Below are 226,797 nucleotides of genomic sequence, written 5' to 3'. Positions count from 1 at the left end.
GTGCCCGCCCTGCGCTCCTGCCCCTCCCCCGCCGCCGGGGACCCCGGGGATTCCGGCGAATCCCGGGATTCCGGCGAATCCCGGGACTCCGGGGACTCACGCGCGGATCGCCGCCAGGGCACCGCCGCACCCGCCGAGTCCGCGCGCCCGGTGGCGAGGAACACCGAGAAACCGAAGCAGCGCCCGGAGACCACGCCGTCGCCCAGCGGCGCGGCGGCCGCCGGGCCCGCGTCCCGCACCCCACCGAACGCCACCCCCCTGATTGCCGGGATATTCCTCGCGGTGGTGGCCGGCGGTGGCATCGTGGGCTGGATCGCGACGGGCCGGGCCGCCCGCCGCCGTGAGGAGTCGAAATGACCACCAAGCAGGACCTCGCAGAGGACGCCCGCACCGATGAGGCCCCCTCTGAGGAATCCCCTGAGGCCCCTTCTCCTGAGGCCCTTTCTCCTGAGGACACGACGGTGGCCGCCGCCGCCCCGAAGGGCGGCGGGCGTGTCACGCGGGCCCGGCTGCTGGGGACGCTGGCGGCGATGCTGGTGGCCGCGCTCGCCGCCACGGCCGTGCTGCAGTGGATCTCCGCCTCCCAGGCCGAGGCCGCGCGGACCAGGCTCGAGTCCGAGCGCGCGCTTCGGCTGGAGGTGTCGGGGGCGGCCGGCGCGTTCAGCAAGGCCCTGCTCAGCTACGACTACCAGAACCTCCAGAGCACCCGCTCCACGCTCGCCGCCCAGGCCACGGGCGACTTCCTGGCCACCTACGACGCGGCTTTCGGCGGGGCGATGGCGCAGGTCATCGTCAAGCTCAAGGCCACCTCGCAGGCCACGGTCCGCGAGGTCTACCTGTCCGACGTCGACGAGGCCACCGCTCACGCGATCGTCGTGGTCGACCAGCAGGTGAACACCTCCGAGGCGATCCGCTCCGTCAAGGACTCGCACCTTAAGATCAGCCTTGTGAAGGAGAAGGGGAGCTGGAAGATCCATGACGTGACCGTTCTCGGCGCGGCCTCGGAGGACCAGTACAACCTCACCGGCGACAAGAAGAAGGACTGACCATCGGTTCCTTAGCGATGGGTGGCCGCCCCGACGAGGTGCGTGCCCCAGAGGACTGGCTCACCGAGGTGGAGACCGAGCGGGCCGGGCGGTTCAGGTTCGAGGCGGATCGAGCCTGTTTCGTGGCCGCCCACCTGCTCGTACGGCTCTGCGCCGCCGCCGTGCTCGACGTCAGGCCGCAGGAGCTGACCCTGCGGCAGCACTGCGACCTGCACGGACCCGGGCACGGCAGGCCGTACATCGAGGAGGCGCCCGAGCTGGGCGTCAGCTTCAGCCACACGCGCGGCTACGTGTGCGCGGCGGCCGGGCCCGGCAAGGTCGGCGTGGACGCCGAGCACGTGCCGCCGGGGCCGCTGGACCCGCTGCTCGCGGACCGGGTGCTCACCCCGCGCGAGCGCGCGATGGTCACCGGAAACGACGAGCTGATCCGGCACTGGACGCGCAAGGAGGCGCTGATCAAGCGCGGCGAGCTGACGCTCGACAAGCTCCGCGCGGGCGGCGACGACCTCGGCGACCGTCACCTGCTCGAATGGAGCGTCGGGCCCGACATCAGGGTAGCCGTCGTCACGGACGCCCCCGTCAGGCGGGTGCCCATCCCCCACGAATAAACTGGCACGCATGTTCTACCGGAAGTCACTGGAGGAGCGGATCGCCGACCGCATGGCCCAGCGGCGGCCGCTCGAAGAGGGCAAGACGTTCGAGCATGGGCCGGCCAAGTTCGTGTTCATCTCCTTCATCGTCATCGTCGTGCTGATGCACGTGATCGGCGTCGCCATCGCCATGCACTACTTCAGCTGACCCGCCCCCACCCCTCTGTCAGCGGCGGCAGGTCGGGGTGGGGTCCAGGAAGACCAGGCTGATCCCGGAGAAGCGCTCGCGCAGCCGCTTGTCCACCTCGTCGCAGGCGATCTCCACGCCCGCCGCGCTCGCCACGTCCACAAAGTCGATCTTGGCGGCCGGCGCGGCGGGGAAGTAGTCCCGCAACGCCGATCGCAGCCGCAGCATGTGACGGGTCCGTTCCCAGGCTCACGCCACCCAGGGCGGGCACGACATCCCATCAGTGATCAAGACCCCCGACCACCGGTGAGGGCACGGTCTGTCCCCAGGGCTCGAAGATCGGTCCAGCGTCCGGAAGTGCTCGCTCACCAGCGGCCACCAGGCACCGAGTCTGCCCGATCAGCGGACCCGGTAGTTCCCGTTGGCGTCCGGCGGGCCAAGCACCCCAGACGACCTGCCCAGCGGGACGTACAGGGCTTGTACGCGATCCTCACCACCGGAACCGCACCTCACAGCGCGTGTCCTGAATCACGCGGTACCACCCGAGGGGCCGATGGAAGCCCGCGGAAATCGAGCAGAAAGCCGGCGTGTGGATCATCTTTAGCAGCCGTTACTAGGAGGATCCACCGACATGCCCGCTCCGAAACACACCCAGACCGCATTGGCACCCGACGGCCGCCGGGTGACACTCTCCTGCCGCAGCGAGAACGTCCAGGGCGACTGGCAGTGGCAGATGCGGCTCACCAGCAAGACCATCGCCGTCGGCCTGGGGGTGGCCGGGCCCGGCTATGCCGACGGCGCGATGACGGCATTGAAGATGGCCGTCAAGCAGCAGATCGTCTACCGGGCCCAGCCCTTGCTCGTCATGCTCGACGCCACCGAGGAGAGCTGGATGGCGGCGTGGAAGGGCCCGTACCACACGCTGCACCTGGGCGGGGCCGCGCCGTCCCCCGACCTGGGCGTCATCACCGGCCTGCTGGACCAGCTGTCCATCACCGACACCCCGGACGGCTTGGTCGTCACTCCGCAGCCGGGCAGCGACATCGTCATGTGGGGCATGTACGGCATGAAGTACACCCACGCCGGCAAGATCTCCTTCTACCCCCTGGAAGACGCCCAGGGCCTCCTCCCCGAGGGCGAGGAGGGCTTGGCGGTCGATCACGGCCGGGTCTGGGCCAAGACCATGGAGGTCGACGGCCAGGAGCGAGGACGCAAGTACCTGCACGCCGGCGGCAACTCCGTCGCACTGGTCAACGACAGCCTCGGCCGGCTCCCCTGGGTCACCAAGGCGGATCAGGAGGAGCTGCTCCAGTCGCTCGAGATCAGGTGGGGCCGTTGACCGCGATCCTGTCCGCCGGGCTCGTGCTGGCGTGGGTCGCGATCGGGCTGCTCGCCTTCGGTTACGCCGGCCTGCTCGGCAAGCTGCGGGAGATGCAGGAGCAGCGCAGGCCCGGCCCGAGCCAGGTCAACCCGGAGCTGGCAGCCCGCGACCAGGGTCACCGGACCCTGGTGCTGGCGCTGTCGTCCACGTGTTCCACCTGCGACCTGGCCTTCGCGGAGTGGCCCGCGCTGGCGGCCCGGCTCGACGCCGCCGGCCACCGCACGCTGATCGCCAGCATGGACGACTCGCCCAAATGGGCGGAGCGCGGCGCCGCCAACGTGATCCTCGCCGGGGAGCTGTCCTCGCCGTTCCTCATCGTCTACCAGCCGGCGTTGCTCGTCTTCGACGACAGAGGCGCGCTGCTGTCCGCCGACCCGATCGGCTCCGCAGAGGGGCTGCACGCGTCGTGCGAGCCGTTCCTGGAGCCGGCGACCTCCGCCATCTGATGAAAGTGAAGCCAGCATGAGCATGCTCGACCAGATTCCCGTCATTTCCGACGCCCCCCGAGCCGGCCGCGACATGCCGCGGCCCGCCGCCGCCTCCGGACAGGCGGCCGCGCTTCCCCTGTCCGCGCCGGGCCGGCGCACCTTCCTCCGTACGGCGATCATCGGCGGCACCGCGCTGGCGATGACCTCGCTGGGGTGGATCGCCGACCGCATGCCCGCCTTCGCCGTCAGCAGGACGACCCGGCACGCCTCGCACTGCATGGGCGTGAGCGTGTCCGGCGACACCCCGTGCTGGGGGCGTACGTCGATCTCGTCGACCCACTGCGCGAGCGACCACTACCACCGCACGGACACCGGCGGCTCCGGCAGCTCCTTCTGGTACGACTACAACTGGGTCGCCGCCTGTGGCGGCGCCGCAGGCTGGTACTGGTCGAGCAGCGCCGGCAAGTGGAACTGCTGGGACGGCGAGTACGACCAGTGGGTGTCCGGCTCCAGCGCGAGCGGCTACACCACGATCTGCAAGTACAAGTACGCCTGAGTCACCCCTCGACGACGCCTCCCGGCGGAAGCGGCAGGACGTAGCTCGCCCCGTCCGCCATGGAGACCCTGATCTCGATCTCCCACGGCCGTGCCGTGCGCGTCTTGCTGATCCCCGAGGCGCGCACGGTCGTGCTCTGCCCTTCCGCGGTGGTCACGGTCGCGGTCCGGCCGGGGGCGATCGAGACGATCACGAAGGTCCGGCCCTGCGTCATGCGTACGGCCGCGAACCCCAGCCCCGACGGGCGGGTCCTCTCGCACACCTCGTCGCCCTGCACGCAGCCGAAATCGTAGGACAGGTAGTCGCTGACCCGCCGGAACGGCGTGCCATCCGTGCCCGCCCACAGCTCGGCCGCCTTTCCTCCCTTCGTGCGTTCCTCCTCCTTGGCCTGCCTGGCCAGGACGACCAGGGTCTCCGGACCCGCTTGGCCGTACACCAGGACGTCGGACGGGCCGAGCGGGCGGCCCAGTTGGCCGCCGAGGCGGCTCAGCGGGTCCGCCGGGGGCCGCGCCGAGACGGAGACCGAGGTGGTGGCCGAGGGGGGCGCGGTCACCGGGACGAGGACGAGGGAGACGGCCAGGGCGGCGCCGCCCGTGGCGACCGCCAGTCCGGCCACCGCCACCCGGGAACGCCGGCGCCTGGCGCGGGCGCCCATGATGACCTTTCCGCTGATCCCCGCGGGGAGCACAGTGTCCTCGGTCGCCCTGTCCAGCATTTCCCGCAGGTCCGTCTCACGCATCGGCGACTCCCATCGACGTCTTCAGATCGGCCCGCAGCCTCTGCAGTCCGCGTGATGCCTGGCTCTTCACCGAGCCCACCGAGCCGCCGAGGTGCGCGGCCGTCTCACTTTCCGTGTAACCCAGCCAGAACCGCAGGACGATCACCGCCCGCATGCGCGGGGGCAACCGACGCAGGGCCGCAAGCACCATCTCCCGGTCGTCGGACCTGCCGAACTCGTCGGCCCCCGCCCGTGCCTCCAGGTCGTCGGGCGAGCGGCGTCTGACCCAGGGCGAGCGCCACCAGCTCGTCGCCCGGTTCAGCATCGTGCGCCGCACGTACGCCTCCGGTTCCTGATCGCGCAGCCGGGACCAGCGCAGCCACACCTTCTCCAGGCCGTCCTGAAGCAGATCCTCGGCGCCGTCGCGGTCGCCGCACACGAGCACGGCGAACTTGAGCAGGCGTGGCCCGCTCGCCGCCACGAACGTCCTGAACTCGTCTTCCGAACCAGCCGGGGGACTCTCCACGTACACATAACGCCATAGCCCACACCAAGGTTGAACGTCCAACACAAGAAGTGACTGAAGGAAAGGAAGAGGAAAGAGGCCGGAAAGCGAGGCACGTGATGATGATCCGCATGACGTTCACATCGGGGGTCCGGCACGACTGGCGCAGTTCGCCCGTGGCGGTCGGCCTGGCGTTGGCCCTGGCGGCCATGGCCGCGAGCGTGCTCGCCCACCTTCTTCTGACGGGACCCATGGTCGCGCTCGTCGCGATCGGCGCGGCCGGCGTGGTCGCCGGGTACTCGACGTCGGGCTCGGTTTGAAGCCACAACTCAGCAGGTTTGCTGACCTCGTCGGTCTGGCGGGGAACGAAGAACGTCGTCTACTTCAACCGCGGGCTGCTTCTCGGCGGCACCGCGACGGGTCTGCTCCTGCTGCTCCCGGCGGCGGTGACGCATACGGCGATTCCCGGCTCCTGGGCGGTGCCGCTGATGCTCGGGCTCGTCGTGCTCGCGCTCGGCTGCGACGTGAAGCTGCTGCCCTTCCGGTTGCCGCAGAACGCCAGGCAGGTGCCCAGTAGCATCGTCGCTCGGTCGGACGGGAGCGGGGCGCTGCAGTTCGGGTTCGAGATGGGGACGGGTCTGCGCACGTTCATGCCGACCCATCTGCCGTATGTGCTGGTGAGCCTGGTCCTGCTGGGCGCTCCTTGGTGGACGGCGCCGATCGCGGGCTTCTGCTTCGGAGCGGGCCGTGCGATCATGGTCCTGTCTGCCGTCCGGCTTGGTAACGCGGCCGACTGGGATCGTCATTTCGCGGCTCGTAAGAAGGTCATACTCGCCGGGTGCTGGCTCAGCATGGCCTGCGCGCTCGCCGTCATCGTCATCTCGGGAATGTCATAGAAAGTGGATGCGGATGACCGTGGGTTCCATCGGCGTACTGGGTAGTGTGGGGCTGTTATCCCCCGAAGGACTCGTCAGCCCCCGGCCTCCGGTCGTCAGGGCGCTCCTGGGAGCGCTGGCCGCGCACGCCCCGGAGCCCGTACCGCCGGCCCGTCTCATGAACACGATCTGGGAGCAGGATCTGCCCGCCAACCCGAAGGGCACCCTGCACCTCACGGTCCACCGGCTGCGCCGGTGGCTGGAGGAGCAGGCGGGCGGCTCCATCGTCCTCGTCACGGGCTCGGGCGGCTATCGGCTGGACATGTACGAGGGCACCACGGATCTGGCCGAGTTCCGCGCGCTGACGGCGGCCTCGGACGACGACGAGGGGACTCTGCACCGGGCGCTCGCGCTCTGGCGGGGACGCCCGTTCGCGAACGTCCCCGAGGACCGGGTCGACACCGAGCTGGTCGAGACGTTGCTGGCCGAGCGCCAGGCGGTGGTGCGCAGGTACGCGAAGTCCGCGATGGAGGGCGGCCGGCTGGAGGCGGCCGAGTCGTTGCTCCGGGCGGCATGCAAGGCCGACCCGATGGACGAGGAGGCCCATGCGCTGCTGATCGAGGCCCTGTCCGGCATGGGGCAGATGGCCTCGGCCCTGTCCGTCTACGATCACATCAGGCGGCGGCTCTCCGCCGAACTGGGCATAAGCCCAGGCAGCCGGCTCAAGCTGGCCCATCAGCGGGTGCTGAAAGGCCCGGTCATCACGTCCGGGTCCAAAGACGGCCCCGATCCGATCTGCCTGACCGGGCGCAGGCAGGCCCTGGAGTCGCTGTCCGACGACCTCTGCCGCAGCCGCATCGTCACGCTGACCGGCCCGCCGGGGGCCGGCAAGTCCGCGCTCGCCCTGGCGGCCGCGAACATGGCCGCCGTCCGGCTGGAGTGCGCCGTCACCGTCGTCGACCTGGAAACCCAGGGCCTCAGCGGTTTGGGAGCGCTCCCGACGGGGCGTGGCCCGCACATCCTCGTCCTCGACGGGTACGGCGGGCAGGTCGTGGACGTGAAGGCGGCGATCCACGCCCTTGTCGGCTCCTCCCCCGACCTCGTCGTGCTCGGCACCGGCTCCCGCGTGCTCGGCATGCCGGGAGAGGTCACCCAGACGCTGGGTCCGCTGGGACCTGCGGACGCCGCGGACCTGCTCATCAGCCGCGCCACCGCGTTCCTGCCCAGCGCGTTCCACGCCCCGGAGAACCGCCATTGGGTCGATCCCCTTCTCGACCAGGCAGGCGGCCTGCCCAGCGCCATCGAGATCGCGGCCTCGTTGCTCAGGACGCTGACCCCCGACCATCTGGCCGGAGTCCTGGCCAGGGACGCCCGCATGCTGCTCGACGGCAGGGACGCCGCTGGGACCACCCTCTCCCAGCGGATCCTGCACGCGCATCGTGCTCTCGAAGAGCGGGAAGCGCTGTTGCTGACCCGCCTGGTGGGGCTGCCGGGAGAGTTCAGCCTGGCCGACGCCGAAACCTCCTGCGCATGCGCGATTCTGACCGAGAGCCAGGTGGTCCGCGGGCTCATCGGGCTCGTCGATCAGTCCTTCGTGCAGCCCGTCGACCACTCGTACGGCCGTCGTTACCGGATTCTCGAACCGATCCGCTGTTTCGTGGCGGACCTTTCCGAATACGCGGGCGAGCGAGACAGCGCGCAACCTTCTCTCGAAAGCGATGCATCCCTTCATCCTTCGTACGCGGGTGCGCGCCCGCGGTCGTGTGCCTGACCAGCTCGCCGCCCCCGGGCCGGAGCCCTTCCGCGGCCGGTGCGCTGACGCGTGCCGCGCCGGCCGAGGTTGCGATCATCCCTCGTGAGAACCCGCTTCCCCCGGCCCGCGCGGTGCCGTGGGCCGGGCGGGGTGGACTGTCGGCAGGCCGGCCTCCACCCATGCGTCGAACCCTCCGATGACGTCGGTCGCGTTGTACAACCCGAGCTCCCGCAGCGTCGCCGCGGCCAGCGAGGACGAGTACCCCTCGGCGCAGATCACGATCCACTGGATGTCGTGGGAGCCGGCCTCGGGAATGCGGGACTCGCACGTGGGGTCGAGCCGCCACTCCAGGTGGTTGCGTTCGATGACGACGGCTCCGGGGATCTCCCCCGCGGCCCGGCGCTGAGACTCGGGCCGGGTGTCGGCGATCTTCGCTCCGCGGCCCACGGCGGCCCACGCCTCGGCGGGCCGCAGGCGCTGGAGCCCTGCGCGAGCCTGTGCCAGCAGCCGGTCGACGTCATTCCCGCGAGCGGCATACTCGCAGGTCGTTGTCGACGCGCTGGGTGATTCCACGGGCATCGAGACACTCCAGGAGAGGTAGGGCGACGCGGCGGCTGGTGGCCAGGGCGACCCGCGCATCGCCGGCGGTGAAGGGTGAGGGAAGTCCCGCGAGCGTGTCCGCGGCCCTGTCCAGCGCGTCGGGCAGGAGCACGACGTTCTTTCCGATCGACGTCACCGCGCCCGAACGAAGCGCGGCCGCCAGCGCCTTGCCCGTGAGGCCGAGTTCGTCCAGGCGCTCGGCGGTGGGGGCGTTGAAGGGGTGCGCGGCGAGGTCGGCGGCCAGCTCCGCGACCGCCTTGGCGATCGCGGGAGGCAGCGACCTGACGGCGGGAAGGATCCGCCCGCCCTCGACCACCAGCGGCGGTGCCACGAGTGCCTCGGCGAGTCGCCGATCGGGCAGCCTGAGCAGCTGGGCCGCAGCGTCCACGGTGATCCCCGGATCGAGCGCGGGCCGTCGCGCGACGTGCTCGGCGAGACGACCTGTCAGCGACGACCAGTACCCTGGGTCGGCGTACCAGTCGCCGGCCACGGGCGACCCGCTGGGCGGGCATCCCATCGCCGTGAGCTCCCTTCCCGTCAGCAGGCCATGCCAGCGCAGCATGTCCGCGGAGTCGGGCAGGCCCACTTCGTCGAGCTCGGCCGCCCTGGCGGCCGCGGCGCCCCGGCGCCGCAGTGCGGCGGGACGGATGTCCAGCACGCGGAGTCCGGCGACGATCTCCCGCCTGCCGGGGTCGCGGAGCAGGCCCCGGTCTCCCGTCCTGAGCGGCAGGGAACGGCTGAGGGTGAGCCTGGCGGTGTCAGCGCCCAGGAAGCGGAGCCTGACGGGAACGGCGGCCGATCCGAGGTGGAGAACCGCCTCCGCCCGATGGTTCATACCGGAATTCAGTCGTACGTCGATGACCTGGGTGGGCATCCAGGCCTCCGGTGTCACCAGGGCCATGCCGCGGAACAGGTCGTCACGGTCGATGCCCCGGAGGTTGACGGCGACGCGGGCGGTCGCGGAGACCCGCTCCGCCGTCTCACCCAGTGTCTGGAGTCCGCGGATCCTGACCCGATGCCCGCCCGTGTCCAGCTCGTCGCCGACGCGGAGCGTCCCCCTGGTCAGCGTTCCGGTGACGACGGTCCCGGCCCCTGTGACGGTGAACACCCGGTCGATCCACAACCGGACGGCATCCTCCGTGTCCGGCTCGGGAAGCGCGGCGGCCAGCCGGGCCAGGGCGGCGTCCAGCTCGTGGAGCCCCTGCCGGGTCCGCCCGCTCACGACGACGCTGTCGATCCCCGCCAGACCGGTCTTCTTGAGGTGACCGTGAACCTGCCTCAGGGCAGGCTCCGGATCCGCGAGGTCGGCCCGGGTGATGACGGCGAGGCCGTGCCGTACGCCCAGAGCCTCGAGTGCGGCCAGGTGCTCGGCCGACTGGGCCTGCCAGCCTTCGTCGGCCGCCACGACGAACATCACCGCCGGGCACGGCCCCACTCCGGCCAGCATGTTGGTGACGAACCGCTCGTGCCCGGGGACATCGACGAACGCGATCCGCTCACCCGATCGCAGTATGGTCCAGGCGAACCCGAGGTCGATGGTCATGCCGCGGCGGCGTTCCTCGGCCCAGCGGTCGGGCTCCATCCCGGTCAGCGCCCGGACCAGCGTCGACTTGCCGTGGTCCACGTGCCCGGCCGTCGCGATCACTTGCACGCGTGCTCCACCGCGGCGGCGATGACCTCGTCCTGACCGGGCTCCACCGCACGCAGGTCGAGCACCAGCCGCCCGCCCGTGATCCGGCCGATCACGGGAGGATCGTAGGAGCGCAGTCGTACGGCCAGATTCTCGTCCACGGCGATTCCCGCGCTGGGCAGCTCCACTCCCGGTGCGCCTCCGCCGCCGACCCTGGCAACGGTCGGCACCGCCTCCGCGCAGCCGCCGAGCCGTCGCGCGAGGCGTTCGGCGCGTTCCCTGAGCTCGGCGGCGCTCGCGTGCAGCGACCGGTGCACCGGCGGTCGCGGGCCGCGCAGGGTCGCTTCGAGCGCGGCCAGGGTGAGCTTGTCCACCCGCAGCGCGCGGGCGAGGGGATGGCGGCGCAGCCGTTCCACGAGGTCTTCGTCGCCGAGCAGGAGGCCCGCCTGCGGGCCGCCGAGGAGTTTGTCGCCGCTGGCGGTGACCAGGGCCGCTCCCTGGAGCAGTGCAGTGGCCGCGTCCGGTTCGCCGGGCAGCAGTGGTTCCGGGCGCAGCAGTCCTGAGCCGATGTCGGCCACCACGGGCGGCCCGATCGTGGCGAGCTCCTCGATGGGGACCTCGGAAGTGAATCCCTCGATCCGGTAGTTGGACGGGTGCACCTTGAGGATGAAGCCGGTGTCCGGGCCACAGGCGTTCTGATAGTCACGCAGGGCGGTCCGGTTGGTGGTGCCGACCTCGCGGAGCCGGCAGCCGGCGGACTCCAGCAGCTCGGGCAGGCGGAATCCGTCGCCGATCTCCACCAGCTCGCCGCGGCTGATGACTATCTCCCTGCCCGGCGCGAGCACCGCGGCTGCGAGCACGAGTGCGGCCGCGTTGTTGTTGACCACGTGCACGGCCCGCGCCTCGGGGACCGCCTGTGCCAGCGCGGCGAGAGCCGTACGGCCACGGCGGGCGCGCTGCCCGCCGGCGAGGTCGAACTCGACGTCGGTGTAGCCGGCGGCCTCGGTGACGGCCGCGACGGCGGCGGGCGAGAGCGGAGCCCGGCCCAGGTTGGTGTGCACGAGCACACCGGTGGCGTTGACGACGCGCTTGAGGCCGCCGGCGGTCGCCGGCAGCAGGGCGAGCGCGGCGTCCACAGCGTCATCGGGGCGGGCCAAGCCCTGGCGGACCCGTTGCTGGGCGTTCGCCACCGCCGCCTTGACGAGGCTGCGGCCGAGCGTCTCCTGCGCGGCGGCCAACCGAGGTTCTGCCAGCATGACATCGGTCCGCGGCACAGAACTGCGTCGATCCACTCGCGACCATCCCGGGTTTCGCTGATCAGCGGAGGCGGACGGGAATCGAACCCGCCGCGCCGAGATGCTCGGCGCCACTGGTTTTGAAGACCAGGAGGGCCACCAGACTCCTAAACGCCTCCGAAGTGGATCATAGACCCATGAACAACATCAGGCTTACGCAATACGGCAACGGAGGCGGCTGCAGCTGCAAGATCCCTCCGGGCGAGCTGGAGGATCTGGTCGCCGGACTCACGCCGACCTCCTCTCCGCCGGCAGGCCGGTTACTGCTGGGCATCGACCAGGCGGATGACGCCGCGGTGCTCCAGGTGGAAGACGACACCCGGGCCATTGTCGCGACGACGGACTTCTTCACCCCTGTCGTCGACGATCCGTACGACTTCGGCAGGATCGCGGCCACCAACGCGCTCTCCGATGTCTACGCCGTCGGCGGCGAGCCCGTCATCGCCCTGAACCTGCTCGGCTGGCCCCGCGGCGTCTTGCCCCTCGAACTCGCTCGCGAGGTGCTGCGCGGCGGATCGGCGATGGCACAGGCAGCGGGCTGCCATCTTGCGGGGGGCCACAGCATCGACGACCCGCACCCCAAGTACGGGCTGGCCGTCACCGGCCTCGCCGACCCGGGCCGCCTGCTGCGCGTGGACGCCGGCAAGCCCGGCATCCCACTCACCCTCACCAAACCTCTCGGTATCGGGGTGCTCAACACGCGGCACAAGGCAACCGGGGAGGTCTTCCCGGAGGCGGTCGCCGCGATGACGACGCTCAACCGCGACGCCTCCCGGCTGGCGCTGGCCGCGGGGGTTGAATGCGCCACCGACGTCACCGGTTTCGGCCTTCTCGGCCATCTCTACAAGCTGGCCAGGGCGAGCGGCATCTCCGCCGTCGTCGACAGCGCCGCCGTGCCTTACCTGGACGGAGCCCGAGAGGCCATCCGTGACGGATACATCAGCGGCGGATCTCGCCGGAACCTCGACTGGATCGCCTCCCACTGCGACTTCGGCGACCTGCCGGAGGACGAGCGACTGCTCCTCGCCGACGCACAAACCTCGGGCGGACTCCTCATCGCGGGCGAAATCACAGGTTTTCCGGTGATAGGCGAACTCGTCCCTCGCGGCGAACACCTGCTGATCGTGAAATAAACCCGAGCCCCGATACCGCGCGAAGAAAAGGACCTGCAGCGAGGGTGTCCAAGACCTGTTCGTGCCGACAGAGACGAACACCCTCGCGACAGTGGTGGTCGGCCGGATCGGCGGATTCGAATTAAGGTCGGCCGCATGTCGCGACCGGGACCAGGCGGCGGCCGAGCGGATCGCCGCCCGCGGCCTGCTCGCCACGCGCCACGCCCGCCCGAAATGCCGGAACCCCTCAGGCAAGCACAGAGAATTGAAGCGCTCCCCACGGATGAATCCGGGGGATTCCAGCCGTCCCGACCGTGCGGCTACGCGCATGGTCGCGACGCTGTTGCTTGGCGATTCACCTTCCGGCCCCGCTCGCGCGGGTTTCCACGCCCCAACCCGCGATCCCGTTCTGGGTGACGCGGGCTCCGCCCTCCCGGCGGTGAGTAGATCATGCCGTGGCCTCCCTCGCGAGCTTGGTTATCACTCACGTGTTCGACCGCGACCCACCATACCCGCGCGTGGTGCACTGCCGCAGCCTGTTCCCGTCAATGCACGCTCGCGCCCTGGCGGGCACTCCCGCGCCGGGCTCACCCCCATAGCTGAAGCCAGGGTCCGCGCCCGGCATCCTCGATCGCAGACGCTCTCCCCTGAATCCTCGTGCGATAGATTAGAGATCATGAGCGCGCCTCGCTGGCTTTCACCCGCCGAACAGCGTGCCTGGCGCACGCATCTGGCGCTGCACAAGCTTCTCATGCACCGGCTCGACCGTGAGTTGCAGGAGTATCAGCTCTCGTTGAACGACTACGAGATCCTGGTCAACCTCTCGGAGAGCGAGGGGCGGCGCATGCGGATGAGCGACCTGGCCGACGCGACGATCCAGTCGCGCAGCCGGCTGTCGCACCAGATCTCCCGCATGGAGGCCAAGGGCCTGGTGACCAGGGAGGACTGCCGCGACGACCGGCGGGGCACGTTCGCGGTGCTGACCGACGAGGGCTGGGAGACGATCCAGCGGGTGGCGCCGCACCACGTGGCGAGCGTGCGCGAGCACTTCGTCGACCGGCTCACCGACGACCAGCTCGAAGCGATCGAGGCGGCCTTCGCGCCGATCGTCGAGCGCCTCAAGAAACTGCGCTGAAGAAACCGCGCTGAGGACGGCGGGCTGAGGACGGCGGGCTGAGGACGGCGGGCTGAGGACGGCGGGCTGAGGACGGCGGGCTGACACCCAACCGATATCCGCGACGCCTCACGGCGTTCCCAGGCGATCGATACGATCCGCACATGCTCAGAAAGCTTCTGATCGTCGCCGTTATCGCGCTGGTGTCGGCGTGCTCCTCGGGCGGCGGCAACGAGCTGCCTGCCGGTCCCGACCTGATGAAGAAGGCCGCCGAGGCCATGAAGGGCGTCAAGTCGGCCGGCTTCTCGATCACGACGGAGGGCAAGACCAATGTGCCGGTCAAGAAGGCGGACGGCAGGCTCACGGCCGCCGGTGACGCCGACGGCACGATCACGATCGACCTCATGGGCCTGCAGGAGATCAGCTTCGCCGTGGTCGGGGACACCGTCCACTTCAAGGGGCCCACGGGCGGCTTCCAGAAGATGACGCGCCAGCAGCTCGCGCAGTTCTACGACCCCTCGGTGATCCTCAATCCCACCAAGGGCATCGCGCAGCTGCTCGCCTCGGCCACCGATCCCAAGGTGGAGGCGCTGGAGGGCGACGTCTACCGGGTGACCACCACGTTCCCCGGGCAGGTTCTCGTCCAGATCATCCCCGGTCTTTCGCAGGGCGTGAACGGCAAGGTCTGGATCGACAAGGCCACCGGCCGCCTGACCAAGGCCAGCCTGCCGGTGCAGGACGGCACGGTGACGGTGTCGTTCAGCGACTACGACGCGCCGGTCACGATCACGCCGCCCGCCGCCGGATGAGAGCCGCCCGCCGGGTCGTCCTCGGCACCGGGGGCGCGGTGGTGCTGCTGGCCGCGCTCGACGCGTACGTGGTGGTCACGGTCCTCATCGACATCGCCGAGGACGTGAACATCCCGCTGAACCACCTGGAGCGGGCCACGCCGATCGTGACGGGGTTCCTGCTCGGGTACGTCGCCGCGATGCCGCTGCTCGGCCAGCTCTCCGACCGTTACGGGCGGCGCCCGCTGATCCATGCCTGCCTGGCGGCGTTCGCGCTCGGCTCGGTGCTGACGGCTCTGGCCGCCGGCGAGGTGATGGTGGTGGCGGGGCGCACCGTGCAGGGGGTGGCCGGCGGGGCGCTGCTGCCGATCACGATGGCGCTCATCGGCGACCTGTGGGACGAGCGCGAACGGCCGGTGGCGCTGGGGGCCGTGGGGGCGGCGCAGGAGCTCGGGAGCGCCCTCGGGCCCCTGTACGGCGGGGTGCTGGCGCTGATCCCGAGCACCGTGGTGGCGGGGGTGGAGCTGGGCGGCTGGCACGCCATCTTCTGGATCAACGTCCCGCTCGCCGCCCTGGCCGCCGTCGCGGTCCACTTCACGGTCCCCTCCGGTACGACCACCCGTACGAGCCCGGCGGTGAACCCGGCGGACCGCGCCACGCCCACCCCCGAGGCCGCCCTCCCCCCGGCGACCACATCCGAGGCCGCTCTCCTCCCAGCGGCCGCATCCGAGGTCACCCAGCCCTCGGCGGCCACTCCCGGCACAGCACTCCCCTCGGCGAGCGCTTCCAGCACGGCACCTCCCACTGCTGGGGCCCCTGACACCGCATCCCCCATGTCGTCCACCAGCGACGTGGCGAGGGACGCCGCAGACGAGGCGGCCACCGGTGCGGACTCGGTGGAGGGCGTCGGCGGGCGGCGGCGCGTGGACGTCGTCGGCGGCGCGCTGCTGGCACTGGGGCTCGCGCTGCTGGTCGTGGGCCTGTACAACCCCGATCCGGCCACCACCGTGCTCCCCCCGTGGGGCTTGCCCGTGATCGCCGCCGGAGCGCTGGTGGCCGGGATCTTCGTGTGGTGGGAGATCCGCTCCCCCGTACGCCTCCTCGACCTCTCCGCCACCCGCAAGGGCCCCCTGCTCGCCACCCTGGCCGTGAGCTTCCTGGCCGGGGCGGCGCTCCTGGTGACCATGGTGTTCGTCCAGTTCACCGCCCAGACCCTGCTCGGCGAGGACGCGCTGGGAGCGTCGCTGGTCCTCGCCAGGTTCCTGGCCGCGCTCACCGTCGGCGCCCTGCTGGGCGGCCTTCTGGCCCGCTGGCTGGGTGACGGCGTCGTCGCGGTGGCGGGCATGGTGCTGGCGGCGGCCGGCTACTGGCTGATGAGCCGGTGGCCCCTCGAACTCGAGAGCGCCGGGCTCGTCGTCGACGTCGACCTGGTGGTCGCCGGTCTGGGGCTGGGCCTGGTCATCGCCCCGGTCTCGTCGGCGGTGCTGCGCGTGACCTCGGCGGCCCAGCACGGCGTGGCGTCGGCGGCGGTCGTGGTGGCCAGGATGATGGGCATGCTGATCGGCATCGCGGCGGTGTCGGCGTGGGGCTTCTACCGGTTCCAGTCGCTGACCGCCCACCTGGACACGCCGCTGCCGTTCGGCGTGGACGCGGTGACGTACCAGCGGCAACTGGCCGAGTACACCGCGAAGGTGCAGACGGCGCTGCACACGGAGTACACGGAGATGTTCCTGGTCACGGCGTTCATCTGCCTGCTGGGCGCGGCCGTCGCGCTGCTGATGCCCCGCGCCCGGCGGGGCGGGCCCGCCACGCCCGCCTGAGAGCGGACGCGGCGGGCCGTGCCCGGTGGTTACGGGGACAGGCGGTGCAGGTCGCGGGGGAAGGCGGTGGTCTGGCGGATGTTGGCGGCCCCCGTCAGCCGCGCCGTCCACCGTTCCAGCCCCAGCGCGAACCCGCCGTGCGGCGGCATCCCGTGCCGGAACGCCTGCAGGTACCCCTCGTACGCCTCCGGGCCCTCACCCCGGGCGGCCAGCGCGGCCACGTAGTCCGGGTACCGGTGCAGCCGCTGACCGCCCGTGACCAGCTCCAACCCCCTGAACAGCAGGTCGAACCCGTTGGAGTGGCCGGGCCGGGCGGGGTCCGGGTGGGTGTAGAAGGGCCGCTTGGACATCGGGTATCCGGTGACGAACAGGAACTCCGACCCGTGCTCCCGCGCCGCCCACTCGCACAGCCACCGCTCCTGCGCGGGCGACAGGTCCGGCTCCGCCGAGCCGGTCAGCTCCTGCGCCTCGGCGAAATGAACGGCCGGGATCTCGGCGGGCACCTCGGGCAGGACCGCGCCCGCGCGTTCGACGGCGGAGGGGGCGCGGCGCCGTACGGACTCCAGCATGCCCGCCACCACCTCCCGCAGCACCGCCATCACGTCCCGGTGGTCCCGGACGAAGCCCAGTTCGGCGTCGAGGCTGGTGTACTGGGCCAGATGGCGTACGGTGTCGTGCGGCTCGGCGCGGAAGACCGGACCGACCTCGTAGACCCGCTCGAACACCCCGACCATCGCCTGCTTGTAGAACTGCGGCGACTGGGCCAGGTAGGCGGGCCGGCCGAAGTAGTCGATGCCGAAGACGTTCGCGCCCGACTCGGTGGCCGAGGCGACGATCTTCGGGGTGTGGATCTCGGTGAACCCGAGCCCGTCGAGCGTCTCGCGAAACCCCGCCACGCTCGCGGCCGAGATCTCCAGCGGCGCGCTGAGCAGCGGATGCCGCAGCGCGACCGGCGCGTGGTCGAGGATCGTCGGCAGCCCGGCCGACACCACCGGCCGGTACAGGTCGAACGGCGGCGCCGCGCACGGCTCCGTCAGCACCTCGATCTCCGGCTCGACCAGCTCGACGCCTCCCGGCGCCTGCGAGCTGGCCGTCACGGTGCCGGTGACCTCGACGACGCTCTCCTCCCCGGGCAGGTCGCTCGCGGCCACCACCTGGGCAAGGCCGGTACGGTCCCTGACGACGAGGAAGGACACGGATTTCAGCTGCCGGCGGCGATGGACCCAGCCGGCGATCGTCACTCGTTGGCCGGCGTGCTCAGCGAGCTCCGCCGACATGACACGAGAGATCATTACAGCTCCTCATGAGGAATTGCATGACCCCTTGGGAGTGCGGGGGAGAAGGGAACTCCCGGTGCCACCGCACTTTCGCCGCCTCAGCGAAGGCGGCCTCGACGACCCGATGACGGGGGTCAGACCGGCGGGGCATTTCCTCCCCGCACTCGGGAGTGTCTTCACCAGCGGAGCACGGGACCGCCTTCGCAGCTACCGGCGGCTCTCTGGACCCCTGCGGACCTCTGGCTACTCGTCTCCGTCGACGCGTTGCCGTAGATCTTACGGCAGATCTCACGACTGGGCCCGGGCAACGGCAAGGCTGTTCCCCGGGCGCCGCGCACGCTACTTGTCCTTCTTGCCGCGCTTCTCGCGGATCTTCATCGTGACCTCGATCGGCGAGCCGGCGAACCCGAACTCCTCCCGGATGCGCCGCTCGATGAAGCGCCGGTAGGTGTCCTCCAGCCATCCCGACGTGAACAGCACGAACTTCGGCGGCTCGATGGAGGCCTGGGTGGCGAAGAGGATCTTGGGCTGCTTCCCGCCCCGCACCGGCGGCGGCGTCTGCTGCACCAGCTCCGTCAGGAACGCGTTGAGCCGGGCGGTGGGCACCCGGGTGGACCAGGAGTCGAGCGCCTTCTCCAGGGCGGGCACCAGCCGGTCGATGTGCCGGCCCGTCAGGGCGGAGATGTTGACCCGCAGCGCCCACGGGGTGCGCACGAGCTGCCGGTCGATCTCTTTCTCCAGGTAGTAGCGGCGGTCCTCGTCGACCAGGTCCCACTTGTTGAAGGCCACCACCATGGCCCGGCCCGACTCGATGACCAGGCCGATGATGCGCAGGTCCTGCTCGGTGAGGACCTCGCTGGCGTCGATGAGCACGACGGCCACCTCGGTGCGCTCCAGCGCGGCACGGGTGCGCATGGCCGCGTAGAAGTCGGCCCCCTGCAGCTCCCGGTCGCGCCGCCGGATGCCGGCCGTGTCGACGAACCGCCAGGTGCGCCCGCCCAGCTCGATCAGCTCGTCGACCGGGTCGCGGGTGGTGCCGGCCATGGGGTCGACCAGCACCCGCTCCTCGCCGGCGAGCTTGTTGAGCAGCGAGGACTTGCCGACGTTGGGCTTGCCCAGCAGGGCGACGCGGGCCGGGCCGCGCTCGGCCTCGAACTTGACGGCGGGCGTCTCGGGCAGCGCGTCGAGCATCACGTCGAGCAGGTCGCCGCTGGAGCGCCCGTGCAGGGCCGAGACAGGGTACGGCTCGCCGAGGCCGAGCGACCACAGCGCGGCGGCCTCCAGCTCAAGTTGCTGGTTGTCGACCTTGTTGGCGGCCAGGATGACCGGTTTGCCGGACTGTCGCAGCACCGAGCCCACGATCTCGTCGGCGTCGGTCGCGCCCACGGTGGCGTCGACGACGAACACGATCACGTCGGCCAGCTCGACGGCGACCTGGGCCTGCTCGGCGATGCGCAGGTTCATCCCGGTGGCGTCGGGGTCCCAGCCGCCGGTGTCGACCACCGTGAAACGGCGGCCACGCCAGTTGGCGTCGTACGTGACCCGGTCGCGCGTGACGCCCGGCACGTCTTCCACGACCGCCTCGCGGCGGCCGATGATGCGGTTGACCAGCGTGGACTTGCCGACATTAGGCCGCCCCACGATGGCGACGACCGGCAGCGGCGCAGTGTCGCCGTGCTCGGTGATCTCAAGGTCGTCGAGGTCAGCCTCGACCCAATCCCCCGTTGGCACGAAATTTCATCCTTTGTGAGTACCGCACCCTCAGGTGCGCTCGCGTACATGGTCGCGGCCGCTTCGGAACTCGTTGGCTCCGCTCTCTCCTTCCGAGCTCCTCCGCTCAGCGACCAGTCCCAACACCTCACCGATGACCTCTTCCAAGGTCAGCGGCGTGGTGTCGAGCTCGACGGCGCCATCCGCCATCGAGAGTGGGTCCGTCTTACGTGTCGAGTCCAGGGTGTCACGCCTGGCCATGGCCTCCTGCTGCGCCTCCACCGTCGAGCCCGCCACCTCGGCGTTGCGCCGCCGGGCGCGGGCCTCCGGGCTGGCCGTCAGGTAGACCTTGACGGCCGCTTCCGGCCAGACGACCGTGCCGATGTCGCGGCCCTCGACCACGATGTCACCGGCGCCGATCAGCTCCCGCTGGAGCTCGACCAGGCGCGCCCGGACCTCGGGGACGGCGGCCACGACGGAGACGGCGCCGGTGACCTCGGTCTCCCTGATCGGCTCCCCCACGTCGACGCCGTCGACGTGGATGGTGGGACCGTCGGGGTCGGTGCCGGACTCGATGCGCGGCTCGGCGCAGCGGGCCGCCATCGCGGCGGGGTCGGCCAGGTCGACGGCCTGAGCGAGCATCCACCAGGTCATCGCCCGGTACATCGCCCCGGTGTCGAGGTAACGCAGGCCCAGCGCGCGGGCGACCCCGCGCGACACGCTCGACTTACCCGACCCCGAAGGGCCGTCCATGGCGACGACCAGACCGGCCACGGCCTCTCCCTCTGCACGAGCTGCTCAAGTATCCCAACCCGAAGAGGCTACCGTGTCCGGCTCAGTCGGCGATCCAGCTCCCGTGGAAGCCGAGCGGGACGCGGGCGGGCAGATGGACGGTGGCGACCGGCTCGCCGGTGAAGTCCTGCGCGGACAGGATCACCAGGTCGGCCGCTCCCCTGGCCTCGTTGTTGACGAAGGCGAGCACGTAGCCGTCGTCCTCGGCCTCGCCGGAGGCGACGAACACCGGCTCGCCGACGTAGGCGCCCCGCCCGAACCGCCGCCACTCCTGCGTCCCCCGCACCAGGTCGTGCTTGATGAGCGTGTTGTCGAACGCCTGGTCGGGCAGGTCCTCCAGCTCGCTGTCGGGCGCGTACAGCACGTCGTGCAGGTCGCGGGCGGCCGAGGTGTAGCCGTAGCGGTACGGCCGGCCGGTGCGGCGCTCGTCCATGCGCGGGAACTCCTGCGGCCGGTCGTCCAGCCGGCTCTGCCGGACCTTGCCGGAGACGAGGTCGATCGTCCACCGGTCGAGCGTCGGCAGGCCGCCCAGGTCGAGCCGGGCGTCCACGAACCGCTTCGGGTAGCGGACCACGTCCACGACCACCTCGTCGCCGTCGTCGTAGGCGTTGAGCGTGTGGAACACCCAGCACGGGTCCACCTCCACCCACCGCACGTCGCCGCTCTCGCGCGACATGAGCCCGATCCGGGCGCCGTGGGCGTCGTTCCACGCGTACGGCAGTTGGACGCCCTTCTCCGCGTGGGCCATGCTGAACGTGACCGGCAGGTCGTAGATCACCACGTACCGCTCGGTGAGCGCGAAGTCGTGCAGCATCGGGGCGTCGGCGATCGGGATGTCCCTGATCCCCGTCACCGCGCCCTCGGGGTTGATCACGATGTGCTGGTGGTGGTCCCAGCCGAAGAAGTAGGCCAGCGCGTGCAGCTCGCCGCTGGCCGGGTCGAGGTGGGTGTGCGCGGCGAACCCGCCGGGCAGGCCGCCGCCGAAGTCGCACGCGCCGACGGTGTCGAGCTCGTAGCTCAGCTCGTACGGCAGCGCCCCCGCCTCGACGGTCGCGAACGTGCGCCCGGCCAGCCCGATGACGTGCGTGTTGGCGGCGAAGTCCATGCCCCCGTGCACGGGGCCTGGCCTGGCCGGCTCGCCGAGCCGTTCGGCGACGCGGGCGCTGCGTACCCAGCGGTTGCGGTACCACTCGGCGCGGCCGTCGCGCAGCCGCACGCCGTGGACCATGCCCTCGCCGAGGAACAGGTGGCCGGCCGAGGGGTCGTCGAGGCTGAGCGGGTTGGGGCCGTTGCGCAGGTAGCGGCCGTTCAGCTCGGCCGGGACGCGACCGGTGACCTCCAGGTCGAAGGCGGTGATCTCATCGGCCACTGGCGCGAACCCGCCGGTGAAGGGCGTCATGTCAGGTTCCTCTCCTCGTGGGTCAGGAATGGCGTGAGGACCGAGTCGCAGAGCAGCCGGTAGCGCTGCGCCGCCTCGTCCGGGTCGAAATAGCCCGAAATTTCCAGACTTACGGCGCCGTGCATGGCCATCCACAGCACATCGGCGATCTCCCGGGCCGCGCCCCCGCGCAGCGCCCCTGCCTCCAGGCACTTCTCCACGCCCCGCAGCAGCAGGTCGAACGTCCGCCTGGCGGCCAGCACCGACTCCTGGTCCGGCTTGAACCCCGGCATCGCCCCCTGGAACATGACCCGGTAGTAGTCGGGCTCGGCCAGCGCGTAGGCGCGGTAGGCCGCCAGCCCCGCGCGCAGCGCGGCCAGGGGGTCCGCCGGGCCCGTGACCTCCAGCAGCCACCGCTCGAACCGCGCGAACCCCTCCAGCCACAACGCCCGGCTGAGCCCGTCCTTGCCGCCGAACAGCGTGTAGATCACCTTGGTCGAGCAGCCGACCTCGCCGGAGATCCGCCGCACGGTCAGCGCCGCCGGCCCTTCGGCGACGAGCAGGTGCGTGGCGACGTCGAGGATCGCGGCCCGGACGACGCTCTGCCCCTCCTGCTGGGCCTGCTGGTACGCAGTAGTCACGGTAACGCCGTTTTCTATGGGTAACACTGTTACCGCCCTTCCTACCCCGTTCCGGGGAGCGCGTCAACCGGAGGAGTAAGTGAGCGCGGCACGGTAAGTGGCCCCCTGTGAACGATCCGCGCGTCACCGTGGTGGTGGCCGGCCGGAACAGGCCGCGGGCGCTGGCCCGTACGCTCCCCCTCCACCCGCGCCCGGTGATCCTCGTCGACAGCGGCCCGGCCGACGTGACGGCGGGGTTCGTGCGGCGTCATTTCCCGGACGTTCGCCTGGTGGAGACGGGCAAGGATCCGGGAGCGCCGGCCCGCGACATCGGCGTCCGCCTGGCCGTGACCCCCTACGTGGCCTTCGCCGACGACGACTCCTGGTGGGCGCCGGGGGCGCTGGAGCGGGCCGCGGACGTGCTGGACGCGTATCCGCGGCTGGCCGTCCTGGCGGCGCGCGTGCTGGTGGGGCCGGAGGAGCGGCTGGACGCGGTGTCGGAGCGGATGCGCGCCTCACCGCTCGGCGTGGAGCCGGACCTGCCGGGGCCGAGCGTGCTGGGCTTCCTGGCGCTGGGGGCGGTGGTGCACAAGGAGGCGTTCCTGGAGGCGGGCGGGTTCGACGGGGTGCTCCTGTCCTCCGGCGAGGAGGAGCGGCTGGCCGTGGACCTGGCCGCGAAGGGGTGGGGCCTGGCGTACGTGGACGACGTCGTGGCCCACCGCCACCCGCCTCCGCCGGGGGGCGCGCGCGGCAGGAAGGTGCTGGCCACCCGTGACGCGGTGCTGACCGCGGTGCTGCGCCGCCCGTGGCGGGTGGTGGCGCGCAGGTCGCTCGACGCGCTCCTGGCCGGCCCTGCGGGCTGGGAGGGGCTGCGTACGGCCGTGCCGAGCCTGCCCCGGGCACTGGCCGAGCGACGGGAGCTGCCGGCGGCGGTCGAACGGGCGCGGCGGCGGCTGGAGAGATGACCGGATGTTACATGCCGTGACTGACGGGAAGCAGAGGGTCATGACAACGATACCAAACCCGATCGACCTGCTCAAGAACCTGAGCGACGTCGAGTTTCCGGCCAATAAGCAAGATCTGCTCAGGGCTGCCCGCCAGCACAAGGCGAGCAAGGACATCATCAAGGCCCTGGAGACCCTGCCCGACCACGACATCTTCGACGATCCGAGTGACGTGACCGACGCGCTCTCGACCATGCGCTGATCGCGGGAAGTGCGGCGGGCGGGGCCCGAAGGCCCCGCCCGCCGTGCTGTTCACCCGAGCCCCGCGCTCAGCGCGAACACCCACACGGGCACCAGCCCTCGCTTCAGCAGCCTGAAGGTGGGTATCGGGCTGCCGCTCACCGTCTCCTTGTAAGCGATCGCCGCCCGGCCCTTCAGGTACCACCGGCGCGGGCTGTCGTCCGGCCGGGTGAACTGGATGACCGCGTCCTCGCGCCCCAAGGAGATGGGCTGATGCACGTACCCGAACCGGAACGCCTTCGGGGTCCTGCCGCGCAGGGTGGCGGCGAGCGAGTCGGCCGCGTGCAGGCCGGTGGGGATGCCGCCCTGGCAGGTGCCGTGCAACACGCCGAACCGCTGGCTGACCGCGGCGGCGTCGCCGACGGCGTACACGTCGGGGTGGGACACCGAGCGCAGCGCGGAGTCCACCACGATGCGGCCGCGGGCGTCGACGGTCAGCCCGGACTCGGCGGCCGCCGGCAGACCCCTGGTGCCGGTGGTCCAGAGCGTCGCGTCGGAGTGGACGAGCTCGCCCCCGGCCAGTTCGACGGCGTCCGGGAGGACTTTGGTGATGTCCGCGCCGGTCCGCACCTCGACGCCCAGCCGTTCCAGCGCGGCGTCCAGGTGGGCGCGCGCCCGCTCGCCCATCATGGAGCCGGGCCGCCCCCTGGTCAGCAGGACCACGCGCAGGTGAGGGTGCGCCTCGGCGATCTCCGTGGCCGACTCGACGCCGGTCAGCCCGCCACCGGCCACGACCACCGAGCCCGAGGTGAGGGCGGCGAGGCGTTCTGAGAGCCGTACGGTGCCGGTGTAGTCGTCGTAGACGAAGGCGTGGTCGGCGACGCCGGGCACCGAGGCGTCGGTGACGGTGCCGAGCGCGTAGACCAGCTTGTCGTAGCCGAGCACGCGCCCGTCCTCCAGGCGCGCCTCCCGGCGCTCGACGTCCAGCCCGGCCACGCGGCCCTGGACGAACTCGATGCCGGTGCCCGCGACCACGTCCTCCAGCGGGAAGTCGGCCAGCCGTTCCCCGGCCGCCGTCTGGTGCAGCCTGAGCCGCTCGGTGAACCTCGGCGAGGCGTTCACCAGCCGCACCCGGCCGCCCGCGCGGCGGGTCCTGACGGCGGTCCTGATGGCCGCGGCGACTCCGGTGTAGCCGGCTCCGAGTACCAGGATGTCGGTCATTGTCCTTACCTCCTCGATTCGACCTGAAGACGGATCGAGGAGGCTCGGACGTGACATCGGGCTATCCGGCGGCCGGCACGGCGGGCTTGGCGTCGGTCCAGCCGACCTTGTACGTCTCGACCCCGCTCTTGCCGGCCAGCTGCTTGCCGCCGTCCTGGAGGTCCACGTAGTGGGCCAGCAGCGTCATCGTCCGGGTGTCCACGATGAACTGCTCCTTGAGCACCGTGTTCTTCTGCTCCAGGGCCGGCAGGGCGACCTTCTGACCGGACCGGTTCAGGGGGTCCTTCGCCCTGCCGAGGTCACTGACGCCCTTGGTGGTCTTCAGCGCCTGGTACGCGGCTGACCTGACCTTGAACGGCACCGGGTTCTCGTACAGCAACCGGGTCAGGTACTCGCCCACGTACCGGTCCAGGTTGACCAGCCAGTCCTCCTTCTTGGCCCTCGGGTCGGTGGTCCTGGCCTCCTCCGCGGCCTCGTCGATCCAGGCGCGCACCTCCGCGACGACGTGCGCCCTGAGGGCCTCCGGCTCGGCGGGCAGTGCCTGGAGCTGGGCGTACGTCACCCACTTCTCCCCCATCCGGAATTTCCCGTCGGGGTGCCCCTTCACCGGGCCCACGCGTCCCTTGCCGGGTTCGGTGGACAGCGAGATCTTCATGCCTTCCGTCCGGTACGTCCACGACGTCGGCGACCCGTCCGCCCGCCAGGCCGCCTCGTCCTTCGCGGTCTTGGGCCGGGCCCCCAGCTCGCGGTAGGCGGACCACGCCTTGCCCCCGGGCGTGAGCCAGTCGACGCCGACCGACCGTACGGTCAGCGTGTATCCGCTGCCCACGGGGCGCGGGTGGTCCGCGGTCCGCACCACCTCGACCCGCCAGTAGGCGCCCTCGGCGGGGGCCGCCTGCGCGGGCACGGCGACGATGCCGGCGGTGATGAGGAAGGCCGCTGCGGCTACGGGGTATCTCACTTGGTTCCCTCCAACGGGTTGTCGTTCGTCCAACGGCTGTCCTGGACCGCGGTGTACTCCAGGAGCAGTCCGTCCTTCACCGACCGGGTCTCGATGGACAGCGGCATCCCGCTGTCCGGGTCGATCACCAGCCGGGTGCGGGTCTCCCCCGCGTACGGGGTCGTGGGGTATTCGGCGGACCGGTATTCGACCGCTTGCCCCGGGCGGCCCAGCGCGTCGGTCACCGCGCCGGCGGCGCTCACCCCGGGCAGCGAGGCCAGCAGCCGGTAGGCGGCGGCCCTGGTCCGGCTGGTCACCGGCGCGAAGAAGAGCAGGCGGGCGGTGTTGTCGACGGTCGCCTGGTCGTCGGCGGCGCCGAGGAGCGCGCGCAGTCCCTCGGGGGTGTCGGGCACCTCGTTCATCTTGGTGAGCGGCTTGCCCGCGAGCACGATGCGGAAGTCCCAGTCCTCGGTGGAGAAGGTCTCCGGCTTGCCCGGCGCCGCCCGTACGATGCCGCTCGGCGCGTCCTCGGTGGGCAAGCCGGGAGCCTTCTTCCCGTAGGTCCACGTCTCCGGCGCCCCGGCGGCACGCCAGGCCGCCTCGTCCTCGGGGGTGGCCGGTCCGGCGCCCAGGTAGGTCCTGCGGGACCAGGTGAGGCCCTCCGGGTCCGCGGGGATCCAGGTCTCCTCCGACTCCCTCTGGCGCAGCACGTAGCGTTGGCCGGGCTCGCGGAACTCCCTGCCGTGGACCAGTGTGCTGCCCCACCAGGCGCCGGTGTCCGGCACGGAGGCCACCGAGGCCGCGGCGGCCAGCAGGAACCGTTTGCCGTCGGGCGCGGTGAGCACGCCGTGCCCCGCCGGCGGCGTGGTGGGGCCAGTGGTGGGCACGGCGGTGGGGAGGAGCAGGACCGCTGCCGCCGCGGCGCCCGCGAGCCCCAGCCCCAGCCCGGTCCACCTGGCGCTCCTGCGGCCCTTCCGCACCCGCTCCTGGGTGATCGCGGCGGCCAGCCGCTCGCGCCCGGCCTGTTCCACGCCGGACGTCAGCGGCGGTGCCGGCAGCAGCTCCCGCACTGCCCGGTAGTCATCCATCGGTGCCTCCGTTCAAGGGATTGACGCTGCCCAGGGCGGCACGAAGCTTCCTGCGCACGCGGGACAGGCGGGATCCGACGGTGCCGTACGGGATGTCGAGGGCCTGGGCCACCTCTTCATGGCTCAGCTCGCCCAGCGCGCTCAGGAGCAGCACATCCCTGTCGCCGTCGGACAGGGCACGCAGCTCCGTCGCGAGCCGCCCCTGTGCGCTCACGGCGTCCACGCGGGTCACCACGCGCTCCTCGTGGCCGTCCTCCGGGGCGCGGTGCACGCCGGCGCTGCGTTGCAGCGCGGCCAGCCGCCGGGTCTCGGTACGGCGATGCAGGGCGATCAGGTTGGTGGCGAACCCGTACAGCCAGGGGCGGACCTCGCCGCGCCGGGAATCGAACGTCTCGCGCTTCCTGAAGGCCGCGAGGAACACCTCGGCGGTCAGGTCGTCGGCGGCCTGCCGGTCCAGGCGCCTGCCGAGGTACGCGTGGATCTCCGCCACGTATCGGTCGTAGATCTCACCGAACCGCTCGGGTTCTCGACACGACAGCTCCACCAGAGCCGCGTCGTTCAGCGCCTGCGCCGGGACCGATGGCCCGGCGCGAGCCGTCATGTTGGCAGTCACACCCTTTACTCAACCGATAGGGCGTTCTGCTTTCACGCCCGCGTCGCGCCGGGGGCTCTCAAGATCTCAGGGAACTTTCCAGCCGCGCTCGCGCAGGGCGTCGGCGAGCGCGGAGGCGGCGTCGGGCTGGACGGACAGCTCGGCGATGCCCAGGGGCAGCCCGGGCGCGTGCTCCAGGCGCACGTCCTCGACGTTGACCCCGACCTCGTCGCACACCTGGAAGAGGCGGGCGAGCTGGCCGGGACGGTCGCCGATGACGACCTGGACGACGGCGTAGGAGGAGGCCGGGCCGCCGTGCTTGCCGGGGATGCGGTCGTGGCCGACGACGCCGCGCTTGAGCAGCTGGGTGATCTCGTAGGTGGCGGTGCCGTCGCCCTCGGCCAGGGCGCGCAGGGCGCTGGCGGCCTCGGCCAGGTCGGTGGCGACGGCTTCGAGCACCTCGGCGACCGGGGAGGCGTTGCCGGACAGGATGCCGAGCCACAGGCTCGGGTCGCTGCCCGCGATCCTGGTGACGTCGCGTACGCCCTGACCGGCCAGGCCGAGCGCGACGTCGGTGGCGTCGGCCAGGCGGGCCGCCACGGCGGAGGCGGCGACGTGGGGGGCGTGGGAGACGACGGCGACCGCGCGGTCGTGCTCGGTCGCGCTCACCTCGACCGCGTTGGCCCCGCACAGCTCGATCATCCGCAGCACGGTCGCCTTCGCCTCGGGATCGGCCTGCTCGGTGGGGCACAGCGCCCACGGCCGGCCCAGGAACAGGTCGGCCCTGGCCGCCCCCGGTCCGGACTTCTCGCGGCCCGCGAGGGGGTGGGAGGCGACGTACGAGGTCAGGTCGCAGCCGAGCTGCGTGGCCCGGTGCAGCGGCTCGGCCTTCACGCTGGCGACGTCGGTGTAGAACCGGGCGGCGTTGATCCGCTGCAGCTCCAGCAGCTCGGTCGCCACGTGGGCCGGGGGGACGGCGATGATCGCCAGGTCCACCACGCCGGTGGGCCGCTCGTCCGGCTGCCAGTCTTCGCCCGCGCCCAGCTCCCGGGCCAGCCGTACGGCGGCCTGGTCGCGGTCGGCGAGCAGCACGCGTACGCCGCGCTTGCGCAGCGCCAGGGCCGCCGAAGTGCCGATGAGGCCGGTGCCGACGACGAGCGCGGTACGAAGTTCCATCTCGATGTCCTGATTTATCGGGCGATTGTGGTCGTGAGTATGCCCTGGCGTACTCGCCTGGCGTTACTGGGCGATATCCTGCCGCAACTTCACCGCGCCACGCAGGTAGACATGCTGGATCGCGGACCGCGGGCGGTCGAGGTCGACGTGGGCCATGAGGCGTACCACGCGGGGCAGCGCGCCCGGCACGTCGATCTCGGTGCAGCAGATCAGCGGCACCTCGTGGAAGCCCAGCTTCCGCGCCGCGAGCGCCGGGAACTCGGCCGTCAGGTCGGGCGTGGCCGTGAACAGCACGCTGATCACGTCGTCCGTGGTCAGCTCGTTACGCTCCATGATCGCGGTGACCAGCTCGGTCGTGCCTGCGATGATCGAGTCGCGGTCGTTGGCTTCCACCTGGATCGCCCCGCGGATCGCCCGCACCATGTGGTCAGTCCCCTTCCATAGCGGGAGAGCCCGTGCGGAGGTTCGCACGGGCTCCTGCGTCCGGCCAGATTACAGCTTCACGGCCGCGTACAACTCACCGACCTCTTTCAAGCTCAGCGCCCTAACCGTCCCAGGTTTGGTACGGCCCAGCTTCACCGGGCCGAACTCGATCCTGGCCAGGTCGATCACGCGGTGGCCCGCCTCTTCCAGCATGCGCCTGACGACGTGCTTGCGGCCCTCGTGCAGAACGATCTCGACCAGCGCCTGCTGACCGTGCTCGTGCACGATGGCGAAGCTGTCGGCCTTGACGATGCCGTCCTCCAGCTCGATGCCCTGCTTGAGCCTGCGGCCCAGGTCGCGCGGGATCGGGCCCGGCACCTTGGCCCAGTACTTCTTCTGCACGCCGTAGCTGGGGTGCGTCAGCCGGTTGGCCAGCTCGCCGTCGTTGGTGAGCAGCAGCAGGCCCTCGGTCTCGGTGTCGAGCCTGCCCACGTGGAACAGCCGCGGAGCGAGCTCCTCCACGTAGTCGGCCAGGCACGGGCGGCCCTGCGGGTCGCTCATGGTGGAGACGACGCCGATGGGCTTGTTCAGGGCGTAGTAGACGAGGTCGGGGGCGGTGGGGACGCGCTTGCCGTCCACGTGGATGACCTGCGTCGCCGGGTCCACCTTGGCCCCGAACCGCCGCACGACCTGGCCGTTCACGGTGACCCTGCCGTCGCCGATCATCTCCTCGCAGGCCCGGCGGCTGGCCACGCCCGCCTGGGCGAGCACCTTCTGCAGCCGCACCCCGTTGGGGACCTCGGTGGTGTCGCGCTCGTCGGTGTAGTCGTCGGCGTAGAAGTCGCGGTCGCGGAGGGGCTGGCGAGCGGCCTTCACGCGGTCACGCTGGGGGCTGCCGATCGTCTGCACGTCGTCGCGGCGGGGCGCGCGAGGGGCGCGGGTGGCACGGTCGGCACGGTCGGCGGTGCGGGCGTCACCGTCGCGCTTGCCGAACCGGGCCCGCGAAGAGACCGGCGCGGCCCCTTCCCTACGCCCGCTCCGGTCAGCCCGGAACCCGCCACCACGCTCGTCGCGCCGCCCGGCGCCGAACCCGCCACGCTCGTCACGGGCACCGTAGCCACCACGGTCCTCACGGGCACCGTAGCCGCCGCGCTCGTCTCGCCGCCCGGCACCGGCGCCACCACGCTCGTCACGCCGCCCGGCACCGGCACCACCACGCTCGTCGCGAGCACCGTAGCCACCACGCTCGTCGCGAGCACCGAAGCCACCACGCCCATCGCGGGCACCATAGCCACCGCGCCCGTCGCGGGCGCCGAAGCCGCCACGCTGGTCGTCGCGGCGCTCGGGACGGTATCCGCCCCTGTCGCCGCGGGGCCGCTCCTGGCGCTCGCCGCGCTCATCACGCCGCCCGGCCGGGTAGCCGCCGCGCTCATCACGTCGTCCGAAGCCGGCGCCACCGCGCTCATCACGCCGCCCGGGGCCGTAGCCGCCGCGCTCGTCCCGTCGGTCAGTTGCGCCGTAGCCACCGCGGCCCTCACGGGCACCGTGGCCGCCGCGCTCGTCTCGCCGCCCGGCACCGGCGCCACCGCGCTCGTCGCGAGCACCGTAAGCGCCACGCCCGTCGCGGGCACCGTAGCCGCCACGCTGGTCGTCGCGGCGCTCGGGACGGTATCCGCCCCTGTCGCCGCGGGGCCGCTCCTGGCGCTCGCCGCGCCCGTCGCGGTCTTCGTCACGGCTCCTGCGCTCGTCACCGAAGCGGCTGCCGCCGCGGTCGTCGCGCGCCGGGCGCTCCTCGCGCTCGCCACCGGAGTATCGCTGCTCGCGGCCGCCGGACCCGTACCGGGCGCGCGAGCCGCTCCGGTCGGCGCGGAGGGAGTCACCGGACCCGCCGCGGCTGTCATTCGAACGGAACCCGTCCCTGGAACGGGACCCTGAACCGGAGTCGGAGCGGAAGGCGGGACGTCCCGCTCGGCCCTGACCCGAGCCGCCGGTACGTCCACGACCGCGTCCATCACCGGACGGGGTGCTACGCCTGTTGATCACTTTGTTGTCTCCTCGAGGTTTTCCACGTCGTCGGGGAGGAGGGGCGCGAGCTCGGGGAGCTCGCTGAGGTCCCGCAGTCCCAGACGTTCAAGGAAGTATGAGCTTGTCCGGTAGAGCACTGCCTGGCTCTCCGGGTCGGTGCCGGCCTCTTCGACCAGCCCTCTCGCGACGAGCGTCCTCATGACGCCGTCGCTGTTGACGCCGCGTACTGCGGCGACGCGGGCCCGGCTCACCGGTTGCCGGTAAGCCACGACCGCAAGTGTCTCCAGCGCGGCCTGGGTCAGCCGCGTCTGCTGGCCGTCGCGTACGAACCGCTCGACCAGGGGTGCGCAGTCGGCACGCGTGTAAAAACGCCAGCCGCCCGCGACATCTCTCAAGTCAAAACCTCGGCCGGCAGCGGTATATTCCGCCGCCAGGCCCCGCAGCGCGGCGGCCACCTCGTGGGTGGGCCGCTCCAGCACCTGGGCCAGGGTGACCTCGGCCACGGGCTCATCGACGACGAGCAGAATGGCCTCCAGCGCCGCCGCCAACGTCGGCCCGGTCCCAGCCCGCTCCTGCCCCTCCCCCGCGTCTCCGGACCCCTCCTCCAGGTCCTCCTCGCCCAGTGCCGCACCGGCCTCCGCAACGTCCGCCTCTTCGGCCGCACCAGTCGCGCTGAGCTCCACCGCGCCGCCACTCGCCGACTCGGCGCCCGGGAGGCGCGTGTCCGGGGTGGTGGCCGAAGCGTCCGGTGCCGCTGGGGTGTCGGGTGGTGCCTCCTGCGAAAGCGGCCCGTCGGCCGACCGCGCCTCATCCACCGACTGCGCCTCATCCGCCGACCGCGTCCCGGCCTCCGACGGTTCGTCGTCCGAGGGCGTGGGCTCGGTCTCGGTGTCCTCCACAGGTGGGGCCGGGGGTTGGGCGAGGGAGCCGGGGAGGGTCATCCAGGAGGGGAGCGGGGGCTCGGAGTCCGGGGATCGGCGAGGGGTGGGCAGTGGGTTGTCAGTCATTGCGTGGTTTCTCCGCGGATTCCTCGTAATCGTCCCCCACCGCGACGTCCCCGTCGTCAGCGCCCGTCCAGGTTACGTGCAAGTCCCCCAGCGCTTCGACCTGTTCGAAGGTGACCGCCGACTCCCGGAAGAGCTCCAGCACCGCCAGGAAGCGGGCGATGACCTCGAAAGTGCCCGAGCAGTCGGCCACCAGCGCGCGGAAGGTGGCGCGCCGCAGCCGGCGCAGGTGCATGACCAGGATGGCCGCCTGCTCCTTGACGCTCGCCAGGGGCTGGTAGATGTGCCCGACGCTGACGGTGGGGGGCAGCTTGGGGGTGAAGGCCTTGGCGGCGATCTTGGCGAGCTGCTCGGGCCCGATGCCCAGGATGAGCTCGGGCAGCAGGTTGGCGAACTGCGGCTCCAGCGGCACCGTACGGGGAAAGCGCAGCGCCTCCTCCGCCATCCGCCCCGAGAAGAGCTTCGCCACCTCCTTGTACGCCTTGTACTGCAGCAACCGCGCGAACAGCAGGTCCCTGGCCTCCAGCAGCGCCAGGTCCTCCTCGTCCTCCACCTCGCCCGAGGGCAGCAGCCGGGCCGCCTTCAGGTCGAGCAGGGTCGCCGCGACCAGCAGGAAGTGGCTGGTCTGGTCGAGGTCCCACTCGGGCCCCCGGGAGCGGATGTACGCGATGAACTCGTCGGTGACCTTGGAGAGCGAGACCTCGGTGATGTCCAGCTTGTGTTTGGCGATGAGCCCGAGCAGCAGATCGAAGGGCCCCTCGAAGACATCCAGGTGGACCTGGAACCCTTGAGGCTGCTCGGAGTCGGTCACCTGGCCATTGTGGCAGGCGCCGACCAGCGCGAGAGCACCTCGCGGGCCAGCTCACGGTAAGCGTTCGCACCGAGCGAGGACGGGTCGAAGGTGGTGATGGGCTCACCGGCGACCGTCGCGTCGGGGAAGCGGACCGTACGGTTGATCACCGTGTGGAACACCTTGTCGCCGAACGCCTCCACCACGCGGGCCAGCACCTCACGGCCGTGCAGCGTACGGGCGTCGTACATGGTGGCCAGCAGGCCCTCGATCTCGAGGTCCTCGTTGAGCCGCTCCTGGACCTTGGAGATCGTGTCCATGAGCAGCGCCACGCCGCGCAGCGCGAAGAACTCGCACTCCAGCGGCACCATGACGCCGTGGGCGCAGGTCAGGGCGTTGATCGTGAGCAGGCCCAGCGACGGCTGGCAGTCGATGAGGCACACGTCGTAGTGCGGCAGCAGCGGCTTGATCACCCGGCCGAGCACATGCTCGCGGGCGACCTCGGAGACGAGCTGCACTTCGGCGGCCGACAGGTCGATGTTGCTGGGCAGCAGGTCGAGGCCCTCGACGCCGGTCTCCAGGAGCACGTCCTCGGCGGTGATGCCGCGCTCCATGAGCAGGTTGTAGACGGTCAGGTCGAGCTGGAGCGGGTTGATGCCCAGGCCGACGGAGAGCGCGCCCTGCGGGTCGAAGTCGACCAGCAGCACCTTGAGCCCGTATTCGACGAGGGCGGCCCCCAGGTTGATGGTGGTCGTCGTCTTGCCGACGCCGCCCTTCTGGTTGACCATCGCGACCACGCGCGCCGGGCCGTGCACCGCGGGCGGCACCGGCTCGGGGAACACCGGTCTGGGCCGCTGCGTGGGCCCGAGATTGACGCCGTTGGGAGGCGCGTTGGTCTTCGTGTCGCCCCAGGGGTTGTCGGGGGTCCCCGGGGTCGAACCCTTGGTCGTCACAGTCACCAGCTCGAACCTCCCTGACGATCCCGAACCGGACCGTCCGGACGGACACTATGGGCTCGCCACTTTAGGCGGCAAGGCGGCACGCCGAGGGCTGCCGCACGTCGCAAAAGACTATAGATCACTGCCGGGCACGCGGATGCGCGGCGGCATAGACCTCGCGAAGCTTGTCGACCGTCACCAGTGTGTAGACCTGGGTGGTCGTCACGGAGGCGTGGCCGAGCAGCTCCTGGACCACCCTAACGTCAGCGCCACCGTCTATCAGATGGGTTGCGAAGGAATGGCGAAGAACGTGGGGACTTATCCCGACCAGCCCGGCGCGTTCGGCGGCGGCCTGGAGCACTTCCCACGCTCCCTGCCTGGTCAGACGGCCTCCCCTGGCGTTCAGGAAGACGCCCGGGGTGCCGCGCCCGTGGGCGAGCAGGCCGGGTCGGGCCCGGATGAGGTAGGCGTCGAGCGCGGAGCGGGCGTAGCGGCCCAGGGGCACGACGCGGGTGCGGCCGCCCTTGCCGCGCAGGCGTACCTGGTCGTCCTCCAGGTCGTCCACGGCCAGCCCGACGGCCTCGGAGATGCGGGCGCCGGTGCCGTACAGGACCTCGAGCAGGGCCCTGTTGCGCAGGGTCAGGGGCGCGCCGTCGGGGCCGGAGGCGGCGATGAGCCGCTCGACCTCGTCCACGGCGATGGCCTTGGGGAGCCTGCGGAGCTGGCGCGGCGGGCGTACCTCGTGGGCGGGGTCGTGGGCCGTGACGCCTTCGCGCAGAGCGAAACGGTGCAGCCCGCGCACGGCGGAGACGGCGCGGGCGGCCGAGCTGGCGACGAGCGCGGGATGCTCGCCGTCGCCCTCGCGCAACGCGGCGAGGAAGGCCAGCACGTCGGCCTCCCCCACCTCGTCGAGCCCCAGCCGGCCGCGCGCCTGCAGATGGTCGACGTATCGCCGCAGGTCACGACGGTAGGACGCGAGCGTGTTGGCAGCCAGGCCCCGCTCCACCGCCAGATGGGCGAGGTAGCTGGAGAGCACCGCCTCCACGAAAAGGTCCTTCCGTCACGCCTCAGGGGCGTCGGCGGGGCGCAACAGGGCGAACCCCTCAACCGAAGCCGCGTACGCGGCGAGGATACCGGCCACGGCCGGGGAATTGTGGATCATTCCCATGAGCGCGTTCTCGACCGCGTCGGGCAGGGGCACCCACTCGACCGGCATGTCGATCTCCTCGTGCCGGTGGACGAAGTCGGTCTCGATCTTGGTCAGGTCGCGGGCGAGGAACACCCGGATCCGCTCGTCGGTCATGCCCGGCGAGGAGCGCAGGTCGACGAGGGTGTGCCAGGTGTCGGCCCGGTAGCCGGCCTCCTCGGCGAGCTCCCTGGCCGCGCCCGCGACGAGCGATTCGCCTTCGACGTCGCGGATCCCGGCGGGCAGCTCCCACATCAGCATGCGCGTGGGGTGGCGGTACTGCCTGATCATCAGGACCCGCTCCTGGTCGTCGAGCGCGAGCACGGCGACCGCGCCCGGATGCACGATGTAGTCGCGCTCGGCGACCTCGTCGCGCGGCATCTTCACGGTGTCGGTGACCATCGTGACGATGTGGCCGCGGAAGCGTTCCTTGGAATCGACGACGTCCCACGTCTCGGGCGTGTCCATGATCATGGTCGCACTCGCTTCCGGGCCTCGCCGCTCACGCGGGCCGCCGCGGCTCCGGTGGTCCTCACTGGCTCACCTTGGTGGCGACCCGGGCGTCGGCGTACTGCAGGGCGGCGCCGATGAGGCCCTTGAACATGGGGTTGGCCCGCGTGGGGCGCGAGCGGAACTCGGGGTGCGCCTGCGTGCCGATGAAGAACGGGTGGACGTCGGCGGGCAGCTCGGTGTACTCGACCAGCCGGCCGTCGGGCGACAGGCCGGAGAAGACCAGGCCGACCTTCTCCAGCTGCTCGCGGTAGGCGTTGTTGACCTCGTAGCGGTGGCGGTGGCGCTCGTCGGCCTTGGCCTTGCCGCTGTAGAGCTGCCTGGCCAGGGTGCCCTCGCCGAGCTTGGCGGTGTAGCTGCCGAGCCGCATGGTGCCGCCCATGTCACGCTCGCCGGCGACGACGTCCTCCTGGTCGGCCATGGTGGAGATGACCGGGTGCTTGGTGTCGGGGTCGAACTCGGCGGAGTTGGCGTCCTCGATGCCGGCCATGTTGCGGGCGGCCTCGATGACCATGCCCTGCATGCCCAGGCAGATGCCGAGCAGCGGGACCTTGCCCTCGCGGGCGTGGCGGATCGCGCCGATCTTGCCCTCGATGCCGCGCACGCCGAACCCGCCGGGGATCAGCACGCCGTCGACGCCGTCGAGCTCGCGCTCGGCGCCCTCGGGGGTCTCGCAGTCGTCGCTCTTGACCCACCGGATGTTGATGCGGGCGTCGTTGGCGAACCCGCCGGCCCGCAGCGCCTCGGTGACCGACAGGTACGCGTCCGGCAGGTCGATGTACTTGCCGACCAGGGCGATCGTGACCTCCTTGGCCGGGCGGTGCACCCGGCGCAGGAGCTCCTCCCACTCCTTCCAGTCGACGTCGCGGAAGGGCAGGCCGAGCCGGCGCACCACGTACGCGTCGAGCCCCTCGGAGTGGAGCACCTTGGGGATGTCGTAGATCGAGGCCGCGTCCACGGCGGAGACGACGGCGTCCTCGTCCACGTCGCACATCAGGCTGATCTTGCGCTTGATCGCCGTCTGCACGGGCCGGTCGGATCTCAGCACGATCGCGTCCGGCTGGATGCCGATACTGCGCAGCGCCGCCACGCTGTGCTGGGTCGGCTTGGTCTTGAGCTCGCCCGAGGGACCGATGTACGGCAGCAGCGACACGTGCAGGAAGAACACGTTGTCGCGCCCGACCTCGTGCCTGATCTGGCGCACGGCCTCCAGGAACGGCAGCGACTCGATGTCGCCGACCGTGCCCCCCACCTCGGTGATGACCACGTCCACCTCAGGACCGGCCATGCCCCTGATCCGGTCCTTGATCTCGTTCGTGATGTGCGGGATGACCTGGACGGTGTCGCCCAGGTATTCGCCCCGCCGCTCCTTGGCGATGACGTTGGAGTAGACCTGGCCGGTCGTCACGTTGGCCGAGCCGTGCAGGTCGGTGTCGAGGAACCGCTCGTAGTGGCCGACGTCGAGGTCGGTCTCGGCGCCGTCGTCGGTGACGAACACCTCGCCGTGCTGGAACGGGTTCATGGTGCCGGGGTCGACGTTGAGGTAAGGGTCGAGCTTCTGCATGGTGACCCTGAGACCGCGCGCCTTGAGCAGGCGACCGAGGCTGGATGCCGTGAGCCCCTTGCCGAGACTGGAGGCGACACCGCCGGTGACGAACAGATGCTTGGTTTGCGATGCGCTGCGCAAAGGGGCTCCCGTGGCTCGAGGTGTGGTCGAAGTGTCCACGGGCTCTCAGGATATCAAACAACGCCCCCGACATGCCCGAACGGCTTGACCTAGCGGTAACTTTGGTCCCTATGTCATTGGTACGGCGGGCGGTAGGCGCGCTGATTCACCGTGCCTACGCGGCGATCCGCCGCGCCGGCGCGATCACTCCGGCCGCTCCGTCCGGCTATCGTTTCCGCCGGATCGGCGACGGGGTCAGCATCGCATTCCCCCCGGGCGCGATCTTCGGCGAGGGGTGGATCGAGATCGGCGACCACACGCTGATCGGCGAGCGCGTGTCCCTGTCCTGCGGCATGGGCCCGGGGCTGGACCTCGGGCCGGATCCCATCCTGCGCATCGGCGGCAGCTGCTCGATCGGCCGCGGCTCGCACATCGTGGCCCACCAGTCGATCGAGATCGGCGACCACGTCTTCACCGGCCCGTACGTGTACATCACCGACCAGAATCACGTCTACGACGACCCCGAGGTGCCGATCGGCCGGCAGTGGCCGCGTAACAGCCCGGTATCGATCGGCTCCGGCTCGTGGATCGGGGCCGGCGCGATCATCCTCCCGGGCACGAGGCTGGGCCGCCAGTGCGTGGTGGCGGGCGGGGCGGTGGTCCGCGGCGAGTTCCCCGACCACAGCGTGGTCGCCGGCGTCCCGGCCAGGCTCGTCCGCGGTTACACGCCCGAACTCGGCTGGCACAACCCCGCCCTTCCCCGCCCCCTGGACCACCGCACGGCCTCCTGACGCGCCCCGGCCAGGGGGATGGACCGAACAAGCTTCTGCCGGTTAGCGTCAGACCATGCGGACCCCCATCTGTGAGCGCCTGGGCATCGAGTTCCCGTTGTTCGCCTTCAGCCACTGCCGCGACGTCGTGGCCGCCGTCACGAACGCGGGCGGCTTCGGGGTCCTGGGCGCGATCGCGTACTCGCCCGAGCAGCTCGACACCGAGCTGACCTGGATCGACGGGCAGGTGGGCGGCCGGCCGTACGGGGTGGACGTGCTCGTGCCCGGCAAGGTCGACGCCTCCGCGCTCGACCGGCAGGCGCACCTCATGGACTTCGTCCCCGACCGGCACCGCGACTTCGTCACCCACCTGCTGTCCAAGTACGGCGTGAGCGCCCCCGTGCAGCCGCTGACGGCGGCGGCGGACGAGTTCGGCAGGCGGGTGACGGCGACCGGGGCGACGGGGCTGATCGACGTGGCGCTCAAGCACCCGATCGGGCTGATCGCCAGCGCCCTGGGGCCGCCTCCGCCCGAGATGGTCGCCCGGGCCAGGGAGGCGGGGGTGCCGGTGGCCGCGCTGGTCGGCACGGTCGAGCACGCCCGCAGGCAGGTGGCGGCGGGCGCGGACCTCATCGTGGCGCAGGGCACCGAGGCGGGCGGGCACACCGGCGAGATCTCCACGATGGTGCTGGTGCCGCAGGTCGTGGACGCGGTCGCCCCGGTCCCCGTGCTGGCGGCGGGCGGGATCGCGTCGGGGCGGCAGATGGCGGCGGCCATGGCGCTCGGGGCGGAGGGCGTCTGGTGCGGCTCGGTCTGGCTGACCACGGAGGAGGCCGAGACGTCGCCCGCGGTCAAGCGCAAGTTCCTGGCCGCCTCGTCGCTGGACACGGTCAGGTCCAGGTCCCGTACGGGCAAGCCGGCCCGCCAGCTCAAGTCGGCCTGGACGGAGGAGTGGGACTCCGGCCAGGAAAGCCCCGGGCCGCTCGGGATGCCGCTGCAGCTGCTGGTGGCCGAGGGCGCGATGGCCCGCATCGGGGCGGCGGCGGAGAAGGGCGAGCCGGGGGCGGTGGAGCTGGTCAACTACTTCGTCGGGCAGGTCGTGGGCCAGCTCGACCAGGTGAGACCGGCCCGCGAGGTGGTCTACGACATGATCAGCGAGTTCGGGGAGGCGGTGGAGCGGCTGGGGCGCCTGTCCGACCCCGACTAGCCGCGTAGACGTACAGGTACGGGTGCCGCGGCCGGACCTCGCCGTCCGCCATGGCCCTGGCCAGCGCGAGCGCCCCGTCGGCCGAGGTCCCCAGGGGCGGCGCGAAGCGGGCTTCCGGCAGCAGGGCGCGTACGGCGCCCTGGAACGGCTCCATCAGCAGGTCCGCGGCGTCGAAGAGGCGGCCGCCCCAGGAGAAGACCGGGTCGAGCCCCGCCGCGGCGGCGACGGCGGTCTGGCCGAGCTGCCGCCCGGCCTCGGTCCAGATCCCGCGGGCGACCGGGTCTCCGGCGCGGGCCGCAGCGGCCACGGACGGCGCGAACGACGCCAGGTGGTGCGCCGGCGAGCCCGACTCGTAGACGAGCGCCACCAGGTCCAGGGGGTGGCCGAAGCGGGCCGTCAGGTGTTCGAGCAGGGCGGGCGAGCCGCCGGCCCGGCCGTCGTGGGCGCGCAGGGCGGCCTGGAGGCCCTGCGTGCCGATCCAGGCGCCGCCGCCGTGGTCGCCGAGCAGGTGGCCCCATCCGTCGGACTGGTTCCAGACGCGGTCGAGGTCGGTGCCGAGCGTGATGACGCCGGTCCCGGCGGCGACCACCACTCCGGGCCGGAATCCGAGCGCGCCGACGTGCGTGGTCACCATGTCCCCCGCGACCGCCAGCGTCTGGAGCCCGAACCGCTCCCCCAACGCCCGCCACAGCGCCTCCGGCTCCCTGACCAGCCCCGGCAGCCCGGTCACGCCGACGGCCATCCCGTCCAGCCGATCGGGGACGCGCGCCGCGTTCCCGATGACCGTCACGATCCGGGTGGCGAGCCGGTCGAGGTCCACCCGCCCCTCGGCGCGGGGCACGGGTGCCGAGTCCTCGCCGCGCGTGATCTCCCCTCCGCTCTCGATCCGTATCCTGATGCCTCCGCCGCCGACGTCCACGCCCGCGAAGCCGCTCATCCGGCGTGCCCGCCCAGCGCGGCGACGGCCGCGCGGACACCCGGATGCGCGGCGAGCGCGTCCCGCGCCTGACCGGGTGTGCAGCCCGTGAGCAGCCGTACGAGCGCCTCCGGGATCCGCCCGTCCGCCTGCGCCAGCGCGGTGCCGCAGGCCGCGGCCTCCTCCCCGGTCGCCTCCATGAGCAGGTTCACTGCCCGCTGCTCCAGCTTGGCGTTGGTGGCGACCAGCCCGACCATGAGGTTGGAGTACGTACGCCCCGCCTTGATCATGAGCGCCGTCGAGAACGCGTTCAGCAGCACCTTGGTCGCTGTGCCCGCCTTGAGCCGGGTGGAGCCGGTCAGCGCCTCGGGCCCGGTGTCCGCGACGACGAGAATCTCGGCCAGGTCACGCAGCGGCGCGGACGGGTTGCAGGTGATCAGCACGGTGAGCGCGCCCGCCGCCCCGGCCGCGCGCAGCGCCCCGGCCACGTACGGGGTGGACCCTGATGCCGTGATGCCGACCGCCACGTCGCGCTCGTCGAGGGCCCGCGCGTCGGCGGCTCCGAGCTCCTCGGCGTCCTCCTGGTCGATGGACGAGTCCGTGAGCGCGGCGGCCCCGCCCGCGAAGTGCGCGGTGAAGAGGCCGCCCGCCACCCCGAACGTCGGCGTGATCTCGGTGGCGTCCAGCACCGCCAGCCGCCCCGACGCTCCGGCGCCGAAGTAGTGCACGCCTCCCCCTCGGGGCAGCCGGAGGTGCGCCTCGTCCACCGCGCGGGCGAGCGGACCGGCCGCGGCGCGGGCGGCCTCGACCGCCCCGGCGTCCTCGTCCAGCAGGAGCCGCAGGACGTCTCCCGACTCCAGCGTGTCGATGTCGGCGGTGCGCGGGTTGCGGCTTTCGGTCGGTGGTGCCACCTGGGGCATCGTTCTCCTCATCGATCGTCCCGTTCGAAGGCGCCCGCGTAGGCGCCGAACAGCCGGCGTGACTCCGTGGCGAGGTCGCCCCGGTCCCGCGCCGCCGGCTCCGGGCCTTCCCGCAGGAAGAGCTCGGCGCGTTCGCGGAGCCGTTCCCGCAGCTCCGCTTCGGAGTCGCCCGGCGCGACGAGCGCGCGGTCGAGCCCGCCCGCCCACAGCGCCCAGCGATCTCGGTAGTAGCCGCCGACGAGCCCGCTCCAGTGCCGGCCGGCGTAGTCGTCGAGCAGCGGGCTGTCCGAGGTGCCCCACACCGTGATGATGCGGCGGGCGTTGTCCCGCAGGACCGCGCGGTCGTCCGGGCCGCCGGCCCACGACAGGGCCTTGGCCTCCCAGTGCTGGAAGGTGTACTCGGGGCGGCAGGCCAGCATCCGGTCGAGGTCCTCGAAGACCCGGAGGAAGCGGTCGACCCGCGCCGGGCTGCCCGCCGAGTCCAGGACGTCGAGGCAGAGGCGGTCGGCGACCCTGGCCATGTACGCGATGCCGGTCTCCACGAGGTCGTGCCCGAGCGGTCCCGCGGCCAGGCCGGGGTCGCGCTCGGCCACCTCGATCATCCGCTCCCAGGCCGAGGCGAGGACTTCCGGCCGGTACCACAGGACACCGGAGACGGCGGCGCGGAGCTCGGCCGGGCCGCGCTCGTACGAGGGCGCCGCGGTGATGACGCCTTCGAACGCCTGGGGGAGGATCGGCAGGCCCCGGGTGTCGTAGACGGTGTCGAGGAGCCCGCGCCAGGCCGCCCGCAGCTCGGCCGTCCACCGGCCCCCGGCGCCGTAGCGCCTGGTCACGAAAGCGTCGAGCCAGGCGTCGAGGTCGGGGACCGCGTTCCAGATCTGGTCGGCGACGAGCTCGAAGAAGACCGGGTTGTTGCGGGTGGCCTCCATGGACAGGCCGAGGCCGGCGGGCGGGCTCGGCGCCGCCAGGGCCGCGTCGATCCCGGCAGGCACTCCGCGCAGGTCGGCGCCCGGATCGGTGCGTCCGCCGAAGTTCAGCAGCGCGCACCAGAGCCACGGCTTTCCGGAGAACTCCTGGAAGCGGCCCCACAGCGGGTCGTGCTCCGCCCACAGGTCCGCGACGAGCATCCGGCCGTCCGGGATCGCGTCGAGGAAGGCGTTGACGCGGTCCTCGGTCCAGAAGTCCCGCTGGTAGGAGAACGGCCAGGCCTGCATGAGCCAGACCGCGTCGGGGTCGGCGGCCTGGAGGCCGGCCAGCGTCGCCGCCGCCACGGCCCCGGGGAAGGCCGGGTCGGCGTCGATGGGGATCATCTCGATGAACGGGTCGGCGGCGTACAGGTGATCGGTGCCGAAGAGCTTGATCTGCGCACGGGCGATCTCGGCGCCGATCCGCTCGTACAGCGGGTCGGCCGGGTCGAGGACCCAGGTCTCGAACCCCTGCCAGAGGCGGCGGCCGGCCCGCGCCGTCGACGCGAGCTCGGGCGGGACGTGTCCCGTGAAGGCCGGGAGCACGGGCGTCATGCCGAAGGCGCGCTCGCGGTCGAGGATGCGCGCGCCGAGCTCGCGATGGCTCGTGATCCAGGACGAGGAGAGCGGGCCGGCGAAGTTGTCCAGGCAGCCCATGAACTGGAACGGCAGATAGCCCGGTCCGCCCAGGAAGCTCCGTATCTGCCGGTCGTCGAGACCGAGCAGGGAGTAGGCGGCGTGCAGCGCGGCCTCGTGACCGGTGACGGCCAGCGGCATGGTGATGCCGTGCAGGGCCATCCAGTCGATCTCGCGTTCCCAGTCGGCCCAGTCCCAGTAGGGCATCGTGTAGCTGAAGGTGCAGAAGTTGAAGTAGTAGCCCTCCCGGACCCGTGCCGCGCCCTGTCGAGGAGGGGCGTCGGGCAGGGACGTCAGCCCCAGGGGGAGCACCGTGTCCCAGCCCACGGACGTGCCGCAGCGTTCCCGGAGATAGTGATGGAGCGCGACCGAGGCGCTCACCCCGTCCGTCGCGGCGATGGCGAGCACGCCGCCCGCCGCCTCGTAGGCGTACTCGCGCCCGTCGCCGTCGCGGCCGGCGAACCGTACCGACTCCGCCACGGGACCCAGCACGCGGCGGGCCAGGCCGCGGACAGTGTCCGCCCAGGGCGGGCCCTCACCGGAGAACACTGCAGCTCACACCCCTCGACTAATTAGTTCCGTACGGTCCATAATTAATATGCTAGCGTACCGGCAACCGATCGCAGGGAGAGAGCATGGAGCAGGTCGTCGCCGCCGGAACACAGTTCATGCGCGAGGTCAACGCCGCCGCCGTCCTCCGGAAGCTGCGGGCCGAGACCAGCATGAGCGTGTCCGCGCTGGCAAAGGCCGTGGGGCTCTCCCGCCAGGCGGTCACCCGCTCGCTCAACGCGCTGGTCGCCGAAGGGCTCGTCGAGTTCGGTCCTCTTGATCGCGACTCGACCCGGGCGGGGCGGCCGGCGCAGCTCGTACGATTCCGGGCGGAGGCCGGCCACGTGCTGGGCCTGTCGATCAGCCCGCAGGACGTGCGCGTGGCGCTGGCGGACCTGGCCGGCACCGTCACGGCCTCCGGCGCGGAGCAGATCGGCGCCGGTTCCGGCGGTGACCAGGTGGTGGAGACGCTCCTGTCCACGGTGGAGCGGGCGCTGCACGCGACGGGCCTGACGACCGGCGACCTCTGGTTCGCCTCGGTGGGCACCCCCGGCATCGTCGACCCGGCGGCCGGGGTCATCAAGCTCATCCCGAGCATGCCCGGCCTGGCCGGCGACCTCCTCGTGCGCCGGCTGACGGAGGCGCTCGGCTGCCCCGTCTACCTGGACAACGACGTCAAGCTGGCCACTCAGGGCGAGCGGTGGCGGGACGCGGAGCGGCGCGAGGACTCGCTGGTGATGATCCACTGGGGCGAGCGGGTCGGCGCCGGCATCGTGCTGAACGGCGAGCTCTACCGCGGCGCCTCCAATGACGCCGGCGACGTCGGCTTCCTCGACCTGTTCACCGACGGCCCCTCGACGCCCCGCCATCCGCGGGGCCTGGGCCCGTTCGAGGACCGGGTCGGCGGCGCGGAGATCGTCCGCCAGGCCGCACGCGCCGCCGACGGCGCGTTCCTGGCCCGGATCGAGGCGGCGGGAGAGCACGCGCTCGAGGCCGTGCTGGACGCCTTCGTCGAGGGCGAGCCGGCGGCGCTGGAGGCGATCGACGTGGCGGCCCGCCGCTTCGCCAAGGGGATCACCGTGATCCGGGCGATCCTCAACCCGCGGCTCGTCGTCATCGGCGGGCCCCTGGCCAGATGCGGCGAGCCGCTGCTCGCGGCGCTGCGGCGGCATCTTTCCGGCGAGCCGTTGGACCAGCCGGCACTGGAGGTCTCGACGCTCCAGGAGGACGCCGTCGTCCACGGGGCGCTGCTCCACTCGCTGGACGAGATCGAACGGACCGGATTCGGCCTGGTGAGACCAGCCTCCGCCTGATGAGAACCGGTCGCCATGAGGGCCGTTGAAGACACGACGCCACCCACCCGATTGAGGAGAAAGGTCACACGCATGACGAGACCAGCCCGGCGTGCGGCGGTCGCGGCGCTCAGCGTCACGACGGCGTTCACGCTGACGGCCTGCGCGGGCGCCGGCAGCTCGGGGGGAAGTACGGCGACCAAGGTCACCGCATCGACCACCATCGCGAACGACCCGGTGACGCTGACCCTGGCCTACACCAACGACCCTCCCACCAAGGCGCTCATCGACGGCTTCACCAAGAAGCACCCCAACGTCACCGTCAAGCCCCAGATGACGCCGTTCAACGACTACATCAAGTCCATCAAACTGGCGATGTCGTCCGACTCGGCGCCGGACATCGCCCAGTACAACCCGGGCGCGATGAACTCCCTGGTCCCGGCCGGTCTCATCCTCGACCTGAGCCCGTGGTCCAAGGCGTACGGCTGGACCACCAAGTTCCCGCCGGCCAGCCTCGAGGTCCTCAGCTCCGACAAGTCGGCCAAGCAGTTCGGGACCGGCAGCCTGTACGCCGTGCCCGGCGGGCTCTCGGTGCTCGGCGTCTTCTACAACAAGAAGATCGTGAAAGAGGCGCCCAAGACGCTGACCGACTTCGAGGCCGCGATGCAGAAGGCCAAGGACGCCGGCCAGACCCCGCTGAGCAACGGCGCGCTCCAGGTCGGCGGGTTCCACCTGTGGAACGCGCTGCTCAACGTGACCGGCGACGTCAACGACTACCGGTCGTGGGTGTACGGCAAACCGGGCGCGACGATCGAGAACCCGGCCGCGTCGAAGGCCACTCAGACGCTGGCCGACTGGGCGAAGAAGGGATACATCTCCGCCGGGGCGAGCGCCACGGCCGACGCCGACGCGCTGGCGAGCTTCGCCAAGGGCGACAGCGCGTTCCTGATCACCGGCAACTGGGCGGCCTCCACCCTGGAGACCGAGATGAAGGACGACGTGGGCTTCTTCCTCATGCCCACGCCGTCGGGCGAGCCCGCGAAGGTCGCCTCGGGCGCCAGTGTCGCGTACGCCATCTCGTCGAAGTCGAAGAACCCGAACGTCGCCGCGGCCTTCCTCGACTACCTCGGCTCACCGGAGGCGGCGAAGGTCGAGTTCGACGGCGGGTTCATGCCGGTCGACACCAAGGCCGAGCTGGGCGCCACGGGGCTGCGCGGCGACATCGCGGGCGTCTTCGCGCCGGTGGCGCAGGGCAACGGGATCGTCCCGTTCCCCGACTTCGCCTCCCCCGGCATGATCGACAAGCTGACTCCCGGCATCCAGGGCCTGATCAACAGCAAGATGACCCCCGACGCCTTCCTGAAGTCCCTGCAGGAGTCGTGGGACGCCCATCATGGCTCGTGAGCTGAGCCCGGCCGCCGTCTCCCCGCCGCGGGCCGCTCCGGTCCGCGGCGGGGGGCGGGTGGCCGCCGGGGACGCCCGCCCTCCACGCCCGCGGGGGCGACGGGCGCGCGGCTGGCTGTACGTGCTGCCCGCGCTCGCGGTGTACCTGGGCTTCGCCATCTGGCCGGCCCTGAACACGCTCCGCCTGTCGCTCCTGACCTGGGACGGCATCCTGCCGCCGACCTGGGCCGGCTTCTCCAACTACATCAAGATTTTTCGTGATTCAGCGCTGTACGAGGCCATCCCGCACAGCCTCGCGCTGATCGTCTTCTTCTCGGTCGTCCCCATCGGTGTCGGGCTGCTCATGACGGCGCTCCTGATGGGCAAGGTGCGCCGGGGCATGACCTTCTTCCGGATCATCTTCTTCCTCCCCCAGGTGCTGCCGCTCGTCGCCGTCGGCATCACCTGGCGCTGGCTCTACGGCGAGTCCGGCGTGGTCAACCAGTTCCTCGATCTGGTGGGGCTGGGGTCGATCACCCGCGCCTGGCTGGGCGACTACGACCTGGCGCTGATCGCGCTCGGCCTCATCGGTACATGGGTGATGAGCGGGTTGTGCATGATGCTCTTCCTGGCCGGCGCGCAGAAGATCGACCCGTCCCTGTACGAGGCGGCCAGGCTCGACGGCGCGGGGGCGCTCCGGCAGTTCCGGCACGTCACCGTGCCCGGGGTGCGCAGGGAGATCACGGTCGCCGGCGTCATCACCACGATCGCCGCGCTGGCCAGCTTCGACCTCGTCTTCGTCACCACGAACGGCGGCCCGGCGGGGCAGACCAACGTGCCCGGCCTGCTCGTCTACCGGCTGGCCTTCAACGAGGGCGACATCGGCGGCGCCAGCGCGCTCGCGGTCGTGCTGACCGTGATCGTGGTCGCCGTCGTCAGCGCCGTCCGATACTTCACCAGGGATGATCAGAGTTGAGAACGCTCGGCGGTGTCAGTGTCCGGTACGGAGTGCTCGTCCTGCTGGCGGTGATGGTGCTGGTGCCCTTCGCCGGCATCGTCCTCGCCGCCCTGCACCCCTCGGGCGCGCAGCTCGACGGGCTGAGCATCCCGGACAGGTGGTCGTGGGAGACCTTCGCGCTCGCCTGGGAGCGGGGCAACTTCACCAACCTCATGCGTTCGAGCGTGTTGATCGCGGTCTTCGTGGTGCCGCTCGCGGTGGCGATGGCCACGCTCGCCGGGTACGGGCTGGCGATCCTCAAGGTGTGGGGGCACCGGACGTTGTCGTTCGGGTTCGTGATGGGGCTCACGCTGCCGATCGAGGTCATCGTGGTGGCGCTCTACTTCAACCTGCGCGAGGTCGGCCTCACCAACTCCTACGTCGGCGTCATCCTGGCCGAGGCGGCGCTGTTCATGCCGTTCGGGGTGTACTGGATGCAGACGCACTTCTCGAACGTGCCGGAGGAGCTCGTCGAGGCGGCACGCATCGACGGCGCCCGCGATCTCGTGGTGCTGGCGCGGGTGCTGCTGCCCATCTCGTGGCCCGCGGTCACCACGCTGTCCGTTCTCTACTTCATGTGGTCGTGGAACCAGTTCATGCTGGTGCTGGTCATGATGCAGGACCCGGACCGGCGCACCGCGCCGAGCGGGCTGGGGCTCTTCGTCGGCCAGTTCACGACGGACATCCCCTTGCTGGCGGCGGCCTGCTTGATCGTCATCGCCCCGATCGTCGTGGTGTACCTCGTCTTCCAGCGCAGCTTCGTGAACGGCATCACCCAGGGCGCCATCAAGGGCTGACCCGCCCTCGGCCGCCCCCAGAGGACCCCGGCCACGGTCGCCGGGGTGGTCTCGCGCAAGCGGCGCGTATTTGGCATTCACGCCGAAACCCATGTCAAGATGCGCGTGTGGTCGGGACACCGCCGGAGCTGGAGCGTGGCACGGGAGTCCCCGCGCACGTGCAGATCGAGCGGTGGCTGCTCGAGTCGATCTCCAGCGGCGAGATGGAGCCGGGCGACCGGCTGCCCGGCGAGCGGGAGCTGGCCGGGCGCCTGGGCGTGAGCAGGATGACCCTCAGGCAGGCGCTGGCCACGCTGGAGCGCGACGGCGTGCTGATCAGGGTGCCCGGCAGGTCGGGCGGCGCGTTCGTGGCCGAGCCGCGCATCGAGTGCGACCTGACCGGACTGGCCGGGTTCACCGAGCAGATGCGGCGGGCCCACCTGCGGGCCGAGGCCCGGATCCTGACGGCGGCGACCGTGCCCGCGCCCCGGGCGGCGGCCGCGGCGCTGCGGGTGGCGGAGGGCTCGCCGGTGCACGAGGTGGCCAGGGTCCGCTCGGCCGGGCTCTCGCCGGTGGCGCTGGAGCGCTCCTGGTTCCCGCCCCTGCCCGGCTTCCTCGACCAGGATCTCACCGGCTCCCTCTACACCCTGCTGGCCGCCCGCTACGACCTGGAGCCGCGCACGGCGGTCGAGCACCTCGCCCCGGTGATCGCCCGCCCGGCGGAGGCCGCCGAGCTGGGCATCGCCTCCGGCGCGCCGCTCATGCTCATCGAGCGCACCGCCTGCGCGGGCGACGGCGTGCCGGTGGAGTTCGCCCGGGACCTGTTCCGCCCCGACCGGGTCCGGATCTCGGTACGCAGCGGCGTCACGGAACCGGTCACGGAATCAAGGGGCTCTTGACCACGACGCCCGGCACCCAGGCGCCCTCGACCTCGATCTCGACCTGGGCGCCCGGTCCGACCGGCAGGTAGGCGTAGGCGATCGACTCCTTGGCGGTGTAGCCGTACCCGCCGGAGGTGACCCGGGCCACGACCTGCCCGTCCAGCCGTACGGGCTCGTTGCCGAGCGCGACGGCCCTCGGGTCGCGCAGCGTCACGCACCGCAGCCGCCGCTCGGGCGCCGGGTCCAGGGCGTCCTTGCCGAGGAAGTCCTTGTCGGTCTTGACGCAGAACGCCAGCCCCGCCTCGTACGGCGTCGTCTCGGGCCCGATGTCGGCGCCCCACACCCGGTAGCCCTTCTCCAGGCGCAGGCTGTCGATGGCCCGGTAGCCGCCGGCCACCAGCCCGTACGGCTCCCCCGCCCGCCACAGCTCCTGCCACAGCCCCAGCCCGTACTCGGTGGAGCAGTACAGCTCCCAGCCCGCCTCCCCCACGAACGTGACCCGCAGCGCCAGCACCGGCACGTCCCCCACGGTGATCTCCCGCGAGGACATGAACGGGAAGTCCATCGGGTCCGGCGTGAGCCCGGCGATGACCTCAGGGGCGCGCGGGCCCCACAGGGCGAAGCACGCGTACTGGCCGGTCACGTCGGCGATCCTGGCCGTCGCGCCGGTGCGCGCGGCCTGCTTGCGCAGCCAGCCCAGGTCATGGGAGCCGAACGCGGTGCCGGTGACGATCAGGAACTCCTGCTCGCCCCGCCTGGTGACGGTGAAGTCGCACTCGATGCCGCCGCGCCGGTTGAGCGCCTGGGTGTAGGTGACGGCGCCGACCTCGCGGGCGACCCGGTTGTCGCACACCCATTCCAGCAGGTCCGCCGCGTCCGGGCCGGAGACCTCGATCTTCGCGAACGAGCTCTCGTCGAACAGGCCCGCCGTGGTGCGCGTGGCCCGGTGCTCGACGCCGATCGCGGGCGACCAGAGCCGCCCGGCCCACCCGTCGGGGCGCTCCCCTTCCCCGGTCTCGTTCGAGGCGTAGTAGTTGACCCGCTCCCAGCCGGACTTCTCGCCGAAGGCGGCGCCGTGGGCCGCGTGCCAGCCGTACGCGGGCGAGAGCCGCAGGGGCCGCCCAGCCGAGCGCTCGTGGCCGGGGTAGCGGATGTCGTAGTAGGTCTCGTAGTTCTCGACGGCGCGCTTGATCGTGTACGACGGCGAGCGGTACTGGCGGCCGAAGCGGCGGATGTCCATGTGCCAGAGGTCCATGCCGGGCTCGCCCTCGACGATCCACTCGGCCATCACCTTGCCGATGCCGCCCGCGCCCGCGATGCCGTGCGCGCAGAACCCGGCCGCCACGAAGAACCCGCCGACCTCCGTCTCCCCCAGGCAGAACTCGTTGTCGGGGGTGAACGCCTCGGGGCCGTTGATCAGCTTGCGAATGCCGACGTCGGCCATCGCGGGCACACGAATCCGGGAATTATCCGAAATTTCCTCAAATCTCGGCCAATCTTCGGAAAGGAGGCGGCCGTTGAAGTCCGGGGGGACGGCGTCGAAGGAGTTCGGGCCGGCCGTCCAGGGCGCGCAGGTGCGCTCGTACCCGCCCATGACCAGCCCCTGCACCTCCTGCCGGTAGTAGACGAGCAGGTCGGGGTCGCGCAGCGTGGGCAGCCCCGTGTGGTCGTGGCAGGCCTCGGTCACCACGTACTGGTGCGACATGGGCACGATCGGGATCCGCGCCCCGGCCATGCGGCCGATCTCGGCCGCGAACATGCCGCCGCAGTTGACCACGATCTCGCAGTCGATGTCCCCCTGGTCGGTGCGCACGCCGGTGACGCGGCCGTTCGCCGTGTTGACACCGAGCACCCTGGTGTGGGTACGGATCACCGCCCCGCCCTCGCGGGCCCGCCGGGCCAGGGCGTAGCAGAGCTGCGAGGGGTCGATCTGCCCGTCCGTGGGCAGGTACGCGGCGCCCACGACGCCCTCGGGATCCATGAGGGGGAACAGCTCGACGGCCTCGGCCACCGAGATCTCCTCCAGCGGCAGCCCGAACGTCCGCGCCCAGCCGATCTGCCGGCGGATCTCCGCCATGCGCTCGGGCGTGGAGGCCAGCTTGATGCCGCCGCATTCCGTCCACCCGGCGTCGAGGGTGCGGTAGAGCTCGACGGAGTACTGGTTCATGCGGGTCAGGGTGGGATCGGCGCGGAGCTGGCCGACCAGGCCCGCCGAGTGGAAGGTGGAGCCGCTGGTGAGCTCGTCCCGCTCCAGCAGGACGACGTCGCGTTCGCCGAGTTGGGTGAGGTGGTAGGCGACGGACGCGCCGCCCACCCCGCCACCGATGATCACGATGCGGGCCGAGTCGCTCATGCTGGCGAGGCTAACCTTCGAACCCGTAAAAGGTCTAGACCGTTTAGCGCCGCCCGGCCTAGCATCGAGCATGGCCGTGCCCGAGGTGCTCGATCGCATCCCTCTGCTGTCCGGCGTGTCGCGTTCCGTGGAGGAGTTGCCCGGTGGGCTGACGAACCACAACTACAAGGTCACCACCCCGGGCGGGGCGTACGTGGTGCGCGTGTGGGCCAGCGACAGCTCGCTGCTGGGGATCGACAGGGACGCCGAGCACGCGTGCACGCTGGCCGCCGCCGCGGCCGGGGTGGGGGCGCCGGTGCACGCGTACCTGCCCGAGCTGGGGGTGCTGGTGGTGGGCTTCCTGCCGGGGCGGACGTTCACCGAGGCCGACCTCCGCGACCCGGCGAACCTGCCCCGGCTGGCGCAGGCGTGCCGCCGCCTGCACGCGGGGCCGCGGTTCGTACGGGACTTCGACATGTTCGAGGTTCAGCGGCACTACCTGGGGATCGTGCGGGAGCGGGGTTACCGGCTGCCCGCGGACTACCTCGATTTCATGCCCGCCGTCGACAACATCCGGAAATGTCTGGAAATAAGGGCAGAAGGCACCGTTCCTTGTAACAACGACCTTCTGCCGGGCAACATCCTCGACGACGGGCAGCGCCTCTGGCTGATCGACTACGAGTACGCCGGCAACAACGACCCCTGCTTCGAGCTCGGCAACATCTGGAGCGAGTCCGACCTGCCGCTCGGCCACCTGGACGAGCTCGTCACCGCGTACTACGGCCGCCGCCTCCGCCACAAGATCGCCCGCGCCCGCCTGCTCGGCCTCATGTCCAAGTACGGCTGGACGCTCTGGGCCTCCATCCAGGACGGCGCGAACGAGAGCATCGACTTCGACTTCTGGTCGTGGGGCATGGAGAAGTACGAGCGGGCGGTGGCAGAGTTCACCGGATCCGGCCTCGCGTACCTCATGGACGAGGCGGCGCGGGCAGACTAGAGGCATGCTTGCCGCACTGACCGGCCTCGGCCTGTCCACGGCCGCCGGGCTGAACGCCTACATCCCGCTCCTGGTCGTGGGCGTCCTGGCCAACTTCACGGACGCCGTGAAGCTCCCCGACGGCTACTCCTGGCTGTCCAACTGGGGCGTGCTCGCGGTGATCGCCGTCCTGCTGGTGGCTGAGTTCGTCCTGGACAAGGTGCCCGCCGTGGACAGCGTCAACGACGCCATCCAGACCGTGGTGCGCCCGGCGTCGGGCGGCGTGGTCTTCTCGGCCACGCAGGCGGCCTCCGAGCTGGACCACTCCACCTGGATGACCGAGCACCCGTGGGCCGGCTGGCTGCTGGGCATCGTGATGGCGCTGGCCGTGCACGCGGTCAAGGCCACCGCCCGGCCGGTGATCAACGCCGGGACGGCGGGCGTGGGCGCCCCGGTGGTGAGCACGGCGGAGGACGCGGGCTCGCTCGGCATGAGCCTGGTCGCCGTCTTCGCCCCCGTGCTGGTGATCGTCGCGCTGCTGGCGATGGCCGTGCTGGCGTGGTGGCTGATCAGGCGGGTACGCCGCATGCGCGCCCGCAGAAGGGCGGCACGCGGCCAGCCCTGACCCGGGATCGCTCCTGGACCTGACCCGGGATCACTCCTGGGCCCGCAGCCACTCCTCCACCAGGTCCACGAACTCGGCGGGGCGCTCCTCGTGCAGCCGGTGGCCGGCGCCCTCCCAGCACACGACCCTGGACGCGGGGTCCTTGAGCAGGCCCGACTCCCAGCTCGCCCGTTCCGGATCCGCCCAGATCGACAGCACCGGGCAGCGCCGGCGGGCCAGGTAGTCGTCGCTGGCCGGGCGCACCCCGATCGCGTCCGGGGCCGTGAACATGGCCTCGAACGCCTGGACCAGCACGTGCGGCGGCATGCCGTACAGCCTGCGCTTGTGCCAGCGCCTGATGACGGGCGGCGTGCCGGCGTTCGTGCACCACTCGTCGATCTTCTCGGCGGCGGCGTGCGGGTGCTCGCCGCGCAGGCCCGCGATCATCTTGGGGAAGCGCCTGGCGAGCCGGTCGGTCATGCCGTAGCCGGGGTCGACGGCGACGAGCCCGCGTACCAGCTCGGGGTGCTCGACGGCGAGGATGGAGACCACCTGGCCGCCCATCGAGTGCCCGACGGCGACCACGCGCGGGATGCCCCGGCTTTCGAGCAGGACACGCAGGTCGTCGGCCATCTCGCGCGGCGTGTTGCCGCTCTCGGGGACGGACGAGTAGCCGTGGCCGCGCAGGTCCACGGCGATCACCCGGTGGGTGGCCGCCAGCGCGTCGATGTGCCAGGACCACTGGTGGGAGTCGGTGCCCCACCCGTGGACGAGCAGCAGCGGCGGCCCATCCCCGTCCTCCGTGTAGAAGAGCCTGATATTTCCGCCCACATCCGCGTACGGCATCTACCGACCGCCACCTTCCAACCGGGCCAGCAGCGCGCCCTCACCGGCCGTCCACCCGCCGTCCACGGCCAGCTCCGCGCCCGTCACGTACGAGGCCGCGTCGGACAGCAGGAACGCGATGGCCTCCGCCACCTCCTCCGGCTCGCCCCAGCGCCCGGCGGCGGCCAGCGCGAAGGTCCCCTCCCCGGACACGGCCCCGAGCGGCTGCGTCATCGGGGTGACGATCATTCCCGGATGTACGGAGTTGACCCGGATGCGGTCCTTGCCGAACTCCAACGCGGCGATCTTGGTCAGCCCGCGCACGCCCCACTTGGACGCCCCGTAACCGCCCGTGCCGGGGAGGGCGGTGAGGCCCGCGACGGAGGACAGGTTCACGATGGCGCCGCCGCCGGACTCGCGCATGGCCTTGACCACCGATTTGAGGCCCAGGAAGACGCCGGTCAGGTTGACCTGGAGCACGCGCTCGAAGGCTTCAAGCGACTGCTGCTCGATGGGCTCGGCAAGGGCGATGCCCGCGTTGTTCACCAGCCCGTCGAGCCTGCCGCACGCCTCCAGGGTGCCGGCGACCACTTCGGCCCACTGGTCCTGACTTGTCACATCGTGGGGGATGAATCGGACACCCAGCTCCTTGGCGGTGGCCGTACCCTCCTCCACCAGCACATCGGTGATCACGACCCGGGCCCCGGCCGCCACGCAGCGCCGCGCGGTGGCCGCACCCATCCCGCGAGCGCCGCCGGTGATGATCACAACCTTGCCGTCGAGCACGTCGTCCCGCCCCCTTCCCGCCGCTCTCCGAGAACTGAAGCACAGCCCCACGCCTCCGATCAAGTGCTTGCTTGGTGCCTCTGCCGCGCCGATGCCGCCCCGGGCGACTATCCTTCAATTCATCAACACCTACGGGAGGTGGCGGAGATCGGCGAGCTGCTTGTCGTCCTACTGGTGATCCTGGCTTTCTTCCTGCTGCTGGGCGGTGTGGGCGTCTTCCTGCTGGTCAAGCTGGGCAAGAGGGCTGCGGTCAAGGCCAAGCAGGCCACGACCCGCATCACCACCCACGTCAACGCCATGGGCACAGGCGACGCCGCCGAGGTCGAGCGCCTCCGGCTCGACCTGCGCCGCGAGGTGTCCCTCACCCGCCAGGCCATCGGCCAGGCCCAGCAGCAAGGCTGGGGCCTCGGCGACCTCCCCCGGCTCATGGCCGACCTCTCGGCACAGGCGGACGTCCACGACGGCCAGCTCGGCATGTACGCCCAGCAGCGCCGCGTGTCCCCGTACGTCGACCACGCCACCCTCGACCGGCTCAGGGAGCACCAGGCCAAGCTGACGGCGATGTGCGCCCGCATCCGCGCCGACCTCCTGGGCGACCAGGTGCAGCACACCGCCACAGGCATCGCCGACCTCGGCTCCCGCACCGACCTCGAGATCGAGGCCCGCCGCCGCGCCCCCGACCCGCTGGACGAGATCGACGAGCTCTATCGGCGCTCGATGCAGGAGCGCAAAGACCTCCCTTGACGACTACTCAACGTGGCAGAATAAGCGCGCCGCGTGAAGAGCCGAGGAGGCAGACTGATGACTATGACCCTTCCTGAGTGGTTCTATCCCGGCCCTGCTGGCGGCTGGACCGCCGACATGCTCGATCACCTTCCCCCCGGCGCGCCCCGACACGTCGAACTGATCGATGGGTCACTCATCATGATGTCGCCGCAGACTGGCTTCCACATGCTCACGCTCCGGCTGTTCGAGGGATCGCTTCATCCGCCGCAGGAACTCATAGTCGTGCGCGAAATGACGGTGACGCTCGGACTTCGCCAGCGGCCAGAGCCGGATATCCTCCTGGTCAACCGGTCAGCTTTCAGCACGAAAGGCACTTCGTTCAAGCCGGAAGACGTCCACCTGGTCGTCGAAGTGGTCTCGGACGAATCCAGGGACAGGGATCGAACCACCAAGCCGATCAAATACTCGAATGCGGGCATCAAGTTCTTCTGGCGAGTAGAGCAGGAAGATGGGTTGCCCGTCGTTTACACCTTCGAGCTTGAGCCGACGGTCAAGGCCTATGTCCCCACCGGCATTCACCGCAAGCGACTCCAGACCCACATCGGATTCGACGTCGACATCGATCTCGATCTGAAATGGCCGCCACCGGTTTAGCGGTCGGTCCACTCGCGATAGATGAACGCGGTGAGCTCCGCCTCCGTGGCCCCGCGGTTGGCCAGAGCCTTGGTGGCCTGGGCCTGGGCTCCGGTGGGCAGCCGGCCCTCCAGGAGGATGGGCAGCGACAACCGCCGCAGCAGCACCTCGGACTCCGAGATCCCGGACGGCCGGCGCGTGACGGCCACATTAACCCGCAGCGCGTGCTCGTTGCCGGGCGGGACGGCGGGGCGGTCGATCTCGATGGCGGAATAGCGGAACCCGTTGGCCAGGTCACAGGCGGCGCATCCGGCCGGCCCCCTGCTGAGCCGATCGCCGCATTCAGGACAGGTCAGGCGATCGTATGCGGCGTCCACCACGCGCCACGGGTGCTTGTCGAGCTCGTCGATGATCATCTTGGCGATGAGGCGCTCGTCGGTCGGCCCGGTGGTGCCGAACTCCCGTTCCAGGAACGCGCGCCAGCCCTCCTCGACGATCTCGTCGACCAGCCCGGCGCACCGGAGACACCCTGGGGCTCCGGCGGGCTCCCAGTGGTCGCAGTCCGGGCAGCGTCGCATGCCCGCACCGTACAGGCCGGGCCGGACCCGCCGCACCGCGTTTTGCGGCAGCCCGAGGCAGGGCGGAACTCCCCACCGAGGCGGGACGAAGTGGGGCGGGGCGGAGGTGTGGGTGCCGGGGGTGGTGGCAGGGGCGTGGTTAATCGGTTGCGAGGGCTGGGTGTGGCCCGGCATACTCGGCCGAGTTGATCGCTTGGCAGCGGCTTGACGATGATCGCCGCGCCATGTCGCGGAGGGAGGGTGAGACCGTGATGACGACTGTTCGCGTGCCGTTTTCCGCGTCCTCAGACCTTCCCACCGTGCGTTCGCTGACCTGATCGACGAGCCGGTGGGCCTCACACCTGGAGCAATCCCACCGTGCCCAAGCACTCGCAGCACCGCACCCGCGGCAAGAACGCCCTCGACGCCGACGACCTCGAATGGCTGGAGAGCACTCCCGAGACCGACGACGGACCGCCCGAGGGTGACCGCTGGTCCACCTGGGACCAGAGCACTCCCACGGAGAAGGGGCCCAAGCCGTACCCCGGCTGGCTCGTCACCGAGCTGGCCGCCGTCGACACCGAGCACGGCGTGCTCAAGACCGGCAAGGAAGCCGACGTCCACCTGATCTCCCGGGGTGTGCCCGGCACGGACCGGGTCTGCCTCCTGGCCGCCAAGCGCTACCGCTCCTCCGATCATCGGCTGTTCCACCGCGACTCCGGCTACCTGGAGGGCCGCAGGACCCGCGAGACCCGCATGAACCGCGCCATGGCCAACCGCACCGCGTTCGGCAAGCAGGTGATCGCCGCCCAGTGGGCGATCGCCGAGTTCGGGGCGTTGTGCCGGCTGTGGGAGCTCGGGGTTCCCGTGCCGTACCCGGTGCAGATCGTGGGGACGGAGATCCTGCAGGAGTTCATCGGGACGCGGGACGGGTACGCGGCACCGCGGCTGGCGCAGGTGTCCGACGGCCTGGACGGGCTGTGGGAGCAGTTGGTGGCGGCCATGGTCACGCTGGCCAGGGAAGGGCTGGCCCATGGTGACCTGTCGCCGTACAACCTGCTGGTCCGTGACGGCAGGTTGGTGATCATCGACCTGCCGCAGATCGTGGACGTGATCGCCCACCCGACCGGCCCCTCGTTCCTGGACCGGGACGCCCACAACGTGGCCACCTGGTTCGCCGCCAAGGGCGTCCCCGCCGCCGACCCGGACTCCCTCGCCGCCCTCCTCCGCAGGGAGGCCGGCCTGTCCCCGTGATCCGCTCTCCCCCACGGCTCTACCCTGGATGGGGCCGCGGTCCCTGGGCGTGGGGGTAAGGGCGACTGCGCCCGCGCGCCTCACTCCACCGAATGGATGGCGCCGTGGGACGGCCGCCTGCCCCCACGGACGCGGGGCCACGGTCCCTCGGGGGCGGTATGCGGACGGCTGGGCTGGAGAGCCACGGTCCCCTGGGGGCGGTATGCGGACGGCTGCGCCGGAGAGCCACGCCCCACCGCACGGATCGCATACGCGGGACGGCCGGATGGCGCGGGGGCGCGGTCCTTTGGGGGCTGGGTGGAGGCGGCGATGTCCGGGATGCGACGCTATGTGCGGAGGAGTCGTGGCTCTGCGCGAAGGGGACGGGGCTACGGCGCCGCGCGGAGGAGGCCTGGCCGCGGCGCTACGCGAAGGGGACGGGGCTGTGGCGCTTCACGGTCCGAAGCGCCGGGGGGCAGCCGGTCGTTTGTGCAGGTCGTAGGTATATTGGCCCCGGACATACGAGGAGGCCCGTCATGCACGATGCCGTTGTCCACTCCAGCGGTGCTCGCATCCGTTGGGTGGAGCTGCCGGGCGGTGAGCCGGTGCGGGTCTACGTTCACGGTCTCGGCGCCACCTCCGCCCCCTACTACGCCGAGGTCGCCGCCCACCCCCTCCTGCCGAGGCACCGTTCCCTCCTGATCGACCTGCTCGGGTTCGGGATCAGCGACCGGCCCCGCGACTTCGCCTACACCCTTGAGAGCCACGCCGACACCCTGGCCGACGCGCTGCGTAAAGCAGGGGTGGCCGGGGCGTCGATGATCGCCCACAGTATGGGCGGCGCGGTGGCGGTCGTGCTGGCCTCGCGCCATCCCGAGCTGATCGCCAGCCTGGTCCTCGTGGACGCCAACCTCGACTCCCATCCGCCGGTTCCCGTGCCGCCGGGCGGCAGCGGGATCGCGAGCTACACGGAGGAGGCGTTCGTGTCGCACGGGTGGAAGGAGGTGCGCGAGCGCGTGGGGCCGCACTGGTGGTCCACCATGCGGCTGGCGGACCCGCGCGGGCTCCACCGCACGGCCGTCAGCCTGGCCTCAGGCACCACGCCCACCATGCGCGAACTCCTGCGGGACCTCTCGATCCCCCGCGTCTTCCTGCATCCGGAGAGCGGCCCGCCCGAGGACGTCGGCGGCCTGCGCGCGAGCGGGGTCCAGGTGGTCGGCATCCCCGAGTCGGGGCACAACATCATGCTCGACAACCCCGAGGCGTTCGCCCGCGCCCTGGTGGACTTCCTCGGCTGAGCCCCGGCGACCGGCGGGCCGAAGGCGCCCGGGGCCGCGCGCCCCGTCCGCGCGAGGTCACACGTCCGGCGGCGCGCCTCCCTCCCCGGAGGAGGGAGGCGGCTCACCTCGTCACTTGACGCCGGCCTCGCGCATGTCGCGCAGCTCGCGCTTGAGCTCCTTGATCTCGTCGCGCAGCCGCGCCGCCACCTCGAACTGCAGGTCGGCGGCCGCCTGGTGCATCTGCTCGGTCAGCGACTCGATCAGGGACTCCATCTGCGCCCGCGGCATCTCGCCGGCGATGGCCTTGGCGTGCTGGCCGGCCTGCTTGGCACCGAAGCCCGGCACCGGGGCCTTGCCGCGCGACTGCTGGCGGCCGCCGCCGAGGAGGCGGTCGGTGTCGGCGTCCTCGCGCTGCAGGGAGTCGAGGATGTCGGCGATCTTCTTGCGCAGCGGCTGCGGGTCGATGCCGTTGGCCTCGTTGAAGGCGATCTGCTTGGCCCGGCGCCGGTTGGTCTCGTCGATCGCCCGCTCCATGGACGGCGTGATCTTGTCCGCGTACATGTGGACCTGGCCGGACACGTTACGGGCGGCGCGGCCGATGGTCTGGATCAGCGACGTCTCGGAGCGCAGGAAGCCCTCCTTGTCGGCGTCGAGGATGGCCACCAGCGACACCTCGGGCAGGTCGAGGCCCTCGCGCAGCAGGTTGATGCCGACGAGCACGTCGAACTCGCCCGTGCGCAGCTCCCGCAGCAGCTCGATGCGGCGCAGCGTGTCGACCTCGCTGTGGAGGTAGCGGACCCGGATGCCGAGCTCCAGGAGGTAGTCGGTCAGGTCTTCGGCCATCTTCTTCGTCAGCGTGGTGACCAGCACGCGCTCGTCGCGCTCGGCCCGCTGGCGGATCTCGTGGACCAGGTCGTCGATCTGCCCCTTGGTCGGCTTGACCACGATCTCGGGGTCGACCAGGCCGGTCGGGCGGATGACCTGCTCGACGACGTCACCCTTGACCCGCCCCAGCTCGTACGGCCCGGGCGTGGCCGAGAGGTAGACCGTCTGGCCGATGCGCTCCAGGAACTCCTCCCACTTCAGCGGCCGGTTGTCGAGCGCCGACGGCAGCCGGAAGCCGTGATCGACCAGCGTGCGCTTGCGGGAGGCGTCGCCTTCGTACATGGCGCCGATCTGCGGCACGGTCTGGTGGGACTCGTCGAGGACCAGGATGAAGTCCTCGGGGAAGTAGTCGATCAGCGTGTTGGGCGCGCTGCCGGCCTCGCGCCCGTCCATGTGGCGCGAGTAGTTTTCGATGCCGGAGCAGGTGCCGATCTGCCGCATCATCTCGATGTCGTACGTCGTGCGCATCCGCAGCCGCTGCGCCTCCAGCAGCTTGCCCTGGCGCTCCAGCTCCGCCAGCCGGTCGGCCAGCTCCGCCTCGATGCCCGTCACGGCGGCGGCCATGCGCTGCTCGCCGGCGACGTAGTGGGAGGCGGGGAAGATGTAGAGCTCCTCGTCCTCCGTGATGACCTCGCCGGTCAGCGGGTGCATGGTCGAGAGCTTCTCGATCTCGTCGCCGAACATCTCGATGCGCACGGCCAGCTCTTCGTACTTCGGGATGATCTCGATCGTGTCGCCCCGGACCCGGAACGTGCCCCGGGTGAAGGCCAGGTCGTTACGCGTGTACTGCATGTCGACCAGGCGGCGCAGGAGCTGGTCGCGGTCGACGTCCATGCCGACGCGCAGCCTGGTCATGCGGTCGACGTATTCCTGCGGCGTGCCCAGGCCGTAGATGCACGACACGGAGGCGACCACGATGGTGTCGCGGCGGGTGAGCAGCGAGTTGGTCGCCGAGTGGCGCAGCCGCTCGACCTCGTCGTTGATCGAGGAGTCCTTCTCGATGTACGTGTCGCTCTGCGGGACGTACGCCTCAGGCTGGTAATAATCGTAATAAGAAACGAAATATTCGACGGCGTTGTTGGGCAGCATCTCCCGCAGCTCGTTGGCGAACTGCGCGGCGAGGGTCTTGTTGGGCTGCATGACCAGCGCGGGCCGCTGCAGCCGCTCGATCATCCAGGCGATGGTGGCGGTCTTGCCGGTGCCGGTGGCACCCAGCAGCACGCTGTCCTTCTCCCCGGCCCTGACGCGGCGCTCCAGCTCGGCGATGGCCGTGGGCTGGTCGCCCGAGGGAGTCATCTCGGTGACGACCTCGAACGGCGCCACCTTCCGCTGCAAATCTGTGACCGGTCGCATGTTGCCACTGTAGGCGTCCCGACCGACAGAAAGGGTCGCGCCCCTCTGACCTCCGCCGCCGCCGGGGTCCCCGCGCCCCGGCGGCGCACAGGTCAGAACCAGCCGCGCTGGCGGGCCATCTGCTCCAGGCCGCGCTGCAGCGCCCCGTCCGCGGAGTGCGGCGGGTCGTCGTAACGCACGGTGAAGCGGTTGTACGAGTCGTGGCTGGAGGTCAGGAAGCCCCCCCGCTTGTCGGCCTCCAGGATGACGTCCATCTGCCGGGGCCCGGCGATGAACGTCAGTTCGAGCTCGTTGAAGTGGCGCCGCCACTGCCCGCCCGCGTAGTACTCGATCTCCTGGAAGAAGGGCATCGTCGAGCCGTACAGCGTGCCGCGCTCCAGGTCGGCCTTCTTGAACTGGAAGCCCAGCCGGTCGAGCGCCGCGATGACGTGGTCCTGCGCCGGCAGCGGGCTCACGTACAGCGGGTCGAGGTCGCCCTTGTCGAGTGCGCTCGCCAGGGCCAGCTCCGTCTGGACGCCCAGCTTCATGCCGTGCAGCGGGTGCCCGGCGATGGCGCTGATCGGCGTCTCCCAGGGGATCTGGATCTCGAAGGGCTGCTGGTGCTGCGCGCCCGCGGCGAGCTGGAACGTCCCGGCGACCTGCTGGCGCAGGAAGCTGTAGGTCGTCTTGTACTCGTTGTCGCCCGACTCGACCTCGACCACCGCGGTCAGGTCGATGTGGATGCCCTCGACCTTGTAGTCGGAGCTGCCGCCACGGAAGTGGACGACGCCGCGCAGGGCCTCGCCGGGGCGCACGCCCGTGTTGGTCAGCACCGTGTCTACCTCGACGCCCGCGCCGAACGCGGCCATCAGTTTGCGGAACACCATGGGGTTCTCTCCTAAGCGGAAGGTGAGTGGCCGTTCACTTGAGCGGTACCCGTACCCGAGATGCGGGGGAGCAACTGGGCAAGGAGGAGGGTGGAGAGCGCGGAGTCCGACTGGCCCTGCTGGGTGCGTACGACCAGCGGCTGGGGTGCGTTCTCCGCGAGTTTGGCGCCCACGTCGAGGCGCCTGCGGGCCAGCTCGTACTGCAGCACGGCCCGGTTGTCCCGGTATGACTCGGCCAGCCGGCGCAGCGCCTTGGCCTCGTTCTCGGCGGCGGTCAGCTCGGCCCGGCCGCGCGCCTCGATCTCCCATGTCACGCGCTGCGCCTCGGTCTCCTGCTCCTCCAGCATGCGCGCCACGTCCTTGCGCGCCTTGTTGTGGGCGGCCTTGACCTCGACGACGCGGGCGTCACGGGTCTTCTTGGAGCGCTCGATCTCCATCAGCAGGGTGTCGATGCGGCGCTTGCGGGTCAGCTCCCACTCGCGCTCGTAGGCCGAGAGCTCCTTGGCCACCTTCTCGCGGGTGGCCAGGTGCTGCTGGTACTGGTCGGGCAGCTGGACGTCGGGGATGTTGGCGCCCGTGATGCGCACGCCGTACCGGCCGAGCTGGCGGGTGAGCGCGTCCTGCATGTCGCCGACGTCGGAGCCGCGCAGGTCGTAGGCGCGCTCGGTGTTGACCCGGCGGCTGCGCTGCCTGATCGCGTCCTGCACCGCGCTGGAGAGCACCAGGTCGAAGTTTCCGGCGCCGATCGTGCGGACGAACGCGACGGGGTCCACGATGCGGAACTTGAGGAAGAACTCGATCGACTTCAGCGGCACGTTCTCGGCCGTGGGGCAGGCCACGATCGGCGCCGAGTACGGGATCTCCGTGGAGGTGTCGACGACCGCGTCCACCCGGTCCCACGGCAGCCACAGGTAGTGGCGGCCCGGCGGGAGGGTGCCGGTGATGGCGCCCCAGCGGCTGCGTACGCCGGTGGTGCCCTCCTCGATCTCGATGATCGCCTTGCGCCACATCGTGACCATCGCCACGAACAGGAAGAACAGCGCCAGCAGCGCGGCGATCACGGTGAGGTCGGTCAGCACCGCCATCCCGGCGAAGTACAGCCCGAGGAACACCAGCGCCATCCACGCGAAGCCGCGCCGGTCCTTGGGGATCACGACGGGGACGAGCTGGCCCTGCTCGCCGCCGCGCAGGAGCTGACGGATGTCGCCCCAGGAGGCCAGCGACTCCTTGATCTTCGAGAATTCGCGTGTCATCGGTCGCTCACCAGCTCCTCATTCGCTCCGCGGAGTCCCACCTGCGTCGGGCCTCCACTCCGCTCACTGCGTCGGGTTCGTTCCGCCATCTCAGATCTCCCCCTTGCCGGGCAGCAGGCGTTCGACGGTTCGCGCCAGGTCCGCGTCGGACTCCGGCGCCGCCTGGGGCTCGGTCACGTCGGCGGTGGCCTTCTTGAGCAGGGCGGCGATCTCGGCCTCGCGGCTCTGCACGCGCGCGCCGATCTCGTCGAGCCTGGAGCGGATGGCGGCCATGTCCTCGGCGGAGAACAGCGCCGCGTCCTTGCCGCCCACCAACTGCTGGGCCAGGGCCAGGAAGTCGATGTCGGTCTGCTCGCCCACCTGCACGACCTGCGGCAGCCTGGTGGCGACGGACTCCAGCTTGTTCAGCAGGTCCTGCTGGAAGCGGTAGTCGAGGATCTCGGGCGCCTCCGCGGCCGACAGCGCCCTGATGTCCAGCGCCTGCGCCTCCAGGAGCGCGGAGTTGGCGTTGGCCGTGGACTCGGCCTCGACCAGGCGCTGCCTGGCCTGCGCGGTGGCCTGGTGGCTGGCGCGTTCGAGGGCGGTGTCCATGCGGGCCTGGTAGCCGGCGATCTCCGCCTGGATGGCGCTCAGCGTCTCCTGCAGCCCGGCCAACTCCTTGACCAGGTCGCCCTCGTTCTGCTCCTTGCGCAGCTGCAGCTCGTACTCGTAGGTGTAGGCCTCCTTGGCGACCCGGACCATCTCGGGGGCGGCCAGGTCCATCCGGTATTCCTGGCTGGACGGCTCGGCGTGCGTGATGTTCACGTCGGTGAGCCGTACGGCGGGCAGGAACTGCTGGTTGAGGCTCTCCAGCATGCCCAGCGTGCTCTCGCCGACCAGGTCGTAGATCTCCTCGGCCCGCTGGGCGTAGATGAGGGAGCGGGTGACCTCGCTGATGGCGTTCTGGAGCTTGGACTGGAAGCCGCTGACCGAGCCGAGCACGAAGATGAACTCCGCCGGGTTCTCGATCCTGAACTGCAGGAACAGGTCCACGCTGGCCTTGACGCCCTGCTGTGTCGGCGCCTCGCTGATCGGCGCGTTGAACGGGTACTCGCGGGTGGTGTTGACGATGTAGCTGACCCGCTTCCACGGGTTGAACAGCGTCACCCGGCCCGGGTCCGCGATGTGCACCAGCTTGCCGAACTGGGTGATCAGCGCCTTGCAGCCCTCGGGCACCATCACCACGCTGCGCCGCCACCACAGGAACGCGGCCGCCAGGACCAGCACCACCCAGTAGTGCGGGCCGAAGAACAGATCGGTGTTGGGGATGACGTTGCCGAGCGCGCCGATCAGGCCGAGCACCACCAGGATGCCCAGCGGCACGATCACCTTCGCCGTGCTGCCCTTGGGGATCACCACCGGCGAGATGACGTGCATCCCGTTCTCGGTGAAGCTGCGGTTGACGATCTCGCCGGCCTCGTTGAGCGATGCCGACCTGGCCTCGATGGCCGTGCCGACCGACGCCCCGCCGTCGCGGGCCGCGGCGAAGTCGTGGGGGTTCAGCGCGAAGCCGCGCGCCTGGCCCGCGAACTGCCCTGCCTGGTCGACGACCTGGCCCATGGCCTGCCCCATCGCCTGCCGCATGTCACCCCCTTGGGCGACTGCTTGGGCTATGCCCTGACCTGCCTGGATCAGTGCCTCTCTGGGTCGTGACATGGAACCTTCCTTTTCCGCTACAGGCGAATCCGACCGTATCGGGTGCGACTTACTGTTCGCTTGCAATGCATGTCATATGTCTATTACGTACCGTAGTAGAAGTGCTATCCATGTAGTAGACCTACTATCTGGAGAATTGATGGACGCGGCAAGAGAGCCCGCAGGCGGTCTCGACCTGGGCCGGACCGCCGCCGCCATCGAGGTCGACGGCCTGCGCATGGCGTACGGGCCCAAGGAGGCTCGATGAGCGAGACCGTCCACAACCGCATCGCGCTGCTGCGCGCCGAGCGGAACGTGACCCGCAGGCAGCTTTCCGACGCCCTGGGGGTCCACTACCAGACCGTCGGCTACCTGGAACGGGGGGAATACAGCCCGAGCCTCTTCCTGGCGCTGCGGATCGCCGAATACTTCGAGGTGCCGGTGGAGGTGGTCTTCTCGACCAGCCCGTTCCCGCGGATCGGCGAGCGGTCCGCCTGACGGCCGGGGCCCGCGGTCAGGCGGTGGCCACGGCCAGGAGGTGACCGCTGACCCCCAGGAGCGAGGGCTCCGACTCCAGTCTGCGAGCGGCGTCGGAAAGGGCGCGGACGCGGTCGGCTCGTTCGGGCAGGTGGTAGAGCGGGCCGAGCAGCAGCGCCGCGTCGGCCCGGCCGGAGGGGACGGGCAGGTCGCGGGCGTCGCCCAGGCGGGCGCTCACCCCGGGCAGCGCGGACGCCTCCCGCACGTGCAGCGGCACCGGGTCGATCAGCTCGACCTCGTGACCGTCGGCGGCCAGCCATTCGGCGTGCGCGCCGGTGGCCCCGCCCACGTCGAGCACCCGCGCGGGCGCCGGCGGCAGGACGCGGCGCAGCACGTCGCGCGTGCGCCAGTACTCCAGGCGGTTGCGCCCCTGCCGCAGCCTGGTCCGCTCGCCGCCCTGCTCGTAGTAGCCGAGCACCTCGGGATCCATGATCATGCGAGCCGATGCTACCGATGACTTCCGTGCGGGTTCGAGGCAATAGAGTCCCTAGCTTTGCGTTACTGGTGGTCGCTTGGCGCGGTCGTTACCATGACCTCGGGGACTGAATGATCGTCGAACGGCGGGGCGAGCGATGACACGGTTCGTGGCGGCGGTGAAGCGGGTCGCCCCATGGGCGGCGCAGAACGCCGACGGCGCCATCGCGCTGGTGCTCGCGATCGTGATCGGCATCGTCGGCGTCATGCCCAACGAGATCGTCCCCGACGAGGTGCAGTCCCAGCTGGTCAACGCCGCGACCCTGGTCGTCATGGCGCTGGTGGCCACCGCGCTGCTGCGCGACCGCGCGCGCCAGGCCCCGGTCGAGGAGACGATCACCTCGGGCGCGCTGGCCGAGCTGCCCGCGCGGCTGGCGCGACTGCAGGAGATCGAGTCGCTGGTCGGCAGCACCCGCAAGGCCCTCGACGCGCTCCAGCTCGTACGCGTGCTCGGCAGCAAGCAGGAGATCGCCCAGTCCCACGCCGAGGCGCGCAAGGACACCCACCGGTGGAGCTTCAAGGGCGGCACCGGCACCTACCTGCGCGCGGTCACCCTGCCCGAGTGCGTCGCGGCGGCCCGCAGGGACAAGCGCCACCTCACGGTCAGGGTCGAGGTGATCGACCCGGCCGACCTGGAGGTGTGCGAGACGTACGCCCACTACCGCCGCTCGCTGTCGGACGCCCCCGACGGCACCGGCGAGACGTGGACGACCGACCGGGCCAGGAAGGAGTCGTACGCGACGATCCTGGCCGCCTTCTGGCACCGTCAGCGCTACGGGCTGCTCGACATCGCGGTGGGCCTGTCCTCGACGATGACCACGTTCCGCTGGGACGTGTCGGCCAGCCGCCTGATCATGACGGTCGAGGACCCCAACAAGGCGATGACCGCGCTGGCCGGCACGTTCTTCTACGAGAACTGCGACACTGAGCTGCGGCTCAGCTTCGAGCAGGCGCGGCGGGTGCCGCTGGAGATGTACAAGAAGGTGCCGCTGAGCGACGAGCCCACCATCGAGGAGGTTCAGGAGCTGTTCGAGCGCGTCGGGATCCCCCTGCCCAAGTCGTACAACGGGCGTGACGTCGTCGACGTCGCCCGCAAGGCGTTGCGGGCGATGGACCCCTACGGGGAGCCGCATCATCGAGATGGTGCGTGATGAGCCATAACGGCGTCCACCAGCGGCTGCTCGGGGGCGAGGCCAGGTCGTGGGCGCTGGAGACGCTCTCGTCCGGCGGCCTGACCGCCGTGCGCCACCCGCTCGGGTTCGTGTGCCTGCCGCTGGAGCGCGACGGCGGCGAAGGGGTATGCGTCCACCTGTGGACCGACACGTTCGCGCACGCCGAGAGCACCACCTCGCAGATCCACTGCCACAGCTGGGACCTGGTGAGCCACGTCCTGTACGGCCAGGTGCGCAACGTGCACGCGGTGGTCACCGACGCCGGCCCGGACGCCACGCACCGGGTCTTCGAGGTGGTCAGCGGGGCCGACGGCGACCGCATCTCGCCCACCGGGCGCACCGTGCGGCACGCGACGGGCCTGGTGGAGGTGTTCGGCCCCGGCGACACCTACACGCTGGCCGCCGACCGCTTCCACAGCAGCGTCGTGCCGGAGGGCGGCGAGGCGGCCACGATCGCGCTGGGGCGGGGCCGGCCCGGCAGCCGCGACCTGTCGCTCGGCCCGCTGGGCGGCGGGCCGCACCACGTGGCCAGGCAGCCGCTGGACGCCCGCGAGACCGAGCAGGCCGTCCGTCTGATCACCGCTCACCTGACCTGAGAGGCACCCGATGGACCTGGATCATGCCCGCACGGTCGCCGTCGAAGCCGCCGAGGCCGCGGGAGCGCTGCTCCAGGAGGGCATGCGCGGGGCGGTCGACGTCCGGGCCAAGGGCGACGCGGGCGACGTGGTGACCGACCTCGACCTGGCCTCGGAGAAGCTGCTGCTGGAGCGCATCCTGACGGCGTACCCGTCGCACACGGTGATCGCCGAGGAGTCGGGGCTGGTGGGGGCCGCGGGCGGCGAGTGGACGTGGCTGGTCGACCCGCTCGACGGCACCAACAACGTGGCGATCGGCCTGCCCGCCTACGTGGTGGGCGTGGCGCTGTGCCGGGGCGGGCGTCCCGTGCTGGGCGTGGTGCACGACCCCGTCTCCGCCCGGACGTGGTCGGCCGTCCGCGGGCGGGGCGCGCTGTCCGCCGCGGCGGGGTCGTCCTCGGCGGTACGCCTGGCGCCCCCGTACGCGCCGGCCCCGCACGGGCCGCTGCTGGCCTGGACCCAGGGCTACGGCGTGACCAGGGACGACGCGACCATGCGGGCGCTGCGGTCGGCGCTGGAGCTCAACGCGCGACGGGTGCTGCAGCTGTGGGCGCCGCTGCTGTCGTGGGCGATGCTGGCGCGCGGCGACATCGACGGCATCGTGGGCTACCGGGCCGAGGCGGTGGACCTGCCCGCGGGCGCGCTGCTCGCCAGGGAGGCCGGCATCGAGATCAGGGCGCTGGACGGCGGCCCGTTCGAGGAGTGCATCGACGGCACCGCCGACGACCGCAGCTTCGTCGCCGCGCATCCCCGTGCCGTCCCCGGGCTCCTGTCCGTCCTCGGGCTCGAATGAGGAAAAGTCCGCAGAACATGTGTGTCCTTCGTCGATGAGTTCCGCTCCGGTTCGAGGTCTATTAGGAGAGAACGGCACAAGGGAGAGGGGCTCGACATGATGACCACGACCGAGCTGGCGCAGGTGCTCTTCACGACCGCTCTGCAGCCGTCCGACCGGCTGTCGGCGTTGCAGATCCGCGAGGCCGTGGACGAGCGGCTGTGCCGGTGCGGCGGCGACCCGGCCGGGTGCGCGGCGTACGTGGCGCAGGAGGCCGGCGACCACCCCGAGACGTACGTCGTGCGGATGCGCTGGGCGCTGGACGCGGTCGCCGGCGCCTACGCGCTGGCCGCCGCCTGATCAGCCGAACCGGACTCAGCCGAACCGGACCAGGGCCCACACGGTGGCGAGCAGCCCGACCACGGCCAGGCCCGTGCCGGTGAGCAGGAAGCGGCGCATCGGCACCTTGACCTCGTGGCGGCGGCACGACTCGAACCACAGCAGCGTGGCCAGCGACGCCCACGGCGTGATGACCGGGCCCACGTTGGTGCCGGCCAACAGGGCCAGCAGCTGGTTCTGGTCGGTGGCCGGGATGACGATCTCGACCGCCTTGTAGGCGGGCAGGTTGTTGATGGCGTTGGACAGCCCGGCCCCGACGGCGGCCGTGCGGTAGGGGTCGCCCTCCGTGCCGACCATCCACGTCATCAGGTCGGACAGGCCGTGCCTGCTGAGCGTGGGCACCACCAGGAACAGCCCCGTCACGAAGATCACGAGCTGCCACGGGACGAGGCTCCAGGTCAGGCGCTCGCGGGCGCGCACCAGGAAGGCCGCCACGACGATCGCGGCCGCCGCCGTGGCGGCGATGGCGACGTGCGCCTTGAGCAGCAGCATCGCGATGAACAGCAGGCAGCCCGCCGACGCGGCGCCGAACAGCACGCGGTCGGCCACCGGCTCCAGCACCGGCGGGGTGTAGCGCAGGTCGCGCCGCTCGCCGCGGCGCCAGTAGAACACCCACAGGAACGCCATCGTCACCGCGATCGAGGCGAGCTGCGGGGCCCACATGCGCGCGGCGAACTCCTGGGCGTCCAGGCCGATCTTCTCCATGCCCAGGAGGTTGGTCAGGTTGGAGACGGGCAGCAGCAGGCTCGCGGTGTTGGCCAGCCAGATCGTGGTCATGGCCAAGGGGAGGGCGGCGATGCGGGCCTTGGGGGCGAGGGCGAGCATGACGGGGGTGAGCAGGACCGCCGTCGTGTCCAGATTCAGAAATATCGTGATAAAAGACGCGAAGGCTGTGCAGAGGAAGAAGAGGGCGGCGTAGTTGCCGCGTCCGAGCACCGCCATCCTCGCCGCGATCGCGTCGAAGACCTGGGCCTCTTTGGTGAGCTCGGCCAGCACGATGATCGCGACCAGGAAGATCAGCAGCGGCCAGATCTCATCCAGGCTGGCGAACGCTTCCTCCCACGGCAGCAGCCCGGTCGGCACGAAGACGACGCCGAGAATGAGCAGCCCGATCCTGATCAGGTCGAGCACCCCAAAACGCCGCCACACCCGTAGATGATCGCACACTGCTCATGGCCTCACTCCGTGAGGCGGGCAGAAACCCGCCGTCCCGCGGGGGATACTGGCCTCATGGCGCGTGACGGCAGGCCGACCGAGATCTTCGTCAGCTACTCCCCGGCCGACACGGCGTGGGCCACCTGGATAGCGTGGGAGCTTGAGGCAGCGGGCTACAAGACCATGATCCAGGCCTGGGACTTCGTGCCGGGCACCAACTTCATCGACTTCATGGACCGCGGGGTCAGCGAGGCGCAGCTGGTCGTGGCCGTGCTCTCGCGCCACTATCTGAGCTCCCGCTACGGCCGGATGGAGTGGCAGGCCGCGCTGCGGGCCGACCCCGACAACCCCTCCAACAAGCTCGTCACGATCCGGCTGGAGGACGTCCGGCTCGAAGGTCTGCTGTCCACGATCACCTGGGTCGACCTGCTCGGCGTCACCGACCCCGGGCAGGCCAGGGCGCTGCTGCTGGGCAGGGTGCGGGAGGCGGTGGCCGGCCGGGCCAAGCCGGAGTCGGCGCCCGCGTTCCCCGACGGCTCCGGCGTGCCGGCGCCCGTCCCGACGCTCCCGCCGCCGGGCGAGCGGGCCAGGGCGCGGCGCACGCCGGTGTCGGCGCCGAAGTTCCCCCCGGCGGTGAGCGCCGACCGGGGGCGCGGGTCGATCAGCGTGCTGCACATCGGCGGCCCCAGGTTCGGCCGGGCGCTGCCCGACCCTGGCGAGCCGTTCACGCCCGAGGACATGCAGGCGCGCATCTGGGCGGACCTGACCGCCATGTACGACCGGGGCATGCCGCGTCCCGACCTCATGCTGGTCACCGGCGACCTGACCGAGTCGGGCAGCCTGGGGCAGTTCGGGCAGGCGACACGGTTCGTGACCGACCTGCGGCTCCTGATCGGGCTGGAGCCGCACCGGCTGGTGCTGCTGCCGGGGCCGCGCGACGTGACCAAGGCCGCCGCCAGCGCGTACTTCATGACCTGCGAGGCCGACGACGTGAGCCCGCAGCCGCCCTACTGGCCCAAGTGGCGGCACTTCGCCGGGCTGTTCGGCGAGGTGTACCAGGGGCTGGACGACCGGGTGTTCGACGGCGGGCAGCCGTGGACGCTGTTCGAGGTGCCCGATCTGAAGGTGGTCGTGGCGGGGCTCAACTCGACGATGGCCATGAGCCACCTCGAACGCGACGCCTACGCGCAGCTCGGGGAGGCGCAGGCGGCCTGGTTCGCCGAGCGGCTGCGGCCGTACGAGGAGGGCGCGTGGCTGCGGCTGGGCGCGATCGGGCATCCGCCGGGCGAGCTGCGCGACGCGCCCGCGTTCGAGCGGCTGCTGGCCCACCGGCTCAACCTGCTCTTCCACGGCGGGTCCGCCCACCGGGCCGAGGGCGTGATCGCCGCGCCGCGCTCCGGGCGGCACCAGGTGGTCGAGATCACCCCTGACGGCCTGCGGACCTGGCTCCCCGACGCGGGCGAGCCCGAGCCGGTCGCGTACCGGTGGAAGGCCGTGCGGGCCACGTTCACCGGCGAGAGCCCTGCCTCCGAGCCGCCCGCGCCCAAGCCGGACGAGCGCGCGCCGAGCCCGGTCGAGCTGCTGCTCGACCGGATCGCCGAGGTCTGCGAGGCCAGGCACGAACGGGCCAGGATCCGCCGCTTCGACGCGCACCTCGTGGTCACCCACCCGGAGGACGGCTTCGTCCGCCAGACGATGATCGGCGCGCACGTGGGCGAGCTGACCGAGAGCGCCGCCGACGGCTTCGTCCGCCAGGCGCACGCCACCGGCCTGGCCGCCGAGCTGGTCTACCAGGGCCCGCCCGCCGCCCGCGCGGTCCGCGACGACCTGATGCGCAAGGGGGTGCGGCTGCGCACCTTCACCGAGTTCCAGGGGCTGCTCGACCTGACCGGCTACGTCGCCGAGCAGACGGCCAGGGTCACGGCCGACCGCCGCTACCCGCCCGACCTGTACGTGCCGCAGCGCTACCGCGAGCTCGACCGCCCGGGCGGCCAGGTCAAGCACGGCCTGACCGACGAGCTGATGCGGCTGCTGGCCACCGACCACGGCAGGTTCCTGCTGCTGCTCGGCGACTTCGGCCACGGCAAGACGTTCGCGCTGCGGGAGCTGGCCCGGCGCATCCCGGCCGAGCTGCCGCACCTGACGCCGATCCTGATCGAGCTGCGCGCCCTGGACAAGGCGCACTCCGTGGACGCGCTGGTGGCCGCCCACCTGGCCGGGCACGGCGAGGAGTTCATCGACCTCAAGGCGTTCCGCTACCTGCTCAGGCAGGGGCGCATCGTGCTGCTGTTCGACGGGTTCGACGAGCTGGTGACCCGGCTGACGTTCGACCGGGCGGCCGATCACCTGGCCACGCTGCTGGCGGCGGCCGAGGACAAAGCCAAGATCGTGGTCGCCAGCCGCACCCAGCACTTCAAGTCGCACAGCCAGGTGCTGACCTCGCTCGGCGAGATGGTGGGCGTGCTGCCGCAGCGGCGGTTGCTCACCGTCGAGGACTTCACGCACGACCAGATCCGCTCCTATCTGGCCAACCGGTTCGTCGACGGCGACGAGGCCGGCGCGCGCATGTCGCTGATGGGCGAGATCAAGGACCTGCTGGCGCTGGCCCAGAACCCGCGCATGCTGAGCTTCATCGCCGACCTCGACGCCGACCGGCTGCGTACGGTCGTCGGCGCCCGCCACACGATCAGCCCCGCGCTGCTGTACGAGGAGATCCTCAGCTCCTGGCTGGTCTTCGAGGAGCGGCGGGCCAGGGTCCCCGGCTCGGCCGCGGCGCTGACCGTCGACGAGCTGTGGCAGGCGGTGACGGCGCTGGCGATGCGGCTGTGGGACAGCGGCGAGTCGCTGCTGGGCGTGGACGAGCTGACCGAGATCGGCGAGACGCTGACGGATCTGTCCGACGGGCAGCTGTCGGCGGCGCACGCGGCGTACCGGATGGGCTCGGGCAGCCTGCTGGTGCGGACCGAGGACGGGATGTTCGGGTTCATCCACGCGTCCGTGATGGAGTGGCTGATCGCCCGCCACATCGCCCTCGACAACCTCGCGCTGCTGTCCAGCAGGCCGCTGTCGGCGCTGACCATGGAGTTCCTGTGCGACCTGGCCGACGTCCGGGCGCTGCGCGCGTGGGCGGCCGACCCGCCGGGCGACGACGTGTCCAGGGCGAACGCGGTCAAGATCTCGGCCAGGCTGCGCACCCCCGCGCGGGCCGACCTGCGCGGCGCGAACCTGAAGGGCGAGGACCTGTCCGCCAGGGACCTGAGCGAGGTCGACCTCACCGGCGCCGACCTGTCCGAGGCCACCCTGGCGGGCACGAACCTGGCCAGGGCCACCCTGCGCGAGGCCAGCCTGGCCGGGGCGCGGCTGGACGGCGCGGCGCTGACCGGGGCCGACCTGACCGGCGCCGACCTGTCGGGGGCGCGGCTGGCCCAGGTGGACCTGAGCGACGCGGCCGTCGAGGGCGCCCGCTGGCACCGGGCCTCGCTCATCAACGTGACCGGCACGCTGCCCCACCTGCACGGCGCGGCGGTGGCGCCGGGCCAGCCGGTGGAGGTGGAGTTCGCGCCGGCCGGCATCGGCGTCCCGTACGGCTACCACTTCCAGACCAGCCGCCTGCCCGAGCCCATCGCCTACAGCCCCGACGGCTCCACGATCGCGATCGGCAACGAGGACGGCGGCGTGCTGCTCTGCGTCGGCGGCGCGCCCGTGCGCACGCTGCAGGGGCACCGGGGCCGCGTCTACGCGGTCACCTTCGCCCACTCCCGCGACCTGCTGGCCACGGGCGCGAGCGACGGAGCCGTCCTGTTGTGGGACTCCCTCACCGGCGAGCGCCTGCACGCGCTCAAGGGCCACGCCGACGGCGTCTGGCCGGTGCGCCTCAGCCCGGCCGGCGACCTGGTGGCGGCCGGGGGCGGCGACGGCGTCGTACGCGTTTGGGAGACGGCCACCGGGCGGCTCGCGCACGCGCTCGAAGGGCACCAGGCGCCGATCTACACGGCGTCGTTCGGCCACTCGATGCTGGTGACGGGCGACGCGGCCGGCGTCGTACGCGTCTGGGACCTGGCCACCGGGCAGGTGAGGCAGACACTCGACGGCCACCGCGGCAGCGTCTACCGCGCCGTGCACAGCCCGGACCGCCGTCTGCTGGCCACCGGCGACGAGGCGGGCACCGTCAGGCTGTGGGACACCGCCACGTGGACGCCGCTGCACGTGCTGAGCGGGCACGCGGGCAGCGTCTACTGCGTGACGTTCTCACCGGACGGCTCGCTGCTGGCCACCGGCGACACGGCGGGCGCCGTACGCCTGTGGGAGGCGTCCGGAGAGTCCCGGGGCGTGCACACCACGCACGCGGCGGCCGTCTACCAGGTGACCTTCAGCCCCGACGGGCAGGTGCTGGCCAGCGGCGACTCCGGCGGCGTGGTCCGGCTCCAGCAGGTCGGCGGCGGTCAGCGGGTCGAACTGACGGGCCACCGCAGCTCGGTCTGGCCGTTCGCGTTCCGCCCCGACGGCCGGCAGATCGCCACCAGCAGCAACGACGGCACCGCGCGCCTGTGGGACCCGGGCTCGGGCAAGTGCCAGCGGGTGCTGCGCGGCCACGGGCGGCGCATCTCGTCCGTCCGGTTCAGCGCCGACGGCTCGATGCTGGCGACCAGCGGCAACGACGGCGTCGTACGCGTGTGGGAGCCGCGCACGGGGCGGCGGCTGCGGGAGTTCACCGGCATGGCCGACCGGCTCATCTCGGCCCTGTTCTCCCCCGCCGGGCCCTCGCTGGCTACTTCCAGCAACGACGGCGGCGTGCACTTCTGGAACGCCGTCACCGGCGACTACGAGCGCGAGCTGAGCGCCGAGACCGACCACGTCTGGGCCGAGGCGTTCAGCCCCGACGGCCAACTGCTGGCCACGGCCAACGACGACGACAGCGTCAAGATCTGGTACCGCCCGACCGGGCGGCTGGCGGGCAACCTGGCCGACCACCGCGGGCGGGTGCGCTCGATCGCGTTCAGCCCCGACGGCGAGTACGTGGCCACGGGCTGCGACGACCGGCTCGTGCGCCTGTGGCACGTGGCCTCCGGCGGCCGGGTGGCCACGCTCAAGGGCCACTCCGACCGGGTCTACTCGGTGGCCTTCTCCCCCGACGGCCGCCACCTGGCCAGCGCGGGCAACGACGGGCGGGCCATGGTGTGGGAGCTGCGCACGGGGCAGCCGTGGCAGCCGCGGCTGGTGCACGAGCTCTGGCACGAGGGGCGGCTGTGGAGCCTGGCGTTCGACGCCACGGGCGAGCGGCTGGCCACGGGCGGCGACGACCTGGTGGTGCGGGTCTGGGACACCGCGACCGGACAGCCGCGGCACACGCTGGCCGGACACACCCGCCGGGTGTGGTCGGTGGCCTTCAGCCCGGCCTCCGACCTGCTGGCCAGCGCGGGCGACGACGGCGTGGTGATCCTCTGGGAGGGCGGCGAACGGCGGGCGACCCTGCTCGGGCTGGCCGAGGGGTGGGCGGCACTGGCGCCTGACGGCCGGTACAAGATCCATGGCGAGCCGGGCGGGCAGTTCTGGCATGTGGTCGGGATGTCCCGGTTCGAGCTGGGCGAGCTCGACCGCTACCTGCCGGGCGTGCGGCAGGTGCCGCTCGACGCGCCCTTCTGAGCCGGGCCGAGGCCGGCCCGGCCCGGCTCGGGCCCGCTGAGCCCGCCTGAAGGCAGGCCGACCCCGCTCAGCCCGGCTGGGGCCCGTTCAGCCGCGGCCGGCGCGTCTCGTGAGCTCCGCCCAGACCTCGTCGACCCGGGCGTCCAGCTCGGCCAGCGAGCCCTCGTTCGGGATCACGATGTCGGCCACGGCCAGCCGGTCCTCGCGGCTCGCCTGGGCGGCGATGCGGGCCTTGGCGTCGGCCTCCGGCATGCCCCGGTGCTCGGCCAGGCGCCGGATGCGGGTCTCGTCGGCCGCGTCGACGACGATGACCACGTCGTACATGGGGGCCAGGTGGTTCTCCGCCAGCAGCGGCACGTCGTAGACGGTGATCGCGTCATCGGCCGACCGGCTCTGCAGCTCCGCCACCCGCTCCCCCACCAGCGGATGCACGATCGCGTTGAGCGCGGCGAGCCGCTCGGGGTCGGCGAAGACGATGGAGCCGAGCTTCTCCCTGTCCAGCGAACCGTCGGGTCGGAGCACCCCCGCCCCGAACGCGGCGACCACCCTGGCCAGCCCGGGTGTGCCGGGCTCCACCACCTCGCGGGCGATCCTGTCGGCGTCGATCACGACGGCGCCCCTGGCCGCGAGCCGTTTCGACACCTCGCTCTTGCCCGATCCGATACCGCCCGTGAGCCCAGTCTTCAACACGGGAAGAAGCCTACGGGGTCATCATCGAAAGCATGACGACCACGATCGTACGGGCCGCGCACGAGCAGGCCGCGGCCGTCGGGGACGACTGGGTGGGGCCGCAGCACGTCGTGCTCGCCCTGCTGGCCGGCGAGTCCCTGGCCGCTCGGGTGCTGACCGAGGCGGGCCTGGACCACGAGCGGGCGCTCGGCTGCCTGCCGCACCACGCCAGGCCCGCGCACGGGACGGGCGGGTTCGCCAACCCCGCCTTCTACAAGCTGTACGGCATCGCGACCGGCCTGGCGCTGGCCGCGGGCGACCGGCACGCCGAGCCTGAGCACTGGCTCATGGCCCTGGCCTACGACGTCGAGGAGGACCGGGGGCCGACGCCGCTGCACCTGTTCGGGGTGGACCCGGCGGCGGTGGTCGGGGCGCTGCGCGCGCACGGGGTCCGCACGCCGCCGCTCGGCCCGCCCGTGCACGTGCCGTGGCGGGGCCGCCACCAGGTCATCGTGCCCGTCTCCGCCCTCCAGGGCGTGCTCGACCGGCTCGATGCCGAGCACCCGGCGGGCTCGGAGTGGCGCTGGGAGTGGAACTGGGTGGACGACGACCTGGGCCGCGCCGTGATCACGGCTGAGGAAGGGATCGATCTGGCCGCATACGCAGGTGGATCAGCGTCAGGTGATCGTCCATCCGCTCCCGGCCCGTCTCCCGGTAGCCCAGACGGCGGTAAAGCTTGAGGTTCGCCTCTGACAGGTGGCCCGTGAACAGGTCGAACGCCTCCGCTTCCGGCACCGCCTTGTGCAGGGCCGTCAGCAGCGCCGTGCCGATGCCCTGGCCCTGGCGGTCGGGCGCCACGACCAGCCGGCCGACCAGGCAGGTCGTGCCGGACACCTGCCCGCGCACCGCCCCGATCACGCGGCCGGCGTCGAGCGCCTTGAGCACGACGGCGCCCTCGATGACCTTGCGGACCTGCTCCAGCGACTCGACGAGCGGCGGGATGTACGGGTCGCCGTACATCTGGGCCTCGCTCACGTAGGCCGCCCGCTGCACGGTGAGGATCTCGCCCGCGTCCGGCGCGGTCGCCCGTTCGATCAGCACGCGCAGCACCCTACCGCTCAACCCTCACGAATACATGCCCGCCGTGAGCGCGCCGGGGCATTCGGCGCCTTCCTCCGGAAGCGCCCCGTTGACGAGGTAGTCGTGCACGCTCGTGCGCAGGCAGGTCGCGCGGAGCCGGCTGATCCCCTGCAGCAGGTACGCGTCGCGCCCGTCGCCGTGCGACAGCACGACCGCCCCGGGGACGGGGCCCGCGGGCCGCGCTTCGGCGTCCAGCCGTCCGACGCCGACCAGGACCGTCGGGTCGTGGCGCGGTTCGGGCACGTGCGGGGGCCAGCTCGGGGCGCCCCGGCGCGGCATGCCCAGGCATCGCGCGACCTCGCGGCGGCCGCTCAGCCATCCCACGCGTGGCGCCACCTCGCGCAGGTGCGTCTCCATCGTGCGCAAGCGCCGGTGGCCCGGCACCTCCGGCAGGAAGTCGTGGCACAGCAGGGACCCCGACGCGGTCGCCGGCGGGGCCTGGGCGGTCACGGCCGCCAGCGCGGCCAGCCTGCTCGCGTCGCCCTGCCTGGCCTCGGACATGGCCCGGGCCAGCTCCGGCCAGTGCCGCGGCGCCAGCCCGGCGGCGACGGCCGCGGCCAGGCGCCTGGCGTTCACCGAGCGGCCGGGGCCCGCGTGCAGGGGCGTGCGGCGGGTCAGGGCGTCGTAGACCTCCACGGCGTCGTCGTCGAGCGGGCAGCCCAGGTGCCCGCGGCACCAGTCGCGGAAGGCGGACAGCCGCCGCTCGGCCGCCCGCGCCAGGGCGGTCAGCCGCTCGGCCAGGTCGGGCTCGGTGTGGTCGGGCCCGCCTTCGAGGTACATCCGCCCGACCCGGTGCGGGAACAGCTCCGTGTACGCCTGCCCGTACACGGCCCCGTAGGAGGAGCCGAAGTACCGCAGCCGGGGCTCCCCCAGCTCGGCGCGCAGGGCGTCGAGGTCGTGGGCGACCTGCCAGGACGTGAGCCCGTCGTAGGCGGCCCCGGCGGCGGCGCGGCAGCTTTTGTCGTAGGCGGCGTTGTCGCGGGCGTAGGCGCGCCATCCGGCCCGTCCCGGGGCCAGGACGAGGCGCAGCGGGTCGGGCTGGGCCACCGCGCACCGGACGGCGGCCCCGCGCGGCTCGATCAGCACCACGTCGAACCACCTGGTCAGCTCGCTCACGCTCTCCGGCCGGGCGCGCACGCCCTGGACGGTGGAGGCCGCGCCGGTGTTCACCACCAGGGAGCCGCGGCTGCGCCGCGGGTCCTGCGCGGGCATCCTGGCCAGGTCGATCTCGGTACGGGCGCCGTGCGGCCTGGCCCAGTCGACGGGCACGGACAGCTTGGCGCACTGCAGCCCGTCGCCGCAGTCCTGCCACTGGGGAACGGCCGCGCCCTTCACCGCCGGGGAAGCGGTGGCCGCGGCCGCCAGCGCGGCCGCGGCAAGGATGATCACCCGCTGAACCATGCCCACTGCGTCGCCCCTGAGAATCGGTCGTAGGTGTCAACAGCGCAGGTCAGTCTGACAGCGCCGGTTCCCGGGGGCGGCGGGCTCGCCTGGGCCGAAGGTAAAATCTGCGGCCCGCTCAGCGGATCATCCGGAAAAAGGCGCGTATGCCCGCCACCAGCGAGTCGGGCACCGCCATCGCGACCATGTGGCTGGGGCTTTGGGCGTCGCCCCAGTACACGATGTCGTTGTCCCGCTCGGCGATCCGCCGCAGCAGCGCGGGCCCGCCGTGCGTCACGCCCGTCGGCACGGCGCTCTGGTTGATCGGCAGCCCGGCGGCGCCCTCGTAGTACGTCCACGACGACGACCCGCCGGTGTCGGTCAGCCAGTAAAGGGCCGCGTTCGTGAGCACCAGGTCCCGGTCGATCGGCTCGGCGCCCGAACCCCACCCGTCGAACTCCTTGAACCGCTCCACCAGGTACGCGAGCTGCGCCACCGGCGAGTCCGCGAACCCGTGCGCGAGCGTCTGCGGCCTGGCGGCCAGGTAGGGCCCGTACCCGCTGCCTCCGCTCATCCACGAGGTCAGCTCCTCCAGCTCGGCCGTCTCCTTCTCGCCGAGCCCTTCGAGCTGCGCGGGGTCCCCCGTGGGGATGCCCAGCCCGGCCGTGATGAGCGAGCCCACGACGTGCTCGCCGTCCAGCGCGGCCAGCTGCGGCGTGACCAGCGCCCCGGCGTCGTTGCCGTGCGCGCCGTAGCGCTCGTATCCGAGCCTGCGCATGAGCTCGGCCCACGTACGGGCCACCCGCTCGATGCTCCAGGGCCGTTCGTCGGCCGGTTCGGGGAAGGGCGAGAAGGCGAAGCCGGGCAGGGAGGGCGCGACGACGTGGAAGGCGATGTCGGGGTCGAGCCCGTGCGCCCGCGGGTCGGTGAGCGGGCCGATGACGTCGATGAACTCGGCGACGGAGCTCGGCCAGCTGTGCGTGATGACCAGCGGCAGCGCTCGGGGCTCGGGCGAGCGCACGTGCAGGAAGTGGATGGCCTGCCCGTCGATGTCGGTGGTGAACTGCGGGAACGCGTTCAGCCTGGCCTCCTGCGCCCGCCAGTCGAACCCGTCGGCCCAGTACTCGGCCAGCTCCTTCAGGTACGCGACGGGCACGCCCCTGTTCCACCCGCCGGGCAGCCGGCGCGCCCACCTCGTACGCCTCAGCCGCGCCCGCAGGTCGTCGAGGTCTTCCTGGGGGATGTCGATGCGGAATGCCGTGATCTCTTCCATGGAGAAGAACCGTAGAAGCCAATGCGGCAAGGTTCCTTCCGCATTGTCATCGGCCTTCAGAAAGCACCGGTCTTCACCACCCGGCCCCAGGAAGGCGGAAGGCCCCGCACCACGTCGGGTGCGGGGCCTTCCGGAAAGGCACTCAGCCAGATCAGAGCCGGATGATCAGCTCTGGCCGCCGGCGAGCTTCTCGCGCAGAGCCGCGAGAGCCTCGTCCGAGGCCAGCGCGCCGCTGGCCGGGGCCGAGGAGGAGGAGCCGCCGGCCGGAGCCTGCGTCTCGCCGCTGTAGGACGAGGGAGCGGCCTCGCCGGCCTCCGCCTCGGCCTTGCGGGCCTCCTCGATCTGCTTCCTGTGAGCCTCGAAACGCGTCTGGGCCTCGGCGTACTGCCGCTCCCACTCCTCGCGCTGCTTGTCGAAGCCCTCGAGCCACTCCCCGGTCTCCGGGTCGAAGCCCTCGGGGTAGATGTAGTTGCCCTGGTCGTCGTAGGTGGCCGCCATGCCGTACAGGGTCGGGTCGAACTCGACCTCGGCCCCGACGCCCTCGTTGGCCTGCTTCAGCGAGAGGCTGATGCGACGACGGTCGAGGTCGATGTCGATGATCTTGACAAAGATCTCGTCGCCGACCTGGACGACCTGCTCCGGGATCTCCACGTGGCGCTCGGCCAGCTCGGAGATGTGGACCAGGCCCTCGATGCCCTCCTCGACCCGGACGAACGCGCCGAACGGCACCAGCTTGGTGACGCGGCCCGGCACGACCTGGCCGATCTGGTGGGTGCGGGCGAACTGCTGCCACGGGTCTTCCTGGGTCGCCTTGAGCGACAGGGAGACGCGCTCGCGCTCCATGTCGACGTCGAGGACCTCGACCGTGACCTCCTGGCCGACCTCGACAACCTCGGAGGGGTGGTCGATGTGCTTCCAGGACAGCTCGGACACGTGGACCAGACCGTCGACCCCACCGAGGTCGACGAAGGCGCCGAAGTTGACGATCGAGGAGACGACGCCCTTGCGGACCTGGCCCTTCTGGAGGGTGTTGAGGAAGGTCTGGCGAACCTCCGACTGCGTCTGCTCGAGCCAGGCGCGGCGCGACAGGACCACGTTGTTGCGGTTCTTGTCGAGCTCAATGATCTTGGCCTCGAGCTCGCGGCCGACGTACGGCTGCAGGTCGCGGACGCGGCGCATCTCCACCAAGGACGCCGGCAGGAAGCCGCGCAGGCCGATGTCGAGGATGAGACCACCCTTGACGACCTCGATGACGGTGCCGGTGACGATACCGTCCTCGTCCTTGATCTTCTCGATCGTGCCCCAGGCGCGCTCGTACTGGGCGCGCTTCTTGGACAGGATCAGCCGGCCCTCTTTGTCCTCCTTCTGGAGGACCAGGGCTTCGACGTGCTCTCCCACTTCCACGACGTCAGCAGGGTCGACATCGTGCTTGATGGAAAGCTCGCGCGAGGGGATGACACCCTCGGTCTTGTAGCCGATATCGAGAAGAACCTCGTCTCGATCGACCTTGACGACGGTGCCCTCGACGATGTCGCCGTCGTTGAAGTACTTGATGGTCTCGTCGATCGCCGCGAGGAAGGCTTCCTCGGACCCGATGTCGTTGACCGCTACCTGCGGGGTGCTCGAGGTGGCCTCAGTGCTGGACGTCATGTGTGGAATTGCTCCGAACGCGGACAGGATGTCGATGTGGCGGATGCGCGGCAGGCCCTCTTCCGCATCAAGCCGAGGAATTACGACATCGACGTGACCGAGCGCGAGCCCGCTCCGTCTGAGGCGCGCGCGAGCCCACAGCGCAGCGATCAGCATATGAGACCATCGCCACGGGGTCAATCCGGGGAGCAATCAATACGCGATGACCTGCAGTCCTCGCTTGGCGACGATTTTACCGCGCCGTTTCTCCGGTATGGAGATCCGGGTTGGGTCGCCGTCGGAGACATAGCGCTCGCCAGGGTGCTTGTTCAGCCATTCCAGCCAGTACTGCGAGCACCACTTGCGGCACTCGCCCTTCTTACCGTTGCTCTGGATGCGCTGGATGGCCCCCCGGTCGAATTTTTTCGCGTAGGGCGAAAGTGAGGGCTCCGCACCCGCGAGGAAGACGCCCGCGAAATCGTACTTGCTGCCGTCCCAGGATCCGGTGCGGGCGAGCTTCTTCGGCCGGGGCATCGACCCGTAGGGCAGGGCCATGGTCCGCGACTGCGGCACGCCGAGCTTCTTGAGCAGGCGTTCGATCCGGACGATCTGCTCGCGGACCTTCTTTTTACGCAGCACGCGCAGGTTGGGGTGGTTCCAGGTGTGGTTGGCCACCTCGTACCCGTGGTCGACCAGCCACTTGACGGCGCTCTCCTGGGCCTGCCGGTCGGTCAGCCCGAACGGCTCCCGGTTGATCCAGAAGGTGGCGACCGGCCGGAACGAGGGGTATTTCCTGGCCACCTCCTGGATGACGGCCACGGCCGTGCCGCTCTTGGGGTTGCCGTTCCCGTCGAGCGCGAAGTGGCTCGGGTGGCCGTCGTCGAACGTCAGCACGACCGGGAACTTCCCCGCCGGCACCTTGATGTCGCCGGTGGCGAAGTCTCTGGCGGTGATCGGCACGTAGCCCTGCTTGGCCAGCTTCTCCAGCTCTTTCCTGAGCTGGCCGGGCGTCCGGTCGATCGAGGCGAGCCGCTTGGCGAGGATCCGGTGGTACATCAGGACCGGCACCAGCCCGGCCTCGTTGGCGTGCACCTGGCGGGCGAAGTCGGGGGTGGCCACGACCCCGGGCGGTTCGCCCACCGGGGCCAGGCTCGGCGGTGCGACGCTGCCCTGGACCTTGGCCACGTCCTTCGGCTTGGCGTGGGGGCGCTGCTCGGAGGGTAAGAGGCTCAGGCCGATGACGGCCACCGTTACCACCACGACGTTGGCGATGCCGATGATCCGCGTGAGGGACGCTGGATACCGCACAGAACTCCTGGCCGCCTAGTGAAATTTAGTCCAGGTTAGTCGAAAGAAATGATCAGTCAGTGGCCCGCGTCCTCCCACGTGCGCCCGACGCCGACGGAGACCTCCAGCGGGACGCGCAGGTGGTAGGCGGCGTTCATCTGGTCGCGCACGAGCTGCGTGAGCCGCTCCAGCTCCCCTGGCGCGACCTCGAACACCAGCTCGTCGTGGACCTGCAGCAGCATCCTGGAGGCCAGCTTCTCCTCGCGGATGGCCTGGTGGACGTTGAGCATGGCGACCTTGATGATGTCGGCGGCCGAGCCCTGGATGGGGGCGTTGAGCGCCATCCGCTCGGCCATCTCGCGGCGCTGGCGGTTGTCGCTGGTGAGGTCGGGCAGGTAGCGGCGACGGCCCATGATCGTCTCGGTGTAGCCGTCGGTGCGCGCCTGCTGGACGATGGCCTGCAGGAAGTCGCGCACGCCGCCGAACTCGGTGAAGTATTCCTCCTTCAGCGCCCGCGCCTCCGACACCGCGATGTTGAGCTGGCCGGACAGCCCGAAGTCGGACAGGCCGTAGGCCAGGCCGTAGTTCATGGCCTTGATGCGGGCCCGCAGCTCGCCGTCGATCTGCTCGGGCGGCAGGTTGAACACGCGGGCGGCGGTGGCCTGGTGGAAGTCGTGGCCCGACTCGAAGGCCGCGATCAGCGACTCGTCGCCCGACAGATGGGCCATGATGCGCAGCTCGATCTGGCTGTAGTCGGCCGTCAGCAGCGTCTCGTAGCCCTCGCCGACCACGAAGCCCTGCCGGATGCGGCGGCCCTCGGCGGTGCGGATCGGGATGTTCTGCAGGTTGGGCTTCTCGGAGGACAGGCGGCCGGTGGCGGCGATGATCTGGTTGAACGTGGTGTGGATGCGCCTGTCGTCGGAGATCTCCTTGATCAGGCCCTCGACGGTGGTGCGCAGCTTCTGCTGGTCGCGGTGGCGCAGCATGATCGTCGGCAGCTCGTGCTCGGTCTGCGTGGCCAGCCAGGCGAGCTGGTCGGCGTCGGTGCTGTAGCCGGTCTTGATCTTCTTCGTCTTGGGGAGGTTGAGCCGGACGAAGAGGATCTCCTGCAGCTGCTTGGGCGAGCCCAGGTTGAACTGCTCGCCTACCGACCGGTGGGCCTCCTCCACGGCGTGCTTGACGGCCGCGCCGAACTCGGCCTCCAGGCCCGCGAAGTATTCGCCGTCGACGGCGATGCCCGCCCGCTCCAGCTCGGCCAGCACGCTCAGCAGGGGCAGCTCGACGTCGGCCAGGAGCTGGGTGCCGCCGCGCCCGGCCAGGAAGGTCTCCAGGGAGTCGGCCAGCTCGCGCACGGCGTGGGCGCGCAGCGCGAGGTCCTTGGCAGGGGCGTCCTCGTCGTCGCCGAACAGCGCGGCCTGCCCGTTGGACTCCTCCTCGGCCCGCAGGTCGCGGTGGAGGTAGCGCCTGGCGAGGTCTTCGAGCGCGAACGTGCGCTGCCCCGGCATCGCCAGGTAGGCCGCCAGCGCGGTGTCACAGCTCAGGCCGCGCAGCTCCATGCCCTGCGCCCAGAGCGCCAGGATGGGCCCCTTGGCGTCGTGGACGGCCTTGGGCCTGCTCTCGTCACCCAGCCAGGCCCGCAGCGCCGCCTCGTCGGCCTCGGTGAGCTTGACGGGGTCGATGTGGGCGGCGGTGCCGTCGGGCGAGGCGACGGCGATGGCGTCGATGCGCCCGGTGCCGCTGCCGTAGGCGCCCTTGAAGGCCAGCCCGGCCCGGCCCGCGGGCATCGCCGACAGCCAGCCGGCCACCCGGTCGGGGCCGAGCAGCACGGTCTCGACCTCGAAGCCCTGCTCGGGCTCCTGCTCGCCGGAGCCGAGCACCTTGAAGACGCGCTCGCGCAGCTCGCCGCGGATCTGCAGGGAGTCGAACAGCTTGTTGATCTCCTCGCGGTCCCACGCGCCCTGCGTGAGGTCGCCGAGGTCGACCTCCAGCGGCACGTCGCGCAGCAGCTCGGTCAGGCGCCGGTTCATCAGCACCTGGGCGACGTGCTCGCGCAGCTTGTCGCCGACCTTGCCCTTGACCTCGTCGACCCGGTCGACCAGCGCGGTCAGCGAGCCGAACTCGCGCACCCACTTGGCGGCGGTCTTCTCCCCCACGCTCGGGATGCTCAGGAGGTTGTCGCTGGGGTCGCCGCGCAGGGCGGCGAAGTCGGGGTACTGCTCCGGGGTCAGGCCGTATTTCTCGACGACGGCCTCGGGGGTGAACCTCGTCATGTCGCTGATGCCGCGCCGGGTCATCAGGACGGTGACGTGCTCGTCGACCAGCTGCAGCGCGTCGCGGTCGCCGGTGACGATCAGCACGTCCATGCCCTCGCCGGCCGCCCGGGTGGCGAGCGTGGCGATCAGGTCGTCGGCCTCGAAGCCCGCCTTGGACAGGTGCGGGACGCGCAGGATGTCGAGCAGCTCGAAGATGAGCTGCATCTGGCCGCGGAAGTCCTCCGGCGTCTCGCTCCGGTTGGCCTTGTACTCGGAGTACGCCTCGTGGCGGAAGGTCGGCTCCGACCTGTCGAAGGCCACCGCCACGTGCGTCGGCTGCTCGTCGCGCAGGACGTTGGTCAGCATCGAGGTGAACCCGTAGACCGCCTCGGTGTGCTGACCATCGGTGGTCATCAGGTTGGCGTCTTTGAGCGCGTAGAAAGCGCGATAAGCCAGGGAATGCCCGTCAAGCAGCAACAGGCGCGGGCGGCTGGGGGTCACTTCACTCTTCGGCACACACGCAGCCTAGTCTGCGTCTGCGACAGAAAACCTGAGCTCGGAAGAGTGGAGACGTCCCTTTGACGCAGACCAACCCCATGGACTTCTCGGTGTACGGCGCCGTGCACGAGGGCACGCTGGCCGACCGCATGGGCATCGAGTTCCTCGAGGCCGGACCCGAGCGGGTCGTGGGCCGGATGCCGGTCGAGGGCAACACCCAGCCCTACGGCCTGCTGCACGGCGGGGCCTCCGCGGTGCTGGCCGAGACGCTGGGCTCGGTGGCGGCCGCCATCCACGCGGGCCCCGAGCGCATCGCCGTGGGCATCGAGATCAACGCCACCCATCACCGCTCGGCGTCCGCCGGGCACGTCACGGGTGTGGCGACCAGGTTGCACGGCGGCCGGACGTTGGCGACGTACAGCATCGAAATCACTGACGAGCAGGGAAAACTCGTCTGTACCTCACGTCTCACGTGCATGCTGCGCGACAGGTGAAACTCCTGTCCCTTTGCGCGCCGCACCCGTAGGTGGATACGGTGGTCCGAACGCGAGCCCGCGGGGAGGCTTAGTAGAAAACGTGTGCGGCCGGGGAAGCCCTACACGGCCCCAAACGCCGACCTCGCGGGCTCGTCCAGGATTTACGGCGATCGTTATGCGTTCGTACGCAAAGCCGCCAGGCGTCTACCCCGATTTAGCCCCTGACCTGGCTTGTTGATTCCTCACATCAGTGACACACACATGTCACTAATTGGTGACGAACGATACTGAACCGGGCGTCACCAGAATAAGCTCCCGCCACAGCATCCCAGTTGTGCCTGCGATGCGCGCGTGTCGAGATGGAGGGGCACAACCCCGCCTTGACCTACTTGAGGGAGCACCATTGCGCAGAGCCGTGATCGCGTTCACGGCCTTCCTGGGTGGACTCGTCTTCCTGCTGGCCGGCCCCGCTCACGCGGGGCCCGCCGATTGCCAGGGACTGAGGGGAACACTCAAACTCCAAGGCCAGCCAGTGAACGGCGCCAAAGTCGCCGTGACCACCGAGAGCGGACAACCCGTCAAGGAGGTCACGAGCAACGCACAAGGCACTTGGGACGTTCAGGTCGACAAACCCGGTAAGTACAAGGTCACCCTGGATGTCAGCAGCCTTCCGCAGAATGCGGAGGTGCGTGGCGGCAGCAACGTCCGCACACCGACCGTCTATGAGGGCAACTGCTCGACGGTCCTGTTCGCCCTTCAGGCCAAGGGCGCCCCGGGGCAACAGCAGCAGGAGGAGGGCGGCGGCGAGAGCTCGTTCTGGACGACGGCCGCGCAGCTGACCTTCGAGGGCCTGAACCTCGGTCTGATCATCGCCCTGGCCGCGCTCGGTCTGTCGCTCATCTACGGCACGACCGGCCTGACCAACTTCGCCCACGGCGAGCTGGTCACGCTCGGCGCGATCCTCGCCTACGCGTTCAACGTGGGCTTCGGGCTGCATCTGATCCCCGCCGCCATCATCGCCGTCGCGGTCGGCGGCATCCTCGGTTACCTGCAGGACCGGCTGTTCTGGGGCCAGCTGCGCAAGCGCGGCACCGGCACCATCGCCATGATGATCATCTCGATCGGCGTGGCGCTCTTCCTGCGGTACGTCTTCCTGATCTTCTTCGGCGGACAGAACGAGGCCTTCGCCCAATACACCGCCCAGCCCGGCATCCAGGTCGGCCCCATCACGGCCGCACCCAAGAACTTCATCGCCATGGGCATCGAGCTCGCGGTCCTGATCATCGTCGGCCTGGCCCTGATGCGCACCCGCACCGGCAAGGCGGCCCGCGCCGTGGCCGACAACCCCGCGCTCGCGGCCTCGTCCGGCATCAACGTCGACCAGGTCATCCGGATCATCTGGACCACGGGCGGCGCCATCGCCGCGCTGGCGGGCATCATGCTCGGCCTGTCGCAGAGCCTGAAATACACCATGGGCCAGGACATCCTGCTGCTCATCTTCGCCGGCGTGACGCTCGGCGGGCTCGGCACCGCGTTCGGCGCGCTGGTCGGCTCGCTGGTGGTGGGCCTGTTCATCCAGGTCTCCACGCTCTGGGTGCCGCCGGAGCTCAAGAGCCTCGGCGCGCTGGGCGTACTCATCATCGTGCTCCTCGTCCGGCCTCAGGGCATCCTGGGCCGCCGCGAGCGGATCGGCTGACGGGGGAGGATCAGAATGGACTGGATCACGATCATCAGCACCACTCTCAAGTCGGCCATCGGCGTCGACACGGTGCTGTACGCCCTCGCGGCCATCGGTATCAACATCCACTTCGGCTACACCGGCCTGCTCAACTTCGGCCAGGCCGCGTTCATGGGCGTGGCCGGCTACGGCCTGGCGGTCACGGTCACGGTCATGGGCCTGCCGTTCTGGATCGGCATCGTCGTCGGCCTGCTGGCCGCCGTGGTGCTGGCGATCCTCATGGGCATCCCGACGCTGCAGCTGCGCGCCGACTACCTGGCCATCGTCACCATCGCGGCGGCCGAGATCATCAGGCTCGTCTTCCGCTCGGTGGCGTTCAAGGACGTCTTCGGCGGCTCCGACGGCCAGCGCGGCTTCTCCGACGGTTTCTACGCGCTCAACCCCTTCCCCGAAGGCGAATACGGCTTCAACCTCGGCCCGGTGCCGCTCTTCTTCAACAACCGGGTGCTGTGGGTGCTGGTCGTCGGCTGGGTGCTGATCGCCATCTGCTGCGCCATCGTCTACCTGCTCATGAAGAGCCCGTGGGGCCGCGTGCTCAAGGCCATCCGCGAGGACGAGGACGCCGTGCGCAGCCTGGGCAAGAGCGTCTTCTCGTACAAGATGCAGTCGCTCATCCTGGGCGGCGTCATCGGCTCGCTCGGCGGCTTCATCTACGGCCTGGCCTTCGCCTCCGTGCAGCCGGACGTCTTCGGCACCGAGACGACCTTCTACATCTACACCATGGTCATCCTCGGCGGCGCGGCCCGCGTGCTCGGCCCGGTCGTCGGCTCGATGATCTTCTGGGTGCTGCTGGTCTTCATCTACGGTGTGCTCACCGAGGCGGTCGGCGCCGGGTACATCACGTTCATGGACACCAACCAGGTGGGCGCGTTCCGCTACATCATCGTGGGTCTTGGCCTCATCCTGTTGCTCGTCTTCCGGCCACAGGGCGTCTTCGGTGACAAGAGGGAGATAGCAATCGATGCACGCTGAAACCCCCACCCAATCCGGCACCACCGAGCGCAAGTCGGCCGCCCTGGCGGCGTTCAAGGACCTGGCGCGCGACCCCGGCGTGCCCAAGCCCGACCCCATCCTCGTGGTGGACAACGTGGTGCGCCGCTTCGGCGGCCTGACCGCGGTCGAGGTGAACCACGTCGAGATCCAGCGCGGCTCCATCACCGCGCTGATCGGCCCCAACGGCGCCGGCAAGACCACCTTCTTCAACCAGCTCACCGGGTTCGACACGGCCGACTCCGGCTCGTGGACGTTCAACGGACGGGCGATGAACGGGGTGCCCGCCCACAAGGTGGCCCGCTCCGGCATGGTGCGCACGTTCCAGCTCACCAAGGCCCTGTCGCGGCTGACGGTGATGGAGAACATGCGCCTGGGCGCCCAGCGGCAGAAGGGCGAGAGCTTCTTCCGCGCGCTCGTGCCGAGCCTGTGGCGCGGCCAGGAGGACGAGATCACGGTCCGGGCCGAGGAGTTGCTGGAGCGGTTCAAGCTCGCCGCCAAGCGCGACGACTTCGCCGGGTCGCTGTCGGGCGGCCAGCGCAAGCTGCTGGAGATGGCCCGCGCGCTCATGGTCCAGCCCGAGCTGGTCATGCTCGACGAGCCCATGGCCGGGGTCAACCCGGCGCTGACGCAGTCGCTGCTCGGCCACGTCAAGGACCTGCGCGAGCAGGGCATGACGGTGCTGTTCGTCGAGCACGACATGGACATGGTCCGCGACATCAGCGACTGGGTGATCGTCATGGCGCAGGGCGCGGTCATCGCCGAGGGACCGCCCTCGACGATCATGTCCGACGAGCGCGTGATCGACGCCTACCTGGGCGCGCACCACGACGCGCCGCTGTCGGAGACCGAGCTGGAGGCCCAGCTCCAGGAGGCCGAGGCGGCGCTGGAGGCCGAGATCGAAGAGGAGACGCAGAAGTGACCGTCCCTGAGCCGGCACAGTCGAAGGCGGCCGTCACCGACCGCAGCGACCACCTGCAGGGCGCCGAGGACGCCGTGCTGCGGTGCGACGAGCTGATCGCCGGCTACCTGCCAGGCGTCAACATCCTCAACGGCTCCGACCTCTACGTCAAAGAGGGCGAGCTGATCGGCATCATCGGCCCCAACGGCGCCGGTAAGTCGACGCTGCTCAAGGCCATGTTCGGGCTGGTCAACATCCGCAGCGGCACCGTGCTGCTCAAGGGTGAGGACATCACGAACATGAAGGCGCACTCGCTGGTCGCCCGCGGCGTCGGCTACGTGCCGCAGACCAACAACGTCTTCCCCAGCCTCACCATCGAGGAGAACCTCGAGATGGGCGCCTTCCAGGTGCCGGGGAAGTTCAAGGAGCGCTTCGAGTTCGTGGCCGAGCTGTTCCCCGCGCTCAAGGAGCGGCGCAAGCAGCGCGCCGGCTCCCTGTCCGGCGGTGAGCGGCAGATGGTCGCGATGGCCAGGGCGCTCATGACCGAGCCGTCCGTGCTCCTGCTCGACGAGCCGTCGGCGGGTCTGTCGCCCAAGCTGCAGGACCTGGTGTTCATCCAGGCCCAGCAGATCAACAAGGCGGGCGTGACGGTGATCATGGTGGAGCAGAACGCGCGCCGCTGCCTGCAGATCTGCCACCGCGGCTACGTCCTCGACCAGGGCCGCAACGCCTACACCGGCACCGGGCGGCAGCTCGCCAACGACCCCAAGGTCATCGAGCTGTATCTCGGCACGCTGGCCAAGGCGTAGGACGATCGAGAACGGCGAAGGGGCTCCCATGGGCCCCTTCGCCGTTCTTTAATGTGCGTTGTGAAACGTTTAGCGACAGTCGCGCTCGTGCTTCCCGTCCTACTCGTCGGCTGCCAGGGCAACGCCTCGTCCGCGTCGAAATACAGCACCGGCGGCGATGCCACCGACAGCCCGTGCGCCCGCGTGGTCTCGGCCATCGGGTACGCCAACCTCATGCTGCGACCGAAGGGTCAGGAGGACCGGCAATACTTCGAGGACGCCGTGATCGGCCGCCTGGCGGAGCTGCGCGGGATCACGCTGGAGTTCGGCGACCGGCTGCCCGACTCCCTGAAGGGCGCCGTACAGACGATCGAGACCACCACCGCCGGGCTCGCCAAGAACGACGTGCCCCGCGCCCGGCAGGTGGCGCTGCTCAAGCAGTACCGCGTGGCCGCCGACCAGATCGTGGCCGGCTGCAAGTAGGCCGACTGCAAGTAGGAACGACGAGAAGGGCCCGGCCGTGACGGCCGGGCCCTTCCGTGTGAGGCGGCGGTACTAGCCGGCGATGTTGCCGGTGCGGTACTCGAGCGCCTTGGTGGCGTACTTGTTGTTGGCGCCGTACTGGTAGATGCCGATGGTGGCGACGGCCGGGTCACCGGCCTCGTTGAACTCGACCGGGCCGCTGACGCCCTCGTAGTCGATGTCCTTGCCGGCCTTCAGCAGGTCCACGCACTCCTTGAAGCTCTTGCACTTCTCGCCGCCCTTGCTCACCTCGGCGAGCTTGGCCGCGATGTCCGTGCCGGCGTCGCTCTTGGCGGCCTCGGCGGCCAGCGCGATCAGGTTGGCGGCGTCGTAGGACTCGGGGGCGTAGCTGAAGTCCTCGAGCTTGGGGTTGATCGCCAGGAGCTTCTTCTCGAACTCCTCCGGAGCCGCGGCGCCCGGAATCGTGCCCTTGACGCCGTCGAGCGTGCCCTTGGGCATCTTCACGTAGTTCGTGTTGGACGTGTTGCCGTCCACCATGTACCACTTGTGCTTGTCGGCGGGCAGGCCCTGCTTGACCAGCTCGGCCACGACCTTCGCGGTCTCCTCGAACCCGATCAGCACGATGCCCTTGGGGTTCTTGGCCTTGAGCTTGGCCACGTCGGCGGAGAAGTCGGCCGCCTTCGGGTCGTAGTCGACCCGCTCGACGACCTCGGCGCCGCCGTCGGTGACGGTCTTCTGCACCTGGTCGGCCAGGCCCGTGCCGTAGGAGTCCTGCATGGCCAGGATGCCGACCGTGTCGTTCCCGTCGGCCACCACGAGGTCACCCAGCACGCGCCCCTGCAGCTTGTCGGGCGGCGAGGTACGGAAGTACAGGCCCTTGTCGTTGATCGTGGTGAACTTGTCGGAGGTGTTGGCCGGCGAGAACTGCACCACGCCCGCACCGGTGATCTTGTCGATCACCGACTCCGACACCGACGACGACGCGGCGCCGATGATGGCGTCGGCCTTCTGGGCCAGCAGCTTGTCCACCGACTGCGAGGCGATGTTGGTGGTGGTGTCACCCGAGTCGGTGTCGTACTTGGTGATCGGCTTGCCGAGCACGCCACCGGCCTCGTTGATCTCCTTGACGGCGGCGTCGACTCCCGCGATCTCGGGCGGGCCGAGGAAGGCCAGCGAACCGGTCTGGGGCAGCAGGGTGCCGATGGTGAGAGTGCCATCGCCCTTCGCCGCGGCGGGCGCCGACGACGATGGCGCGGCAGACTCTGAGGTCTGCGTGGCGGTGTTGCCGCCGCCACCGCCGCAGGCTGTCAGGGCGAGGCTGGTGGCAGCCACGACAGCCAGCGCCCGCCCCACGGGAGCAATGCGGATCATGAAGTGTCTCCTTCATTTCCAGGCCGGGATCGGTCAGCACCGCCGAGCGTTCCCGAACGAATGCAGGAAACGTACAAAACTGCAGCGTGCTCCAACTAGATGCACCGGGGAACTGTCGGCACTTGGATGCGGAGTCGTAATCAGTCCTCAACTTACGGGACCTGGGCAAGCACGCTTAATCTGCATCGAGTGAAGCGTTTTACGGTCTCCCTCGCGACGACGCTCCTCCTCACCGGTTGCGGCACCTCCGAGCCGCCTTCCCGGCCAACCGCGACGCCGCCTGGGGGCGTATCCGTGTCACTGGCCCAATGGCGTTCGGACGAGCCCGTGCACGCGCTGGAAGTGGCCGTCCGCAATACCGCCGACACTCCGGTCTATTTCGCCGATGTCCAGCTTGTCACGCCTTCATTCAAAACCCTGCCGGCGCAAAGGACCGACGCCACCATCAAGAAGACCGAACGGACGGACCTGCGCATCACGTACGGACCCGCCAACTGCCTGCCCCAGGGGCTGCCCGAGGTCCAGCCGGCCACGGTCGTGGCGCACGTCAGCACCGGCTCCGAGCAGCCGCGGAAGGTGGTCTTCACCGTCCCCCACCCCGACCCGCTGCTGGCCAGGCTGCTGCGCGACGAGTGCTCCGAGTTCCTGATCAAGGAGGCGGCCGACATCCGGTTCGGCCCGGAGTGGAAGGACGTGGACAAGGCCATGCGGGGCACCCTGGTGATCACCCGGCGCGGGAGCGGCTCCGTCACCCTGAACGACATGGGCGGGACCACCCACTTCATCGTCACGCCCGAGCACCGGCCCCTGGGGGTGCTGGCCGCCGGGCAGCAGCGGCTGGAGGTGCCGATCGCGCTCACCCCCGGCCGCTGCGACCCCCACGCGTTCGCCGAGGCCAAGAAGGCCTTCCTGTTCCCCGTCCGGGCCGGCATCGACGGAGGTCAGGAACGCGTGGTCATCGTGGTGCCGCCCAAGCCGCTGCAGGACCGCCTCATCCCGTGGGCGATGAAGACGTGCGGACTGGGCTGAGGCTCAGCCCTCGATCTTGCCGGTGCGGTACTCCAGCGCCTTGCCGGGGTACTTGTTGTCGTCGCCGTACTGGTAGACGCCGATCGTGGCCACCGCCGGGTCACCGGCGTCGTTGAACTCGACCGGGCCGCTGAGACCGTCGTAGTCGATGTCCTTGCCGGCCTTCAGCAGGTCCACGCACTCCTTGAAGCTCTTGCACTTCTCGCCGCCCTTGCTCACCTCGGGCAGCTTGGCGGCGATGGACGCGCCGGAGTCGTCCTTGGCCGCCTCGGCGGCCAGCGCGATCAGGTTCGCCGCGTCGTACGACTCGGCCGAGTACGTGAAGTCGGTCAGCTTGGGGTCGAGCTCCTGGAGCTTCTTCCTGAACTCCTCGGGCGCCTCGGCACCCGGTATGGTGCCCTTGACGCCCTTGAGGGTGCCCTTGGGCATCTTCAGGTAGTTGGTGTTCGACATGTTGCCGTCCACCATGTACCACTTGTGCTTGTCCGCCGTCAGGCCCTGCTTGACCAGTTCGGCCACGACCTTGGCGCCCTCCTCGAACCCGATCAGCACGATCGCCTTCGGGTTCTTCGCCTTGATCTTGGCCACGTCGGCGGAGAAGTCGGCCGCCTTCGGGTCGTAGTCGACCCGCTCCACCACGCCGGCGCCGGCCTCCTCGGCCGTCTTGGTGATCTGGTCGGCCAGGCCGGAGCCGTAGGAGTCCTGCATGGCCAGGATGCCGATGGAGTCGTTGCCGTCGGCGGCGATCAGGTCGCCGAGCACCCGGCCCTGCAGCTTGTCCGGCGGCGCCGTACGGAAGTACAGGCCCTTGTCGTTGATCGTGGTGAACTTGTCGGAGGTGTTGGCCGGCGAGAACTGCACCACGCCCGCACCCGTCACCTTGTCGATGATCGACTCCGACACCGACGACGACGCGGCGCCGATGATGGCATCGGCCTTCTGCGCCAGCAGCTTGTCCACCGACTGCGAGGCGATGTTCGTGCTGGTGTCACCCGAGTCCGTGTGGACCTTGGTGATCGGCTTGCCGAGCACGCCACCGGCCTCGTTGATCTCCTTGACGGCCTGGTCGACGCCGGCGAACTCGGGCGGGCCGAGGAAGGCGAGCGAGCCCGTCTGCGGCAGCACCGTGCCGAGGGTCAACGTGCCGTCGCCCTTCGCCGCGGGAGCCGAAGAGGCCGCCGCGGACGGGGCCGCCGACTCCGACTGCTTCGCGGCCGTGTCGCCACCGCCGCCGCCACACGCCGTCAGAGCCAGGCTCGCCGCGGCCGCCACGGCCAGGACGCGCCCCGTTGGAGCAATGCGGATCATAAAAGAGACTCCCCCTATCTCAACGAAGGAACGATCACCTTCGCTGGGTTTTCCGAGCTCAGCATGCCTGTTCGAACAGGTGATGGGGAGTTCTTACGCGGCTTTTATGCGGATTCGTAATCTCTCGAACACTCATAGTAATGAGATGTTTCGCGTGCGTTACGGTCCTCTCGGAATACGAGACCACCCCGATCCGGAAATTTCCGGATCGGGGTGGTAGTGGGCGATCGTCAGCCGGCGATGTTCCCCTGCCGATATTCGAGCGCCTTCGCCGCGTCGAACGTGTTGGCCGCGCCGTACTGGTAGACCCCGATCGTGGCCACCGCCGGGTCGCCCACCTCGTTGAAGTCGACCGGCCCGCTGACACCCTCGTAGTCGATGTCCTTACCGGCCTTGACCAGGTCCACGCACTCCTTGAAGCCCGTGCACTTCTCCCCCGACTTGCTCACGTCCACCAGACGCGCCGCGACAGCCGCCCCCGAGTCGTCCTTGGCCACCTCGGCCGCCAGCGCGATCAGCGTCACCGCGTCGTACGACTCGGCCGCGTACGTGAACTCGGTCAGCTTCGGATTGACCGTCAGCAGCTTCTTCTGGAACGCCTCAGGAGCCGCCGCGCCGGGGATCGTGCCCTTCACACCCTTCAGCGTGCCCTTGGGCATCCTCAGGAAGTTGGTGTTCGACATGTTGCCGTCCACCATGTACCACTTGTGCTTGTCCGCCGTCAGACCCTGCTTGACCAGCTCCGCCACGACCTTCGCCGTCTCCTCGAACCCGATCAGCACGATCGCCTTCGGGCTCTTCGCCTTGATCTTGGCCACGTCGGCGGAGAAGTCGGCCGCCTTCGGGTCGTAGTCGACCCGCTCCACGACCTCGCCGCCCGCCGCCTGCGCGGTCTCGGCCACCTGGTCGGCCAGGCCGGAGCCGTACGAGTCCTGCATGGCCAGGATGCCGATCGTGTCGCTCCCGTCGGACACCACGAGATCGCCCAGCACCCGGCCCTGCAGCTTGTCCGGCGGCGCCGTACGGAAGTACAGGCCCCCGTCGTTGATCGTGGTGAACTTGTCCGAGGTGTTCGCCGGCGAGAACTGCACGACCCCGGCCCTGGTGACCTTGTCGAGGATCGACTCCGACACCGACGACGACGCGGCGCCGACGATCGCGTCCACCTTCTGCGCCAGCAGCTTGTCCGCCGACTGCGAGGCGATGTTCGTGGTGGTGTCGCCCGAGTCCGTGTCGTGCTTGACGACCGGCTTGCCCAGCACCCCGCCCGCCTCGTTCACCTCCTTGAGCGCCAGGTCCACACCCGTGAACATGGGCGGGCCCAGATACGCGAGCGACCCCGTCTGCGGCAGCACCGTGCCGATCGTCAGCGTGCCGTCCCCCTTCTTCGCGGCCCCGGCCTCACCTGAGGAGGCCGGCGCCGAGGACGACCCGGCGGGGGCGGCGGTCGTGCCTGCGCCCGAACACGCCGCCAGCACCAGACACGCCGCGGTGCCCGCCGCGGCGACGGCGACCGGCAAGCGGGCGGCGGCGAGCACCGATACGCGGACCGCTGTGACAGCGAGCACCGGTAGGCGGGCGGCGGCGGGCGCCGGTACGCGGACCGCTGTGGCGGCGAGCGGCGCGCGGGAAATACGGATCATCGAAAGTGTCTCCGTTCGAGATGAGCGGACCTTCCGTCCGCCCATCAGTTACGCGCCGGGACACCTCCCACGAACAGCACCCGAAGCCGGTTGGATGCCCACTCGTGACCACACCACAACCCACCGGCCCAAAAGACTTGATATAGGCCCTAATCAGCTCCGCTCGGCCGCATCCTCTATAACGATCTGAGCAACCTCACGCATGCTCAACCGCCGATCCATCGACGCCTTCTGGATCCACCGGAACGCCTGCGGCTCACTCCAGCCGTGCTGCGTCATCAGCAGCCCCTTGGCCCGCTCGACCAACTTCCTGGTCTCCAGCCGCTCCGACAGGCTCGACACCTCGGCCGCCAGCGCCACCATCTCCTCGTGCCGGCTGACCGCCATCTCGATCGCCGGCACCAGATCCGCCTTCGTGAACGGCTTGACCAGATAGGCCATCGCCCCCGCGTCCCTGGCCCGCTCGACCAGGTCACGCTGGGAGAACGCGGTCAGGATCAGGCACGGGGCGATCCGCTCGGCCACGATCCGCTCGGCCGCCGAGATCCCGTCGAGCACGGGCATCTTCACGTCCAGGATCACGAGGTCGGGCCTCAGCTCGGCGGCCAGCTGGATCGCCTGCTCACCATCCCCGGCCTCGCCCACGACGACGTAGCCGTCCTCCTGGAGCATCTCCTTGAGGTCGAGGCGGATCAGGGCCTCGTCTTCCGCGATCACTACTCGCCGCTGCGTACTCACGAGCAGAAGAGTACCGATGTCCGGTACATTAGAGCCACGTTGGCGGCCAGCAGGCGATCTTGCTCGGCGCTAGGATGCACGGCAAATCCGGAAATGCCCCGGTATTCCAACGGCAGAGAAGATGGCCTCAAAATCCATTCAGTGTGGGTTCGAATCCCACCCGGGGCACTGACCGACCGCCCGGTTCTTTGAACCGGGCGGTTTTGTCGTACCTGGATGCAACACTCTCCGCATGTACGATCTCGCCGTCCGTGACGAAGCGCTCCGTATGCTCGAATCAGGGCTCAGCATTGGCGAGGCGAGCCGCCAGACCGGTGTCAGTCGGACCACCATCAGCCGGTGGCGCAATCGGCCGACCCACGATTCCCCCATGACCGGCACGTGCCCTCGCTGCGCGTCGCAGCCCTATCCTCCCTCTCCCGCAGGCAGTTACGCCTACCTGCTGGGCCTCTATCTCGGCGACGGCTGCATCTGCTGGGTCGGCGACCGGGACAAGCACGTCTGGGCCTTGCGAATCATGTGCGCGGACAGCTGGCCCGGCCTCATCCAGGAATGCGTCGAAGCGCTCCGTGCCATCCGGCCGACCAACAGGGTCCGCGTGGTCCAGAGACAAGGATGCAGCGATGTCAATTCCTACTCCAAGCATTGGCCACACCTGTTTCCGCAGCACGGCCCCGGCAAGAAGCATGACCGCGCAATCGTGCTCGAACCATGGCAGCGGGAAGTCGTCTCGACACTTCCCGGGCGGTTCGTCAGGGGCCTCATGCATTCCGACGGCTACCGCGGTATGAACCGTGTACGCCGAGTCCTCCCAGCCGGCGTTCGGTGGTACGAATACCCTCGCTATCTCTTCAAGAACGAGTCTCCCGACATACTCGCCCTCTGCGGCGAAGCGCTCGATCTGCTCGGGGTGGCCTGGCGGTACAACAAGCGCAACGAGCTCTCGGTCGCCCGGCGGGAGGCCGTGGAGCTGCTGGATCTCCATGTGGGCCCGAAATACTGACCGGTCACCAGGGCACGGTGCCGGCGTCGTCGTAGAAGCCGCCGGTCGGCCCGTCCGGGCCGAGAGTGGCCATGATGACGGCGGTGGTGCCGGAGTCGGTGCGGGATCATCTGCGGCGGGATCTGGTGTGCGTGCCGGTGCTCGACGGAGCGCCGACGACGGTGGTGCCGACCTGGCCGGAGGGGGTTCGGTCGCGGGCGCCGGCGGCGTTCGTGCACACGGCGACGACGGTCGCGGCCCGGAACCTCGCCGCCACAGATGGGGATCACCTGGGCAAAACCGTGATCGAAGAGCTTTCGGGAACGCTCCCATCGGGAATATCGGTCTCAAGATCGATGAAGACGGGGGTGGGGCGGTATGCCGTTGAGCGTGGCGGCGAGGGAGGCGTTCCTGGCGGAGCCGCACATCGCGAGCCTGGCGGTGGAGACGGGTGACGGGCGCGCGCCACTGATCGTGCCCGTCTGGTACGACTACGTCCCCGGCGGCGAGGTCCGCTTCCTGACGGACGGCGGCTCGCGCAAGGCGCGGCTGATCGCGAAGGCGGCCAGGTTCTCGATGCTGGTGCAGCGGGCCAGCCCGACCTACCGGTACGTGTCCGTCGAAGGACCCGTCGTGCACTCCGGGCCCACGACGCTGGAGGACCTGACGCGCATCTCCTCCCGCTATCTGCCGCCCGACGCGGTGGAGGGATACGTGCAGGGCTCGGACCTGCATGTGCTCATGACGTTCCGGATGCGCCCCGAGCACTGGCTCTCCGCCGACCTGGGCGCTCTCGGCTGACCCGGAAACGGTATTTTTGGCCCGTGACTGCTATCGATCCCACCTCGACCGGCGCTTTCGGCGTCGGCCTCGCGACCATCGCCGCCGACGGCACCGTACTCGACACCTGGTTCCCCGCCCCCGAGTTGGGCGACGCGCCCGCGACGGGCACCGAGCGGCTCTCCGCCGACGAGGCCGGTGAACTGGCCCAGCTGGCGGGTCCCGACGCGGCGCGGGGTGTGGAGGTGGTGGCGGTGCGCACCGGCATCGCCAAGCTCTCCGAGGCGCCCGTGGACGCCCACGACGTCTACCTGCGGCTGCACCTGCTGTCCGCGCGCCTGGTCAGGCCGCACGGCGTGAACCTGGACGGCGTCTTCGGCCTGCTCGCCAACGTCGTGTGGACCAATTTCGGCCCCTGCCCGGTGTCGGACTTCGAGCGCACGCGCCTGCGGCTGCGGGCGAGGGGCGCGGTGACGGTGTACGGGGTGGACAAGTTCCCGCGGATGGTGGACTACGTGCTGCCTTCCGGCGTACGGGTCGCCGACGCGGACCGGGTGCGCCTGGGCGCCCATCTGGCGAGCGGCACCACGGTCATGCACGAGGGCTTCGTGAACTTCAACGCCGGCACGCTGGGCGCCTCGATGGTCGAGGGCCGCATCTCGGCCGGCGTGGTCGTCGGCGACGGCTCGGACGTGGGCGGCGGCGCCTCGATCATGGGGACGCTGTCGGGTGGTGGCAAGCAGGTGATCTCGGTCGGCGAGCGCTGCCTGCTGGGCGCCAACGCGGGCATCGGCATCTCGCTGGGGGACGACTGCGTGGTGGAGGCCGGGCTGTACGTGACGGCGGGCACGAAGGTCGCGCTCCCGGACGGGACGGTGGTGAAGGCGGCCGAGCTTTCCGGTTCGAACGGGATCCTGCTGCGCCGCAACTCCCGGTCGGGCGCGGTGGAGGCGGTGCCGCGCACGGGCGGCGGCATCGAACTGAACGCCGCCCTGCACGCCAACTGACACCCTGACGACACGGGCGGGAGGTCCGGCACCTCCCGCCCACCTACGCGCCCCGGCTATGGCCTTCGGCGCGCCGGTCAAGCGGAAACCACCGTGGCGGCCCACGGCGCGCCGTTGCGGGGGCGCGCCGGTGAGGCGGGTGAGCGTCTGCCTGGAGGGCCCTCAGCCACGGTCGGCGGGTGGCGCCCACCGTGCGCAGCCGTAAAAGCTCCTCAGAGCCTTCAGTGCGCGTGGGAGACGGCCGAACCCACGGTGTGGACGCGCAGGGCGTTGGTGGAGCCCGGGGTGCCGGGAGGCGACCCGGCCACGATGACCACCTTGTCGCCCTTCTCCAGCCGCCCGGACGACAGCAGCGACGCCTCCACCTGCCGCACCATGTCGTCGGTGTGGTGCACGAACGGCACGTGGAACGTCTCCACCCCCCACGTCACCGACAGCTGCCCCCGCACGTGCGGCGACGAGGTGAAGGCCAGCAGCGGGATCGGCGAGCGGTAGCGGGCCAGGCGGCGCGCCGTCTCCCCCGACATCGTGAACGCCACCAGCGCCTTGGCCCCCACGATGGCCCCCACCTCGGCCGCGGCGCGCGCGATGGCGCCGCCGGTGGTCTCCGGCATGCGCTCCAGCGAGTGCGTGGCGTGCAGGGAGGTCTCCTCGGCGGCGCAGGCGATGCGGTCCATCGTGGAGACGGACTCGATCGGGTAGTTGCCGACCGACGTCTCGCCCGACAGCATGACCGCGTCGGCGCCGTCCATGACCGCGTAGGCCACGTCGGAGGCCTCGGCGCGGGTGGGGCGCGGGGCGTTCATCATGGAGTCGAGCATCTGGGTGGCGACGATGACCGGGTGGGCCTTCTCGCGGCACAGCTCGATGATGCGCCGCTGCACGATCGGCACCTGCTCCAGCGGCAGCTCGACGCCCAGGTCTCCGCGGGCGACCATGATGCCGTCGAAGGCGTCGACGATCTCGGGGAGGCGGTCGACGGCCTGCGGCTTCTCGATCTTGGCGATCAGCGGCAGGCGGACGGCCTCCTGCTCCATGATGTTGCGCACCACGTCGGCGTCGGAGGGGCGGCGGACGAAGGACAGGGCGATCATGTCGAAGCCGGTGCGCAGCGCCCAGCGCAGGTCGGCCTCGTCCTTGTCGGTCAGCGCCGGGGCGCTGACGTTGACGCCGGGCAGGTTGAGGCCCTTGTTGTCGGAGATCATGCCGCCGATGACGACGCGGGTGGTGATGCGCTCGCCGTCGACGCGGGTGGCCTCGAGCACGAGGCGGCCGTCGTCGACGAGGATCGTGTCACCGGGGCGGACGTCGTTGGGCAGCCCCTTGTAGGTGGTGGAGACCTGCTCGCGGTCTCCCGGGACGTCTTCGGTGGTGATGGTGAAGACGTCGCCGAAGCCCAGCCTGACGGGGCCCTCCTCGAACGTGCCGACGCGGATCTTGGGGCCCTGCAGGTCGGCGAGCAGGCCTACACCGCGGCCGAGGTCGGCCGCCACCTCCCTGACCCGGTCGTAAACCTCTCTGTGCATGTCATGATTGCCATGGCTGAGGTTGAACCGTGCCACGTCCATGCCTGCGGCGATCAGCTCGCGGAGGCGTTCTTTGGAGGATGTGGCGGGGCCTAGGGTGCAGACGATTTTCGCGCGACGAGTCACGAGTCCTACCTTAATTGGTACAGACCACTTGGCAGTCACTGACGACGGAGAACGTAGCCCACGTAAGAGAACAGAACGAGAACGGCGACCCCCAGACGTGCCAAGTTCGTGTACTCCTCCGGGTAGATCACGCCCTCGATGTAGTGGTCGATGAATCCGCCGGCGGGCAGCCCCGCCAGCCCAGCGCTCCGGCGTCCCCAGTCCTCGACCACGGTCAGCGGGCACTCGACGCCGGTCACGATGGAGAACAGCCCCCAGGCGACCACGGCGAGGTGCGCCCAGATCGTGCGCCGCCATCGCCAGGCGAGGAATCCGCCCACGGCCATGTAGGCGAGGAACGCGAAGTGCGTCACCATCGCGAGGTCCGCGATGATGCGGTACATCATGGTTCGACAGTAGCCGCTTTCCAGGCGTCCACGACACCGTGCCCGAAGAAGCCGTTGTCGGCCTGGTCTCCCTCGCAGAGCTGCGTCATGTCCTGGCCGTACGCCTTGTACACGTACTGGCGGGGCGTGGGGCACGCCTTGGGCGTGGCGGTCTTGTAGAGCAGGTCCTCGACGGTGGCGGGAGCCAGTTCGAGGCCGGCCTTGCCGGGTTTGCCGAAGCGGCTGATGAGGATGGCGGCGACTCCCGTGGCGTGCGGGGCGGCCATGGAGGTGCCGTCGAGGTACTGGTAGTACGCGCAGGTGCCGCGCGCGCAGTCCTTGACGACGTCCGCGCCCTTGGGTTCGCCCTTGGCGTCGATCCGCCCGGCGGCCCGCAGCACCTGCTCGGGCGCGGCGCCCAGGATCGACCGGGTGGCCTTGGCGCCGTTGCCGTCCAGCGCGTCGCCGCCGGGCGCGGACACGTCGGCCTGCTCGACGCCGTAGTCGCTGTAGATCGCCTTGCGGCCGGAGGGGCCGAGCCCGGCGACGGAGATGACGCCGTTGGACTCGGCGGGAACGTTGAGGCAGGAGTTGTCGACCTGGCGCGTCTTCTTCTCGCCCACCGGGTAACCGGGGCTCTCCTTGTCGATCTTGGGGTGGCCGAGGTCGGTGGAGCCGTTGCCGAGGGCGGAGACGAGCGTGACGCCGCGCTGGCGGGCGTAGTCGAGCGCCCGCTGCATGCCGGTGATGATGGCCGCCTGTTCGAGCTGTTCCTTCCTGGAGTCGGCCTTGTTGGCCGTGCAGTTGAACAACCAGGGGTCGACGTAGTAGCTCATGTTGACGACGTCCACGCCGATGTCGCCGGCGTAGGTGAGCGCGTCGAGGCTGGGCTTGAGGAAGAAGAACCCGGAGTCCTGGCCGGCCCTGATGTTCACGATCTGCACGCCGGGGGCGACGCCGGCGATGCCGATGCCGTTGATCGGGGCGGCGATCGTGCTGGCCACGTGGGTGCCGTGGCCATCGTCGTCCTCGTCCACGGGGTCCTTGCAGCTGCTGACCTCGCAGGGTCCGTCGAGCGTCTCGCCGGTCTCGTCCTTGGGCTTGTCGGTGACGAAGTTGCGGCTGAGCTCGCGGTTGAAGTTGGGGGCGATGTCGGGGTGCTTGCCGTCCACGCCGGTGTCGATGACGCCGACCAGCACCTGCCTGCTGCCGGGGACCTTGGCGTTGGCGCGGTCGGCGCCGATCATCCGCATGTCCCACTGGCGGCCGGCGAGCGGCTCGCCCGAGCCGCTGCTGGTGAAGGATCTCGCGTCGGGGAAGGTCCCCGCGCGGGCCTTGGCCCCTCCGGTACGGCGGGTGGCGGGGGCGGCGCGGCCGAGTTCGGCGAAGCCGATGCTCCGGTCCGGGGACACCCCGACGATGGACCCGTCGGCGCCCGCTTTCTCCGCGAACGTGGCGCCGCCGCCTGTGGTGGTGAGGTAGCCGAGCTTGGCGTCGTTCGCGAGCGTGGTGCCGCCGGCGCGTTCGACGGCCTGCTGTGCCCGGCTTTGCCCGCCTTCGGTGTAGAAGACGAGGTATTCGGGGCCCTCGCGGGTGGCGGAGCGGGTGCCGGTATCGGTGCCGGCAGGGGGGCCGGTAGGGGTGCCGGTATGGGTGGCGGTCTCCGGTGTGCCGACCGAGCAGGCGCCGATCGCGACCACGACGGCCAGCGCCGTCAAACCAGAGGCGACTCGCCGCATTCTTCCCCCATCCACCGAGTGCCGCAGATTCTGCATCTTCCCGACACTTATCAGGTGATGCAACTTAGTGGTGAAATTTCGCCCCATAAGTAGCGAAGCGGGCTCAGGCCCGTGCGCCGGGGTCGCCGCGTCCCCGTGACCATGAACCACTTGAACCGGCCGTACCGGTGCATGGGCTGCCCCGTCAGCGTCGGCGAGACCATCCCGATCACCATCGGGAGCAGCAGCGGCCCCGAGTCCGCCACGCTCGCCCCGGTGGCCGGTCGCAGGAGGCGCCCGCCGTACGGGGCGGGCGCCTCCGGAGCGGTCAGCGGGCGAGGTCGAGCTTGACGCCGCCCAGCATGACCTGGCGCGGCATCGGACGTGCCAGGAACTCGTGCGGGAACCCCAGGTCCACCCGGCTCGCCTCCGCCAGCGCGGCCAGCTGGCCCTCGCTGAAGCGCACGTCCAGGGCCCCGAGGTTGTCCTCCAGCTGCGCCAGTGTGCGTGCCCCCACGATGGGCGCCGTGACGCCGGGGTTGAGCGTCGTCCAGGCCAGCGCGACCTGCGAGGGCGTGACCCCGAGCTCGCCGGCGACCCGCTTGGCCACGTCGGCGATGTCCAGGGCGCGCTCGGTCAGCGACCCGTTGGCCGCCGCGACGTTCTTGCGCGTCCCGCTCGGATCGGCGGAGACCTCCTGGGCGAGGTCCTCCCGGCTGTACTTGCCGGTCAGCACCCCACTGGCCAGGGGCGACCACGGGATGACCCCCAGCCCCATCTCGCGCGCCATCGGGATGAGGTCGCGCTCGACGGTCCGCTCGACCAGGCTGTACTCGATCTGCAGGGCGATCAGCGGTGCCCATCCGCGCAGGTCGGCGATGGCCTGCATGCGCGAGACCTGCCAGGCGGGCGCGTCGGAGATGCCCACGTAGAGCACCTTGCCCGCCCTGACCAGGTCGTCCATGGCCCGCAGGATCTCCTCCACCGGGGTGGTGAAGTCCCAGGCGTGCAGGTAGAGCAGGTCGATGAAGTCGGTGTTCAACCGGCGCAGGCTCGCCTCGACCGACTGCACCATGCTCTTGCGGTGGTTGCCGCCGGAGTTCGGGTCGCCGGGGCGCCTGGCCATGGTGTACTTCGTGGCCAGCACCAGCTCCTCGCGCCGCCCCGCCGCGAACTCGCCGACCAGCGACTCCGCGGTGCCCTCCGTGTACTGGCTGGCGGTGTCGATGAAGTTGCCGCCCCGGTCCACGTACGTGTCGAAGATCCGCCGTGACTCGTCCTTGTCCGAGCCCCAGCCCCAATCCGTGCCGAACGTCATGGTCCCCAGCGCGAGCGGCGAGACGCGCAGTCCCGAGCGGCCGAGCAGGCGGTAGGTGTCAAGAGTCGTCATGCCGTCCAGGCTGCTCCGGCCGGGGATCAGGGGGAAGGGAAGGCTCTTCCTGGGACCGGTCTTCCTAGGCAGGCGGGTCGTAGGATCGAAGGGATGAACACCGTTGAGCAGACCCGCGAGCTCGCCGCCTTCCTGCGCACGCGCCGCGAGCGTCTGGATCCGGGCGACGTCGCCCTGCCCGCCCGTCGCTCCCACCGGCGCACGCCGGGCCTGCGCAGGGAGGAGGTCGCCGAGCTCGCGGGCGTCAGCGTCGACTACGTGATCCGCCTGGAGCAGGGCCGCGGACTGCGGCCCTCGGCCGAGGTGCTGGAGGCGCTGGCCGCCGCGCTGCGGCTCAGCGAGGACGAGCGGGCCTACCTGTTCGAGCTGGCCCGCCAGCGTCCCAACCGGCAGGCGCCCGCGGCGGAGGAGGCGGGCCCGCTCGCGCGGCTCGTGCTCGACCTGTCGCCGCTGCCCGCGATGCTGCTCAACCACCGCTTCGACATCCTCGCGTGGAACCCGGAGATGGCCGGGCTGATGCTGGACTTCGGCACGCTGCCGCCGGAGCACCGCAACAGCCTGTGGCTGTGCATGCTCCACCCGGGCCTGCGCGACTTCTACCGCGACAGGGAGCGCACGCTGCGCGAGGGCATCGCCGACCTGCGGGCCTCGTGGGCGGCCCATCCCGACGACAAGGCGCTGACCGAGCTGGTCGACGAGCTCACCTCCGGCAGCGAGGAGGTCGCCCGCCTGTGGGCGCTGCGCGACGTACGCGTGAACGGCCGGGGCCGCAAGCGGCTCCGGCACGCCGTCAAAGGCCCGCTGACCGTCGACTACGAGGTGCTGGCCCCGATCCAGGCCCCCGGCCAGCGGCTGGTCATCTACCGCGCCGCCGACGCCGACTCGCAGCACGTCCTCGACGACATCGCCCGCGAATGCGCGTGAAAAAGCCGGGACCGCGCTGAGCGGTCCCGGCCTTTCACATCATCCGCAAGGTCACACCAGCGGCCGCGCGGTCGGCAGGATCGGGTACGGCAGCGCCGTGTCCCCGGTCAGATACCGGTCCACGCCCGAGGCGGCGGCCCGCCCCTCGGCGATGGCCCACACGATGAGCGACTGCCCGCGGCCCATGTCACCGGCCACGAAGACGCCGTCCACCTTGGACATGTACGTCTTGTCACGCGAGACGTTGCCGCGCGCGTCGTAGAAGCCGTCACCGGCGACCTCGGCCAGGTCCTGAAGGAGCGAGCCCTTCTCCGGGCCGACGAAGCCCATGGACAGCGTCACCAGCTCGGCCGGGATCTCCCGCTCGGTGCCCGGGATCGGCTTGAACCCGGCCTGCGGCCCCTCGACCTCGACCAGCCGCAGCGCCCGCACGTTGCCGTCGGCGTCGCCGACGAACTCGGTGGTGGAGACCGCGTAGACCCGCGCTCCCCCGCCGTCGGCCAGCTCCTCGTGGGCGCTCTCCATCTTGAACAGGATCGGGAAGGTCGGCCACGGCTGGCTGCCGGGCCTGTTCGCCGGCGGCTGGGGCATGATCTCGAGCTGGGTGACGGACTCGGCGCCCTGCCGGATCGCCGTGCCGATGCAGTCGGCGCCGGTGTCGCCGCCGCCGATCACCACGACGTGCTTGCCCTCGGCCGAGACGGGCGGCTTGTCGTAGTCGCCCTCCTGGACCTTGTTGGACAGCGGCAGGTACTCCATCGCCTGGTAGACGCCCTTGAGCTCGCGCCCGGTCACCGGCAGGTCGCGCCACTGGGTGGCGCCACCCGACAGCACCACGGCGTCGAACTGCTCGCGCAGCTCGGCGGCGGTGATGTCGACGCCGACGTTCACGCCGGTGCGGAACTCGGTGCCCTCGGCCCGCATCTGCTCCAGGCGGCGCTCGATGTGCCGCTTCTCCATCTTGAACTCGGGGATGCCGTACCGCAGCAGGCCGCCGATCCGGTCGGCCCGCTCGAACACGACCACGTCATGCCCGGCCCTGGTGAGCTGCTGCGCGGCGGCCAGGCCCGCCGGGCCCGAGCCGACGACCGCGACCCTCTTGCCGGTCTTGACGGCCGGGGGCTGCGGGGTCACCCAGCCCTCGGCGAACGCCCGGTCGATGACCTCGACCTCGACCCGCTTGATCGCCACGGGGTCGGAGTTGATGCCGAGCACGCACGCCGCCTCGCACGGGGCCGGGCAGAGCCGGCCCGTGAACTCGGGGAAGTTGTTCGTGGCGTGCAGCCGCTCGATCGCCTCGCGCCAGTCGGTGCGGTAGACGAGGTCGTTCCACTCGGGGATGAGGTTCCCGAGCGGGCAGCCGTTGTGGCAGAACGGGATGCCGCAGTCCATGCAGCGGGCCGCCTGCTTGGTCAGCTTCTCCTGCGAGAAGTCCTGGTAGACCTCGCGCCAGTCGCTGATGCGGACGTCCACGGGGCGGCGCGCCGGCAGCTCCCGGTCGTGCGTGAGAAAACCCTTGGGGTCAGCCATTCGGTTACGCCTCCCTTAACCCTGCACCGCGGCGGACATGACCGCCTCGTCGATGTCCCTGCCTTCGATGCGGGCGGCCTCGGCGGCGGCCAGCACCCGCTTGTAGTCGGTCGGCATGATCTTGCCGAACCGGCCCAGCGCCGCGTCCCAGTCGGCCAGCAGCTCCTTGGCGACCGGCGAGCCGGTCTCCGCGAAGTGCTTCTCGACGATCTCCTTGAGGAACTCGCCGTCCTCCTCGGTGAGCGTCTCGACGGCGACCATCTCGCGGTTGACCCGCTCGGACCTGAGGTCGAGCAGGTACGCGATGCCGCCCGACATGCCGGCCGCGAAGTTGCGCCCGGTCGGGCCGAGAACGACGGCCCGGCCGCCGGTCATGTACTCGCAGCCGTGGTCGCCCACGCCCTCGACGACCGCCGTGGCGCCGGAGTTGCGCACGCAGAACCGCTCGCCCACGACGCCGCGGACGAACACCTCGCCGGACGTGGCACCGTACAGGGCGACGTTGCCGGCGATGATGTGGCCGTCGAGCGGGGCCTCCTCGTGCGGCCGGACGGTGATCCGCCCGCCGGACAGGCCCTTGCCGAGGTAGTCGTTGGCGTCGCCGGTCAGCCGCAGCGTGACCCCGCGCGGCAGGAACGCGCCGAACGAGTTGCCCGCCGACCCGGTGAACGAGATGTCGATCGTGTTGTCGGGCAGGCCCTGGCCGCCGTACCGCTTGGTCACCTGGTAGCCGAGCATGGTGCCGACCGTGCGGTTGACGTTGCGGATGGGCAGCTCCAGCGTGACCGGGGTGCCCTCGTTGAGCGCGCCCTCGGCGAGCTGGATCAGCGTGTTGTCCAGCGCGTGCTGCAGCCCGTGGTCCTGCTCGATGACGCGGCGCAGCGCCGTGCCGGCGGGCAGTTCGGGCTTGTGCAGGATCGGCGCGAGGTCGAGGCCGCTGGCCTTCCAGTGGTCCTCGGCCGCCGACATGTCGAGCAGCTCGACGTGCCCGATCGCCTCGTCGAGCGAGCGGAAGCCCAGCTCGGCCAGGTATTCGCGGATCTCCTCGGCGATGAACTCGAAGAAGTTGACCACGAACTCGGGCTTGCCGCTGAAGCGCTTGCGCAGCTCCGGGTTCTGCGTGGCGACGCCCACGGGGCAGGTGTCGAGGTGGCAGACCCGCATCATGACGCAGCCGCTGACGACGAGGGGCGCGGTGGCGAAGCCGTACTCCTCGGCGCCGAGCAGCGCGGCGATGACGACGTCGCGGCCGGTCTTGAGCTGCCCGTCGACCTGGACGACGATGCGGTCGCGCAGGCCGTTCAGCAGGAGCGTCTGCTGGGTCTCGGCCAGGCCGAGCTCCCACGGGGCGCCCGCGTGCTTGAGGCTCGTCAGAGGGGACGCGCCGGTGCCGCCGTCGTGGCCGGAGATGAGCACCACGTCGGCGTGCGCCTTCGACACGCCCGCGGCGACCGTGCCGACGCCGACCTCGGCGACCAGCTTCACGTGGACCCTGGCCTCCGGGTTGGAGTTCTTCAGGTCGTGGATGAGCTGGGCCAGGTCCTCGATCGAGTAGATGTCGTGGTGCGGCGGCGGCGAGATGAGGCCGACGCCCGGCGTGGAGTGCCTGGTCTTGGCGATCCACGGGTAGACCTTGTGGCCGGGCAGCTGGCCGCCCTCACCGGGCTTGGCGCCCTGGGCCATCTTGATCTGCAGGTCGGCCGCGTTCACCAGGTATTCGCTGGTGACGCCGAACCGGCCGCTGGCGACCTGCTTGATGGCGCTGCGGCGGGCGGCGTCGTAGAGCCGCTCGGGGTCCTCGCCGCCCTCGCCGGTGTTGGACTTGCCGCCGAGCCGGTTCATCGCGATGGCGAGCGTCTCGTGCGCCTCCATGGAGATGGAGCCGTACGACATCGCGCCCGTCGAGAACCGCTTGACGATCTCCGAGGCCGGCTCGACCTCCTCGATCGGGATCGGCTCGCCCTTGCGCAGCTTGAACAGGCCACGCAGGGTCATCAGCCGCTCCGCCTGGGAGTCCACGAGGTTCGTGTACTCCTTGAAGATCTCGTAGCGGCGGGTCCTGGTGGCGTGCTGCAGCTTGAAGACGGTCTCGGGGTTGAACAGGTGCGGCTCGCCCTCGCGCCGCCACTGGTACTCGCCGCCGACCTGGAGCCGGCGGTGGGCGTTCTCCGCGCGCGGGTAGGCGTGGCGGTGACGCTGCTCGACCTCCTTGGCCAGCACGTCGAACCCGACCCCGCCCAGGCGGGAGGTGGTGCCGGCGAAGCAGGAGTCGATGACCTCCTGGCTCAGGCCGAGCGCCTCGAAGATCTGCGCGCCGGTGTAGGAGGCCACCGTGGACACGCCCATCTTGGACATGACCTTGATGACACCCTTGCCGTACGCCTTGATCAGGTTGCGCACGGCCTTGCGCTTGTCCATCTGGAGCGCGCCGGTGTCGACCAGGTCCTCGATGGTCTCGATCGCGAGGTACGGGTTGATCGCGCCGGCGCCGTACCCGATGAGCAGCGCCATGTGGTGGCACTCGCGGGCCTCGGCGGTCTCGACCACGAGACCGATCTTGGTGCGGGTCTTCTCCTGGATCAGGTGGTGGTGCACCGCGCCGGTCAGCAGCAGCGCCGGGATCGGCGCCAGCGTCTCCGACGAGCCGCGGTCGGACAGCACGATGATCCGCGCGCCGCCCGCGATCGCCCGGGACGCCTCGGCCCTGATCTCCTCCAGGCGGCTCAGCAGCGCCTCGCCGCCGCCGGCGACCTCGTACAGGCCGCTGATGACGTACGGGTGGAAGCCGGGCAGGTCGTGCTCGTCGTTGATGTGGATGATCTTGGCGAGCTCGTCGTTGTCGATCACCGGGTACGGCAGCACGAGCTGGCGGCACGACGACGGACCCGGGTTGAGCAGGTTGCCCTCGGGACCGATGGTGCTGGCCAGCGAGGTGACCAGCTCTTCACGGATGGCGTCCAGCGGCGGGTTCGTGACCTGCGCGAACAGCTGCGTGAAGTAGTCGAACAGGAGCCGCGGCTTCTCGCTCAGCACGGCCACGGGCGTGTCGGTGCCCATGGAGCCGATCGGCTCCTGGCCGGCCCTGGCCATCGGCGACAGGATGATGCGCAGCTCTTCCTCGGTGTAGCCGAAGGTCTGCTGCCGCTTGACGAGCGCCTCGTGCGTGGGGATCTCCCGCTGCCGCGCGGGCAGCTCCTCGAAGCGGACGAGCCCCGCGTGCAGCCACTCCTCGTACGGCAGCTCGGCGGCCAGCTCGGCCTTGATCTCGTCGTCCTCGATGATCTTGCCGCGGGCGGTGTCGATGAGGAACATCCGGCCCGGCTGGAGGCGGCCCTTCCTGACCACGTCCTCGGGCTTGAAGTCCAGCACGCCGGCCTCGGAGGCCAGCACGACCAGGCCGTCGGCGGTCACCCAGAAGCGGCCGGGGCGCAGGCCGTTGCGGTCGAGCACGGCGCCGGCCAGGGTGCCGTCGGTGAACGTGATCGACGCGGGGCCGTCCCAGGCCTCCATCATCGAGGAGTGGAACTCGTAGAAGGCCCGGCGCGCGGGGTCCATCTCGGTGTGGTTCTCCCACGCCTCCGGGATCATCATCAGGACGGCGTGGGGCAGGCTCCGGCCGCCGATGTGCAGCAGTTCGAGGGCCTCGTCGAAGCTGGCGGTGTCGCTGCCATCCGGGTCACAGATGGGGAAAAGTCGTGAAATATCGCCCGGGATGTGGGCGGACTCCAGCATCGCCTCGCGGGCCCGCATCCAGTTGCGGTTGCCCTTGACCGTGTTGATCTCGCCGTTGTGGGCGATGTAACGGTACGGGTGGGCGAGCGGCCAGCTCGGGAACGTGTTGGTGGAGAAGCGCGAGTGCACCAGCGCGATCGCCGTCTCGTAACGCTCGTCGCTCAGGTCGGGGAAGAACGGCTCGACCTGGTCGGGCGTGAGCATGCCCTTGTAGACGATCGTCCTGGCGGACAGCGAGGGGAAGTACACGTCCGCCTCGTGCTCGGCCCTCTTGCGCAGGCAGAACGCCAGCCGGTCGAGCTCCAGCCCCTCCCTGCCCTCGGGGTCGGTCACGAACAGCTGGGCGAAGTGCGGCATGACGGCCCTGGCGCTCGGCCCGGGCAGCTCGCGGTCGACCGGCACGTCGCGCCAGCCGAGCACGGTGAGGCCCTCCTCGGCCGCGATCTCCTCGATCAGGCCGGTGGCGATGCCCCTGGCCTGCTCGTCGAACGGCAGGAAGGCGATGCCGGTCGCGTACGCGCCGGCAGAGGGAAGCGCGAACGGCACGCTCGCGCGGTAGAACCCATCGGGGATCTGCGTCAGGATCCCGGCTCCGTCGCCGGTGTCCGGCTCGCTACCCTTGGCCCCCCGATGATCAAGATTGCACAGAGCCGTCAGCGCCTTGACCACGATCCCGTGCCCCCGGCGCCCGGCGACGTCGGCAACCATGGCGACACCGCAGGCGTCATGCTCGTTGGCGGGGTGGTACAGGCCCTGGGGCTCGGGGAACCCGAGGTGGGCAGCAGGCATTGAATCCCTCCCGTCGTCATCGTCTGTCTCAAACTGCTCTACAGGCGGGGACGACGTTGGCCCTGCTGCATATCGTGGGTAGAGGTTACCGCACGCTGCCGGAATGGTGCCCGCCACGTCCGCATTGCGAACATTGGGCCTCATCCCAACATCCGAACTCCCTATCCCAAACCCCGGACCAGGGCTCCAAAATTCCCGCTCCAGACGTGCGATTTACGGCACGACGAGCGACTCCACCCCTCACCGCCCCGTACCCCTCCACCACCCCTGTCCAAGCGCCGAAACCCACCACCCACCGCCGCTCCCGCCCCACTGGCATCTCTGGATACCAATCGCCGCATCCACCCCATTTTCCGGCCGCTACCCCCCACCTAGCGGGCGGCTGATCGGCCACCACCACCTCACCCGCACCTTCTTGACCCGCCCATCACGCCACCCCGGCCATCGCCCCTCCCTGCCTCCGCTGTGTCCCACACACTGTCACCGGCGACTCCTTTCGCCTCTCTCTCCCGCACCACATGGAATTCGTCCACCTCAGCGGCCGGCCCCGCCACGCATCCGTCACTTCGTCCACCACATCACCCCCGCGCACAACCCCGCCCTTCTCCCATGGCAACACCCCCGACAGCCCTCCCCGCAGGCCCATGCCTGGCCAAAGCGCGGGACTCCGGATGCTCGATAGGGTGACCCTCATGGACCGTGACGGGGTGGAGCGGCTGCTCAGCGAGGCCGGGGCGGACAGCAGGCGGCTGCGGCACGCCCTGACCCTCCTGTGCGACGGCCAGTGGTGGACGCTGGCCGATCTGGTCAGAGAGACCGCCACCTCAAGGCGCACGATCGAGACCCTGCTCCGCGAGCTCCTCCTGGAGCGGGACGGCGAGACCTTCCGCGTCCCGCTGATCCACACCCCCGACTACCAGGACCTCTTCGCGCTGGCCCCGCCGCCGGAGGATCCGGTGGCCCACCTGGTCCCCCACTACGCCCCGGAGCTCGCCCGTCTCAAGGATCTCGTGGCCCGGGCACCGCGTGCCCGCCACGTGCTCGACCACGTCTCGGCCACCCCCGAGACGGTCCTGAGGAGGGCGCTGCTGCTGGGCGCCCGCTTCTGGCTCCCCGGCACGCGCCTGCTGTGCGTGGGCGACCACGACCTGACCTCGCTGGCGGTCAAGCTGGTCCATCCGGAGACCGACGTCACGGTGGTCGACATCGACGAGCGCATCCTGGCGTACATCGACGCCCAGCGCCTGGGCGTGCGCACCCGCTGGGCCGACCTGCGCCTCGGCCTGCCCGCCTCCGCCCGGGACCACGACCTCGCGCTCACCGACCCGCCGTACACGCCGGAGGGCACGGGCCTGTTCGTGGCGCGCGCCGCCGAGGGCCTGACGGACAACGGCCGCATCCTGCTCGCGTACGGCGCCAGCGAACGCACCCCGATGCTGGCCTTCAAGGTCCAGCAGGCCCTGACGGACCTCAACCTCGCCTACGAGGCCATCTATCCCGACTTCAACCGATATTTCGGCGCAGAGGCCATCGGCTCGGCCGCCGACCTGTACATCCTGCGCCCCACCACCAAGACGCGCCCGGCCGTGACGTCCCGCCTGAGCCGCCAGACCACCGCCATCTACACCCAGGGCCCACAATCGGTCGAAAGCGCCCAAAACGCCCTCTCAGCTCCGCAGGAGGCCATCCGGGGCTTCGGCCCCGACCTGCTGGTGGGCGAGTGGCCCAAGGACCTCACCGAGCCCCGGGTACGCCTCTCGACCTGGCTCTCCAAGCCGTACGCCGCCACCCTCGACCGCGTGGCCGTGGTCCTGCCCCCGGGCCTGGAGGCCGCCCTCCCGCGCGTCCTCCTGGCGACCCGCGCCGCCCACGTACGCGTCGTGTGCCCCGACCTCCCGCCCCTGCCCGACGTGCTGTCCACGCTCTACAAGCTGAGCGCCGACGGCGACGTCCTGGACGCCGTACGCCTGCCACAGCCGGACGGCGAGGCGGCCTCGGTGCTGCGCCGGATCCTGGACAACGGGCACGCCAAACTGGCCAACACGTGGCGCGAGGCCCTCATCGCGGTGGCCCGCGCCCAAGGCTCGACCCTGACCAAGAACGAGGCCCGCACCCTCATCGCCGAAGCCGCCCCATGGTCGGAGGGCCTGACCCCGCTGGAGGCCCCACTCCACCACCTGTCCGCCCTCCCCGAAGCAGTCACCACAACCATCTCCGCCCTGACCACGACCACCTGACCCCACAACGCCCCCACCGGGGACAGACGAGCCCACTCACGAGCAGGGGCAACCGCAGACGCGCCCAGCCACAGGCGGTCAAGGGCGGTCTCGCAGTCCACCGCAGGCTCAAGGCGCGCTCGAGGACCATCGCACACGCAGACACCCACAGCCGACCCCGCACAAGAACACGGGCAATCGCGACCGAGCCCACGCAGGAAACAGGCATTCGCGACCGAGCCCGCTCAGGGACGCAGGTAGCCAAGGCACGGGCGGGGGGCGCAGGCCGCCGAGGGAGTGGGCGGTCGAGGGCCGGAAAGGGCCGGGGTCAGGTGGCGGCGACGATGCGGCCCTGGACGACGCGCCCCAAACCGTCGAGCGCCACAAGGGCAGTGACAAGGTCCTGGGCAGGCGCCGTCCCTCCGGCCCAGCTCACCGTCACGTAGTGCCCCATCGCCCGCGCCTGGGCCCTGCTGCCGGCGGGCTCGAACGCGATGTCCTGCCGTACGAACCCGTCCTTGCCCAGCGCCGACACCAGCGCATCAGCCGCCCGCCCGTCACTCATGTTGAAGATGACGAACTGACCCGCCACCGCACTCCCCTTGTACGTCGCCTGGAGCGCCTGCGTGCAACCCGTGGCCGAGACCCCCGAGAGGACCTCCTCACAGTCGCTGAACTGCCGCGTGGCGTCCAGGCGCATGGCACCCAGGGTCTGGGTGGCAGGGGTGAAGACCTCGTTCAGGGTGAGGGGCGCGGCGTCATTCTGGCGGGTGTCGATGGCGGTGTAGAAGGCGGAGGTGGGCTCAGCATGGAAATTGGCAGGTCTGGGATCCTCACGCCGCAACCACAGCCACCCGGCCACCGCGACAACGGCCACGACGGCGACCACAACGGGAATGACAACACGACGCGACATCAGCAGGCCGCCTCCGGATCCGCGACGAACCCCCGAGGCCTCAGCCGACCACCTTCCGCGGTCGCCACAACATCCCCAGACCTCAAGCGGTCATCCTCGATGCTCACGACGACGCTCCCGACCCCCGGGCGACCGCCGTCCACGATCCCCACAACGCCCCCGAACCCCGAGCAGCCACCCACAGCCATCACGACACTCCGGGCCCCTCGCATACCGCCCCCAGCGACCGCAATGACATTCCCCGACCTCGGGCAACCGCCCCCAGCGACCGCAATGAGGCTCCCGGCCCCAGAGCGACCGTCCTCAGTGATCGCGACGACGCCACGGAACGTCTCGCCGCGCCCCACCACGCTGGGACGTGACGCCATCAGCCAGGGCGAGCGCCGGCCGACGACACCTGGACCTGGCGTTGCGGCAGGTGCGGAGCGGCCGACGCCCCAGTCGGGTCGGCTCGGCCGGCCCGGACGACTTGGGCCGGTTGGACCGGTTGGGTGGCGCCGGGTGTGGGTGTGGTTCGGGGGATTGCGGTTCGGCATCAGGAGGACGGTCCTGTGATCGTGACGACGCGGCGGTAGACGGCCTTCTCCGCCCCACGCATCGCCAGAGTGAGCGAGACGAAGTCGTCCTTGGCACCGGGATCCGTGCCGTCGACCTTGCCCAGCCACACCAGGCCGACGTAGTGGCCGAGGGCGTAGCCGCCCGCCTCCGAGTAGCCGCCCGCGGGGAAGGTGGCCTTGGCGGACTCCAGGGGACGCGTCCAACCGCCCCGGTAAAGCGTCTTCAATTGCTCCACCAGGTCGGCGGCCGACTTGCCGTCCTTGAGGTTGAGCAGCGTGTACTGACCGATGTACCGGCCGTCGGAGCTCGCGTAGAGCCCGCGGGCAGCTTGGGTGCATTCGGCGTCCGACACCAGTTCGAGGAGGTTCTTGCCCCACAGCGCCGCCGAGCAGTCGGCGTCGAGTTTCTTGGCCACGAGCTTGAGCTTGAGCTTCTTGGACACGGCGAGCTCGCTCTGGCCGAACACTTCCTTCTCGGTCAGCGCCCGCTGGTCCTTGGTCCTGTCCGTCACGGGGTCGAACAGCTTGGGCGAGCCCCAGCCTCTGAAGACGCGCGGGAGCGCCGTCTCCGGCGCGATCACGGAGGCGCTGGTCCGCTGCTCCGGGGAGTAGCCGCCGATGGAGTTGATGGCGACGACCAGCCCGGCCCCGCCCGCCAGCACGCCGACGATCGTGGCGATGATGACGATCAACCGCTGCTGCTTGGGTTGCAACCCCATGCCGGTGAGCAGCGGGAACTGCCAGTCAGAACGCGGTGGACGCCGCCGCGTACGCGAGAACTTCCCCGGCCGCCCGCCGTCATCGGACTCCCGCTCGCGAGCCTCGGAAGCCGAAGCTCCATCATCGGCCCCGAAGCCAAACCGGCCGTCGTCGGCGAACCGATCATCTTCACCCTCGACCACCGACCAACCGCCGTCGGCCCCGGCCACCAACCGGCCACCATCGGCCCCGGCCACCGAGCGACCGCCGTCGGTCCCGGCCGCCGGACGGCCACCATCGACCCCACCCGCCGAACGGCCGCCTTGGGCCCCGCCCGCCGCGCGGCGACCGCGGGCTCCGGATGACGAACGACCCCCATCGGTCTCAGCCGCCGAACGACGGCCGCCGGATCGGCGGGATCCGGTCCCGTCGGTGACGGACCGCATACCGCTGACCGTCCAGTCGCCACCGACCGCATCAGCCGCGGACTCGTCGCCGTCCGCCGCCCAGTTGCCATGGCCGGCGTCGCCCGCCGACCGGTCATCGGCACCGTGGCTCGTCTTCGCCCGCCTGCGCCCGGCACGCTTCTCACCACCGTTGCCGGACGGCAACCGCCCGCCACCGGTCGCCTCGGCCAACAGCCGGCCATCGTCGCCAGACTGCCACTCACCAGCACCACCAGGACTGACGCCGCCAACTCCAGTGCCACCCGCTCCAGCAGCAGCGCCGCCAGCGGCCCCAGCACCAGCAGCGGCGCCACCGGCGGCTCCAGCACCGGCACCGGGGCCGCCCCGCCCGGCGTCGTCCGTGCCCGCCGACCGGCGACCACCGGCGCGACGAGACCCCCGCCCCTCCGAGGCGGGCCGGCCACCAGCCCGGCCGGCGTCATCCGAGCCAGATCCCCGGCGCCCACCAGCACCGCCGGTGTCCTGGACATCTCGGGCCGGCCAAGTGCCACCCGCCTCCCGCACATCCCGCGCAGGCCAACTACCACCGGCGTCCTGAACATCGCGGGCCGGCCAACTACCACCCGCGCCCTGAATGTCCCGCGCAGGCCAACTACCTCCAGCCCCGCCCGCTCCATCCGAACCTGACACTCGACGCCCACCAGCACCGCCGGTGTCCTGAACATCGCGGGCAGGCCAACTACCACCTGCACCTTGAGCCTCTCGGGCCGGCCAGGTACCGCCAGCGTTCTGGACATCTCGGGCCGGCCAGCTACCACCCGCGTCCCGCACATCCCGCGCAGGCCAACTACCACCGGCGTCCTGAACATCCCGCGCAGGCCAACTACCACCCGCGCCCTGAACGTCCCGCGCAGGCCAACTACCTCCAGCCCCGCCCGCTCCATCCGAACCTGACACCCGACGCCCACCAGCACCGCCAGTGTCCTGAACATCGCGGGCAGGCCAACTACCACCTGCACCCTGGACGTCTCGGGCCGGCCAGCTGCCACCCGTGTCTCGCACGTCCCGCGCAGGCCAGCTACCGCCCGCGTCCTGGACATCCCGCGCAGGCCAGCTGCCACTCGCATGGCCGGTGGCGTCAGATGGGGGCCAGGCGTCGCTGTCGGGGCCTGGCGTCGGCTGGCCGGTGCCCTGGGGGGCGGAGGGGTCCTTGCCTCTGCCGGTCGAGCGGCCGCCGCGGGTGCGGTCCGTGCCGTCCTGGCCGGAGGAGGACTTGCCGTGTCCGCCCGATCCGGCTCTCCTGCGGGCCATCACAGGCTCGCCGCCCCGATCAGGTTACCGAGGCCGAACGTGACCCCCGCGGCGATCACGCCCACCACGAGCTGGCGCAGCCCCGAGTACCACCAGCTGCGCGCCGTCACCGCCGAGACCAGCGCCCCCGCCGCGAACAGGGCCACGCAGGACACCGCGGCCGACAGTGCCAGGTCCCTGGCGCCCAACAGGAACGGCAGCAGGGGCAGCACCGCCCCCAGGCTGAACGACAGGAACGACGACACCGCGGCCAGCGCCGGTGAGGGCAGGTCGCCGGGGGCGACGCCCAGTTCCTGCTGGGCGTGGACCTCCAGCGCCCGGTCCGGGTTGCGGGAGATCTGCCCGGCCACCTCGGCGGCCAGGCGGGGCTCCACGCCCTTGTCGACGAACGTCTGTGCCAGCTCCGCTCGCTCGTCGTCAGGGTGGCGGGCGATCTCGCGCCGTTCCACGGCGATCTCGGCCTGGGCCAGCTCCCGCTGGCTGGCGACCGAGACGTATTCGCCGCCCGCCATGGACAGCGCGCCGGCGGCGAGCCCGGCGACGCCTCCGAGGGCGATGACCTTCGTGTTGGTCGTGCCGCCCGCGACACCCGCGATGAGCGCGAAGTTCGACACCAGGCCGTCCATCGCGCCGAACACCGAGGGCCGCAACCAGCCCCCGGTGACGTCGCGATGCTGGTGGTGGATCTCCGCGCGACCGCTCATCGCGAGTTCTTCTCCTTCGTCACGACTTCGGCATCGGATGTCCCTACCCCGTCGGCGGGGGTCGCATCATCCGCCGGAGCCGAGTCGCCGGCGGGAGCCGAGTCGTCCACCGCAGCCGCTTCGCCGGCCAGGCCGTCGGCCGGGGCCGGGCCATCCGCCGCGTCGCCGTCCTCCGCCTTCTCGGCCGTCGCCTTCCCGGTCGCGGTCTTCCCGGTCGTGGCCTTCCCGTCCGCCGGTGCGTCGTCCGCGGCTCCGTCGGCCTCGGAGGGCTTCTGCTCCGCGGCTCCGTCGGCCTCGGCCTTCTGCTCCGCGACTTCGCCGTCCTTCGACGCTTCGTCCGCGGCCTCGCCGTCCTTCGACGTCTCGTCCGGTGGTCGGGGGCTCGGGGTGTCCTCGCCGTCGTCGGCCGAGGTGGCCGACTCGCCGGGCCCATCCTCCGACGGCTCCTCCGAGCCGGTGTCCGACGGGCCGTCGGGGGCCACGACGATCTCGGCGCTGTCCCGGTTCCTGGTCAGCCAGAAGTACGCCAGTGCCGCCACGAACAGCACGATCGAGGTCCACTGGTTGATCCGCAGCCCGAGGAACGTCACCGCGTGGTCCACGCCGCCGACCGGGTCGATGCGCAGCCCCTCGATCCAGAAGCGGCCCAGCGTGTAGCCGGCGACGTAGAGGGCGAACAGCCGCCCGTGGCGCAGGGCGAAGCGCCGGCCCGCGAAGAGGAGCACGAAGCCGAGCGCCACGTCCCACAGCGACTCGTACAGGAAGGTCGGGTGGTAGAGCACCCCCGGCTCGCCCCCGTGGTCGGCGTCGATCTCCAGGCCCCACGGCAGCGTGGTCGGCGAGCCGTAGAGCTCCTGGTTGAACCAGTTGCCCCAGCGGCCGATGGCCTGGGCGAAGGCGATGCCGGGCGCGACCGTGTCGGCGACGGCGCTCATGGAGATGCCGCGTTTGCGCACGGCGAACCAGACGCCGAGCGCGCCGAGCGCGATGGCGCCCCAGATGCCGAGGCCGCCCTCCCAGATGAACAGCGCCTGGATGGGCTCCTTGATCGCGCGGCTGCCGAAATAGGTCTGCCAGTCGGTGATGACGTGGTAGAGGCGGCCGCCGATCAGGCCGAAGATGACCGCGGGGACCGCGATGTCGACGATCGTCCCCTTCTGGCCACCGCGGGCCTGCCAGCGCCGCTCGCTCAGCCAGACGGCGACGATGACGCCGAGCACGATGCATAGCGCATAAGCCCGGATCGGGATGATTCCGAGATACCAGACCCCCTGGGAAGGGCTGGGAATCGAGGCAAGGGGCATGTCAGGTGAGGGTAGCGGAAGAGAAGCTACTTGGCCGCCTTCGTAATCGCTTCGCGAAGATCCTGCGGGCTGAACAGTACGGGATTGTCGATTTCCTGGCCGTTCAGTTTCACCGTCGGCGTATGGTTGATCTTCTGCGCGTCGATGACCTTCTTGCTGTACGCGAGCTGCGCGTCGGCGTTCTTCCCCGAGGTGACGCACTGGTCGAAGCCGGGCGCGGTCACCCCGGCCTCCTTGCCCCAGCTCTTCAGCTGGTCGGGCGTGAAGCCGGCTTCGGTCTCGGACGGCTGGTTCTGGTAGAGCAGGTCGTGGAAGGCCACCCACTGCTTGCCGTCGGCGACGCACCGGGCGGCGTTGCCCGCGCGTACGGAGTTGGACTTGGTCGGCTCCTGCGAGAAGATCGTGATCGGGTGGTAGACGACCTTGGCCTTGCCCTCCGCGGCGAGGTTCTTGAAGGTCTGGCCGCTGACGCGTTCCAGCTCCTTGCAGGCGGGACACTGGAAGTCCTCGTAGATGTCGACCACGGGCTTGGTGACGCCCTGGTTGGCCATCACGACCGAGCCGTCGGGCTGCACCGTGACCGACGCGAGCGCGCCGGCGGCCTGCTCCGACTGCGAGTTGCTGGCCGCGTACCACCAGCCGAGCCCGACGGAGGCCACCGCGACCGCTCCCGCGGTCACGTACGTGGCGATGCGCCGGCGCCTGTCGCGCAGGCGTGCCTCCGCCTGCTGCTCCCTGATCTTCTCGCGCGCCGACTTCGTCTTGGTGCGCTCAGCCTTGCTCATCGTCGTCATCCCCTTCATCACGATTATCGCCCCCCAGTCCGAGGGCACCGTCGAGCGCGAACCGGCCCGGCGGGAAACGCGCAGCCCAGGCGCCGAGCAGCACGAGCCCGAAGTCGCGCAGGATGTCGAGCAAGTACGTCGGCTCCTCCCCTACCCCCAGCTGGCCACCGCCACCGAAGCAGCCGCAGTCGATCCGCAGGCCGTGCGCCCAGGCCCAGGCGATGCCGAAGACGAAGGCGAACATGAGCAGCCCGGCGATCACCGCGGCCACCCTGGTCAGCAGACCGACGACCAGCAGCAGGCCGACGACGATCTCCAGGATCGGCAGGGTGTAGCCCACCGTGACGGCGATCGACTCGGGCAGCAGCTGGTAAGCCTTGACCGCCACGACCGAGTCGGCCGGGTTGCCGATCTTCAGCCCACCCGCCGCGATCAGCACCCCGCCCAGGACCAGCCGGGCAACGGTCGTCACCCAGGGTATCGCCGAAAACTCACTGCGTGACGATAGTGACGCGTCCACACGCCATCTCCTCTTTCTCTGCACCGGGATGGGCACAGTACCGGGAATCCATCTGACCACGCGGCGGATAAGCATCGGCTAAGCCGTGTTTCTTGCGGGAATTACACACCCGAGTTAAAGTTTACTCATGCAAGTAACTGTCACGGGCTCCGCCAGAAGGGCGCAGATCGTGACGGCCACCATCGCCACGATCGCCGAGCTCGGCTACCACCAGGCGTCGTTCGCCCGGATCGCCGCGCGTGCCGGGCTCAGCAGCACGCGCCTGATCTCGTACCACTTCGAGGGCAAGGACGAGCTGATCGGCCAGGTGATCGCGACGATCCACGAGCGGCTCTCGGCGTTCATGACCGAGCGGGTGAGCGCCCGGCGCACGGCCGGCGCGGCGCTGGAGACGTACATCCGCTCGATGGTGGAGTACATCGGCGAGCACCGCGCCGAGATGCGCGCCGCCACGGAGATCCTCCTCAACTCGACCACAGGCCCGCCGGCGCCGTCCCCCGTCGAGCGGCTGCTGGCCTGGGGGCAGGAGAGCGGCGAGTTCGGGGCGTTCCACGTGCGGGTGACCGCGATGGCGCTCCAGCGGGCGCTCGACGGGCTGCCGTCCCTGCTGGAGGCCGACCCGGACGCCGACCCGGCCGAGTACGCCGACGAGCTGGCCGGGCTGTTCGCCAGGGCGGTACGGGCATGAGCGGGCGATCAACCGAACGCAGCCGGGTTCACGGTGGTGGCGGGCCCGAGGCGCACGTGAACCTGGCCTCGCCCCAGTCGGCGTGGTCGTTGCCGTTCCCGTCGCCGCCGTCCCCGGCCACCAGGTCCACGTAGCGGGCGCCCGACAGGTCGGCGCTCAGCTCGTACGGCGCGTCGGCGGCCCGCAGGACCGGGCTGCGCGCCTTCTCCACGCCGTCCGCCACCACGGCGAACTGCACGGACCCCCGCGTGGCCTGCACGTCGTCGACCCCGGCGAACGCCGTGAACCCCGTGCACGCGCCACCCAGGTAGAAGCGGATCTTGGCCGGCGCGTGCGTCCCGAGCCCCTTGGCGAACGTCCGCCCGCCGATGACGATCGGGCCACCGTCGGCCTCGCCGGTGTCGCCGTTGGACCGGTCGCGCTCCACGGGCCCCCAGCCGTTGTCCGCGCCGACCCACTCCAGGTCGCTCGCGTAGGCGTCCCCGCCCGGCGGCGGGGGCAGGGTGCGCACGGTCGCGGACGCGGTGAGCCGCTTGGCCACCCCTCCGGCGGTGTAGCCGGCGGCGGCCCCGAGCCGGAAGCTGCCGAAGGCGTCGGCGGGCGGGGTGACCCGCCAGGTCGTGGTCAGCTTCCCGCCGGGCCCGACGGTGCCGCTGCCGTCCCCGGCGGCCGTCCACCCGTCCGGGACGTCCAGCGTCACCCGCACGTCCGTGGCCGGCGCGTCCTCCAGATTCGTGAACGTGGTGACGACCTCGTTGGCCGTCCCCTGCTCGAAGACGGCGGCGGGCGCCACGTCCAGCGACGCGCACGCCTGCGCCTCCGGCGCGGCGCCGAGGTCGGTCACGGAGAAGTCGTCGAGCACGAAGTCGGCCCCGGCCTGTTCGGCCTTGAGCGAGCGCAGCCCGACCCACACGTCGCCGCACCCGGCGACCACCCGCTCCTCGAACGTCGCCGTGCTCCGCCGCTCGGGGATGGGCGTGCGCCGGGTCTCGACGCCGGCGCCGCCCTTGTCGTAGCCGGTGACCCACGCGTACGTGCCCGCCTGCGCGCTCTGGTAGGCGAAGGACACCTCGTACGCGTGCCCCGGCTCGAACCGGGCGGTCCACGGCAGCGTGCGGTAGATGAGCCCCTGGCGCTCCTCGTGCGCCTTCAGCGACCAGTCGCCGCTCAGCACGTCGTCGATCGTCTTGCCGTTCCACCCGGCCTGCGTGTACGGCTCGTGCCGCTCGGAAAGGTGCGTGCGCGCGTCGAACGACCCGCCCGCGTCCCCCTTCACGAACGGCCCCCAGCCGGGCTCGGCCGACTCGAACGTCTCCACCGTGCCGGCCGGCTCCCGCTCGAACACCCGCACGTCGTCCACCCGCACGTCCCCGTCGGCGGCGGCGGCCGTGATCCGCAGGGTGGCCGACGGGCCGGGCGCGGTGAAGGTCACCGCGGCCCGCTGGAAGAAGGTGTCGTGCTTCTCGTCGGAGGCGATGTAGTTCCTGGCCGTGGACCGGCTGACCGTCACCGCCCGCCCGGCGACCTCCAGCGTCGTCTCGCGGGTCCTGCCCGGCTCGACCTCGACGAAGGCGGAGGCGGAGTACGTGCGGCCGGGCCGCAGGCCCGTCAGCCGCTGCTCCAGCCTCGCCCGCGCCCCGCCGCCGAGCAGCGCCACCCGCTGGCCCAGGTCGTTCCGCCGGACGCTCACGGGGCCCGTGACGGTCCATCCGGCGAGCCGGTCGCCGTTGAAACCGGGGTCGCGCACGCCGCTGCCCTGCCCCCAGCCCGGGTCCGCCCGCCCGGGCGCCCCGCCGGGGTGGAGCACGTACGGCACGCCCGCCTCCGCCCGTAACGTGATCTTCCCGTGGTCCGGGGTGACCGTGCCGGCGGCCACGCGGCCCTGGTCGGTGAGCCGGTAGACGGTCATCGGCCGGTCGGCGTCCCAGGTCGTGACCCCTCCGGCGGGGTTGTAGTGGTAGTACTTGCCCTGCCACGGCAGCAGGTAGGCGCCCCCGTCGAGCACCTTGTGCCCGCCGGCGAACAGCTCGCGCCTGCCGTCGCGGTACGTGCCGCGCACGCCGCCGGTGAAGACGATCTCGTCCGGGCTCCAGTCCATGATCTTGTAGTGCTGCAGGAACTTGGCCGGCAGGTTGTGCTCCCAGATGTTGCGGTAGAAGGCGGTGAAGTCGTTCTTCGCCTGCCAGCCCTCGAACTCGACGATGCGGGCGTTGCCCAGGATCGGGTGGGCGTTCCAGACGTCCTTCTCGTCGTTGCGGATGAACCGGATGATCTGGGAGTTCAGCCCCTTGTTGGTGACCCCGCCGTAGTCGAGGTCGTTGGCCCAGTGCGACCACAGGGACGAGCGTTCCAGCTTGTCCGACCACTCGGTGCTCACCTGCCAGCCCTGCTCGCGCAGCTCGGCCAGCGTGCGGTCGGCGACCCAGCCGAACGGCCTGAAGACGTCCACGTACAGCACCGCGAGGTTGCGGTCGGTCTCGGCGCGCAGCTGCGCGAAGCGCCCGGCCAGGGTGCCCCTGGTGAGGTCGCCGCGCTGGTCGATCAGGTACGCCTGGTCGAGCCAGTTCCAGCCCTTGGCGCGCTTGTCGACGAGTTGCTCGCTGAAGTTCCTGGCCTCGGGGTAGGACTCGGTGGCGTTGACGTGCGCGCCGAACGTGGCGTTCCAGCCCCTGCCGGCCTTGAGCAGCGTGTTCAGGTCCTTCAGCCCGCCCGCGCGCCGGTTGTGGTTGCCGCCGTGGTCGGGGTGCGCCGCGTCGTGGCCCTCCGACTGGTAGCCCTTGAGCAGCGCGAGCTGCCCGAGGCCGTCGGTGGCCAGGGAGATGCGCTTGACGTCGTCCAAGGTGCGCAGGAACGGGTGCGTGGCCTGGCTGGAGAAGTTGAAGGGGATGTGCGTGACCACGCGGTCCCTGGTCTGCTCGGCGCCGGGCGCCCTGACGGCGATGCTCCTGAACGCCACCGCGCCGTCCTGCCAGTCGAGCGCCCCGTCGCCGTTGGCCTCGGGCGTGACCACGACCTTGGCCCAGGGCTGCTCCTCGGTGAACGGCGAGCCGGTCGCGCGGTGCGTCCACTGGCCGCTCCACACACCCACGGTGACCGTGCCGGCGGCGTCCTTCCTGGCCTGGTGCCAGAGCCTGGCGGCGTCCCGGTCGGTGACGCCCGAGGGGCGGTCGTAGGTGGAGTTCGTCTCGACGGCGGCGGCCAGCCGGTCGGTGTTCACGATCGCGTACGTGGCCCCGACCGGATTCTCGTCGGGCGCGGTGCCCGCGGTGACCTGGGCGAAGACGTCGGCGGTGCGGGTCGAGTCGGGATCCAGCCGGGTGAACGCGCTCGCCGCGCCCGGCTGCGCGCTCGACACCGAGACCAGGTCGTGGCCGGGCAGGTCGATGGTGTTGACCCGGAACGCCTCGGTGTCGGCCACCGAGTCGATCCTGAACGTCGCCACCCGGCCCTTGACCCCGATGCTCGCCCCGAGCGCGACGCCGTCGAGGCCGGGGAAGGTCAGCCGGTAGTGGGCGGTCGCGCCGTCGTTCCCGGTCAGCGCCACGGTCGCGGCCCGCGCCTGGCCGTTGAGCACGACGGCGGGCACGCCCGCGCCGCCGCCGAGCGTGGCGCCGCTCGCCCGGTCGGTGTAGCCCAGGACGCGCGGGAAGTCCGGGTCGAGCTCCACGCGCAGCGCCGGCGACGAGATCGCGATCGGGCGGGCCACGCGCGCCGGCCTGGGCGGCTCGTTCTGCGCGGTGGGGCCGGGCGGCGGCGCGCCGGTCGAGGGCGCCTGCGGGGAGGGTAACTCGTAGGTCGGGGTGGGCGACGGAGTGGCCGCCGGTTCGGGATCGTCGGCGGAGGCCGGTGCGGTCATGGCCGTGACCGCGAGTGCGAGGGCCGCTGCGAAGGTGACGGGACTGGGACGCATCGGTGTCCTTTCGGGGTCATGCGTCACACCGCTTCGGGGCCCCGATCATCACCCGCCCCGGACCGCGCGCCAAGGACTTTGCCCGCCAGATCCTGAAATTTCGTCAAATGAGCGGTAAAGCTCTGTTGGGACCTTCCCCGGCGCACGCCGGTGAAGGTCCTTCCGAGAGAACGAGCAGCAGAAGGCGCGGGGCCTCAGCGGCGCACGCCCCGGGCCATGTCCCCGGCCAGGGCGGCGATGGCGGCCCGGCCCTCGGCCTCGTCGGGCGCGTCGAGGATGCGGCGGATGAACGCCGACCCCACGATCACCCCATCGGCGTAGGTCGCCACCTCGGCCGCCTGCGCGCCCGTGCCCACGCCGAGGCCGACGCACACCGGCAGGTCCGTGTGCGCCCGGGTCCGCTCGACCAGGCCCTCGGCGGCGACGTTGACGCTCTCCCTGGCGCCGGTGACGCCCATCAGCGAGGCCGCGTACACGAAGCCCGTGCAGCAGTCGACGACGGCCTTGATGCGCTGCTCGGTCGAGCTGGGCGCCACCAGGAACACCGTGTCGATGCCCGCGGACGCCGACGCCGCCCGCCACGGCTCCGACTCCTCGGGCGTCAGGTCGGGCGTGATGGTGCCCACGCCGCCCGCGTCGGCGAGGTCGCGGGCGAAGCGCTCGGCGCCGTACTTGTCGATGGGGTTCCAGTACGTCATGACGAGCGTGGCGGCGCCGGTCGCGGCGACGCCCTCGACCGTCCGCAGGACGTCGGCGATGCGCGTGCCGTTGACCAGCGAGCGGTGCACCGCGTCCTGGATCGTCGGCCCGTCCATGAGCGGGTCGGAGTAGGGCAGGCCGATCTCGATGACGTCGCAGCCGGCCTCCACCAGGGCCGCGGCCGCGGCGACGTCGCCTCCCTTGGAGGGGAAGCCCGCGGGCAGGTAGCCGACGAGCGCGGCCCGGTTGTCCGCCTTCGCCTTGGCGAAAACCGTCTGAAGAGTCGTCATGTCTGTCCGTTTCGAAGGTCGAGTCCCACCAGTTATCCCCCGGCGCGAGGCCCCGCGCCGGGGTGGTGGCTCGTCAGAGGTTGAAGTATTTCATCGCCGTGCCCATGTCTTTGTCGCCCCGCCCGGAGAGGTTGACCAGGATGGTGGCCTCGGGGCCGAGCTCGCGGCCCAGCTCCAGCGCGCCCGCCAGGGCGTGGGAGGACTCGATGGCCGGGATGATGCCCTCGGTCCTGGCCAGCAGCGAGAACGCGGCCATCGCCTGGTCGTCGGTGACGCCGTGGTAGGTGGCGCGGCCCGAGTCCTTCAGCCAGGCGTGCTCGGGGCCGACGCCCGGGTAGTCGAGCCCGGCCGAGATCGAGTGGGACTCGATGGTCTGGCCCTCGTCGTCCTGCAGCACGTAGGTGCGCGAGCCGTGCAGCACGCCGACCGAGCCGGCGGTGAGCGTGAGCGCGTGCTCGCCGGACTCCAGGCCGTGCCCGGCGGCCTCGTAGCCGTGCAGCTGCACGCCCTCGTCGCCGATGAACGCGTGGAAGATGCCGATCGCGTTGCTGCCGCCGCCGACCGCCGCGCACACCGCGTCGGGCAGGCCGCCGGTCAGCTCCTGGATCTGGCGGCGGGCCTCGACGCCGATGATGCGCGCGAAGTCGCGCACGATCTCGGGGAACGGGTGGGGCCCGGCGACCGTGCCGAACAGGTAGTGGGTGGTGTCGACGTTGGTCACCCAGTCGCGGAACGCCTCGTTGATGGCGTCCTTCAGCGTCTGGGAGCCGTTGGTCACCGGCACCACGGTGGCGCCGAGCAGCTTCATCCTGGCGACGTTGAGCGCCTGGCGCTCGCAGTCGACCGCGCCCATGTAGATCACGCACTCCAGGCCGAGCAGGGCGGCCGCGGTCGCGGTGGCCACGCCGTGCTGGCCCGCGCCGGTCTCGGCGATCACGCGCTTCTTGCCCAGCCGCTTGGTCAGCAGGGCCTGGCCGAGCACATTGTTGATCTTGTGGGCGCCGGTGTGGGTGAGGTCCTCGCGCTTGAGCACGATCCGGGCGCCGCCGGCCCGCTCGCTGAAGCGCGGCACGTCGGTCAGCGTGGTCGGCCGGCCCGCGTACGTGCGCAGCAGATGGTCGAACTCGCGCAGGAACTCCGCGTCGTTCTTGGCCTTCTCGTAGACCGCGGCCACCTCGTCGAGCGCCGGGATGAGCGCCTCGGGGACGAACCGGCCACCGAAGATGCCGAACTTGCCGTGCACGTCGGGGTCGTCGCCGTGCGGGCCGTTGCCCGCCAGGTCGGCGGCGGTCAGGATGGAGCCTTCGTGTGCCACTGCTATCCCTCTGCTGAGTGGTCGGGGCGCGTCGACGGATGGGCGCCGGCGGTCACCAGGGCCTCCACTGCCTTGCGCGGGTCCTTGCCGGTGACCAGGCTCTCCCCCACCAGGACGGCGTCGGCGCCGGCCCTGGCGTAGGCGAGCAGGTCATGCGGGCCACGCACGCCCGACTCGGCAACCTTGATCACATTATCGGGGATCTTGGGCGCCAGCTTCGTGAAGACCTCGCGATCGACTTCGAGTGTCTTCAGGTTGCGGGCGTTGATCCCGATGACCCGGGCGCCGGCGGCGACCGCCCGCTCAAGCTCCTCGTCGGTGTGCACCTCGACCAGCGGGGTGAGCCCGATCGACTCGGCCCGCTCGATCAGCGACACCAGCGCCTCCTGCTCCAGGCAGACGACCATCAGTAGCGCCAGGTCGGCGCCGTGGGCCCTGGCCTCCCAGAGCTGGTAGGAGGTGAGGATGAAGTCTTTACGCAGGATCGGGATGTCGACCCGGGCGCGCACCGCCGCCAGGTCGTCGAGGCTGCCGCCGAACTTGCGGCGCTCGGTCAGCACGCTGATGACGTGGGCGCCGCCCTCTTCGTAGTCGGCGGCCAGCGCGGCCGGGTCGGCGATGGCGGCCAGCGCGCCCTTGGACGGGCTCGACCGCTTGACCTCGGCGATCACCGAGATCCTGTCGCCCCCGAGGGCGGCCATCGCGTCTCTGGGAGCGTGGGCGCGCTCGGCCCGCCGCTTGAGCTCGTCAATGGACACGGCCTGCTGTCGTGCGGCGAGGTCGGCGCGCACCCCGTCGAGGATGTCGTCGAGGACACTCGGCCCTTCCGTCCGCTCACTCACGCGCTTGAGGTCCCTCCGGTCGACTGTGGGGGTGGCGGAGAGTTCGCGTCGCGTCCGCTCTCTGCCTTGTCCTGCGATGGTATCGGCCCGCACGGGGTCACCTCACCACAGGCCCCCCAAGTGGCAGGCCCTACGGAGCGAGGAACGCCCCGAACGGCAGGTTACGGACGACCCAGTAGACCACGACGAGGGTGAGGAACGCCCACAGCCACGCCGGATGGGCGAGCGTGGTGCGTCTCGGCCTGCCCTGCCAGGCGCGTACGACCCATCTCCCCCACCAGAACAGCAGGAACGGAATCATGGCCACGGCGAGAGGGTTCATCCCGAGCGCGGTGGCCGGGTCGAGATGGGCGAGCGCGTGGATGGTGCGCAGCGTGCCGCACCCCGGGCAGTAGAGGTGAGTGAGATACAGGAACGGGCAGGTCGGGTAGTGGCCCGGCTGGTTGGGGTCCACCATCCCGACGAACGCGAACACGGCACCCGTCGCGCCCGCAACACCGAGCGGCGCGAGCAGGCCCTTGAGGCGTGCCGTGCCGCGTCGCCCGGTTGTTGCGATGCTCATGCCCTCAGTATCCGCCTTCCGGCTCAGTAGCTCGAGCTCGGGACGCTCGCGGCGGCCAGGAGGACGAACACCACGACGTAGAAGATGACGACCAGCACCCACCAGATGGCGCCGGCGATGAGGGACCGCTTCCACCAGGTCTTGGCCTCCTCGCTCGCGAGCGCGGCGCCCTGGTAGTCGCCGACCTGCCACTTCGAGTTGACCTGCGTGGACTTGACGATCGACACGATGCCCAGCGGGAGGCAGCAGAACAGGGTGGTCAGGATGGCCGCCACCAGGTGGTTGTCCGGCGGGTTGCCGCCGGCCGGGGGCTGCTGGCCGTAACCGCCGTAGCCGCCACCGCTGGGGGGCTGCTGGCCGTAACCACCGCCGCTCGGGGGCTGCTGGCCATAGCCACCGCCGCTGGGGGGCTGCTGACCGTAGCCACCGCCGTAGCCGCCACCGCTGGGGGGCTGCTGGCCATAGCCGCCACCGCTCGGGGGCTGCTGGCCGTAACCACCGCCGCTCGGGGGCTGCTGACCGTAGCCGCCACCGGGCGGCTGCGAGCCATAGCCACCGTCGCCCTGGTTTCCGTAACTCATGAATGACCTCTCATGTCGTCATCTATGGCGAGTTGCGCGCGGCAGCCTAGCGAGATTACGCCCCCTACGTGGAAGAACGTCCATTTTGCGGACAATTCGTAATCGGACCGCAAGCGGCTCGTCACGGTGCGGCCACGCTCGCGGAGGGTTACCGACCGGTCAGTAGTCGTACGAGGACGACGTGGCGGCGGCGCTCAGCCCGATCATGGACAGGATGAGTCCGCCGAAGATGATCCAGCACAGCACCCAGATCACGACCGTGATGTAGGACGTGACCAGGCCGCCGACGGCCATGCCCGAGCCCTCCTCGCCGGTCTTCTTGATCCGGTTGAGGGCGATGTGGCCGAGGATCACGCCCGGGATGCTGGTGAGGCCGCAGAAGATCAGGCCGATGATGCCCAGGACGAGCGAGGCGACCGCCATGCCGTTGGTGGACCTGGGCTGCTGGGGCGGCATGCCGTAGCCGTAGCCCTGCTGGCCGTAGCTGGGCGGCTGCTGGCCATAACCGCCCGCGCTCGGGGGCTGCTGGCCGTAGCCGAGGGGCTGCTCGTAGCTGGGCGGCTGCTCGCCGTATCCGCCCTGACCGTAGCCGCCCCCGCTGGTCGGCTGCTGGCCGTAGCCGCCTCCGGCCGGGGGCTGCTGGCCGTACCCGCCCCCGTAGCTGGGCGGTTGCTGGCCGTACCCGCCGCTCCCGCTGGGGGGCTGCTGGCCGTATCCTCCACCGGGCTGCTGCGCGCCGTAGCCGCCGCTACCGCCCTGATCCCCGTAGCTCATGCGCTTGGCTCCTAAGTGTTCGTGGCGAGTTGCAACGGCAGCTTATTGAGGAAACGTTTGCCAAGCAGACACAGGTTCAGAACAGTAAAGAAATCGTCATAGCGGCGGGTCCGCCCCCGGGGGTGGTCAGCGGGAGTCGGTGGGGTCGTCGCCGCGGTCGAGCGCGTCCCACAGCGCCCTGTCGTCCTTCACCTCGGCGCGGGCCTTGCCGGCCCCCCTGTCGTAGCGCGCCGACATCCCCGCCCACCTGCCGCCGCGCACGATCGCGACGATCCCGCCGGCGGTCACCAGGACCGCCCCGGCGGCCGTGACCGCCGGCCAGAGCGGGGCGATCTCCCAGGGCAGGTCGGCGGCGCCGCGCAGGACGTTCTGCTCGCGCAGCCAGCCGGTGACGGTGTCGCCGGCCAGCGCGGCCCACGTCCCGGCCGCCGCGCCCAGCCCGCACAGGGCGATCAGCGCCCCGACGACGCGGCGCCCCACGCCCTTGGTGGCCAGCACCGCCACGACCCCGGCCAGCGCGGCCAGGGCGACGGGGGTCAGCACGGGGCTGAGCCCGCCTCCGGTGGGCGCCGTCACCCCCGCCTCCAGGATCCGCGCCCAGGCCTGGCCCGCGCCGAACAGCACGAGCGCGCACCCCAGAACGGTCGCCCCGACCCAGCCCCACAGCTCTCTGTGCCCCATGCGGCCTGCTATCCGAGCGGGATCTCGAGTTGGTCGGCGTCGAAGCACGTGCGGTCCCCGGTGTGGCACGCGCCGTCGACCTGGTCGACCTTGACGAGGACGGCGTCGCCGTCGCAGTCGAGCGCCACCGCCTTGACGTGCTGGACGTGGCCGGAGGTGTCGCCCTTCACCCAGAGCTCGGCGCGGCTGCGGGACCAGTAGGTGGCCCGGCCGGTGGTGAGCGTCCGATGCAGCGCCTCGTCGTTCATCCAGGCCAGCATGAGCACCTCGCCGGTGTCGTGCTGCTGGGCGATGGCGGCGACCAGGCCGTCGGAGTCGCGCTTCAACCGCGCGGCGATCTTGGGGTCCAGGGACATGCCTCCATTCAACCAGCCTGCCCGCGCGCCCGGCACGACCGGTCAGGAGCGCGCCGCGGAGACCCACGACGCGTGCAGGTCGGCGTACACGCCCGGCTCGGCCACCAGCTCGGCGTGCGGGCCGCGCTGCACCAGGCGGCCCGCGTCGAAGACCAGGACCTCGTCGGCGTTCTCCGCCGTCGACAGGCGGTGCGCGATCGAGACGGCCGTACGGCCCCGCGTGACGCCCTCCAGCGCCCGCGCCAGCCGTACCTCCGTGGCCGGGTCCACCGCCGAGGTGGCCTCGTCCAGCAGGAGCAGGTCGGGGTCGGCCAGGTACGCCCGCGCCAGCGCGACGAGCTGCCGCTCACCCGCAGAGAGGGACTCGCCGCGCTGGCCCACGGGGGTGTCCAGCCCGGCGGGCAGTCCCTCCAGCCAGTCGGCCAGACCCAGCTCGGTCATCGCCAGCCGGATCTCCTCGACCGTGGCCGACGGCTTGCCGAAGCGGACGTTCTCCTCCAGCGTCCCGTCGAACAGGAAGCCGTCCTGCGGCACCATGACGATGCGCTCGCGCAGGGAGGAGAAGCGGACGTCGCGCAGGTCGTGGCCGTCCACCGTGACGCGGCCCGCCGCCGGGTCCATGAGGCGGGTCAGGAGCTTGGCGAACGTGGTCTTGCCCGACCCCGTCTCCCCCACCACCGCCACCCGCGAGCGCGGCGGGATGTCCACCGTGAGCTCGCGCAGCACGGGCGCGCCGCCGGGATAGGAGAAGTGCACGTTCTCGAAGGCGACCGAGATGGGGCCGCGGGGCAGGGTCACGCCCTTGTCGCCGGGGTCGGCCACGTCGGGCGGCGTGTCGAGCACGCCCAGGATGCGCCGCCAGCCGGCGATGGCGTTCTGGGCCTCGTTCAGCACCTCGGTGGCCGTCTGCAGCGGCGAGACGAACAGGGTGACCAGGAACAGGAACGCCACCAGCTGCCCCTGCGTGATGTCGCCCGACAGGCCGAGCCGCACGCCGAGCAGCACGATCCCGGCGATGGCGACGGCGGCCACGATCTCGGTCAGGGGGAAGACGAAGCCGACGATGGTCTGCGCCCTGACCTGGGCGCCGCGGTTGGCGTCCACGGCCGTGTCGATGCGCTCGGCGGTGCGGCGCTCGGAGGCGTACGCCCTGATGACGGTGGCCCCGACGACGGACTCGCTGACCGCGGCCAGCATGTCGCCGGTGCGCTCGCGCACGATCGTGTACGCCCGCGACAGCAGCCGCTGGAAGCGCGGCAGCGCGATCATCAGCGGGATGAAGCAGACCCAGACGAGCAGCGTGAGCTGCCAGGAGTAGACGAACATGAGCACGGTCGCCACGAACAGCTGCCCGAACGCCACGATGATCATCAGCCCGCCCCATTGCATGAACGCGCTGATCTGGTCGATGTCGTTGGTGACGCGGGAGACCAGGGCGCCGCGCCGCTCGGTGTTCTGGGTGAGCACCGACAGGTCGTGCACGTGGCGGAAGCCGCGCACGCGCAGGGTCGCCAGGGACGACTCGGTGGCCTTGTAGAGGCGGACATTCATGATGTACGCGGCGAGGGCCGTGAGCAGCACCGCGGCCGCACAGATAATCACAGCCGTGGTGATGTACGGAATGTCCGGCGAACTGCCCTTGAGCCCCGTGTCGATCGTCTGCTGGACCGCGATCGGCACGATGATCTTGCCGATGGTCGCGACGACGGCCAGCGCCAGCGTGCCCGCCAGCCCCTTGCGGAACTCGGGCGTGAGCGAGAGCCCCTGCCGGATCGTGGCCAGCGCCGAACGTTCGGCGTTGCCCTGGATGCTCCGCACCGTCATGCGCTGACCTCTTCTTCCTCTTCTGCCTGCACCTCGATGGCGGCGCGCTCGGCCTCCTCGCGCTCGTAGGCGGTCACCAGGTTGCGGTAGCCCTCGCAGCGCTCCAGCAGCTCGTCGTGCGTCCCGCGGTCCACGACGCGGCCGTGGTCGAGGTAGACCACCTCGTCGGCCAGGGCGATCGTGGCCATCCGGTAGGCGACGACCACGACGGTCGACGCCTGGGCGGCGTCCCTCAGCCCGTACAGGATCTTGGCCTCCACCTGCGGGTCCACGCTGGAGGTGGCGTCGTCGAGGATGAGCAGGCGCGGCCGGCGCACGACCGCGCGGGCCAGCGCGAGGCGCTGGCGCTGGCCGCCGGACAGCGTCGCGCCGCGCTCGCCGACCCGCGTGTCGAGCCCGTCGCCGAGCCTGGCCACGAACCCGTCGGCCTGGGCCAGCCGCAGGGCCGCCCACACGTCCTCGTCGGGGGTCTCCAGCCCGAGCGCGATGTTGCCGCGCACGCTGTCGTCGAACAGGAACGTCTGCTGCGGCACCAGCGCCACCGACTCGGCGATGCCGCCGTAGGCCACCTCGCGCAGGTCCACGCCGTCGAGCAGCACCTGTCCCGCGCCGGGGTCCACGAGCCGGACGAGCAGCTGCACGAGCGTGGACTTGCCCGATCCGGTGGGCCCGACCAGGGCGACGGTACGGCCGGCGGGCACGTCGAAGGTGACGTCGTGCAGCACCTCGGCCTCGCCGTAGGCGTACGAGACGTCCGAGACCTCCAGCGCGGCGGGGGCGGCCGAGGCCGGGGCGCTCGCGCCGCCGTACTCCATGGAGCCGGTGGCCTCCAGCACGGCCTGCACCCGCTGCCAGCCGACGACGCTGCGCGGCAGCTCGGCCAGCACCCACCCGAGCGCCCTGATCGGGAAGGACAGCAACGTGAACAGGTACGCCACCTGCACCAGGTCGCCGGAGTCGATCGCGCCGGCAGACAACCGCGTCGCGCCGACGGCGAGCACCGCGAGCACGCCGATCGTGGGCAGCGCCTCCAGCAGCGGGTCGAACAGCCCGCGCACGCGCCCGACCGCGATGTTGGCGTCGCGCAGCTCGTGGGCGCGCCGCCGGAACCGGTCGGTCTCCAGCTCCTCCCTGCCGAGCGTCTTGACAACGAGCGCGCCGTCGAAGCTCTCGTGCGCGATCTCGCTGACCTCGGCGCGCAGCTGCTGCGCGCGGGTGGCGAGCGGGCTGAGCTTGCGCTGATAAATCAGGTTAAGTACGGCGATAGCCGGAAAGATCAGGAACCCCACCAGCGCGAGCACGAGATCCGTGAACAGCATCGCGATCGCCGCCGTGAACAGCATGACGATCACGCCGACGGCCATCGGCAGCGGCGCGAGCGGCGCCCAGGCGGCCTCGGCGTCGGCGCTGGCGTTCGACAGGAGCTGCCCGGTCGGGTGCCGGTGGTGCCAGGACAGCGGCAGCCTCAGGTACTGCTTGGTCACGTCCCTGCGTGACCTGGCCTGCATGCGGTACTGCATGACCCCCGCCAGGATGCGGCGCCCGGCCACGCCGACCGCCTTGAGCAGCGCCGTCCCGACGATGAGGAGCACTCCCGTCCAGAGCGCCCCCGATGCGACGCGGCCCGACCCGAAGGCCGGCAGCACCACGTTCTGCGTCGCCCAGCCCAGCGCCCACGCGGAAGCGACGGTCATGCCGCCGTAGACCGCGCTGGCCAGCACCGCCAGCGCGAACACCGCCTTCTCCGTGCGAATGGCCACCCCAAGGACACGCAGCCCTTGACGCATCACGGCCGAGGTGACCTTGGTCGCCACGCGGTACGTTTCCCTTCAAATCGGCTATATCTGCCTAAGTCACTATCACTTCCGATAAGCACGTTATTCCCACGGGTAGGGTTGGCCACGTGACGTACGCTCGCGACGAACGCTCCGCGCTCTGCGATCTGTTCGACCGCCTCGGCCCCGACGCCCCCACGCTCTGCACGGGCTGGACCACCTACGACCTGGCCGCCCACCTCGTGCTGCGCGAGCGCAGGCCCGACGCGATGGGCGGCATCGCGCTCAAGCCCCTCGCCGGCTACACCGCCTCGGTCCAGGACGGCCTCAAGGCCCGGCACCCCTACCCCGAGCTGGTCGATCTGGCGCGCAGGCCGGGCGGCGTCTACGGGCTGCTGCCCTTCCTCGACGACGCCGTCAACACGCTCGAATACTTCGTCCACCACGAGGACGTCCGCCGCGCCCAGCCGTCCTGGGAGCCCCGCGAGCTGTCCGACGACTTCGAACGGCTCATCTGGAAGCGGGTCGCCTCCGGAGCCCGGCTGATGCTGCGCAAGGCGCCGGTGGGCGTGGTGCTGCACCGGCTCGGCGGCGGCGTGGCGCTCGGCGGCCCCCGCGGCGGCGCGCGGGTCGAGGTCACCGGCAGGGCGGCCGAGCTGCTCATGTTCTGCTTCGGGCGGCAGCGGCACGCCAGGGTCGAGCTGACCGGCGATCCGGAGGCCACCGACGGGCTCCGCGACGCCTCCCTCGGCGTCTAGGTGATCCAGACGACCTATCACGGAAATCCCGGTGAACTAGGGGCTCACGCCAGACCTTCTGCGCTTACCATTGGCTCAGTAAGGAAGCCCCCCGGTTAGGATCATGTACATCTTCACAGAAGATGCCGATGATCGCCCAGATCCGGGTATATACGGCTGGGAATGGACTGCAGGAGGCCCCCATGCAGGTCAAGAAGGTGATCACCTACGTGGCTGTCGCGTTCGTGGTGTTCTACCTGTTCACCAAGCCGACCCAGGCTGCGGCGGCGGTCAACGGAGTGTTTGAAGGCATCCTTCACGGAGCCGACCAATTGGCTGTGTTCTTTACAAATGTTCTGACCTGACGCGAGGCTTCTGTCTGCGCCAGATGCTTCCCCGCGCTGCCGGATCGTGTTACGCAGGCAGGATGAGAGATCGCCCGAGCGGCAACAAGATCAATCAGCTCGATCCCAACGTGCGGCGGATCCTTGAGCGAACCGAGCTCGAGGGCATCGAGCTGATCCGTTTTCTGTACGCCGACCACGGCGGCGTCATCCGGGGCAAGGCCGCGTCCCGGTCGCGGTTGGCCGAACGGCTCAGCACGGGCATCGGGCACACGGTGGCCATGATGGCGATGAACATGCTCGACCAGCTCCAGGACGTCGAGCACATGGGTCCGGTGGGCGAGGTCCGCATTGTCCCCGACCCCGCCACCTACGTCCCGTTGCCTCACGCACCGGGCGCGGCGGCGATGCTGTCCGACCTGTGCCTGCCGGACGGCACGCCGTGGGGCGCCTGCGCGCGCACCTTCCTCAAGGACGCCGTCGCCGAGCTCGCCACCGAGGGCTACACGCTGGTGGCGGCGTTCGAGCCGGAGTTCACGCTGGGCCGCCGCCTGCCCGACCCGGCCGGCGGTCCCGACCGGCTGGTCCCGCTCGACGACTCGCTGTGCTACGCCAACGTCGGCTTCGACACGGCCCACGACTACACGATCAAGCTCATCCGCGCCCTGGAGACGCAGGGGCTGCGGGTCGAGCACTACCATCCCGAGCTGGGGCCCGGCCAGCAGGAGCTGTCCGTGCGCCACGCGCCCGCGCTGCGCGCGGCCGACAACCACGTCCTCTACCGCGAGACCGTGCGCGGGACGGCGCTGCGCATGCAGATGTGGGCCACGCTGGCCCCCAAACCGCTGGCCGACCAGGCGGGCAACGGCGCCCACCTGCATCTGTCCCTGTGGAACGACAACCGCAACGTCTTCGCCGAGGACGGCGAGGTGCGCGACGGGTTCATCGGCGGCCTGATGGCCCACCTGCCCGGCCTGACGGCGCTGACCTGCGGGAGCGTCAACAGCTTCCGGCGGCTGGCGCCCCGCATGTGGTCGAGCGCCTACGCCGTCTACGGGCCCGACAACCGGGAGGCCGCGGTACGCGTGTGCTCCCCGCTCGGCGAGAGCGGCGAGCCCAACCTGGAGTTCAAGCCGTCCGACTCCTCCGCCAACCCGTACCTGTCGCTCGGGGCCGTCATCCACGCCGGCCTGGACGGCATCCGGCGCAAGCTGGACCCGGGGCCCGCCGTGGACGTGGACCCGGACACGCGGCCCGGCCGGTACACCCGCCTGCCCGCGTCGCTGGACGAGGCGCTGGACGCGCTGGAGGCCGACGAGGTGCTCATGGAGGCGCTGGGGCCGCTGCGGCGCAGCGCGTACCTGGCGGTGAAGCGCTCGGAGGCGGCGGCGTTCGCCGCGAAGGACGTGGCGTACGAGTTGTTCCACCACCTGCGGGTCTTCTGACGGATGCGCGCAGGCGGGCCTCCGGACCCGCCCACGCGCGTGACGCCCGCCCCCGGCGGGCTAGCGGACCGGGTGGCCCGCCAGCCGGAGCGTGTCCTTGACCTCGGAGATCTTGAGCGTGCCGAAGTGGAACACCGACGCCGCGAGCACCGCGTCGGCGCCCGCCGCCACCGCCGGAGGGAAGTCCTCCAGCCGCCCGGCGCCGCCACTGGCGATCACCGGCACCCGCACCGCGGCGCGGACCGCCCGCAACATCTCCAGGTCGTAGCCGTCGAGCGTGCCGTCGCCGTCCATCGAGTTGAGCAGGATCTCACCCACCCCGAGCTCCTCGCCGCGGGCCGCCCACTCCACCGCGTCGATCCCGGTGCCGCGGCGACCGCCGTGCGTGGTCACCTCGAACCCGCTGGGGGTGCCGGGCGCGCGGCGGGCGTCCACGGACAGCACGACGCACTGGGCGCCGAACCGCCGGGACGCCTCCGTGAGCAGCTCGGGCCGGGCGATGGCCGCCGTGTTGAGCGACACCTTGTCGGCCCCGGCCCGCAGCAGGCGGTTGACATCCTCCACCGCACGCACGCCGCCGCCGACGGTGAGCGGGATGAACACCTGCTCGGCGGTCCTGCGCACCACGTCGAGCATGGTCTCCCGCTCGCCGGACGAGGCAGTGATGTCGAGGAAGGTCAGCTCGTCGGCGCCCTCCTCGTCATAGCGCCTGGCCAGCTCGACCGGGTCGCCCGCGTCGCGGAGGTTCTCGAAGTTGATCCCCTTGACCACGCGGCCGGCGTCCACGTCGAGACAGGGGATGACTCTTACGGCTACGGTCATGCTCGGTGTGCCTCGATTTCGATCTCGACCAGCATTCTCGGGTCGACCAGCCCGGCCACCCTGACTCCGGTGCAGGCGGGGCGCACCTTGCCGAAGACCTCGCCGATGGCCTGCCCGACGAGGTCGAAGTGGCGCTGCTCCACCACATAGTAACGGACCATGACCACGTCATCGCTGGTCAGGCCGCCCATCAGGACGGCCTCCAGCGCGATGTCGATCGCGGTCAGGCTCTGTCTGTAGGCGTCGCCGACATGGCGCACCTCTCCGTCGACCGTCGCGGTGCAGCCGGACACGATCACCCGGTCACCCGCCACGACGGCGCGGGCGTAGCCGTACCTCTCCTCCCAGATGCCGCCGGAGAACACCCTGCGCCCGGCGCTTTCCATACCAAAGATGCTGACGCTCATCTCGCCCCCTCCCGGCAAGAGCTACACGCGTACTGCGGCAAGCGCGTCTTCCAGTGTGAACGCGTGAGCGTAGAGCGCCTTACCCACGATGGCGCCCTCCAGCCCATCGGGGACGAGGGAGGCGAGCGCGACCAGGTCGTCGACGGACGAGACGCCGCCGCTGGCCACGACGGGCCGGTCGGTGCGCGCCAGGATCCGGCGGTAGAGGTCGAGGTTGGGGCCCTTGAGCATGCCGTCCTTGGTCACGTCGGTGACGACGTAGCGGGGGCAGCCGTCGGCCTCCAGGCGGTCGAGGACCTCCCACAGGTCACCGGCCTCCTCGGTCCAGCCGCGGGCGGCCAGCGTGGTGCCGCGCACGTCGAGCCCGACCGCGATCTTGTCGCCGTGCTCGGCGATGACCTTCCGGCACCATTCGGGATTCTCCAGAGCGGCGGTGCCGATGTTGACCCGGCGGCAGCCGGTGGCCAGCGCGGCGGTGAGGGAGTCGTCGTCGCGGATGCCGCCGGACAGCTCCACGTTCACGTCGAGCCGTCCGATGACGCCGGCGAGCAGCTCCCGGTTGGTGCCCCGGCCGAACGCGGCGTCCAGGTCGACCAGATGGATCCACTCGGCGCCCGCCTCCTGCCAGGCCAGCGCGGCGGCCAGCGGCTCGCCGTAGCCGGTCTCGGTACCGGCCTCGCCCTGCACCAGGCGTACGGCCTGGCCGTCGACGACGTCCACGGCGGGCAGCAATACGAGCGACATTCAGATCCTCCGGTCGAAAGCGAGGGTCACGACAACGGGCACCAGCAGCAGGGAGAAGACCAGGACGGCGAGGCTGAGCGGGAAGGAGCCCCACACCAGCCACACGATGGCCTGGACGAACAGGAAGCTCAGCGCGACCACGATGTTCTGGGCGCGATGGCGGCGGGCGAGCAGGCCGCCCTGGCGGTAGAACCGCACCGGGCGCGGGGTCAGCCGGGTCACGAGGGCGCGGCGGCGGGCCCGGCGGGCCTGCCGCTCCTCGTTGGCCCGGATCGCGCGCGCCCGCTCCGCCTCCCGCTCGGCCCGGCGGCGCGCGCGTTCCTTGCTCATGAGAGCCCGGATCGGGTGGGCAGGGCGCTCACAGCGTGCCGAGCCAGTTCTTCAGCAGCGCGGCTCCGGCGTCGCCGGACTTCTCGGGGTGGAACTGGGTGGCCTTGAGCGGGCCGTTCTCGACGGCGGCCACGAACGGCACGCCGTGCTCGGCCCAGGTGACCAGCGGCTCGGCGAACCCTTCGCCGGTGCGCAGCTCCCACTCGCGCACTCCGTACGAGTGCACGAAGTAGAAGCGCGTCGCGGCGTCGAGCCCGGCGAACAGCACGCTGTCGGCGGGCGCCTTGACCGTGTTCCACCCCATGTGGGGCAGCACGGGCGCGTCGAGCCGCTCCACCGTGCCCGGCCACTCGGCGCAGCCCTCGGTCTCCACGCCGTGCTCGACGCCCCGTGCGAACAGGATCTGCATGCCCACGCAGATGCCCAGCACCGGGCGCCCGCCGGACAGGCGGCGCCCGATGATCCGCTCGCCGCGCACGCGCCTGAGCCCGCCCATGCACGCCTCGAACGCGCCCACGCCCGGCACCACCAGCCCGTCGGCGTCCATGGCGGCGTCGAAGTCGGACGTGACGGTCACGTCGGCGCCCACCCGGGCCAGCGCCCGCTCGGCCGAGCGCAGGTTGCCCGACCCGTAGTCGAGCACCACGACCTTCTTGCCTACCACCACAGCACCCCCGCCGTGATCGCCATCGCCGCACCCAGCGCGCAGACGGCCGCACCGATCTTCAGCCCCTGCCTGAACAGCGAGAACACGCCGCCGATCAGGAACAGCCCGATGAACACCATCGCGATGGCCAGGACGTTCCCGGTCATAGGACGCCCTTGGTGCTCGGCACGCCCGTGGCGCGCGGGTCGAGCTCCGACGCCTCGCGCAGCGCCCTGGCCAGAGCCTTGAACTGGGCCTCCACGATGTGGTGGGCGTTGCGCCCGTAGGGCACGTGGACGTGCAGGCAGATCGCGGCCTGCGCGACGAGCGACTCCAGGATGTGGCGGGTCATCGTCGTGTCGTACTCGGGGCCGATCATCGGCGCCATGCCCTCGGGCTCGGAGTGCACGAGGTAGGGGCGGCCGGACAGATCGACGGTGACCTGGGCGAGCGACTCGTCCAGCGGGCACGACGCACTGCCGAACCGCCTGATGCCCGACTTGTCGCCCAGCGCCTCGCGGAACGCCGCGCCCAGCGCGAGCGCGGTGTCCTCGATCGTGTGGTGGGAGTCGATGTGCAGGTCGCCCTCGGTCTTGACCGTCAGGTCGAACAGCCCGTGCTTGCCGAGCTGGGCCAGCATGTGGTCGAAGAAGCCGACCCCGGTCGACACCTCGACCCGGCCGGTGCCGTCGAGGCCGACCTCCACCAGGACCGAGGTCTCCTTCGTAACGCGCTCGACGCGGCCTACGCGACTCACAGGACTCCTTCCAGGGCGGCGCGGAAGGCCGCCATCTCCTCACCGGTGCCGATCGACACACGCAGCCATTGTGGCGGGCCCACCTCGCGGATGAGCACACCGCGCTCCAGCAGCCCCTCCCACACCTTGCGCCGGTCGGGGAAGCGCCCGAACAGCACGAAGTTCGCGTCGGAGTCGGCCACGGCCAGGCCCTTGGAGCGCAGCCACGCGACCGTCTCGTCGCGCTCGCGCCGCAGCGCGTCGACCGTGCCCAGCAGCTCGGCCCGGTGCCGCAGCGCCACCCGCGCCGCCGCCTGGGTGAGCGTGGACAGGTGATACGGCAGGCGCACCAGCAGCAGCGCCTCCACCACGGCCGGGTGGGCGGCGAGGTAGCCGAGCCGGGTGCCCGCCATGGCGAACGCCTTGGACATCGTCCTGGTGACGATCAGCCTGGGGTGCTCGGGCAGCAGCGTGAGCGCCGACGGCGTGCCCTCGCGGGCGAACTCGGCGTAGGCCTCGTCGACCACGACCATGCCCCGGGCGGCGGCCAGGACGGCCTCGATGGTCTCGAGCGGCTGGGCGGTGCCGGTCGGGTTGTTCGGCGAGGCCAGGAACACGATGTCGGGCTGAAGCTCCTCGATCGCCGCCGTCGCCTTGCCGGGGTCGATCGAGAAGTCGTCCTCGCGGCCGGCCGCGATCCACTCCGTGCTGGTGCCGCTGGTGATGATCGGGTGCATCGAGTACGACGGCTCGAACCCGATGGCCGTGCGGCCGTGGCCGCCGAACGCCTGCAGGATCTGCTGGAGCACCTCGTTGGAGCCGTTGGCGGCCCACACCTGCGCGGTGGTCAGGCCGTGACCGAGGTAGGCGGCCAGGTCGGCGCGCAGGGCCGTCGCGTCCCTGTCGGGATAGCGGTTGAGCTCGCCCGCGCTCGCCCGGACCGCCTCGGCCAGGTCGGCGACCAGCTCGGGCGAGGGCGGGTAGGGGTTTTCGTTGGTGTTGAGCCGGACGGGGACGTCGATCTGGGGCGCGCCGTACGGCGACTTACCCCGGAGGTCGTCCCGGATGGGCAGGTCGTCGAGGTTCACGCGGTCTCCGTGGGAATCTGCCAGTCGAATCGGGCGCGGATCGCGGCGCCGTGGGCCGGAAGGTCCTCGGCGTCCGCCAGGACCGAGACATGGGCCGCCGCGCCCGCCAGGGCCTCGCGGGTGTAGTCGACGACGTGGATGCCGCGCAGGAACGACTGCACCGACAGGCCGCTGGAGTGGCAGGCGCAACCGCCCGTGGGCAGCACGTGGTTGGACCCGGCGAGGTAGTCGCCGAGCGACACGGGCGCGTACGGGCCCACGAAGACGGCCCCGGCGTTGCGAATCCTTCCGGCCACCTCCGCCGCGTCCGCGGTGTGGATCTCCAGGTGCTCGGCCGCGTACGCGTCGACGACCTTGATGCCGTCGTCGACGGAGCCGACCAGCACGATGCCCGACTGCCTGCCGCCCAGCGCCTCGGCGACGCGCTCGGAGTGCCTGGTCGCCGACACCTGGCCCGGCAGCTCCTTCTCGACCGCGTCGGCCAGCTCGACGCTGGTGGTGACCAGCACGGCGGCGGCGATCGGGTCGTGCTCGGCCTGGCTGATCAGGTCGGCGGCCACGTGGACCGGGTCGGCCGTCTCGTCGGCCAGGATGGCGATCTCGGTCGGGCCCGCCTCGGAGTCGATGCCGATGCGCCCCTTGAGCAGCCGCTTGGCCGCCGCCACCCAGATGTTGCCGGGACCGGTCACCATCGTGGCGGGCGGGCACTCCTCCGTGCCGTAGGCGAACATGGCCACCGCCTGCGCCCCGCCCACCGAGTAGACCTCGTCCACACCGAGCAGCGCGCACGCGGCCAGGATCGTGGGGTGCGGCAGCCCGCCGTACTCCTTCTGCGGCGGGCTGGTCACGGCCAGCGAGGCGACGCCGGCCTCCTGCGCCGGGACGACGTTCATGACCACGCTGGACGGATAGACCGCGCGACCGCCGGGGACGTAGAGGCCCACGCGCTCGACGGGCAGCCATCGCTCGGTCACGGTGCCGCCGGGCACGACCTGCGTGGTGACGTCGGCGCGCCGCTGATCGCGGTGGACCAGCCTGGCCCGCCTGATCGACTCCTCCAGCGCCGCCCTGACCCTGGGGTCGAGCTCGCGCAGGGACCTGTCGATGGCCTCGGCGGAGACCCGGGTGGTGGCGATCTCGACGCCGTCGAACCTGGCGGTCAGCTCCCGTACGGCTGCCGCCCCGCGATGGCGCACGTCGTCGCAGATGGGCCGCACCTTCTCCAGGGCGGCCTCGACGTCGAGCTCGGCGCGGGGCAGCACGTCGCGCAGGTTCTCCGGAAGAGAACCGCGCATGTCAATACGGGAAATCACCATCACAGTCTACGGAGTCCGGCCCCTGAATCAGGTTCTGTCCACCATCCGGACGGCGCGCCGCCGCCCGCGGGAGCGGCCGTGGGCGGCGCTCGCCGACGTCGCGCCCACGGCCGCCATCACCCCGGACCGGGCCTTGCCGGGGCACCGCCGTGGCCGTCACGGGGGCACGGCCACGGCCGGGGAAAGCCGAGAACCGTCACCACCGCCCGTCCTGAGCCCCCCGCTGACGCCGGACGCCAAAAAGGCGCCAATTTCCTTTTACCCAGACGGCGACGGCCCATGTCGGGGCGGAAGCCCGTGCGTGCCCATGAGGTCCACGACGTACCTGCGGGGCTGCTGCGTACCTGCGGGGCTGCTGCGCCACCGTCTCCGAGCTCGCCGTCCACGGCGTGGACCTGGCCGAGCTCGTCGAGGACACCGCGCTTGACCATCTGCAGACCCCCGCCGGCCACTGTCGATCAGCCCGGCGGGTACGGCATGCACCATGGTGCGGCTGCCGGCCTACGCGCCGATGCTGGCGCAGCCCGGCACCCTGACCTCCGTCCAGGGTGCGGACTGGGCCGTGGAGATGAAATGGGACGGCGTGCGCGCCCTCGCCTACATCGAGGGCGGCGCCGTCCGCCTGATGTCGCGCAACGCCAAGAACATCACCCCCGCCTACCCCGAGCTCCAGCTCATGGCCGGCGCCGCCCGCGGGCACGCGGCCGTGATCGACGGGGAGATCGTGGCGTTCGACGAGAGCGGGCGGCCCAGCTTCGAGGCGCTGCAGCCCCGGATGCACCAGCGCAACCCGGCGGCGGTGGCCGAGCTGGCCAGGTCGGTGCCGGTGACGTTCATGGCGTTCGACATCCTGCACCTCGACGACGACAGCACCGTCTCCCGCCCCTACACCGCGCGCAGGGAGCTGCTCGAGACCACGTTCACGCCCGGCTACCGGTGGGAGGTGCCCGTGTGGTTCGCCGACCACGCCGGGCTCGCGTTCGACTCCTCCCGGCAGCTCGGGCTCGAAGGGGTCGTGTGCAAGCGGGTGGGCTCGCCGTACCGGCCCGGCAGGCGCAGCGGCGACTGGACGAAGGTCAAGAACGTACGCACCGCCGAGGTCGTGATCGCCGGCTGGAAGCCGGGGGCCGGGCGGCGTTCCGGGATGATCGGGTCGCTGCTGCTGGGCGCCTACGACCTTCGGGGGCGGCTGCGGTTCGTGGGGCACGTCGGGACGGGGTTCACCGAGGCCATGCTGCGCGACCTGGGCGAGCGCCTGGCTCCCCTGGAGCGCCCCGACCCGCCGTTCGGCGAGCCGGTGCCGCGCGAGCACGCCAGGGACGCGCGGTGGGTGGAGCCACGCGTGGTCGGCGAGGTGCAGTACGCCGAGATCACCGGCGACGGCCGCCTGCGCCACCCGTCGTGGCGCGGGCTGCGGCCCGATCGCGAGCCCGCCGAGGCCGGCACCGCCGAGTTCCTGCCCGCGGGCCATGACAACGACGCCGCGGCCGGCTGAACACCCCCGCCAGGCGGGGGGCGTTATGACGACACGGAGCCCCTAACTACACTTCGTCTGCATTTCGTAACCTAGAGTGATCGAGACGTTGCCGATTCGCTCAAAGGGGACACTGTGCCGAAGGTCCTGGTCACCACGCTCACCACGCTGGCCGGCGTCGCACTCGCGCCGCCCGCGACCGCCGGGCAGCCCCCCTTGACACCCGTCCAGGACAGCGTCCTGGGCGTCGAGTCGTCCCCGCTGATGCGCCCCGCCCGCGCCGTGCGCTACTGGACCGCGGGCAAGCAGGCCCGGGCCAACGCCACGGAACTGCCGAAGAGCCTGCAGGGGCAGGTCCCGGGCGCCGAGCGGCGCGGCGTGCCGGAGAGCAAGCGGATCACCCCGGGCGGGGACGCCAACGGCTACGCCCCCATGAGCCGCCCGTACACCGCCGCGGAGCAGAGCCGCGCCACCGGCCGGCTGTTCTACGTCAACGCGAGCGGGCAGGACGACTCCTGCAGCGCCTCCGTGGTGCGCTCGGCGGTCGGGCTGCTCATCGTCACCGCGGCCCACTGCGTGTACAGCGTGCCGCTGGGCGCGTCGACCGGCCAGTGGCACACGAACTTCGCGTTCGTGCCCGCGTACGACGGGCAGGCCACCAGCGTGCGGCAGCGCGAGCCCTACGGGCGGTGGGGCGCCCGGCAGGCGTGGAAGCCCGACACCTACACCGGCATGAGCGGCGGTGACTGGAACTCCAACTTCGACATCGCCCTTCTCGAGGTCGGCAGGAAGAACCGCACCCTCCAGGAGGCGGTCGGCGCCTTCACCCCGATCCGCAACCAGGGCGGCGAGTACACCGTCGCCACGACGGGCTACCCCGGCGTGAGCGGCAGGAAGCCGTACGACGGCCGGGACCAGCTCTGGTGCCTGGCCAGGACCGAGCAGACCGGCGGCATCGCCGAAACCGGCACCCTGCTCGTCTCCCGCATCACCGCCACGTCGGAGGGCGGGCGCATGGAGACGCACAACTGCCACCTGTTCAAGGGCCACAGCGGCGGCCCGTGGCTGCTCAGAGGCACCGGGGACCTGATCGGCGTGCTGTCGGCGGGCACCGAGGACGGCGGGGCGGAAGGCTACTCCGTCGCCAACGCCCTCAACGCCGAGAGCTACGGCGCGATCGTCAAGCGCGCCGACCCGCAGGGGGTGTACGACGCGCTGTCCATCAGCGCCTCGGGCCCGCGCCGCCCGCTCAGGCGCGGCGGCGTCGCGACCGTCAAGGCCGATGTGACCATGCGCGGCCTGATGGGGGCCGCCGAGGTGCCCGTCACGTTCGACGTGCCGGCCGGTACGAGCCTGACCACGGTGAACGGCGCGCCGTGCCGGCGCTCCGCCCGGCACGCCACCTGCACGATCGCCGCCCTCCACCCCGACCGCCCGGTCCGGCTCACGGCCCGCGTCCGCGTGACCCGCCGGGCCGCCACCTTCCCGCGCGTCACCGCCCACGTGGACTCCACGCGCCTCGACCCGACCCAGCGCGACAACACCAGCACCGTCACCCTCCCCACCTACCGCCGATAGCCGGGCGGGTCCGCCCGGCAGAGCACGGGAGGCCGCCGCCCGGCGCACCCCGGCAGGCGGGAGCTCAGGCGGCGGGCTCCAGCACCGGCTCCTTCAGCGTCCGGGCCAGCAACCAGGCCAGCACCGGGAAGACGATCAAGCACGCCAGCGCCGTCCGCAACGTGGTGGCCTCGGCGACCGCGCCCACCAGCGGGCTGGCCAGGCCGCCCACGCTCACCGCGAGCCCCAGGGTCACGCCCCCGGCCGTGCCCACCCGGGTCGGCAGGAAGTCCTGGCCCAGCGTGACATGCAGGGAGAACGGCGCGTACAGGGCGATCGACGAGACCGCGACGAAGACGTACGCGACAGGCCCCGGCGCCAGCACCACCCCCGCGACCGCCGGGACCGCCACCGCGTAGGCCAGGCGCATCGTCCGCATCCGCCCCCACCGGGCCGCCAGCCTGCCGCCCAGCACGGTCCCCACCGCCCCGCCCGCGAACAGCACGAACAGCGCCACCGCGCCCGCCGCCCCGCCTCCCATGTAGAGGGCCACGAAGGCGCTCAGCCCGACGTACACGACCGAGCGGAAGACGATCACCAGCGTCAGCCGGACGAACGACGGCCAGTCGTCCTGGCCGGACGCCGGCGCCGCGGCCCGCGCCGCCCGCCCTCCCCCGGCCAGCGCCCGCACCGCCGGGAGCGTCGCCACCGCGCCCAGCACCGCCGGCGCGGCCAGCAACGGCGAGGCGCCCAGCCCCCACCCCGCCAGCAACGGCGTCACCAGCACCGGAGCCGACGCGAACCCCAGCGTCCCGCCCAGCGAGAACCAGCTCATCCGGACGTGACTGCCCTCGCTCGCGATCCTGGCCAGCCGCGCGGACTCCGGGTGGTAGGCCGCCACGCCGAGACCGGACAGCGCCACCGCCAGCCAGGTCAGCACGTAGGAGTCCGTCACCCCGCCGAGCGCCACCCCGGCGCCCGCGACGAGCGTGCTCACCGGGATCAGCCACGGCATCCGCCACCTGTCCGTCAGCACGCCGAACACCGGCTGCACGACCGAGGACAGCAGCGTGGCGGCCAGCACGATGCCGGACACGGCGACGTACCCGTAGCCGCGACCGGCCACCAGAAAGGGCACGAGCGCGGGGACGGCACCCTGGTAGAAGTCCACGGCAGCATGGCCGGCGGCGAGCATCGGGGTCCTGTTCACCCTCCGATCCTGTCCCGGTGCCAGCTGGCCCGCTTCCGATAAAATGCCAATCTATGACGGCAATCCGCCATCTCCCCGAGGCGCCGACGGGGCGGCGGCCGCTGGCGCCGGGCGCGGGCATCGACGCGCACCGACACGACACCCACCAGATCGTCTACGCCTGCCGCGGCGTGGTCTCGGTCACCACCAGCGCGGGCACCTGGGTCGCCCCGGCCAACCGCGCCCTCTGGATCCCGGCCGGCACCGTCCACGAACACCGCGCCCACGGCGACACCGACCTCCGCCTGGTGGGCCTCGCCGACAACCCCCTGTGCCTCGGCCACCCCGCCGTCCTCGCCGTCGGCCCCCTGCTCCGCGAGCTGATCATCGCCTACACCTGCGACACGGAGTCCGGCACCCACGTCTCCGGGGACGGAGGGGAGCGCGAGCGGTTGTGGGCCGTGCTCGTCGACCGGCTCAAGCGCGCCCCCGAGCACCCCCTCCACCTGCCCACCGCCCGCGACCCCAGGCTGACCGCCGTCTGCGCGATCCTGCACCGCGACCCCGCCGACGGCAGGACCCTGGCGGAGCTGGCCGTCCAGGCGGGCACCAGCGACCGTACGCTGGCCAGGTTGTGCCGGCGCGAGCTGGGCATGAGCTTCCCGCAGTGGCGCACCCAGCTGCGCCTGCACCACGCGCTGCTCCTGCTGGCCGACGGCGTCTCCGTGACCACCGTCGCCCACCGGTGCGGGTGGGCCTCCGCCAGCGCGTTCATCGACGTGTTCAAGCGGGCGTTCGGGTACACCCCGGGCAAGGCCTTTACAATGTAGATTCGCTACAATGGGGTCCCGTGAGCAAATCGAAAGGCAAGGGCGGCACCCCGGCCACCATGGCGCTGACCAAGGCCAAGGCCGAGTTCACGCTCCACCCGTACGAGCACGACGCCGCGGCCCAGGCTTACGGCGAGGAGGCCGCGGACGCGCTCGGCCTGCCCTACGAGCGGATCTTCAAGACGCTGGTGGCCGAGGTGGAGAGCGGGCTGGCGGTGGCGGTCGTGCCCGTGTCGGGCAAGCTCGACCTCAAGGCCCTGGCCGGCGCCCTCGACAGCAAGCGGGCCGCCATGGCCGACGCCGCCAAGGTGGAGCGCGTGACCGGCTACGTGGTGGGCGGCATCAGCCCTCTCGGCCAGCGCAAGCAGCTCCCGACGGTGGTCGACTCCTCGGCGCTCGACTTCGAGACGATCTACTTCTCGGCCGGGAAGCGCGGCCTCCAGATCGAGACCGCGCCCGACAACCTCATCACGCTCACCAGGGCCGTCACCGCCCCCATCGGCAAGCCCTCCTGACCGCCCGTCAGCGGCGCGGCCGCTCGGGCTCCGCCTCCAGGGGCGACTGCCCGACGAGCCACTCGAAGAGCCGCCGCTGCCGCCGGAAGAACGGGTGGTCTCCCCGCCCCGGCCCCCGGCCCCGCTCCGCCTCGCGCCGCTTGCGCTCCTCCTCGGCGAGCGCCTGCTCCAGCCCCGGCGTGTTGCCCCCGCCGAAGCGGGCCATGTCCGGCCCCGTGAATCCCTTGGGCTCGACGCTGCTCAGCGCCGACTCCATCGACTCCACCCAGATCGGCCCGGGCAGCGACGCCCCCTGCACCGATCCGTAGTAGCTGTCCCCGATCTGCACTCCCTGCAGCGGGAACCGGTACGACCCGCGGATGTCCCCCACGCTGACCGCCGCCGCCAGCGAGGGCGTGTAGCCGGCGAACCAGGCCGAGGTGTACCCGTTGTTGGTGCCCGTCTTGCCGGCGGCCGGGCGGCCGATGCTCTGCCCCTGCATGGTCCCTTTGTCGAAGACGCCCTGTAGCACGTGGTTGACCGCGTCCGCGACCTCCTCCTCCAGGGCGCGCTCGCACGAGGGCGGCACGTGGGTGCGCCGCCCGTCCCTGCCGACGATCTCCACGATGGCCAGCGGCCGGCAGTAGATCCCCCTGGCCGCGAACGTCGCGAACGACGCCGCCACCGTCACCGGGTCCATCTCGTTGACCCCCAGCGTGAACGTCGGCACCTCCTTCAGCGGCTCCCCGTCCGCCCGGCCGATCCCGAGCGCCTTGGCCGTCTGCACCACGTTGCAGAGCCCGACCTTGCGCTCCAGCATCATGTAGAAGATGTTCACCGACTTCCAGGTGCCGGTCTCGATGCTGTGCGGGCCGCCGGAGCCCTCGCCGGTGGCGTTGAGTATGCGGGTGTCCGGGTCGTTCACGGCGCGGCCCGCGCAGTCGCGGTAGCCCTGCGAGGGCACGAGCTCGCCCGGCGTGTTGAAGCCGTCGCCGAAGTGCCACCCCTGCTTGAGCGCCGTGGCCAGCGTGAACACCTTGAACGTCGACCCGGCCTGGAAGCCCTGACCGCCCCCGTGCGCCACGTCGGCGGCCAGGTTGAAGGTGGTCTTGGGGCCGTTCTTGCGGTTGCCGGGGTTGCGGCCGAAGCGCTTGCTGGCCGCCATCGCCCTGATCCGCCCGGTCCGCGGCTCGACCATGGCCTCGGCGGCCACCTCGGTGTCCTCCGGCCAGACGTGGCGGCGGATGGCCTGCTCGGCGGCGCGCTGCGCGACCGGGTCGAGGCTGGTCCTGATCGTCAGGCCGCCCCTGGACATCCGGGTCCGCCGCTCGGCCGCGGTGTTGCCGAACACGGGGTTCGACAGGAGCTCGCGCTGCACGTACAGGCAGTAGAAGGGGTAGGCGCTCTGCTCGCACCCGCCGGGCTCGGGCCTGAGCTTGATGCCGAGCGGCGCGGCCTTGGCGCTCTCCGCCTCCTGCTGCGTGATCAGCTTCAGCCCGGCCATGCGGTCGAGCACGAGGTCCCGCCGCAGCTTCAGGCGGTCGCGATGGTCCCGCCCGAGCGAGGGGTCGGTCGAGTACGGCATGCGCACCGCCCCCGCCAGCGTGGCCGCCTGCCCCAGGGTCAGCAGGGAGGCCGACGTGGAGAAGAAGCGCCTGGCCGCCGCCTCCACGCCGTGGGCTCCGGCGCCGAAGTAGGCGATGTTCAGGTAGCGCTCCAGGATCTCGTCCTTGCGGTACTTCTTCTCCAGCGCCAGCGCGAGCCGCAGCTCGGTGATCTTGCGGGCCAGGTTCGGGGCGCGGGCGCGGTCGCGCTCGGTCTCGTTGCGGGCGCCCTCGACCAGGATGTTCTTGACGAGCTGCTGCGTCAGGGACGAGCCGCCCTGCTTGATGCCGCCGGCCTGCGTGTTGGTGAGCAGCGCCCGGAAGGTGCCCCGGACGTCCAGGCCGCCGTGCTCGTAGAAGCGGGCGTCCTCGACGGCCACGATCGCCTTGCGCATCACGGGCGCGACGGCGCGCAGCGGGACGGTCGTCCGGTTGGCCTCGTAGAACTGGGCGAACGTCCTGCCGTCCTTGTCCAGCAGTCTGGTCACCTGCTCCAGCGGCTCCTCGCGCGGGGCCGGCGGCAGGTCGACGAAGGTGTTCGCGACGTTCTTGGCGGCGATGCCGCCCCCGCTGACCACGGGCGCGGCCAGTGCCGCGGCCAGCACCCCTCCGAGCGCCCCCGCCAGCCCGAGCGCGCCGGCGGATCTGAGTACGGTCACGTCACATGATCTGCGACGTCCGGATCCGCGCCAAACGCCCGCTTGTCACCTGTTTACCGTTGCCTGCGGATGTGCAGACCGAGCGAGGCGAACTGTTCGAACGGCCGGTGGTAACCGCGTTCGATGTGGTGCACGCCGCGCAGCGTGGACGGCCCGTCGGCCACCGCGGCCGCCAGCACGGCCGAGAACCCCGCCCGGATGTCGGGCAACGTCACGTCGGCGCCCTTGAGCTTGGACACGCCGCGCACGACCGCCGAGTGCCTGGCGTTGGTGTCGTGGTATCGGCAGGCCGGGCCGCCCAGGCACTGGTCGAACACCTCGATCTCGCAGCCCATCTTCTGCAGCGCCGGCACGTACACCAGGCGGTTCTCGAAGACCGTCTCGTGCAGCACCGACATGCCCTGGCTCTGCGTGAACAGCACCATGAGCGGCGTCTGCCAGTCCGTCATGAACCCGGGGTGGGTGTCGGTCTGCACGGCCGCCGAGCGCAGCCCCTCGGGCGGCGCGGTGGCGCACAGGTACTCGTCGTTGATGTCGAACCGGGCGCCCATCCTGGCCAGCGTGGTGATCGCGGTGACCAGGCGGTCCTGCGGGCAGCCGTGCACCCGCACCTCGCCGCCGGTGACCAGCCCCGCGGCCAGGTACGAGAACGCCTCGATGCGGTCGCCGGTCAGCCAGGTGGAGGCGCCGCGCAGCCGTTCGACGCCCTCGATGACGATCCTGCGGTCGGGCGAGAGCTCGATCCTGGCCCCCATCCGCTGCAGGAACAGCGCCAGCTCCACCACCTCGGGCTCCATGGCGGCGTTCTTCAGCACCGTCTTGCCCTCGGCGAGGACCGCCGACATCAGGACCGTCTCCGTGGCGCCCACGCTCGGGTACGGCAACTCGATCCTGGTGCCCGTGAGGCGGTGGGCCTTGGCGAAGATGCCGGTGTCGCCCACCTCCACCTCGGCGCCCATCGCGCGCAGGGCCTCCACGTGGAAGTTGACCGGCCGGCGCCCGATCGGGTCGCCGCCCACCAGCGGCACGAACGCCTCCCCCGCCAGGTGCAGGAGCGGGCCGAGCATGAGGATGGGGATGCGGTTCAGGCCCGTGAACGCGTCCGGCACCCGCGGCTCGATCGCCTGACCTCGCGCGATCCTGATCTCCGTCCGGGAGATCTCGACATTGATGCCGAGCGCCCGCAGCATCGCGGCGGTGATCTCCACCTCGCCCACCTCCGGGGCGTTGTGGATGCTGCTCTCCCCACCGCCCAGCATGGCGGCGACCATGTGCTTGGAGACTCCGTTCTTGGAGCCGCGTACCTCGACGTCCCCCCGGAGCGGGCCGGAGGGTTCTATCAACCAGACCTCTTCTGCAATCACGAAGCGAGCCTAGCCGGGGGATACCATCGAGCTGATTCGGACACACATGTAAGGGGGAGTGGCGTGACGAGGGAAGTGCGCGCTTTCGCGGTAACTGTCCTCGCACTTGCCACTCTCGGGGCGGCGGCCGGGCTGCTCTGGTCAGGGATCACGCCACGGGCGCCGTACCAGGTCACGGATCAAGGGACGGTGCTGGCCGACCCGTCCACGCAGGCGCTGATCGCCGCCGACGGGTGGTTCGCGGTGGTCACCGGCGGGCTGGGGTTGCTGTGCGGCGGGGTCGCGTGGTTCGCCGCGCGGCGGTGGATGCTGGCGGTGCTGCTCGGGCTCTGCGCGGGCGGCGTCCTGGGGGCGATGCTGACGCTGTGGGTCGGGTCCACGTTCACGATCGGGGCGGTCGTGGTCGAGGCCGCCGCCACGCCCGGGGTGAAGGTCGTCCCGGGCGCGCTGAAGCTGACCGCCTCCGGCGTGCTGGTGTCCTGGCCGCTGCTGGCGGTGGGGCTGTTCGGGCTGCTGGAGGGCATGCACGGCTATCGCGAGTCGCCGCTGCGCCACCCGTACGGCGACCCGCCGCAAACCCTCTGACCCGCGTCAGAGGGGCGGACGGCGCAGGCCGTGCCCGGTGGCCTGCTCGAACGCGCGGGCCACGCGCAGGACCCTGGCGTCCTCGAACGGCCGGCCCACGATCTGCACCCCCACCGGCAGCCCCTCCGCCGTGAACCCGGCCGGTACGGACGCGGCAGGGGCGTGCAGCACGCTGATCCAGTACGCCGAGCGCATCCAGGCGAGGTAGTCGGGCATCGGCTCCCCGTTGACCTCGCTGACGTGGGGCTGCTCGACCGGGAACGGCGGCACCTGGCTGACGGGCGCGATCAGCACGTCGTAGGTGTCGAAGAACGCGGCCATCCGCTGGTAGAGGCGGCTGCGGGCCCGCTCGGCCCGGGCCAGGTCGGCGCCGGTGACCTGGCGGCCCCGCTCGACGTTCCACGCGGTGTTGGGGCCGAGTCCGGTCAGGTCGCCGAAGGACAGCGCGTAGTTCCACGCCCGGTAGGTCCTGAACGCGTCCTCGGCCTCCGACAGGTCCAGCTCGACCTGCTCGACCCGGGCCCCCAGGCTCTCGAACACCGGCGGCGCCGCCGCGGTGACCTCCGCCGTCCTCGGGTCCACCGGCAGGCCGCCCAGGTCCGGGCTCCACGCCACGCGCAGCCCCCGCACGCCCTCCTCCGGCTCGGGGGCGAAGACCTCCTTGATCGAGTACGGGGACCGGCGGTCGAACCCGGCGATCGCCCCGAACATCAGCGTGACGTCCTCGACCGTCCTGGCCATCGGGCCCTGCACCGACAGCGTGTACCAGGCGTTGGTGTCGGACAGGTAGGGGACGCGGCCCGGGGTGGGGCGCAGGCCGACGACGTTGCAGAAGGAGGCCGGGTTGCGCAGCGAGCCGCCCATGTCGGACCCGTCGGCCAGCGGGACCATGCCGGTGGCCAGGGCCGCGGCGGCGCCCCCGCTGCTGCCGCCGGCGGACCTGGACAGGTCGTAGGGGTTCCTGGTGGCGCCGAACACCTCGTTGACGGTGTGGGAGCCGGTGCCGAACTCCGGCGTGTTGGTCTTGCCCACGGTGATGGCCCCGGCGGCGCGCAGCCGCTGGACGATCACGTCGTCCTGGGCCGGCACGTTGTCGGCGAAGAGCGGCGAGCCGTAGGTGGTGCGGATGCCGGCCGTGTCGACGAGGTCCTTGTGCGCGACGGGCAGGCCGTGCAGCGGACCGGCCGGCTCCCGCGCGTCGGCCGCCTTGGCCGCGTCGAGCGCCCGCTCGGCGACCAGGGTCACGATGGCGTTGACGCGTGGATTGACCTGCTCGACGCGGTCGAGGTGGGCTTGGACGACCTCGACGGCGCTCACCTGCCTCGTCCTGATCAGGCGGGCCAGCTCGGTCGCGGTCAAGTAGTGCAGTTCGCTCACCCTTGGATCCTGCCCCACGGGCCGCGGCCCGGCGACGGCGAGGGTTGCCCACCCCGGCCGGGGCCGCTCGTCGGATCACCACCGCTCAGGAACTCTCCCTCACCAGCCTCCGTTCCAGCGGCGCGGCGCGACCGTCGCGCCGCCTGGCCAGGATGAGCAGGCCGGTGACGGTGAGCGCGCAGGTCACGATGACGAGCTGCACGCCGTACTGGATGTCCTGGGTCGGGAGCACGATGTTGCCGGTGTGGAGGCCGGTGTGCACGCCGACCGCCATCCACACCGTCCCGGTGCGCGCCCGCGCCGCCGCGCAGGCGAAGCCGAGCCCGATCGCCTGGAGCACGTAGAGCAGCCGTTCGGCGGGCGTGTCGGCCGCGCTCTGGGAGATGATGTGCAGCGCGCCGAAGCACACGGACACCACGATCAGCACGGCCTTCGGTGACAGCCGGCCCGACAGCGTGTCGTACAGGTGCCCGCGCCACAACAGCTCCTCGGGGAACGCCTGGCCGAGCAGGGCGATGACGACGTAGAGCGGCACATAGGGGAGCTGGGGGCGCACCGTGTCCCACGGCACCCAGGTGGCCACGCCGAGCGCCACCGACAGCGCGCCGGCGGCGATCACCGCGACCGCGCCCGCCAGGACGCCCGCCAGCAGGTGCGGCACGGCCCGCCAGGTCCTCGTGAGCCCGACGCCCCGCCACGACTGGCGGCCGAGGAAGCGGCGGATCAAGTAGACGAGCGCGAGCGAGGCCAGCGTGATCCCGACCACGCCCACCGGCCGATACAGGAGGTCGCCCGGGGCGAGGAGCAGCGTCGCGGGCAGGGAGCCGCCGAACACCATCGCGAACATCGCGGCGACGGTGATCAGCACGGCCCATACGGGATGAGTGGCTTTCATGGACCGCCACGCTAGGAAGCCCCGCGACGGCCGCGCATCGGCCCGCGGGCGGAACCCGTCATGACCTTCGTCATGGGTCCTCAAGGAGGATCACAAAGCCCTCGCAGGTAACTATGGTCGAAGCCATGCAGCGTCGTCTGGCCCGGCTGCGCGTCCCCGGCCGGCCCGTCCTGTTCACCGTCGTGTTCTGGGTGGTGCTCGTCGCCACCGGGGTCGTCGCGTACGCGGCCGAGCCCTCGGCGCGGCCCTGGGCCGAGCCCTTCAGCGCCAACCTGGCGCTCGTGGCCGTGCTCTGGCTGCTGCTGCCCTGGCGCGGCTGCGCAGGATGGCGGCGGCCCCTGCCGGTGGTGTTCCTGCTGGCGACGTTCGCGCTGGGATTCACGGGCTCGGCCGAGATCCACCAGCTGCTGACGCTCCTGGCGATCGCCAATGTGGCGTTCGTCTACGGCATGCGGGTCGCGACGGTCATCGTCGGCTGTCTGGTGGGCGCGCTGTCCGTCACGGCCGTGGCGGGGTACGGCCGCAGCGTGCCGGAGGCCATCGTGCAGGCGGTGCCCGTCATCGTCTTCGCCACGTTCGTGCTGGGCATGACGTCGGCCGTGCTGGAGGCGCGGCGCAGGCGGGAGGAGGCGCAGCGGCTGCTGGCGCGGGTCAGGGAGCTGACGGTCGCCCAGGAGCGGGCGCGGATGGGCGCCGAGATGCACGACTCCGTCGGCCACCACCTGACGGTGATCAAGCTGAGCCTGGAGAACGCCGAGCGGTTCCGCTCGCGCCGCCCCGAGGCCGCCTGGGACGAGGTGCGCCAGGCGAAGGAGCTGACCGTGGAGGCGCTGGCCGACGCCCGCCGGTGGGTCCGCGCGCTGCGCCCGCTCGCGCTCGAAGGCCACGTCGGCAGCGCGGCGCTCGAGCGGCTGGCGGCGTCCTTCGACGGCACGGGGCTGGCGGTGTCCTTCGAGGTGGCGGGCAGTGAGACGGCCCTGGAGCCCGACGTGGAGCTGGTGCTCTACCGCGTGCTGCAGGAGGGGCTCACCAACGCCGTCCGGCACGCCGGCGCCCGCCAGGTGAGCGGCACGCTCACCTTCTCCGGCGAGGCCGTCGTCCTGGCGGTCGCCGACGACGGCCAGGGCCGCGACCGGGGGGCGCGCGGCGGGTTCGGCCTGAGCTCGCTCGCCGAACGCGCCCGCGCCGTGGGCGGCACCCTCGTCGCGGGCGACCGGCCGGGCGGCGGTTTCGAGCTGCGGGCGGAACTGCCGGTCCGCGCGAAGGCGGCGACATGAAGGCGGAGCTGCCGGTCCGGGCGAAGGTGGCGACATGAGGGCGATCAAGGTGCTGCTGGTCGACGACCAGCAGCTGATGCGGCAGGGCCTGCGCAAGTTGCTGGAGATCGAGGACGGCATCGAGGTGGCGGGCGAGGCCGCCGACGGCGAGGAGGCGCTCCTGGTGGCCGAGGGGTGCCGCCCGGACGTGGCGCTGGTGGACGCCAGGATGCCCAGGATGAACGGCGTCGAGCTCATCTCCCACCTGTCGGCCCGGCACCCGGAAGTGGCGTCGATCGTGCTCAGCACCTTCGACGAGGACGACTACATCTTCGGCGCGCTGCGCGCGGGCGCCGTCGGCTACCTGCTCAAGGACTGCACGCCGGAGGAGCTGGTCGACTCCGTCCGCCGGGCCGGTCGCGGGGAGACGGTGCTGGCCTCGCCCGTGGCCGCCCGCCTGGTCGCCGAGATCCGCCGCACGCCGCCCACGCCCGCCGTGCCTGCCGCGCCTCGGGACGGGGAGCGGTTGTCGGCCCGGGAGGCGCAGGTGGCGGCGCTGATCGCCGCGGGGGCCTCCAACCGGGAGATCGCGGCCCGGCTGCGCCTCACGGAGGGCACGGTGAAGAACCACGTCTCCAGCCTGCTCCGCAAATTCGGCCTCCGCGACCGCACCCGGCTCGCCCTCCACCTCAAGGACACCCCGGACTCCTGACGCCCGCCACCCGACCCCGGCCCGGCCCGAGACGATGCCGACCGCCCTCAGCGGGCATCCGATCGCGACCTGGCCCAAACGGCGGGCCGCAGCGGCGGGAGAGCCCGGGCCTCGGCAAGCGACAGCGGGAGCCCAGGGCCAGGACCCGGCGAGCGGACGGCGGACGAGGGCCGGGCCTCAGGTGGGGGTCACGCGCCCAGGCAGGCGGGACCCAGGAGTTGTTTCAGGTCGCCCATGAGGGCAGGCGAGGGCGTGACGCGCAGGCGGTCGTCCACGCGCATCACCGTGGTCCTGGGGCCGTTGTGGACCTGCAGGTGCACCTCCGACGTCCCCGGATGCGTCGTGAGGATCTCCTTCAGCCGCCCCACCACCGGCGGCGTGCAGCGGGTCAGCGGCAGGCTCACCAGCAGGGGCCCGCCCGCCTCCTGGGTCAGGTCGGGCGCCGTCACCTCCATGGCGATGATCTTGGCGACGTCCTCCCGCTTGTCGATCCGCCCCTTGACGAAGACGATCGCGTCCTCGGCCAGGATCGTCGAGCACAGCTGGTACGACGACGGGAAGATCATCACCTCGATCGAGCCTTCGAGGTCCTCCAGCTGGGTCAGCACCCAGGTGTCGCCCTTCTTGGTGACCTTGCGCTGCACCCCGCTCAGGATGCCGCCCACGGTCACCACCATGCCGTCGGCCCGGCTCTCGTCCTGGACGGCCGCGATCGAGCAGTCGGCCCCGGCGGAGAGGATGTGCTCGACGCCGAACAGCGGGTGGTCGGACACGTAGAGGCCGAGCATCTCCCGCTCGAACTGCAGGAGCGTGTTCTTGTCCCACTCCCCCACCGGGATCTGCACGTCGAAGGTCTGGTCCTCGCCCCCGTCGATGGCCCCGAACAGGGAGTCCTGGCCGATGGCCTCGTTCTTCTTGATGTCGATGATCGCGTCGACGGCCTGCTCGTGCACCATGACCAGGCCCTTGCGGACGTGGCCGGCCGAGTCGAACGCGCCCGCCTTGATCAGCGACTCGATCACGCGCTTGTTGCAGACGATGGCCGGCACCTTGCGCAGGAATTCCTTGAAGTCGGCGAAGCGGCCCTTCTCCTTGCGCGCCTTGAGGATGCCGTCGACGACGTTGGCGCCGACGTTGCGGATGGCGGACAGGCCGAAGCGGATGTCAGTGCCGCGCGGCGTGAAGTCGAAGTCGGAGTCGTTGACGTCCGGCGGGAACACCTTGATGCCCATGCGGCGGCACTCGTTGAGGTAGAGGGCCGACTTGTCCTTGTCGTCCTTCACCGAGGACAGCAGCGCGGCCATGTAGGCGGCCGGATGGTTGGCCTTGAGGTAGGCGGTCCAGTAGGAGACCAGGCCGTAGCCGGCGGTGTGGGCCTTGTTGAAGGCGTAGTCGGAGAACGGCAGCAGGATGTCCCACAGCGCCTTGATGGCCGCGGCGGAGAAGCCGTTGTCCTGCATGCCCTTCTCGAAGAACTCGAACTGCTTGTCCAGCTCGGACTTCTTCTTCTTGCCCATCGCGCGCCGCAGCAGGTCGGCGCCGCCCAGCGAGTAGCCGGCGACCCGCTGCGCGATGGCCATGACCTGCTCCTGATAGACGATCAGGCCGTAGGTCGTGTCGAGGATGTCCTTCAGCGGCTCCTCGAGCTCGGGGTGGATCGGGGTGATCTCCTGCTGGCCGTTCTTGCGCAGCGCGTAGTTGGTGTGGGAGTTGGCGCCCATCGGGCCGGGGCGGTAGAGCGCGAGGGCGGCGGAGATGTCCTCGAAGTTATCGGGGCGCATGAGCCGCAGCAGCGAGCGCATGCCGCCGCCGTCGAGCTGGAAGATGCCGAGCGTGTCACCGCGGGCCAGCAGCTCGTAGGACTTGCGGTCGTCGAGCGGCAGCTTCAGCAGGTCGATCTGCTCGCCGGTGGTGGTCTCGATCATCTTCACGCAGTCGTCGATGATCGTGAGGTTGCGCAGGCCCAGGAAGTCCATCTTCAGCAGGCCGAGCGTCTCGCAGGTCGGATAGTCGAACTGCGTGATGATCGCGCCGTCGGAGTCGCGGCGCATGATCGGGATGTAGTCGGTCAGCACCTCGGCCGACATGATCACGCCGGCGGCGTGCACGCCGGTCTGCCTGATCAGGCCCTCCAGGCCCTTGCCGAGGTCCATCGTCGCCTTGACGTCGACGTCCTCCTCGTAGAGCTTGCGCAGCTCGCCCGCCTCGGCGTAGCGCTGGTGGTCCCTGTCGAAGATGCCCGACAGCGGGATGTCCTTGCCCATGACGGCGGGCGGGAACGCCTTGGAGACGCGGTCGCCCAGCGCGTAGGGAAAGCCCAGGACGCGGCCCGCGTCCTTGATGGCGGCCTTCGCCTTGATGGTGCCGAACGTGGCGATCATGGCGACCTTGTCGGCGCCCCACTTCTCGGTCACGTAGCGGATCACGTCGCCGCGCCTACGCTCGTCGAAGTCGATGTCGACGTCGGGCATGGACACGCGCTCGGGGTTGAGGAAGCGCTCGAAGAACAGGCCGTGCGGGATCGGGTCGAGGTCGGTGATGCCCAGCGCGTACGCCACCAGCGACCCGGCCGCCGAGCCACGGCCGGGGCCCACGCGGATGCCGTTGCTCTTGGCCCACATGATGAAGTCGGCGACCACGAGGAAGTAGCTCGGGAAGCCCATCTGGATGATGACGCCCAGCTCGTTCTCCGCCCAGGCGCGGTGCTCCTCGTCGACGCCCTCGGGGAAGCGCCACTCCAGGCCCTTCCAGACCTCCTGGCGGAAGAACTGCTCCTCGGTCATGCCGTCGGGGACGGGGAAGGTCGGCATGAGGTTCTTGTGCTGGAAGAACCCCTCGGGGTCGACCTTCTCGGCGACCAGCAGCGTGTTGCGGCAGCCCTCGGCCCACAGGTCGGAGGAGTCGACCGCGCGCATCTCGTCGGCGGTCTTGATGTAGTAGCCGCTGCCGTCGAAGCGGAACCGGTCGGGGTCGGACAGCTGCTTGCCGGTCTGGATGCACAGGAGGGCGTCGTGGGAGGGGGCGTCGGACTCGTAGGTGTAGTGCGAGTCGTTGGTGACCAGCGGCGGGATGTTCAGCTCCTTGCTGATCCCGGTCAGCCCGTCGCGGACGCGGCGCTCGATGTCGAGCCCGTGGTCCATGATCTCCAGGTAGAAGTTGTCCTTGCCGAAGATCTCCTGGTATTTCGCGGCGGCCTTGACCGCCTCGTCGTACTGGCCCAGCCGCAGCCTCGTCTGCACCTCGCCCGACGGGCACCCGGTGGTGGCCATCAGGCCCTCGGAGTGCTCGGCGAGGGTCTCGGCGTCCATCCGCGCCCACTTGCGGACGAACCCCTCGGTGTAGGCGCGGGAGGACAGGCGCATCAGGTTGTGCAGGCCCGTCCGGTTGCGCGCCCAGATCGTCATGTGGGTGTAGTAGCCGCCCGCGGAGACGTCGTCCCTCTTCTGGTGCGGCTCGCCCCACAGGACCGGCTTCTTGTTGTGGCGCAGCTCCGGCGCGACGTAGGCCTCGATGCCGATGATCGGCTTGATCCCGGCGCCCGTCGCCTGCCTGTAGAAGTCGTACGCGCCGTGCATGTTGCCGTGATCGGTGATCGCGATCGCCGGCATGCCCAGGTCACCGACCTGTTTGAACATCTGCTTGAGCCGGGCGGCCCCGTCCAGCATCGAGTATTCGGTGTGCACGTGCAGATGGACGAACGAGTCGCTGGACGACATGGAGCGGCGCCTCCCGATCTCGATGGGGTTGCGAGCTCCGACTCTAGTGGTCCGGACCGACATCCCGATGCCCGCGCCGCGCCCCCCGTCCGGACCGGCGCGCCGGATCCTCCGCGACCATCGGCACCGATATCGTCGCATTCACTGTAAGTAGTTGAGGAGACACTCGGTGCGCACGCAGACCGACGAAGGATACCGGCACGCGCTCGGCAACCGCCAGGTCCAGATGATCGCGATCGGCGGGGCGATCGGCGTCGGCCTGTTCCTCGGTTCGGGGGGCCGGCTGGCCGCCGCGGGGCCCGGTCTGGTGCTCTCGTACGCCGCCGCCGGCCTGGCCGCGTTCTTCGTCATGCGGGCGCTCGGCGAGCTCGTGCTCTACCGCCCGGCGTCGGGGTCGTTCGTCGAGTACGCGGGCGAGTTCATCGGCCCGTGGGCGGCCTTCGCCAGCGGCTGGATGTACTGGATCAACTGGGCGTTCACCGGCATCGCCGAGCTGACCGCCATCGCCGCCTACATCCATTACTGGGCGCCGGGGTTCCCGCAGTGGGTGACGGCGCTGATCGCCCTGGGCTTCGTGATGTCGGTCAACCTGGTGTCGGTCCGGCTGTTCGGCGAGCTGGAGTTCTGGTTCGCCATGCTGAAGGTGCTGGCGATCACGATCTTCCTGGTGGTCGGCCTGGTCCTGGTGGTCTTCACGATCGGCCAGGCGACCCCGCACAACCTCGTCTCCCACGGCGGGCTCTTCCCCAACGGCTTCCCGATGGTGCTGATGAGCCTGCAGTCGGTCGTGTTCGCGTACGCGTCGATCGAGCTGGTCGGCATCACGGCGGGCGAGACGGCCAGGCCGCACGAGGTCATGCCGAAGGCGATCAACGGCGTGGTGTGGCGCATCGCGATCTTCTACGTGGGCTCGGTGGCGCTGCTGGCGATGGTCCTGCCGTGGACCGCCTACCACGCGGGCACCTCGCCGTTCGTGACGGTCTTCTCGGGCCTCGGCATCCCGTGGGCCGCCGACGCGATGAACCTCATCGTGATCACCGCCGCGCTCTCGTCCTGCAACTCCGGCCTGTACGCCACGGGCCGCATCCTGCGCTCGATGGCCATGAAGCAGGAGGCGCCCCGGTTCGCGGGCACGCTCAGCTCCAGGTTCGTCCCGATCGGCGGCATCGTGTTCACGGCGGCCATGTTCCTGGCCGGGGTGGCGCTGTTCTACTTCCTGCCCGAGCGCGCCTTCAACATCGCCACCGCCGTCGCCTCCCTCGGCGTGATCACGACGTGGGGCGTGCTCGTCTGGTGCCAGATCAGGCTGCGTCAGTCGGGTCACCTGTCGGTGTTCCCGATGCCCGGCTCGCCCTTCACCAACTGGCTCACGCTGGCGTTCCTGCTGCTCGTCGTCCTGCTGATGCCCTTCGCCGACCGCGACCAGCAGGTGGCGTTCTTCCTCATCCCGGCGATGGCCGCGGCCATCGCCCTCGGCTGGCGGATGGTCAGCCGCCGCCGGACGGTCAACGGCGGCGGCCCCTGACTGAGTACTCTCGATGGTGCCGGCACGGAGCCGCACGGGGAGGCCACACTGGACGAGGCGACACGAGAGACGCCGAAGTGGACCAGGCGAGCGATGGTCCGGATCGTGGCCGCGGTCGCCGCCGGCGTCACGCTCGCCGTGGCGTGCGTGCCTTCGGGCGTCTTACCGAAGCTGGCCTGCGCCGTGCTGGACGCGAGCTGCCCGACCGGCCAGAGCCAACGCGGGAGCCTGCCGCAGGTGACCCGCCTGACCGCCGTGCAGGTGGCGCAGGGCGGCATGTACGTGGCGCTCGGCGACTCCTACTCCTCCGGCGAGGGCGTCTGGGACCTGGACAACAAGCCGCTCAACGACGGCGCCGACCGCTGCCACCGGGCGACGGGCTCGTACGTGCCGCTGGTGGAGCGGGCCTACCGCTTCGGGGGCGGCACCGCCTTCTACGCCTGCAGCGGCGCCACCACCGCCCAGATCCTGTCGGGCCAGTACGGGCAGAAGCCCCAGATCACCCGCGTGGGCCCGGCCACCAGCCTGGTGACGCTGAGCATCGGCGGCAACGACGCCGGATTCACCAAGGTGCTCACGGCCTGCATCGTCAAGCTGCCGTGGTCGTCGGCGTGCGTGGAGCAGGACGCCGCCGTCTCCCGCCGCATCGACGAGCTCCGCCCCAGCCTGCTCAAGGTGCTGCGCGAGCTGCGTACGCGGGCGCCGAACGCCCGCATCATCGTCCTCGGCTACCCCCGGCCCTTCCCCAAGGACCCCGAGGTGACCGTCGACAACCTGAGCGCCGAGGACCAGAACTGGATCAACGGCATGACGCGCCGCCTCAACGACGCGGTGGGCTCGGTGGTGTCCGACTTCGACCGCGCGATTGCGGCCTTCGGCGCCCCGGGGAGCGCGGAGTACGTGGACGCGTACGAGGCGTTCACGGGCCACGAGGTCGGGCGGCCGCAGCCGTACCTGAACGGGTTGAACGTGAACGTGGAGGAGCTCAAGGTCAACGCCCGCAGCTACCACCCGACGGGCGACGGCTACCGCCGCTTCGCCGAGCTCATCACCAAGCAGATCGCCGCCGGGCCGGGCCGCCCCATGAACAACTTCCACGTATCCGCCCCCTGAGCCGCTCCCCTGCCGCTCCCTGGGCCGCTCCCTGGGCCGCTCCGGGACGCCCGCTCACTCGGCCGAGCGCTCCTCGGCCAGGTGGAGGCCCGCCTCGATGACGGCGTTCATGATGGGGGCGAGCCGGGCCTCCCCCAGCGACGGCGCGCGCAGCGCCATCCGCGCCACGAGCGCGCGCTCCCGCGCCAGGTCGCGCCCCGCGAACCCGCCCACCGGCTTGATCCGCTGCACGATGCCCGCCAGCGCCGCCCGCCGTTCGAGGAGCGTGGCCAGGGCCGCGTCCACCCGGTCGATCGCCTCCCGGCACTCCGGCAGCGTGGCCGGCGCCTCGTGCCGCACCAGGGCGCCCACGACCGTCACGGCCTCCTCGGCCGCCCGCATCGCCGACGCCGGGGAGGTCTCCTGCCGCGGCTCGGCGGGGCTCCCGGGGCCCACGAACTCCAGCGCCCCGCTCTTGGAGGGCTCCGCCGCCTTCGCCCCGGCGTAGGTCCCGAGCTTGGCCGCCCCACCGGCCGCCCCACCCACCGCCCCACCGGCCGCTGGGGCGCCCGAGTCCACGACGAGCCCGTCGGCGCCCGCCGCGACCGCCGCCGCCGACAGGGCCGCGTTCCGCGAGACGTCGGCGAGCACCGGACGCCCCGAGGCGGCGCGGGCCGCCCGCATCAGCCCCAGGTCCAGCCGGCCGCCCTCGCACAGCAGCACCTGCCCGTCCCCCTCCCGCGCGCAGTAGTCGGCCAGCTCCAGCCACTCCTCCAGCGGGGCGGCGGGTCGCCGCTCCACCACGACCGGCAGCCCCAGCCCGGCCGCCGCCCGCACCAGCGGGATGTCGCGCGTCCACGACGAGCCCACCACGACCGCGTCCGCCCGCTCGGCGATGGCCGGCAGATCGGCGGCCGAGTACGGCTCCACCAGCGTGGCGCGCTCGCCCAGCACCTCGTACGCGTCGCTCTCCCCGCGGTACGCCCGCAGGCTGACCCGGCCGCCGATCACCACGGCGGGCCCCTCGCCCACGAGCGTCCCGCCCACCGCCACGGCGTGCCGTTCCAAGGTCGATGACATGTTCGACTCCCCAACTCGGGCCGGCCCCGCGAAGCCGGCGAGAAAACCAAAAAGGCAGAGACGGTGGCGTCTCTGCCTCGTGCCGGCTCCAGGTGGTCGCTAGCTGACGACCGGCTCTCCCGGAGCCGGCTCGATAAACGCGTAGCGACAAGTCATGTCTGAAACACTACACCCATGGCTTCACCTGCTGGACGACCCTTCTCACATCACGGACTGTCCTTCAGGCGAGTCGCTGTTGATCCCTCTCTATGGGAGTATTTCTTGGCCTAGAGGAGGGTTTGAGGCCGTTGATGTCGGATCGCAAGCAGGAGGGACGCCGCATCGCCGGCCGCTACCAACTGCAGGAACCCATCGGCAGGGGCGGGATGGGTATTGTCTGGCGCGCCTACGACGAGCTTCTTGACCGCACTGTCGCGGTCAAGGAGGTCAGGTACGCGGCCGCCCTGGGCGAGGAAGTACAGCTGCTCAACCGGCGCACGATGCGCGAGGCGAGGGCGGCGGCGAGGTTCGAGCATCCCAACGTGATCGTCGTGCACGACGTGATCGAGGAGGATGACCGGCCCTGGATCGTCATGCAGCTCGTACAGTCGCGTTCGCTGGGCGCCGTGATCAAGCAGGACGGGCCGTTGCCGCCCAAGCGGGTGGCCGAGATCGGCCTGGCCATGCTGGACGCGCTGCACCGTGCCCACGAGGCCGGCGTGCTGCACCGCGACGTCAAACCTGAGAACGTGCTGCTGGCCGACGACGGCCGGGTCGTGCTGACCGACTTCGGCATCGCCACGCTGGAGACCGAGACGCAGCTCACCGTGACCGGCCTGGCCGGCACGCCGGCGTTCATCGCGCCCGAGCGGCTCAAGGGGCTGCCCGCGCGGCGCGAGTCGGACCTGTGGTCGTTAGGGGCTACGCTGTACACGGCCGTGGAAGGGCGCTCTCCGCACGAGCGGGGGATGGCTCTGGCGACCATGCACGCCGTGCTGACCGACGAGCCCGATGCCGCTCCGCACGCGGGCCCGCTCACCGATGTGATCATGGGCCTGCTGTCCAAGGAGCCGGTCCAGCGGGTGACGTACGAGGAAGCGCAGCGGATGCTGCGGCAGGTCATCGCGCAGGCGAGCCCGCCGCCGACCGCGCAGTTCCCCGCGACCCACACGGTCCGCGTGCCGCGGCCCACCACGCCGCCGCCGCCGCGCAAGGCCCCCGCCCCGGCTCAGCCGCCGTCGCAGAGCGAGGCCTCCGCGCAGGGCAAGGCCGCCGTCCAGAGCAGGTTCCGCGCCCTGGGCAAGCTGCGCCAGGCGCCGCCCGTCGACGACGACTACGCCCCGACCGACCCGGACCTGGTCGCCACCCCGATCTCGACCCCGAAACCCGCCGTTCCCGAGACCGGGTCGCGGATCACGCCCGCGCCGACCGTGGACCCGGCGCCCCCCGCCGAGTCCACGATGGACGCGGCCAGGACGGACCAGCGCCGGGCCGGCCCGGTCGTCGCGGCGGGCGTGGCCGTCGTGCTCGTCGCCGCTGTCGGCGGCTACCTCGGCCTGCGCTCGGCCCCCGATGAGGGCGGTCCGGACAAGGACGCGTCCCAGGCCACGGTGTCCACGGGGCCGCCCTCGCAGGCGTCGCCGAGCGCGTCCTCGTCGGGCTCCGCCGAGCCGAGCGCCTCACCGCCGCCGTCGCCGACGGCCACGGCCCCGGCCACCCCGACCCCCGAGAAGACCGAGAAGAAGGAAAACCCGCTGCCGGCCGGCTGGAAGATGTACAAGGACAAGAAGCTCGGCTTCTCCATCGGCCTGCCCAAGGGCTGGGACGTGCTGACCCGCGGCGGCAAACAGGTCAAGTTCAGGGGCCCCGGCGCGGCCTCCAACGCCTACCTCATGATCGAGGACGGCGGGAGGTCCAGCAAGGACCCGTACGACGACTGGAAGAAGCAGGAGCCGTCCCTCAAGAACAACTTCGGCGGCTACGAGAAGATGGACATCAAGCGGGTCAAGGGCTTCCAGAAGGCCGCCGCGGACTGGGACTTCACCTGGAACACCAACACCGGCAAGACGCGGGTGCGCAACCGGGGCTTCATCACCGACAACGGTCGGGCGTACGCGATCTACTGGCACACCCTGAAGAGCCACTGGAAGGCGGACTACGACTTCTTCGAAGGGTTCTGCGCCACGTTCGAACCGGCCAAGTAGGCTTCACCGCGTGGAAAGGCAGGTCGGCAACCGCTATCGCCTCATCGAGCCGCTCGGCGAGGGCGGCATGGGCGTGGTCTGGCGGGCCTACGACGAGCTGCTCGACCGCACGGTGGCCATCAAGGAGGTCCGCTACACGGGCGTCGGCGACGCCAAGCGGGCCGAGCTCAACGGCCGGACCATCAGGGAGGCCAGGGCGGCGGGCCGCCTCGACCACCCGTCGGTGATCGTCATCCACGACGTCGTCGAGGAGGACGGCCGCCCGTGGATCGTGATGCAGCTCGTGCGCTCGCGTTCGCTGGCCGAGGTGGTGCGCGAGCGCGGGCCGCTCGCGGTGGGGCAGGTCGCGGTGATCGGCGGGCGGGTGCTCGACGCGCTGCGCGCCGCGCACGCCACCGGGGTGCTCCACCGTGACGTGAAACCGGAGAACGTGCTGCTGGCCGACGACGGCCGGGTCGTGCTCACCGACTTCGGCATCGCCTCGCTGGAGGCCGAGGCGGGGCTGACGGCGACCGGCGGGCTGGTCGGCACGCCCGCGTACATGCCTCCCGAGCGCCTCAACGGCGAGCCCGCGCGCCCCGAGTCGGACCTGTGGTCGCTGGGGGCGACGCTGTACGCGGCCGTCGAGGGCGAGCCGCCGTTCAAGCGCGACTCGTGGGCCGCGACGGTCGCGGCGGTGCTGCGCGACGTGCCCGAGCCGCCGGCGCGGGCAGGCGCGCTGCGGCCGGTCATCATGGGGCTGCTGCGCAGGAACCCGGCCGAGCGCCTGCCCGCCGCGGAGGCCGCGAGGCTGCTGTACGAGGCGGCGGCGGGCCCCTCCGCCCATCAGACGGCCCCCGCGGCCTGGCGGCCGGCGACCGGCGGCGCCGCGAAGACGGCCGAGGGGCCGCACCCCACCCTCCCGGCACGCCCCGGGCGCGGAAAGGCGCTGTGGATCGGCCTGCCCACCGCCGTGGCGGTGCTGGGCGCGGGCGGCTTCCTGCTCTCCAACCACTGGACGGGCACCTCCAGGACCACGAGCCCCAGCCCCACCACCAAACCGACTACCGGGCCGACTACTGCGCCGGCTACTGGGCCGACCTCGTCGAGCACCCCCACGCCCACGCCCACACCCACGCCCGAGCCCACCACGACGGCGCAGCAGGTGCCCGCGGGGTGGAAGGCGTTCAGGAGCACGCAGGGCCGCTTCGGGATCGCCGTCCCCGAGGGGTGGCGGGCCGAGAAGCACGCCACCAGGGACAGCATCTCGATCAAGGGCCCCGGCACCCCCGGGACGATGATCGTGGAGTGGACGGTGCCCGAGTTCGCCTGGGCGGACCCGGCCAAGCAGTGGGCCAGCCTGGAGAAGGAGATCAACGCGAAGGGCGAGTTCGTCCGCTACAAGCGGATCCGCATCACCTCCACCCGCTACCTCGGGCTCCGGGCCGCCGACTGGGAGTTCACCAGGCTGCGCGGCAGGCAGGTGATCCACGTGATCAACCGCGGCTTCCGCACCGCCGACGGCCGCCCGTTCGCCCTCTACTGGGAGACCACCGACGCCCGCTGGGCCGCGGACCGGCGCTACTTCGAGACGTTCGCGAAGACCTTCCGGCCTCTATGAAAGAGCAGGCCCGCTTCTGGCGGCACCCGGCGGTGCCGGGCACCGACCTGCTCAAGGCCCGCTACGTCACCCATCGCTTCACCCGGCACGTGCACGACGGGTACGCCATCGGCATGATCGTCAGGGGCGTGGAGGAGTTCGACTACCGCGGCACCCTGCACCGGGCGGGTGCGGGCGAGGTGGTGCTGGTCAACCCCGAGTCGGTGCACACCGGCCAGGCGGGCACGCCGGACGGCTGGTCCTACCGCATGCTCTACCCGTCCATCGAGACGCTGGCGGGGATCGCCGCCGAGCTGGGCGTGCCGTACGCGACGCCGCACTTCCCCAGGCAGGTGGTGCGCGACGACGAGGTGGCGCTGCTGCTCGGCAGGGCGCACCAGGCGGCCGAGCGCGGCGACGCGCTGGCCGCCTCCACGCTGAGCCGCACGCTGTTCGCGCGGCTGGTGACCCGCCACGCCACGCCCAGGCCGACGGCGCTCCTGCCCGCCGAGGGCCTGCGGGCCGTGCGGGAGGCGCTCGACCTGCTGCACGACAGCCTCGTCGACCCGCCGACGCTGGACGACCTGGCGCAGGCGGTGGGCGCGCGGCCGTTCGCGCTGCTGCGGGCGTTCAAGGCCGAGACGGGGCTGCCGCCGCACGCGTACCTCACCTCGCTGCGGGTGCGCCAGGCGCGCCGCCTGCTGCAGTCCGGGGTACGCCCGGCGCAGGTGGCCGCCGAGGTGGGCTTCACCGACCAGGCCCACCTCAACCGGCATTTCAAGCGCATCGTGGGCGTGCCGCCCGCGGCGTACCAGCGTGCTGCAGGAACGTACAAGACCGGCGCTTCCCCCACCTCCTAGCCTCTTGCAGCATGGAACAGACAACTCACCGTTCCGCCGCCGTGCGGGACGGCCTCGGCGTGGGCGTGGCCGTGGGGCTGTCGGGGCTCGCCTTCGGCGCCGCCGCGATCACCGCGGGCCTGAGCGTGCCGCAGGCGTGCGTGCTGAGCCTGCTGGCGTTCACCGGGGCCTCGCAGTTCGCGCTGACCGGCGCGGTGGGCGCGGGCGGCGACCTGGTGGCCGCCACCCTGGGCGCGCTGCTGCTGGGCGGCCGCAACACGCTCTACGGCCTGCGCCTGGCCGACCTGCTGCGGGTACGCGGGCCGCGCCGACTGCTGGCCGCGCAGGGGGTGATCGACGAGACGACGGCCGTCACGCTGGCCCAGCCGACCCGGGAGGCGGCCCGTACGGGCTTCGTCACCACGTTCGCCAGCCTCTACCTCACCTGGAACCTGACCACACTGGCCGGCGCCTACGGCGCGTCGTTCCTGGGCGACCCCGGCGTGCTGGGGCTGGACGTGGTGGGCCCGGCGGCGTTCCTGGCCATCCTGTGGCCCCGCCTGACGGCCAGCGCCGAGCTGCGCTGGCTGGCCGGCGCCGCGGTGGCGATCGCCCTGTGCGCCACCCCGTTCCTGCCGCCCGGCGTCCCCGTGCTGCTGTCGGCCCTGCCGGTGCTCGGCGCGGTGCTGGTGGTGAACGCGCGATGACGCTGTGGTGGGCCATCGCCGCGGTCTGCGCGGGCTGCTACGCGCTCAAGCTGGCCGGGCTGGCGGCGCCGCGCCGGGTGCTGGAGCATCCGGCGATCCGCAGGTTCGCCGAACTCGTGCCGGTGACGCTGCTGGCGGCCCTGATCGCGGTGCAGGTGTTCACGGAGGAGGGCGGGCTGCGCTTCGACCCGGCGCGCACGGCCGGGCTGGGCGCCGCGGTCGTCGCGCTGCTGTTGCGGGCGCCGTTCCTGGTCGTCCTGGCCTCGGCGGCCGTCGTCACCGCGCTGGCCCGGTGGTTTCTCGGGTAGTCGCCGTGCACGCCGATCGGCCCGGCGAGCCCGCACCCGCCCGGCGAGCAAGCCGGGCGCGACGACACCGCCCTTCGCGAGCCTCTCAGGCGGCTGAGGCGGCAGGCGGGAGCGCTCAGGACTCGGCGCGGACGATGTCCAGTGCCTTCTGCAGGTCGTGCGGATAGTCCGTGCCGAACGACATCCAGTCCCCCGTGGTGGGGTGCTCGAACCCGAGCGCCACCGCGTGCAGCCACTGCCGCGTGACCCCCAGCCGGGCCGCCAGCGTCGGGTCCGCACCGTAGAGCAGGTCCCCGACGCAGGGGTGCCGCAGCGCCGCCATGTGCACCCGGATCTGGTGCGTACGCCCGGTCTCCAGCTTGATGTCCAGCAGCGAGGCCGCGCGGAACGCCTCGACGGTGTCGTAGTGGGTGACCGACGGCTTCCCGCCGGCCACCACCGCGAAGCGCCCGTCGCCGGACGGGTGGCGGTCGATGGGCGCGTCCACCGTGCCCCTGAACGGGTCGGGATGCCCCTGCACCAACGCGTGGTAACGCTTGTCGACCGTGCGCTCCTTGAAGGCCCGCTTGAGCCGCGAGTACGCGACCTCGCTCTTGGCCACCACCATCGCCCCCGTGGTGTTGGCGTCGAGCCGGTGCACGATGCCCTGACGCTCGGCCGCCCCGCTGGTGGCGATCGTGTGGCCGGCCCCGAGCAGCCCGCCGATCACGGTCGGCCCGGTCCAGCCGACGGTCGGGTGGGCGGCCACGCCGATCGGCTTGTTGACCACGACGATGTCGTCGTCCTCGTACACGATCGTCATGCCCGGCACCGGCTCGGCGACCGGCATCGGCGTGGTGACCGGCGGCGGCATCGTCACGTCGAGCCACGCGCCCGCGTGCACCCGGTCGGACTTGGCCGGCTGCCGCCCGTCCACCAGCACCTCGCCCGCGCCGATCAGCTCGGCCGCGCGGGTGCGGGAGAAGCCGAACAGCCGCGAGAGGGCGGCGTCGAGCCGCTCGCCCTCCAGCCCGTCGGGGACGGGCAGGCTCCGCTGCTCAGTCATCCTCGCCCGCCTCCTTGGTCTCCTTGGGCCCCTTGGTCTCCGGGATCTCCTTGGACCCGTCGATCTGCACGTTGCGCCAGGCCAGGAGCACCGCCAGGATGCCGCCGCAGACGATGGCCGAGTCGGCGATGTTGAACACGGGGAAGTAGTCGATGATGGGGAAATGCCCGGGGAGCACCTCGATGAAGTCGACGACGTGCCCCTGGAGCTGCGTGGAGCGCCCGATCCCCGAGGGATAGCGCAGCAGCCGGTCGGTCAGGTTGCCGAGCGCGCCGCCGAGCAGCAGCCCGAGCGTGACCGCCCAGGCCCGGCTGCCGAGCTTGCGGGCGGTGCGCACGATGGCGACGACCACGCCCGCGGCGATGAAGGTGAAGATGAAGGTCATTCCGGTGCCGATGCTGAACGCGGCACCGGAATTGAAGATCACCCGGAACTGCAGCACGTCCGGGATCACGACGAGTGGCGCCCGGCCCTCAAGTGTGCGCAACACCACCGTCTTGGTGATGAGGTCGGCCGTGTAGATCACGGCCGCCAGCACGACGAGGACGGCGAACAGGCGCCCGCGGGGGCCGCCTACCGACGCTCCTCCTTCTGCTTGCAGGCCACGCACAGCGTCGCCCTCGGGAACGCCTGAAGGCGTTCCTTGCCGATCGGCTTGTGGCACGATTCGCACACTCCATAGGTCCCTGCGTCGATCCTGGCGATCGCACGTTCGTTCTGCGCGACCAGATCGCGCGCATTCAGGGTAAGGGCGATCTCGCGTTCGCGCTCGTACGTCTTCGCGCCCGCGTCCGCCTGGTCGTCTCCCGCCCCTTGGGTGACGTCTCCAGAGGCTATCTCCGTCTCGTGGCGGAGAATGTCCGCGTTGAGCTGGTCGATCTCGCTCTGGAGCCTGCCGCGTACCTCGGCCAGCTCCTCTTGCGACCACATCGAAGGTGTAGCGGTCTGCGTGACTGCCGCCATGGCTGCCTCCATTGCTGATCAAGGCCGTGAATGGTGCGGGCAGCTTAGGATCCACATAACGGAACGGCAAACGACCCGCCGGACGGTTTACCTCCCCCGTACTATCCCGCCTCGCGGATTAAACTCCCCCACAGGGGCGTCCATTCCCACAACTTTGTCGGCCGCCTACCAACGGCACCGCGGCCGGCCCGCCCTGGGAAACCAGGAAGCCTTCTGCTCCACTCTGCGTTATGGTTTGAGACTGCAAGGCGTTGATGGGGCCCGACTGTGAGGGATATCACCCCGGAGCCGCCGGAAGAACGGCTCGCCAGAGCTCATTAGACCCGGCAGCAGAGCAAATGAAGAGGGCCTCGCCCGCGTGCGAGGTCAAGAAGGGTGGTACCGCGGGGCCGTACGGCTTCGTCCCTTCACGCTCGCCCTACCGGCCGATGAAGCGTGGAGGTCACGCCCGAAATGTCTTCCCCATCTTTCCGCTCTCTTCCCGCGCAGGTCGACCTGCCCGCGCTCGAGCGCGAGGTCTTGGACCGCTGGCGGGACGGGAAGATCTTCGAGCGTTCCGTGGAGCAGAACTCCGGAAACCCGTCCTGGGTCTTCTACGAGGGTCCGCCCACCGCGAACGGCCTGCCCGGCGTGCACCACGTCGAGGCCCGGGTGTTCAAGGACCTGTTCCCGCGCTACAAGTCCATGCGCGGATTCAGCGTCCCGCGTAAGGCCGGATGGGACTGCCACGGCCTGCCCGTCGAGGTCGGCGTGGAGCGCGAGCTGGGCCTGACCGGCAAGAAGGACATCGAGGAATACGGCATCGCCGAGTTCAACGCCAAGTGCCGCGAGTCGGTGCTGCGCCACGTCGACGCCTTCGAGCAGCTGACCGAGCGCATGGGCTACTGGATCGACCTGTCCCAGGCGTACCGGACGATGGACCCGTCCTACATCGAGTCGGTGTGGTGGTCGCTGAAGGTCGTGTGGGACAAGGGGCTGCTGTTCCGCGACTTCCGCATCACGCCGTACTGCCCGCGCTGCGGCACGGGGCTGTCCGACCACGAGCTGGGCCAGCCCGGCGGCTACGAGACCGTCTCCAGCCCGTCGGTCTACGTCCGCATGCCGGTGACCTCCGGGCCACTGGCGGAGCTGGGCGCCGCGCTGCTGGTGTGGACGACCACGCCGTGGACTCTCGTGTCCAACACGGCCGTCGCCGTGCACCCCGACGTCACGTACGTCGCGGCCCGCACCGCCGACGGCGAGGTCCTGGTGGTCGCCGAGCCGCTGCTGGCGGTCCTGGGCGAGGGCGCGACCGAGGTGGCCCGCTACACCGGGCGCGAGCTGGAGCACGCCTCGTACTCCCGCCCGTTCGACCTGGTCGACATCCCCGGCGCGCACTACGTCGTGCTCGGCGACTACGTCACCATCGAGGACGGCACCGGCCTGGTCCACCAGGCCCCGGCCTTCGGCGCCGACGACATGGCCGTGACCAAGCGGTACGACATGCCCGTCGTCAACCCGATCGGCCCCGACGGCCGCTTCCTCGACGACGTGCCCATGGTCGGCGGCCGGTTCTTCAAGGACGCCGACGAGGAGCTGACCGAGGACCTGCGCGCCCGCGGGCTGCTGTTCCGCGGCGGCCACTTCGAGCACAGCTACCCCCACTGCTGGCGCTGCCACACCCCGCTGCTCTACTACGCGCTCCCGTCGTGGTACATCCGCACCACCGCGGTCAAGGACAAGATGCTGGCGGAGAACGCCGGCACCAACTGGTACCCCGAGACGATCAAGTGGGGCCGGTTCGGCGAGTGGCTGCGCAACAACGTCGACTGGTCGCTGTCGCGCTCGCGCTACTGGGGCACGCCGCTGCCGCTGTGGGTGTGCTCGGCGGACGAGTCCCACGTGACCTGCGTCGGCTCGCTGGAGGAGCTGGGCCGGCTCGCGGGCCGGGACATCTCGGCGCTCGACCCGCACCGCCCGTACGTGGACGACGTGGCCTTCGACTGCCCGTCGTGCGGCGCCCTCGCGCACCGCGTGCCGGACGTCATCGACGCCTGGTACGACTCCGGCTCCATGCCGTTCGCCCAGTGGGGCGAGCGGGGCAAGCCGGAGGGCGTCTACCCGGCGCAGTTCATCTGCGAGGCCACCGACCAGACGCGCGGCTGGTTCTACTCGCTGATGGCCGTCGGCACGCTGGTCTTCGGCCAGTCCTCCTACGAGAACGTCCTGTGCCTCGGCCTCATCCTGGCCGAGGACGGCCGCAAGATGAGCAAGCACCTGGGCAACATCCTCGAGCCGATCCCGCTGATGGACCAGCACGGGGCCGACGCGCTGCGGTGGTTCATGGCCTGCTCGGGCTCGCCCTGGGCGTCCCGCCGGGTGGGGCACAACACCCTTGAGGAGATCGTCCGCAAGGTCCTGCTGACGCTCTGGAACACCTCGTCGTTCTTCACCCTCTACGCCAACGCCGAGTCCTGGTCGCCCTCCATGCTCGCCGAGGCCACGCCGGCCGCCGAGCGCCCGCTGCTCGACCGCTGGGTGCTGGCCGAGCTGCACAGGACGGTGGCCGAGGTCACGGCGTCGCTGGACGAGTACGACACCCAGCGGGCCGGGCGCCGCCTGGCGGACTTCCTCGACGACCTGTCCAACTGGTACGTGCGCCGCTCGCGCCGCCGGTTCTGGCAGGGGTCGCCGGAGGCGTTCGCGACGCTCTACGAGTGCCTGGAGACGGTGACGCGGCTGATGGCCCCCGTCACGCCGTTCATCACCGACTACCTCTGGGACGTCCTGCGCTCCTCCGAGGCGCCCTCCTCGGTGCACCTGGCCCCCTGGCCGGAGGTGCGCGAGGACCTGCTGAACCCGGTGCTGTCCGACCAGATGGCCCTGGTGCGCCGCCTGGTGGAGCTCGGCCGCTCGGCCCGCGCCTCGTCGGGCGTCAAGACCCGCCAGCCGCTCCGCCGCGCCCTGGTGGGGGCGCACGGCTGGCCGGCGCTGCCCGGGGAGCTCCGGGGGCTGGTGGCGGACGAGCTGAACGTCCACACCCTGGAAGACATGTCCGGATTTAGCGCCGATCTCGTGACTTATTCGGTCAAGCCCAACTTCCGGGCCCTGGGCAAGCGCTTCGGCTCCCAGACCAAGCTCGTGGCCGCCGCGGTGGCCGCTGCCGATGCCACCCGCGTGGCCCGCGCCCTCCGGTCGGGATCCACGGTCATGGTGGAGGCGGACGAGCTGGGCGAGATCATGCTCGGCCCGGACGACGTGATCGTCAACGAGCAGCCCCGCTCGGGCTGGGCGGTGGAGACGGGCGCCATCGGCACCGGCACGGGCGAGACGGTGGCCCTGGACCTGGAGCTCACGGACGAGCTGCGCCGGGCCGGTCTCCTGCGCGAGGTCATCCGCCTGGTCCAGGACGCCCGCAAGTCGACCGGCCTGTCGATCACGGACCGCATCGACCTGTGGTGGGCCACGTCCTCCCCCGAGCTCGCCGCGGCTCTGCGCACCGAGGGGCACGTGGTGGCGGAGGAGGTCCTGGCGACGACGGTCACGGAGGGCACGGGGCCGGACCTCCCGTCCCACACGGACGAGGACCTGTCCCTGACCTTCCAGCTGCGCCGCGCCTGACGACGTTCCCACGGTGGGGCGCGCCACTCAAGGCCCGCCCCACCACCCTCCCCCGAACCACGACTCCACCACGCCCTTCGACCTCCACCACAACAGACCCGAGGACCACCGGCGCCCAACACGGTGAAGCCACCCCGCTAACGGCCGACGCCACAGAGGCCCGCCGTCCAGTGCTTGACGTGGCGGGCGGGGTCCGCTGTCCATCTGGTGGAGCGTGCCGCCCCGTGGAGTGGGCCGCCTATAGGGGGGCCGTACCCCGCGACGCCGGGTGCGGTGTGGCGCATCGCCCGAGGCCGGATCGGCAACTGACGTAGACGTGCAGGTGCATGGGCCGCGGGCCGGACCGGCAATCGCCTCAGGCACGTAGGCGGCATTGCCCGGGGCGGACGGCGCTCAGGCCGGCGACGAGCGGGCCGGTCCCATGGGCCGGGCGGGTGGCGCCGGCCGGGCGTTGTGGCAGCTGTCAAGGCGTCCCGCAGTGCCCTTGCCCGGGTCAGGCCGGGAGGTGGTGGGCGCTCAGCTCACCGTCTCGCGATCGTGCTGGCACACCGAGCAGCTCGTCAGCCCGGCCGCCTCGGCCGCGGCGAGCGTCATCGTCTCCACGCCCGAATCCCCCGCGCCCCTGATCAACGGGCAGGCGGTGCTGTGGTAGCGGCGGGTGCCGATGATCACCTTCACCGTGCCGGTGCGCTCGCCCTTGCCCTCAGCGCCACCGCCCGACGAACCGGACCCCGTGGAGCCGGCCTTGGGAGTGCCGGAAGCCTCAGGCTTGGTGGTCTTGGACGCCGCGCCCGCGTCTCCCTTGGGAGCACCAGGTTTGGCGGAAGTGGCCTCGCCCGTGGAGCCCGTGGAGCCCGTGGAGCCCGTGCCGGAGGATCCCGGCGTCGAACCCCCGCTGGGCGTGCCGGGCTTCGTCCCCGAGCCGGCAGGCCCGCCGGAGGTCCCGGGCTTCGGGCTCGCACCGCCGGAAGCGCCCGGCTTGGCCGGGCCGGCCGTGGCGGACGGCCGCTCGGAGGCCGCCGTGGCGGACGGGCGTTCGGGGCCAGGCTTTCCCGTCGTCGAAGGCTTGGCGGCCGGACCCGTGCCCGAGGGGCGTGCGGCGCTCGCGCCGGGGCCAGGGGGCAGCGGACCCTTGGGCTTGGCCTCCGACTCGGCGGAGGACGCGGGCCGCTCCGGCACCGTCGCGCTCCCCCCCGCCGTGGCAGGCGTCTTGGCGGCCCCAGAAGGACGCTGTGACGGCCCGGAAGCCCCACCCGAGGCTCCTGGGCGGGCCGGCGCCGCCGACGAGGGCACGCGCGGCTGCGGCGCCGTGGCGGGCCCCGAGGAGTCGTCCTCGTCGGTCACGCCCGAAGACGACCCGGCGGCGGGCTGCCCAGGCCGGGCACCGGCCGATCCCGGCTTCCCACCCGACGGCGGGCCACCGGCCTGCCCCGGCTTGGCCCCGGGCTGACCGGGCTTCGTCTCGGACGGCCGGGACGCGCCACCGGACTGACCGGGCTTCGGCTCCGACGGCCGGGACGCACCACTCGGCTGGCCGGGCTTCGTCTCGGACGAGGACGCGCCGCCGGACTGGCCGGGCTTGGCGCCGGGCTGGCCGGGCTTCGGCTCCGATGTCTGGGACGTGCCGGCGGGCCGGGCGGGCTTGGTGCCGGGCTGCTCGGGCGTGCCCGTGCGCTGCGAAGGCTTGCCCGCGGGCGCTCCTGCCTTGCCCGGGGCGCCCGTGGCGGACCCTGCGGAAGGCGCGGCGGGCTTGGCGGGCCCGGAGGCGCCGGGCCTGGGTCCGGAGGCACCGGGCGTGCTGGGTCCGGAGGCACTCGGCCCGGAGGTGCTGGGCCTGCGCGCGGAAGGCGGCGGCCGGAAATATGAGGTCTCCGCGTCCGCCTGATCGTCATCCGAATCGGCGGAGGAGGTGGCGGCGGAGGTGGAAGGGCTGCCGAACCACGCGGTGGCGCCTTCCTCGCGGGAGGCGGCCGACTCCGGGGCGGGGGTGGAAGCCTTCGCGGCAGGCTTCGGCGGGACGACCGGCGGACGTACGTCGCGGGTCTGCGCGGAGTCTTCGGCCCGGCTCACCGCCGTGACGGCGGCACCGGGGGCGACGACGGGCTCGGGGTCGGCGGCAGGCGGCAGCTGCCGTCCGCCGAGCGCGGCGTCAGGCAGGCACGTCGTGCAGGGCGTGAAGCCCTCCTCGCGTGCCTCCTCGTACGTGAGCTCCTCGCTGTCCCGGCCGCCCAGCTGCCGGCACCCGGGCGCGTGGTAGCGCTTGCGTCCCGGGACCACCAGCACGATCGCATCCGGCGAGATGCCGCTCGCCGCGGGGCGGCGGGGTGCGGCGGCCGGTGCGGTCGCCGGTCGCTGCGGCGTCTGCGGATGCGGATGGGGCCGCGGCGGGGGCTGGTGACCCATGGGGCCGGTCTGGTTGTACGGCGTGCCGGGCCCCGGCGGCATGAGCCCTTTCGGTGGGGTGGCCGGCGCAGCGGCCTGCCCACCACCGGGAAAAAGCTCGTTTCGCCGCAGGAACGCCCCGATCACGAGGAACAGCGCGGACAGCACGCTGACCACGATGGACCACATGATCAGGAACGGCTTGGCCAGTACGAAGCCCGCGATCAGCAACACGACTGCCGCGAGCACCAAACCAGCGCTGATAAGGATCACAGGGGGCTCTTTCGAGTGACAGGTCCTAGTGACCCGCTACTTTACCGGCGGTCGTTGTGAGGACCGTCACCGCCGGGGAAGACGCCCTGCGGAGCCTCGCCGCCGAACGGGCTGGGACCACCGGGAAGAGGCGGCTGGCCCTGCGACACGGCGTGCGACATGGCGGGAGCCTGACCGGCCGACGGACCACCGGACATCACCGGGAACCCACCGCTGCCCTCGGCGGAGACGTTGAGCTCGGCGAGCTGGTTCTCCAGGTAGAGCTTGAGCCTGCTGCGGTATTCGCGCTCGAAGCTGCGCAGCTCCTCGACCTTGCGCTCGAGCTCGTCGCGGGTCTGCACCAGCGAGCCCATCGCCTGGCGGTGGCGCTCCTGCGCGTCGCGCTCGAGCGTCTCGGCGCGGGCGCGGGCGTCGCCGATGACCTGCTCGGCCTGGCGGCGCGCCTTGGTGAGGATCTCGTCGGCCTCGCGCCGGGCGCGGGTGACCGTCTCGTCCGCCTCCCGGCGGGCGTCGGAGATCGCCTGGTCGGCGGTCTGCTGGGCGAGCGCGAGCACGCGGGCCGCGGTGTCCATGTTGTCCTCGGCGGGAGGCATGTTCATGGCGACGGGGACCGGCTGCTGCATAGGCGGCGGCTCGGGGGCGCGCATGGGCTCCGGCTGGGGCGGCGGAGCCATCATCTCGGGCTTGGGCTGCTCCTGGACCGGGGCGGAGGCCATGGGCATGTTCATGCCGCCCGGCACCTTCCCACGCAGGCACTCGGCCAGCTTGGCGCGGAGCTCCTCGTTCTCTTGGATCAGACGGTCGAGCTCAGCCTCCACCTCGTCGAGGAAGGCGTCGACCTCTTCCTCGTCGTAGCCCGGCCGCAGCCGGGTGGTACTGAACTGCTTGTTCCGCACATCAGCGGGCGTCAGCGGCATTTTTTGGTCTCCTTGGCGCGCTTTGGAGTCTGTCCGGAGGGACGGTAACCCGAATCACTTCAGCGCGGACACGAGTTGGATCACGACCTGCGCCACACCGCCCCCGTCATCGCAGCATCCCCACGATCTGGATCAGCAGCAGCACGGCGATGAACAGGACAGTGAAGCTTAGGTCAAAGGCCACCGTACCCAACCGGAGCGGGGGAATGAAACGGCGGAGGAACTTGAGGGGTGGGTCAGTTGCGGTGTAAGTGGCCTCGGCCAGCACCAGGATGATGCCGGACGGGCGCCACTGACGAGCGAAAGACTGAACCATCTCGAAGATCATTCTGCCGATGAGCAGCACCAGATAGAGGGACAGAACGATGACCAAGATCTGACTGACGATCCCCACGGCCCGGCCGCGCCTCCACTTCTGATGCGCCCACCCGGTCTCGGCGAGACCCGGTCGGGTGCGATAGACATACAGAGACTCTAACTCTGGTTGAAGAACCCGCGTTCCGCGATTCGGGCCTTGTCCTCGGCGGTCACCTCGACATTGGCAGGGGACAACAGGAACACCTTGTTGGTAACACGTTCAATGCTGCCATGTAGGCCAAAGACCAGACCTGCCGCGAAATCGACAAGACGCTTGGCGTCGCTGTCGACCATCTCCGTCAGGTTCATGATGACCGGGGTGCCGTCACGGAAGTGCTCTCCGATGGTACGCGCCTCGTTGTACGTCCGGGGGTGAAGCGTCGTGATGCGGGCCAGATCGGTCGTGCGGCGCTCCAGGATCGTCGTGGCGGGCCTGGGCGCGGGCACCCCCGCCTCGGGCTCCTCGTCGCGTTCCTGGACCGCTACGGGCCGCTCGTCACCGGTCCGCTGCATCTCGTCATCGTAGGTGTAGTCGTCCGGGTAGGTTTCGTACCTCTCGTAGCGGTCGTCCTCCACGAGACCGAGGTAGACCGCCATCTTGCGCATCGCGCCGGCCATCGCTACGTCGTCCTCCTGCTCATGGTCGCACTCGCTCGAGCCCGTCGCCGGATCCCGAGGCGGTAGCCGTACCCCCCTGGAGCTCACCGCTGATCGACCTCTACTTGGTCATGGGCCTGGAGACCCACTTGAGGGGACATTACCTGACGAAGGGCTTGCGACGACCGAGCAACGCCGTACCGACCCGCACGTGTGTCGCGCCGTACGCGATGGCCTCGGCGAGGTCCTCGCTCATGCCGGACGAGATCATCGTGGCGCGCGGGTGCTGCTCCTCCAGGCGCGTGGCCACCTCGCGCAGCCTGGCGAACGCCTTGGCGGGCTCCTCCCCCAGCGGCGCCACGGCCATCACGCCCCCCAGCCACAGCCCCTCGGCCAGCGCCACCTCATCGGCCAGCTCCAGCACGTCCGCGGCGCGGGCGCCGCCCCTGTCGGGGTCGTCGTCGAGCGCGACCTGGATGAGACAGCCGACCCTGCGGCCCTGGCGCACGGCCTCCTTGCTGATCGCCTCCACCAGCCGGAGCCGGTCGACGGAGTGGATCACGTCGGCGTACGAGACGACGGAGCGGACCTTGTTCGTCTGGAGCTGCCCGACGAAATGCCACGTCAGCGGCAGGTCGGCGAGCTCGTGCGCCTTGGGCGCGGCCTCCTGGTCCCGGTTCTCGCCGACGTCGCGCACGCCCAGCTCGGCCAGGATCCGCACGTCCTCGGCCGGGCGGGTCTTGGTGACGGCGATCAGCGTGACCTCGCCGCGGTCGCGCCCCACCGCGCGGCAGGCCGCCGCGACGCGCGTGTCGACCTCGGCGAGCCCGGCCGCGATCTCGTCCCTTCTCACGTCCCTCTCCCTTTCACTACACGCCACGCCCGTGCGGTACGCCCAGCGCGCACGACGGCGCCGCTCCCGGACCCCTGCCGGGGAGCGGCGTCAGGCTACCCGGGCTATTTGAGGAAATCGGGGACGTCGAGTTCCTCTTCCTGCTCCTCGAAGATCACCCGAGGACGTTTGGCGGGCTCCGACATGCGGGAGGTGATGGGCGTGGGCGGGTTGGCGGGCTCGGGCGTGGGCCGCGGGATGGAGACGGGGCCGGACGGCTCGTCGGCCAGCGCCTCGTCGTCGGCGAGCCCGGGGGCCTGTGCCGACTCCATCGGGCGCACCGGCTCGGGGCGCGGCGGCTCGGGACGGAGCTCCGGGCGCGGTTCGGGCCGGGGATCGGCCCTGAACTCCGGGCGGGGCGGCTCGGCCCTGAACTCGGCCCGCGGCTCCGGACGGGGCTCAGGACGGAATTCGGGACGCGGCTCGGGGCGGAAGTCGCCACGCGGCTCCGGACGCACCTCAGCACGCGGCTCAGGGCGCAGCGCGGGCTGCTCCGACTTCACGCTCGGGGACGCCATGCTCGGCCGCGCAGGCGACGACACGGGCGGCGCGGGCGGGGTGGCGGGACGGCTCGCCGGGCGGGGCAGCGGCTTCTCCACCGGCGGCGGCACGTCGTCGAAACCGGCCGCGATCACCGTCACGCGGACCTCGTCGCCGAGCGCGTCGTCGATGACCGTACCGAAGATGATGTTGGCGTCGGGCGCGGCCGCCATGGACACGAGCTGCGCGGCCTCGTTGATCTCGAACAGACCGAGGTCGGAGCCGCCCGCGATCGACAGCAGCACGCCGTGGGCGCCGTCGATGCTGGCCTCCAGCAGCGGGCTGGAGACCGCCATCTCCGCCGCCGCCACCGAACGGTCGTCGCCGCGGGCGTGGCCGATGCCCATGAGGGCCGAACCGGCGCCCGACATGACCGACTTGACGTCGGCGAAGTCGAGGTTGATCAGACCGGGGGTGGTGATCAGGTCGGTGATGCCCTGGACACCCGACAGCAGCACCTGGTCCGCCGCCTTGAACGCGTCGAGCACGCTCACCTGCCGGTCGGAGATCGACAGCAGCCGGTCGTTGGGGATCACGATCAGCGTGTCGACCTCGTCGCGCAGCGTCTCGATGCCGGCCTCGGCCTGCATGGCCCTGCGCCGTCCCTCGAAGCTGAACGGCCTGGTCACGACACCGATGGTGAGCGCGCCGAGCGACCGGGCGATGTTGGCCACGACGGGCGCGCCGCCCGTGCCGGTGCCACCACCCTCGCCGGCCGTGACGAAGACCATGTCGGCCCCCTTGAGGACCTCCTCGATCTCCTCGCGGTGGTCCTCGGCCGCCTTGCGCCCCACGTCGGGGTTGGCGCCCGCGCCCAGTCCGCGCGTGAGCTCACGGCCCACGTCGAGTTTCACATCGGCGTCACTCATCAGCAGCGCCTGGGCGTCGGTGTTTATGGCGATGAACTCGACGCCCTTGAGTCCCTCCTCGATCATCCGGTTGACGGCGTTTACTCCGCCGCCGCCGATGCCGACGACCTTGATGACCGCGAGGTAGTTCTGCGGTGCTGCCACGACGAGGGGCCTTTCCGCTCGTTGACTTGCCATTTCGGTGCGGATTGTCTCCGCTTTTTGTCACTTCGGGTAACTCTCAACCTCAGGTTGAGATTTAGATTTATGTCAACCTGAGGATTGATACGGACAGTAGGAGTCCCCTACCTGGCGGGTCAACTAACCGCGCCGCAAGCACGTCCGGCGTGTCGCGGGCTGTCCGTTTCGCTCCGAAGTCGTGCCTGGTCGGGGGCTCCTCTTCCCGACGTACGACTTAAGGCTCTCACGCCGCGACCCCCACCTCGCACAAGCTGGGCGATGCCGTTGCCGCGCACTTGCCCAGTCTTGATCACTTCAGCGTCACCACGTCGGGCGAGCTGACGTCGTACACCGTGGCCTTTTCACGTTTGAGCAGCGATGTGAGGATGCGGGCCTTCTCTTTGGGGCGGTCGGCGCCACCCCAGATGACGGTGCGCCCGTCGGACAGCAGCAGGGTCACGCCCTCGGCCGTGCCCGCGCGCACTTCCCGCACCTTGGGCGCCAGTACGTCCGGGACCGCCTGGATGACCTGCAGCGCCGCCGTCATGGCCGGGTCGCCGACGGCGGGGTTGTCGACCTTGAGCACCGGCAGCATGGGCGGCGCCGCGGACTTGACCTCGATCACCACGCCCTGCTTGTCGACGATCGCCACCTTGCCGCCCGCGGGGATCGCGGCGACGGGCTCGCGCTCGACCACTTCGATCTTGAGCGTGCCCGGCCAGATCCGGTCCACCTTCGCCTTGGCGAGCTGTCTGATGCCCAGGACGCGGCTCTCGACGTCGGCGAGGTTCACGGTGGCGAGCGGATGGAGGTCCGGCACACCGGCCTGCTGCTTGATACGCTCGCTCGGCACTGTGAGATTTCCCACGATCTCGATCGAACGCACGCCCAGCACGGGTGAGAAGAACACCAGCCAGGCGGCCGTGCCCACCACTCCCGCCGTGAGCAGCACCAGGAACGCGGTCCTCGCCTTCATCGCCCTCCCCAGGTCGGCCGCCTCATGTCGGCCACGGATGCCGGCCACAGGCGCCGGCCGCGAGCGTCGGCACAGAACCTACGCCGACTGGCGCCCCGGCACCGCGCGCCACGCCCAAACGCCGCCACTCCGGCGTTCCGCACTTCCCAGACGCGCGCTCCCCCGATGTCACGGGTCACGGTCCTCCGGGAGAGGCCGGAGAGGCCGGAGCGGCCGGGACGCTCAGGAGAGGCGGGCCACGATCTGGGGGCCGAGCTCCGTGACGTCGCCCGCGCCCATGGTGAGCACGATGTCGCCGGGCCGCGCCCGTTCGGCCACCATCGCGGGCACCAGTGCCCGGTCGGGCGCGTACGCGACCCGCTCCGGAGGCAGCGGCACCTTGCCCGCCACCATCGCGCCCGAGACGCCCGGCTCGGGATCCTCGCGCGCCCCGTAGACGTCGAGCACGATGGCCTCGTCGGCCAGCCCGAGCGCCGCCCCGAACTCGTCGGCGAAGAACCGCGTGCGCGAGTAGAGGTGCGGCTGGAAGATCGCGATGACCCGGCCGTCGCCGGAGTAGGAGGCGACCACGTCGCGAGCGGCCTTCAGGTCGGCGGTGAGCTCGGTCGGGTGGTGCGCGTAGCTGTCGAAGACCGCGATGCCACCGGCCTCGCCCTTGGCCTCGAAGCGCCGCTTGGCCCCCGTGAAGGCCCCCAGCCCCTCTCTGATCTCCTCGAAGGGCAGCCCCAGCTCGTCGGCCACGGCGATCACCGCGGTGGCGTTGAGGGCGTTGTGCGCCCCGGGGACGGCCAGGCGGACCTCGCCCCTGCCCTCGATGCCGAACACGGTGCCGAACCCGTCGGGCCTGACCCCGCTCACGCGGTAGTCCTCGCCCTCGGCCCCGTAGGTCTTGACCCGCAGCCCCCGCTCGCGCGCCCGGTGCGCCAGCTCGGCCGCGCCGGGGTCGTCGGCGCACACGATCAGCAGCGAGCCCACCCGCTCGGCGAAGCGGGCGAAGCCGGCGTACACGGCGTCCGGGTCGCCGTAGTTGTCGAGGTGGTCGGCCTCGACGTTGGTCACCACGGCGATGTCGGGCGCGAGCATGAGGAAGGAGCCGTCGCTCTCGTCGGCCTCGGCCACGAACACCTGGCCCTGCCCCTCGTCGGCGCCGAGCCCGGTGGTGACGAGCTGCCCGCCCACGCAGTAGGACGGGTCGGCGCCGCACTTCTGCAGCGCCACGGTCAGCATCGAGGTGGTGGTGGTCTTGCCGTGGGTGCCCGCGATGGCCACGGCGGTGCGCCCGGCCATCACCGAGGCCAGCGCGGCGGCCCGCGGGATGATCCGCAGCCCCTGCTTGAGCGCCTCGCCCAGCTCGGGGTTGGAGTCGCGGATGGCGGTCGAGACGACCACGGTGTCGACGTCCTTGATGTGCGAGGCGGCGTGGCCGATGTGGACCGTGGCGCCCAGCTCGCGCAGCTCGGTGATCAGCTCGGAGCTGCGCGCGTCGCTGCCCGACACCCGCACCCCGCGCTTGAGGAGGATGCGGGCGATGCCCGACATGCCTGCGCCGCCGATGCCGATGAAGTGCACCCGCCCCAGCTCCTCTACGGCGACGGGATCGACCAGCTTGACGAGACTCATCGGGCTATCTCCAACACTTTCCGGGCAAGCATGATATCGGCGTCCTTCCGGCCAAGTCTGGAGGCGGCCTCCGACATGGCGGCGACCCGCTCGGGGTCACGGAGGATGGGCAGCACGTTGTGGATGATCCATTCGGGTGACAGTTGGGCGTCGTCGACCATCAGGCCGCCGCCGCCCCGGGCGATGCGCCCGGCGTTGATGGCCTGTTCGCCGTTGCCGTGCGGCAGCGGCACGTACGCGGCGGGCAGCCCCACTGCGGTCAGCTCCGCGCACGACAGCGCGCCGGCGCGGCACAGCGCGAAGTCGGCGGCCGCGTAGGCGACGTCCATGCGGTCGACGTAGGGCAGCAGCACGTACTGCGGGTCGCCCGGCGGGGGCTCGTGGTCGACGGTGTTGTTCGGGCCGAGCACGTGGAGCACCTGCACGCCCGCCCTGCGCAGCATGGGCGCGGCGGCGAGCGCGGCCTGGTTGAGCGACCTGGCGCCCTGCGAGCCGCCGAAGACCAGCAGCGTCGGCCGGTCGTTCTCCAGCCCGAACCAGGAGCGCGCCTTGTCGCCCGCCGACAGCCGGTCGAGCGTGACGATCTCCCGGCGCAGCGGGGTGCCGATGTATTCGGCCTTGGGCATCACGGCGTCGGGGAAGCCGGTGAAGACGTGCTCGGTGAGCCGGGCGCCCAGCCGGTTGGCCAGCCCTGGCCGGGGATTGGCCTCGTGCACGACGATCGGCACGCCGCGCCGCTTGGCCGCCAGGTAGGCGGGGGTCGCGACGTAGCCGCCGAAGCCCACGAGGACGTCGGCCCGGACCCGGTCGAGTATGCCGGCCGCGGCGTTGATCGCTCCGGCCAGCCTGCCGGGCACGGTGAGCAGGCTCGGAGTGATCGCCCTTGGCAGCGGCACGGCCGGCACCAACTCCAGCTCGTAGCCCCTGGCGGGCACCAGCCGCGTCTCCAAACCGCGCTCGGTGCCCATGCAGGTGATGCCGACGCTCCGGTCAAGATGGCGCAGCGCGTCCGCAAGGGCGAGCGCGGGCTCGATGTGCCCGGCCGTCCCGCCACCGGCGAGGACCACCCTCATCTCGGTCACTCCCTAACGTGTCACTCGGCCTCTGGTCGTACCCCCCAGGCCAAGCCAGCTTAGGGCCCGGGCGGCAGGTCCGGGGCCACGAGCCTTCAAGGCCTCTCGCGCACCCGGCTCACGTTTGGCGAACGACAGCAGCATGCCGAGCGCGGCGAGGGTGGGCAGCAGCGAGGAGCCGCCGTACGAGACCAGCGGCAGGGGGATACCGGTGATCGGCAGCACGCCGAGCACGGCGCCCATGTTGACGGTCGCCTGCCCGACGATCCAGGCCACCATGGCGGCGGCGGCGAGCCTGGTGAAAGCGTCGTTGACGCGGACGGCCACGCGCAGCCCCGCATATCCGAGCAGCCCGAACAGCGCCACCACCATCAGCGTGCCCATCAGCCCGAGCTCCTCGCCGAGGATGGCGAAGATGAAGTCGCTCTCGCCGTGGGGCAGCCAGTTCCACTTCTGGCGGCTGCTGCCGAGCCCGAGCCCGAACCAGCTGCCCGACCCCATCGCGATCTGCCCCTGCACGGCCTGGTAGCCGTCGCCCTGCGCGTCGGCCCACGGATTGAGGTAGGCCCCGATGCGCGCCATCCGGTACGGCTCCACCTTGATCATGATGACCGCGGCGAGCACCGCCAGCGACAGGATGCCGCCGAACAGCTTGATCGGCGCCCCCACCACCCACAGCAGCGCCAGGAAGATCATGAACAGTACCAGCGTGGTGCCCAGGTCGCGGCCGAGCATGACCATGACGGCCAGGATCGCGGTGCCGGGCATGAGCGGGATCAGCAGTTGCCGCCACTCGATGCGCCCCTGCCGCGCCCGCCTGGCCAGCAGGTCGGCCCCCCACAGCACGAGCCCGAGCTTGGCCGGCTCTGACGGCTGGAGGGTGAACGGGCCGACGTAGATCCACCGCTGCGCGCCCAGCTCGGACGAGCCGATGAACAGCACCATGACCAGCGCCAGGATCGACAGCGCCATCATGGGATAGCCGGCCCAGCGGAAGAACTTGACCGGCAGCCGCGAGCAGGCCCACATCACCGGCACGCCCACCGCGGCCGACAGCGACTGCTTGAAGAACCACGAGAACGGGCTGCCGGTCTTCTGCAGCGCCTCGACGCTGGAGGCCGACAGCACCATCATCAGGCCCAGCGCGAGCAGCAGCGCGCTGCACATGATGATCAGGTAGTAGGTCGTCAGCGGCTTGTCGAGCAGCTCCTTCAGCGCGCCGAGCTGCTCCCGCGCCCAGCCGCCCGGCCCCTCGACGGCGCGCGGCTCCTCAGCGCTCGCGCTCACGTCGCAGCCTCAGCTCGCGTACGGCGCGCGCGAAGGCCTCCCCCCGCGCCGGGTAGTTGGCGAACATGTCGAGCGAGGCCCCCGCCGGGGAGAGCAGCACGGTGTCCCCGGGCGAGGCCAGCCGGGCGGCTTCGGTGACGACTCTTTCCATCGCACCAGTGTCCCGATCGGCGATGTCCACGACGGGGACATTCGGCGCGTGTCGCGCGATGGCTTCGGCGATCCTGGCGCGATCGGCCCCGAGCAGCACCGCCCCGCGCAGCCTGGGGGCCGCCTGGCGCACCAGGTCGTCGACGTCCGCGCCCTTGAGCTGCCCGCCCGCCACCCACACGATCGACGGGTACGAGGCCAGCGCCGCGGCGGCGGCGTGCGGGTTGGTCGCCTTGGAGTCGTCGATGTAGTCGACCTCGCCGACCCGGTCCACGTGGGCGAGTCGGTGGGGGTCGGGCACGAAGTCGCGCAGCCCCTGCCGCACCGCCTCCGACGGGACGCCGAGCGAGCGGGCCAGGGCGGCGGCGGCCAGCGCGTTGGCCACGTTGTGGGGCGCGAAGGGCCGTACGTCCTCCAGCGTCGCCAGCTCCTCGGCCGCCTCTACGGGGTCGGCCACGAACGCCCGGTCGACCAGCAGGTCCTCCACGACGCCGATCTCGCCGCGCTTGGGCACCCGCAGCGTGAACCCGACCGCCCCCGGATAGGGCGCGGCCAGCCTCGTGGCCTCGGGGTCGTCGGCGTTGTAGATCACGTGCGCGGCCCGCTCGAAGATGCGGCCCTTGGCGGCGGCGTACTCCTCCATGGAGCCGTGCCAGTCGAGGTGGTCGGGGGCCACGTTCAGGACGGCCGCGGCGTGCGGGGCCAGCGTGCTGGACCAGTGGAGCTGGAAGCTGCTCAGCTCGACGGCCAGCGCGTCGTACGGCTCGGCGACGGCCCGCACCACGGGGACGCCCACGTTCCCGACGGCCAGGGCCTTGTGCCCGGCGGCCAGCAGGATCGAGGTCAGCATGCGCACGGCGGTGGTCTTGCCGTTGGTGCCGGTCAGCGCGAGCCACGGGGCCGCCTGCGCGGGGCGCAGCCGCCAGGCCAGCTCCACCTCGCCCACGACCTCGACGCCCGCCTTCAGCGCGGCGGCGATCAGCGGGTGGTGCGGCGCCCAGCCGGTGGTCACCAGCCGGGTCGCGCCCTCAGGCACCTCCAGCGCGCCGAAGCGGGTCTCCACGCCGATCGCGGCCAGCTCGGCGGCGGCGGCCAGCTGCCGCTCGCCCTCCACCGCCTCCACGATCACGACGCGCTCGCCGCGCTCGGCCAGCACCCGTGCCACGGCGGTGCCGGACACGCCGAGCCCGGCCACACACGTGACACTCATGCCTTCGGCATCCACTCGACGTAGAACAGCCCGAGCCCGAGGGCCGAGCAGAGCATCGCGATCAGCCAGAACCTGACCACGATCGTGGTCTCGGCCCAGCCCTTCAGCTCGAAGTGGTGCTGCAACGGAGCCATCCTGAACACCCGTTTCCCGGTCATCTTGAAGAACCCGACCTGGATGATGACCGACAGGGTGATGATCACACACAGGCCGGCCAGGATGATCAGCAGGAGCTGGGTGCGGGTGGCGATGGCCAGGCCGGCCAGCACGCCGCCCAGGGCCAGCGAACCCGTGTCGCCCATGAAGATGCGGGCGGGCGGGGCGTTCCACCACAGGAACCCGATCAGCGACCCCAGCACGGCCGCGGCCACCACGGCCAGGTCGAGCGGGTCGCGCACCCAGTAGCAGTTGGGGCCGAGCTGGTCGATGCAGTTGTTGCGCAGCTGCCAGTTGCCGATCAGCACGTACGCGGCGAGCACGACGCCGGTGGCGCCGCTGGCCAGGCCGTCGAGACCGTCGGTGAGGTTCACCGCGTTGGAGAACCCGACGATCATGAAGAGCACCCAGATGGTGAAGCCGACGATGCCGATCGACGGGCCGATGTCCCGCAGGAACGACACCCGGGTCTCGGCGGGGGTGATGCCGTAGACGTTCGGCTGACGGACCACCAGGAACGCGAAGACGGCGCCGATGACGAGCTGGCCGAGCGCCTTGGCGCCGCTGCGGAGGCCGAGGCTGCGCTGCTTGTAGATCTTGATGAAGTCGTCGAGGAAGCCGACCGCGCCGAGCCCGGTCATCAGGAACAGCACCAGCATGCCCGACACGGTGGGGGGAGCGAAGGTGGCCAGGTGGGAGGCCGCGTAGGCGAACAGCGAGGCCAGCACGAACACGATGCCGCCCATCGTGGGGGTGCCCCGCTTGCCGAGGTGGGCCTGTACGCCCTCCTCCCGGATCTCCTGGCCGTAGCCACGCCGCGAGAACAGCCGGATCGCCAGCGGGGTGCCCAGCATCGAGAGGATCAGGCCCACCGCACCGGCGATGATGATGTCGGTCACTGGGCGGCACCTCCGAGCACGAGCTCGGCCGTCCGTTCCAGCCCCATGGCTCTCGGTCCCTTCACCAGCACCGCGTCACCCGGCCGCAGCCAGCCGGCCAGCTCGGCCGCGGCCGCCTCGGCATCGGGCACGTGCACAATTCGCATCGCCTGCGCAGGATACGCCGCTCCGCCACCGGGCGGCGCCCCGGCCACCGGGCCGCCCGCGTGCGGCCCCGCCATGGCCGGCCCTCCCGGGTGCGGCCCCGCCATGTGCGGCCCTCCCGGGTGCGGCACGCCGGCGGGAGCCCCGCCCATGGGCGGCTGCCCGGGCACGGGACCGCCGACGAGGGGTGCCTGCCACCCCTGCGGCGCGCCACCGGCGTCCGGCGCCTGCCAGCCGGGCTGCGGCGCCACCTGCTCGGGGGCCGGCCCGTGCCAGCCCTGGTCGGGAGCGGGCTCTTGCCAGCCTTGATCGGAGACGGGGCCGTTCCACCCTTGGTCGGGAGCGGGGCCTTGCCAGCCCTGAGGCGCACCCTGGTGGGGGGCGGGCGCCTGCGGGACTCCTGCCGCGGCCTGGGCCGCCATCTGGGCGTCCAGGGACGCCTGAGCGGCCGCCTGGGCCTGCGCCGCGGCGGCGCTCGCGCCCTCCAGCACGGGGCCCGCGTCGGGGCCGGCCACGATGAGCCCGGCCAGGCCGGAGCCGCCGGCCAGCCGGCCGAGCTCGGCGTTGAGCGCGGGCCCCTCCTCGCCCAGCTCCCGCAGCGCCGCGATGACGGCGAAGCGCCGCCGCCCCCGCCCCAGCACCGCGAACGCCTCGAACGCCGCCCGCATCGAGTCCGGATTGGCGTTGTACGCGTCGTTGACGACCGTCACCCCGTCGGCCCGGTCCGTGACCTCCATCCGCCACCGGCTGATCGGCGTGGCCTCCGACAGCTCGGCGGCGATGGTCGCCACCGGCAGGCCCAGCTCGTAGCCGGCCGCGGCGGCGGCGAGGGCGTTGTCGACGGCGTGCTCTCCGTACAGCTTGAGCGTCACGGGCGCGGCGCCCGACGGCGTGCGCAGCGTGAAGGAGGCTCGCCCGCGGGCGTCGACCATGACGCCCTCGGCCCGGATGGCGGCCGACTCCCCCCGCCCGAAGAACGTGACCCGCGCGTCCGTACGCGAGGCCATGGCCCGGACCAGCGGGTCGTCGGCGTTCAGCACCGCCACGCCGGTGCGCGGCAGGGCCTCCACCAGCTCGCCCTTGGCCTTGGCGATGGCCTCCTTGCCGCCGAACACGCCGAGGTGGGCGGTGCCGACGTTGAGCACCACGCCGATCTCCGGCGGCGCGATGCGGGTCAGGTCCTTGATGTGGCCGATGTTGCGCGCGGCCAGCTCCAGCACCATGAAGCGGGTGTCGAGGTCGGCCCGCAGCACGGTCAGCGGGTGTCCGAGCTCGTTGTTGAAGCTGCCGACGGGGGCGATCGTGGGCCCGATGCGGGCGGTGAGCCGCGCCAGCAGGTCCTTGGTGCTGGTCTTGCCGGCCGAGCCGGTCACGCCGATCACGGTGACCTTGGTCAGCGCGGCCGCCTGAGCGGTGGCCAGTTCGGCCAGCGCGGCGGCGGCGTCGGGCACGATCACCGCGGGTCCCTCGACCGGCCTGGTGGCCAGCACGGCGACGGCTCCGGCCCGCATCGCCTGCGCGGCGTAGTCATGGCCGTCGACACGCGCGCCCTTGATGGCCACGAACAGCGATCCCGGTTCTACGGCCCGCGAGTCGATCACGACGGGCCCGCGGACGACCGCGCGGGGATCGGCCATGCCCGTCAGGGCGCCCGAGGTTATCTCGGCGATCCTGGCCAGAGGCAACGGGATCATCAGTGCTTCCTGCTTTCCGTGCTTTCCTTGCGTGCGGCGATCGCCTCCGCGACCACCTCGCGGTCGTCGAAGGGGATCACTTCGCCTGAAATGTACTGACCCTGCTCATGACCCTTGCCGGCTACGACGATCACGTCGCCGTGCCCGGCCCGGGCGATCGCCAGGCCGATGGCGGCCGCGCGGTCGGGCTCAATGATCACATGAGCGCGGTCGTGCTGCGGAACGCGGAGCGCTCCCTCCATCATCGTCACGAGAATGGCCAGCGGATCCTCCGAGCGCGGATTGTCGCTCGTGAAAATGGCCACATCCGCCAGCTGGGCGGCGAGCTCGCCCATGATAGGCCGTTTGCCCTTGTCGCGGTCGCCGCCGCAGCCGAGCACGATCGTCAGCGTGCCCGCCGTGACGGACCGCAGCGAGCGCAGCACCGACTCCACGGCGCCGGGCTTGTGGGAGTAGTCCACGACGGCCTGGAACTCGTCTCCGGAGGCCGTGATCCGCTGCATGCGCCCGGGGACCCCGGTGAGGCTGCCCACGCCGTGCACGGCGGTGTGCAGCGGCACCCCGGCCTCGACGAGCGTGACGACGGCGCCGAGCGCGTTGGCGACGTTGAACGGCCCCGGCAGCGCGATCTGCGCGTCCGCCTCGACCCCGCCGGGCCCCACGACCCTGAACGCGCTGCCGTCGGCGCCCAGCCGGGCATCCAGCGCCCGCCACTCGGCCTCCGGGTCGCCCAGCGCCGAGTAGGTGGTCATCGGCACCTTCGCCAGGTCGAGCAGCTCCCGCCCGTAGCGGTCGTCGATGTTGGTCACGCCGACCCGGCTCAGCTCCGGCTGGAACAGCCGCACCTTGGTCGCGAAGTAGTCCTCGAAGTCCTTGTGGAAGTCGAGGTGGTCCTGGGAGAGGTTGGTGAACAGGGCGACGTCGTAGAAGATCCCGTCGACCCGGCCGAGCGCCAGGGCGTGGCTGGAGACCTCCATGACGGCCGCGCCGACGCCCTCCTCGCGCATGAGGGCGAACAGGCCGTGCAGCTCCGGCGCCTCCGGCGTGGTGAGCGTGGGCTGGAAGCGCACGTCGCCCGCGCGGATCTCGACGCCGCCCACCAGACCGGCCCGGTGCCCTGCCGCCCGCAGGCCCGCCTCGATCATGAACGTGGTGGTGGACTTGCCGCTGGTGCCGGTGACTCCGAGGATCTGGATGTCGTGGGCCGGCTGCCCGTACACCCAGGAGGAGATCTGCCCGAGCAGGGCGCGCGGGTCGGGCACGATCAGCACCGGGAGCCCGGTCGCGACGGCCTCGTCGCGGCCGGCCCGGTCGGTGAGCACCGCCACGGCTCCCTTCGCCATCGCCTCGGCGGCGAAGGCGGCGCCGTGGGCCTGGTTGCCGGGCAACGCCACGTAGAGATCTCCGCGTCTGACGTTGCGGGAGTCGATGGTGACGCCGGTCAGGGCGGCATGAGGCGACCGCGACGTGCCTGAGTCGGCGTCGAGCATGGTCGCGAGCCCGGTCAGCGGGCGGGGCGGGCTGGTCGTTGGACGCATAGACGACGGGGGACGCACGGCGAGAGCGTACCTTCCCTGGTCACTGTCCCGCGCGCATCCGCACCGGCGGCGCGGCGGAGCCTGTGGGAGGAATCTTCTTGCTCTTGATGGCGAACGTCATCACATCCTTGAACACGGGGGCCGCCAACTGCCCGCCGAAGTGGCCGTTCTTCGGGTTCTGCAGCACCGACAGCACCACCAGCCGCGGCTTGTCGGCGGGCGCGAACCCGACGAACGAGGCCGTGTAGCCCTCGTAGCGGCCGAGTTTCGCATCGTAGCGGTTGGCCGTGCCCGTCTTGCCCGCCACCCGGTAGCCGGGGATGGCCGCGAGATTTCCCGTGCCCTCCGCGCTCACCGCGCTCTCCAGCATCGTCGTGATCTCCTTCGCCGTCGTCGCGCTCACCACCTTGGTCTGCTTACCTGCAGGAGCGGGAACGAACCTGCCCGACGTGTCCGTCGTGCCGGCCACGATGCGCGGCTCGATCTTGACGCCGTCGTTGGCGATGGTCTGGTAGACGCTGGCCATCTGCAGCGCGGTCACCGACACGCCCTGCCCGTAGGCGACGGTGCAGTTCTGGCTGCCCGACCAGTTCTTGTAGTCGGGCAGCAGCCCCGCCTCCGCGCTCGGCACGCCGCCGCCGGGCCGCGTGCCGAACCCGAACTCCTTCAGCATCCGGTAGAGGCGCTCGCTGCCGACCTTGCGCGCGGCCATGATCGTGGCCACGTTGCTGGACTCGGCCACGGCCTGGCGGAACGTCATCGACTCGGTCTTGTGCGGGTGCGCGTCGCGCAGCACCTGGTCGGCGCACTTGATCCGGTCGGGGACCTGGAACACCGTGTCGGGCGTCACCGCGCCGGCCTCGATCGCGGCGGCGGCCGTGATCACCTTGTTGGTGCTGCCGGGTTCGAACACGTCGGCGGCGGCCTTGTTGACGTACGTGGCCGCGGGGGCCTTGCGCCAGTTGTTCAGGTCGAGCTCGGGGGCGTTGGCCATGGCGATGATGTGGGCCGTCTGCACGTCCATGACGATCACGGTGCCGCTGTCGGCGCCGGCCTTCTTGACCTGCTCGGCGATCGACTGCTGGGCGGCCCACTGGATGTCGCGGTCGATCGTCAGCCGCACGTCCTGGCCGTTCACGGGGGCGGTGTGCTGGCTGCTGGTCATCGGGATGCGCAGGCCGTCGCGGCCCGTCTCGACGCGCTGCTCGCCGTCGCGGCCGGCCAGCAGCGTGTTCCTGGCCTGCTCGATGCCGCCGAGCCCGGCGCCCTCGTCGCCGACGAACCCGATGAGGCTGCCCGCCAGGTCGCCCGCCGGGTAGAGCCTGCGGTAGGTCTTCCTCGCCGACAGCGCGGGCACGCCGGCCTGCTGCAGGCGGGTGGCCACGACCGGGTCGACGTCCGTGGCCAGGCGCTGGTAGCGGGTGTTCGTCCTGGCCAGCTTCCCGGCGATCTCCTGCTCGTTCTTGCCGAGCTGCTGCGCCAGGAGGGTGGCCCACTTCGCGCGGGTCTGGGGGGTGACCTTGGACGGGTCGATCGACACCTCGCGCGCCTCGACCGTGACGGCCAGCCCGTGGCCGTTGGCGTCGGTGATCGAGCCGCGCTTGGCGGGGATCTCCTCGGTGTGCTGGCGCTGGCCCACCGCCGCGGCCTCGTACACCTTGGAGTCGAGGCCCTGCATCTGGATCAGCCGCCCGGCGAAGATGGACAGCACGAACGTCATGCCGATCAGGCCGATGTTGATGCGCCTGCGCGGGTTGCCCAGCCGCAGCACCAGCGGCGGCCTGGGCGGACGTGGCGGCGGGCGGCGCGGCCCTCTGGGCGGGGGCACCTCTCCGCCGCGGCGCGCGGCTCCCGCCCGCTCACGGCCCCGTGCGGCCTCCGGCCTGGCGGCCTGCGGCCTGGGACCGCCCGCCTGGGGCCGCCGCAGCGCGCCGTCCTCCCTGTCCCGACTCCGGAGGTCGTCCTCGGGCCGGCCGCGGCGGGGCGCGTCGTCGTCCTGCCTGCCGCGGGCCCGCTCGTCGCCTCCCTGGACGCGCCCGCGGAGCCGGTCGGCCTCGTCGCGGCCCTGGGGCGCGCGCCCTCTGGGCCGATCGCCCTCGTCGCGCCCCTGCCCGGCACGCCCCCTGGGGCGCGAGTCGTCCCGTCCACGCACGGCACCGCCCCTGGGGCGGTCGTCCTCATCACGACCGCGTCCCGAGCCGCCTCTCGGGCGGTCGTCCTCATCACGGCCACGCCCCGAGCCGTTCCTCGGGCGGTCGTCCTCGTCGCGCGGTCGCCTGCGGGTGGCGTCGGGGGTGGCGTCGCCGCGCGAGCGGGCGCGTCCCGAGCCGCCCGGACGGCCTCGGTCGGAACCGCCCTGGCGGGTGCCGTCGCGGCGGGCACGGTCGGAGCCGCCCTGGCGGGTGCCGTCGCGGCGGGCACGGTCGGAGCCGCCCTGGCGGGTGCCGCCGGAGCGGGGACGGCCGGGCTCACCCGTGTCGGCACGATCAGCACGGTCGGCGTCGTCGCGGCGGGAACGGTCGGACGGCTCGTCGCCGGAGTCGCGCGGCGGACGCCCCCGTGGCGGGTCGTCGGGGCCGAACGGCAGGTCCAGGGGATCCGGCGGGCGCTTGCGCGGCTGGCGCGGCGGGTTCTCCGGCGACGCCGGGCGACCCGTCCCCTCCGAACGGCCCCCATCGGAACGTGCGGGGCCACCCTGCCGCCCGGCCCGTCCAGGACCACCCGGCGTACGACGAGCGGCGCCGGGCCCTCCTTGAGAGCCGGCGCCGCCAGCGCCGCGGCCGGGACCCTGCCCCCTGCCGCCCGAGTTGCTCACCGTTCCCTGTCCGCCTGACCGCTCTGGCCGTCGGTGCCCGCGCCGCTCCAGCTGTCGACGTTGTCCCAGTTGCGGTGCTGGCCCTGGCCCTCGGCCATCGTGGCGAGGACGTCGGGCTGCGTCTTGAGCTGGTAGTCCAGCTCGATCTTCTCCTTCTCCTGACGCGCCACCGCGATCTCGTCGCGCAGGTTGGCGTCGGTGATGGCGTCCTTGGCGAGCATCGTGTTGAGCAGCAGCAGGCTCACCAGGCCGCCGCAGAGCAGCCCGACGACGAGCAGCACGAACGACGCGCGCTGCATGCGCGCCTGCCGGCGCCGCGGCGCCGGCCGCCTGACCTGCGCGCCCGTCGAGCCGATCCGCTTGACGCCGATGCCCAGGCCGGTGCCCGTACGCGTGCCCGTGCCTGTACCCGTGCCTGTACCCGCGCCGGCCTCCGGGCGGCCGTCAGGGCGCACGCGGGTGGCGCCACCGGCGCCGGCCCGCTCGGCACTGACCCGCTCGGCTCCGGACCGCTTGCCGTCGAGGTCGAGGCGCGCCCGCTCGGCGGCCGACAGCTTGCTCTCGACGTCAGGGCGGGGCCGCGGCTTGGACTGGTGCGGCGCCCCGAGCCGGCGCGTGCCCGTCTTGGGGGTCGCGCGGCGGACGGGCGCACCCCGGCCGGTCTCCTGCTCAGTCGTCAACACGGATCCTCTCTGCCGCCCGTAGCCGGGCCGAGGCCGCCCGCGGGTTGCGGGCGAGCTCTTCTTCGCTTGGGAGCTCGGCTCCCTTCGTCAGGAGGCGGAACCTCGGCTGGTGAGCCGGCAGCGGGACGGGCAGCCCGGGGGGGCTGGTGTCCCTGGTTCGCGCCGTGAGGGCCTGCTTGGTGAGCCGGTCCTCGAGCGAGTGGTACGAGAGCACGACGACTCGTCCACCCAGCGCCAGCGCGTCGAGCGCCGCGGGCAGGGCCGCCTCCAGGGCGGACAACTCCGCGTTCACCTCGATGCGCAGCGCTTGGAAAGTCCTCTTGGCGGGGTTACCCCCAGTGCGCCGGGTCGCGGCGGGAATCGCGTCGCGCACGATCTCCGCAAGCCGCTTAGTCGAGGTTATGGCCTCTTTGGCCCGTTCCTTGATGATCAGGCTCGCGACACGCGGGGCGAATCGTTCTTCTCCGTAGTCCCGCAGGATGCGGATCAGCTCCGTGGCGGAGTAGGTGTTGACCACCTGCTCCGCCGTCAGCTCCTGACTGGTGTCCATCCGCATGTCGAGCGGCGCGTCGTAGGAGTAGGCGAACCCGCGCTCCGCCTCGTCGAGCTGCGGCGAGGAGACCCCCAGGTCGAACAGCGCTCCGTCGACCGTGGTGCGGCCCGCTCGGGCGAGCACCTCGGCCAGGTCACCGGAGGACGCGTGGACCAGGGTGATCCTGTCCGCGTACGGGCTCAGCCTGCGGGTCGAGAAGTCGATCGCGAAAGGGTCGCGGTCGATCCCGATCAGACGCAGTGATGGATAGGCGGTGAGCAGGGCCTCCGAGTGGCCGCCGAGGCCGAGGTTGGCGTCGACGACGACCGGCTCGGCACCGGTCAGCGCGGGCCCGAGCAGCTCCAGAACGCGCTCGAGCATCACCGGAACGTGACCGCCCGTGCCAGCGTTGTCGTCCATCTCCAACCCCCCTCTCGCGCCCTTGCTCGCGGATGACGCGTATTGATCGATCGTCGGCCACCTCAGAGTCCCCACCCGGCGCCGCCCGGCCAGGTCCCCATCCGCACCCTCTTCGTGGACGCCCGTCATCTGACACCGGGGAAGGTGCATCAGCTGACCGGCAGTGGTTGCGGGTGGAGACCTCGCCGAACGACAACACCGACGGATCGACCGTGGTCACTACAAGATCCCTGGCAGCACCTCCTCCGACAGATCGGCGAACGCCTGCTCCTGCGCGCTGAGATAGGTGTCCCAGGCCTGCGCGTCCCAGATCTCCAGCCGGGTGTTGGCCCCGATGACGACGCAGTCACGCTCCAAGCCCGCGTACTGACGCAGGCTCTGCGGGATCGTGATGCGCCCTTGCTTGTCTGGCTTCTCGTCGGACGCACTGGCGAAGAAGACGCGGCTGTAGTCGCGCACCGCCTTGGCGGTGACCGGGGCGGTGCTGAGAGCCTCGGTAATGCGCTGGAACTCCTCCACGGGAAAGACGTAGAGGCATCGCTCCTGGCCTTTGGTGATCACAAGACCCTCCGCCAGCTCCTCACGGTACTTAGCCGGCAGGAACAGCCGTCCCTTGTCGTCCAGACGCGGTTGATGGGTGCCGAGAAACACCGGACCCACCTCCCGTGCCTCGTGAAGCGCTCAGCGCTGGTGCACCGGGCCCTCCACTGCGCACCACCATACTCCACTTCTCCCCACCGTCAACTGATTCGAACCGTCTTCATCATCGGTTTCCGTTGCGTTACCGCAGGTCAGAGCGATGGAGCTGGGTGGAGGGGGGTGACCGGGCGCTCAACCCTCATGGGCGTGTCGAGGGTTCAAAAGACCGCGGAAATAGGGGCTCGGCTCCTTCGGGGAGTCCTCGGTGGAGGTAAGTGGAGCGCCCGGCAGGGGTGTCATGTCACGGGATTCGGACTGCTATGCGACAAGAACAGGAACTTCAGCAGGGTTCCCTGGAATATCCACAAATGTCGCCCGAGAACCCACAGCGTCGTAGGGTCGTACACACAATGGAAAAGGAATGGCATGGCTCCCGCAAAGGCACCCTACGGGACAGCCGTCGCACTTCTCTCATGGAGGCCCGGTGGCAGTAACCCATGATGTCCCTCCCCAGCTCGATGAGCTGGTCACCACAGCACATCGGATTCGGAACGCCATCGAATCGGTGATCGAGGGCAAGGGCGACGCCGTCCGCGTCACGCTCACCGTCCTGCTCGCGGAAGGACACCTCCTGATCGAGGACGTCCCCGGGGTCGGCAAGACCATGCTGGCCAAGGCACTGGCGCGCTCCATCGACTGCCCGGTGCGCCGCGTGCAGTTCACTCCCGACCTGCTGCCCAGTGACATCACCGGGGTCAGCGCGTACAACCAGCAGACCCGGGAGTTCGAGTTCAAGCCCGGCCCGGTGTTCGCGAACATCGTGGTCGGCGACGAGATCAACCGCGCCTCCCCCAAGACGCAGTCCGCGCTGCTGGAGTGCATGGAAGAGCACCAGGTGACCGTGGACGGCGAGACGTACCGGCTGGACGCGCCGTTCATGGTGATCGCCACCCAGAACCCCATCGAGATGGAAGGCACCTATCCCCTTCCCGAGGCGCAGCGCGACCGCTTCACCGCGCGCATCGCGATGGGCTACCCCGAACCGCAGGCGGAGCTGGAGATGCTCGACGTGCACGGCGGGACCTCGCCGCTCGACAAGCTGGAGCCGGTGGCGACGACGGCCGAGGTGCGCGCGCTGATCGAGGCCGTACGCGGCGTCTACGTCTCGCAGGCGATCAAGAAGTACGCCATCGACCTCGTCGTGGCCACCCGCCACTCCCCCGACCTCCGGCTGGGCGCCTCGCCCAGATCCACGCTGCAGCTCGTACGGGCCGCCAGGGCGCACGCCGCGCTGTCCGGCCGCGACTACGTCATCCCCGACGACCTGCAGGACCTGGCCATCCCCGTGCTGGCGCACCGGCTGCTGCCCAGCGTCGAGGCCCAGGGCCAGCGCCGCCTGCCCGAGCAGGTGGTGACCGATCTGGTCAGGCGCGTGCCGGTGCCGGAGACGCGGGGCCGCTAATGAGATCGCGGCGCAGCGAGGACATCCACCGACGGCACGGATCGAGTGAGGCACAGTGAGAGCCGGACTTCGGGCGCTGACCTCCAGGGGCAGGTCGTTCCTCGCCTCCGGCGTCGCGGCGCTGCTGATGGCGGTCATCCTGGGCGAGAACGACCTGTTCAGGATCGGGGTGCTGGTGACGGCGCTGCCGCTGCTGGCGGCCATGGTGGTGGCGCGCACGCGCTACCGGCTGAGCTGCGCCAGGCGCCTCGACCCGCCGAGGGCGGAGGTGGGCGGCGAGGCCACCGTGACCCTGCGGCTGGAGAACGTCACCAGGCTGCCGACCGGGCTGCTGCTCATCGAGGACACCGTTCCTTATGCGCTGGGCGTGCGGCCCAGGTTCGTGCTGGACCGGGTCGAGTCGAGGGGCGTGCGGGAGATCGACTACCGGGTGCGCTCCGACCTGCGCGGCCGCTACACGATCGGCCCGCTGTCGGTCCGCATCGCCGACCCGTTCGGGCTCGTCGAGCTGACCCGCTCGTTCACGATCAGCGACACGCTCGTGGTGACGCCGCACGTGGCGGCGCTTCCGCACGTGCGGCTGTCGGGCGAGTGGACGGGCGGCGGCGACAGCCGCACCAGGAGCGTGGCCGCGGCCGGCGACGACGACGTGGCGCCGCGCGAGTACCGGCAGGGCGACGACCTGCGCCGGGTGCACTGGCGCTCGACGGCCCGCCACGGTGAGCTGATGGTGCGCCGCGAGGAGCAGCAGTGGCAGAGCCGCGGCGCGCTCCTGCTGGACACCCGCAGGTACGCGCACCGGGGCGAGGGCCCGCGCTCGTCGTTCGAGGTGGCGGTCTCGGCCGCGGCGTCGATCGGCGTGCACCTGGCCCGCGAGGGCCTCGGCCTGCGCCTGGTGACCGACCAGGGCGCCGAGCACCTGACGGACACCGGGCTGAGCTGGTCGTTGCTCGACACCCTCGCCGTGGTGCGGCACAGCCCGGCCCGTTCCCTGGAGATGGGCGTCTCGGCCCTGCGCCAGGGCGGGGGCGACGGGCTGATCGTGGCCGTGCTCGGCGATCTCGACCCCGAGGAGGCGAGAGAGCTGGCCAGGCTGAGGCACAGCGGCATCACCGCGGTGGCGGTGATGCTCGACGTGAGCACGTGGGACGGCGGTGACCGGGCGGCCGCGGAGAACCACCAGGCCGTGCAGACGGTCCTGGCCGGGTACGGCTGGCGCATCGTGCGCCTGCCGGCGGGCACCTCGATCGCCTCCGTCTGGCAGAACGCGGCCAACCGCGACAGGTTCGCGCTCAACTCGGCGGGAGGCGCGTCATGAGGCTGACCGCCGCCGCGGGCGTGGCCGCCTTCGCCGCGGCGTTCCTGCTCTACCCGCTCTTCCAGGGCGGCACCTGGTTCTGGACGTCGCTGGGCGCCGTGCTCGCCGTGATGGCCGCGGGCGTGCTGAGCAGCCGTCTGTCGCTGCCCGCGTGGGCGGCGCCGCTGGTCGCGCTGCTCGCGGTGTGGGTCTATCTGACCGCGTCGTTCGCCTCCGCCAAGGCGTGGGCGCTGGTGGTGCCCACGCGGGAGTCGGTGGTGGAGCTGGGCCGGCTGCTGGGGGTCGGCTGGACCGACATCCAGCGCTTCGCCGCCCCCGTGCCGGAGACCGCCGGCATCACGCTGCTGACCGCGGGCGGCGTGGCGCTGATCGCGATCTCCGTGGACCTGCTGGCCGCGCGGCTGCGCAAAGCCGCGCTGGCCGGGCTGCCGCTGCTGGCGCTGGCGACCGTGCCGGCGACGATCCTGCCCGACCCGATCAGCTGGCCGGCGTTCATCCTGGCCGCGCTCGGGTTCATCGGCCTGCTGATCGCCGACGGGCGCGAGCGGGTGGGCCACTGGGGCAGGGCGGTGCTGGTACGGCGGACGACCCGCGCCACGGCCGCCCGGCCCGAAGCCCGCGCCACGGCGGACACCAGCGGGCTGCGGCTGTCGGGCAAGCGCATCGGATTCGCCGCGATCCTGCTGGCGGTGCTGGTGCCCGCCCTGCTGCCGGCGATGGAGCCGGTGTCGTTCTTCACGTTCGGCGTGGGCGGCAGCGGCCCGGGCAGGGGCAACTCGATCAGCATCCCCAACCCCATCGCGAACCTGAAGGGCCAGCTGGAGCTGCCGGAGCGCCGGGTGGTGCTCACCTACGCCAACACCGACGACAAGCCGCGCTACCTGCGGATCTACGCGCTCGACACGTTCGACGGCCAGCAGTTCGGCATGACGGAGCCGAAGGGGGCGCCGCAGAACAGGACGGACAACGGCCCCCTCCCGGCGCCGCCCGGCCTCGGCTCCGCGCCGAAGGTCCAGAACGTGACCACGAACGTCCAGATCAGCGACGAGATCGCGAAGCTGCAGTTCCTGCCCCTGCCGTACCCGCCGAGACAGATCCAGATCGACGGGGACTGGCGGGCGGACGTGGACACGCTCATGGTCTTCTCCACCCGCGACGAGGCCGCCGGCGTCGAGTACGACGTGACGACGAGCGAGCCGGAGCCCACGCCGGACCTGCTGGACTCGCTCAGCGGAACCCAGCCGAACGTCGATCCCCGTTTCCTGAGGCTGCCGGACAACCTGCCGCCCGAGATCGCCCAGCTGGCGACCAAGCTGACCGCGAACGCCAAGACGGACTACGAGGCGGCGGTGAAGCTGCAGCAGTTCTTCACGAACGGCAACTTCACCTACAACCTGCGCACGCAGGGGCACGGCAACTCGGCGCTGCGGGACTTCCTGCTGCGCGACCGGGCGGGCTACTGCGAGCAGTTCGCCGCGTCGATGGCGGTGCTGGCCAGGCTGACGGGCATCCCGTCTCGGGTGGCGATCGGCTACACCGGCGGCACGAAGGTCGGCGACCGCTGGCAGGTCGGCACGAACGACTCCCACTCCTGGCCCGAGCTGTATTTCGAGGGCGTGGGCTGGCTGCCGTTCGAGCCCACCCCCTCGGGCTCGCTCGGCCAGGGCAGCGCGCGGGTGCCCGAGTACACGCAGCCCAGGCCCGAGGCGACCGGGGAGGCGGCGACGCCGACGCCGGGTTCGACCAGTTCGTCCGCTGACGATCCGGTCGACCCGCAGACCCGGCGCAACCCTCGCGAGCTGGACCGCGAAGGCGTGGTCACCCCCGGCGGGCTGCCGCCGGACGACTCCATGCCGCTGATCGGCCAGATCGGCATCGGCGCGGCGGCGCTGCTCCTGGTGCTGCTGATCCCCGCGGGCCTGCGGCTGATCACCAGGAACCGCCGCGTGCGCACCCTGGGGTGGAAGGTCTCGGAACCGTCCGACGAGCTGACGGCCTCGATCGCGTCGAGGCCGGGGGCCGGTCATCCGTCGGTGGCCGCCGCCTGGGCGGAGCTCGACGACGTGCTGTACGACTACGGCATGGCCCGCCAGCTCAGCGAGACGCCGCGGGCGCTGGCCCGGCGGCTGACCCAGCAGTACGAGTTCGACGCGGACTCGGCGGCGGCCATCACGGCCATCGCGTCCGCGGTGGAGCGGGTGCTGTTCGCCAGGGATCCGGGCCGGATCGAGCCGCTGCGCAAGGACCTGCGCAAGGTGCGCCAGGCGCTGGCGGCCACGGTGTCACGCGGGCGCCGGGTGCGGGCGGTGCTGCTGCCGCCCTCCACGCTGCGGCGGCTGCGGGGGCTGGGCGAACGGCTGCTCGACGGGTTCGACCTGCTGGAGAACATCAGGCTCCGGCGGACGGCCGCCCCGAAGGGCTCCTGACCCGACCGACGCGTCCGGCCGTTCCCCTCAACAAGGGGGACGGCCGGTTCGCTTTCCGGGGTCCGGATCGCTTTCCGGAGTCCGTCTGAGGGAACGGAACGACCGGGCCGTCGAGCACGGGCAGGCTCTCCGGGACGGGTGACCGTTGCCGGCGCCCGCCGGGTGAGGGCATGGCGAGAGCCGGTGGGGCCGCCTCCAACACGAGGGCCGCCCGGACGCGAGTCCGAGCGGCTCCGCAGGTCAGGCGGTCAGCGCTCGTCGTTACGGCGGCGCCAGCGCTCTTCCATGCGCTCCATGAAGGTCCCTCGGCGACCCCGTCGGGCCTGCTTGCCCGGAGGAGGGGCCGTTCCCGAGGCGGGCGCGGAGTCACCGAACCCATTCATACGTTTCCAACTGGACAGGCCCCACAGACACGCGGCGAGCATGACCACGAAACCGCCGACGCCGAGAGGGATCAGGGCACTGCCACTCATCACCACGCCGACCATCATGATGACGACGCCGAGAGCAAAGCCGATGGAGGCCTTGATCAGACGACGCTTGTAATGGCTGCGCGGGTCACTGATCCTTACGGTGTTGGCCCACTTCGGGTCCTCGGCGTAGAGGGCCTGCTCGATCTGGTCGAGCAAGCGCTGCTCGTGCTCAGAGAGCGGCACGGCGCCTCCCAAGGACGGCCCCAGGACGGGGAAGACGGCAACGGACGACACGGGGTGTCCGAACCTCGCGGTCGGTTATCCCCAGAATACGAGGCTGTAGACGTAGGCGAAAGCAAACGTCCAACGCAGACCAAACCGGAGGTGTCGCCATGGCTCCATTGTGGCCCATCTCGCCCCCCTTCCCCCAAAATCGCGACAGTGACGCCCCACAAAATCCAGACATCGACGTCATGTCTCTACATCATCAAGCTTGCCACGTACGAGCGATGCTGGGACCACCGCATCGGGCCCGAATCGCCGGATCGCCTTGTCCATGGCCTGTTCGGCCTCGCGCCAGCCGGTCTCCCGCTCGCCGAGGCCGAGCTGGTGGGTGGCCTCGGCGGCGGGCCGCAGGTTTTCCATCCGGACCCCGACCAGGCGCAGCCGCACGCGCTGGAGGCCGGCCGCCTCGAACAGCTCGCAGGCTGTGGCGTATATCACCTGAGCCACGTCGGTCGGCTCGCGCAGCGTGCGCGACCGGTTGATCGTGGTGAAATCGGCGCGACGGAGCTTCACACTTACAGTCCTTCCCACGTGTCCGCCCTTACGCATCCTGGCGGCCACGCGCTCGGACAGGCGCAGCAGCTCCCGCATGATCACCTCGGGGTCGTCCACGTCGGACGCGAACGTCTCCTCGTTGCCGATGCTCTTGTCGGGCACGTGGGAGCTGACCGCCCGCTCGTCGCGGCCCCAGGCCAGTGCCGCCAGGTGGCCGCCTGCGGCCTGGCCGAGCTCGCGCTGGAGGGTGGCGGTCGGCACCCTGGCCAGGTCGCCGACCGTGCGGATGCCGAGGCGTACGAGAGACTGCTCGGTGCGCTCGCCGACGCCCCACAGCGCCGAGACCGGCAGCGGGTGGAGGAAGGCGACGACCTGATCGGCGGGCACCACCAGCAGCCCGTCGGGCTTGCACTGCTTGCTGGCCAGCTTGGCCACGAACTTGCTGGCGGCCACACCGACCGAGCACGTGATGCCGTAGCGGTCGAGGACCTGCTCCCTGATCATGGCGGCGATAGCGGCCGGCGGGCCGAGCCGGCGCCTGGCGCCCCCGACGTCGAGGAACGCCTCGTCGGACGCGATGGGCTCGACCAGCGGGGTGATCGTGTGGAAGATCTCCATGACGCCCTTGGAGACCTCGGAGTATTTGCCGTGGCTGGGCGGGATGATCGTGGCCTGCGGGCAGAGCCTGCGTGCCCTGCTCATCGGCATCGCGGAGTGCACGCCGTGGGCCCTGGCCTCGTACGTGGCGCTGAGCACGACGCCGCGCCCCGCGGGCGAGCCCACGATCACCGGGCGGCCGCGCAGCTCGGGGCGCTCCAGCAGCTCGACGCTCGCGAAAAAGGCGTCCATGTCGACGTGCAGGATCGGGCAGCCGCTGTCATCGGCCCCGGTGCGTGGAGCGGGGCCGATGCCGGTGATCTGCTTGCGAGACACGCCGCCGATTCTATCCGAACATGCGTTCCATACCCAGTGCCGACACCTCAGGCCCTGTGGCCGAGCACGTGCAGCTGCGTCGCGATGTCCCTCAGCACCGGGTGGGTGGCGGCGACCTGCTCAAGGGCGACCAGCGCCTCGGCGGCGCCGGGCTCGCCGTCGACGAGCCTGCTCGGGACCAGGTCGGCGAAGACCCGCACGCCGTGGACGGCGCCGACGGAGAACCCGGTCGCGGCCAGCAGCTCGGCCAGCGTCTCGGCGGCGAAGCGCCTCGGGGTGGGGTCGCGGTCGCCCCACGTGCCGCTGGGGTCGTCGAGCACGGCCCGCGCCTCCTCGAACTGGCCCGCGAGCGCCCGGTGGATGGCGCTGCCGACGGGGTTGGCGGCCAGCACGCTCACCGCGCCGCCCCTGCGCAGCACGCCCGCGACGGCGGTCAGCGCGCTGATCGGGTCTTCGACGTATTCGAGCACGCTGTGGCAGAGCACCAGGTCGGCGCTGTCGCGGCTGAGCAGCTCGCCCAGGTCGGCGGCGTCGCCCTGAAGGCCCCGCACGCTCACGCCCTTCTCCTTGGTGCGGCGTTCGAGCGCGGCCAGCGAGTCGGGGCTCGGGTCGACGACGGTGACGGTGTGACCCAGCGCCGCCAGCGGCACGGCGAACCCGCCGGTGCCGCCCCCGGCGTCGACGATGTCGAGCGACTCACGCCTGGTCGCCGCCGTCCGTTCGGCCAGCACGGACCGCAACGCGTCCCAGACGACGGCGGTCCGCACCGCCGGGGTCCTCGTGACGCCTTCAGCACGCAACGTCGGCTCGCCTCCCTCTCCCCCCGCGACGGGCCCGAGCTCCGGCCCCTCGCGATCACGCACTTCATGAACTGCGCTTCTCCGCGGATGGGCCCAGCCTACGCCGTGCGCCGACCCCCCGCTCGCCGTCACCGGCATCCTGCCGGCCGCCGCCCGCCGGGTCAGGCGTCGAACCGGGCGACCAGCCGCTTCGGCGCCCGCAGCCGCCACGCGTCCGCCAGCAGCTCGCCCATCTCCTCGGCGTCCACGGCCCCGAACCGCACGAGCACGGCGGCATACCCGTCATAGTGCGGCGTGGTGAAGAACGCGGCCGGCTCGGCCGCGATGAGCCCGGCCTTCTCCTCCTCGGAGCCGACCGGCAGCACCAGCACCCCGGCGGCGGCCGGGCCCTCCTCCCGCACCCGGGCGAACCACTTGCCGCGGACGTAGAAGGCGGGCGTGCCGTACATGGTCTTCTCGACGGTCTCGGGCAGCGCCAGCGCGAGCCGGCGCACATCGTCCTCGGTCACCATGGCCATACGATATTGCCGGAAAAACGGAAAAGGGGCGCGTCGCGGCTGGTGACGCGCCACTTGTCCGCACGCTCCCTGGCCTCACGGCCAGGCCTCGCACAAAGGCGCGCCTTCGCGAGCCGTGCAGGCCGGCGTGGTTGGAACGTACCCCGAAGTCGGGCTTTTGACGGTGTCTAAAGGGTGAGGCTTGGCTTGAGCTGCTTGAAGCGGGCCAGCAGACCGTTCACGAACTGCGGCGACTCGTCGGTGGACAGCTCGGCCGCCAGGTGCACCCACTCGCTGATCACGACGCCCTCGGGCACGTCGGGGATCCAGAGCAGCTCGTAGGTGCCCCCGCGCAGCAGGTTGCGGTCGACGGCGGGCATCCGGTCGAGGGTCCAGCCCTCGGCGTACGTGGTGATCAGCTCGTCGATGCGCGCGTGGTGCCTGGCGACGCCCTCGACGATCGTCGAGGTGTATTCGTTGACCGGGGGCTCCTGCCGCTCCACGCGTTCGGCGAGGATCTTCAGCGGATCCTCGCCGCGCAACTCGGCCTCGAAGAGGATGTCAAGCGCCCGCCGGCGTGCTTTGCCGCGTGCCGACACCTCAGGCCCGGCCGAGGTATTCGCCGCTGCGGGTGTCGACCTTGACCTTCTCGCCGGTGGTGATGAACAGCGGCACCTTGATCTCGGCGCCGGTCTCCAGCGTGGCGGGCTTGGTGCCGCCGGTGGAGCGGTCGCCCTGCAGGCCGGGCTCGGTTTCGGCGATGGTCAGCTCGGCCGCGGCGGGCAGGTCGACGTAGAGGGCCGAGCCCTCGTTGAACGCGACCGTGGCCAGAGTGTTCTCCAGCATGTAGTTGGCGGCGGTGCCGACGGTGACACTGGGCACGTTGACCATGTCGTAGGTCTCGGTGTCCATGAACACGAAGTCGTCGCCGTCCTTGTACGAGTACTGCATCTCGCGCTTGTCGACGTTGGCCACGTCGACCTTCACGCCGGCGTTGAAGGTCTTGTCGACGACCTTGCCGGAGAGGACGTTCTTGAGCTTGGTGCGCACGAATGCGCCGCCCTTGCCCGGCTTGACGTGCTGGAACTCGACCACGGCCCAGAGCTCACCGCCCTCGAGCTTCAGCACCATGCCGTTCTTGAGGTCGTTGGTCGTCGCCACTCGTTCTCTCCCGCGTGCGGCCGCTCTAAAGAACGAGCAGCTCCTTTGTCGTCTTCGTGAAAAGTTCCGGCCCGCCCACACGTGTCACGAGGGTGTCCTCGATGCGAACCCCGCCCCGGCCCGGGAGATAGACCCCGGGCTCGACGGTGATCGGAACTCGATCCTCTAGTCTACCGGTCCGAGAGGGGCCCAGGAACGGCTCCTCGTGGATCTCCAGGCCGACGCCGTGTCCCAGGCCGTGCCGGAAGCGACTGCCGTAACCCGCGTCCTCGATGACCGTGCGGGCCGCCGCGTCCACCTCCCTGGCCCCCGCGCCCGGCGCGAGCGCGTGCCTGCCGGCCCGCTGCGCCTCGGCGACCAGGTCGTAGATCTCGCGCTGCCAGTCCGCCGGCGGGCCCAGGCAGACCGTTCTGGTCATGTCGGCGTGGTAGCCCTCGTAGCGGGCGCCGAAGTCGATGGTGACCAGGTCACCGGCGCGCAGCTCCCTGCCGGAGGGGGCGTGGTGCGGGATCGCGCCGTTCTCGCCGGCGGCCACGATCGTGTCGAACGCGGGTTTGTCGGCGCCCAGCTCGGTCATGCGGTTGTCGAGGAGGCGGGCGAGGTCGCGCTCGGTGATCCCCGGGACGATTTTCCCGGAAATATCGGCAAAAGCCTGATCGGTGATCTCGCAGGCGGTACGCAGGAGCTCCAGCTCGCCGTCGTCCTTGACCGCCCGCAGCAGCTCCACCACCGGCTCAAGCGGCACCAGCCCCTCGCCCAGGCGCCGGTACGTGGCCACGCTCATCCACGCCGCCTCGATCCCGGCGCCCGGCTCCACCAGCGCGCTCTCCACGTCGTACGCCTCGACCGTCGGCACGTCCAGCGCGCGGGCCACCTCGATGTAGCGGTTGTCGGTCGCCAGCAGCGCCGTGCCGTCGGCCCTGACCAGGACGGCGGCGTTCGAGCTGGCCAGCCCGGTGAGGTAGCGGACGTTCACGGCAGAGGTGACGAGCAGGGCGGGCACCTCACGGGCGGGCAGCAGATCGGCGAGGCGCGCCCGGCGCGCCGCGTAATCGACGGTCATTGCGCCAATGTACGTGTTACGGCCCTTCTAGTCGCCGGGCAGTCGCCAGTCGTTCAGGACCTGCGCCGCCGGCCCGGACCTTTCCATCTCGCCCTTCTCCTGCGCCCGCTCCAGGTCGCGGTAGACGCCGGCGATCTGGTTCATCCCGTCGTCGATGCGGCCCTCCTCGAACCTCCTGGCCGCCTTCCTGATCTTGTCGCGCGCCTTGCCCGCGACCCTGGGATCGATCGCGCCCATGGCCTGCTGGGCCATCAGCGCGCTGTCGAACTCCGACAGCCACTTGCGGTAGCCGCCCGGCGGGATCGCATCGCCCAGGGTGGCCTTGGGCTGGACCGAGGACGGCTCCTCCGGCCCCAGGGTGCTCACCAGCCCGGGCGTGGCCTCCTTGGTGGGAAGTGTCGTCACAGTCGGGAGAGCGGTCGGCAGCGTCGTCGGCAGCGTGGTCGGTTGTGTCGTCGGCTCGGCGGTCGGGGTGGACGCCGTCACCGGCTCCTCCTTCCTCGATCCCGCCCACATCACCATGACCACGGTCACCACCGCGATGACCACCACGGCGGCGCCGAGCTGGAGGATGAGCCGGCGGTTCGACGGCGGTTCGGGCTCGATGTCGCCCGCCTGGTAGACGGCGGTGTCACCGGCCCTGGACCCCCCGCCGTGCCCCGCGACCTGGAAGACCTCGGTCGCGCCGCCCCCTGACGCGCCGGACGCCGGCCCGGCGTTCCTGAGCGAGACGCCCGTCACGGGCATGCCCGGCCCGGGGGGAGCCGCCGCGGGCGGTGCGGCGGGGTTGGCGCGCGGCCGCGCGATGGCGGCCAGCGCCCGCCGGATCGCCTCACCGCTGCCGGGCCGCTGCGCGGGATCCTCGGCGATCATGGCCAGGACGAGCCGGTCCAGCTCCGCGGGCACCTCGGCCCGCGACGCGCTCGGCGGCGTGGCCGCGCCCCGGCTGGAGGCAGCGCCGGAGGCGCCGTCGGAAGCCTCCCCGAAGGGCGGGCGGCCGCACAGCAGCTCGTAGCAGACGCACCCCAGCGCGTACAGATCCCCGGCGGCCGCGGCCTCCTGCCCCGCCGCCCGCTCGGGCGCCAGGTACCGCGAGCCGTCCGGCACCCGGTCGTCCATCCCGAACCCGACGACCTTGAGCACCCCGCTCCCGGCCAGCCGGAAGGCGTGCGGGGCGACGTTCCCGTGCACGACCCCGGCCCGGTGCGCGGCGTCGAGCCCGGCGGCGGCCTGCCCGATCAGGTCGCACACCTCGACGACGGGCAGGGGACCCCGCGCGCCCAGCTCCTCGCCCAGGCTGGGGCCGGTGAGGAACTCCATCACGAGGAACGGCGCGCCGTCATGGTCGCCGACGTCCAGCACCATGGCCACGTTCGGGTGGATCACCCGGGCCACGGCCTGGGCGTGCTGCCGCAGCACCTCCCGGGTCGTGGCCCCCGCCACGCGGGCGCCGAGCACCTTAACGGCCACGACCCAGTCGGCCCGCGTGTCGTACCCTCGCCAGACCTCGCCCATCGGCCCGCTGCTGATGCGCTCGTCAAGCCGGTACCGGTCAGCGACCAAGGACGGCGTCGAGTCGGACATATCCCCGCCAATTACTCGAACATCAGGATTTCCGACCCACCATAGGGCCCCACGGCCCCTGCCGCCCCATCATCGGGGGGCGCACGCCCGAGCCGGGCGGCCCGCTCGCGTATCGGCAGGCCGCCCGGCGGCGAGGTCAGGCCGCCACGGGCCGCGGCACGCGGCCCGCCGGCGCGGCGGTGTCGAGCGGCTGCGGCGCCGCGTTGAAGACGGCCTCGTCCAGGCGGCCCTCCGAGCGCGCCACCAGGACGGGGACGACGAGCTGCCCCGCGACGTTGGTGGCGGTGCGGATCATGTCCAGGATCGGGTCGATGGCCAGCAGCAGGCCGACGCCCTCAAGGGGCAGGCCCAGCGTGCTGAGCGTGAGCGTCAGCATGACGGTCGCGCCGGTCAGGCCCGCCGTGGCGGCCGAGCCGACCACCGACACGAACGCGATCAGCAGGTAGTCGCCGAACCCGAGGGGCACGCCGAACACCTGGGCCACGAAGATCGCGGCCAGCGCCGGGTAGACCGAGGCGCATCCGTCCATCTTGGTGGTGGCGCCGAAGGGCACCGCGAAGGAGGCGTAGTCGCGGTCCACGCCGTTGCGCTCGACGGTGACCCGCTGCGTCAGCGGCAGCGTGCCGACGGACGAGCGGGAGACGAACGCCAGCTCGATCGCGGGCCACGCGTTGCGGAAGAACTGGACGGGGTTGACCTTGCCCCACACCGCCAGCACCGTCGGGTAGACGGCCAGCAGCACGATGAGGCAGCCGATGTACACCCCGGCGCTGAACTTGGCCAGCGGCGCCAGCAGGTCCCACCCGTACGTGGACACGGCCTTGCCGATCAGGCCCGCGGTGCCGATGGGGGCCAGGCGGATGACCCACCACAGCGCCTTCTGGACCAGTTCCAGGACGGAGCGGGCCAGGTTCAGGAACGGCTCGGCCTTCTCGCCGGCCGCCAGGGCCGCCGCGCCGAGCACGACCCCCAGGAAGACGATCTGGAGGACCTTCACCTCGGTGAAGGCGGTGACGATGTTGGTGGGCACGATGCCGGTGACGAAGTCGAGCCAGGTGCCCGCGCCGTCGGTGTCGACGGCCTTGGCTGCGGCCGTGTCGAGGGTGACGCCCTGGCCGGGGTTGATGAGCAGGCCGAGCCCGATCGCCAGCGCCACGGAGGCGAACGCGGTGACGAGGAACCACAGCAGCGTCTTGGACGCGAGCCTGGCGGCGCCGTTGACGTTGCGCAGGTTGGCCACGCTGACCAGGACGGCGGTGAAGACCAGGGGCGGCACGGCGAGCTTGAGCAGCTGGACGAAGATCTGCCCGATCCGGGTCAGCGTCTCGGCCAGCCAGGCCACGTCCCAGATCTTGGCGACGAAGCCCAGCGCGATGCCGGCCGCGAGGCCGAGCAGGAGTTGCAGGGAGAAGGAGAATCTCTTCATGGGTGGGGAGTTCCTGAGGTTCAGGGCATGCCGGAACCCGCGAGGTGGCATGCCGGATGAGGATTGGTGATCGAGGCTGAACGCGGTCAGCGACAGAGCGATCCGTGCAACCGGCACAGATCGACGTGCAGCCGCTCGACGAGCCACACGAACACCAGGGAGAACCTCACAAGCTCCCACAACACCCGTGAAATCGGGCATATTCCACTAACGGGTGTGGCTCACCCCACAATGTCCTTGATCTTCTCGATCAGCCGCACCCGGTCCTCGTGGGTCCTGCCGAACGGCGCCACGTTGAGCGTGGTCACCCCGGACTCCTTCATCGCCTGGACCCGGTCGCGCACGAACCCCTCGCTGCCGATCAGCGACATGCTCTCCAGCAGCTCGCCGGGCACCAGCGCGGCCGCCTCGTCCTTCTTGCCCTCAAGGTAGAGGTCCTGGATCCGCTCGGCCTCCTCCTCGTAGCCGTAGCGCCTGGCCAGGTCGTTGTAGAAGTTGCGGCCCTTGGCGCCCATGCCGCCGATGTACAGGGCCGCCATCGGCCGCCCGAACTCCAGCAGCCCGGCCACGTCGTCGCCGATCGCCAGCGACGCCTGCGCGATCACGTCCAGCTCGCCCAGCTCGGGGTCGCGCCCGGCCTTGCCGGCGGCCAGCGACGGGCCCCACACGGCGGCGGCCTTCTCGGGCACGTAGAAGATCGGCTCCCAGCCCTCGGCCAGCTCGGCGGCGAGCTCGACGTTCTTGGGCCCGATGGCGGCGATCACGATCGGGATGCGGGGCCGTACCGGGTGGTTGATGAGCTTCAGCGCCTTGCCCAGGCCCGTGCCCTGGTCGGGCGGGAGCGGCAGCGTGTAGTGCTTGCCCTCGTGCACCAGGCGCTCGCGCCGCCACACCTGGCGGCAGATCTCGATGACCTCCCTGGTGCGCCCGAGCGGCGCCGTGTACGGCACCCCGTGGAAGCCCTCGATCACCTGCGGCCCCGACGCGCCCAGGCCGAGCGTGAAGCGCCCGTCGGAGACGTAGTCGAGGCCCGCGGCGGTCATGGCCAGCAGCGTCGGCGTGCGGGAGTAGATCGGCAGGATGCCGGAGGCGATCTCCAGCCGCTCGGTCCTGGCCGCGATGTACCCCATCTGGCTGACGGCGTCGAAGCTGTAGGCCTCGGCCACGAAGACGATGTCGAGCCCGGCCTTCTCGTAGTCCGCCAGCTCGGCCACCGTCTCCTTGAAGCCGCCCGAGTAGTTGAGTGCCATACCGATGCGCATGCCGGGCTCCCACTGAAACCGAATGATATTCCGTTGCGACGCGAACAGGCTATCGCGTCGGCGCGGGAGGCAGGGAGCCACTAGCCTGGATCAGGTGCTGAGTCGGCTCGTCGTCATCGTGTCCGCCGTGGTCGCCGTGGCCTTGGCCGGACACCAGCTGATTCCCGCGCTCGGCGGGTTCACGCCCGTGATGGAGAGCCTGCTGCCCTGGCTGGGCGTGTCCGTGCCGGTGCTGCTCCTGGCCGCGGTGGTGGCACGCTCCAGGGTGGCCGTCGCCGCGGCGCTGGTGCCCGGGCTGGTGTGGGCGGCGATGTTCGGCTCCACGCTGTTCCGCTCGCCGCCGGGCGGCCCGAGCGACCTGGCCGTCGGCACGGTCAACGTGGGCGTGACCAACGACGCCTCGGGCGAGGCCGTCCGCGTGATCGCCAAGGACCTCGACCTGCTCGCCGCCCAGGAGCTGACCAGCGGCGGCCCTGCGGCCAAGCAGCTCAACAAGATGTTCAAGTACCACTATCCGGTCAGCACGGTCGGCCTGTGGAGCCGCTACCCGATCAGCGACACCAAGCCGCTCGACGTCGGCCTGGGCTGGCCCCGGGCGCTGCGCGCGGTGGTCGCCACCCCCAAGGGCAAGGTGACCGTCTACGTCATGCACCTGGCCTCGGCCCGCCCCGGGGCGACCACCTCTCGGGACGCCTCCCTCGCGCACGCGCGCCGGCTCATCGACGCCGACCCGAGCAGGCGCATCCTGCTCCTCGGCGACCTCAACACCGCCACCACCGACCGGGGCATGCGGGGGCTGACCCCGCCGCTGAGCGACGCGCAGATCGTGGCGGGCGACGGGTTCGGGTTCACCTGGCCGTCCGAGTTCCCCATCACCCGGCCCGACCACATCCTGTTCAAGGGCATGACGGCGACCAAGGCGGGCGTCGCCCCCGCGACCGGCAGCGACCACCGCGCCGCCATCGCCTCACTGCGACTCTAGGTGGGGCTCCAGCAGCCGCAGGTCCTGGGGCGTGTCGATGTCGGCCGGGTCCCCGTGCTCGTCGCACGGCACCTCGCTGACCAGCTCGGGGTGGGCCTTCATGAACGGCCGCGCCCCCACGTCCCCCTCGGCCAGCTCCGCCACCCTGGCGAAGTGCTCGCGGGCGATCAGCACCGGGTTCCTGCGCCTGCCCCCGTAGGTGGCGACGGCCAGCCCGGCGCCCGAGGCGATCAGCGCCCGTACCGCGCCCGGGCGGATGAACGGCTGGTCCACCAGCGCGACCACCACGGCCTCCGCCTCCGGCGGCAGCGCGGCGAGCCCGACGCGCAGGGACGAGCCCATGCCGGACGCCCAGCCGGGGTTGCGCACGGTCACCGCGCCGCGCACCTGCACGGTGGCCGCGCCGAGCACGACCACCACGGGGTGGCAGCCGCCCTCCTCCAGCAGCCGCACGCCGCGGTCGACCAGCCGCTCGCCCGCGTACTCGACCAGCGCCTTGGGCGTGCCCAGCCGGGCGCCCTCACCCGCGGCCAGCAGCAACCCGGCCACCTTCGCGCTCTTCATGAGACCCCGTCATGGCCGTCGTGGTGGGCATCGTGGTGGCCGTCGTGGTGGGCATCGTGGTGGGCGTCGTGGTGGGCGTCGTGGTGGGCGTCGCCGTGGATGCGGCCCTCGGTGCTGGACAGCGGGCGGCCCGAGCCGCCCCAGCGGAGCTGGATCAGCTCGGCGGCGATCGACACGGCCGTTTCCTCGGGGGTGCGCGCGCCGAGGTCGAGCCCGATGGGCGAGCGCAGCCTGGCCAGCTCGGCGTCGGTGAGCCCGCACTCGCGCAGCCGGGCGAGGCGGTCCTCGTGGGTGCGGCGCGAGCCCATGGCGCCCACGTACCCGGCGCCGGTGCGCAGGGCCACCTCCAGCAGCGGCACGTCGAACTTGGGGTCGTGGGTGAGCACGCAGATCACCGTACGCTCGTCCACCCGCACCGACGACAGGTAGTCGTGGGGCCACTTGACCACGACCTCGTCGGCGTCGGGGAAGCGCTTGGCGGTGGCGAAGATCGGGCGGGCGTCGCAGACCGTGACGTGGTAGCCGAGGAACTTGCCCACCCTGGCCACGGCCGCCGCGAAGTCGATCGCCCCGAACACCAGCATGCGCGGCGGCGGCGCGAACGACTGCACGAACACCGCCAGGTCGTCCAGCCGCCGCTCCCCCTGGCCGCCGTAGCGCCTGACGCCGGTCAGGCCCTGGGCGAGCATGCCGCGCGCGTCGTCGTCCACGGCCTCGTCGAGCCGGTCGAGCCCGAGTGTGCCGGACGAGCGGTCCGGCCAGATGACCCGGCGGGCGCCGACCTGCCCGGGACCCGAGATGATGGTGGCGACGGCCACCGGCTCGCGCGCGTCCACGGACACCGAGATCTCCCCCAGCTCGGGGAACGTCTCGATCGAGATCGGCTCGACGAATATGTCGATGATGCCGCCGCAGGTCAGCCCGACGGCGAACGCGTCGTCGTCGCTCACCCCGTACCGCTGCAGGACGGGCCGGTCGGCCTCGGTGGCCAGCTCGAACACCGCGCCCTCGACGCACCCGCCGGACACGCTGCCGACCACCTCGTCGCCGCGCACCGCCATGGCCGCGCCCGGCGGTCTGGGCGCGCTGCTGAACGTGCTCACCACCGTCGCCAGCCCGAACTCGAGCCCCGACTTCCACCACCTGACGATCTCCGGCAGCACGTCACGCATGGGCCAGCCTTTCACTCAGTCGCTCATAGGCGGCCAGGCTGTGCCCGGCCACCAGGTCGTCCACGTACGGGAGCGCGGCCCGCATGCCGCCCGTGAGAGGCTGGTAGTCCTCATACCCCTTGTGCGGGTTGACCCAGATCACCCGGTGCGCCTGCCTGGCCAGCCTGGCCATCTGCGCCCCCAGCAGGGCGGGGTCGCCGCGCTCCCATCCGTCGGAGGCGATCACGGCGATCGTCCCCCGCGCACTGTAACGGGACAGATATTCCTTGAGCTCATCGCCCAGCCGGGTCCCGCCGCTCCAGTCGGGGATGGCCCTGGAAGCCTCGTTCAGGGCGGTGCCGGGGTCGCGGTGGCGCAGTTCGGCGGTGATCGGGGTGAGCCTGGTGCCGACCGAGTAGACCTTGGTGGCCCGGGGTTCGCTCCTGACCAGCGCGTGGGCGAAGCGCAGCAAGGTCTCGGCGTACGGGGCCATCGAGCCGCTGACGTCCACGAACAGGACGACCGTGCGCGGCCGGGTGCTGTGCCGCTTGCGCCGGAGCCGGGCGATGTCGCCCTTCCTGAGCGCGTCGCGGATGGTGCGGCGCGGGTCGAGCACGCCCCGGTGGGCGCTCTCGAAGCGGCGCGAGCGCCGGCGTTCGCGCCCGCAGCTCAGCATGGCCAGCATCCGGTGCACCTCGGCCCGCTCGGCCTCGGTCAGCCTGGCCACGTCGCGCTGCCGCAGCACCTCGGCGCGGCTCGCCGTGGCCGGCGCCGCCGTCTCGTCGTCGCCGTCCGTGTCGCCATCCGTGTCACCGTCCGTGTCGCCGCGCGTCTCCGCCGCCAGGTGCCTGGTGACGCTGGTCGTGCTCGTACGGGCGACGCCCGCCCGCACCCCCCCGAAGTACGCGGCGAAGCACCGGTCGTAGCGCGGCAGGTCGTCGGGCGTGGCGCAGAGCGTGAACCGCCCGGCCCAGTAGACCTCGCCGGAGTCGGCCACGTCGAGGTGGTCGAGCGCCCTGAGCAGGTTCTGCGTCCGCTCGTGATCGGCGGCGACCCCGGCCGCCCGCAGCGTCCTGGCGAACGCGGCGACGGTGGCGACCAGCTCATCCATGGGGCAGCAGCCCGTTGCCGAGCACGTTCGAGACGTCCTCCCGGTACTTCAGCGCCGCCCCCAGGGTGGCCGCCGCCAGGGCGGGATCGAGCTCCTTGGCGCCCAGCGTCAGCAGCGCCTCGGTCCAGTCGAGCGTCTCGGCCACGCCCGGCGGCTTGACCAGGTCCGCCTGGCGCAGCCGCTCGGCGGCCCGCGCCACCTGCACGGCCAGCGTCTCGGTGCAGCCGGGCAGCCGGCGCAGCAGGATGGCGACCTCGCGGTCGAAGCTGGGGTGTTCGAGCCAGTGGTAGAGGCAGCGCCGCTTGAGCGCGTCGTGCACCTCGCGTGTCCTGTTGGAGGTCACCACGACCACCGGCGGCGTCCTGGCCTTGACGGTGCCGAGCTCGGGGATGGAGATGGTGAAGTCGGAGAGCACTTCGAGCAGGAACGCCTCGAACTCGTCGTCGGCCCGGTCGATCTCGTCCACGAGCAGCACGCTCGGCTGGGTCTCGATGGCCTTGAGCAGGGGCCGCGCGATCAGGAACCGGCGGTCGTAGATCTCCCCCTCCAACCGGCTCACGTCGGTGACGCCCGCGGCCTCCGCGGCTTTCAGGTGGAGCAGCTGGCGCGCGAAGTCCCAGTCGTACAGCGCCTGGGCCGCGTCCAGGCCCTCGTAGCACTGGAGCCTGATGAGCGGCGCCTTGAGCAGGCTCGCCAGCGTCTTGGCGAGCTCGGTCTTGCCGACCCCCGCCTCGCCTTCGAGGAAGAGGGGCCGGCCCATCCTCAGCGCCAGGAAGGCGGCCGTGGCCAGCCCCTCGTCGGCCAGGTAGGCGTGCCGGTCGAGGAGCTCGATGAGCTTGTCAGGCGAGTCGATGTCCATTGCCGTGATTGTCCGCCGCAGCACCCCTTCAGGCTACGTCGACACCCGGGCCGGCGATATTCGCCCGCCGCCGATGACACCCTGCCACCGGCCGGCTACTTCTCGCGAGCCTCGCCGCGCTCCCGGATCAGGGCGTCCAGCTCCAACGTGGCCCGGCGGGCGCGGGGCTTCTCCGAGCCCTGGATGCCCATGGCCCCGATGGTGCGCCCGTCAGAGGTGTCGATCTTCGGCCAGGGGTCGCCCACCAGCAGCGTGACCTCCAGGATCTCCGGCCACGTGTAGCGGTAGGTGCGGGCGGCGTTGACGATCGTGACGCCCTCGTCGTCCGCCTCCACCCGCACCCGCCCCAGCAGGTGCAGCACGAACGCCACCGCGCACCCGAACGCCACGATCGCCAGCCGGTCGGGCAGCTTGAACGGCTCGGCGATGAAGAGCGCCATGACCACCGACCCGAGCACGATCACGGCGGCGGAGCCGTACGCGACGATCCGCGGTTTGCGGGGACGCCAGGTGATGGGCAGGGGCGGTGGAGTGATCGGCTCGGGCACGAAGGAAACCTACCGCAGGCTAGTGGAGGTCCCGCAGGAGGAGGGCGGTCTCGAGCGCGGCGATGGCCGACTCGTACCCCTTGTCCTCCTTGCTGCCCGGCAGGCCCGAGCGGTCGAGGGCCTGGTCCATGGTCTCGCAGGTGAGGACGCCGTTGCCGACGGGCGTCTCCTCATCCAGCGAGATCCGGGTCAGGCCCGCGGTCACCGAGTCGCAGACGTAGTCGAAATGGGCGGTCTCGCCCTTGATGACCGCGCCCAGCGCCACCACGGCGTCACAGCGGCGGGCCAGCGCCTGGGCGACCACCGGGATCTCCAGCGAGCCCGGCACCCGCACCACGGTCGCCGTGGCGCCGCTGTCGTCGCAGGCCTGCAGGGCCCGCGCCACGAGCTGATCGGTGATCTTGGCGTGCCAGCTGGCCGCCACCACCCCCACGCTCAGCCCCGAGGCGTCGGGCGCCGCCACATCCGGCCGTCCTTGTCCACTCATGCGTCCTCCTCCGTCGGCCCCATGAGCGGTATACCGCTGCGTCTGATTGATCGCTCGCTGCGCTCGCTCATGATGCCTCCGGGATGTGATGGCCGAGGCGGTCGCGCTTGGCCGTGAGGTAACGCTCGTTGTGCGGGTTCATGGCCACGGGCAGGGGCTCGCGGCCGAGGACCTTGATGCCGTAGCCGTCCATGCCCTTGAGCTTGGCCGGGTTGTTGGTGAGCAGCCGCACCGACCTGACGCCCAGGTCGGCCAGGATCTGCCCCGCGTTGGAGAACTCCCGCGCGTCCACCGGCAGCCCCAGCTCCACGTTGGCGTCGACGGTGTCGCTGCCGTTGTCCTGCAGGTTGTACGCCTTGAGCTTGGCCAGCAGGCCGATGCCCCGGCCCTCGTGGCCGCGCAGGTAGACGATCACGCCGCGGCCCTCCTCGGCGATGGCCGCCATGGCGTTGCCGAGCTGCACGCCGCAGTCGCAGCGCAGCGAGCCGAACACGTCGCCGGTCAGGCACTCGGAGTGGGCCCTGACCAGGATGTTCTCGCCGTCGGACAGGTCGCCGAAGACGAGGGCGACGTGCTCGCCGCCGTCGAGCGCGCTGCCGTAGCCGTAGACCCGCCACATCCCGTACGCGTTCGGCAGCCGCGTCTCGGCCACCCGCGTGACCATGCTCTCGGCCCGGCGGCGGTGGTCGACGAGCTGCTCGATGGAGACCAGCGCCAGGTCGTGCTCGTCGGCGAAGCGGCGCAGCTCGGGCAGCCGGGCCATGGTGCCGTCGTCGTTGACCACCTCGGCCAGCGCGCCCGCGGGCGACAGCCCGGCGAGCCTGGCCAGGTCCACGGCCGCCTCGGTGTGGCCGCGCCTGCCCAGCACGCCGCCCTCGTGGTAGCGCAGCGGGAAGATGTGCCCGGGACGCACCAGCTCGTTGGGCTCGGTCGCGGAGTCGGCGAGCGTGCGGATGGTCTGGGCCCGGTCGGCCGCGGAGATGCCCGTGGTGACGCCGTCGCGGGCGTCCACGGTGATCGTGTACGCCGTGCGCATGCGCTCCTTGTTGTGCGCGACCATCAGGGGCAGCCCGAGCCGGTCGAGCTCCTTGCCCTCCATGGCCACGCAGATCATCCCGCTGGTGTGCCTGATCGTGAACGTGCACAGGTCAGGCGTGGCCTTGGCCGCGGCGAAGATGAGGTCGCCCTCGTTCTCCCTGTTCTCGTCGTCGACCACGACGACGGGCCGGCCGTTGCGGATGTCGTCGATGGCCCGCTCGATGGGGTCCAGCTTGACGTCGCTCACGGCGCCACCGCCACGCCGACCTCGGCCGTCCGGTATTCACGCAACCACTTCACGAACCCGATCACCACCAGAACGAAGAAGATCCCATAAACCCACCCGGAGACCACCAGCCCCGAGCTGAACGCCAGCGGCACGCCGACCAGGTCGACGGCCACCCACACGATCCAGAAGTCCACCAGCGCCCGGCCCTGCGCCCAGGTGGCCATCGCGCTGCCGACGAAGATGTAGGCGTCGGCGGCCACCAGGAAGGCGCCCTTCGGCAGCGGCACCTGCGCGCCCCACGACAGGCCGGTGACGAAGAACAGCAGCCCGACCAGGGCCGTGCCCAGCAGCATCCCGCCGATCAGCAGCGACCGCTCCCACCACGCGGCGGGGCGGACGCGCAGCTGCCTGCCGTCCTGCGTGCCGCGCCGCCACGCCCACCAGCCGTAGATCGCCAAGCCCGCGAACAGGGCCTGCTTGAGCGCGTTCCCGGTGATGTGCGCGTTGATCGAGGCGACGAACAACAGCACCGAGCCGGCGAACTGCACCGGCCAGGTCCACATCGACTTGCGCATGGCGAGCAGGACCGTCGACAGGGCGGCGATGTTGCCGATCAGGTCGGTCCAGAGCACATGAGTGCCGAATACGTCGAATCCGGCGTCGGCCCAGTTCACTGCCTGACCACCAGCCTTTCCACATACTTCGCGATCACGTCGACCTCGATGTTCACGGTGTCGCCCACCTGACGCTCGCCCATGGTCGTGAGCTTGAGCGTGGTGGGGATGAGGCTCACACCGAAGCTGTCGTCGTCAACCGTGGTGACCGTCAGGCTGATTCCGTCGATCGCGATCGAGCCCTTCTCCGCCACGTACCGGCTCAGCGCCTCGGGAAGCGAGAAGCGCAGGTCGTCCCAGCTCTCGCCGGGCTGCCTGGACAGCAGCACGGCGGTGCCGTCCACGTGGCCCTGCACGATGTGGCCGCCGAGGCGCTGGTCGGCGCGTACGGCGCGTTCCAGGTTCACGGGGGAGCCGGGGACGAGCCCGCCGAGGGAGCTGCGGTCGAGCGACTCCCTCATCACGTCCACGGTGAACACCTCGTCCCCGACCTCCACGACGGTGAGGCACACGCCGTTGACCGCGATCGAGTCGCCGTGCTTGGCGTCGGAGGTGACGACCGGGCCGCGCACCGACAGCACGGCCCCGCCGCCCGCCTGGTCGATGGCCACCACGTCGCCCTTTTCCTCAATGATTCCGGTGAACATCACTGCTCCCTGCCTGGTTGGGTGGCGGGCCGGGCGATCAGCCGTACATCCGGCCCGATGAGGGAAATCTCGTCAAAAGTCAGGCGGTGGATCGCGCCGATCGTCCCCACCCCGGCCGCGCCGAGCGCGGCCCGCCCGGAGCCGAGCAACGCGGGGGCCACGTACGCGACCACGCGATCCACCAGGCCCCGCCGCAGGAACTCGCCGGCCAGCGTGGGGCCGCCCTCCAGGAACACGCTGACGACCTCGCGCGTGGCCAGCTCCTTGAGGAGTGCTTCGAGGTCGAGGCCGTGGCCGTCGCTCGGGAGGCGGAGAAGGTCGGCCTTGAGTTCGGTGCCGGTGTCCTCGGCGATGGCGACGAGCGTGGGGGCGCGGTCGTCGAGCACCCGGGCGCCCTGCGGCGTCCTGGCCCGCGCGTCCACCACGACCCGCAACGGCTTCCGCCCATCCGCACCGGGACTCCCCGCCCCGCCGGCGCCCGCACCCGGGGTGGCCGCCGGCGCCGGGCGGGCCGTGAGGTGGGGGTCGTCGGCGAGGACGGTGCCGATGCCCGCGACGATCGCGTCGGCGGCGGCCCGCAGCCGGTGCACGTCGGCCCTGGCCTCGGGCGAGGTGATCCACTGGCTGGTCCCGTCCTCGGCCGCCGACCGCCCGTCGAGCGTGGCCGCGAACTTCCAGGTCACGTGCGAGCGCCCGAGCCGCGCGTACGTCAGCCACTCCTCGTTGACCCGCTCCGCCTCGGCGGCCCGCACCCCGGACGTCACCGCGACCCCGTGCGCCCGCAGCCGCGCCGCGCCCCCGGCCGCCTTGGGGTTGGGGTCCGGCACCGCGATCACCACCCGCGCGACCCCCGCCGCCAGCAGCGCCTGGCTGCACGGCCCTGTGCGGCCCGTGTGGTCGCAGGGTTCGAGCGTCACGTACGCGGTGCCGCCACGCGCCCGCTCCCCCGCCTGCGCCAGCGCCACGACCTCGGCGTGCGGCCCGCCCGCGTACGCGTGGAAGCCCTCGCCCACGACGTGACCGGCGGCGTCGAGCACGACGCAGCCCACGACGGGGTTGGGGCTGGTGGTGCCGTGTCCGCGCCCGGCCAGTTCGACGGCGCGGGCCATGTGCGCGGCGTCCTGCGCGGGTATCTCCACCGGGGGTCTCCTACTCGCCAGTAGCTCCAAGCCACGGCGGGCCCCGGGGGATTTCGGCCCTGATGCCGCTGTGCATCAGGGCAGGCGCCCGGCTGGGACACCGGACACCTCGCGCGCTTCCTCCCATCCGGACTTTAACCGTCGGTCCCGGAATTTCACCGGGTCAACCGGCCGATGGCATCGGCCGGGTCGCGGACTGTAACCGCCGGTTCGGAATTTCACCGACCCCGGAGCACGCTAGCTCTCGTTCGCTACCAGTGTGCCATGCCCGAATTGCCGCACGCGACCGCCCCGGCATATTTGACCAAGCGCTAGGTTAGGCGGCCATGAGACGGCGCGCCCGCCGGGCGGCCGGGCTGTAGAGGACGTCCCCCGGGACCAGCCCGATCCCGGTGTGCAGGGTGCGCAGGGTCGCCGTGGCCCACAGGTCGCCGACCGGTGTGGCGGGCAGCCCGTACAGCCGTCTCGCCCAGCGCGGCAGCGTGGCGAACGACAGCAGCGTCAAAGCGGGCAGCGCGGGCTTGAGCGGCGTGAGCATGCGCGGGAGCGGGGCGTTCAGCGACAGGCGGAGCGGATGGGCCGCCTCGGGGACGAACCGCAGCCCCGGCCGCTCGGCCTCGATGTAGTCGCGCAGTTCGGCCACCGACCCCGGGACGTCCTCCGCCTTCAGCCCCACCACCTCGGCCGCCCGCCGCCACTCCGCGACGAACGCGTCGGCCTCGGCGTCCGTCAGCCGCACCCCGGCCCGCCGGGCGACCGACAGGTAGGAGTCGACCTCGCCGACGTGGACCCAGCGCAGGGCGGCGGGCTCGTCCAGGCGGAAGGTGGTGCCGGTGTCGGGGTCGTAGGCGGTCAGGTGGGCGTGGATCTTGCGGACGCGCCGTCCCGCCCGTTCGACCTCGGCGTCGGACCCGTACGTGCGCACGCGTACGAACTCGGTGGTCCGCACGAACCTCGACCACGCCTCATGGGGGTCCATGAGCGCGGAGTTCTGCAGCACCCCGCGCATCGCCCGCGGATGCAGACCCTGCATCAGCAGCGCCCGGATGCCGCCCACCAGCAGGATCGGCTCACCCATCACCCGCCACGTCACCGATCGGGGCCCGAAGATCCCATGGTCGCCCATAAGTGAATAATTACCCGGGCAATGGGTGATTTATGCGCTTTTGAACGCGGCAGCGGCCCGGAGCGCGTCGACGGCGGCCTTCGGGTCGGAGGCCCCGTAGACGGCGCTGCCCGCCACGAACACGTCGGCGCCCGCGTCCGCGCACCGCTCGATCGTGCCCGCGTCGACTCCCCCGTCGACCTGCAGCCAGACGCGCCCGCCGTGCCGCTCGATCATCTGCCGCGCCCGCCGGATCTTGGGCAGCACCCCGTCGAGGAACTTCTGCCCGCCGAAGCCCGGCTCCACCGTCATCAGCAGGAGCATGTCGACCTCGGCCAGCAGGTCTTCGTACGGCTCGACGGGGGTGGCCGGGTTGAGCGCGAGACCGGCCCTGGCGCCGAGCGAGCGGATCTCGCGCAGCGTCCTGATCGGGCCCTTGGCCGCCTCGGCGTGGATGGTCACGCTGCCCGCCCCCGCCTCGGCGTACTGCGGCGCCCAGCGGTCGGGATCGTCGATCATGAGGTGGCAGTCGAGCGGCGTCGGGGTCGCCTTGCGCAGCGCCTCGACCACGGGAAGCCCGAGGGTGAGGTTGGGCACGAAGTGGTAGTCCATGACGTCGACGTGCAGCCAGTCGGCGTTGGGCACGGCGGCGGCCTCGTCGGCGAGCCTGGCGAAGTCGGCGGCGAGGATGCTGGGCGAGATCTGTACGGCCATGATTGCCCAAGTCTATTGAACGGCCCGCACCCGGCCCACCCGGCCCGGCGAACCGCTCACGAGCGGCGCTTGCGGAGCAGGGCCAGGAACATGGCGTCGGTGCCGTGCCGGTGCGGCCAGAACTGGACGTGCGGGCCGTCGCCCAGGTCGTCGACCTCGGGCAGGTAGGCGCGGGCGTCGAGCTGCTCGACGTCGTCCCGGCGGGCCAGGATGTCCCCGACCACGACCCGGGTCTCGGCCAGATGCGGCGAGCACGTGACGTACGCGACGACGCCGCCTGGGCGCACGGCGTCGAGCGCGGTGCCGAGCAGCCGCCGCTGCAGCTTGCCCAGGTCCGCGATCCCGTGCGGGTCCCGGCGCCAGCGCGCCTCGGGCCGCCGCCGCAACGCGCCCAGCCCCGTGCAGGGGGCGTCGACCATCACGCGGTCGAACGCCCCGGGCCGCCACGCGGGCTCGGTGCCGTCCGCCGTGAGCACGACCGCGTCCCTGGTCGTCTGCCAGACCAGCCGCGCCCGATGCTGCTGCACGTCGGCCGCCACCAGCCGAGCGCCCCCGGGGAAGGCCGCCGGACCGGCGCCGGGGGCCTGGCCGTGGGCGCGCTCCCTGGCCTCCCGGCTCAGCCCCTCGAGGTCCCCGTGGGTGGCGATGGCGTCGAGCAGGCCCGCCTTGCCGCCGGGGCCCGCGCACATGTCGAGCCACACCTCGTCCCCGTCGCCCTCCAGGGGAACGCGGGTCAGGGCGAGCGCCACCAGCTGGCTGGCCTCGTCCTGGACGGCGGCGCGCGTCTCGGCCACGGCCTCGATCTGGCCGGGGTCGCCCTCGCGCAGGTAGGCGGCGTACGGCGAGTAGCGGGCGGGCAGGGCGCCCGTGGCCTCCAGCTCCTCCACCGAGCTGCGCCCCGGCCGCGCCACCAGCGTCACCAGGGGGCGGGCGTTGTCGGCGTCGAGCAGGTCGGGCATCTCGTCGGGCCTGCCGAGCGCGTCGCGGAAGGCGGAGACGATCCAGCGGGGATGGCCGTAGGCGATCGCGAGGTGGCCGACCGGGTCGTCGGCCGGGTCGGGCGCGACGATGGGCAGCCATTCCTCCAGCGTCCTGGAGCCGATCTTGCGCAGCACCGCGTTGGCGAACTTGGCCGCCCCCTGGCCGATGCGCAGGCGTACGAGGTCGACGGTGGTGCCGACGGCCGCGTGCGGCGGGACGCGCATGCGCAGGAGCTGGTGCGCGCCCAGCCGCAGCGCGTCGCGCACGTCGGGGTC

General features: G+C 71.3%; 204 protein-coding genes, 2 tRNA genes and 1 riboswitch (2 of these 207 cut by a window edge). Of the genes, 72 read left to right on the top strand and 134 right to left on the bottom strand.

What is annotated here, in order from left to right; genetic code table 11:
- The 4 genes in view from ACIBQ1_RS01860 to ACIBQ1_RS01845 are tightly spaced (at most 38 nt apart) and all read left to right on the top strand, a layout consistent with a single transcriptional unit that may run on beyond the window.
- Positions 1-357, top strand: partial view of an MlaD family protein gene (locus tag ACIBQ1_RS01860; RefSeq protein ID WP_397274029.1) — the 3' portion only. 1,014 nt of this gene lie to the left of the window's left edge; only the last 357 of its 1,371 coding nucleotides appear in the window; its start codon lies beyond the left edge, outside the window; it ends in the stop codon at positions 355-357.
- A complete protein-coding gene (locus tag ACIBQ1_RS01855; protein ID WP_397274028.1) occupies positions 354-1,046 on the top strand; it encodes a hypothetical protein in 693 nt (230 codons plus the stop codon). The genes ACIBQ1_RS01860 and ACIBQ1_RS01855 overlap by 4 nt, the downstream gene beginning before the upstream one ends.
- A gap of 38 nt (positions 1,047-1,084) precedes the next feature.
- On the top strand, positions 1,085-1,654 hold the full coding sequence (locus ACIBQ1_RS01850; protein WP_397274027.1) for a 4'-phosphopantetheinyl transferase family protein: 570 nt from the start codon (positions 1,085-1,087) through the stop codon (positions 1,652-1,654).
- Between the two features lie 10 nt (positions 1,655-1,664).
- Complete coding sequence (locus ACIBQ1_RS01845; RefSeq protein ID WP_350726448.1) at positions 1,665-1,844, top strand: hypothetical protein; 180 nt, start codon at positions 1,665-1,667, stop codon at positions 1,842-1,844.
- Positions 1,845-1,862: 18 nt separating this feature from the next.
- Here ACIBQ1_RS01845 and ACIBQ1_RS01840 read toward each other — a convergent pair whose 3' ends face one another.
- Positions 1,863-2,051: a hypothetical protein gene (locus tag ACIBQ1_RS01840; RefSeq protein ID WP_397274026.1), complete on the bottom strand. Its 189-nt coding sequence runs from the start codon at positions 2,049-2,051 to the stop codon at positions 1,863-1,865.
- Between the two features lie 403 nt (positions 2,052-2,454).
- Between ACIBQ1_RS01840 and ACIBQ1_RS01835 the strand changes: the two genes are divergently transcribed.
- From ACIBQ1_RS01835 to ACIBQ1_RS01825, 3 genes are read left to right on the top strand one after another with little or no spacing between them, the layout of a single operon-like run.
- Complete coding sequence (locus tag ACIBQ1_RS01835) at positions 2,455-3,162, top strand: hypothetical protein (protein ID WP_397274025.1); 708 nt, start codon at positions 2,455-2,457, stop codon at positions 3,160-3,162.
- Entirely contained in the window at positions 3,159-3,650 is a 492-nt protein-coding gene (locus ACIBQ1_RS01830; RefSeq protein WP_397274024.1) for a hypothetical protein, read from the top strand. The genes ACIBQ1_RS01835 and ACIBQ1_RS01830 overlap by 4 nt, the downstream gene beginning before the upstream one ends.
- A 16-nt stretch (positions 3,651-3,666) precedes the next feature.
- On the top strand, positions 3,667-4,188 hold the full coding sequence (locus ACIBQ1_RS01825) for a hypothetical protein (RefSeq protein ID WP_397274023.1): 522 nt from the start codon (positions 3,667-3,669) through the stop codon (positions 4,186-4,188).
- A 1-nt stretch (position 4,189) separates the two neighbouring features.
- On the opposite strand, the gene ACIBQ1_RS01820 is transcribed toward ACIBQ1_RS01825, so the two are convergent.
- On the bottom strand, positions 4,190-4,927 hold the full coding sequence (locus ACIBQ1_RS01820; protein WP_397274022.1) for a hypothetical protein: 738 nt from the start codon (positions 4,925-4,927) through the stop codon (positions 4,190-4,192).
- Positions 4,920-5,432: a SigE family RNA polymerase sigma factor gene (locus ACIBQ1_RS01815; protein ID WP_397274021.1), complete on the bottom strand. Its 513-nt coding sequence runs from the start codon at positions 5,430-5,432 to the stop codon at positions 4,920-4,922. The genes ACIBQ1_RS01820 and ACIBQ1_RS01815 overlap by 8 nt, the downstream gene beginning before the upstream one ends.
- Positions 5,433-5,542: 110 nt before the next feature.
- Here ACIBQ1_RS01815 and ACIBQ1_RS01810 point away from each other — a divergent pair, with 110 nt between their 5' ends.
- The 3 genes from ACIBQ1_RS01810 to ACIBQ1_RS01800 are packed head-to-tail and all read left to right on the top strand — an operon-like array spanning position 5,543 to position 8,057.
- Positions 5,543-5,731, top strand: a complete 189-nt coding sequence (locus tag ACIBQ1_RS01810) for a hypothetical protein (RefSeq protein ID WP_397274020.1) — start codon at positions 5,543-5,545, stop codon at positions 5,729-5,731.
- A gap of 18 nt (positions 5,732-5,749) precedes the next feature.
- Positions 5,750-6,307, top strand: coding sequence for a hypothetical protein (locus ACIBQ1_RS01805; RefSeq protein WP_397274019.1), 558 nt, complete (start codon positions 5,750-5,752; stop codon positions 6,305-6,307).
- A 13-nt stretch (positions 6,308-6,320) separates the two neighbouring features.
- The gene (locus ACIBQ1_RS01800; protein ID WP_397274018.1) at positions 6,321-8,057 is read left to right on the top strand and encodes a BTAD domain-containing putative transcriptional regulator; all 1,737 of its coding nucleotides are present in this window, start codon (positions 6,321-6,323) and stop codon (positions 8,055-8,057) included.
- A 75-nt stretch (positions 8,058-8,132) separates the two neighbouring features.
- Here ACIBQ1_RS01800 and ACIBQ1_RS01795 read toward each other — a convergent pair whose 3' ends face one another.
- From ACIBQ1_RS01795 to ACIBQ1_RS01780, 4 genes are all read right to left on the bottom strand, one after another.
- Entirely contained in the window at positions 8,133-8,612 is a 480-nt protein-coding gene (locus ACIBQ1_RS01795; RefSeq protein WP_397274546.1) for a rhodanese-like domain-containing protein, read from the bottom strand.
- The gene (gene selB / locus ACIBQ1_RS01790) at positions 8,557-10,290 is read right to left on the bottom strand and encodes a selenocysteine-specific translation elongation factor (RefSeq protein ID WP_397274017.1); all 1,734 of its coding nucleotides are present in this window, start codon (positions 10,288-10,290) and stop codon (positions 8,557-8,559) included. Before selB ends, ACIBQ1_RS01795 begins: the two co-directional genes overlap by 56 nt.
- Positions 10,281-11,543 (bottom strand): L-seryl-tRNA(Sec) selenium transferase, encoded by a 1,263-nt coding sequence (gene selA, locus ACIBQ1_RS01785; protein WP_397274016.1) that lies wholly within the window; start codon positions 11,541-11,543, stop codon positions 10,281-10,283. The genes selB and selA overlap by 10 nt, the downstream gene beginning before the upstream one ends.
- Positions 11,544-11,589: 46 nt before the next feature.
- A tRNA-Sec gene (locus ACIBQ1_RS01780) sits at positions 11,590-11,683 on the bottom strand.
- Positions 11,684-11,701: 18 nt separating this feature from the next.
- Here ACIBQ1_RS01780 and selD point away from each other — a divergent pair.
- From selD to ACIBQ1_RS01760, 4 genes are all read left to right on the top strand, one after another.
- Positions 11,702-12,697, top strand: coding sequence for a selenide, water dikinase SelD (gene selD, locus ACIBQ1_RS01775; RefSeq protein ID WP_397274015.1), 996 nt, complete (start codon positions 11,702-11,704; stop codon positions 12,695-12,697).
- 655 nt (positions 12,698-13,352) lie between these two features.
- The gene (locus ACIBQ1_RS01770) at positions 13,353-13,811 is read left to right on the top strand and encodes a MarR family winged helix-turn-helix transcriptional regulator (protein WP_397274014.1); all 459 of its coding nucleotides are present in this window, start codon (positions 13,353-13,355) and stop codon (positions 13,809-13,811) included.
- Positions 13,812-13,954: 143 nt separating this feature from the next.
- Positions 13,955-14,599, top strand: a complete 645-nt coding sequence (locus tag ACIBQ1_RS01765; RefSeq protein ID WP_397274013.1) for an LppX_LprAFG lipoprotein — start codon at positions 13,955-13,957, stop codon at positions 14,597-14,599.
- Positions 14,596-16,398: an MFS transporter gene (locus tag ACIBQ1_RS01760; protein ID WP_397274012.1), complete on the top strand. Its 1,803-nt coding sequence runs from the start codon at positions 14,596-14,598 to the stop codon at positions 16,396-16,398. Before ACIBQ1_RS01765 ends, ACIBQ1_RS01760 begins: the two co-directional genes overlap by 4 nt.
- A gap of 29 nt (positions 16,399-16,427) precedes the next feature.
- Here ACIBQ1_RS01760 and aspS read toward each other — a convergent pair whose 3' ends face one another.
- The 5 genes from aspS to ACIBQ1_RS01735 all read right to left on the bottom strand — a co-directional run bounded on the left by aspS (position 16,428) and on the right by ACIBQ1_RS01735 (position 22,196).
- Entirely contained in the window at positions 16,428-17,690 is a 1,263-nt protein-coding gene (aspS, locus tag ACIBQ1_RS01755; protein ID WP_397274011.1) for an aspartate--tRNA(Asn) ligase, read from the bottom strand.
- 324 nt (positions 17,691-18,014) lie between these two features.
- Positions 18,015-19,406, bottom strand: a complete 1,392-nt coding sequence (der, locus tag ACIBQ1_RS01750; protein WP_397274010.1) for a ribosome biogenesis GTPase Der — start codon at positions 19,404-19,406, stop codon at positions 18,015-18,017.
- Positions 19,407-19,436: 30 nt separating this feature from the next.
- Positions 19,437-20,159: a (d)CMP kinase gene (cmk, locus tag ACIBQ1_RS01745; RefSeq protein WP_397274009.1), complete on the bottom strand. Its 723-nt coding sequence runs from the start codon at positions 20,157-20,159 to the stop codon at positions 19,437-19,439.
- A gap of 61 nt (positions 20,160-20,220) precedes the next feature.
- Positions 20,221-21,576 carry a carotenoid oxygenase family protein gene (locus ACIBQ1_RS01740; RefSeq protein ID WP_397274008.1) on the bottom strand — a complete coding sequence of 452 codons (1,356 nt, stop codon included), beginning with the start codon at positions 21,574-21,576 and terminating at the stop codon, positions 20,221-20,223.
- Positions 21,573-22,196 carry a TetR/AcrR family transcriptional regulator gene (locus ACIBQ1_RS01735; RefSeq protein ID WP_397274007.1) on the bottom strand — a complete coding sequence of 208 codons (624 nt, stop codon included), beginning with the start codon at positions 22,194-22,196 and terminating at the stop codon, positions 21,573-21,575. The genes ACIBQ1_RS01740 and ACIBQ1_RS01735 overlap by 4 nt, the downstream gene beginning before the upstream one ends.
- 107 nt (positions 22,197-22,303) lie before the next feature.
- Between ACIBQ1_RS01735 and ACIBQ1_RS01730 the strand changes: the two genes are divergently transcribed.
- Both ACIBQ1_RS01730 and ACIBQ1_RS01725 read left to right on the top strand, forming a co-directional pair.
- Positions 22,304-23,140: a glycosyltransferase family 2 protein gene (locus tag ACIBQ1_RS01730; protein ID WP_397274006.1), complete on the top strand. Its 837-nt coding sequence runs from the start codon at positions 22,304-22,306 to the stop codon at positions 23,138-23,140.
- 40 nt (positions 23,141-23,180) lie between these two features.
- Entirely contained in the window at positions 23,181-23,381 is a 201-nt protein-coding gene (locus ACIBQ1_RS01725) for a DUF2795 domain-containing protein (protein WP_397274005.1), read from the top strand.
- Between the two features lie 50 nt (positions 23,382-23,431).
- Here the strand turns inward: ACIBQ1_RS01725 and ACIBQ1_RS01720 are convergent, their stop codons facing one another.
- The 14 genes from ACIBQ1_RS01720 to ACIBQ1_RS01655 form a co-directional block, all read right to left on the bottom strand.
- Entirely contained in the window at positions 23,432-24,580 is a 1,149-nt protein-coding gene (locus ACIBQ1_RS01720) for an NAD(P)/FAD-dependent oxidoreductase (protein ID WP_397274004.1), read from the bottom strand.
- Positions 24,581-24,641: 61 nt separating this feature from the next.
- Entirely contained in the window at positions 24,642-25,541 is a 900-nt protein-coding gene (locus ACIBQ1_RS01715; protein ID WP_397274003.1) for a hypothetical protein, read from the bottom strand.
- The gene (locus ACIBQ1_RS01710) at positions 25,538-26,608 is read right to left on the bottom strand and encodes a CU044_5270 family protein (protein ID WP_397274002.1); all 1,071 of its coding nucleotides are present in this window, start codon (positions 26,606-26,608) and stop codon (positions 25,538-25,540) included. Before ACIBQ1_RS01710 ends, ACIBQ1_RS01715 begins: the two co-directional genes overlap by 4 nt.
- A complete protein-coding gene (locus ACIBQ1_RS01705) occupies positions 26,601-27,221 on the bottom strand; it encodes an RNA polymerase sigma factor (RefSeq protein ID WP_397274001.1) in 621 nt (206 codons plus the stop codon). The genes ACIBQ1_RS01710 and ACIBQ1_RS01705 overlap by 8 nt, the downstream gene beginning before the upstream one ends.
- 66 nt (positions 27,222-27,287) lie before the next feature.
- Positions 27,288-28,376, bottom strand: coding sequence for a prephenate dehydrogenase (locus ACIBQ1_RS01700; protein WP_397274000.1), 1,089 nt, complete (start codon positions 28,374-28,376; stop codon positions 27,288-27,290).
- Between the two features lie 63 nt (positions 28,377-28,439).
- Positions 28,440-28,799, bottom strand: a complete 360-nt coding sequence (aroH, locus tag ACIBQ1_RS01695; RefSeq protein ID WP_185073133.1) for a chorismate mutase — start codon at positions 28,797-28,799, stop codon at positions 28,440-28,442.
- A gap of 69 nt (positions 28,800-28,868) precedes the next feature.
- Complete coding sequence (locus ACIBQ1_RS01690) at positions 28,869-29,675, bottom strand: pseudouridine synthase (RefSeq protein WP_397273999.1); 807 nt, start codon at positions 29,673-29,675, stop codon at positions 28,869-28,871.
- Complete coding sequence (locus tag ACIBQ1_RS01685; protein WP_397273998.1) at positions 29,672-30,532, bottom strand: hypothetical protein; 861 nt, start codon at positions 30,530-30,532, stop codon at positions 29,672-29,674. The genes ACIBQ1_RS01690 and ACIBQ1_RS01685 overlap by 4 nt, the downstream gene beginning before the upstream one ends.
- A 306-nt stretch (positions 30,533-30,838) precedes the next feature.
- On the bottom strand, positions 30,839-31,432 hold the full coding sequence (scpB, locus tag ACIBQ1_RS01680; protein ID WP_397274545.1) for an SMC-Scp complex subunit ScpB: 594 nt from the start codon (positions 31,430-31,432) through the stop codon (positions 30,839-30,841).
- Between the two features lie 391 nt (positions 31,433-31,823).
- Complete coding sequence (locus tag ACIBQ1_RS01675; protein WP_397273997.1) at positions 31,824-32,639, bottom strand: segregation and condensation protein A; 816 nt, start codon at positions 32,637-32,639, stop codon at positions 31,824-31,826.
- Positions 32,636-33,577, bottom strand: coding sequence for a ParA family protein (locus ACIBQ1_RS01670; RefSeq protein WP_397273996.1), 942 nt, complete (start codon positions 33,575-33,577; stop codon positions 32,636-32,638). The genes ACIBQ1_RS01675 and ACIBQ1_RS01670 overlap by 4 nt, the downstream gene beginning before the upstream one ends.
- Positions 33,578-33,695: 118 nt before the next feature.
- Complete coding sequence (locus tag ACIBQ1_RS01665; protein WP_397273995.1) at positions 33,696-34,601, bottom strand: site-specific tyrosine recombinase XerD; 906 nt, start codon at positions 34,599-34,601, stop codon at positions 33,696-33,698.
- 15 nt (positions 34,602-34,616) lie between these two features.
- The gene (locus tag ACIBQ1_RS01660; RefSeq protein WP_397273994.1) at positions 34,617-35,216 is read right to left on the bottom strand and encodes an NUDIX domain-containing protein; all 600 of its coding nucleotides are present in this window, start codon (positions 35,214-35,216) and stop codon (positions 34,617-34,619) included.
- Positions 35,217-35,274: 58 nt separating this feature from the next.
- The gene (locus ACIBQ1_RS01655; protein WP_397273993.1) at positions 35,275-36,939 is read right to left on the bottom strand and encodes a CTP synthase; all 1,665 of its coding nucleotides are present in this window, start codon (positions 36,937-36,939) and stop codon (positions 35,275-35,277) included.
- Between the two features lie 110 nt (positions 36,940-37,049).
- On the opposite strand from ACIBQ1_RS01655, the gene ACIBQ1_RS01650 reads away from it, so the two are divergent.
- Positions 37,050-37,709: an acyltransferase gene (locus tag ACIBQ1_RS01650; protein WP_397273992.1), complete on the top strand. Its 660-nt coding sequence runs from the start codon at positions 37,050-37,052 to the stop codon at positions 37,707-37,709.
- 55 nt (positions 37,710-37,764) lie between these two features.
- Complete coding sequence (locus tag ACIBQ1_RS01645; RefSeq protein WP_397273991.1) at positions 37,765-38,895, top strand: NAD(P)H-dependent flavin oxidoreductase; 1,131 nt, start codon at positions 37,765-37,767, stop codon at positions 38,893-38,895.
- On the opposite strand, the gene ACIBQ1_RS01640 is transcribed toward ACIBQ1_RS01645, so the two are convergent.
- The 3 genes from ACIBQ1_RS01640 to ACIBQ1_RS01630 are packed head-to-tail and all read right to left on the bottom strand — an operon-like array spanning position 38,840 to position 42,881.
- A complete protein-coding gene (locus ACIBQ1_RS01640; protein ID WP_397273990.1) occupies positions 38,840-39,832 on the bottom strand; it encodes an N-acetylglucosamine kinase in 993 nt (330 codons plus the stop codon). The two genes, ACIBQ1_RS01645 and ACIBQ1_RS01640, sit on opposite strands and share 56 nt — an antisense overlap.
- Entirely contained in the window at positions 39,829-40,731 is a 903-nt protein-coding gene (locus tag ACIBQ1_RS01635) for an N-acetylmuramic acid 6-phosphate etherase (protein WP_397273989.1), read from the bottom strand. The genes ACIBQ1_RS01640 and ACIBQ1_RS01635 overlap by 4 nt, the downstream gene beginning before the upstream one ends.
- Positions 40,732-40,739: 8 nt before the next feature.
- Positions 40,740-42,881 (bottom strand): alpha-N-acetylglucosaminidase TIM-barrel domain-containing protein, encoded by a 2,142-nt coding sequence (locus ACIBQ1_RS01630; protein ID WP_397273988.1) that lies wholly within the window; start codon positions 42,879-42,881, stop codon positions 40,740-40,742.
- A gap of 86 nt (positions 42,882-42,967) precedes the next feature.
- Here ACIBQ1_RS01630 and ACIBQ1_RS01625 point away from each other — a divergent pair, with 86 nt between their 5' ends.
- The 5 genes from ACIBQ1_RS01625 (at position 42,968) to ACIBQ1_RS01605 (ending at position 48,228) form a co-directional block, all read left to right on the top strand.
- Positions 42,968-44,194, top strand: a complete 1,227-nt coding sequence (locus ACIBQ1_RS01625; RefSeq protein ID WP_397273987.1) for an ROK family protein — start codon at positions 42,968-42,970, stop codon at positions 44,192-44,194.
- Positions 44,195-44,266: 72 nt separating this feature from the next.
- Entirely contained in the window at positions 44,267-45,577 is a 1,311-nt protein-coding gene (locus tag ACIBQ1_RS01620) for an ABC transporter substrate-binding protein (RefSeq protein ID WP_397273986.1), read from the top strand.
- Positions 45,567-46,532 carry a carbohydrate ABC transporter permease gene (locus ACIBQ1_RS01615; RefSeq protein ID WP_397273985.1) on the top strand — a complete coding sequence of 322 codons (966 nt, stop codon included), beginning with the start codon at positions 45,567-45,569 and terminating at the stop codon, positions 46,530-46,532. Before ACIBQ1_RS01620 ends, ACIBQ1_RS01615 begins: the two co-directional genes overlap by 11 nt.
- 53 nt (positions 46,533-46,585) lie before the next feature.
- Entirely contained in the window at positions 46,586-47,350 is a 765-nt protein-coding gene (locus ACIBQ1_RS01610; RefSeq protein ID WP_397274544.1) for a carbohydrate ABC transporter permease, read from the top strand.
- A gap of 107 nt (positions 47,351-47,457) precedes the next feature.
- Positions 47,458-48,228 carry a GntR family transcriptional regulator gene (locus tag ACIBQ1_RS01605; protein WP_397273984.1) on the top strand — a complete coding sequence of 257 codons (771 nt, stop codon included), beginning with the start codon at positions 47,458-47,460 and terminating at the stop codon, positions 48,226-48,228.
- Here ACIBQ1_RS01605 and ACIBQ1_RS01600 read toward each other — a convergent pair.
- Positions 48,206-50,563: an FAD-dependent oxidoreductase gene (locus ACIBQ1_RS01600; protein ID WP_397273983.1), complete on the bottom strand. Its 2,358-nt coding sequence runs from the start codon at positions 50,561-50,563 to the stop codon at positions 48,206-48,208. The two genes, ACIBQ1_RS01605 and ACIBQ1_RS01600, sit on opposite strands and share 23 nt — an antisense overlap.
- Before the next feature lie 70 nt (positions 50,564-50,633).
- Between ACIBQ1_RS01600 and ACIBQ1_RS01595 the strand changes: the two genes are divergently transcribed.
- The gene (locus tag ACIBQ1_RS01595; protein ID WP_397273982.1) at positions 50,634-51,539 is read left to right on the top strand and encodes a phosphotransferase; all 906 of its coding nucleotides are present in this window, start codon (positions 50,634-50,636) and stop codon (positions 51,537-51,539) included.
- A 4-nt stretch (positions 51,540-51,543) separates the two neighbouring features.
- Positions 51,544-52,143 carry a DUF4126 domain-containing protein gene (locus ACIBQ1_RS01590; RefSeq protein WP_397273981.1) on the top strand — a complete coding sequence of 200 codons (600 nt, stop codon included), beginning with the start codon at positions 51,544-51,546 and terminating at the stop codon, positions 52,141-52,143.
- 30 nt (positions 52,144-52,173) lie between these two features.
- Here ACIBQ1_RS01590 and ACIBQ1_RS01585 read toward each other — a convergent pair whose 3' ends face one another.
- Both ACIBQ1_RS01585 and ACIBQ1_RS01580 read right to left on the bottom strand, forming a co-directional pair.
- Positions 52,174-52,968 (bottom strand): alpha/beta fold hydrolase, encoded by a 795-nt coding sequence (locus ACIBQ1_RS01585; RefSeq protein WP_397273980.1) that lies wholly within the window; start codon positions 52,966-52,968, stop codon positions 52,174-52,176.
- On the bottom strand, positions 52,969-53,733 hold the full coding sequence (locus tag ACIBQ1_RS01580) for a glucose 1-dehydrogenase (RefSeq protein ID WP_397273979.1): 765 nt from the start codon (positions 53,731-53,733) through the stop codon (positions 52,969-52,971).
- Positions 53,734-53,871: 138 nt separating this feature from the next.
- Here ACIBQ1_RS01580 and ACIBQ1_RS01575 point away from each other — a divergent pair, with 138 nt between their 5' ends.
- On the top strand, positions 53,872-54,477 hold the full coding sequence (locus ACIBQ1_RS01575) for a hypothetical protein (RefSeq protein WP_397273978.1): 606 nt from the start codon (positions 53,872-53,874) through the stop codon (positions 54,475-54,477).
- Positions 54,478-54,540: 63 nt separating this feature from the next.
- On the top strand, positions 54,541-55,113 hold the full coding sequence (locus ACIBQ1_RS01570; protein WP_397273976.1) for a Uma2 family endonuclease: 573 nt from the start codon (positions 54,541-54,543) through the stop codon (positions 55,111-55,113).
- Here the strand turns inward: ACIBQ1_RS01570 and ACIBQ1_RS01565 are convergent.
- Complete coding sequence (locus tag ACIBQ1_RS01565; RefSeq protein WP_397273975.1) at positions 55,110-55,670, bottom strand: hypothetical protein; 561 nt, start codon at positions 55,668-55,670, stop codon at positions 55,110-55,112. The genes ACIBQ1_RS01570 and ACIBQ1_RS01565 overlap by 4 nt on opposite strands.
- A gap of 357 nt (positions 55,671-56,027) precedes the next feature.
- Here ACIBQ1_RS01565 and ACIBQ1_RS01560 point away from each other — a divergent pair, with 357 nt between their 5' ends.
- Positions 56,028-56,903, top strand: a complete 876-nt coding sequence (locus ACIBQ1_RS01560) for a serine protein kinase RIO (protein ID WP_397273974.1) — start codon at positions 56,028-56,030, stop codon at positions 56,901-56,903.
- Positions 56,904-57,418: 515 nt separating this feature from the next.
- Positions 57,419-58,180 carry an alpha/beta fold hydrolase gene (locus ACIBQ1_RS01555; protein WP_397273973.1) on the top strand — a complete coding sequence of 254 codons (762 nt, stop codon included), beginning with the start codon at positions 57,419-57,421 and terminating at the stop codon, positions 58,178-58,180.
- Between the two features lie 111 nt (positions 58,181-58,291).
- Here the strand turns inward: ACIBQ1_RS01555 and uvrB are convergent, their stop codons facing one another.
- From uvrB to ACIBQ1_RS01535, 4 genes are all read right to left on the bottom strand, one after another.
- Positions 58,292-60,400 carry an excinuclease ABC subunit UvrB gene (gene uvrB, locus ACIBQ1_RS01550; RefSeq protein ID WP_397273972.1) on the bottom strand — a complete coding sequence of 703 codons (2,109 nt, stop codon included), beginning with the start codon at positions 60,398-60,400 and terminating at the stop codon, positions 58,292-58,294.
- A 92-nt stretch (positions 60,401-60,492) separates the two neighbouring features.
- Positions 60,493-61,266: a sporulation protein gene (locus ACIBQ1_RS01545; protein WP_397273971.1), complete on the bottom strand. Its 774-nt coding sequence runs from the start codon at positions 61,264-61,266 to the stop codon at positions 60,493-60,495.
- A gap of 11 nt (positions 61,267-61,277) precedes the next feature.
- Positions 61,278-62,519 carry an SPFH domain-containing protein gene (locus ACIBQ1_RS01540; protein ID WP_397273970.1) on the bottom strand — a complete coding sequence of 414 codons (1,242 nt, stop codon included), beginning with the start codon at positions 62,517-62,519 and terminating at the stop codon, positions 61,278-61,280.
- Between the two features lie 90 nt (positions 62,520-62,609).
- Entirely contained in the window at positions 62,610-64,214 is a 1,605-nt protein-coding gene (locus ACIBQ1_RS01535) for an SPFH domain-containing protein (protein WP_397273969.1), read from the bottom strand.
- Positions 64,215-64,457: 243 nt separating this feature from the next.
- On the opposite strand from ACIBQ1_RS01535, the gene ACIBQ1_RS01530 reads away from it, so the two are divergent.
- Entirely contained in the window at positions 64,458-64,691 is a 234-nt protein-coding gene (locus ACIBQ1_RS01530) for a helix-turn-helix transcriptional regulator (protein WP_397273968.1), read from the top strand.
- Between the two features lie 16 nt (positions 64,692-64,707).
- On the opposite strand, the gene ACIBQ1_RS01525 is transcribed toward ACIBQ1_RS01530, so the two are convergent.
- Positions 64,708-65,166: a class I SAM-dependent methyltransferase gene (locus tag ACIBQ1_RS01525; protein ID WP_397273967.1), complete on the bottom strand. Its 459-nt coding sequence runs from the start codon at positions 65,164-65,166 to the stop codon at positions 64,708-64,710.
- A gap of 136 nt (positions 65,167-65,302) precedes the next feature.
- On the opposite strand from ACIBQ1_RS01525, the gene ACIBQ1_RS01520 reads away from it, so the two are divergent.
- The 4 genes from ACIBQ1_RS01520 (at position 65,303) to ACIBQ1_RS01505 (ending at position 68,143) form a co-directional block, all read left to right on the top strand.
- Positions 65,303-66,355: a hypothetical protein gene (locus ACIBQ1_RS01520; RefSeq protein ID WP_397273966.1), complete on the top strand. Its 1,053-nt coding sequence runs from the start codon at positions 65,303-65,305 to the stop codon at positions 66,353-66,355.
- Positions 66,355-66,972: a hypothetical protein gene (locus tag ACIBQ1_RS01515; RefSeq protein WP_397273965.1), complete on the top strand. Its 618-nt coding sequence runs from the start codon at positions 66,355-66,357 to the stop codon at positions 66,970-66,972. The genes ACIBQ1_RS01520 and ACIBQ1_RS01515 overlap by 1 nt, the downstream gene beginning before the upstream one ends.
- A 10-nt stretch (positions 66,973-66,982) precedes the next feature.
- Positions 66,983-67,804, top strand: a complete 822-nt coding sequence (locus ACIBQ1_RS01510; RefSeq protein WP_397273964.1) for an inositol monophosphatase family protein — start codon at positions 66,983-66,985, stop codon at positions 67,802-67,804.
- 96 nt (positions 67,805-67,900) lie between these two features.
- Entirely contained in the window at positions 67,901-68,143 is a 243-nt protein-coding gene (locus ACIBQ1_RS01505; protein WP_397273963.1) for a hypothetical protein, read from the top strand.
- Positions 68,144-68,158: 15 nt separating this feature from the next.
- Here the strand turns inward: ACIBQ1_RS01505 and ACIBQ1_RS01500 are convergent, their stop codons facing one another.
- Positions 68,159-69,331 (bottom strand): SLC13 family permease, encoded by a 1,173-nt coding sequence (locus tag ACIBQ1_RS01500; protein ID WP_397273962.1) that lies wholly within the window; start codon positions 69,329-69,331, stop codon positions 68,159-68,161.
- A gap of 81 nt (positions 69,332-69,412) precedes the next feature.
- Between ACIBQ1_RS01500 and ACIBQ1_RS01495 the strand changes: the two genes are divergently transcribed.
- Positions 69,413-74,980 carry a TIR domain-containing protein gene (locus ACIBQ1_RS01495; protein WP_397273961.1) on the top strand — a complete coding sequence of 1,856 codons (5,568 nt, stop codon included), beginning with the start codon at positions 69,413-69,415 and terminating at the stop codon, positions 74,978-74,980.
- 87 nt (positions 74,981-75,067) lie between these two features.
- On the opposite strand, the gene coaE is transcribed toward ACIBQ1_RS01495, so the two are convergent.
- Positions 75,068-75,670 (bottom strand): dephospho-CoA kinase, encoded by a 603-nt coding sequence (gene coaE, locus ACIBQ1_RS01490; protein WP_397273960.1) that lies wholly within the window; start codon positions 75,668-75,670, stop codon positions 75,068-75,070.
- A gap of 32 nt (positions 75,671-75,702) precedes the next feature.
- Here coaE and ACIBQ1_RS01485 point away from each other — a divergent pair, with 32 nt between their 5' ends.
- Complete coding sequence (locus ACIBQ1_RS01485) at positions 75,703-76,389, top strand: Clp protease N-terminal domain-containing protein (RefSeq protein WP_397273959.1); 687 nt, start codon at positions 75,703-75,705, stop codon at positions 76,387-76,389.
- Here the strand turns inward: ACIBQ1_RS01485 and ACIBQ1_RS01480 are convergent.
- The 6 genes from ACIBQ1_RS01480 to polA form a co-directional block, all read right to left on the bottom strand.
- On the bottom strand, positions 76,277-76,756 hold the full coding sequence (locus tag ACIBQ1_RS01480) for a GNAT family N-acetyltransferase (protein WP_397274543.1): 480 nt from the start codon (positions 76,754-76,756) through the stop codon (positions 76,277-76,279). The two genes, ACIBQ1_RS01485 and ACIBQ1_RS01480, sit on opposite strands and share 113 nt — an antisense overlap.
- 18 nt (positions 76,757-76,774) lie before the next feature.
- Positions 76,775-78,178: an alpha/beta fold hydrolase gene (locus ACIBQ1_RS01475; RefSeq protein ID WP_397273958.1), complete on the bottom strand. Its 1,404-nt coding sequence runs from the start codon at positions 78,176-78,178 to the stop codon at positions 76,775-76,777.
- Positions 78,179-78,308: 130 nt separating this feature from the next.
- On the bottom strand, positions 78,309-79,442 hold the full coding sequence (locus ACIBQ1_RS01470; protein ID WP_397273957.1) for an epoxide hydrolase family protein: 1,134 nt from the start codon (positions 79,440-79,442) through the stop codon (positions 78,309-78,311).
- 165 nt (positions 79,443-79,607) lie between these two features.
- Complete coding sequence (gene rpsA / locus ACIBQ1_RS01465; protein ID WP_319714415.1) at positions 79,608-81,092, bottom strand: 30S ribosomal protein S1; 1,485 nt, start codon at positions 81,090-81,092, stop codon at positions 79,608-79,610.
- Between the two features lie 192 nt (positions 81,093-81,284).
- Positions 81,285-82,379 carry a polysaccharide deacetylase family protein gene (locus ACIBQ1_RS01460; protein ID WP_397273956.1) on the bottom strand — a complete coding sequence of 365 codons (1,095 nt, stop codon included), beginning with the start codon at positions 82,377-82,379 and terminating at the stop codon, positions 81,285-81,287.
- A gap of 56 nt (positions 82,380-82,435) precedes the next feature.
- On the bottom strand, positions 82,436-85,126 hold the full coding sequence (gene polA / locus ACIBQ1_RS01455; protein ID WP_397273955.1) for a DNA polymerase I: 2,691 nt from the start codon (positions 85,124-85,126) through the stop codon (positions 82,436-82,438).
- An 80-nt stretch (positions 85,127-85,206) separates the two neighbouring features.
- Here polA and ACIBQ1_RS01450 point away from each other — a divergent pair, with 80 nt between their 5' ends.
- The 6 genes from ACIBQ1_RS01450 to ACIBQ1_RS01425 all read left to right on the top strand — a co-directional run bounded on the left by ACIBQ1_RS01450 (position 85,207) and on the right by ACIBQ1_RS01425 (position 90,484).
- Positions 85,207-85,602, top strand: coding sequence for a PaaI family thioesterase (locus ACIBQ1_RS01450; protein ID WP_397274542.1), 396 nt, complete (start codon positions 85,207-85,209; stop codon positions 85,600-85,602).
- A 385-nt stretch (positions 85,603-85,987) separates the two neighbouring features.
- The gene (locus ACIBQ1_RS01445) at positions 85,988-87,280 is read left to right on the top strand and encodes a branched-chain amino acid ABC transporter permease (RefSeq protein ID WP_397273954.1); all 1,293 of its coding nucleotides are present in this window, start codon (positions 85,988-85,990) and stop codon (positions 87,278-87,280) included.
- A 15-nt stretch (positions 87,281-87,295) separates the two neighbouring features.
- Complete coding sequence (locus ACIBQ1_RS01440; RefSeq protein ID WP_397273953.1) at positions 87,296-88,294, top strand: branched-chain amino acid ABC transporter permease; 999 nt, start codon at positions 87,296-87,298, stop codon at positions 88,292-88,294.
- On the top strand, positions 88,284-89,234 hold the full coding sequence (locus ACIBQ1_RS01435; protein WP_397273952.1) for an ABC transporter ATP-binding protein: 951 nt from the start codon (positions 88,284-88,286) through the stop codon (positions 89,232-89,234). Before ACIBQ1_RS01440 ends, ACIBQ1_RS01435 begins: the two co-directional genes overlap by 11 nt.
- Positions 89,231-90,022: an ABC transporter ATP-binding protein gene (locus ACIBQ1_RS01430; protein ID WP_397273951.1), complete on the top strand. Its 792-nt coding sequence runs from the start codon at positions 89,231-89,233 to the stop codon at positions 90,020-90,022. The genes ACIBQ1_RS01435 and ACIBQ1_RS01430 overlap by 4 nt, the downstream gene beginning before the upstream one ends.
- 87 nt (positions 90,023-90,109) lie before the next feature.
- Complete coding sequence (locus ACIBQ1_RS01425; protein WP_397273950.1) at positions 90,110-90,484, top strand: hypothetical protein; 375 nt, start codon at positions 90,110-90,112, stop codon at positions 90,482-90,484.
- Positions 90,485-90,556: 72 nt separating this feature from the next.
- On the opposite strand, the gene ACIBQ1_RS01420 is transcribed toward ACIBQ1_RS01425, so the two are convergent.
- On the bottom strand, positions 90,557-91,855 hold the full coding sequence (locus tag ACIBQ1_RS01420; protein ID WP_397273949.1) for an ABC transporter substrate-binding protein: 1,299 nt from the start codon (positions 91,853-91,855) through the stop codon (positions 90,557-90,559).
- Between the two features lie 294 nt (positions 91,856-92,149).
- On the opposite strand from ACIBQ1_RS01420, the gene ACIBQ1_RS01415 reads away from it, so the two are divergent.
- Positions 92,150-92,884: a hypothetical protein gene (locus tag ACIBQ1_RS01415; RefSeq protein WP_397273948.1), complete on the top strand. Its 735-nt coding sequence runs from the start codon at positions 92,150-92,152 to the stop codon at positions 92,882-92,884.
- Between the two features lie 3 nt (positions 92,885-92,887).
- On the opposite strand, the gene ACIBQ1_RS01410 is transcribed toward ACIBQ1_RS01415, so the two are convergent.
- The 3 genes from ACIBQ1_RS01410 to ACIBQ1_RS01400 all read right to left on the bottom strand — a co-directional run bounded on the left by ACIBQ1_RS01410 (position 92,888) and on the right by ACIBQ1_RS01400 (position 96,573).
- Positions 92,888-94,192: an ABC transporter substrate-binding protein gene (locus tag ACIBQ1_RS01410; protein ID WP_397273947.1), complete on the bottom strand. Its 1,305-nt coding sequence runs from the start codon at positions 94,190-94,192 to the stop codon at positions 92,888-92,890.
- A gap of 230 nt (positions 94,193-94,422) precedes the next feature.
- The gene (locus ACIBQ1_RS01405; protein WP_397273946.1) at positions 94,423-95,835 is read right to left on the bottom strand and encodes an ABC transporter substrate-binding protein; all 1,413 of its coding nucleotides are present in this window, start codon (positions 95,833-95,835) and stop codon (positions 94,423-94,425) included.
- A 153-nt stretch (positions 95,836-95,988) separates the two neighbouring features.
- Positions 95,989-96,573: an ANTAR domain-containing response regulator gene (locus ACIBQ1_RS01400; protein WP_397273945.1), complete on the bottom strand. Its 585-nt coding sequence runs from the start codon at positions 96,571-96,573 to the stop codon at positions 95,989-95,991.
- Between the two features lie 95 nt (positions 96,574-96,668).
- On the opposite strand from ACIBQ1_RS01400, the gene ACIBQ1_RS01395 reads away from it, so the two are divergent.
- Together ACIBQ1_RS01395 and ACIBQ1_RS01390 are read left to right on the top strand one after the other, a co-directional pair.
- Positions 96,669-96,741 (top strand) — tRNA-Leu (locus ACIBQ1_RS01395).
- A gap of 64 nt (positions 96,742-96,805) precedes the next feature.
- Complete coding sequence (locus tag ACIBQ1_RS01390; RefSeq protein ID WP_397273944.1) at positions 96,806-97,576, top strand: helix-turn-helix domain-containing protein; 771 nt, start codon at positions 96,806-96,808, stop codon at positions 97,574-97,576.
- Between the two features lie 106 nt (positions 97,577-97,682).
- On the opposite strand, the gene ACIBQ1_RS01385 is transcribed toward ACIBQ1_RS01390, so the two are convergent.
- Positions 97,683-97,832: a hypothetical protein gene (locus ACIBQ1_RS01385; RefSeq protein WP_397273943.1), complete on the bottom strand. Its 150-nt coding sequence runs from the start codon at positions 97,830-97,832 to the stop codon at positions 97,683-97,685.
- A gap of 101 nt (positions 97,833-97,933) precedes the next feature.
- On the opposite strand from ACIBQ1_RS01385, the gene ACIBQ1_RS01380 reads away from it, so the two are divergent.
- Both ACIBQ1_RS01380 and dapD read left to right on the top strand, forming a co-directional pair.
- Positions 97,934-98,356, top strand: a complete 423-nt coding sequence (locus ACIBQ1_RS01380; RefSeq protein ID WP_397273942.1) for a pyridoxamine 5'-phosphate oxidase family protein — start codon at positions 97,934-97,936, stop codon at positions 98,354-98,356.
- A 23-nt stretch (positions 98,357-98,379) separates the two neighbouring features.
- Positions 98,380-99,342, top strand: coding sequence for a 2,3,4,5-tetrahydropyridine-2,6-dicarboxylate N-succinyltransferase (gene dapD / locus ACIBQ1_RS01375; protein ID WP_397273941.1), 963 nt, complete (start codon positions 98,380-98,382; stop codon positions 99,340-99,342).
- A gap of 221 nt (positions 99,343-99,563) precedes the next feature.
- Here dapD and pyk read toward each other — a convergent pair whose 3' ends face one another.
- The 4 genes from pyk to ACIBQ1_RS01355 form a co-directional block, all read right to left on the bottom strand.
- Complete coding sequence (gene pyk / locus ACIBQ1_RS01370) at positions 99,564-100,994, bottom strand: pyruvate kinase (RefSeq protein ID WP_397273940.1); 1,431 nt, start codon at positions 100,992-100,994, stop codon at positions 99,564-99,566.
- A gap of 35 nt (positions 100,995-101,029) precedes the next feature.
- A complete protein-coding gene (locus ACIBQ1_RS01365) occupies positions 101,030-101,380 on the bottom strand; it encodes a DUF2784 domain-containing protein (RefSeq protein ID WP_397273939.1) in 351 nt (116 codons plus the stop codon).
- Positions 101,377-103,098 (bottom strand): S8 family peptidase, encoded by a 1,722-nt coding sequence (locus ACIBQ1_RS01360; RefSeq protein ID WP_397273938.1) that lies wholly within the window; start codon positions 103,096-103,098, stop codon positions 101,377-101,379. The genes ACIBQ1_RS01365 and ACIBQ1_RS01360 overlap by 4 nt, the downstream gene beginning before the upstream one ends.
- Positions 103,099-103,405: 307 nt before the next feature.
- Positions 103,406-104,467 (bottom strand): aldo/keto reductase, encoded by a 1,062-nt coding sequence (locus ACIBQ1_RS01355; protein ID WP_397273937.1) that lies wholly within the window; start codon positions 104,465-104,467, stop codon positions 103,406-103,408.
- Positions 104,468-104,560: 93 nt separating this feature from the next.
- Here ACIBQ1_RS01355 and ACIBQ1_RS01350 point away from each other — a divergent pair, with 93 nt between their 5' ends.
- Complete coding sequence (locus ACIBQ1_RS01350) at positions 104,561-105,391, top strand: helix-turn-helix domain-containing protein (protein ID WP_397273936.1); 831 nt, start codon at positions 104,561-104,563, stop codon at positions 105,389-105,391.
- 51 nt (positions 105,392-105,442) lie between these two features.
- On the opposite strand, the gene ACIBQ1_RS01345 is transcribed toward ACIBQ1_RS01350, so the two are convergent.
- Positions 105,443-106,921: a glutamate synthase subunit beta gene (locus tag ACIBQ1_RS01345; RefSeq protein WP_397273935.1), complete on the bottom strand. Its 1,479-nt coding sequence runs from the start codon at positions 106,919-106,921 to the stop codon at positions 105,443-105,445.
- Between the two features lie 15 nt (positions 106,922-106,936).
- Positions 106,937-111,442, bottom strand: a complete 4,506-nt coding sequence (gltB, locus tag ACIBQ1_RS01340; protein WP_397273934.1) for a glutamate synthase large subunit — start codon at positions 111,440-111,442, stop codon at positions 106,937-106,939.
- 692 nt (positions 111,443-112,134) lie between these two features.
- Here gltB and ACIBQ1_RS01335 point away from each other — a divergent pair.
- On the top strand, positions 112,135-113,679 hold the full coding sequence (locus tag ACIBQ1_RS01335) for a bis-aminopropyl spermidine synthase family protein (protein WP_397273933.1): 1,545 nt from the start codon (positions 112,135-112,137) through the stop codon (positions 113,677-113,679).
- 307 nt (positions 113,680-113,986) lie between these two features.
- Here ACIBQ1_RS01335 and ACIBQ1_RS01330 read toward each other — a convergent pair whose 3' ends face one another.
- The 6 genes from ACIBQ1_RS01330 to ACIBQ1_RS01305 form a co-directional block, all read right to left on the bottom strand.
- A complete protein-coding gene (locus tag ACIBQ1_RS01330) occupies positions 113,987-114,574 on the bottom strand; it encodes a hypothetical protein (RefSeq protein ID WP_397273932.1) in 588 nt (195 codons plus the stop codon).
- A gap of 535 nt (positions 114,575-115,109) precedes the next feature.
- The gene (locus tag ACIBQ1_RS01325) at positions 115,110-115,850 is read right to left on the bottom strand and encodes a hypothetical protein (RefSeq protein WP_397273931.1); all 741 of its coding nucleotides are present in this window, start codon (positions 115,848-115,850) and stop codon (positions 115,110-115,112) included.
- Positions 115,851-117,547: 1,697 nt separating this feature from the next.
- On the bottom strand, positions 117,548-118,252 hold the full coding sequence (locus ACIBQ1_RS01320) for a VIT1/CCC1 transporter family protein (RefSeq protein ID WP_397273930.1): 705 nt from the start codon (positions 118,250-118,252) through the stop codon (positions 117,548-117,550).
- Positions 118,249-119,472, bottom strand: a complete 1,224-nt coding sequence (lgt, locus tag ACIBQ1_RS01315; RefSeq protein ID WP_397273929.1) for a prolipoprotein diacylglyceryl transferase — start codon at positions 119,470-119,472, stop codon at positions 118,249-118,251. Before lgt ends, ACIBQ1_RS01320 begins: the two co-directional genes overlap by 4 nt.
- A gap of 110 nt (positions 119,473-119,582) precedes the next feature.
- Positions 119,583-120,341 carry a DsbA family protein gene (locus ACIBQ1_RS01310; protein WP_397273928.1) on the bottom strand — a complete coding sequence of 253 codons (759 nt, stop codon included), beginning with the start codon at positions 120,339-120,341 and terminating at the stop codon, positions 119,583-119,585.
- Complete coding sequence (locus ACIBQ1_RS01305) at positions 120,328-120,813, bottom strand: MauE/DoxX family redox-associated membrane protein (RefSeq protein WP_397273927.1); 486 nt, start codon at positions 120,811-120,813, stop codon at positions 120,328-120,330. Before ACIBQ1_RS01305 ends, ACIBQ1_RS01310 begins: the two co-directional genes overlap by 14 nt.
- 175 nt (positions 120,814-120,988) lie before the next feature.
- On the opposite strand from ACIBQ1_RS01305, the gene ACIBQ1_RS01300 reads away from it, so the two are divergent.
- Positions 120,989-121,549 carry a TetR/AcrR family transcriptional regulator gene (locus ACIBQ1_RS01300; protein ID WP_397273926.1) on the top strand — a complete coding sequence of 187 codons (561 nt, stop codon included), beginning with the start codon at positions 120,989-120,991 and terminating at the stop codon, positions 121,547-121,549.
- 28 nt (positions 121,550-121,577) lie between these two features.
- Here the strand turns inward: ACIBQ1_RS01300 and ACIBQ1_RS01295 are convergent, their stop codons facing one another.
- From ACIBQ1_RS01295 to ACIBQ1_RS01245, 11 genes are all read right to left on the bottom strand, one after another.
- Positions 121,578-125,459: an endo-alpha-N-acetylgalactosaminidase family protein gene (locus tag ACIBQ1_RS01295; RefSeq protein ID WP_397273925.1), complete on the bottom strand. Its 3,882-nt coding sequence runs from the start codon at positions 125,457-125,459 to the stop codon at positions 121,578-121,580.
- A gap of 194 nt (positions 125,460-125,653) precedes the next feature.
- Positions 125,654-126,448: a tryptophan synthase subunit alpha gene (gene trpA, locus ACIBQ1_RS01290; protein ID WP_355364780.1), complete on the bottom strand. Its 795-nt coding sequence runs from the start codon at positions 126,446-126,448 to the stop codon at positions 125,654-125,656.
- A gap of 73 nt (positions 126,449-126,521) precedes the next feature.
- A complete protein-coding gene (gene trpB / locus ACIBQ1_RS01285; protein ID WP_397274541.1) occupies positions 126,522-127,745 on the bottom strand; it encodes a tryptophan synthase subunit beta in 1,224 nt (407 codons plus the stop codon).
- Between the two features lie 20 nt (positions 127,746-127,765).
- The gene (gene trpC, locus ACIBQ1_RS01280) at positions 127,766-128,605 is read right to left on the bottom strand and encodes an indole-3-glycerol phosphate synthase TrpC (protein ID WP_397273924.1); all 840 of its coding nucleotides are present in this window, start codon (positions 128,603-128,605) and stop codon (positions 127,766-127,768) included.
- A gap of 130 nt (positions 128,606-128,735) precedes the next feature.
- Complete coding sequence (locus ACIBQ1_RS01275) at positions 128,736-129,167, bottom strand: DUF2752 domain-containing protein (protein ID WP_397273923.1); 432 nt, start codon at positions 129,165-129,167, stop codon at positions 128,736-128,738.
- A gap of 23 nt (positions 129,168-129,190) precedes the next feature.
- Complete coding sequence (locus tag ACIBQ1_RS01270) at positions 129,191-129,748, bottom strand: CD225/dispanin family protein (protein ID WP_397273922.1); 558 nt, start codon at positions 129,746-129,748, stop codon at positions 129,191-129,193.
- Between the two features lie 159 nt (positions 129,749-129,907).
- Positions 129,908-130,522, bottom strand: coding sequence for a DUF4190 domain-containing protein (locus tag ACIBQ1_RS01265; RefSeq protein WP_397273921.1), 615 nt, complete (start codon positions 130,520-130,522; stop codon positions 129,908-129,910).
- 126 nt (positions 130,523-130,648) lie between these two features.
- A complete protein-coding gene (locus ACIBQ1_RS01260; protein WP_397273920.1) occupies positions 130,649-131,203 on the bottom strand; it encodes a Trp biosynthesis-associated membrane protein in 555 nt (184 codons plus the stop codon).
- 8 nt (positions 131,204-131,211) lie between these two features.
- Positions 131,212-131,559 carry a phosphoribosyl-AMP cyclohydrolase gene (hisI, locus tag ACIBQ1_RS01255; protein WP_397273919.1) on the bottom strand — a complete coding sequence of 116 codons (348 nt, stop codon included), beginning with the start codon at positions 131,557-131,559 and terminating at the stop codon, positions 131,212-131,214.
- Between the two features lie 42 nt (positions 131,560-131,601).
- Positions 131,602-133,383, bottom strand: a complete 1,782-nt coding sequence (locus ACIBQ1_RS01250; protein ID WP_397273918.1) for an ABC transporter ATP-binding protein — start codon at positions 133,381-133,383, stop codon at positions 131,602-131,604.
- Positions 133,380-135,170 carry an ABC transporter ATP-binding protein gene (locus ACIBQ1_RS01245; RefSeq protein WP_397274540.1) on the bottom strand — a complete coding sequence of 597 codons (1,791 nt, stop codon included), beginning with the start codon at positions 135,168-135,170 and terminating at the stop codon, positions 133,380-133,382. The genes ACIBQ1_RS01250 and ACIBQ1_RS01245 overlap by 4 nt, the downstream gene beginning before the upstream one ends.
- 116 nt (positions 135,171-135,286) lie before the next feature.
- Here ACIBQ1_RS01245 and ACIBQ1_RS01240 point away from each other — a divergent pair, with 116 nt between their 5' ends.
- From ACIBQ1_RS01240 to ACIBQ1_RS01230, 3 genes are all read left to right on the top strand, one after another.
- On the top strand, positions 135,287-135,916 hold the full coding sequence (locus ACIBQ1_RS01240; protein WP_397273917.1) for a TIGR03085 family metal-binding protein: 630 nt from the start codon (positions 135,287-135,289) through the stop codon (positions 135,914-135,916).
- Positions 135,917-136,044: 128 nt separating this feature from the next.
- A complete protein-coding gene (locus ACIBQ1_RS01235) occupies positions 136,045-136,260 on the top strand; it encodes a hypothetical protein (protein WP_185079467.1) in 216 nt (71 codons plus the stop codon).
- A 62-nt stretch (positions 136,261-136,322) separates the two neighbouring features.
- Positions 136,323-137,684: a glutamine synthetase family protein gene (locus tag ACIBQ1_RS01230; RefSeq protein WP_397273916.1), complete on the top strand. Its 1,362-nt coding sequence runs from the start codon at positions 136,323-136,325 to the stop codon at positions 137,682-137,684.
- A 60-nt stretch (positions 137,685-137,744) separates the two neighbouring features.
- On the opposite strand, the gene hisF is transcribed toward ACIBQ1_RS01230, so the two are convergent.
- The 9 genes from hisF to hisD are packed head-to-tail and all read right to left on the bottom strand — an operon-like array spanning position 137,745 to position 143,770.
- Complete coding sequence (gene hisF, locus ACIBQ1_RS01225; RefSeq protein WP_355364810.1) at positions 137,745-138,506, bottom strand: imidazole glycerol phosphate synthase subunit HisF; 762 nt, start codon at positions 138,504-138,506, stop codon at positions 137,745-137,747.
- The gene (locus tag ACIBQ1_RS01220) at positions 138,503-138,892 is read right to left on the bottom strand and encodes a Rid family hydrolase (protein WP_397273915.1); all 390 of its coding nucleotides are present in this window, start codon (positions 138,890-138,892) and stop codon (positions 138,503-138,505) included. The genes hisF and ACIBQ1_RS01220 overlap by 4 nt, the downstream gene beginning before the upstream one ends.
- Positions 138,893-138,934: 42 nt before the next feature.
- Complete coding sequence (gene priA, locus ACIBQ1_RS01215) at positions 138,935-139,657, bottom strand: bifunctional 1-(5-phosphoribosyl)-5-((5-phosphoribosylamino)methylideneamino)imidazole-4-carboxamide isomerase/phosphoribosylanthranilate isomerase PriA (protein ID WP_397273914.1); 723 nt, start codon at positions 139,655-139,657, stop codon at positions 138,935-138,937.
- Positions 139,658-139,987: a hypothetical protein gene (locus ACIBQ1_RS01210; RefSeq protein ID WP_397273913.1), complete on the bottom strand. Its 330-nt coding sequence runs from the start codon at positions 139,985-139,987 to the stop codon at positions 139,658-139,660.
- Positions 139,988-140,015: 28 nt separating this feature from the next.
- A complete protein-coding gene (gene hisH, locus ACIBQ1_RS01205) occupies positions 140,016-140,654 on the bottom strand; it encodes an imidazole glycerol phosphate synthase subunit HisH (RefSeq protein WP_397273912.1) in 639 nt (212 codons plus the stop codon).
- Positions 140,645-140,800, bottom strand: coding sequence for a hypothetical protein (locus tag ACIBQ1_RS01200; RefSeq protein ID WP_397273911.1), 156 nt, complete (start codon positions 140,798-140,800; stop codon positions 140,645-140,647). The genes hisH and ACIBQ1_RS01200 overlap by 10 nt, the downstream gene beginning before the upstream one ends.
- The gene (hisB, locus tag ACIBQ1_RS01195) at positions 140,797-141,390 is read right to left on the bottom strand and encodes an imidazoleglycerol-phosphate dehydratase HisB (RefSeq protein WP_185073043.1); all 594 of its coding nucleotides are present in this window, start codon (positions 141,388-141,390) and stop codon (positions 140,797-140,799) included. Before hisB ends, ACIBQ1_RS01200 begins: the two co-directional genes overlap by 4 nt.
- Positions 141,387-142,457: a histidinol-phosphate transaminase gene (locus ACIBQ1_RS01190; RefSeq protein WP_397273910.1), complete on the bottom strand. Its 1,071-nt coding sequence runs from the start codon at positions 142,455-142,457 to the stop codon at positions 141,387-141,389. The genes hisB and ACIBQ1_RS01190 overlap by 4 nt, the downstream gene beginning before the upstream one ends.
- Positions 142,454-143,770, bottom strand: a complete 1,317-nt coding sequence (hisD, locus tag ACIBQ1_RS01185; RefSeq protein WP_397273909.1) for a histidinol dehydrogenase — start codon at positions 143,768-143,770, stop codon at positions 142,454-142,456. Before hisD ends, ACIBQ1_RS01190 begins: the two co-directional genes overlap by 4 nt.
- A 487-nt stretch (positions 143,771-144,257) precedes the next feature.
- Here hisD and ligD point away from each other — a divergent pair, with 487 nt between their 5' ends.
- Positions 144,258-145,268 (top strand): non-homologous end-joining DNA ligase, encoded by a 1,011-nt coding sequence (gene ligD / locus ACIBQ1_RS01180; protein WP_397273908.1) that lies wholly within the window; start codon positions 144,258-144,260, stop codon positions 145,266-145,268.
- A 114-nt stretch (positions 145,269-145,382) separates the two neighbouring features.
- Positions 145,383-146,825, top strand: coding sequence for a trypsin-like serine peptidase (locus ACIBQ1_RS01175; protein ID WP_397273907.1), 1,443 nt, complete (start codon positions 145,383-145,385; stop codon positions 146,823-146,825).
- A 64-nt stretch (positions 146,826-146,889) separates the two neighbouring features.
- Here ACIBQ1_RS01175 and ACIBQ1_RS01170 read toward each other — a convergent pair whose 3' ends face one another.
- Positions 146,890-148,014, bottom strand: coding sequence for an MFS transporter (locus ACIBQ1_RS01170; protein ID WP_397273906.1), 1,125 nt, complete (start codon positions 148,012-148,014; stop codon positions 146,890-146,892).
- A 53-nt stretch (positions 148,015-148,067) separates the two neighbouring features.
- On the opposite strand from ACIBQ1_RS01170, the gene ACIBQ1_RS01165 reads away from it, so the two are divergent.
- Both ACIBQ1_RS01165 and ybaK read left to right on the top strand, forming a co-directional pair.
- Positions 148,068-148,823, top strand: coding sequence for an AraC family transcriptional regulator (locus tag ACIBQ1_RS01165; protein ID WP_397273905.1), 756 nt, complete (start codon positions 148,068-148,070; stop codon positions 148,821-148,823).
- Between the two features lie 59 nt (positions 148,824-148,882).
- Complete coding sequence (ybaK, locus tag ACIBQ1_RS01160) at positions 148,883-149,338, top strand: Cys-tRNA(Pro) deacylase (protein ID WP_397274539.1); 456 nt, start codon at positions 148,883-148,885, stop codon at positions 149,336-149,338.
- Between the two features lie 7 nt (positions 149,339-149,345).
- Here ybaK and ACIBQ1_RS01155 read toward each other — a convergent pair whose 3' ends face one another.
- Together ACIBQ1_RS01155 and murA are read right to left on the bottom strand one after the other, a co-directional pair.
- Positions 149,346-151,580 (bottom strand): transglycosylase domain-containing protein, encoded by a 2,235-nt coding sequence (locus tag ACIBQ1_RS01155; RefSeq protein WP_397273904.1) that lies wholly within the window; start codon positions 151,578-151,580, stop codon positions 149,346-149,348.
- Positions 151,581-151,633: 53 nt separating this feature from the next.
- Positions 151,634-152,944, bottom strand: a complete 1,311-nt coding sequence (gene murA, locus ACIBQ1_RS01150; protein WP_397273903.1) for a UDP-N-acetylglucosamine 1-carboxyvinyltransferase — start codon at positions 152,942-152,944, stop codon at positions 151,634-151,636.
- 63 nt (positions 152,945-153,007) lie between these two features.
- Between murA and ACIBQ1_RS01145 the strand changes: the two genes are divergently transcribed.
- A complete protein-coding gene (locus tag ACIBQ1_RS01145; protein ID WP_397273902.1) occupies positions 153,008-153,529 on the top strand; it encodes a hypothetical protein in 522 nt (173 codons plus the stop codon).
- A gap of 6 nt (positions 153,530-153,535) precedes the next feature.
- On the opposite strand, the gene ACIBQ1_RS01140 is transcribed toward ACIBQ1_RS01145, so the two are convergent.
- Positions 153,536-154,906, bottom strand: a complete 1,371-nt coding sequence (locus ACIBQ1_RS01140; RefSeq protein ID WP_397273901.1) for an amidase — start codon at positions 154,904-154,906, stop codon at positions 153,536-153,538.
- A gap of 85 nt (positions 154,907-154,991) precedes the next feature.
- Positions 154,992-155,801, bottom strand: coding sequence for a lysostaphin resistance A-like protein (locus ACIBQ1_RS01135; RefSeq protein ID WP_397273900.1), 810 nt, complete (start codon positions 155,799-155,801; stop codon positions 154,992-154,994).
- A gap of 125 nt (positions 155,802-155,926) precedes the next feature.
- Here ACIBQ1_RS01135 and ACIBQ1_RS01130 point away from each other — a divergent pair, with 125 nt between their 5' ends.
- Positions 155,927-157,078: a sensor histidine kinase gene (locus ACIBQ1_RS01130; RefSeq protein ID WP_397273899.1), complete on the top strand. Its 1,152-nt coding sequence runs from the start codon at positions 155,927-155,929 to the stop codon at positions 157,076-157,078.
- Positions 157,079-157,112: 34 nt separating this feature from the next.
- Positions 157,113-157,769: a response regulator gene (locus ACIBQ1_RS01125; protein WP_397273898.1), complete on the top strand. Its 657-nt coding sequence runs from the start codon at positions 157,113-157,115 to the stop codon at positions 157,767-157,769.
- A 188-nt stretch (positions 157,770-157,957) separates the two neighbouring features.
- On the opposite strand, the gene dnaE is transcribed toward ACIBQ1_RS01125, so the two are convergent.
- On the bottom strand, positions 157,958-161,485 hold the full coding sequence (gene dnaE, locus ACIBQ1_RS01120) for a DNA polymerase III subunit alpha (RefSeq protein ID WP_397273897.1): 3,528 nt from the start codon (positions 161,483-161,485) through the stop codon (positions 157,958-157,960).
- A 169-nt stretch (positions 161,486-161,654) separates the two neighbouring features.
- Between dnaE and ACIBQ1_RS01115 the strand changes: the two genes are divergently transcribed.
- Together ACIBQ1_RS01115 and ACIBQ1_RS01110 are read left to right on the top strand one after the other, a co-directional pair.
- Positions 161,655-163,010, top strand: a complete 1,356-nt coding sequence (locus ACIBQ1_RS01115; protein WP_397273896.1) for an amino acid permease — start codon at positions 161,655-161,657, stop codon at positions 163,008-163,010.
- Positions 163,011-163,103: 93 nt separating this feature from the next.
- Entirely contained in the window at positions 163,104-164,123 is a 1,020-nt protein-coding gene (locus ACIBQ1_RS01110; RefSeq protein ID WP_397273895.1) for an SGNH/GDSL hydrolase family protein, read from the top strand.
- A 54-nt stretch (positions 164,124-164,177) separates the two neighbouring features.
- On the opposite strand, the gene ACIBQ1_RS01105 is transcribed toward ACIBQ1_RS01110, so the two are convergent.
- Positions 164,178-165,182 carry a chorismate mutase gene (locus ACIBQ1_RS01105; protein ID WP_397273894.1) on the bottom strand — a complete coding sequence of 335 codons (1,005 nt, stop codon included), beginning with the start codon at positions 165,180-165,182 and terminating at the stop codon, positions 164,178-164,180.
- 290 nt (positions 165,183-165,472) lie between these two features.
- Between ACIBQ1_RS01105 and ACIBQ1_RS01100 the strand changes: the two genes are divergently transcribed.
- Genes ACIBQ1_RS01100 through ACIBQ1_RS01080 form a run of 5 tightly spaced genes read left to right on the top strand, consistent with a single transcriptional unit; the run spans position 165,473 to position 170,798 of the window.
- Positions 165,473-167,365, top strand: coding sequence for a serine/threonine-protein kinase (locus tag ACIBQ1_RS01100; protein WP_397273893.1), 1,893 nt, complete (start codon positions 165,473-165,475; stop codon positions 167,363-167,365).
- A gap of 10 nt (positions 167,366-167,375) precedes the next feature.
- Positions 167,376-168,965, top strand: a complete 1,590-nt coding sequence (locus tag ACIBQ1_RS01095) for a serine/threonine-protein kinase (protein WP_397273892.1) — start codon at positions 167,376-167,378, stop codon at positions 168,963-168,965.
- Entirely contained in the window at positions 168,962-169,804 is an 843-nt protein-coding gene (locus ACIBQ1_RS01090) for an AraC family ligand binding domain-containing protein (RefSeq protein ID WP_397273891.1), read from the top strand. The genes ACIBQ1_RS01095 and ACIBQ1_RS01090 overlap by 4 nt, the downstream gene beginning before the upstream one ends.
- Before the next feature lie 11 nt (positions 169,805-169,815).
- Positions 169,816-170,490 carry an AzlC family ABC transporter permease gene (locus ACIBQ1_RS01085; protein WP_397273890.1) on the top strand — a complete coding sequence of 225 codons (675 nt, stop codon included), beginning with the start codon at positions 169,816-169,818 and terminating at the stop codon, positions 170,488-170,490.
- Positions 170,487-170,798, top strand: a complete 312-nt coding sequence (locus ACIBQ1_RS01080) for an AzlD domain-containing protein (RefSeq protein WP_355364889.1) — start codon at positions 170,487-170,489, stop codon at positions 170,796-170,798. Before ACIBQ1_RS01085 ends, ACIBQ1_RS01080 begins: the two co-directional genes overlap by 4 nt.
- A gap of 115 nt (positions 170,799-170,913) precedes the next feature.
- On the opposite strand, the gene ACIBQ1_RS01075 is transcribed toward ACIBQ1_RS01080, so the two are convergent.
- Genes ACIBQ1_RS01075 through ACIBQ1_RS01065 form a run of 3 tightly spaced genes read right to left on the bottom strand, consistent with a single transcriptional unit; the run spans position 170,914 to position 172,806 of the window.
- Complete coding sequence (locus ACIBQ1_RS01075) at positions 170,914-171,843, bottom strand: RluA family pseudouridine synthase (protein ID WP_397273889.1); 930 nt, start codon at positions 171,841-171,843, stop codon at positions 170,914-170,916.
- Entirely contained in the window at positions 171,836-172,453 is a 618-nt protein-coding gene (gene lspA / locus ACIBQ1_RS01070; protein ID WP_397273888.1) for a signal peptidase II, read from the bottom strand. The genes ACIBQ1_RS01075 and lspA overlap by 8 nt, the downstream gene beginning before the upstream one ends.
- On the bottom strand, positions 172,417-172,806 hold the full coding sequence (locus ACIBQ1_RS01065; RefSeq protein WP_355364900.1) for a TraR/DksA C4-type zinc finger protein: 390 nt from the start codon (positions 172,804-172,806) through the stop codon (positions 172,417-172,419). The genes lspA and ACIBQ1_RS01065 overlap by 37 nt, the downstream gene beginning before the upstream one ends.
- A gap of 453 nt (positions 172,807-173,259) precedes the next feature.
- Here ACIBQ1_RS01065 and ileS point away from each other — a divergent pair, with 453 nt between their 5' ends.
- Complete coding sequence (ileS, locus tag ACIBQ1_RS01060) at positions 173,260-176,406, top strand: isoleucine--tRNA ligase (protein WP_397273887.1); 3,147 nt, start codon at positions 173,260-173,262, stop codon at positions 176,404-176,406.
- A gap of 516 nt (positions 176,407-176,922) precedes the next feature.
- On the opposite strand, the gene ACIBQ1_RS01055 is transcribed toward ileS, so the two are convergent.
- The 18 genes from ACIBQ1_RS01055 to mraZ form a co-directional block, all read right to left on the bottom strand.
- Positions 176,923-179,061, bottom strand: coding sequence for a hypothetical protein (locus ACIBQ1_RS01055; RefSeq protein WP_397273886.1), 2,139 nt, complete (start codon positions 179,059-179,061; stop codon positions 176,923-176,925).
- 41 nt (positions 179,062-179,102) lie between these two features.
- Positions 179,103-179,978 (bottom strand): DivIVA domain-containing protein, encoded by an 876-nt coding sequence (locus ACIBQ1_RS01050; protein WP_397273885.1) that lies wholly within the window; start codon positions 179,976-179,978, stop codon positions 179,103-179,105.
- A gap of 106 nt (positions 179,979-180,084) precedes the next feature.
- Complete coding sequence (locus ACIBQ1_RS01045; protein ID WP_397273884.1) at positions 180,085-180,372, bottom strand: YggT family protein; 288 nt, start codon at positions 180,370-180,372, stop codon at positions 180,085-180,087.
- Positions 180,373-180,452: 80 nt separating this feature from the next.
- Entirely contained in the window at positions 180,453-180,953 is a 501-nt protein-coding gene (locus ACIBQ1_RS01040) for a cell division protein SepF (protein ID WP_397273883.1), read from the bottom strand.
- Positions 180,954-181,092: 139 nt separating this feature from the next.
- Entirely contained in the window at positions 181,093-181,785 is a 693-nt protein-coding gene (locus tag ACIBQ1_RS01035; RefSeq protein WP_397273882.1) for a YggS family pyridoxal phosphate-dependent enzyme, read from the bottom strand.
- Between the two features lie 104 nt (positions 181,786-181,889).
- On the bottom strand, positions 181,890-183,377 hold the full coding sequence (ftsZ, locus tag ACIBQ1_RS01030) for a cell division protein FtsZ (RefSeq protein WP_397273881.1): 1,488 nt from the start codon (positions 183,375-183,377) through the stop codon (positions 181,890-181,892).
- A 325-nt stretch (positions 183,378-183,702) separates the two neighbouring features.
- Positions 183,703-184,368, bottom strand: coding sequence for a cell division protein FtsQ/DivIB (locus tag ACIBQ1_RS01025; protein WP_397273880.1), 666 nt, complete (start codon positions 184,366-184,368; stop codon positions 183,703-183,705).
- Between the two features lie 222 nt (positions 184,369-184,590).
- Positions 184,591-185,988, bottom strand: coding sequence for a UDP-N-acetylmuramate--L-alanine ligase (gene murC, locus ACIBQ1_RS01020; protein WP_397273879.1), 1,398 nt, complete (start codon positions 185,986-185,988; stop codon positions 184,591-184,593).
- A complete protein-coding gene (murG, locus tag ACIBQ1_RS01015) occupies positions 185,985-187,061 on the bottom strand; it encodes an undecaprenyldiphospho-muramoylpentapeptide beta-N-acetylglucosaminyltransferase (protein ID WP_397273878.1) in 1,077 nt (358 codons plus the stop codon). The genes murC and murG overlap by 4 nt, the downstream gene beginning before the upstream one ends.
- 12 nt (positions 187,062-187,073) lie before the next feature.
- Entirely contained in the window at positions 187,074-188,348 is a 1,275-nt protein-coding gene (ftsW, locus tag ACIBQ1_RS01010) for a putative lipid II flippase FtsW (RefSeq protein WP_397273877.1), read from the bottom strand.
- Positions 188,332-189,708 (bottom strand): UDP-N-acetylmuramoyl-L-alanine--D-glutamate ligase, encoded by a 1,377-nt coding sequence (murD, locus tag ACIBQ1_RS01005; RefSeq protein WP_397273876.1) that lies wholly within the window; start codon positions 189,706-189,708, stop codon positions 188,332-188,334. Before murD ends, ftsW begins: the two co-directional genes overlap by 17 nt.
- Positions 189,705-190,763: a phospho-N-acetylmuramoyl-pentapeptide-transferase gene (gene mraY / locus ACIBQ1_RS01000; protein WP_397273875.1), complete on the bottom strand. Its 1,059-nt coding sequence runs from the start codon at positions 190,761-190,763 to the stop codon at positions 189,705-189,707. Before mraY ends, murD begins: the two co-directional genes overlap by 4 nt.
- A complete protein-coding gene (gene murF / locus ACIBQ1_RS00995) occupies positions 190,760-192,601 on the bottom strand; it encodes a UDP-N-acetylmuramoyl-tripeptide--D-alanyl-D-alanine ligase (protein WP_397273874.1) in 1,842 nt (613 codons plus the stop codon). The genes mraY and murF overlap by 4 nt, the downstream gene beginning before the upstream one ends.
- A complete protein-coding gene (locus ACIBQ1_RS00990) occupies positions 192,601-194,139 on the bottom strand; it encodes a UDP-N-acetylmuramoyl-L-alanyl-D-glutamate--2,6-diaminopimelate ligase (protein ID WP_397273873.1) in 1,539 nt (512 codons plus the stop codon). Before ACIBQ1_RS00990 ends, murF begins: the two co-directional genes overlap by 1 nt.
- A 40-nt stretch (positions 194,140-194,179) precedes the next feature.
- Positions 194,180-196,954 carry a penicillin-binding transpeptidase domain-containing protein gene (locus ACIBQ1_RS00985; protein WP_397273872.1) on the bottom strand — a complete coding sequence of 925 codons (2,775 nt, stop codon included), beginning with the start codon at positions 196,952-196,954 and terminating at the stop codon, positions 194,180-194,182.
- On the bottom strand, positions 196,951-197,634 hold the full coding sequence (locus ACIBQ1_RS00980) for a hypothetical protein (protein ID WP_397273871.1): 684 nt from the start codon (positions 197,632-197,634) through the stop codon (positions 196,951-196,953). Before ACIBQ1_RS00980 ends, ACIBQ1_RS00985 begins: the two co-directional genes overlap by 4 nt.
- The gene (gene rsmH, locus ACIBQ1_RS00975; protein WP_397273870.1) at positions 197,624-198,589 is read right to left on the bottom strand and encodes a 16S rRNA (cytosine(1402)-N(4))-methyltransferase RsmH; all 966 of its coding nucleotides are present in this window, start codon (positions 198,587-198,589) and stop codon (positions 197,624-197,626) included. The genes ACIBQ1_RS00980 and rsmH overlap by 11 nt, the downstream gene beginning before the upstream one ends.
- A gap of 219 nt (positions 198,590-198,808) precedes the next feature.
- Positions 198,809-199,240, bottom strand: a complete 432-nt coding sequence (gene mraZ / locus ACIBQ1_RS00970) for a division/cell wall cluster transcriptional repressor MraZ (RefSeq protein ID WP_090930667.1) — start codon at positions 199,238-199,240, stop codon at positions 198,809-198,811.
- Between the two features lie 409 nt (positions 199,241-199,649).
- Here mraZ and ACIBQ1_RS00965 point away from each other — a divergent pair, with 409 nt between their 5' ends.
- The 3 genes from ACIBQ1_RS00965 to ACIBQ1_RS00955 are packed head-to-tail and all read left to right on the top strand — an operon-like array spanning position 199,650 to position 204,434.
- A complete protein-coding gene (locus ACIBQ1_RS00965; protein ID WP_397273869.1) occupies positions 199,650-200,690 on the top strand; it encodes an AAA family ATPase in 1,041 nt (346 codons plus the stop codon).
- Between the two features lie 55 nt (positions 200,691-200,745).
- Positions 200,746-202,008 carry a DUF58 domain-containing protein gene (locus ACIBQ1_RS00960; RefSeq protein WP_397273868.1) on the top strand — a complete coding sequence of 421 codons (1,263 nt, stop codon included), beginning with the start codon at positions 200,746-200,748 and terminating at the stop codon, positions 202,006-202,008.
- Positions 202,005-204,434 carry a transglutaminaseTgpA domain-containing protein gene (locus ACIBQ1_RS00955; protein WP_397273867.1) on the top strand — a complete coding sequence of 810 codons (2,430 nt, stop codon included), beginning with the start codon at positions 202,005-202,007 and terminating at the stop codon, positions 204,432-204,434. Before ACIBQ1_RS00960 ends, ACIBQ1_RS00955 begins: the two co-directional genes overlap by 4 nt.
- Positions 204,435-204,682: 248 nt before the next feature.
- Here the strand turns inward: ACIBQ1_RS00955 and ACIBQ1_RS00950 are convergent, their stop codons facing one another.
- From ACIBQ1_RS00950 to ACIBQ1_RS00905, 10 genes are all read right to left on the bottom strand, one after another.
- Entirely contained in the window at positions 204,683-205,090 is a 408-nt protein-coding gene (locus ACIBQ1_RS00950; protein ID WP_397273866.1) for a DUF3040 domain-containing protein, read from the bottom strand.
- A gap of 228 nt (positions 205,091-205,318) precedes the next feature.
- Positions 205,319-206,560, bottom strand: a complete 1,242-nt coding sequence (dinB, locus tag ACIBQ1_RS00945) for a DNA polymerase IV (RefSeq protein WP_397273865.1) — start codon at positions 206,558-206,560, stop codon at positions 205,319-205,321.
- Positions 206,561-206,607: 47 nt separating this feature from the next.
- The gene (locus ACIBQ1_RS00940; protein WP_397273864.1) at positions 206,608-207,423 is read right to left on the bottom strand and encodes a methyltransferase domain-containing protein; all 816 of its coding nucleotides are present in this window, start codon (positions 207,421-207,423) and stop codon (positions 206,608-206,610) included.
- Between the two features lie 98 nt (positions 207,424-207,521).
- Positions 207,522-207,872 carry an MmcQ/YjbR family DNA-binding protein gene (locus tag ACIBQ1_RS00935; protein ID WP_397273863.1) on the bottom strand — a complete coding sequence of 117 codons (351 nt, stop codon included), beginning with the start codon at positions 207,870-207,872 and terminating at the stop codon, positions 207,522-207,524.
- Positions 207,873-208,045: 173 nt separating this feature from the next.
- Positions 208,046-208,456 carry a transcription antitermination factor NusB gene (gene nusB, locus ACIBQ1_RS00930; protein ID WP_397273862.1) on the bottom strand — a complete coding sequence of 137 codons (411 nt, stop codon included), beginning with the start codon at positions 208,454-208,456 and terminating at the stop codon, positions 208,046-208,048.
- A 1-nt stretch (position 208,457) separates the two neighbouring features.
- Entirely contained in the window at positions 208,458-209,018 is a 561-nt protein-coding gene (efp, locus tag ACIBQ1_RS00925) for an elongation factor P (RefSeq protein ID WP_397273861.1), read from the bottom strand.
- A 25-nt stretch (positions 209,019-209,043) separates the two neighbouring features.
- Positions 209,044-210,081, bottom strand: coding sequence for a M24 family metallopeptidase (locus ACIBQ1_RS00920; protein ID WP_397273860.1), 1,038 nt, complete (start codon positions 210,079-210,081; stop codon positions 209,044-209,046).
- A 27-nt stretch (positions 210,082-210,108) separates the two neighbouring features.
- Positions 210,109-211,665, bottom strand: a complete 1,557-nt coding sequence (locus ACIBQ1_RS00915) for a serine/threonine-protein kinase (RefSeq protein WP_397273859.1) — start codon at positions 211,663-211,665, stop codon at positions 210,109-210,111.
- Between the two features lie 136 nt (positions 211,666-211,801).
- Positions 211,802-213,091, bottom strand: coding sequence for a dicarboxylate/amino acid:cation symporter (locus ACIBQ1_RS00910; RefSeq protein WP_397273858.1), 1,290 nt, complete (start codon positions 213,089-213,091; stop codon positions 211,802-211,804).
- Between the two features lie 221 nt (positions 213,092-213,312).
- A complete protein-coding gene (locus ACIBQ1_RS00905; RefSeq protein WP_397273857.1) occupies positions 213,313-214,353 on the bottom strand; it encodes an LLM class F420-dependent oxidoreductase in 1,041 nt (346 codons plus the stop codon).
- Between the two features lie 94 nt (positions 214,354-214,447).
- Here ACIBQ1_RS00905 and ACIBQ1_RS00900 point away from each other — a divergent pair, with 94 nt between their 5' ends.
- Positions 214,448-215,335 (top strand): endonuclease/exonuclease/phosphatase family protein, encoded by an 888-nt coding sequence (locus tag ACIBQ1_RS00900; protein ID WP_397273856.1) that lies wholly within the window; start codon positions 214,448-214,450, stop codon positions 215,333-215,335.
- Here the strand turns inward: ACIBQ1_RS00900 and ACIBQ1_RS00895 are convergent.
- The 13 genes from ACIBQ1_RS00895 to ACIBQ1_RS00835 all read right to left on the bottom strand — a co-directional run.
- Positions 215,321-215,899, bottom strand: a complete 579-nt coding sequence (locus ACIBQ1_RS00895) for an NTP transferase domain-containing protein (RefSeq protein WP_397273855.1) — start codon at positions 215,897-215,899, stop codon at positions 215,321-215,323. The genes ACIBQ1_RS00900 and ACIBQ1_RS00895 overlap by 15 nt on opposite strands.
- Positions 215,896-217,071 carry an XdhC family protein gene (locus ACIBQ1_RS00890; RefSeq protein ID WP_397273854.1) on the bottom strand — a complete coding sequence of 392 codons (1,176 nt, stop codon included), beginning with the start codon at positions 217,069-217,071 and terminating at the stop codon, positions 215,896-215,898. Before ACIBQ1_RS00890 ends, ACIBQ1_RS00895 begins: the two co-directional genes overlap by 4 nt.
- Complete coding sequence (locus tag ACIBQ1_RS00885; RefSeq protein ID WP_397273853.1) at positions 217,064-218,161, bottom strand: VWA domain-containing protein; 1,098 nt, start codon at positions 218,159-218,161, stop codon at positions 217,064-217,066. The genes ACIBQ1_RS00890 and ACIBQ1_RS00885 overlap by 8 nt, the downstream gene beginning before the upstream one ends.
- The gene (locus ACIBQ1_RS00880; protein WP_397273852.1) at positions 218,154-219,020 is read right to left on the bottom strand and encodes an AAA family ATPase; all 867 of its coding nucleotides are present in this window, start codon (positions 219,018-219,020) and stop codon (positions 218,154-218,156) included. Before ACIBQ1_RS00880 ends, ACIBQ1_RS00885 begins: the two co-directional genes overlap by 8 nt.
- Positions 219,021-219,115: 95 nt before the next feature.
- Complete coding sequence (locus ACIBQ1_RS00875) at positions 219,116-219,568, bottom strand: PH domain-containing protein (protein WP_397273851.1); 453 nt, start codon at positions 219,566-219,568, stop codon at positions 219,116-219,118.
- Between the two features lie 19 nt (positions 219,569-219,587).
- On the bottom strand, positions 219,588-220,055 hold the full coding sequence (ribH, locus tag ACIBQ1_RS00870; RefSeq protein ID WP_397273850.1) for a 6,7-dimethyl-8-ribityllumazine synthase: 468 nt from the start codon (positions 220,053-220,055) through the stop codon (positions 219,588-219,590).
- Between the two features lie 67 nt (positions 220,056-220,122).
- Positions 220,123-221,340, bottom strand: coding sequence for a bifunctional 3,4-dihydroxy-2-butanone-4-phosphate synthase/GTP cyclohydrolase II (locus tag ACIBQ1_RS00865; RefSeq protein WP_397273849.1), 1,218 nt, complete (start codon positions 221,338-221,340; stop codon positions 220,123-220,125).
- Positions 221,337-221,996: a nicotinamide riboside transporter PnuC gene (locus tag ACIBQ1_RS00860; protein WP_397273848.1), complete on the bottom strand. Its 660-nt coding sequence runs from the start codon at positions 221,994-221,996 to the stop codon at positions 221,337-221,339. The genes ACIBQ1_RS00865 and ACIBQ1_RS00860 overlap by 4 nt, the downstream gene beginning before the upstream one ends.
- Positions 221,993-222,583, bottom strand: coding sequence for a riboflavin synthase (locus ACIBQ1_RS00855; RefSeq protein ID WP_397273847.1), 591 nt, complete (start codon positions 222,581-222,583; stop codon positions 221,993-221,995). The genes ACIBQ1_RS00860 and ACIBQ1_RS00855 overlap by 4 nt, the downstream gene beginning before the upstream one ends.
- A complete protein-coding gene (gene ribD, locus ACIBQ1_RS00850; RefSeq protein WP_397273846.1) occupies positions 222,583-223,722 on the bottom strand; it encodes a bifunctional diaminohydroxyphosphoribosylaminopyrimidine deaminase/5-amino-6-(5-phosphoribosylamino)uracil reductase RibD in 1,140 nt (379 codons plus the stop codon). The genes ACIBQ1_RS00855 and ribD overlap by 1 nt, the downstream gene beginning before the upstream one ends.
- Positions 223,723-223,831: 109 nt before the next feature.
- Positions 223,832-223,962, bottom strand: a riboswitch (FMN riboswitch).
- 76 nt (positions 223,963-224,038) lie between these two features.
- Positions 224,039-224,800: an oxygenase MpaB family protein gene (locus ACIBQ1_RS00845; protein ID WP_397273845.1), complete on the bottom strand. Its 762-nt coding sequence runs from the start codon at positions 224,798-224,800 to the stop codon at positions 224,039-224,041.
- A gap of 78 nt (positions 224,801-224,878) precedes the next feature.
- Entirely contained in the window at positions 224,879-225,541 is a 663-nt protein-coding gene (gene rpe, locus ACIBQ1_RS00840) for a ribulose-phosphate 3-epimerase (protein WP_397273844.1), read from the bottom strand.
- A 56-nt stretch (positions 225,542-225,597) separates the two neighbouring features.
- On the bottom strand, positions 225,598-226,797 hold the 3' portion of the coding sequence (locus ACIBQ1_RS00835) for an RsmB/NOP family class I SAM-dependent RNA methyltransferase (RefSeq protein ID WP_397273843.1). 282 nt of this gene lie beyond the right edge of the window; the window shows 1,200 of its 1,482 coding nt (coding positions 283-1,482); its start codon lies off the right edge, out of view; its stop codon occupies positions 225,598-225,600.

Origin of the sequence: Nonomuraea sp. NPDC050153 (assembly GCF_044460125.1) — a bacterium.
In the GTDB taxonomy this organism is placed as follows: domain Bacteria; phylum Actinomycetota; class Actinomycetes; order Streptosporangiales; family Streptosporangiaceae; genus Nonomuraea.
The sequence above is the reverse complement of the archived record's forward strand: the minus strand, read 5'-3'. Positions and strand labels throughout refer to the sequence as shown.

Bases quoted from the DNA above. Each gene is read 5' to 3' on its own strand.
- ACIBQ1_RS01110 (WP_397273895.1), top strand. From the start codon at position 163,104: ATGGTCCGGATCGTGGCCGCGGTCGCCGCCGGCGTCACGCTCGCCGTG.
- murC (WP_397273879.1), bottom strand. From the start codon at position 185,988: ATGAGTCTCGTCAAGCTGGTCGATCCCGTCGCCGTAGAGGAGCTGGGG.
- ACIBQ1_RS01820 (WP_397274022.1), bottom strand. From the start codon at position 4,927: ATGCGTGAGACGGACCTGCGGGAAATGCTGGACAGGGCGACCGAGGAC.
- ACIBQ1_RS01770 (WP_397274014.1), top strand. From the start codon at position 13,353: ATGAGCGCGCCTCGCTGGCTTTCACCCGCCGAACAGCGTGCCTGGCGC.
- gltB (WP_397273934.1), bottom strand. From the start codon at position 111,442: ATGCCTGCTGCCCACCTCGGGTTCCCCGAGCCCCAGGGCCTGTACCAC.
- ACIBQ1_RS00965 (WP_397273869.1), top strand. From the start codon at position 199,650: ATGGCATGGCTCCCGCAAAGGCACCCTACGGGACAGCCGTCGCACTTC.
- rpsA (WP_319714415.1), bottom strand. From the start codon at position 81,092: ATGACGTCCAGCACTGAGGCCACCTCGAGCACCCCGCAGGTAGCGGTC.
- ACIBQ1_RS01405 (WP_397273946.1), bottom strand. From the start codon at position 95,835: ATGATCCGTATTTCCCGCGCGCCGCTCGCCGCCACAGCGGTCCGCGTA.
- ACIBQ1_RS01570 (WP_397273976.1), top strand. From the start codon at position 54,541: ATGACCCTTCCTGAGTGGTTCTATCCCGGCCCTGCTGGCGGCTGGACC.
- ACIBQ1_RS00910 (WP_397273858.1), bottom strand. From the start codon at position 213,091: ATGAAGAGATTCTCCTTCTCCCTGCAACTCCTGCTCGGCCTCGCGGCC.
- ACIBQ1_RS00885 (WP_397273853.1), bottom strand. From the start codon at position 218,161: ATGGATGAGCTGGTCGCCACCGTCGCCGCGTTCGCCAGGACGCTGCGG.
- ACIBQ1_RS01050 (WP_397273885.1), bottom strand. From the start codon at position 179,978: ATGCCGCTGACGCCCGCTGATGTGCGGAACAAGCAGTTCAGTACCACC.
- murF (WP_397273874.1), bottom strand. From the start codon at position 192,601: ATGATCCCGTTGCCTCTGGCCAGGATCGCCGAGATAACCTCGGGCGCC.
- ACIBQ1_RS01335 (WP_397273933.1), top strand. From the start codon at position 112,135: ATGGACCGTGACGGGGTGGAGCGGCTGCTCAGCGAGGCCGGGGCGGAC.
- ACIBQ1_RS01535 (WP_397273969.1), bottom strand. From the start codon at position 64,214: ATGTCACGACCCAGAGAGGCACTGATCCAGGCAGGTCAGGGCATAGCC.
- ACIBQ1_RS00845 (WP_397273845.1), bottom strand. From the start codon at position 224,800: ATGGGTGAGCCGATCCTGCTGGTGGGCGGCATCCGGGCGCTGCTGATG.
- ACIBQ1_RS01200 (WP_397273911.1), bottom strand. From the start codon at position 140,800: ATGACCGGGAACGTCCTGGCCATCGCGATGGTGTTCATCGGGCTGTTC.
- ribH (WP_397273850.1), bottom strand. From the start codon at position 220,055: ATGAGTGGACAAGGACGGCCGGATGTGGCGGCGCCCGACGCCTCGGGG.
- ACIBQ1_RS00855 (WP_397273847.1), bottom strand. From the start codon at position 222,583: ATGTTCACCGGAATCATTGAGGAAAAGGGCGACGTGGTGGCCATCGAC.
- ACIBQ1_RS01650 (WP_397273992.1), top strand. From the start codon at position 37,050: ATGTCATTGGTACGGCGGGCGGTAGGCGCGCTGATTCACCGTGCCTAC.
- ACIBQ1_RS01250 (WP_397273918.1), bottom strand. From the start codon at position 133,383: ATGACGGTGCGGAGCATCCAGGGCAACGCCGAACGTTCGGCGCTGGCC.
- ACIBQ1_RS01350 (WP_397273936.1), top strand. From the start codon at position 104,561: ATGAACACCGTTGAGCAGACCCGCGAGCTCGCCGCCTTCCTGCGCACG.
- ACIBQ1_RS01565 (WP_397273975.1), bottom strand. From the start codon at position 55,670: ATGCGACGCTGCCCGGACTGCGACCACTGGGAGCCCGCCGGAGCCCCA.
- ACIBQ1_RS01085 (WP_397273890.1), top strand. From the start codon at position 169,816: ATGGAACAGACAACTCACCGTTCCGCCGCCGTGCGGGACGGCCTCGGC.
- ACIBQ1_RS00990 (WP_397273873.1), bottom strand. From the start codon at position 194,139: ATGCGTCCAACGACCAGCCCGCCCCGCCCGCTGACCGGGCTCGCGACC.
- hisF (WP_355364810.1), bottom strand. From the start codon at position 138,506: ATGACCGTAGCCGTAAGAGTCATCCCCTGTCTCGACGTGGACGCCGGC.
- ACIBQ1_RS01620 (WP_397273986.1), top strand. From the start codon at position 44,267: ATGACGAGACCAGCCCGGCGTGCGGCGGTCGCGGCGCTCAGCGTCACG.
- ACIBQ1_RS01330 (WP_397273932.1), bottom strand. From the start codon at position 114,574: ATGTCGCGTCGTGTTGTCATTCCCGTTGTGGTCGCCGTCGTGGCCGTT.
- ACIBQ1_RS01235 (WP_185079467.1), top strand. From the start codon at position 136,045: ATGATCGCCCAGATCCGGGTATATACGGCTGGGAATGGACTGCAGGAG.
- ACIBQ1_RS01855 (WP_397274028.1), top strand. From the start codon at position 354: ATGACCACCAAGCAGGACCTCGCAGAGGACGCCCGCACCGATGAGGCC.
- ACIBQ1_RS01380 (WP_397273942.1), top strand. From the start codon at position 97,934: ATGCCGTTGAGCGTGGCGGCGAGGGAGGCGTTCCTGGCGGAGCCGCAC.
- ACIBQ1_RS01510 (WP_397273964.1), top strand. From the start codon at position 66,983: ATGGACCTGGATCATGCCCGCACGGTCGCCGTCGAAGCCGCCGAGGCC.
- ACIBQ1_RS01410 (WP_397273947.1), bottom strand. From the start codon at position 94,192: ATGATCCGCATTGCTCCAACGGGGCGCGTCCTGGCCGTGGCGGCCGCG.
- ACIBQ1_RS01625 (WP_397273987.1), top strand. From the start codon at position 42,968: ATGGAGCAGGTCGTCGCCGCCGGAACACAGTTCATGCGCGAGGTCAAC.
- ybaK (WP_397274539.1), top strand. From the start codon at position 148,883: ATGGCGCTGACCAAGGCCAAGGCCGAGTTCACGCTCCACCCGTACGAG.
- ACIBQ1_RS01725 (WP_397274005.1), top strand. From the start codon at position 23,181: ATGACAACGATACCAAACCCGATCGACCTGCTCAAGAACCTGAGCGAC.
- ACIBQ1_RS00880 (WP_397273852.1), bottom strand. From the start codon at position 219,020: ATGGACATCGACTCGCCTGACAAGCTCATCGAGCTCCTCGACCGGCAC.
- ACIBQ1_RS01540 (WP_397273970.1), bottom strand. From the start codon at position 62,519: ATGACACGCGAATTCTCGAAGATCAAGGAGTCGCTGGCCTCCTGGGGC.
- ACIBQ1_RS01320 (WP_397273930.1), bottom strand. From the start codon at position 118,252: ATGAGCGGTCGCGCGGAGATCCACCACCAGCATCGCGACGTCACCGGG.
- ACIBQ1_RS01325 (WP_397273931.1), bottom strand. From the start codon at position 115,850: ATGGGGTTGCAACCCAAGCAGCAGCGGTTGATCGTCATCATCGCCACG.
- ACIBQ1_RS01435 (WP_397273952.1), top strand. From the start codon at position 88,284: ATGCACGCTGAAACCCCCACCCAATCCGGCACCACCGAGCGCAAGTCG.
- ACIBQ1_RS01845 (WP_350726448.1), top strand. From the start codon at position 1,665: ATGTTCTACCGGAAGTCACTGGAGGAGCGGATCGCCGACCGCATGGCC.
- ACIBQ1_RS00890 (WP_397273854.1), bottom strand. From the start codon at position 217,071: ATGCGTGACGTGCTGCCGGAGATCGTCAGGTGGTGGAAGTCGGGGCTC.
- ACIBQ1_RS01130 (WP_397273899.1), top strand. From the start codon at position 155,927: ATGCAGCGTCGTCTGGCCCGGCTGCGCGTCCCCGGCCGGCCCGTCCTG.
- ACIBQ1_RS01300 (WP_397273926.1), top strand. From the start codon at position 120,989: ATGCAAGTAACTGTCACGGGCTCCGCCAGAAGGGCGCAGATCGTGACG.
- ACIBQ1_RS01615 (WP_397273985.1), top strand. From the start codon at position 45,567: ATGGCTCGTGAGCTGAGCCCGGCCGCCGTCTCCCCGCCGCGGGCCGCT.
- aspS (WP_397274011.1), bottom strand. From the start codon at position 17,690: ATGATCTCTCGTGTCATGTCGGCGGAGCTCGCTGAGCACGCCGGCCAA.
- ACIBQ1_RS01065 (WP_355364900.1), bottom strand. From the start codon at position 172,806: ATGGCGGCAGTCACGCAGACCGCTACACCTTCGATGTGGTCGCAAGAG.
- ACIBQ1_RS00895 (WP_397273855.1), bottom strand. From the start codon at position 215,899: ATGAAGAGCGCGAAGGTGGCCGGGTTGCTGCTGGCCGCGGGTGAGGGC.
- ACIBQ1_RS01520 (WP_397273966.1), top strand. From the start codon at position 65,303: ATGACACGGTTCGTGGCGGCGGTGAAGCGGGTCGCCCCATGGGCGGCG.
- selD (WP_397274015.1), top strand. From the start codon at position 11,702: ATGAACAACATCAGGCTTACGCAATACGGCAACGGAGGCGGCTGCAGC.
- ACIBQ1_RS01210 (WP_397273913.1), bottom strand. From the start codon at position 139,987: ATGAGCAAGGAACGCGCGCGCCGCCGGGCCGAGCGGGAGGCGGAGCGG.
- ACIBQ1_RS01260 (WP_397273920.1), bottom strand. From the start codon at position 131,203: ATGGGGCACAGAGAGCTGTGGGGCTGGGTCGGGGCGACCGTTCTGGGG.
- ACIBQ1_RS01720 (WP_397274004.1), bottom strand. From the start codon at position 24,580: ATGACCGACATCCTGGTACTCGGAGCCGGCTACACCGGAGTCGCCGCG.
- ACIBQ1_RS01515 (WP_397273965.1), top strand. From the start codon at position 66,355: ATGAGCCATAACGGCGTCCACCAGCGGCTGCTCGGGGGCGAGGCCAGG.
- ligD (WP_397273908.1), top strand. From the start codon at position 144,258: ATGGTGCGGCTGCCGGCCTACGCGCCGATGCTGGCGCAGCCCGGCACC.
- ACIBQ1_RS01135 (WP_397273900.1), bottom strand. From the start codon at position 155,801: ATGAAAGCCACTCATCCCGTATGGGCCGTGCTGATCACCGTCGCCGCG.
- ACIBQ1_RS01505 (WP_397273963.1), top strand. From the start codon at position 67,901: ATGATGACCACGACCGAGCTGGCGCAGGTGCTCTTCACGACCGCTCTG.
- ACIBQ1_RS01165 (WP_397273905.1), top strand. From the start codon at position 148,068: ATGACGGCAATCCGCCATCTCCCCGAGGCGCCGACGGGGCGGCGGCCG.
- aroH (WP_185073133.1), bottom strand. From the start codon at position 28,799: ATGGTGCGGGCGATCCGCGGGGCGATCCAGGTGGAAGCCAACGACCGC.
- ACIBQ1_RS01100 (WP_397273893.1), top strand. From the start codon at position 165,473: ATGTCGGATCGCAAGCAGGAGGGACGCCGCATCGCCGGCCGCTACCAA.
- trpA (WP_355364780.1), bottom strand. From the start codon at position 126,448: ATGACGACTCTTCAGACGGTTTTCGCCAAGGCGAAGGCGGACAACCGG.
- ACIBQ1_RS00905 (WP_397273857.1), bottom strand. From the start codon at position 214,353: ATGCGCATCGGTATGGCACTCAACTACTCGGGCGGCTTCAAGGAGACG.
- ACIBQ1_RS01555 (WP_397273973.1), top strand. From the start codon at position 57,419: ATGCACGATGCCGTTGTCCACTCCAGCGGTGCTCGCATCCGTTGGGTG.
- ACIBQ1_RS01660 (WP_397273994.1), bottom strand. From the start codon at position 35,216: ATGATCATGGACACGCCCGAGACGTGGGACGTCGTCGATTCCAAGGAA.
- ACIBQ1_RS01125 (WP_397273898.1), top strand. From the start codon at position 157,113: ATGAGGGCGATCAAGGTGCTGCTGGTCGACGACCAGCAGCTGATGCGG.
- ACIBQ1_RS01700 (WP_397274000.1), bottom strand. From the start codon at position 28,376: ATGGAACTTCGTACCGCGCTCGTCGTCGGCACCGGCCTCATCGGCACT.
- ACIBQ1_RS01635 (WP_397273989.1), bottom strand. From the start codon at position 40,731: ATGCCCCAGGTGGCACCACCGACCGAAAGCCGCAACCCGCGCACCGCC.
- ACIBQ1_RS01640 (WP_397273990.1), bottom strand. From the start codon at position 39,832: ATGAGCGGCTTCGCGGGCGTGGACGTCGGCGGCGGAGGCATCAGGATA.
- ACIBQ1_RS01105 (WP_397273894.1), bottom strand. From the start codon at position 165,182: ATGTCATCGACCTTGGAACGGCACGCCGTGGCGGTGGGCGGGACGCTC.
- ACIBQ1_RS01525 (WP_397273967.1), bottom strand. From the start codon at position 65,166: ATGATCATGGATCCCGAGGTGCTCGGCTACTACGAGCAGGGCGGCGAG.
- ACIBQ1_RS01270 (WP_397273922.1), bottom strand. From the start codon at position 129,748: ATGAGTTACGGAAACCAGGGCGACGGTGGCTATGGCTCGCAGCCGCCC.
- ACIBQ1_RS01275 (WP_397273923.1), bottom strand. From the start codon at position 129,167: ATGAGCATCGCAACAACCGGGCGACGCGGCACGGCACGCCTCAAGGGC.
- ACIBQ1_RS01810 (WP_397274020.1), top strand. From the start codon at position 5,543: ATGACGTTCACATCGGGGGTCCGGCACGACTGGCGCAGTTCGCCCGTG.
- ACIBQ1_RS01825 (WP_397274023.1), top strand. From the start codon at position 3,667: ATGAGCATGCTCGACCAGATTCCCGTCATTTCCGACGCCCCCCGAGCC.
- ACIBQ1_RS01760 (WP_397274012.1), top strand. From the start codon at position 14,596: ATGAGAGCCGCCCGCCGGGTCGTCCTCGGCACCGGGGGCGCGGTGGTG.
- priA (WP_397273914.1), bottom strand. From the start codon at position 139,657: ATGTCGCTCGTATTGCTGCCCGCCGTGGACGTCGTCGACGGCCAGGCC.
- ACIBQ1_RS01450 (WP_397274542.1), top strand. From the start codon at position 85,207: ATGGACTTCTCGGTGTACGGCGCCGTGCACGAGGGCACGCTGGCCGAC.
- uvrB (WP_397273972.1), bottom strand. From the start codon at position 60,400: ATGCGACCGGTCACAGATTTGCAGCGGAAGGTGGCGCCGTTCGAGGTC.
- ACIBQ1_RS01800 (WP_397274018.1), top strand. From the start codon at position 6,321: ATGACCGTGGGTTCCATCGGCGTACTGGGTAGTGTGGGGCTGTTATCC.
- ACIBQ1_RS00955 (WP_397273867.1), top strand. From the start codon at position 202,005: ATGAGGCTGACCGCCGCCGCGGGCGTGGCCGCCTTCGCCGCGGCGTTC.
- ACIBQ1_RS01600 (WP_397273983.1), bottom strand. From the start codon at position 50,563: ATGAGCGACTCGGCCCGCATCGTGATCATCGGTGGCGGGGTGGGCGGC.
- ACIBQ1_RS01585 (WP_397273980.1), bottom strand. From the start codon at position 52,968: ATGCCGTACGCGGATGTGGGCGGAAATATCAGGCTCTTCTACACGGAG.
- ACIBQ1_RS00915 (WP_397273859.1), bottom strand. From the start codon at position 211,665: ATGTCCGACTCGACGCCGTCCTTGGTCGCTGACCGGTACCGGCTTGAC.
- ACIBQ1_RS01040 (WP_397273883.1), bottom strand. From the start codon at position 180,953: ATGGCCGGCGCGATGCGCAAGATGGCGGTCTACCTCGGTCTCGTGGAG.
- ACIBQ1_RS01230 (WP_397273916.1), top strand. From the start codon at position 136,323: ATGAGAGATCGCCCGAGCGGCAACAAGATCAATCAGCTCGATCCCAAC.
- ACIBQ1_RS01355 (WP_397273937.1), bottom strand. From the start codon at position 104,467: ATGACGACTCTTGACACCTACCGCCTGCTCGGCCGCTCGGGACTGCGC.
- ACIBQ1_RS01310 (WP_397273928.1), bottom strand. From the start codon at position 120,341: ATGAGCAAGGCTGAGCGCACCAAGACGAAGTCGGCGCGCGAGAAGATC.
- ACIBQ1_RS01740 (WP_397274008.1), bottom strand. From the start codon at position 21,576: ATGACGCCCTTCACCGGCGGGTTCGCGCCAGTGGCCGATGAGATCACC.
- ACIBQ1_RS01485 (WP_397273959.1), top strand. From the start codon at position 75,703: ATGACGACCACGATCGTACGGGCCGCGCACGAGCAGGCCGCGGCCGTC.
- ACIBQ1_RS01220 (WP_397273915.1), bottom strand. From the start codon at position 138,892: ATGGAAAGCGCCGGGCGCAGGGTGTTCTCCGGCGGCATCTGGGAGGAG.
- ACIBQ1_RS01835 (WP_397274025.1), top strand. From the start codon at position 2,455: ATGCCCGCTCCGAAACACACCCAGACCGCATTGGCACCCGACGGCCGC.
- ACIBQ1_RS01765 (WP_397274013.1), top strand. From the start codon at position 13,955: ATGCTCAGAAAGCTTCTGATCGTCGCCGTTATCGCGCTGGTGTCGGCG.
- ACIBQ1_RS01710 (WP_397274002.1), bottom strand. From the start codon at position 26,608: ATGGATGACTACCGGGCAGTGCGGGAGCTGCTGCCGGCACCGCCGCTG.
- ACIBQ1_RS01530 (WP_397273968.1), top strand. From the start codon at position 64,458: ATGAGCGAGACCGTCCACAACCGCATCGCGCTGCTGCGCGCCGAGCGG.
- ACIBQ1_RS01595 (WP_397273982.1), top strand. From the start codon at position 50,634: ATGGCCGTGCCCGAGGTGCTCGATCGCATCCCTCTGCTGTCCGGCGTG.
- ACIBQ1_RS01420 (WP_397273949.1), bottom strand. From the start codon at position 91,855: ATGATCCGCATTGCTCCCGTGGGGCGGGCGCTGGCTGTCGTGGCTGCC.
- ACIBQ1_RS01840 (WP_397274026.1), bottom strand. From the start codon at position 2,051: ATGCTGCGGCTGCGATCGGCGTTGCGGGACTACTTCCCCGCCGCGCCG.
- ACIBQ1_RS01025 (WP_397273880.1), bottom strand. From the start codon at position 184,368: ATGAAGGCGAGGACCGCGTTCCTGGTGCTGCTCACGGCGGGAGTGGTG.
- ACIBQ1_RS01545 (WP_397273971.1), bottom strand. From the start codon at position 61,266: ATGGTGTTCCGCAAACTGATGGCCGCGTTCGGCGCGGGCGTCGAGGTA.
- hisI (WP_397273919.1), bottom strand. From the start codon at position 131,559: ATGTCCCTGGACCCCAAGATCGCCGCGCGGTTGAAGCGCGACTCCGAC.
- ACIBQ1_RS01390 (WP_397273944.1), top strand. From the start codon at position 96,806: ATGTACGATCTCGCCGTCCGTGACGAAGCGCTCCGTATGCTCGAATCA.
- ACIBQ1_RS01590 (WP_397273981.1), top strand. From the start codon at position 51,544: ATGCTTGCCGCACTGACCGGCCTCGGCCTGTCCACGGCCGCCGGGCTG.
- ACIBQ1_RS00920 (WP_397273860.1), bottom strand. From the start codon at position 210,081: ATGACCGTCGATTACGCGGCGCGCCGGGCGCGCCTCGCCGATCTGCTG.
- ACIBQ1_RS01440 (WP_397273953.1), top strand. From the start codon at position 87,296: ATGGACTGGATCACGATCATCAGCACCACTCTCAAGTCGGCCATCGGC.
- ACIBQ1_RS01645 (WP_397273991.1), top strand. From the start codon at position 37,765: ATGCGGACCCCCATCTGTGAGCGCCTGGGCATCGAGTTCCCGTTGTTC.
- ACIBQ1_RS01470 (WP_397273957.1), bottom strand. From the start codon at position 79,442: ATGGAAGAGATCACGGCATTCCGCATCGACATCCCCCAGGAAGACCTC.
- ACIBQ1_RS01610 (WP_397274544.1), top strand. From the start codon at position 46,586: ATGGTGCTGGTGCCCTTCGCCGGCATCGTCCTCGCCGCCCTGCACCCC.
- ACIBQ1_RS00935 (WP_397273863.1), bottom strand. From the start codon at position 207,872: ATGGTGACCGAGGACGATGTGCGCCGGCTCGCGCTGGCGCTGCCCGAG.
- murG (WP_397273878.1), bottom strand. From the start codon at position 187,061: ATGAGGGTGGTCCTCGCCGGTGGCGGGACGGCCGGGCACATCGAGCCC.
- ACIBQ1_RS01090 (WP_397273891.1), top strand. From the start codon at position 168,962: ATGAAAGAGCAGGCCCGCTTCTGGCGGCACCCGGCGGTGCCGGGCACC.
- murD (WP_397273876.1), bottom strand. From the start codon at position 189,708: ATGAGTGTCACGTGTGTGGCCGGGCTCGGCGTGTCCGGCACCGCCGTG.
- ACIBQ1_RS01245 (WP_397274540.1), bottom strand. From the start codon at position 135,170: ATGCGTCAAGGGCTGCGTGTCCTTGGGGTGGCCATTCGCACGGAGAAG.
- ACIBQ1_RS01495 (WP_397273961.1), top strand. From the start codon at position 69,413: ATGGCGCGTGACGGCAGGCCGACCGAGATCTTCGTCAGCTACTCCCCG.
- ACIBQ1_RS01295 (WP_397273925.1), bottom strand. From the start codon at position 125,459: ATGCGTCCCAGTCCCGTCACCTTCGCAGCGGCCCTCGCACTCGCGGTC.
- rpe (WP_397273844.1), bottom strand. From the start codon at position 225,541: ATGGCCGTACAGATCTCGCCCAGCATCCTCGCCGCCGACTTCGCCAGG.
- ACIBQ1_RS01345 (WP_397273935.1), bottom strand. From the start codon at position 106,921: ATGGCTGACCCCAAGGGTTTTCTCACGCACGACCGGGAGCTGCCGGCG.
- ACIBQ1_RS01360 (WP_397273938.1), bottom strand. From the start codon at position 103,098: ATGCGGCGAGTCGCCTCTGGTTTGACGGCGCTGGCCGTCGTGGTCGCG.
- ACIBQ1_RS01365 (WP_397273939.1), bottom strand. From the start codon at position 101,380: ATGATGTACCGCATCATCGCGGACCTCGCGATGGTGACGCACTTCGCG.
- ileS (WP_397273887.1), top strand. From the start codon at position 173,260: ATGTCTTCCCCATCTTTCCGCTCTCTTCCCGCGCAGGTCGACCTGCCC.
- ACIBQ1_RS01075 (WP_397273889.1), bottom strand. From the start codon at position 171,843: ATGACTGAGCAGCGGAGCCTGCCCGTCCCCGACGGGCTGGAGGGCGAG.
- rsmH (WP_397273870.1), bottom strand. From the start codon at position 198,589: ATGGACGACAACGCTGGCACGGGCGGTCACGTTCCGGTGATGCTCGAG.
- dnaE (WP_397273897.1), bottom strand. From the start codon at position 161,485: ATGTCGTCCAGCGACTCGTTCGTCCATCTGCACGTGCACACCGAATAC.
- ACIBQ1_RS01080 (WP_355364889.1), top strand. From the start codon at position 170,487: ATGACGCTGTGGTGGGCCATCGCCGCGGTCTGCGCGGGCTGCTACGCG.
- ACIBQ1_RS01265 (WP_397273921.1), bottom strand. From the start codon at position 130,522: ATGAGCTACGGGGATCAGGGCGGTAGCGGCGGCTACGGCGCGCAGCAG.